At 33.0% G+C, this 230,686-nt stretch carries 191 protein-coding genes, 6 tRNA genes and 1 pseudogene (1 of these 198 cut by a window edge); 98 read left to right on the top strand and 100 right to left on the bottom strand.

The window, feature by feature from the left end; genetic code table 11:
• The 5 genes and pseudogenes from BGO27_04925 to BGO27_04945 form a co-directional block, all read right to left on the bottom strand.
• Positions 1–259 (bottom strand): annotated as a pseudogene (locus BGO27_04925) (hypothetical protein).
• A gap of 142 nt (positions 260–401) precedes the next feature.
• The gene (locus BGO27_04930; protein ID OJV12070.1) at positions 402–1,760 is read right to left on the bottom strand and encodes a hypothetical protein; all 1,359 of its coding nucleotides are present in this window, start codon (positions 1,758–1,760) and stop codon (positions 402–404) included.
• A gap of 64 nt (positions 1,761–1,824) precedes the next feature.
• Entirely contained in the window at positions 1,825–3,765 is a 1,941-nt protein-coding gene (locus BGO27_04935; GenBank protein OJV12274.1) for a hypothetical protein, read from the bottom strand.
• Positions 3,766–3,809: 44 nt separating this feature from the next.
• On the bottom strand, positions 3,810–4,337 hold the full coding sequence (locus BGO27_04940; GenBank protein ID OJV12071.1) for a hypothetical protein: 528 nt from the start codon (positions 4,335–4,337) through the stop codon (positions 3,810–3,812).
• 6 nt (positions 4,338–4,343) lie between these two features.
• Positions 4,344–4,781: a hypothetical protein gene (locus BGO27_04945; GenBank protein OJV12072.1), complete on the bottom strand. Its 438-nt coding sequence runs from the start codon at positions 4,779–4,781 to the stop codon at positions 4,344–4,346.
• 57 nt (positions 4,782–4,838) lie between these two features.
• Here BGO27_04945 and BGO27_04950 point away from each other — a divergent pair, with 57 nt between their 5' ends.
• On the top strand, positions 4,839–5,102 hold the full coding sequence (locus BGO27_04950) for a glutaredoxin 3 (protein OJV12073.1): 264 nt from the start codon (positions 4,839–4,841) through the stop codon (positions 5,100–5,102).
• A gap of 8 nt (positions 5,103–5,110) precedes the next feature.
• Here the strand turns inward: BGO27_04950 and BGO27_04955 are convergent.
• Positions 5,111–5,187 (bottom strand) — tRNA-Pro (locus BGO27_04955).
• A gap of 56 nt (positions 5,188–5,243) precedes the next feature.
• Between BGO27_04955 and BGO27_04960 the strand changes: the two genes are divergently transcribed.
• The 6 genes from BGO27_04960 (at position 5,244) to BGO27_04985 (ending at position 10,605) form a co-directional block, all read left to right on the top strand.
• Positions 5,244–6,137, top strand: coding sequence for an aspartate carbamoyltransferase (locus tag BGO27_04960; GenBank protein OJV12074.1), 894 nt, complete (start codon positions 5,244–5,246; stop codon positions 6,135–6,137).
• A gap of 6 nt (positions 6,138–6,143) precedes the next feature.
• A complete protein-coding gene (locus tag BGO27_04965) occupies positions 6,144–7,472 on the top strand; it encodes a dihydroorotase (GenBank protein OJV12075.1) in 1,329 nt (442 codons plus the stop codon).
• Positions 7,473–7,550: 78 nt separating this feature from the next.
• Complete coding sequence (locus BGO27_04970; GenBank protein ID OJV12076.1) at positions 7,551–8,249, top strand: orotidine 5'-phosphate decarboxylase; 699 nt, start codon at positions 7,551–7,553, stop codon at positions 8,247–8,249.
• A gap of 207 nt (positions 8,250–8,456) precedes the next feature.
• Complete coding sequence (locus BGO27_04975; GenBank protein ID OJV12077.1) at positions 8,457–9,128, top strand: hypothetical protein; 672 nt, start codon at positions 8,457–8,459, stop codon at positions 9,126–9,128.
• An 8-nt stretch (positions 9,129–9,136) separates the two neighbouring features.
• On the top strand, positions 9,137–9,841 hold the full coding sequence (locus BGO27_04980) for a hypothetical protein (protein OJV12078.1): 705 nt from the start codon (positions 9,137–9,139) through the stop codon (positions 9,839–9,841).
• 29 nt (positions 9,842–9,870) lie between these two features.
• Positions 9,871–10,605: a hypothetical protein gene (locus BGO27_04985; protein OJV12079.1), complete on the top strand. Its 735-nt coding sequence runs from the start codon at positions 9,871–9,873 to the stop codon at positions 10,603–10,605.
• A 39-nt stretch (positions 10,606–10,644) separates the two neighbouring features.
• On the opposite strand, the gene BGO27_04990 is transcribed toward BGO27_04985, so the two are convergent.
• Positions 10,645–12,858: a hypothetical protein gene (locus BGO27_04990; GenBank protein OJV12080.1), complete on the bottom strand. Its 2,214-nt coding sequence runs from the start codon at positions 12,856–12,858 to the stop codon at positions 10,645–10,647.
• A gap of 120 nt (positions 12,859–12,978) precedes the next feature.
• Here BGO27_04990 and BGO27_04995 point away from each other — a divergent pair, with 120 nt between their 5' ends.
• The 4 genes from BGO27_04995 (at position 12,979) to BGO27_05010 (ending at position 17,315) form a co-directional block, all read left to right on the top strand.
• Positions 12,979–14,379: a hypothetical protein gene (locus tag BGO27_04995; protein OJV12081.1), complete on the top strand. Its 1,401-nt coding sequence runs from the start codon at positions 12,979–12,981 to the stop codon at positions 14,377–14,379.
• A 283-nt stretch (positions 14,380–14,662) separates the two neighbouring features.
• On the top strand, positions 14,663–15,109 hold the full coding sequence (locus BGO27_05000) for a hypothetical protein (protein OJV12082.1): 447 nt from the start codon (positions 14,663–14,665) through the stop codon (positions 15,107–15,109).
• A 326-nt stretch (positions 15,110–15,435) separates the two neighbouring features.
• On the top strand, positions 15,436–16,173 hold the full coding sequence (locus BGO27_05005) for a hypothetical protein (protein ID OJV12083.1): 738 nt from the start codon (positions 15,436–15,438) through the stop codon (positions 16,171–16,173).
• Positions 16,174–16,241: 68 nt separating this feature from the next.
• Positions 16,242–17,315: a hypothetical protein gene (locus tag BGO27_05010; GenBank protein ID OJV12084.1), complete on the top strand. Its 1,074-nt coding sequence runs from the start codon at positions 16,242–16,244 to the stop codon at positions 17,313–17,315.
• A gap of 7 nt (positions 17,316–17,322) precedes the next feature.
• Here the strand turns inward: BGO27_05010 and BGO27_05015 are convergent, their stop codons facing one another.
• The 4 genes from BGO27_05015 to BGO27_05030 form a co-directional block, all read right to left on the bottom strand.
• A complete protein-coding gene (locus BGO27_05015; protein OJV12085.1) occupies positions 17,323–18,519 on the bottom strand; it encodes a hypothetical protein in 1,197 nt (398 codons plus the stop codon).
• 12 nt (positions 18,520–18,531) lie between these two features.
• Positions 18,532–19,092, bottom strand: a complete 561-nt coding sequence (locus BGO27_05020) for a hypothetical protein (GenBank protein OJV12086.1) — start codon at positions 19,090–19,092, stop codon at positions 18,532–18,534.
• Positions 19,064–19,291 carry a hypothetical protein gene (locus BGO27_05025; GenBank protein OJV12087.1) on the bottom strand — a complete coding sequence of 76 codons (228 nt, stop codon included), beginning with the start codon at positions 19,289–19,291 and terminating at the stop codon, positions 19,064–19,066. The genes BGO27_05020 and BGO27_05025 overlap by 29 nt, the downstream gene beginning before the upstream one ends.
• Before the next feature lie 88 nt (positions 19,292–19,379).
• Complete coding sequence (locus tag BGO27_05030) at positions 19,380–21,083, bottom strand: hypothetical protein (GenBank protein ID OJV12088.1); 1,704 nt, start codon at positions 21,081–21,083, stop codon at positions 19,380–19,382.
• A 221-nt stretch (positions 21,084–21,304) separates the two neighbouring features.
• Between BGO27_05030 and BGO27_05035 the strand changes: the two genes are divergently transcribed.
• The 3 genes from BGO27_05035 to BGO27_05045 all read left to right on the top strand — a co-directional run bounded on the left by BGO27_05035 (position 21,305) and on the right by BGO27_05045 (position 23,689).
• Positions 21,305–21,390, top strand: a tRNA-Leu gene (locus BGO27_05035).
• A 29-nt stretch (positions 21,391–21,419) separates the two neighbouring features.
• A complete protein-coding gene (locus BGO27_05040; protein OJV12275.1) occupies positions 21,420–22,814 on the top strand; it encodes a hypothetical protein in 1,395 nt (464 codons plus the stop codon).
• Positions 22,811–23,689, top strand: a complete 879-nt coding sequence (locus BGO27_05045) for a hypothetical protein (GenBank protein ID OJV12089.1) — start codon at positions 22,811–22,813, stop codon at positions 23,687–23,689. Before BGO27_05040 ends, BGO27_05045 begins: the two co-directional genes overlap by 4 nt.
• A gap of 116 nt (positions 23,690–23,805) precedes the next feature.
• On the opposite strand, the gene BGO27_05050 is transcribed toward BGO27_05045, so the two are convergent.
• The 17 genes from BGO27_05050 to BGO27_05130 all read right to left on the bottom strand — a co-directional run bounded on the left by BGO27_05050 (position 23,806) and on the right by BGO27_05130 (position 46,179).
• Positions 23,806–24,960, bottom strand: coding sequence for a hypothetical protein (locus tag BGO27_05050; protein ID OJV12090.1), 1,155 nt, complete (start codon positions 24,958–24,960; stop codon positions 23,806–23,808).
• Between the two features lie 213 nt (positions 24,961–25,173).
• Positions 25,174–27,051, bottom strand: coding sequence for a hypothetical protein (locus BGO27_05055; protein OJV12091.1), 1,878 nt, complete (start codon positions 27,049–27,051; stop codon positions 25,174–25,176).
• 106 nt (positions 27,052–27,157) lie between these two features.
• Positions 27,158–28,609, bottom strand: coding sequence for a catalase (locus tag BGO27_05060; protein ID OJV12092.1), 1,452 nt, complete (start codon positions 28,607–28,609; stop codon positions 27,158–27,160).
• A gap of 61 nt (positions 28,610–28,670) precedes the next feature.
• Positions 28,671–29,711 carry a hypothetical protein gene (locus tag BGO27_05065; GenBank protein ID OJV12093.1) on the bottom strand — a complete coding sequence of 347 codons (1,041 nt, stop codon included), beginning with the start codon at positions 29,709–29,711 and terminating at the stop codon, positions 28,671–28,673.
• Positions 29,712–29,732: 21 nt separating this feature from the next.
• Entirely contained in the window at positions 29,733–30,773 is a 1,041-nt protein-coding gene (locus BGO27_05070) for a hypothetical protein (protein OJV12094.1), read from the bottom strand.
• 26 nt (positions 30,774–30,799) lie between these two features.
• On the bottom strand, positions 30,800–31,873 hold the full coding sequence (locus tag BGO27_05075; GenBank protein OJV12095.1) for a hypothetical protein: 1,074 nt from the start codon (positions 31,871–31,873) through the stop codon (positions 30,800–30,802).
• Positions 31,874–31,937: 64 nt separating this feature from the next.
• On the bottom strand, positions 31,938–33,353 hold the full coding sequence (locus tag BGO27_05080) for a hypothetical protein (protein ID OJV12096.1): 1,416 nt from the start codon (positions 33,351–33,353) through the stop codon (positions 31,938–31,940).
• Between the two features lie 20 nt (positions 33,354–33,373).
• Positions 33,374–33,450, bottom strand: a tRNA-His gene (locus tag BGO27_05085).
• Positions 33,451–33,584: 134 nt separating this feature from the next.
• Positions 33,585–35,231 carry a hypothetical protein gene (locus tag BGO27_05090; protein ID OJV12097.1) on the bottom strand — a complete coding sequence of 549 codons (1,647 nt, stop codon included), beginning with the start codon at positions 35,229–35,231 and terminating at the stop codon, positions 33,585–33,587.
• Between the two features lie 67 nt (positions 35,232–35,298).
• Positions 35,299–37,689 carry a hypothetical protein gene (locus BGO27_05095; protein ID OJV12098.1) on the bottom strand — a complete coding sequence of 797 codons (2,391 nt, stop codon included), beginning with the start codon at positions 37,687–37,689 and terminating at the stop codon, positions 35,299–35,301.
• Positions 37,690–37,853: 164 nt separating this feature from the next.
• Positions 37,854–39,611: a hypothetical protein gene (locus BGO27_05100; protein OJV12099.1), complete on the bottom strand. Its 1,758-nt coding sequence runs from the start codon at positions 39,609–39,611 to the stop codon at positions 37,854–37,856.
• A gap of 244 nt (positions 39,612–39,855) precedes the next feature.
• Positions 39,856–40,215, bottom strand: coding sequence for a hypothetical protein (locus BGO27_05105; GenBank protein ID OJV12100.1), 360 nt, complete (start codon positions 40,213–40,215; stop codon positions 39,856–39,858).
• 74 nt (positions 40,216–40,289) lie between these two features.
• Positions 40,290–41,444, bottom strand: coding sequence for a glutamate--cysteine ligase (locus BGO27_05110; protein ID OJV12101.1), 1,155 nt, complete (start codon positions 41,442–41,444; stop codon positions 40,290–40,292).
• Between the two features lie 3 nt (positions 41,445–41,447).
• On the bottom strand, positions 41,448–42,149 hold the full coding sequence (locus BGO27_05115) for a hypothetical protein (GenBank protein ID OJV12102.1): 702 nt from the start codon (positions 42,147–42,149) through the stop codon (positions 41,448–41,450).
• On the bottom strand, positions 42,149–43,060 hold the full coding sequence (locus BGO27_05120; protein ID OJV12103.1) for a hypothetical protein: 912 nt from the start codon (positions 43,058–43,060) through the stop codon (positions 42,149–42,151). Before BGO27_05120 ends, BGO27_05115 begins: the two co-directional genes overlap by 1 nt.
• Positions 43,061–43,106: 46 nt before the next feature.
• On the bottom strand, positions 43,107–44,483 hold the full coding sequence (locus BGO27_05125; GenBank protein OJV12104.1) for a hypothetical protein: 1,377 nt from the start codon (positions 44,481–44,483) through the stop codon (positions 43,107–43,109).
• Between the two features lie 4 nt (positions 44,484–44,487).
• Positions 44,488–46,179 (bottom strand): hypothetical protein, encoded by a 1,692-nt coding sequence (locus tag BGO27_05130; GenBank protein ID OJV12105.1) that lies wholly within the window; start codon positions 46,177–46,179, stop codon positions 44,488–44,490.
• A gap of 208 nt (positions 46,180–46,387) precedes the next feature.
• Between BGO27_05130 and BGO27_05135 the strand changes: the two genes are divergently transcribed.
• Entirely contained in the window at positions 46,388–47,161 is a 774-nt protein-coding gene (locus tag BGO27_05135; GenBank protein ID OJV12106.1) for a hypothetical protein, read from the top strand.
• A 197-nt stretch (positions 47,162–47,358) separates the two neighbouring features.
• Positions 47,359–47,649, top strand: a complete 291-nt coding sequence (locus tag BGO27_05140; protein ID OJV12107.1) for a hypothetical protein — start codon at positions 47,359–47,361, stop codon at positions 47,647–47,649.
• Positions 47,650–47,738: 89 nt separating this feature from the next.
• Here BGO27_05140 and BGO27_05145 read toward each other — a convergent pair whose 3' ends face one another.
• The 4 genes from BGO27_05145 to BGO27_05160 all read right to left on the bottom strand — a co-directional run bounded on the left by BGO27_05145 (position 47,739) and on the right by BGO27_05160 (position 51,696).
• Positions 47,739–48,908 (bottom strand): hypothetical protein, encoded by a 1,170-nt coding sequence (locus BGO27_05145; GenBank protein ID OJV12108.1) that lies wholly within the window; start codon positions 48,906–48,908, stop codon positions 47,739–47,741.
• A 51-nt stretch (positions 48,909–48,959) separates the two neighbouring features.
• Positions 48,960–50,390, bottom strand: a complete 1,431-nt coding sequence (locus BGO27_05150) for a hypothetical protein (GenBank protein OJV12109.1) — start codon at positions 50,388–50,390, stop codon at positions 48,960–48,962.
• A 66-nt stretch (positions 50,391–50,456) separates the two neighbouring features.
• Complete coding sequence (locus BGO27_05155) at positions 50,457–50,954, bottom strand: 5-formyltetrahydrofolate cyclo-ligase (protein OJV12110.1); 498 nt, start codon at positions 50,952–50,954, stop codon at positions 50,457–50,459.
• 100 nt (positions 50,955–51,054) lie between these two features.
• Positions 51,055–51,696: a hypothetical protein gene (locus BGO27_05160; protein ID OJV12111.1), complete on the bottom strand. Its 642-nt coding sequence runs from the start codon at positions 51,694–51,696 to the stop codon at positions 51,055–51,057.
• A gap of 365 nt (positions 51,697–52,061) precedes the next feature.
• On the opposite strand from BGO27_05160, the gene BGO27_05165 reads away from it, so the two are divergent.
• The 4 genes from BGO27_05165 to BGO27_05180 all read left to right on the top strand — a co-directional run bounded on the left by BGO27_05165 (position 52,062) and on the right by BGO27_05180 (position 57,510).
• The gene (locus tag BGO27_05165; GenBank protein OJV12112.1) at positions 52,062–52,580 is read left to right on the top strand and encodes a hypothetical protein; all 519 of its coding nucleotides are present in this window, start codon (positions 52,062–52,064) and stop codon (positions 52,578–52,580) included.
• A gap of 6 nt (positions 52,581–52,586) precedes the next feature.
• Complete coding sequence (locus tag BGO27_05170) at positions 52,587–54,407, top strand: hypothetical protein (GenBank protein ID OJV12113.1); 1,821 nt, start codon at positions 52,587–52,589, stop codon at positions 54,405–54,407.
• Positions 54,408–54,419: 12 nt separating this feature from the next.
• Positions 54,420–55,352, top strand: a complete 933-nt coding sequence (locus BGO27_05175) for a hypothetical protein (protein OJV12114.1) — start codon at positions 54,420–54,422, stop codon at positions 55,350–55,352.
• 61 nt (positions 55,353–55,413) lie between these two features.
• Positions 55,414–57,510, top strand: a complete 2,097-nt coding sequence (locus BGO27_05180; GenBank protein OJV12115.1) for a hypothetical protein — start codon at positions 55,414–55,416, stop codon at positions 57,508–57,510.
• 28 nt (positions 57,511–57,538) lie between these two features.
• Here BGO27_05180 and BGO27_05185 read toward each other — a convergent pair whose 3' ends face one another.
• From BGO27_05185 to BGO27_05200, 4 genes are all read right to left on the bottom strand, one after another.
• Positions 57,539–58,390 carry a hypothetical protein gene (locus tag BGO27_05185; GenBank protein ID OJV12116.1) on the bottom strand — a complete coding sequence of 284 codons (852 nt, stop codon included), beginning with the start codon at positions 58,388–58,390 and terminating at the stop codon, positions 57,539–57,541.
• A 10-nt stretch (positions 58,391–58,400) separates the two neighbouring features.
• Entirely contained in the window at positions 58,401–58,883 is a 483-nt protein-coding gene (locus tag BGO27_05190) for a peptidylprolyl isomerase (protein OJV12117.1), read from the bottom strand.
• A 69-nt stretch (positions 58,884–58,952) separates the two neighbouring features.
• The gene (locus BGO27_05195) at positions 58,953–59,645 is read right to left on the bottom strand and encodes a hypothetical protein (GenBank protein ID OJV12276.1); all 693 of its coding nucleotides are present in this window, start codon (positions 59,643–59,645) and stop codon (positions 58,953–58,955) included.
• A 13-nt stretch (positions 59,646–59,658) separates the two neighbouring features.
• On the bottom strand, positions 59,659–60,264 hold the full coding sequence (locus BGO27_05200; protein OJV12118.1) for a hypothetical protein: 606 nt from the start codon (positions 60,262–60,264) through the stop codon (positions 59,659–59,661).
• Positions 60,265–60,283: 19 nt separating this feature from the next.
• Between BGO27_05200 and BGO27_05205 the strand changes: the two genes are divergently transcribed.
• Positions 60,284–62,686, top strand: coding sequence for a hypothetical protein (locus tag BGO27_05205; GenBank protein ID OJV12119.1), 2,403 nt, complete (start codon positions 60,284–60,286; stop codon positions 62,684–62,686).
• A gap of 38 nt (positions 62,687–62,724) precedes the next feature.
• Here the strand turns inward: BGO27_05205 and BGO27_05210 are convergent, their stop codons facing one another.
• Positions 62,725–64,692, bottom strand: coding sequence for a hypothetical protein (locus tag BGO27_05210; protein OJV12120.1), 1,968 nt, complete (start codon positions 64,690–64,692; stop codon positions 62,725–62,727).
• Between the two features lie 52 nt (positions 64,693–64,744).
• Between BGO27_05210 and BGO27_05215 the strand changes: the two genes are divergently transcribed.
• Positions 64,745–65,644: a hypothetical protein gene (locus BGO27_05215; GenBank protein ID OJV12121.1), complete on the top strand. Its 900-nt coding sequence runs from the start codon at positions 64,745–64,747 to the stop codon at positions 65,642–65,644.
• Positions 65,645–65,721: 77 nt separating this feature from the next.
• Entirely contained in the window at positions 65,722–66,474 is a 753-nt protein-coding gene (locus tag BGO27_05220; protein OJV12122.1) for a hypothetical protein, read from the top strand.
• 34 nt (positions 66,475–66,508) lie between these two features.
• Here the strand turns inward: BGO27_05220 and BGO27_05225 are convergent, their stop codons facing one another.
• Together BGO27_05225 and BGO27_05230 are read right to left on the bottom strand one after the other, a co-directional pair.
• The gene (locus BGO27_05225; GenBank protein ID OJV12123.1) at positions 66,509–67,396 is read right to left on the bottom strand and encodes a hypothetical protein; all 888 of its coding nucleotides are present in this window, start codon (positions 67,394–67,396) and stop codon (positions 66,509–66,511) included.
• A gap of 3 nt (positions 67,397–67,399) precedes the next feature.
• Positions 67,400–69,610, bottom strand: coding sequence for a hypothetical protein (locus BGO27_05230; GenBank protein ID OJV12124.1), 2,211 nt, complete (start codon positions 69,608–69,610; stop codon positions 67,400–67,402).
• A 167-nt stretch (positions 69,611–69,777) separates the two neighbouring features.
• Between BGO27_05230 and BGO27_05235 the strand changes: the two genes are divergently transcribed.
• Positions 69,778–70,002 (top strand): cation transport regulator ChaB, encoded by a 225-nt coding sequence (locus BGO27_05235; protein ID OJV12125.1) that lies wholly within the window; start codon positions 69,778–69,780, stop codon positions 70,000–70,002.
• A gap of 3 nt (positions 70,003–70,005) precedes the next feature.
• Here BGO27_05235 and BGO27_05240 read toward each other — a convergent pair whose 3' ends face one another.
• Positions 70,006–70,590 (bottom strand): hypothetical protein, encoded by a 585-nt coding sequence (locus BGO27_05240; protein OJV12126.1) that lies wholly within the window; start codon positions 70,588–70,590, stop codon positions 70,006–70,008.
• 362 nt (positions 70,591–70,952) lie between these two features.
• On the opposite strand from BGO27_05240, the gene BGO27_05245 reads away from it, so the two are divergent.
• Complete coding sequence (locus BGO27_05245) at positions 70,953–71,231, top strand: hypothetical protein (GenBank protein ID OJV12127.1); 279 nt, start codon at positions 70,953–70,955, stop codon at positions 71,229–71,231.
• A gap of 377 nt (positions 71,232–71,608) precedes the next feature.
• Positions 71,609–72,373 (top strand): ABC transporter ATP-binding protein, encoded by a 765-nt coding sequence (locus BGO27_05250; GenBank protein ID OJV12128.1) that lies wholly within the window; start codon positions 71,609–71,611, stop codon positions 72,371–72,373.
• Between the two features lie 55 nt (positions 72,374–72,428).
• On the opposite strand, the gene BGO27_05255 is transcribed toward BGO27_05250, so the two are convergent.
• The 6 genes from BGO27_05255 to BGO27_05280 all read right to left on the bottom strand — a co-directional run bounded on the left by BGO27_05255 (position 72,429) and on the right by BGO27_05280 (position 80,365).
• Positions 72,429–73,853, bottom strand: coding sequence for a hypothetical protein (locus BGO27_05255; GenBank protein OJV12129.1), 1,425 nt, complete (start codon positions 73,851–73,853; stop codon positions 72,429–72,431).
• A gap of 268 nt (positions 73,854–74,121) precedes the next feature.
• Positions 74,122–75,285, bottom strand: coding sequence for a hypothetical protein (locus BGO27_05260; GenBank protein OJV12130.1), 1,164 nt, complete (start codon positions 75,283–75,285; stop codon positions 74,122–74,124).
• Between the two features lie 150 nt (positions 75,286–75,435).
• Positions 75,436–77,805, bottom strand: a complete 2,370-nt coding sequence (locus BGO27_05265; protein OJV12131.1) for a phenylalanine--tRNA ligase subunit beta — start codon at positions 77,803–77,805, stop codon at positions 75,436–75,438.
• Complete coding sequence (locus tag BGO27_05270) at positions 77,805–78,863, bottom strand: phenylalanine--tRNA ligase subunit alpha (protein OJV12132.1); 1,059 nt, start codon at positions 78,861–78,863, stop codon at positions 77,805–77,807. Before BGO27_05270 ends, BGO27_05265 begins: the two co-directional genes overlap by 1 nt.
• Position 78,864: 1 nt before the next feature.
• Positions 78,865–79,845 (bottom strand): hypothetical protein, encoded by a 981-nt coding sequence (locus BGO27_05275; protein OJV12277.1) that lies wholly within the window; start codon positions 79,843–79,845, stop codon positions 78,865–78,867.
• Between the two features lie 13 nt (positions 79,846–79,858).
• Entirely contained in the window at positions 79,859–80,365 is a 507-nt protein-coding gene (locus BGO27_05280; GenBank protein OJV12133.1) for a hypothetical protein, read from the bottom strand.
• On the opposite strand from BGO27_05280, the gene BGO27_05285 reads away from it, so the two are divergent.
• Positions 80,364–80,627 carry a hypothetical protein gene (locus tag BGO27_05285; GenBank protein ID OJV12134.1) on the top strand — a complete coding sequence of 88 codons (264 nt, stop codon included), beginning with the start codon at positions 80,364–80,366 and terminating at the stop codon, positions 80,625–80,627. The genes BGO27_05280 and BGO27_05285 overlap by 2 nt on opposite strands.
• A 39-nt stretch (positions 80,628–80,666) precedes the next feature.
• Here the strand turns inward: BGO27_05285 and BGO27_05290 are convergent.
• Positions 80,667–80,753: transfer RNA gene (locus BGO27_05290), tRNA-Leu, on the bottom strand.
• Between the two features lie 184 nt (positions 80,754–80,937).
• On the opposite strand from BGO27_05290, the gene BGO27_05295 reads away from it, so the two are divergent.
• Together BGO27_05295 and BGO27_05300 are read left to right on the top strand one after the other, a co-directional pair.
• Positions 80,938–84,600, top strand: coding sequence for a hypothetical protein (locus tag BGO27_05295; protein ID OJV12135.1), 3,663 nt, complete (start codon positions 80,938–80,940; stop codon positions 84,598–84,600).
• Positions 84,601–84,717: 117 nt separating this feature from the next.
• Positions 84,718–87,078: a hypothetical protein gene (locus tag BGO27_05300; GenBank protein OJV12136.1), complete on the top strand. Its 2,361-nt coding sequence runs from the start codon at positions 84,718–84,720 to the stop codon at positions 87,076–87,078.
• Here BGO27_05300 and BGO27_05305 read toward each other — a convergent pair.
• From BGO27_05305 to BGO27_05340, 8 genes are all read right to left on the bottom strand, one after another.
• Positions 87,075–88,907 carry a hypothetical protein gene (locus BGO27_05305; protein OJV12137.1) on the bottom strand — a complete coding sequence of 611 codons (1,833 nt, stop codon included), beginning with the start codon at positions 88,905–88,907 and terminating at the stop codon, positions 87,075–87,077. The two genes, BGO27_05300 and BGO27_05305, sit on opposite strands and share 4 nt — an antisense overlap.
• A gap of 93 nt (positions 88,908–89,000) precedes the next feature.
• The gene (locus tag BGO27_05310; protein ID OJV12138.1) at positions 89,001–89,486 is read right to left on the bottom strand and encodes a hypothetical protein; all 486 of its coding nucleotides are present in this window, start codon (positions 89,484–89,486) and stop codon (positions 89,001–89,003) included.
• Positions 89,487–89,513: 27 nt separating this feature from the next.
• Positions 89,514–90,185 carry a hypothetical protein gene (locus BGO27_05315; GenBank protein ID OJV12139.1) on the bottom strand — a complete coding sequence of 224 codons (672 nt, stop codon included), beginning with the start codon at positions 90,183–90,185 and terminating at the stop codon, positions 89,514–89,516.
• Positions 90,186–90,514: 329 nt separating this feature from the next.
• Positions 90,515–91,174, bottom strand: a complete 660-nt coding sequence (locus BGO27_05320; GenBank protein OJV12140.1) for a hypothetical protein — start codon at positions 91,172–91,174, stop codon at positions 90,515–90,517.
• Positions 91,175–91,261: 87 nt separating this feature from the next.
• A complete protein-coding gene (locus tag BGO27_05325) occupies positions 91,262–91,981 on the bottom strand; it encodes a transcriptional regulator (protein ID OJV12141.1) in 720 nt (239 codons plus the stop codon).
• A gap of 104 nt (positions 91,982–92,085) precedes the next feature.
• Positions 92,086–93,468, bottom strand: coding sequence for a hypothetical protein (locus BGO27_05330; protein OJV12142.1), 1,383 nt, complete (start codon positions 93,466–93,468; stop codon positions 92,086–92,088).
• A 73-nt stretch (positions 93,469–93,541) separates the two neighbouring features.
• On the bottom strand, positions 93,542–94,012 hold the full coding sequence (locus BGO27_05335) for an SsrA-binding protein (GenBank protein ID OJV12143.1): 471 nt from the start codon (positions 94,010–94,012) through the stop codon (positions 93,542–93,544).
• Entirely contained in the window at positions 94,002–94,880 is an 879-nt protein-coding gene (locus BGO27_05340; protein ID OJV12144.1) for a 4-hydroxy-tetrahydrodipicolinate synthase, read from the bottom strand. Before BGO27_05340 ends, BGO27_05335 begins: the two co-directional genes overlap by 11 nt.
• A 147-nt stretch (positions 94,881–95,027) precedes the next feature.
• Here BGO27_05340 and BGO27_05345 point away from each other — a divergent pair, with 147 nt between their 5' ends.
• From BGO27_05345 to BGO27_05355, 3 genes are read left to right on the top strand one after another with little or no spacing between them, the layout of a single operon-like run.
• The gene (locus BGO27_05345) at positions 95,028–95,360 is read left to right on the top strand and encodes a hypothetical protein (protein OJV12145.1); all 333 of its coding nucleotides are present in this window, start codon (positions 95,028–95,030) and stop codon (positions 95,358–95,360) included.
• 3 nt (positions 95,361–95,363) lie between these two features.
• Positions 95,364–96,167 carry a hypothetical protein gene (locus BGO27_05350; protein OJV12146.1) on the top strand — a complete coding sequence of 268 codons (804 nt, stop codon included), beginning with the start codon at positions 95,364–95,366 and terminating at the stop codon, positions 96,165–96,167.
• Positions 96,157–97,455 (top strand): hypothetical protein, encoded by a 1,299-nt coding sequence (locus tag BGO27_05355; GenBank protein ID OJV12147.1) that lies wholly within the window; start codon positions 96,157–96,159, stop codon positions 97,453–97,455. Before BGO27_05350 ends, BGO27_05355 begins: the two co-directional genes overlap by 11 nt.
• Positions 97,456–97,464: 9 nt before the next feature.
• Here the strand turns inward: BGO27_05355 and BGO27_05360 are convergent, their stop codons facing one another.
• The 3 genes from BGO27_05360 to BGO27_05370 form a co-directional block, all read right to left on the bottom strand.
• A complete protein-coding gene (locus tag BGO27_05360) occupies positions 97,465–100,290 on the bottom strand; it encodes a hypothetical protein (protein OJV12148.1) in 2,826 nt (941 codons plus the stop codon).
• Positions 100,291–100,449: 159 nt separating this feature from the next.
• On the bottom strand, positions 100,450–101,454 hold the full coding sequence (locus BGO27_05365; protein OJV12149.1) for a 2-nitropropane dioxygenase: 1,005 nt from the start codon (positions 101,452–101,454) through the stop codon (positions 100,450–100,452).
• A gap of 25 nt (positions 101,455–101,479) precedes the next feature.
• Complete coding sequence (locus tag BGO27_05370; protein OJV12150.1) at positions 101,480–102,169, bottom strand: hypothetical protein; 690 nt, start codon at positions 102,167–102,169, stop codon at positions 101,480–101,482.
• A gap of 200 nt (positions 102,170–102,369) precedes the next feature.
• Here BGO27_05370 and BGO27_05375 point away from each other — a divergent pair, with 200 nt between their 5' ends.
• From BGO27_05375 to BGO27_05405, 7 genes are all read left to right on the top strand, one after another.
• A complete protein-coding gene (locus BGO27_05375; protein OJV12151.1) occupies positions 102,370–104,661 on the top strand; it encodes a hypothetical protein in 2,292 nt (763 codons plus the stop codon).
• A 15-nt stretch (positions 104,662–104,676) separates the two neighbouring features.
• Positions 104,677–105,192 carry a hypothetical protein gene (locus tag BGO27_05380; protein ID OJV12152.1) on the top strand — a complete coding sequence of 172 codons (516 nt, stop codon included), beginning with the start codon at positions 104,677–104,679 and terminating at the stop codon, positions 105,190–105,192.
• A 120-nt stretch (positions 105,193–105,312) separates the two neighbouring features.
• On the top strand, positions 105,313–106,893 hold the full coding sequence (locus tag BGO27_05385) for a hypothetical protein (GenBank protein OJV12153.1): 1,581 nt from the start codon (positions 105,313–105,315) through the stop codon (positions 106,891–106,893).
• A gap of 96 nt (positions 106,894–106,989) precedes the next feature.
• A complete protein-coding gene (locus tag BGO27_05390; GenBank protein ID OJV12154.1) occupies positions 106,990–107,874 on the top strand; it encodes a hypothetical protein in 885 nt (294 codons plus the stop codon).
• Between the two features lie 123 nt (positions 107,875–107,997).
• Complete coding sequence (locus BGO27_05395) at positions 107,998–109,569, top strand: hypothetical protein (GenBank protein OJV12155.1); 1,572 nt, start codon at positions 107,998–108,000, stop codon at positions 109,567–109,569.
• 13 nt (positions 109,570–109,582) lie between these two features.
• Positions 109,583–110,383 carry a hypothetical protein gene (locus BGO27_05400; protein ID OJV12156.1) on the top strand — a complete coding sequence of 267 codons (801 nt, stop codon included), beginning with the start codon at positions 109,583–109,585 and terminating at the stop codon, positions 110,381–110,383.
• 14 nt (positions 110,384–110,397) lie between these two features.
• Positions 110,398–112,920 carry a hypothetical protein gene (locus BGO27_05405; protein OJV12157.1) on the top strand — a complete coding sequence of 841 codons (2,523 nt, stop codon included), beginning with the start codon at positions 110,398–110,400 and terminating at the stop codon, positions 112,918–112,920.
• A gap of 15 nt (positions 112,921–112,935) precedes the next feature.
• On the opposite strand, the gene BGO27_05410 is transcribed toward BGO27_05405, so the two are convergent.
• Entirely contained in the window at positions 112,936–113,943 is a 1,008-nt protein-coding gene (locus tag BGO27_05410) for a hypothetical protein (GenBank protein ID OJV12158.1), read from the bottom strand.
• A gap of 184 nt (positions 113,944–114,127) precedes the next feature.
• Between BGO27_05410 and BGO27_05415 the strand changes: the two genes are divergently transcribed.
• Both BGO27_05415 and BGO27_05420 read left to right on the top strand, forming a co-directional pair.
• Positions 114,128–115,810 carry an RNase J family beta-CASP ribonuclease gene (locus BGO27_05415; GenBank protein ID OJV12159.1) on the top strand — a complete coding sequence of 561 codons (1,683 nt, stop codon included), beginning with the start codon at positions 114,128–114,130 and terminating at the stop codon, positions 115,808–115,810.
• 136 nt (positions 115,811–115,946) lie between these two features.
• Positions 115,947–117,224 carry a hypothetical protein gene (locus BGO27_05420; GenBank protein ID OJV12160.1) on the top strand — a complete coding sequence of 426 codons (1,278 nt, stop codon included), beginning with the start codon at positions 115,947–115,949 and terminating at the stop codon, positions 117,222–117,224.
• A gap of 8 nt (positions 117,225–117,232) precedes the next feature.
• On the opposite strand, the gene BGO27_05425 is transcribed toward BGO27_05420, so the two are convergent.
• A complete protein-coding gene (locus tag BGO27_05425) occupies positions 117,233–117,418 on the bottom strand; it encodes a hypothetical protein (GenBank protein OJV12161.1) in 186 nt (61 codons plus the stop codon).
• A 173-nt stretch (positions 117,419–117,591) separates the two neighbouring features.
• On the opposite strand from BGO27_05425, the gene BGO27_05430 reads away from it, so the two are divergent.
• The 9 genes from BGO27_05430 to BGO27_05470 all read left to right on the top strand — a co-directional run bounded on the left by BGO27_05430 (position 117,592) and on the right by BGO27_05470 (position 128,735).
• Positions 117,592–118,836: a 4-hydroxy-3-methylbut-2-en-1-yl diphosphate synthase gene (locus BGO27_05430; GenBank protein OJV12162.1), complete on the top strand. Its 1,245-nt coding sequence runs from the start codon at positions 117,592–117,594 to the stop codon at positions 118,834–118,836.
• Positions 118,833–119,798, top strand: a complete 966-nt coding sequence (locus BGO27_05435; protein ID OJV12163.1) for a tRNA dihydrouridine synthase DusB — start codon at positions 118,833–118,835, stop codon at positions 119,796–119,798. The genes BGO27_05430 and BGO27_05435 overlap by 4 nt, the downstream gene beginning before the upstream one ends.
• Before the next feature lie 8 nt (positions 119,799–119,806).
• Positions 119,807–120,853: a hypothetical protein gene (locus BGO27_05440; protein OJV12164.1), complete on the top strand. Its 1,047-nt coding sequence runs from the start codon at positions 119,807–119,809 to the stop codon at positions 120,851–120,853.
• Positions 120,854–120,965: 112 nt separating this feature from the next.
• On the top strand, positions 120,966–121,715 hold the full coding sequence (locus BGO27_05445; protein OJV12165.1) for a hypothetical protein: 750 nt from the start codon (positions 120,966–120,968) through the stop codon (positions 121,713–121,715).
• Between the two features lie 8 nt (positions 121,716–121,723).
• Complete coding sequence (locus tag BGO27_05450) at positions 121,724–122,374, top strand: fructose-6-phosphate aldolase (GenBank protein ID OJV12166.1); 651 nt, start codon at positions 121,724–121,726, stop codon at positions 122,372–122,374.
• Between the two features lie 140 nt (positions 122,375–122,514).
• Positions 122,515–123,525 carry a hypothetical protein gene (locus tag BGO27_05455; protein OJV12167.1) on the top strand — a complete coding sequence of 337 codons (1,011 nt, stop codon included), beginning with the start codon at positions 122,515–122,517 and terminating at the stop codon, positions 123,523–123,525.
• Positions 123,526–123,746: 221 nt separating this feature from the next.
• Complete coding sequence (locus BGO27_05460; GenBank protein ID OJV12168.1) at positions 123,747–124,043, top strand: hypothetical protein; 297 nt, start codon at positions 123,747–123,749, stop codon at positions 124,041–124,043.
• A 141-nt stretch (positions 124,044–124,184) separates the two neighbouring features.
• Positions 124,185–126,956, top strand: coding sequence for a hypothetical protein (locus tag BGO27_05465; protein OJV12169.1), 2,772 nt, complete (start codon positions 124,185–124,187; stop codon positions 126,954–126,956).
• A gap of 96 nt (positions 126,957–127,052) precedes the next feature.
• Complete coding sequence (locus tag BGO27_05470) at positions 127,053–128,735, top strand: hypothetical protein (GenBank protein ID OJV12170.1); 1,683 nt, start codon at positions 127,053–127,055, stop codon at positions 128,733–128,735.
• A gap of 11 nt (positions 128,736–128,746) precedes the next feature.
• On the opposite strand, the gene BGO27_05475 is transcribed toward BGO27_05470, so the two are convergent.
• Genes BGO27_05475 through BGO27_05485 form a run of 3 tightly spaced genes read right to left on the bottom strand, consistent with a single transcriptional unit; the run spans position 128,747 to position 132,587 of the window.
• Entirely contained in the window at positions 128,747–129,193 is a 447-nt protein-coding gene (locus BGO27_05475) for a hypothetical protein (GenBank protein ID OJV12171.1), read from the bottom strand.
• 15 nt (positions 129,194–129,208) lie between these two features.
• Entirely contained in the window at positions 129,209–130,435 is a 1,227-nt protein-coding gene (locus BGO27_05480; protein ID OJV12172.1) for a hypothetical protein, read from the bottom strand.
• 1 nt (position 130,436) lies between these two features.
• Positions 130,437–132,587, bottom strand: a complete 2,151-nt coding sequence (locus tag BGO27_05485) for a hypothetical protein (GenBank protein OJV12173.1) — start codon at positions 132,585–132,587, stop codon at positions 130,437–130,439.
• Positions 132,588–132,661: 74 nt separating this feature from the next.
• Between BGO27_05485 and BGO27_05490 the strand changes: the two genes are divergently transcribed.
• The 5 genes from BGO27_05490 to BGO27_05510 are packed head-to-tail and all read left to right on the top strand — an operon-like array spanning position 132,662 to position 136,263.
• Positions 132,662–133,390, top strand: a complete 729-nt coding sequence (locus tag BGO27_05490) for a hypothetical protein (protein ID OJV12174.1) — start codon at positions 132,662–132,664, stop codon at positions 133,388–133,390.
• 7 nt (positions 133,391–133,397) lie between these two features.
• Positions 133,398–134,303 (top strand): protein-export membrane protein SecF, encoded by a 906-nt coding sequence (locus BGO27_05495; GenBank protein ID OJV12175.1) that lies wholly within the window; start codon positions 133,398–133,400, stop codon positions 134,301–134,303.
• Positions 134,304–134,306: 3 nt separating this feature from the next.
• Positions 134,307–135,239: a riboflavin biosynthesis protein RibF gene (locus BGO27_05500; GenBank protein OJV12176.1), complete on the top strand. Its 933-nt coding sequence runs from the start codon at positions 134,307–134,309 to the stop codon at positions 135,237–135,239.
• Positions 135,214–135,705 (top strand): signal peptidase II, encoded by a 492-nt coding sequence (locus tag BGO27_05505; GenBank protein OJV12177.1) that lies wholly within the window; start codon positions 135,214–135,216, stop codon positions 135,703–135,705. Before BGO27_05500 ends, BGO27_05505 begins: the two co-directional genes overlap by 26 nt.
• 24 nt (positions 135,706–135,729) lie before the next feature.
• The gene (locus BGO27_05510) at positions 135,730–136,263 is read left to right on the top strand and encodes a hypothetical protein (protein ID OJV12178.1); all 534 of its coding nucleotides are present in this window, start codon (positions 135,730–135,732) and stop codon (positions 136,261–136,263) included.
• A gap of 24 nt (positions 136,264–136,287) precedes the next feature.
• Here the strand turns inward: BGO27_05510 and BGO27_05515 are convergent, their stop codons facing one another.
• The 11 genes from BGO27_05515 to BGO27_05565 all read right to left on the bottom strand — a co-directional run bounded on the left by BGO27_05515 (position 136,288) and on the right by BGO27_05565 (position 144,620).
• Positions 136,288–137,073, bottom strand: a complete 786-nt coding sequence (locus tag BGO27_05515) for a hypothetical protein (GenBank protein OJV12179.1) — start codon at positions 137,071–137,073, stop codon at positions 136,288–136,290.
• Between the two features lie 175 nt (positions 137,074–137,248).
• Complete coding sequence (locus BGO27_05520; GenBank protein OJV12180.1) at positions 137,249–137,911, bottom strand: isoprenoid biosynthesis protein ElbB; 663 nt, start codon at positions 137,909–137,911, stop codon at positions 137,249–137,251.
• A gap of 58 nt (positions 137,912–137,969) precedes the next feature.
• Positions 137,970–138,701 carry a hypothetical protein gene (locus tag BGO27_05525; protein ID OJV12181.1) on the bottom strand — a complete coding sequence of 244 codons (732 nt, stop codon included), beginning with the start codon at positions 138,699–138,701 and terminating at the stop codon, positions 137,970–137,972.
• Positions 138,688–139,179: a rod shape-determining protein MreD gene (locus BGO27_05530; GenBank protein OJV12182.1), complete on the bottom strand. Its 492-nt coding sequence runs from the start codon at positions 139,177–139,179 to the stop codon at positions 138,688–138,690. The genes BGO27_05525 and BGO27_05530 overlap by 14 nt, the downstream gene beginning before the upstream one ends.
• 196 nt (positions 139,180–139,375) lie before the next feature.
• Positions 139,376–140,062, bottom strand: a complete 687-nt coding sequence (locus BGO27_05535) for a hypothetical protein (protein OJV12183.1) — start codon at positions 140,060–140,062, stop codon at positions 139,376–139,378.
• Complete coding sequence (locus BGO27_05540) at positions 140,062–140,886, bottom strand: hypothetical protein (GenBank protein OJV12184.1); 825 nt, start codon at positions 140,884–140,886, stop codon at positions 140,062–140,064. The genes BGO27_05535 and BGO27_05540 overlap by 1 nt, the downstream gene beginning before the upstream one ends.
• A 4-nt stretch (positions 140,887–140,890) precedes the next feature.
• Positions 140,891–141,490 carry a recombination protein RecR gene (locus tag BGO27_05545; protein ID OJV12185.1) on the bottom strand — a complete coding sequence of 200 codons (600 nt, stop codon included), beginning with the start codon at positions 141,488–141,490 and terminating at the stop codon, positions 140,891–140,893.
• 13 nt (positions 141,491–141,503) lie between these two features.
• Entirely contained in the window at positions 141,504–141,830 is a 327-nt protein-coding gene (locus BGO27_05550; protein ID OJV12186.1) for a YbaB/EbfC family nucleoid-associated protein, read from the bottom strand.
• Positions 141,831–141,879: 49 nt separating this feature from the next.
• Entirely contained in the window at positions 141,880–143,481 is a 1,602-nt protein-coding gene (locus tag BGO27_05555; GenBank protein OJV12187.1) for a hypothetical protein, read from the bottom strand.
• A gap of 145 nt (positions 143,482–143,626) precedes the next feature.
• The gene (locus BGO27_05560) at positions 143,627–143,923 is read right to left on the bottom strand and encodes a hypothetical protein (GenBank protein ID OJV12188.1); all 297 of its coding nucleotides are present in this window, start codon (positions 143,921–143,923) and stop codon (positions 143,627–143,629) included.
• 16 nt (positions 143,924–143,939) lie between these two features.
• Entirely contained in the window at positions 143,940–144,620 is a 681-nt protein-coding gene (locus BGO27_05565) for a hypothetical protein (protein ID OJV12189.1), read from the bottom strand.
• Between the two features lie 81 nt (positions 144,621–144,701).
• On the opposite strand from BGO27_05565, the gene BGO27_05570 reads away from it, so the two are divergent.
• The 8 genes from BGO27_05570 to BGO27_05605 all read left to right on the top strand — a co-directional run bounded on the left by BGO27_05570 (position 144,702) and on the right by BGO27_05605 (position 154,964).
• Positions 144,702–145,412, top strand: a complete 711-nt coding sequence (locus BGO27_05570) for a hypothetical protein (GenBank protein ID OJV12278.1) — start codon at positions 144,702–144,704, stop codon at positions 145,410–145,412.
• A 69-nt stretch (positions 145,413–145,481) separates the two neighbouring features.
• Complete coding sequence (locus BGO27_05575; protein ID OJV12190.1) at positions 145,482–147,533, top strand: hypothetical protein; 2,052 nt, start codon at positions 145,482–145,484, stop codon at positions 147,531–147,533.
• Positions 147,511–147,768: a hypothetical protein gene (locus BGO27_05580; protein ID OJV12191.1), complete on the top strand. Its 258-nt coding sequence runs from the start codon at positions 147,511–147,513 to the stop codon at positions 147,766–147,768. The genes BGO27_05575 and BGO27_05580 overlap by 23 nt, the downstream gene beginning before the upstream one ends.
• A 3-nt stretch (positions 147,769–147,771) precedes the next feature.
• Positions 147,772–151,107, top strand: coding sequence for a transcription-repair coupling factor (locus tag BGO27_05585; protein ID OJV12192.1), 3,336 nt, complete (start codon positions 147,772–147,774; stop codon positions 151,105–151,107).
• Positions 151,108–151,195: 88 nt separating this feature from the next.
• Entirely contained in the window at positions 151,196–152,752 is a 1,557-nt protein-coding gene (locus BGO27_05590; protein OJV12193.1) for a hypothetical protein, read from the top strand.
• A 26-nt stretch (positions 152,753–152,778) separates the two neighbouring features.
• Entirely contained in the window at positions 152,779–153,177 is a 399-nt protein-coding gene (locus tag BGO27_05595; GenBank protein ID OJV12194.1) for a hypothetical protein, read from the top strand.
• Positions 153,178–153,377: 200 nt separating this feature from the next.
• Positions 153,378–154,256: a hypothetical protein gene (locus tag BGO27_05600; GenBank protein ID OJV12195.1), complete on the top strand. Its 879-nt coding sequence runs from the start codon at positions 153,378–153,380 to the stop codon at positions 154,254–154,256.
• Positions 154,257–154,277: 21 nt separating this feature from the next.
• The gene (locus tag BGO27_05605; GenBank protein OJV12196.1) at positions 154,278–154,964 is read left to right on the top strand and encodes a hypothetical protein; all 687 of its coding nucleotides are present in this window, start codon (positions 154,278–154,280) and stop codon (positions 154,962–154,964) included.
• A 13-nt stretch (positions 154,965–154,977) separates the two neighbouring features.
• On the opposite strand, the gene BGO27_05610 is transcribed toward BGO27_05605, so the two are convergent.
• Entirely contained in the window at positions 154,978–156,261 is a 1,284-nt protein-coding gene (locus tag BGO27_05610; GenBank protein ID OJV12197.1) for an RNA polymerase sigma-54 factor, read from the bottom strand.
• 140 nt (positions 156,262–156,401) lie between these two features.
• Here BGO27_05610 and BGO27_05615 point away from each other — a divergent pair, with 140 nt between their 5' ends.
• The 3 genes from BGO27_05615 to gatB are packed head-to-tail and all read left to right on the top strand — an operon-like array spanning position 156,402 to position 159,635.
• Complete coding sequence (locus tag BGO27_05615; GenBank protein OJV12198.1) at positions 156,402–156,698, top strand: hypothetical protein; 297 nt, start codon at positions 156,402–156,404, stop codon at positions 156,696–156,698.
• 23 nt (positions 156,699–156,721) lie between these two features.
• A complete protein-coding gene (gene gatA / locus BGO27_05620; protein OJV12199.1) occupies positions 156,722–158,197 on the top strand; it encodes an aspartyl/glutamyl-tRNA amidotransferase subunit A in 1,476 nt (491 codons plus the stop codon).
• Entirely contained in the window at positions 158,187–159,635 is a 1,449-nt protein-coding gene (gatB, locus tag BGO27_05625; protein ID OJV12200.1) for an aspartyl/glutamyl-tRNA amidotransferase subunit B, read from the top strand. Before gatA ends, gatB begins: the two co-directional genes overlap by 11 nt.
• A 169-nt stretch (positions 159,636–159,804) precedes the next feature.
• Here the strand turns inward: gatB and BGO27_05630 are convergent, their stop codons facing one another.
• A complete protein-coding gene (locus BGO27_05630) occupies positions 159,805–163,632 on the bottom strand; it encodes a hypothetical protein (GenBank protein OJV12201.1) in 3,828 nt (1,275 codons plus the stop codon).
• A gap of 174 nt (positions 163,633–163,806) precedes the next feature.
• On the opposite strand from BGO27_05630, the gene BGO27_05635 reads away from it, so the two are divergent.
• From BGO27_05635 to BGO27_05670, 8 genes are all read left to right on the top strand, one after another.
• Positions 163,807–164,337, top strand: coding sequence for a hypothetical protein (locus BGO27_05635; GenBank protein ID OJV12202.1), 531 nt, complete (start codon positions 163,807–163,809; stop codon positions 164,335–164,337).
• 1 nt (position 164,338) lies between these two features.
• The gene (locus tag BGO27_05640) at positions 164,339–165,373 is read left to right on the top strand and encodes a UDP-3-O-(3-hydroxymyristoyl)glucosamine N-acyltransferase (GenBank protein ID OJV12203.1); all 1,035 of its coding nucleotides are present in this window, start codon (positions 164,339–164,341) and stop codon (positions 165,371–165,373) included.
• Entirely contained in the window at positions 165,373–165,825 is a 453-nt protein-coding gene (locus BGO27_05645) for a 3-hydroxyacyl-[acyl-carrier-protein] dehydratase FabZ (GenBank protein OJV12204.1), read from the top strand. Before BGO27_05640 ends, BGO27_05645 begins: the two co-directional genes overlap by 1 nt.
• A gap of 2 nt (positions 165,826–165,827) precedes the next feature.
• On the top strand, positions 165,828–166,628 hold the full coding sequence (locus tag BGO27_05650) for an acyl-[acyl-carrier-protein]--UDP-N-acetylglucosamine O-acyltransferase (GenBank protein ID OJV12205.1): 801 nt from the start codon (positions 165,828–165,830) through the stop codon (positions 166,626–166,628).
• Between the two features lie 125 nt (positions 166,629–166,753).
• Positions 166,754–168,811 (top strand): hypothetical protein, encoded by a 2,058-nt coding sequence (locus BGO27_05655; protein ID OJV12206.1) that lies wholly within the window; start codon positions 166,754–166,756, stop codon positions 168,809–168,811.
• Between the two features lie 88 nt (positions 168,812–168,899).
• On the top strand, positions 168,900–170,999 hold the full coding sequence (locus tag BGO27_05660) for a hypothetical protein (protein ID OJV12207.1): 2,100 nt from the start codon (positions 168,900–168,902) through the stop codon (positions 170,997–170,999).
• A 68-nt stretch (positions 171,000–171,067) separates the two neighbouring features.
• Positions 171,068–172,348 carry a GTPase HflX gene (locus BGO27_05665; GenBank protein OJV12208.1) on the top strand — a complete coding sequence of 427 codons (1,281 nt, stop codon included), beginning with the start codon at positions 171,068–171,070 and terminating at the stop codon, positions 172,346–172,348.
• Positions 172,332–173,783, top strand: coding sequence for a hypothetical protein (locus BGO27_05670; protein ID OJV12279.1), 1,452 nt, complete (start codon positions 172,332–172,334; stop codon positions 173,781–173,783). Before BGO27_05665 ends, BGO27_05670 begins: the two co-directional genes overlap by 17 nt.
• Here the strand turns inward: BGO27_05670 and BGO27_05675 are convergent.
• From BGO27_05675 to BGO27_05685, 3 genes are read right to left on the bottom strand one after another with little or no spacing between them, the layout of a single operon-like run.
• Positions 173,780–174,592 carry a hypothetical protein gene (locus tag BGO27_05675; GenBank protein ID OJV12209.1) on the bottom strand — a complete coding sequence of 271 codons (813 nt, stop codon included), beginning with the start codon at positions 174,590–174,592 and terminating at the stop codon, positions 173,780–173,782. The genes BGO27_05670 and BGO27_05675 overlap by 4 nt on opposite strands.
• A 2-nt stretch (positions 174,593–174,594) precedes the next feature.
• A complete protein-coding gene (locus BGO27_05680; protein ID OJV12210.1) occupies positions 174,595–176,022 on the bottom strand; it encodes a hypothetical protein in 1,428 nt (475 codons plus the stop codon).
• Positions 176,023–176,064: 42 nt separating this feature from the next.
• Positions 176,065–176,838 carry a hypothetical protein gene (locus tag BGO27_05685; protein ID OJV12211.1) on the bottom strand — a complete coding sequence of 258 codons (774 nt, stop codon included), beginning with the start codon at positions 176,836–176,838 and terminating at the stop codon, positions 176,065–176,067.
• 284 nt (positions 176,839–177,122) lie between these two features.
• On the opposite strand from BGO27_05685, the gene BGO27_05690 reads away from it, so the two are divergent.
• Complete coding sequence (locus BGO27_05690; protein ID OJV12212.1) at positions 177,123–178,580, top strand: hypothetical protein; 1,458 nt, start codon at positions 177,123–177,125, stop codon at positions 178,578–178,580.
• Positions 178,581–178,659: 79 nt separating this feature from the next.
• On the opposite strand, the gene BGO27_05695 is transcribed toward BGO27_05690, so the two are convergent.
• Positions 178,660–180,744 (bottom strand): hypothetical protein, encoded by a 2,085-nt coding sequence (locus tag BGO27_05695; GenBank protein ID OJV12213.1) that lies wholly within the window; start codon positions 180,742–180,744, stop codon positions 178,660–178,662.
• Positions 180,745–180,917: 173 nt separating this feature from the next.
• Between BGO27_05695 and BGO27_05700 the strand changes: the two genes are divergently transcribed.
• The 4 genes from BGO27_05700 (at position 180,918) to BGO27_05715 (ending at position 183,224) form a co-directional block, all read left to right on the top strand.
• Positions 180,918–181,004: transfer RNA gene (locus BGO27_05700), tRNA-Leu, on the top strand.
• 17 nt (positions 181,005–181,021) lie between these two features.
• Complete coding sequence (locus BGO27_05705; protein ID OJV12214.1) at positions 181,022–181,630, top strand: ribonuclease D; 609 nt, start codon at positions 181,022–181,024, stop codon at positions 181,628–181,630.
• A 59-nt stretch (positions 181,631–181,689) separates the two neighbouring features.
• Positions 181,690–182,631, top strand: a complete 942-nt coding sequence (locus BGO27_05710; GenBank protein OJV12215.1) for a hypothetical protein — start codon at positions 181,690–181,692, stop codon at positions 182,629–182,631.
• Positions 182,631–183,224, top strand: coding sequence for an LPS export ABC transporter periplasmic protein LptC (locus tag BGO27_05715; protein OJV12216.1), 594 nt, complete (start codon positions 182,631–182,633; stop codon positions 183,222–183,224). Before BGO27_05710 ends, BGO27_05715 begins: the two co-directional genes overlap by 1 nt.
• A 3-nt stretch (positions 183,225–183,227) precedes the next feature.
• On the opposite strand, the gene BGO27_05720 is transcribed toward BGO27_05715, so the two are convergent.
• The 6 genes from BGO27_05720 to BGO27_05745 all read right to left on the bottom strand — a co-directional run bounded on the left by BGO27_05720 (position 183,228) and on the right by BGO27_05745 (position 188,985).
• A complete protein-coding gene (locus BGO27_05720) occupies positions 183,228–183,875 on the bottom strand; it encodes a hypothetical protein (GenBank protein ID OJV12217.1) in 648 nt (215 codons plus the stop codon).
• A gap of 68 nt (positions 183,876–183,943) precedes the next feature.
• A complete protein-coding gene (locus BGO27_05725; protein ID OJV12218.1) occupies positions 183,944–185,245 on the bottom strand; it encodes a hypothetical protein in 1,302 nt (433 codons plus the stop codon).
• A gap of 15 nt (positions 185,246–185,260) precedes the next feature.
• Positions 185,261–186,298, bottom strand: a complete 1,038-nt coding sequence (locus tag BGO27_05730; GenBank protein OJV12219.1) for a hypothetical protein — start codon at positions 186,296–186,298, stop codon at positions 185,261–185,263.
• 11 nt (positions 186,299–186,309) lie between these two features.
• Complete coding sequence (locus BGO27_05735; protein OJV12220.1) at positions 186,310–186,927, bottom strand: hypothetical protein; 618 nt, start codon at positions 186,925–186,927, stop codon at positions 186,310–186,312.
• Positions 186,920–187,522: a heme ABC exporter, ATP-binding protein CcmA gene (locus tag BGO27_05740; GenBank protein OJV12280.1), complete on the bottom strand. Its 603-nt coding sequence runs from the start codon at positions 187,520–187,522 to the stop codon at positions 186,920–186,922. Before BGO27_05740 ends, BGO27_05735 begins: the two co-directional genes overlap by 8 nt.
• Positions 187,522–188,985, bottom strand: coding sequence for an exodeoxyribonuclease VII large subunit (locus tag BGO27_05745; protein OJV12221.1), 1,464 nt, complete (start codon positions 188,983–188,985; stop codon positions 187,522–187,524). Before BGO27_05745 ends, BGO27_05740 begins: the two co-directional genes overlap by 1 nt.
• Positions 188,986–189,145: 160 nt before the next feature.
• Between BGO27_05745 and BGO27_05750 the strand changes: the two genes are divergently transcribed.
• The 7 genes from BGO27_05750 (at position 189,146) to BGO27_05780 (ending at position 200,933) form a co-directional block, all read left to right on the top strand.
• On the top strand, positions 189,146–191,491 hold the full coding sequence (locus BGO27_05750; GenBank protein OJV12222.1) for a hypothetical protein: 2,346 nt from the start codon (positions 189,146–189,148) through the stop codon (positions 191,489–191,491).
• Between the two features lie 217 nt (positions 191,492–191,708).
• Positions 191,709–193,910, top strand: a complete 2,202-nt coding sequence (locus BGO27_05755; protein ID OJV12223.1) for a hypothetical protein — start codon at positions 191,709–191,711, stop codon at positions 193,908–193,910.
• Between the two features lie 53 nt (positions 193,911–193,963).
• On the top strand, positions 193,964–195,133 hold the full coding sequence (locus tag BGO27_05760; protein ID OJV12224.1) for a carbamoyl phosphate synthase small subunit: 1,170 nt from the start codon (positions 193,964–193,966) through the stop codon (positions 195,131–195,133).
• On the top strand, positions 195,126–198,377 hold the full coding sequence (locus BGO27_05765) for a carbamoyl phosphate synthase large subunit (protein ID OJV12225.1): 3,252 nt from the start codon (positions 195,126–195,128) through the stop codon (positions 198,375–198,377). Before BGO27_05760 ends, BGO27_05765 begins: the two co-directional genes overlap by 8 nt.
• A gap of 31 nt (positions 198,378–198,408) precedes the next feature.
• Positions 198,409–198,882, top strand: coding sequence for a transcription elongation factor GreA (locus tag BGO27_05770; protein OJV12226.1), 474 nt, complete (start codon positions 198,409–198,411; stop codon positions 198,880–198,882).
• 44 nt (positions 198,883–198,926) lie between these two features.
• Entirely contained in the window at positions 198,927–199,700 is a 774-nt protein-coding gene (locus BGO27_05775; protein OJV12227.1) for a hypothetical protein, read from the top strand.
• A 195-nt stretch (positions 199,701–199,895) separates the two neighbouring features.
• Positions 199,896–200,933 carry a hypothetical protein gene (locus tag BGO27_05780; GenBank protein ID OJV12228.1) on the top strand — a complete coding sequence of 346 codons (1,038 nt, stop codon included), beginning with the start codon at positions 199,896–199,898 and terminating at the stop codon, positions 200,931–200,933.
• Between the two features lie 38 nt (positions 200,934–200,971).
• Here BGO27_05780 and BGO27_05785 read toward each other — a convergent pair whose 3' ends face one another.
• From BGO27_05785 to BGO27_05800, 4 genes are all read right to left on the bottom strand, one after another.
• Positions 200,972–202,078: a cell filamentation protein Fic gene (locus BGO27_05785; protein ID OJV12229.1), complete on the bottom strand. Its 1,107-nt coding sequence runs from the start codon at positions 202,076–202,078 to the stop codon at positions 200,972–200,974.
• A gap of 63 nt (positions 202,079–202,141) precedes the next feature.
• Positions 202,142–202,492, bottom strand: coding sequence for a hypothetical protein (locus tag BGO27_05790; protein OJV12230.1), 351 nt, complete (start codon positions 202,490–202,492; stop codon positions 202,142–202,144).
• Positions 202,482–203,288 carry a rod shape-determining protein MreC gene (locus BGO27_05795; protein OJV12231.1) on the bottom strand — a complete coding sequence of 269 codons (807 nt, stop codon included), beginning with the start codon at positions 203,286–203,288 and terminating at the stop codon, positions 202,482–202,484. Before BGO27_05795 ends, BGO27_05790 begins: the two co-directional genes overlap by 11 nt.
• Positions 203,289–203,298: 10 nt before the next feature.
• Positions 203,299–204,339: a rod shape-determining protein gene (locus tag BGO27_05800; GenBank protein ID OJV12232.1), complete on the bottom strand. Its 1,041-nt coding sequence runs from the start codon at positions 204,337–204,339 to the stop codon at positions 203,299–203,301.
• Positions 204,340–204,424: 85 nt separating this feature from the next.
• Here BGO27_05800 and BGO27_05805 point away from each other — a divergent pair, with 85 nt between their 5' ends.
• From BGO27_05805 to BGO27_05815, 3 genes are all read left to right on the top strand, one after another.
• A complete protein-coding gene (locus BGO27_05805) occupies positions 204,425–205,222 on the top strand; it encodes an undecaprenyl-diphosphatase UppP (protein ID OJV12233.1) in 798 nt (265 codons plus the stop codon).
• Between the two features lie 606 nt (positions 205,223–205,828).
• Entirely contained in the window at positions 205,829–206,563 is a 735-nt protein-coding gene (locus tag BGO27_05810; GenBank protein OJV12234.1) for a hypothetical protein, read from the top strand.
• Complete coding sequence (locus BGO27_05815; GenBank protein OJV12235.1) at positions 206,556–207,173, top strand: hypothetical protein; 618 nt, start codon at positions 206,556–206,558, stop codon at positions 207,171–207,173. The genes BGO27_05810 and BGO27_05815 overlap by 8 nt, the downstream gene beginning before the upstream one ends.
• A 28-nt stretch (positions 207,174–207,201) precedes the next feature.
• Here BGO27_05815 and BGO27_05820 read toward each other — a convergent pair whose 3' ends face one another.
• The 4 genes from BGO27_05820 to BGO27_05835 all read right to left on the bottom strand — a co-directional run bounded on the left by BGO27_05820 (position 207,202) and on the right by BGO27_05835 (position 211,111).
• On the bottom strand, positions 207,202–207,693 hold the full coding sequence (locus tag BGO27_05820) for a hypothetical protein (protein ID OJV12236.1): 492 nt from the start codon (positions 207,691–207,693) through the stop codon (positions 207,202–207,204).
• 30 nt (positions 207,694–207,723) lie between these two features.
• A complete protein-coding gene (locus BGO27_05825) occupies positions 207,724–208,395 on the bottom strand; it encodes a hypothetical protein (protein ID OJV12237.1) in 672 nt (223 codons plus the stop codon).
• An 87-nt stretch (positions 208,396–208,482) separates the two neighbouring features.
• Positions 208,483–210,555, bottom strand: coding sequence for a hypothetical protein (locus BGO27_05830; protein OJV12238.1), 2,073 nt, complete (start codon positions 210,553–210,555; stop codon positions 208,483–208,485).
• 1 nt (position 210,556) lies between these two features.
• Complete coding sequence (locus BGO27_05835; protein ID OJV12239.1) at positions 210,557–211,111, bottom strand: hypothetical protein; 555 nt, start codon at positions 211,109–211,111, stop codon at positions 210,557–210,559.
• Positions 211,112–211,249: 138 nt separating this feature from the next.
• Between BGO27_05835 and BGO27_05840 the strand changes: the two genes are divergently transcribed.
• Positions 211,250–211,325 (top strand) — tRNA-Val (locus BGO27_05840).
• A gap of 198 nt (positions 211,326–211,523) precedes the next feature.
• Here the strand turns inward: BGO27_05840 and BGO27_05845 are convergent.
• Together BGO27_05845 and BGO27_05850 are read right to left on the bottom strand one after the other, a co-directional pair.
• Positions 211,524–212,789 (bottom strand): hypothetical protein, encoded by a 1,266-nt coding sequence (locus BGO27_05845; protein OJV12240.1) that lies wholly within the window; start codon positions 212,787–212,789, stop codon positions 211,524–211,526.
• A gap of 143 nt (positions 212,790–212,932) precedes the next feature.
• The gene (locus BGO27_05850; protein OJV12241.1) at positions 212,933–214,894 is read right to left on the bottom strand and encodes a hypothetical protein; all 1,962 of its coding nucleotides are present in this window, start codon (positions 214,892–214,894) and stop codon (positions 212,933–212,935) included.
• A gap of 122 nt (positions 214,895–215,016) precedes the next feature.
• On the opposite strand from BGO27_05850, the gene BGO27_05855 reads away from it, so the two are divergent.
• Positions 215,017–216,135 carry a hypothetical protein gene (locus BGO27_05855; protein OJV12242.1) on the top strand — a complete coding sequence of 373 codons (1,119 nt, stop codon included), beginning with the start codon at positions 215,017–215,019 and terminating at the stop codon, positions 216,133–216,135.
• A complete protein-coding gene (locus BGO27_05860) occupies positions 216,132–218,399 on the top strand; it encodes an outer membrane protein assembly factor BamA (protein OJV12243.1) in 2,268 nt (755 codons plus the stop codon). Before BGO27_05855 ends, BGO27_05860 begins: the two co-directional genes overlap by 4 nt.
• A 492-nt stretch (positions 218,400–218,891) precedes the next feature.
• Here BGO27_05860 and BGO27_05865 read toward each other — a convergent pair whose 3' ends face one another.
• From BGO27_05865 to BGO27_05875, 3 genes are all read right to left on the bottom strand, one after another.
• The gene (locus BGO27_05865) at positions 218,892–220,832 is read right to left on the bottom strand and encodes an acetate--CoA ligase (GenBank protein ID OJV12244.1); all 1,941 of its coding nucleotides are present in this window, start codon (positions 220,830–220,832) and stop codon (positions 218,892–218,894) included.
• 118 nt (positions 220,833–220,950) lie between these two features.
• A complete protein-coding gene (locus tag BGO27_05870) occupies positions 220,951–222,204 on the bottom strand; it encodes an MFS transporter (GenBank protein ID OJV12245.1) in 1,254 nt (417 codons plus the stop codon).
• 169 nt (positions 222,205–222,373) lie between these two features.
• Positions 222,374–225,172 (bottom strand): hypothetical protein, encoded by a 2,799-nt coding sequence (locus BGO27_05875; GenBank protein ID OJV12246.1) that lies wholly within the window; start codon positions 225,170–225,172, stop codon positions 222,374–222,376.
• Positions 225,173–225,385: 213 nt separating this feature from the next.
• Between BGO27_05875 and BGO27_05880 the strand changes: the two genes are divergently transcribed.
• The 6 genes from BGO27_05880 (at position 225,386) to BGO27_05905 (ending at position 230,634) form a co-directional block, all read left to right on the top strand.
• Positions 225,386–226,243 carry a hypothetical protein gene (locus BGO27_05880; GenBank protein OJV12247.1) on the top strand — a complete coding sequence of 286 codons (858 nt, stop codon included), beginning with the start codon at positions 225,386–225,388 and terminating at the stop codon, positions 226,241–226,243.
• Between the two features lie 282 nt (positions 226,244–226,525).
• Positions 226,526–228,376: a ribonucleoside-diphosphate reductase subunit alpha gene (locus BGO27_05885; GenBank protein ID OJV12281.1), complete on the top strand. Its 1,851-nt coding sequence runs from the start codon at positions 226,526–226,528 to the stop codon at positions 228,374–228,376.
• Positions 228,377–228,402: 26 nt separating this feature from the next.
• Positions 228,403–229,386 carry a ribonucleotide-diphosphate reductase subunit beta gene (locus BGO27_05890; GenBank protein ID OJV12248.1) on the top strand — a complete coding sequence of 328 codons (984 nt, stop codon included), beginning with the start codon at positions 228,403–228,405 and terminating at the stop codon, positions 229,384–229,386.
• A gap of 12 nt (positions 229,387–229,398) precedes the next feature.
• The gene (locus BGO27_05895) at positions 229,399–229,617 is read left to right on the top strand and encodes a hypothetical protein (protein OJV12249.1); all 219 of its coding nucleotides are present in this window, start codon (positions 229,399–229,401) and stop codon (positions 229,615–229,617) included.
• A gap of 117 nt (positions 229,618–229,734) precedes the next feature.
• Positions 229,735–230,241, top strand: coding sequence for a CarD family transcriptional regulator (locus BGO27_05900; GenBank protein ID OJV12250.1), 507 nt, complete (start codon positions 229,735–229,737; stop codon positions 230,239–230,241).
• A 12-nt stretch (positions 230,242–230,253) separates the two neighbouring features.
• Positions 230,254–230,634, top strand: a complete 381-nt coding sequence (locus tag BGO27_05905; GenBank protein ID OJV12251.1) for a hypothetical protein — start codon at positions 230,254–230,256, stop codon at positions 230,632–230,634.
• 11 nt (positions 230,635–230,645) lie between these two features.
• Here the strand turns inward: BGO27_05905 and BGO27_05910 are convergent, their stop codons facing one another.
• Positions 230,646–230,686: the 3' end of a hypothetical protein gene (locus tag BGO27_05910; GenBank protein OJV12252.1), read on the bottom strand. Its footprint extends 1,477 nt past the window's final position; the window shows 41 of its 1,518 coding nt (coding positions 1,478–1,518); its start codon lies beyond the right edge, outside the window; the stop codon is at positions 230,646–230,648.

Here is a 230,686-nt window from a genome sequence, read left to right on the forward strand (position 1 = left end):
TCCTTATTATAACCCTTTCAGACATCCTTATTGTCAACCCTTTTCCGTCACCAAAACTTTGAACTTCTACAATTGCGAGAGGTTTAAACCTCGAAGCAATCCATAATAATTTACAGAAAAATAGATTGCCACAAAATGCGTTGCATTTTTCGCAATGACATCCAGCAAGTCCTATCGTCATCGCGAGGAAAATGGAATTTTCCGTGGCGATACAATACAATTTAAGTACATTTATAGATTGCCACAAAATGCGTTGCATTTTTCTCTAATAGACGTAGCGTAACCTATATAATTACAAGGAATGTAGAGTGAATTAAGTTGACTTTTGCTCATAAATAGCAAGCGATATGTAGAAAAATCTACATAACTGAGGAAATGACGCATACCAAAATTATAAATACTTAATTATAAGTAACAGAAACCGCATTTTGTGCTTTTGGCTGTATTGAAACCCTCCAGTGATCAACTTTTTTGCTTCCTAAATTGCTATATTTATCATCAGATAAAAATACAGCCTCTTCATTATTATTCATCAAATTTTGATACTTATCAGCAAGCTTGTTGGTGTGACCCAGGAAGAAAATATCCTTAACACAAGTTCCAATCTCTTTTTGACCACGTTTTGCACTAACGCTATTGATAAAGCCACCGAAAAACCTGCCTATAGCATATCCAGTAAAACCAAGTGCCATCATTGTAAATTTAGCCTGTTTGTTATAATGTCCAATTGCTAATCCACAAAAAGTCAGTAGAAATGTAGCTAACCAGCGATAGGCTTTAGTAGAGCTGTATAAATAATTTGAATAATCTTTTTTCTTGAGATCCAGATTTTTAGTCACATAACTAAAGAAATGCTCAAATGATAAATCCTTCATTGTAACTAAAATATTGTTGTTCGATACATTTATATCTGCACGATTTTTCATTTTATTTACAGCTTTTATAACCTTATCACGTAATGTATATATCACGCCAATCTGCGCTGATTTATTAGCATAATTAAACTGATAGAAGCTTGTCATCTCAAAAAATTTATCATTGGCTTTACTTTTTTGAGGGTAAATGACATTGCTAATCTCAGGGAGTTGTTTGCTTTTGTATTGCTTCACGCTGTAGATATTATTTTGTATAGACTTGTCATTATAAAGTTTTGGTAATGTATTATACTTTATATCCCAATTATGAGTAGTTGTGGCATTTAAATTTATCTCAAACCCAGTATCAATTTGTTTTGGTCTATCAGGTGCTTTTAATTTATTAACAGCAAAATTAACTGCATTTAAAGTAACACTACTGTCATTATTCTCAGGTATAATATCAAACTTATCAAACAAACTTTTCGCCGACTCAAATAACTCGGGATACTGCGAGAACTTGCATAAATGAACGCAATTTATAATGAAGGCATTTAAGTTATAAGGTGATGTTGTATGCTTTTCATAAAGTCTTGGTAAAAACCCGGGCTGTCTGTCTTTGTAAGGTTTGTATTGTAAATTTATTCTTTGAATGTCATCTAAACTTTGATTATTTTCGGATGCAATTATTGTCATGAAATGCCTTTTGTGATCATTAGACATTCCACTGTAATAAACTTCAAAATAACTTATGGCATGCTCGGCAGTGGGAAAATTTATATATACGGTTTTATTAAAGTCATTGAAATATGGTGCTATAAGTAAAATAGGTGTTGGGGCAAAGCTCGATAAAATATCACCAGTTTTTCCAAGCTCAGAGTTTTTAAAGTTAATTCTACTTTTCATTTTTTAACTCCTGATTGATAGTTAAGTTATAAAAAACATAAGTATAAAATTATACTAACACCCTTTAAAATTTTTTAAATCTTAAAATACTAGAATTTACAATACTTACCACATCGCTTAAGGAATTTAAAATCGTTGCCATAAGTGGTGAAATGATAATACCATAAGGTACAAGCAAGCCAGAAGATAAAGGAATTACAATAGCATTATAGCCAATTGCAAAATATATATTTTGACGCATTTTACTATGTGCAGCTTTTGCAAAATTGATAGTGGTTATAATGTCGCTTAAATGGCTTTTAACCAAAATAATATCAGCCGATTCAAGTGCAACTTCAGTACCTGCACCAATTGCAATACCAACACTTGCCTGAGTAAGGGCAGGAGCATCATTAATACCGTCACCAATCATCGCAACAATATGACCCTGAGTTTTGAGTTCCTCAATTTTATTGAGTTTATCTTTGGGTGATACACCCGCAAACACGCTTTCAATACCAACCTGAGATGCAATTTCATTAGCAGTTATCTCGTTATCACCAGTTAGCATAATTGGCTTGATTCTAAGCTTTTTTAGGCTCGCTATAACACTAGTCGCATCTGGTCTGATAGTGTCGCTTAAAACTAATGCGCCAATTAACTGATTATCGCTACTTAAAAACGCATAGGTTCCGCTAGTTTTAACTTCTGTTGCTATTAATTGTTTTGCTCCCGTAATATTTTTTAGAACATAATCCATATTAGTAACATAATAACTTTCACCATCTATATCGCCTTTAAGACCAACGCCAGGCAATGCGGTAAAATTATTGGCTTTAAGTAATTCTATATTGTTTTTGCTAGCATATTTTACAATGCTTTTAGCAATCACATGTTCTGAGTGTGCCTCAAGTGATGCAATAATGCTTAGTACTTGCTCACCAGAGTAACTATTATTAAAAGCTTTAATTTTCGTAACATCAAACTCACCAGTAGTGATTGTTCCTGTTTTATCAAAAACTATTACATCGCTACTTGCTAATAATTCAAACGCTTTACGGTTTCTAATTAAAATGCCTTTTTTTGCAGCCCGACTAGAGATAATTGCAATTACTATCGGTATAGCAAGCCCTAATGAATGTGGGCATGATACTACAAAAACACTGATTGCTCTTTCAATAGCAAAGTATGTTTCTGACTTTATAACAAAATACCAAATTATAAATGTTAAAATTCCCGCTGAGGTCGCAACTTTAGTAAGAATTCCTGCGCCTTTGTCAGCAAAATCCTGAGTCAGTGATTTGGTCTGCTGAGCGTCTTTTAGCATATTAACAATAGAGCTAATATAAGTAGAACTTGCGCTATTGGTAACCTTAATTTTTATAGATCCGTTATCATTGATACACCCGCCAATAACCTTGCTACCAACGTGTTTAGAAACGGGTTTAGATTCACCTGTAATAAGGCTTTCGTTAACGGTAGTTGAACCATCCATAATTTCGCCATCAATCGGTATACGCTCACCAGGTTTTACGAGTACCACATCACCGATCTTTAGGCTTTTAATAGGAACCTGACTAATTTTATCATTTTCAATAAGGTTTGCAGTACTGGGTAGTAAGTCACCCAGTTTATTAATCGAATCCCCAGCTTTTAAAGTAGACTTAGACTCAATAATATGACCAGTAAGCATTACCAGAATCATAGTCGAAAGCTCAAAGTAATACTGCTTTCCTTCTATAATATCAAAATCCGCAAGTAGGCTAAAAACATAAGTGATGGTAATCGCGCTTCCTACTAATGACATCATGCCAGGGCTTAGTCTTTTCATCTCATGGTAAAAGCCTTCTAAAAACTCCCAACCCGAGTACCAAAATATGGCGGAGCTTGCGATAATTACTAAGTAATGCTGAAATAAATCCTTCTCGAATTTTATAGGTGAAATTAGGTCAAAGAACTGTGAGTTAACAAAAATAGGTATGAAAAATATAATAGCAACTGCTAGTTTTTTATATAAGTTTTTCAGTTCATGATCATTTTCAGCGCAGCAAGACGACCCCATAATTTTTCCTATATTTTCTCAGCTATTTTAATAGCAATTTTGCTGGTAGTGTTGATTAATTTATATAGTAAAGAATAAGCAGGAGCGGTTTTAGAACCCGACCTAATTGCTTCATCGTGATGCTCAAGTTCGTCATCCCTGAATTTCTGTATGGTATCTACTAATTCAGGCTCAATTTCTCTAAGCTCTTCAATCTGATTATTATAATGTTCGGTGATTGCGGCTTCTACTGCTTCGGTGCATAACATTGCGGCCTCTACACTCATTTTGGCTGTAATTTTGCCAAGCATAAATCCGCCAATATTCCACAAAGGAGATAGCAAACTCGGTCTTATATGGCGTTTAAGCAGCTCATTTTCAAAGAATTCAAGGTGTTCTTCTTCCTGTTTTGCCATATGTTCTATTTTGCTATTGCCAAGAAGTACTGAAAGCTGACCGCGATAAATATGTTTTGCCCCATATTCACCTGCATGGTTTACCCTTAAAATTTCTGATAATCTTTCAGATTTAGATTTGTCGCCAGGCAAATAAGTCATTGTTTTTTACTGCTTTTTTGTTAAATAAATTCCGAAAAATAAGACTAAACTATGATATATAAAGTTTACATTTGCAAGAGAAAGCCCAAGAATTCTAAAATTTACTTCCCTGCAATCTGGCATTTTGTTAAATATATCGTTTAAATCATTAGGAACTACGCAGTCTACAATCGGTTCTATAACTTTAAGCTCAATGAGGCTGTGGTATCCCGATAGTGCAAGTGATGCAATAACAGCCATAAATAGTAAAGGCATTTTGATGCCAGATGGGCTGAATGTAAGCATTGGGATTGTTGCGTAAAATATATATCTTTCATAAAGGCAAAGTTCGCAAGGTTTTATATGGAAATGGTACTGAAGTAAAAGCGCACCACTTACGGCAACTATCAATGAAAATACATAGCAAAAAATAAAGTATTTTTGAATTAAAGATTTCGTTTGCATACTAGGCACTTCGGTATTAGATTAATGCTTGATTAACAGAATCGCAGGTATTTTATTATGTCGCAAGCAAAAATTATTATTTATACAAAAAATAATTGCCCTTACTGTGTTAAAGCTAAACACTTACTTACAATGAAAAACGTTGCATTTGAAGAAATTGATACTACAGGCAATGATGAATTAAGACTAAAGTTAGTTGAAATGTCAGGTGGCAGAAAAACTGTGCCTCAGATATTTATAAATGACGTGTGCTATGGTGGGTTTGATGATATTTACAAACTTGACCAGGAAGGAAAATTAGATGTACTTTGGGATATGTAACTAGAAGATGGTCGGAGCAGAGGGATTCGAACCCCCGACCCTCTGGTCCCAAACCAGATGCGCTACCAGGCTGCGCTATGCTCCGAATCGTTGATAGGCTGGAATATAAAATAGAACTTTTAACTTGTCAAATATATTTTTATGAAAATAAAACACTTAATATCGATAAATGATCTAGGTCAGGATGAAATAGATTATGTTTTTAATGCAGCTCAGTCTTTTAAAAAAGGCGTCAATAACAAAAGGTTAGAGGATAAGTCGGTTGCAACCATCTTCTTTGAAGACTCTACCCGTACTAAGTCATCATTTACCCTAGCTGCTAGCAAACTGGGAATGCATGTGCTTAACCTCGAGGTTTCACAGTCTTCTATTACTAAAGGCGAAAGTATGATTGATACTATTAATACAATAGCAGCGTATGGTACTTCTGCGGTAGTAATCAGGCATAAAGAAAGCGGTATATTAAAGCTTATATCTAATAAGGTAAATGCCAGTATTATTAGTGCAGGTGAGGGATGTTTTGAGCATCCAACCCAGTCTTTACTCGATTTTGTTACCATAAAAGAACATTTTGGTAATGTAAAAGGCTTAAAAATAGCTATAGTCGGTGACATATTACATAGTAGGGTGGCGCGTTCTAATATTAAGCTTTTAACAAAGCTTGGCGCTCACATAAACTTAGTGGGGCCTACAACTTTAGTGCCAGACTATAATATTCCAAATGTTAAGGTTTATCATAATCTTACGGACGGTATTATGGGTGCAAATGTAATATACGTGCTTAGAATTCAAAAAGAAAGAATGGATCTTAAGTTTATTTCCTCGTTTGAAGATTATGCAAGGCTTTACCAAGTGTCGCATGATACCTTGAAAAATGCTGATAAAGACGTAATAATAATGCACCCAGGGCCTAAAAATAGGGGCGTGGAAATTACATCAAATCTTGCGGATGACGGAAAATATAGTAAAGTACTCACCCAAGTAGAAAATGGTCTTTATACAAGACAGGCAATATTTAGTTTAATATGCGGATAATTAAAAATGACAGATAAATTCAGTAAACCTCATAATTATAAAAATGTACCGAAATTCCTTTATAACGCAAGGATAATGGATCCCAAAACCAATACCGATACTATTGGCGGTCTTATTATCGAAGATGGCAAAATTATGGACTTTGGAAGCCATCTGCAAGATGTTCTTCAGGCTTCTGATTCATATCAAAAAATTGACTGTAAAGGTAATGTTTTAGCGCCGGGTCTTGTTGATATTCAGGTGCATTTTCGTGAGCCTGGTCAAACACATAAAGAAACAATAGAATCGGGTAGTAAATCTGCTGTAAGTGGTGGTATTACAACTGTTGTTTGTCAGCCTAATACTAAGCCTGTAATCGATAGCAAAACTATTGTCGATATTATTAAAGATAAAGCAAGAAATGCTTATTGTTCTATCAGAACTTACGCTGCGATTTCTAAGGGAATGAAAGGCGAGGAGCTGAGTGACATGGCAGAGCTTGCAGAAGCTGGTGTTGTGGGCTTTACCGATGATGGACTTCCGCTTATGAACTCGCTTTTAATGCGTAGAGCTTTTGAGTACTCTAAGGAGCTAGGGCTTCCTATAGTTCAGCATGCTGAAGACCTTAATTTAACTGCTGGTGGATGCATTAATGAAGGCAGGGTGTCTTTTGAGCTTGGTGTAAAAGGAATACCTAACATTTCGGAATCAGTTATGGTTGCAAGGGACATCGAGATTTTAAGGGCGACAGGTGGGCATTACCATGTTCTTCATGTATCAACTAAGGAATCCATGGATCTTATTGAAAGAGCTAAAAATGACGGTCTAAATGTGACCTGTGAAGTTGCGCCTCATCACTTTACACTAACAGATGAAGCGGTGATGAAATATGGAACAAACGCCAAAATGAACCCTCCGCTTAGAAGTCAGGTGGATGTTGATGCTCTTATTTCAGCTATGCAAAGAGGGATAGTAGATGCAATTGCTACCGACCATGCTCCACACGATTTTTCTAGTAAAAACACTACTTTAGCTCAGGCAACATTTGGTATTGTAGGCGTTGAAACTATGCTCCCACTTTCACTTGCGCTATATCATCAGGGTAAAATTTCCCTTATGGATGTGCTAAATATGATGACATACAGAGCTTCTAAAGTTCTAAACTTGGGTGTTGGTGCTATTGAAAAAGGAGCTTCTGCTGCCCTTTGCCTAATTGACCTTGATCGTAAATGGGTGCATAGAGCCAATGACCTACATTCAATTTCTAAAAACACGCCGTTTGACGGATGGGAAATGCAGGGTAAGGCCGTTATGACGCTATATGCTGGTGATGTGGTATTTAAAGACAATATTTAGCCTAGGTCTTTGGTTAAAATCCCTTAGCTATAGGGCGATATAAATTAGAGTAATCTTTTGAAATATATGGAGAAAAGAATGTTACCCAAAAACAAGCTATTTGTTGCTTTAGATAACATGGATATTGCGGGTATAAACAGAACCTTAGAGCCGATCGCAGATTTGGTAGGCGGTATTAAGCTTGGGATGGAGTTTTGGAATAGATACAATGTTAATGGTGTTAAGCGCCTTACAAAAACCCATAATCTGCCGCTTTTTCTGGATCTTAAGCTTCATGATATTCCAAATACTGTGGCACATGGTTTGAAATTTGCCCTGAAGTGCCACCCATTTATGACCACAATCCATGCGGCTGGTGGGGCAAATATGATAAGGGCAGCCAAGGATACTATTTTAGATAGTGAATCCCCAGAAACCAAGCTTTTGGCAGTAACGGTGCTAACAAGCCTAACCCAGAGTGATTTGGGGGCTATGGGATTTGCAGGTAGCGTAAGTGATACAGTGCTAAAACTCGCTGATAATGCTATAAAATCGGGTGTAGATGGTATAGTTTGCTCGCCGCTTGAGATTGACCTTATCCGCCAGAATTTCGGTAAGGATATCATGGTTGTAACCCCAGGAATTCGTATGCAAACCGGTGGGGATGATCAAAAACGTACCCTAACGCCTAAAGAGGCCGTAGAAAAGGGAGCGTCATATATTGTTGTTGGCAGACCGATTACGGAAGCTTCGGATATAAAACAGGTAACTCAGGATATTATTAGGATAATATCCTAGAATTATCCTAATATAGTTTTTTAAGTTTAGGTTTGCGTGCGTCATTTCCTCACTCATGTAGATTTTACTACATATCGCCCTTTATTTCTGTGCAAAACTCAACTTAATTCACTATAATGTTTTGTTTAAATTGAGTGGATGTATTAATTAAAAGTTGACATTTTGTTAATATTTTGGTAAATTACCATCAATAAAATAAGGTATAAAATGGCAAAAGTAAAATATGAAGATTTGAATCAGCAAGAAAAAGAATTTGTTGATGCTGTTAAAAAGAATGTGTACGTAGATAACTGGGGTAACAAAGATAGTAAAGTGGTGTCGTGTGTAATGGCAGCACGGCTTATAATTGGTGGGTTGTTAACTTATTTTGTTGGTATACCTGTTGCTGGTTCATTGGTAGCTCCATTATTTAGGCAGTTAACTATTTCACCAGTTGTTACTAAAACTATGAGTATAGCAGCGTCATACGTTGCAGGTAGTATTTATGCAAAAGCTGATTATGCTAGACCATTTAACTGGTTACTTAATAAAATGCCAACTGCTATAGCTAATGTTATTAATGGTTTAAAAAATTGGGCTGAGGATTATCAAATTTATAATAAATTTATGGAATTTATTGTTAATCCTACTGTTGATGGAAGATATAAATTTCCTACAATTAGTTCTAATTCTACAAACTTGTTTAATGTAATAAAAGAAAATGGTTACAAAGCACCCTCACAAAATGCTTTTAATGTAATGAATGAGCATTTGCAGGTTATTTCTGACAGGGCTACAGGTACAATTGATGTTTTAAACCCTATGACTATCATTCAGCCAAATAAAAGTTTTAGAGTTAAAAATTCTGAAGACGTTAAAGCTAAAGCAGTTAAAATATAGGTAATAAAATGACAAAAGTAAAATACACGGATTTAACCGTTAAACAGAAGACAATAGCGGATAGCGTTTTAAAAAATGTGAAAATTAAAAGTTACGTATATTCTGATCCTGATGATAGGCCGTTATTTATAAATGCTGCGTTAATAGGCTTGATTGTTCTTAGATTTGTAGCCGGTGCGGCATTAACCTGGTTTTTAATGCCAAAATTTGTTACAGCATTAAGCCGTATTGTTCCGTTAGATAAGCTTACAAAAATGTTCGCTCCAATTGCTAATAGCAATGCTTTAAAGCCTGTTGCTCAATTTTTCAGTAAACATTCTGCAAAGATTGTTAAAGGTTCTGTAGCATATGTAGGTGGATCAATTTATGCTAAAGCAAATTATATATTCACTGACCCTCACGATTTAGTAGTAAGTTTAGGAAAAAAATTGCCAAAGTTTATTGTTTATACAATTGGTATTTTGATCTTACCTATAAGAGCAAGTGTTGAAAAGGCTAGAGTTAGTAATGCCTATAAAAACGGTAAAAAAATTCTTTTGGACGATGACCTTAATTGCGATATTGAATTAGAATCATATATAAACAACCAGCTTGAAAATAAATCTGAATCATTTGTTGGTCATGTTTTAAATCCTGTAACATTATATAGAATTGATAAGAGAATTGAGCTTTCAGAAAAAGGTCATGATGAAATTAAAGCTGCAATGAGATAATAATATTAGTATCTGGGTAAATAAAAATTATGACTAAGGTAAAATACGCTGACTTAAACGAGAAAGAAAAGAAAGTAGCAGACAGTGTTTTAAAAGACGTAAGGCTTAAAAATGATCTTATGTATAATAAAAAATTTGATCATAATTTATTTAGAATTGGGCTGATTTTAAGTAAGTTTGCTGTTGGATTTTTAGTATCATGGTTAATTTTTCCAAAGGTTGCTCAATATGCGGGTAAGCTTTTTGCAAAGATGCCTAATGTTGTGGGGGCAAATAAACTAGCTGAATTCGGTAGCAGGATAGCTGATAAAAAGTTTATTAGACCAGTTGCAAGTTTTTTAGGTAAACACTCTTATAAAATTAAGAGAATAATATATTCACATGTGGGTGCAAGTATATTTGCCAAAACAAATTATTACCTTGTGAAAAAAGATAGTGTGCAAAATTTCTTCTCTAAGATGCCAGACTTCTTAAGCAATAAATATATTGCACCATTTATTGCCTTGTTTTTTATACCAATACCTTGTGTTGATGATTTTCGTTTGGCGCCTACAAAATTAACGGACAAAATCGACAGGCATTTAAAAGCAGTTAATCGTAAAATTATGGAAAATAAACATGCCACTCCGTCAGCCAATTTAAGAAACTATGTTGAGCAAACTTTGGTTGCAAGGCAGCATACAATTGGGGCGAAATTCACAGATGTTATAAACCCAGCAACATTAGTTTTACCTGACAAAAAGCTAAAACTTATTGCAAAATAAAGAAGTTTGGTAGCGAGGGGAGATATTATTTAAGAATTTCTAATAATATCTTTGCCCTACTTCATTATTATTTATTTCATTATCAAATTTATCTCGGTAACAAGACTCTATTTTCTCGATCTGCATATGATGATCTGGACTTAAAGTATGGTTACCTGACTCAATATGATTGATAATTATTTCATTTGAAGGCTTAATATTTGGAGATTGATTGTCTTTTTCTGGATAAAAATGATTCCATGGATGCCAAAAATATTTAGGAGAATAAAACAACTCCAAAAGATTAAAATCATCTTGTTCATTATTTGGTTTGCTATATGCAACTTTAACTGGTTTTTTTGTTTTGACATCTACGAATTCAAGAGAGGCAATGTCGTCTCCAGGTGCAAAAGCCTGTTTTAGAATATTTTTGCCAAGATCAAACTCAATAAAAATCTTTCTGTGATGTATGTTTTCATCATTTTTTACTACTTTATGAATAAACCATGGTTTAACATTGCCGTTTTTAATAAGCTCACTTAAATCAATATTAGTTTCCTCTTTAACTTCTCTAATTGCTGCCTCTAAATAGTCTTCGCCAATGTCTTTAAATCCACCAGGAAACATTAAAGTGTTATCAAGACCATCTTTGCCAATTTTTCTTGCCATTAATACTACTTTTTTCCCATCTTCCAGCTCACCTTTGATAATTGCTACAACTGTATTTGAATGATTTTTAAGAGGCTTTATAACATTTTTTGGTATTTGAAATTTGTATTTTTTAAATATGTCTAAAGCTTTTTCATCACCAAGGTATTTTGCAAGATCTATAGGTGTAATCCCGGTTTCTGATGAAATAAATGGGTCAGCTCCTTTCTCCAGAAACTTTTCTATATATTTATATTTATTTCCTGAAAGCTGTAAAAGAAAGTGTAAGGCTGTAAACCCTGCATATTCTGGCTCGGATTTATCTTTAAATTGTGCATTAATAGGCGCGCCACTTTCAAGACATAAATCAATACCTTTAGAAGAGGCATTTCTGACATAGTTAATAAGTGGTGTACTGCTATTTGCAGGCGTTTGCTTAATATCTGTTCCTTGCGATAAAAGAAACTTAAACATCGCAATGCTTGTTGATTCCTGAGGTGCGTCTTTGTAACTTGATGCAAGGAGCAGTAAATCGTTGTATTTATTTAATCCACCTATATTACTAATAAGCATTTGCATTGCATCTATGTTATGAGTGTAGGCTGCAAATCTAAAAGCGTTGTTATTATGAATTGGGATTTGATAATCTGCATAATGAAAATCAATTCCAGATTTAATATCTAATCCCATTACATTTTGATGAGTTAAATGTGATAATTGCCATTTAAGAGTAGGTTCAAATAAGGTTTCTGATGGTCCTATAGAATGCTTATTAGCATTTATTACTGAAGGAGATTTAGTAATGCTTATGCATTCTTTAATTGAGTATAAATTAAGTGGAACTGCAAGTTTACCTTCTGGGTAAAGTTTGGGAGGCATTATAATAGCCATTAGCTTCGATAGTTCTCTAATTTGAGCAAATTCATTGTATTTATTAAATTCATTATAAAAATTATCATTTGCAAATAATCTTAAAGACTGAATAAACTGTAATGAAATTCCTTCTAAAATGTCTCTTCCTAAAAATATTTCATCATTAAATTCAACTGAAATAGATTGAGAATCATATGTATATTTCTTTTCTTTTGTATTCCAGTTTGTAATTATAGAGAATTTTTTAGAGTCAATTGTAACTTGAGGAAGATGGAAGTTTTTTTCTAAATCTGAAAGGTGGTTACTTACAAATAAATTTTGAGCTATATCTGGTCTTTTTATAAGTAACTTGGGTAAATTAAGCTCAATTTCATATCCATCATGAGAGTTTAACCAAGTTGGTAATGGCGTATATTTGAGACCGATTGTCCAAAAACTGTTATTTGGGTATTTTTTTCTATTTGTAAATCTTTTAATATAATTTTTGCCAAGTTGTGCTTCTAAATAGCTAATGGGATAAATTGTATCAGGTTTTGCAAGACTTCGGGTTTTATGTTTAGCTGTAAGATTATTTTGTAACAGTTCTTGGATTTTAGTTTCGGTATCCGACATTTTGCCAACTGAGCTGCGCAGCTTCATAACATTAATAGCTGATTTTTTAGGAAGACTAATTTTATTCAATATTTCAAAATCAGTCGTTACCCTACTAAAGGTATGATATTTATAAAATAAATTATCTAATATTCGCTTCATAAAAATGCCTCCATATATATTTGCTATAGGTTATTATAAGGATAAAATAGTTAATTATAAATTGACACTAATCGCTACTATTATAAAGTAAAGCATGAACTTTAAATTGCAAAGGTGTTTATGCTTGATAGTATAATTGTTGGTCTTTATTTGCTTATTGCGCTGGCAGTAGGAGTTATTGCGTCAAAATTTGTAAAGTCGGATGATGACTATAATACTGGTGGCAAAAATTATTCTGGTATCATGATATTTGCAACTTTATCTGCCTCATTTCTTGGGGGCGGCTTTACAATAGGGCTTGCGGAAAAAACATACACTTATGGCATAGTTTTTATATTAGCAATCTGGGGCTTTAGCTTAAAAGAAATTTTAATTGCAAAACTTATTGCACCTAGAATGGAAAACTTTCAGAAAGACTGCGTAACAGTTGGCGATATCATGGAAAAGGGCTATGGTAAAAATGCCAAAATAATATCAGGAATCGCATCAATTTTATGCTGCGGAGGAATCATAGGCGCACAAGTTGCTGCATGCGGCAATATTTTGCATATTCTAATGGATATACCGCCCCAGGTTGGCAGTTTAATTGCGGCAAGTATAGTGGTTGCATATGCATCTGTTGGTGGGCTTAAATCAGTTGTGATAGTAGATGTGCTACATTTTTGTGTACTGATAATAATGGTTCCAGTTATTTTATTTTTCGGGCTGAATTACGTAGGAGGGGCAACTAATTTATTTGAGTCTATGCCTACATATAAATTACTGCCATTTGGAGAAATAGGGTTATTCTCATTTGCAATATTATTCGCTAGCTTTTTTTTAGGTGAAACATTGGTTCCGCCTTACGTACAAAGGCTCTTAATAGGTAAAAACTCTTTAGAGACCGAAAAGGGAACTGTTTATAGCGGATTAATGTCTATAATATTCTTTACCGTAATAGGGGTTATTGGCATGATTGCATCTAATATTGCCCCTGAGATTGAAAGTAAATTTGCTTTGCCATATGTTATTAATAACGTAATGCCAATTGGTCTTAAAGGGTGTGCAGTAGCTGCAATGCTTGCTATTATAATGTCATCAGCGGATGCATTTTTAAATGCTACTAGTATTGGCGTAAAAAATGACTTGCTCAAACCTTTGGGGCTAAGCAAAGTAGCAAACATAAGTGATCTAAATTTATCCAGGTTAATTACGCTTTTAATAGGTGCCGTTGCAATTGCATTTGCGCTTACTACATCAAGTGTAATAGATATTTTACTTTATTCATATCAATTCTGGACTCCATTTATACTAATTCCTTTGGTTGCAGTTATATTTGGCTTTAAATCATCGCAAAAAGCTTTTCTATTTTCTGCTATGGTTGGAATAATAACTTTAGTTGCATGGAACATTTTTGAACCATTTTCAATTGGTATAGATGGGGCATTAGAAGGTGTGATTTTTGGTGTTATAATGAACAGTTTGGCGTTTTACGGGTTTTCATATATGCTGCCAAAAGACGCTAAAATGCTGGCTATTTAATAAATATAAAAAATTTTTGCGAAATGCTATTGACACATAAAAATTAATAAGATACTAATTTAATATATACAGCTGATATAAATTTTTAATAAAGTTTGTATCAGCAATGTAGAAAATGCTTAAGTCTTTTTCAAATACGTTAGGTGAAATATTTATTTCATCTTACCTAATTGAAAAGGCAAGCGCGGTTCTTTTTGCAATGGTGCAAAGGAATTTGTGTTTGGTACTTTAGTTTTACACTATAATACCAAGCTACCAAAACTTAATTTTAGTGGAGGAAGTTATGCCTTTAAATAATATTGATACACAAAAAGTTTTATTAGACCTTTATCACCATGAAATTGCAGCACGTGATATTTACAAAGAAGTATTATCGCACGTTACTGATAACAAAATTTTTGGTGAAATTAAAACTTTTGCAGGTCAACACGAAGACCACATCAGAAATCTTGCTGAAGTTCTTGAAAAAATCAGCACAAAAGAAATCGATGAAAGCAAAGATATGAAAGGTTACTTAATGTCTGCATACGCAACACTAAGAAGCATGACAGGTCAAGATGGTGCTTTAAAAGCATTACACACAGCTGAAGAAGTAATCTTAAAACGTTACCAAGAAGCTGCAAATGAAGACTTAGAGCAAGATTATAAAGATCTTGTAAACACTCACTTAAAACAAGAAGAAGAGCATAGTGCATATATCAACAAAGTAGTTGAAGAAATGGCAGTATAGTTTGTAATGACTGGATTTGGACTGTAATATACGTCGCTTTGTCACTCACGTAGGTTTGCTACGCTTCGTTCCTAGCTTCTGTATTACATGTCCAACTGCAGTCATTACAGTTTGTTTCTGGATTTGGACTGTATAGTTAAGTCTTTATAATTCTGGTATGTGCTTAGTAGGCTTCGCTCGTCATCCCTGTACCATAATTTAAATACTTTAACTAATAATATGCGTCGCTTCGTTACTCACTTAGCTTTCGCTATACATATCCAAATACAATTACTATATATTTGTTTTAAAGCTGCCGTAGTTTCCATAACTTAGGCAGCTTTTTTATGGAGATTACTATGGAAGGCTTTAATATTGTTCAGGTTCTAAATTTTTTACAGGCAATTGCATGGCCTGTAACTATTCTTACGCTCTTTTATTACTTTGCTTCACCTTTAAAAAGTTTATTATCTGCGATTACTGTAGCAGTTAATGAAAGGGGTGTAAAGCTTACAGCTGGTGGCATTGAAATATCACAGCCGCAACTAGATGAAAATGTTGTAGAGCCTATTAAAGAGCCGCATTACTACCAAATGATAGCTCAGCAGTCTAAAGCTGAAACAGTTAAAACTGATATAATTGAAGGCGATACCCCAACAAATGTTGAAGAAGCATTAGAAAAGCATGAGAGAAAGTTAGTTACTGACATTTCAGGTGAGATTGAAAAGTTCTTATCTAATAAAAGCCTTAAAGATGAAGATCAGGAAATTTTAAAAGGGCTTTTATGTGATGCATATATAAACCTTTATTTTGAACGTGCTTACCAAAAAATACTAGGTAGTCAGATAAGGCTTATGCAAAGACTGCGCGATAATAAAGAGGGCTATTTTGATGAAGACTATGTTGAGAAATTCTTCCAGGAATATAGAGCTTCCGATAAAATTACTTTTGATTTATGGGTGTCATTTTTAGAAAGATCAAGATTCGTTAAAAGGAAGAATAATAAAGTAACTTTAAGAGACGAGGGGAAAGAGTTTTTAAGTTATATAGTTGACAGAAATTATCCACTGGGAAAAGCTGGCTAAAAATTTTCCTTTTTCAAATTTATAAAATAGATTAGGATTTTTTAGTAATTAATTTTATAGCAGGCTTTATGACGGCAGATTCTTCGGAGTATGAAAAGGGTTTATTTGATGATTTTTATGATTTAGGTGATGAGCCAATCTTAGATAAAAAGCCGAATACAAATAAACCAAAAGTGAACTCTCTTCAATATAACTCTAAATTAGAATTTCTAAATGACTTAAGTAAATTTTTGGAAAATGAAGGTCATAGTGCGCAGTTTAAAGAGGAATTTACTAACAGGGTTTTTCAAAAAGAACTGAAAAATACTATTAAAGATGATACTTTTTCTTTTGTAAGAAGTTTAGAGACTTATAAAGTTGAAATTGGTGTGTTTGCTTCGAGACTTCATCATGTTGTTTCAATTGAAAATTTTGTTTTGACAGCTGATTTACTGCAAGAACATATATATAGTAGCGATATTGAAGATAAATTTGGAGATACGCCACTCCACTATGCTGCCAAAAATGGTAATCCTAAAATTATAGCGCTTTTAGTAGCGCACAGAGCGGATATAAATAAAGCTAATAAAAATGGTAAAACCCCATTAGACATAGCCATGGCTTATGCAGATAGCCTTACCGAAGCTACTATAATAATATTTGGTGGTACTAACAAAACCCAAAATAGTTTATATAGTAATTCAAACAATAAACTAATCCCTAATAATGAATTTCTAGAGAACTATTCTAAACAACAAGATCAATATAAAGCAATTTTATCTGAAATTGAGATTTTGAAGGAATGTAGTAGAAAAACTCATCCAAGTCAAAAAAAAGTAATTGAAAATTATAACAAGAGTATTGCTGAGAAAGCCAAACTAGCTGAATCGATTGACAGTATTTTTTTTGGTCATATTTCTGAGTCGGATAGTTTTAGATCTCCTTTAAAATTTGAGGATGCTATGAAAGTCATAAAGCAAAATAGCACAGAAGGTCATTTTAAAGACGATATGAAATATGTTCTGGCAGTATATGAAGAAACTAATAACCGCAAGAATATTCCAAATAGTGCGCCATCTACTCCAGAGCTTCTAAGACATAAATTTGACAATTATAAACCTATTCAAAAATCCGGTTCCACTGCAAATGTTTTTAGAAAGTAGTATTATACTATAAAATATTACAGAAACTTCCTTTTTGAATCTCAGATGTAGCAAAATCCAGTATTTGCGCTCTATAGCCTTTCACATGTTTCTTGCTATCGGCATTATATTGAGTTATCAGTTTATCTGATATTTCTTTGTCAGGATCATAAAATAGTGGATTTCTTGCAGCATTTTTAACTGAATAAAATTTATATTCATTCAGTTCTGCAAACTCTTCAGATATTAATCTTAAAGTACCGTGGTATTGTTCAAAAAACTGATCCATTTCATATAATTTTTCCAATCTTATAAAGTGACTTACGATATTTTCGCAGTTTTCAATTCTATATCTTTTTCTATAAAATTCGGTTTTCTCAACAAAATATACCATTTTATAATGGGCATTATCTAACATCCAGCTTTGCATATTTTGGATGCTCTGCTTAAATATGTAATAAAATTTTTGAAATGCAATTGCAAACTGAAATTCTAAAGTATAGGAATCATTATGATTTTTGCTGTGAGTTTTGTGAGTTGCAAGTATTGCCATCCCACGCTTTGCAAGGGTATTTCCATAAAATTCGGGAACGTCATTATAAAACCATTCTAATGTATCCTTTCGAAAGCCGTAATAATATTGATATGCACTTCCATAAGATACTTCTGGCTCTATATACTCAAATAACCGCATTATATCTGATTTTAAGGTTGCTTTATCCCAGAACTTCGTTAAGTACTTTAGTGATTCTCTCGGTGCGCCATTACATATGAATGATAATGTACCAGCTAAGGAATATCTTGTTAAAAGTAATTTGAAATGTATTGGGTCTAAGCTTTTTACATAATCGGCGGCGTCAAATTTTTTGTGCAGCACAGCATTAAAGAAAAATTTTGTAAGATCATCGCAGGTAAATTGATCTTTGCCAAATGTATTATAAAGCTCCATCGGAAACCCTAAAGATAGATCGCTCCATCTTAAGCTATAGCTAAATACTTCTTTTAGTAAATTTGTTTGGAACCATTTATTATCGCAATTGTGGTAAGCATATAAAAATAAGCGATTTGCTTCTTCTAAATGACTATTTATTATTTGCTTTTCAAGCTGGTTTTGCAAATGCTGTTGAAATTGCATGATAATGACGGTTTTATTATTTGCATTTAAGTAATCAGGCTTAATATAGCCCCATTCTATTAAATATAATGCAAATTCTGTATGTTTCATTTTTTACATTCCTTATAATATAAGACAGTTATCTTTTAAGGTAGTCTTTATTCCGCGCCAAATTTCACTTTCAGGTTCTTTGATAATAATAAAATTGTTTTTAACCAGGTTTTCAAGCGTTATAGGTTGGTTTTTTGAATGTAATGCTTTAATTGCATGGTCGCAATTCGTAATAAATTCTTCAAATGTTTTATATTCTCTTTTGTTTGGTCCTAATATTGTATTATTTGTAAAATTTCTGGCTAAATTAGATACATTAATGCCAGTATCCGCTTGGTAGTTTAGGGTAAATATTAATGCTGTACGCTGAGCTAAATTGCATTTTGATAATATAATTTGTTTTCCGGTATCACATGATAAATTATAAACTAAATATAAAGCAGGGAAGGCTAGTAAAGTACTGTAATTGTCTAAAGTTGCAATTTGAGCAAAAGCTGAATGCAAAAGCTTTTGATTTTCTTTAACCTCTTTTTGCTCAAAAATCCATTTTATTGCATCAAGTTTTATCCATGTATATGCATACGTAAAATAATAGTCGTAATAATTATTTATTAAGAATCTTTTTTTTTTCACTATTTAAATTTTTGTATATTATGTCTGCAATATCAAGGTTACCATGTTGGTCAAAGCATCTGTAAAAATAAATGTATAAATTATCTCCTAAAAATTTAATAGCATTTGGATTATTTAGTAATTCAGATATTTCGTCATCTTTATTTCTGTTATAAGCTATTTGAAATTCTTGTAAAAATTCTTCCTGTTTGCTTTGCATATTTACCCCAAAATTAAACCCTAGTAATTTCTATTATGACTTTTAACTTTTAAAATAAAAGAAATTTTTTAAGGTTTTTATAAGGTGATTATTTTTTTGCCTGATTATTTGAGGTTTTAATCTTTTTATTTACACGACCAGTAAAATAACCTTGTTGTTCATCAGGCATATCAACATCAGATTCGGCTTGACTAGCTGTTCTTTTTTTAGGATTTTTCTTAACATTTTGTGTGATATTAATAGAGTCTTTTAAATTATAACCTAATTTTTGTGTAATAGAATATTGAATTTCTACGGGTAAACTATTCCATAAATTTTCATCTGAAGCATTAATGGTATGGAGTGCGTAAGACTGATGCATATTTCGTGCAACAAGTTGCAGATCTTCAAATTTTAAATCTAATTTTTTCTTGCGGTATACGTCATGAAGTGATTTTTGATACTTTAATATTAATTCCTTTGCTTGATCTGGAGTAAATCCTTTTTGTTTTAATCCTTCTAAAATATTAGTAAAATCAAGTTTTATTTCTTTATTCTTATATATAATTTTTGTTTGCTCATTTAACTGATTGCATAAATTAATCCATGGCCCAAATATATTTGATAAAGAATTTGATGACTCTTGATTGGTAGTATATGCATTATAAATTTCTTTATTATCTTTATAGTGCTCCATAATAAATTTTACCTGTTGTAAACCTTTACGTGGTGATTCTTCTAAATAATATAAAGCACCTTTATAAAGTTTTCTTTGCAATTCAGGTTTTGTTACTACTTCTAATAAAAATTTATATAAATTAAATCCGTTAAATAATAAATATGCTACATCATCCTCATCATTACTAATATTATATTCTAAGAATTTTGTTTTGTGCTTCTCAGATAGGTTATCATATGTAAATTTAATTAGTTCGTATTCTATGCCACCAGGTATTATTATTAAATCAGTTGATTTAGGATCTAATCTGTAGAGTTCGTTTAATATAAAAAGAATTATTTCTTTGTTTTTTGATGGTAAGGCAGCACTTAAGGCTGAGTATATTGGTCTAATTGAAAAGTTGTTGTTTGATTTATCATTCCTGAAATGATCCAAATTATTTGAAAGTTTGTAAACAAGCGTTACTATTTCAAAATTTCCACTCCTACAGGCACTATTAAATAATTTAAAGTAGTTATTATCATTCATAAAATTATCTTTAGTTATCTGTGAAGATTTCTCTAGTTTTTTAAATAAATATTTTAATGTGTCTATATTGCTGTTGTCCGCGGCTTTAATGAAACAATCAAATATGATTGGATCAGGTTTTTCTCCACTCCAAGACTTTGGAATTGCATATTTATATTCTAAAAGACTGAAAATTATATTGTCTGTTAGTAAATTTTCCTTATCGAGGAGGTCTAGCATTTTGCTATTACCATATACGCATACAGTTTCGGCCCATGCATATTGAAACTTTGAATTATCTTTAAAACGTGGGAAATTATTACATGCCTTTATCAGTTTAAGCATAGTTGCAGTTTGATTATTAGTAACCAATGCCTTTATTGCATTTTCAAAATTAGATACCTCAAAATGAGGATATTTTTTATGATTAAAAAATATAGTTGGATATTCATTAAAATGTGGAAGAATTATATTTTCTATTAAATTCTTAACTACATTTGTATGTTTATTATCAGAAGATGCTTTTATTATGATTTCCTCTTTTTGATCAGGGGTAAGATCTTTGAAAAAATTATTGGCTTCTTCAAATTGACCGTTTAAAAGCAGATCACTTAATTTTTCATACATAGTAAAGCTCTTGTAAGTAGTTGGTACTGCATATTTATACTAACAAATTATTAACTAAAAATCAATTTTTAGCTTCGATCATAACTAGTAAGCCTATATCAAATAAGCGGTTTACTATGAGGGATTGTCTTAAGCATTTGAAATAATCTGAAAAATCTTGCTAAATTTTATAATTAAATGCTTGCTAATCTCAAAAAGTTTGCTATAACAATCTCTTGTGTGCCCGCGTGATGGAATGGTAGACATAACGGACTTAAAATCCGTGGAGCCTCGGCTCTTGCCGGTTCAAGTCCGGCCGCGGGTACCATTCTTTTGAGCAGGGGGTCTGTTTTAGCAATGGAAGATCTAGCGATAGTTTGGCTCCGCCGTGACCTACGGCTTTATGATCATAAACCTTTCAATTTTTCCTTAAAACACAAAAGCTTCCTTCCAGTATTTATTTTTGATTCTACAATTTTAGAGCGTTTTTCTAATCCTCATGATCGTAGATTAACGTTTTTAGCAAATGCGCTCTGCCTAATGATGAATAAGCTTGAAGTGCTTGTTTTATATGGCGATCCTGTAAAAATAATACCTAAATTAAATGATATAACTAATGCTACAAAAATATATGCTGGCAAAGATTTTGAGCCTGACTCAATAGAGCGAGATAGCAAAATTGCAAAAGCTACACAAAACCTAGAGCTTTTGGATGATCATATTATCCTTAACCCTGAAGACGTTAAGAAAGATGATGGTAATCCATTTAAGGTATTTACTCCTTTTAGTAAGGTATGGCGCAAGAAGGCTGCTGAAATAAGTCATGATAATTATGAAGTTGATACGTCCAAGGCTTTGAAAAACCTAAAAGATATTAAAGAAAAGCTACGTGATGCGGGAATTAAGGTGGTAAATACCAAATCCACCAAATCCATGCTAGACGATATTGGCTATAAAGAATTTGATGAAACTATATGGCTGCCTGAAAAAGGGCGCGAGCGCCTTCATGAATGGTGCGATAATCGTATAAATGACTATAAAAATACCCGCGATTTTATGGGTATAGACGGAACTAGTAGGCTTTCTCCTTATATAAGGTTTGGAGTTATTTCCATTAGGGAATGTTATAACTTAGCCAGCAATCACCATGGAGCAGGTAGCGAAACATGGATAAATGAGCTTATCTGGCGAGAGTTTTATATTGCCGTTCTTTATCACTTTCCTCAGTCGCAAAACTTAGAGCTACAAGAGCAGTATCGCGGTATTCCATGGAATCATAACCAAAAACATATAGAAGCCTGGATGGAAGGAAAAACTGGCTATCCGATTGTAGATGCGGCTATGAGGCAGCTTAAAGAGGTTGGCTGGATGCATAACAGGTGTCGTATGATTACGGCTTCATTTTTCTGTAAGCATCTTTTTGCTGACTGGAGAATTGGTGAAGAGTACTTTGCCCAGTATTTAATGGACTATGAGGCTGCCTCAAACATAGGCGGCTGGCAGTGGTCTTCATCAACAGGAACCGACGCTCAACCTTATTTTAGAATATTTAACCCTTTTTTACAAAGTATGAAATTTGACGAAAAGGGGGATTACTTAAGAACTTATCTACCTGAGCTACGAAATTATAAAGGGCAGAATATCCATGATCCCCAAAAGGACGGGCTAATGAACAAATACTACCCAATGATCGTAAATCATGATACCGCAAGAAAAGATGCAATTGAGAAATTTAAGGAGCATAAAGGATGAAGCATATTGAATATATACAAATATCACTTTCAGATGGATTTGTTGATACGGCTATAAAGTATTTTGAACGTCACAAAGATGAGATTTTAAAAAATGCTAAAGTGATTAATTTATTTCAAGATGTACTTTTTACATACAACAATCCAGATTTTGCAAGTTCAATATTTTCTGGCTTCACAAGAGGCTGGAAGAAAGCAGCACTGCAAAAATCTATAGAAAAAGCTATTATATTCGAGGATTTTAATAAATTTAAATTCTTATTTGATTTGCCTTATAGCGGTGATAAATATGAAATTTTTGTAGGTAGTAGCGATTGGCTAGAATATAATAATTTTCGGAAAGCATGTCAGCTTGCAAAGCCTGATATAGCTGAATTTTTGTATAAGCAATTTTCTAAAGATCTTACCCTAAATTTCCAATTTGTATTTCCTAATATAATGTATTATGCCTTGGGTGATGCTTTAGAAGAAAATCTTATAGATAATGCAAACTTTCTTGCGGAATGTGTTAATTTTAATGTTTTTAAACTTACAAAAAGTCGTAATTTTGGGCATGATTTTTATTTAATGTATACTATTTGTAGTAAGGGTCATATAGAGGCATTTGACTGGATTTATACAAGGCTTAATGAGCAGGAAAGGCATGAATTATTGCAATTTGATGACTATAAATGTTTAAAATTAGCCTACAGAAATCAGAAATATGAGCTTCTACACCATATTTTACAGCTTGATTATTTTAAAGAGTCTCCAGATAGTAAGGCTTATATAGATAAAAAAATAGAAGAAGGTTTTAAAGATAAAATAGAGCCAAGACCAATTGAGTTCAGAGAGGAAGTGAAGCAGGTTGATAAATCTTGGTGTGTATTGCTTTAAATCTATTCCTGAGGGCTTTTTCGCCCTCTTGGAATTGAATACGGTAAATTATGTCACCAAAGCTTTTAACTTATCCAGTACTTACTTTAGTAAAAATTTGGGTACTGAAAAATCACTTATATCCTTGGTTTTTTACATGGTTGTTGATCAATAGCATTTAAAATTGGATCAAAATGAGATCGTTTTTGGGCTTCTATATCAATTGCTGTTAAAAGCTCTTCAAATGGTCTTTTGACGCCTAATTTAATATTTAAAGTGCTTCTAAAGCTGCTATTTTTGCTGTGCTTAAAACCACTTTCTAATATTAATGAATCATTTTTGTTTTCACTTGGCTTTATAGACAACTGAGGGGTTTTATCTCTAAAGTACTCAGTGATATCTATAGTTGCCGGAAAGTTTGTAAATCGGACGATTGCTGGAGGAGTGCAATTGTTAGAAAAATCATTAGCAATATTTGTATTACAACTATTTGCCTTAAATTTAGATTCTTGTACTCTTTGAATTGTTGCTGCAACTTCAGTGCTAATAGACTTACACCCATCTAATTTGCTTTGAAATCTAATTTGCTTATAATAATACGCTGGGATGATGCATAACAATGATTCCAGTTGATTAACTGGCGTTACTTTTATTATCGAGTACAATAATGTGCTATTTGTATACTGTATGTATATATTATTTTGATACCCGCATGAATCCATTAAATATGTAAAAACGCCTTCACATACTGTATCTCTATAAAGCGGGTTATTAGAGTTCTTGAATATATTAATTAATATTTTGTCTAATTGTTTTGTAAAAGCAAGTATTGGAAATAAAGATTTTAGTTCTCCTGCTTTTAATTGAGAGGGTACAAGGTAATTCTTTCCAGATTGTAAACAATTTTTTAACATTTCTGCTGCTTCTTTATTTTGGCAGATTTCAACAAATATATTATTAAATATAATATTTGTTAAATCCATATTGTACTTTAGTGCATTTATAAAAAGACTTCCTTTAAGTCTCTGTTTTCTAAATATGAGGCTAATTCTTTGCTCTAAAGTGAGATTTTGAATAATTTCTAAAATTATCGAATTGAAAATTTTATCTCTTGAGGCGAATATTAGATCAGTATGTTCATGGCTATGATTTACATTACGATTGGTAGTTTGTGTAGTCGGAATTGCCTGGTAAAAACTTAATGCCGATTCTTTAGTAATTCCTTCAGAAAAATGTTTTTGAAAACCATTTCTGGAATTTATTAATGCTGTTTTATCGCTTGTTTTTGACACTGTAAATTACCTATTAATAATTGATAAAAGAAAATTAATAAATAGTTAATAAAAGAAAAATGTCAAGTAAATTATTATCTTTTTGATTTTATGAAAAGTGAAAGATTGTGCATATAAAAACAAAGATAGCTCGTTGCTTGGAATAAATTTTCAAATTTCTTTAATTAGTAAAAAGTAATGTTAAATATATCTAGCTAATCTTGTAATTATTTTTCAAAAGGGGATTTCGTGACCGCCGTTTTTTGGCTTTTTCTTTAGGTGTTCATCGGAATTACTGTTTAATATGAGGTCTATTGATCTCTTTTTACCTACTAAATTGCTAAAGTGATCCTTAACTGGCTTAAAACTTGCTGTTTTCTTATCAACTAGAGTTTTGAGTACATCTCTTTTATCTTCTAATTTTGAAGCAATATTATTTAGCTCGTCTATAAATTTTTGATCTTGAAAATAACTTATGGGAAAGGTATCAAGTAACTCCTGAAGTTTATCTGCAGAGGTAATTTTGATAATGATGTATAGAACCGATCCTTCAAATCTAGATTCTTTAGATTTTTTGCTATGCTGTACTTCAAAGCCCTCTAAATACGAGACTATTTTATCGCAAATAAATTTTTTATAATCGAAATTGTGATGATTTTGAAAAATTAGTTTAAAAGCATCGATTACTTTATCCTGTAGTGCAAGCTGCCTAAATGCTGATACAAAGACTAATGACTTTGTATCGTTTAATGTATAGGTGCTAGCTTTAGCTACTTCCTTGATTAAAGCTGGTTTGAGGGATTCGTCTGCTAAGGCTTTAACAAAAAGCGTGCAGAAAATATAGTTAATCATTTCTAAGTTACAAGAGAGTGCATTAGAAAAAATACTACCCTTGTTAGGATACTTTGCAAAAAGTAAATTTAATTGATTTTCTGTGGAAAGGTTTTTAAAGATTTCTATTAATACTGGGCTTAAATCAGATTGTTTTGATATATTAATAAGTTCTATGAAATCTTTATGATCCTTAAATATTGAGCTAGAAAAAAGTAACGCTTTGTCCTTTGTAATATTTTCATCAGAAAAATACTTAATGAAAAGATTTTTTTTAAGAATTAGTTCATTTACAGTAATAGGTGGAATATTGTTTTGTGGAACGGGATCTGTTAGGTCAATTACCTCTGGGGAAGGTCGATTTGTATTTGATCTTTCTACATGTATATTTTCTGGTAAGTTTGAGATCGGAGCTGTATTAGGTTGGTTATTATTTGTATCAATTTCAATCCCTGATATTTTTGCTGCAATAATAGATTCAATAACTTCTTTTTTTCCATGCAGCTTTGAGGTAATGCGGTTTAATTCTGCTATAAACTCCTGATCATGAAAATAATAAGTAGGAAACGAATTAAGTACAGCTTTAAGATTGGTAATAGGAGTGCTATCAATTATTCCATAAAGAACAGATATAGATTCAGCCTCTTTTTCTGCATAAATATTGTTATTAGGCGCATAAGTGAGTATATATTTTAAAAAACTATCGCAAACAGTTTTTTTATAATTTTCGTTATCAACATACTTAAAAATTATATTTAGATTACCTAATAAATTATTTTTAGAGCTAAGTAATACAATGGATGAAACCAACCTTGGGTATTTATATGACCTTAGCGTATATGTGGAGGTTTTTGATAGCAAGTCAGATAAAATTTGCGAGGTTTTTTTATGCTTTGTAACATTCAGTAAAATTTCAGAGAATATATGTTGAGATAATTCACTGTTATTAAAAAAAGCATTAAGAATAATTGAATTTTTTTTATAATCCTTAGTAAATGTTAAATTTAATTGTTCTTTTATAGATAGGTGGCTAAAAATTTCTATTATAATTGGGTTGCAATTAGAGTGGTTAGAAAGGGTTGCTATATCTTGAAATTCCTGTGACCTTATACTATGGTTTTTTGGATTCATAGCTGCCGTGGCTTTCTGATAAAATTGTAATGCCGAATCTTTAGTTATTCCATTGGGAAAATAGGTTGTTAAAAAAGAGGTGCCTAAATTTTGATTAGCTTCTTTTTGATTCGTGTTGTGTATTTTATTACCACTATGAGACTTTGACATTTTGCAACCTGTTAAAATTTTGAATTTACTTTATAAAAAATGCCGTATTTAATGAATGTTAAGCAGCGCAATAACAGCTTATTAATCCTTTTTCTGTGTCTGTGTATCATAATTTCCCTTTTACTCCGCTTGCATAATCAGGATGTATTTTTTCAAAATGTATCATTTGTCTGTCAATGATCTCTTTTGGCACGCCTTGCATAGAAGCAGCAATATTGCTATAGAGCCTGTCTTTTTGAGCATTATCAAATAAATTCCATAAGTTTCTTGCCTGAGTATAATCATCTACCATTCCAATGCCTGAAGGGTCACGGTGATTATACCTGTCAGCATTGCCATTAATTTTGAGCGGCGGTTCCTTAAATTCTGGTTTTTCTTCTGCTCCATCAAAAGAATTAGGTTCATAATATGCATCTTTGTTACCTGATTTGCATCCTATAAAATTCATTGATCCGTCCTTATGATAATGATGCACAGGACATTTTGGCTGGTTTACAGGTAATGACTCATAATGCGTACCAAGTCGGTATCTATGCGCATCAGCATAGCTTAAAATACGAGCCTGAAGCATTTTATCAGGTGAAAAACCAATACCAGGCACAATATTACTAGGCGAGAATGCAGCTTGCTCAATTTCATTAAAATAGTTTTCAGGATTGCGGTTAAGTTCAAATACACCAACTTCTATAAGTGGGTAATCTTTATGTGGCCAAACTTTAGTTAAATCAAATGGATTATATAGGGTCTTTTCAGCATCCATTTCTGGCATTGCCTGAATATACATAGTCCATTTTGGGAAGTCTTTTTTATCTATAGCATTATATAGATCTTCCTGATAAGTTTCGCGTGATTTACCTATTACTGCTTCGGACTCGCTATTAGTAAGGGTTTTATGACCTTGCTGCGTTTTAAAATGAAACTTCACCCAAAAGCGTTCATTTCCATTATTCCACATGCTATAAGTATGAGAACCATAGCCATTCATAAATCTTGGGCTTACTGGAATTCCGCGATCACTCATAAGCATGGTAATCTGATGTAATGCTTCAGGCGATAGGCTCCAAAAATCCCATGCTGCTGTAGAGCTTCTGAGGTTAGTTACAGGGTGACGTTTTTGCGTATGTATAAAATCAGGGAACTTCATAGGGTCGCGTACGAAAAATACCGGAGTATTGTTTCCTACTATATCCCAGTTACCTTCTTCAGTATAAAACTTAAGGGCAAATCCTCTAACATCGCGTTCAGCATCTGCTGCGCCCAGCTCACCTGCTACAGTTGAGAATCTTGCAAGCATTTCAGTGGTTTTTCCAACTTTTTCAAACAGTTTAGCTCTGGTATATTTTGTTATATCGTTAGTTACGGTAAATGTTCCAAATGCGCCCCATCCCTTAGCATGTACAACTCTTTCTGGGATTCTTTCTCGGTTTTGATGAGCTAATTTTTCAATTAAGACATGATCCTGCATTAACAATGGCGCACGTGCGCCTGCACTTAAGCTATTTTGATTGTCAGCAATTGGCATCCCTGCGGTAGTAGTAAGTGTTGGTTTGTTGCTCATATGATACCCATCTAAAAGATATTTCAAACTAAAGTTATGTTAGTTAAGTTTACAATAAACCTTAGATGGGTGTCAATTTGATATGGGTTAAATTATTAATATATTTGAAATTATATGTTCTTAAAGACCTATTACCTGCTATAAAGTCGACAAAATTACTTGCTTTTAATCCAGATAAAGCCACTTTTTTAATTTCAGGTTTTAATGGGGCTTTAGTATCTGCTTCAATTTTGCTTAAATGTTTATTAATAATAGCAGTATTTGCTTTATTACCAGTTGCTCCTCTGAATAATAAGTTTAGAGGTCTTAGGAACATTTTTTTGAATTTGAAGTTTTTCTTTTCGAGCATATAGTTCATACCAGAGCTAGCTAAATATGACAAAGAATATCTTGCTATAGTATTGTTAAACGCACCGCCGACAAAAGGTGAAGCCATGTTTAAAGCATTAGAGAATAAATAAGCTACACCAATTCTACGAGTTAAATTATGAGCGAAAATACCAGCTTGTTTAAGTGATGGTAAAGCAAAAGACCATGCATTATCGATTGTAGTTTTATGTTTTTTAGTGGCATATTGCATTGGGGTGAGTTTACTATCATTTTTTGCATTCACATTAGCACCCGCTTTAATTAAGCTATCAGCAATTAATGTATTATTTCTAGCAAGGGCAACATGAAGAGGGGTGTTATTATCACGATCCAGAATGTTTAAATTAGCTTTGTTAGCTATTAGTAAGTTGGTAATAGCTAGATTGCCTGTAAACGCCGCATAATGCAATGCTGAATATTTTATATCATCCTGCTTGTCAATAGCAGCACCTCTTGCAATAAGCATTGATAAAATGTCTTGCGTATCATAATGAACTGCATACATAAGAGGCGTTAAATCATATGCGTTTGGTAAATTAATATCAGCACCTTTATTAAGAATAAGTTTTGCTAACTTAAATTGCTTATGTTTAATTGAGTATAAAAGTGGCGTAAGTCCATTTACATTGCTATTGATTTCAGCGCTATCACCATCCAAACCTATAATATATTTCATTAAACTTTTTAGATCGTCGTCTGTTGGATTTTCTTTTATAAAATCAGATATAGCCATATTTATCCCCTTAATTACTTATTAAGGTTGTCTATATTCCTTAAATGCTGAAGTTGCAAGGAAAAAATCTGCTTTTGTGCTAGTTTTGAAAGGATGTTTTTTAATTTCTTTTTCAACAAACGATGAAACTGGCTGCTTAGAATTAATCTGGTTCTGAATAAACTGGTTATCTGCCTCAATATTTCTCACATTACTTAATAACAAATTTAATGGAGTAGCTAATTTATTATTGATATGTAGTTTGTTTTGATTGTCCAGAAAATTCCCTATTTTAGATGCTGCCATTACTGAAGCAATATCTTGTAAGATTTTTAAAGATATTATTCTGTTTAAGAAGGGTACAGATGAAAATATAAACTTAAAACTACAGAATAAAGCGACTCTTCTTGCTGAAGCAAAAGCAAACTTCCCCCAGTTCTTTAAGCTTTTGAAATTGTTATGCCTGGCTTTGTCTAAATTATATCCAAATAGTGTGTCAGTAACGTTTTCAAGTATGGTTTTAGAATTATGTCTCTCTTTTAAATGAATACTGCCACCTGCATTTATAAGTTTATTTATAATAATGTCGTCACCTCTGACTAAAGCTCTTTTAAGTACACTCATGCCAAGGTCATTAACATCATTAATCTTTGCACCTTTTTGAATGAACTTATCAACAACCTCATCTGAACACCACTCAATTGCGTAGTATAAAGGAGTTATATAAAATGTAGTTTGTGCATTTACATTTGCATTATGATCAAGTAAAAGGTTAAGTATCTCATTCTTTTTTTGATTATATTTACTATATTCACTAATTGAGGCTAAATGCAGTAATGTGAATTTAGACTCATTGTCACAGAAATTAACATCTGCGCCTTTTTGTAGAAGTTTTGTTAGTAAAGCAATGTCTCTAATTTTTATTGCATAAGAAAGTGCATTATCCTTCGATTTAATTGCATCATCAAAGTCCTGATATTCATAAAATTCAGGTGAATCATCAGGAATAGTATCGAGGTATGCAAGCAATGCCGCAGAATTTGCAGAAGTTGCAGGATATATTATATAATCTTTAAGACGCATGAGTTATACCTTAATTAAATGTTCTTTTATGGTTGTCTATATTCTTTGAATGCGGGGGTAGCGAGCAGTAAATCTTGCCAGTTAAATTTTCCAGGGTGCTTCTGAACTCTATTTTCAACCATGGCTGCAATAGGTTGTTGCGCCTTTTTAACATTAATTATGTTTTTAATATATGTAGTATCTTCGGTTTTATGGTTCACGCCGCGAAAAATAAAATTAAGAGGTGATGCAAGCACACTATCAAAATGTATAAAGTTATTTTGATCAAGTACTGTACATAGTAATGATGTTAAAAGGTATTTAGAAGCAGTGTATAAGCTGTTTAATACTTTTGAATGACCTAAAAAGCTTTTTTTGCATAAATTGCTTAAAAGAGGAATGTTGCCAAATACATAACTAAAGCCAATATATACTAAAGCACGTCTTGCTGCAGAAAACGCAAAATTACCCCAATTCTTAAGGCTTTTGTAGTTATAGAAACGATCTTCATCAAGTTTTTTCCCAAATATTTTATCTATAGCAACGTCAGTGATTTCTCTCATATCTAGGTTTTTCATGTATGGATTTGCACCACCCTGAATGAGCTTTGTAACAATAGCATCATCGCCTCTAAGCATAGCATTTGTTAAAATGTACATCCCATCTTTATCGAATTCATTGAGTTTAGCGCCTTTTTGGATGAATTTATCAACAACTTCTGGCGAACACCACTCAATTGCATAGTGTAAAGGAGTAGCTCCAAATGTATCCAGCGCATTTACATCAGCGTTTCTGTCAAGTAGCAGGTTAATTATAAGATTGTTTTCCTGAAAAGTAGATTGATCCGCAAAAAATGAACTAAAATGTAATAAATTGAACGAAGTTTTATCTTCACAAAAATTAACGTTTGCACCTTTTTCAAGTAGCTTTCTTACAATATCAACCTGACATGTTTTAATCGCATAGGTAAGTGCATTATCGTTATTAACGCCATTAGGAGTGTTATATTCCTGATATTCATAAAATTCAGGTGAATCATCAGGAATAGTATCGAGGTATGCAATCATTGCTGCAGAATTTGCGGGCGTTGCAGGATGTATTATATAATCTTTAAGACGCATGAACGTTACCGTAGTTTAATATTGCGGTTTATTATACCTATAAATTAACTGTTTGTCAATAAATTTATGATATATTAACCTGGACGTTACTAAGTAACAGCTGTTCTTTAAGTTCTGCGTGCAGTCTTTCTAAGCCGTTTTCGTTAAATGACTCAAATCTAATAACAAGTGCAGGCTGGGTATTAGATACTCTAAGTAACCACCATCCATCATTTGTATCGACTCTAAGTCCATCAATATCAAGGAAATTTGCTTTTTTTGTAACTAGCCTTTCTCTGATTTCTTCAATAACATCAAATTTTCTATCATCTGCACATTCTATGCGTACTTCAGGAGTAATAAAACTTTTGGGAAGTTCATCAAAGTCGCTTGAAATATCGCCGCCCTGACTAATAATTTCTAACACCCTTATTGCGCCATAAATCCCGTCATCATATCCAAAATATTTATCGGCAAAGAAAATATGGCCACTTACTTCGCCAGCAAGTTTTGCTTTAAGTTCAGGCATTTTTGCTTTAATATTTGAATGCCCAGTTTTCCAGAGTAATGGAACGCAGCCCAAATTTGCTATGTAATCGAATATAACCTTACTTGATTTAATATCAAGAATAACGCTCATGGATGGGTTTTTCTTTACCATAAATTTAGCAAATATAGCTAGTAATTGGTCGCCTGAAAAAATTCTGCCTTTTTTATCCACTACAACAACGCGGTCAGCGTCACCATCAAGTGCAATACCTACACTACAGTTTTCTTTTATCACAAAATCAATGAGTTGCTTAAGATTTTTGTGAACTGTAGGATCTGGATCATGACCAGGGAAGGTGCCATCAATTTTACCATTTAAAATGTAATGGGTACCTGGCATAATTGAGCTTAACGCCTGAACAACCTTAGCGCCAGAGCCATTAGATACGTCCCATGCTACTTTAAAGTCTGTGGTGCCAAATGTAGCAGAATTGTATAAAGTGGTAACGTAATTGTCGAAAGTATTAGAATCATAAATACGCTTTCCAGTAGCCATAATTTTGCCCTGAAAGCCGTTTTTCATGATGGTCAGTAATTCTTTAATTTGCTCACCGTAAAATGGTTTTTTACCGAATACAAATTTAAAGCCGTTATAGTCAGGCTGATTATGTGAGCCAGTAATCATTATTCCATGTTCAATATTCGACGTATTGGTAGAATAATAAAGCATAGGAGTAGGACACATGCCAATATCAAATACATCCACCCCAACAGAAGTGATCCCGTCAACCAGCTCTTTAAGTAGCATTGGCGTACTCATTCTGCCGTCATACCCTATACATATTTTACGAATAGGACTGTTATTAACGATATACCAGGCAAAAGCTTTGCCAATGTAATAGGCATCCTGAGCAAATAGGGTAGTGCCTATAAGTCCGCGTATGTCATATTCTCTGAATGTTGTTGGATTTATGTAGTGGGAGTAGACGTCTTCTAGCACAGCGAAGCTCATACATAAGATGTTAAATATAATGGGGCGAGCTATGGGAATCGAACCCACGACCCTCAGAACCACAACCTGATGCTCTAACCAACTGAGCTAAGCCCGCCATTATGCCGATATAACCGTAGTTAAATCTGTACTTCAGTTTTATATGTTATAGCCAAATTATAGTCAAGCTTAAAATCACATAAAAACACCATTTTTTTAGTAAAAAACAGTGTTTTTTATAATTATTAAGTTTTACATGTCTTTTGAAGAACTTTTATTGTTATTATTAAGTTTTAGTCTTTTAACATGGCTTGTTTCTTCTGGTGATTCAACTTCAGAGATTTTCCTTTTCTTAGATCTATTTGGCTGAGTTAATTCAATATGGCTGAAATTTAAGTATTCACCAATGTTTTCTTTTATCTCATCAGGTAAATTTACAAATATTGAATTTTGATTTTCAAAATCATTTACTGTTAGTCCTGGTTTATAGTTTTTAAGTATCTTTTTCAGCTCTTTGTAAACTTTATTGCCATTGTTGGAGTGCTTCTGAAATAACTTGATTATAGTTTTTCTATTGTTTGTTAGAATTTCATCAGCTGCTTCGGGTTCTAAATTATAGCTCTTAAATTTATGTATAAGACCACTTATATCATTTTTGAAATTTGGTTGATGAGTATTATATAAATCTACCCACACCTGATGTACTGGGGCAAGTTTATTTTTCCAGGCATTATTGATGGTAATATTATCAGGGAAGTTACTAAGTATATAATCAATACTAGAATACTGGCCATGTTGACATAAGTGGTGTAATATTTTGCAATCATTTGCAGTTAAAAGTTTCCCCGTTTCTCTTGTACTTAAAACTGTTTCCAAGAACTGAAGTCTTGCTGTTATCCCTTCTTGTGATTCATACAAATCTATGTTATCTATGATCAATTGTTGTTGATCTGTGGACGCCATATTCCAAAAGAACATCAAATTTTTATATGTAGTACAATCATTAAAAAGTGATCGTTCCATTAAAAAAATATTTTTCTCATTGTCACTAAGTCTATTCCAGAATGAAGAAACAAAATCTAAATTATAGCTATGCCATTCATGATGAGGTGTATTTAGAATATCTTTCTTTATTATATCAAATCCAATCTCAAGTAAAAACAATGAGCCTTTAGTGTCATATTTGCCAATTTGTGTTAAGGCGTAACAAATTGATAGGTCATCGTCATTTTGAAATGTATCAATCGCGTTGAGTACAAACTCATGATAGTCTTGAGGTATAATATTATTCCATAAATACCTTGCAAAATTTATATGACCTTGTTGTATGGCCTCATATAAAAACTGATTTGAACGTTTGTCAGCACCTTCCCCATCAGGAATATAGGAAAGAACCTTATCTTTTATGTTATTTGGTGTAATGCCCCAGATGAATTCTGCCATTTGCTGATGTCCCAAATATGCTAATTTATTGAAAAGATCGGGAAAATAATTATAAAGAGTACCCTTAAAGTTTGTGTCATTCATGATTTCATTCTTTTCAAAGTGCGAGTAAATATGATTAGCTAGCTCAGCATCTCCACGGCAACAAATATCATAAAAAATTGCGGTTTTTTCACTTATACTTTCTTCGCGTATACTTTCTTCGCTTATGCTTTCTTCGCTTATGCTTTCTTCGCTTATGCTTTCTTCGCTTATGCTTTCCTCACTTGTATTTTGCTCATTTGTAGTATGATGTGTAAATAAATTGATTTTATCTTCTGCGGACGTACAGAAATCCCAAAGATATTTAACCAAGGCTTCGTCATTATTTTGAATTACATCCTTAAAAATATTGAATTTTTCAGCTAAGTCTGCTTTGTTAAAACTTTCTATTAAGTCGTGATGTTTTTCTAACATATCAAAAACCCCAAAAAGTTAATTTATTAATATTGTAGCAAAAAATGTTGTTTGGGTCAATGTAAGGCTAATCTATAGAATTCCCTGTATTTTGTTTTTTATTGCTGCTTTGTTTTTCTTCTTCAATTTCAGTAAATTTACGTTTTTTTGTAATGCTACTTTCAACATCTTGTACTGTATTACGCGTGCATTTTATATCTCTAAAAAAGTCATTAGGGTGTATGTCCAAAAACTTTAATATTTCCCCCATTGCATCGCGATCTAACTTTCTTAAGTGCGAGTCGTACTCAGTAAGAGCAGCTACTACTTTTTTAGAATTAGCTATAATTTCCTGAAGAGCCTCAAATGTGATGTCTTGTGAATGGTGCTGGTGGTACATATTTAAAGTATACTGATATTGCGACGTTGTCTGTAAAACCCGATTAATATCAAAACCTTCAGCATGTAAATCAATAACTAATGTGGCAATTTCCCCGCCAAATGTATTAAACAAATAAGCTGTTTGATTAAAGCTATAGCCTAGCATTTTACAAATGCTCACTAAATCTGCAACTTTTTTAAATTTTGATACGTCCGAGGCGAATGTTTTTATGATATATTCAGCCTGAGGTATTGAGTAGCCTGCCTTGTAACAATTCCATATTAAAGTAGATACTTCTTCTCCAAATATTGCTTCTTGTGAGTTATAAAATTCTTCATATGTAGCAAATTTACTTCGATCAGAACGTGCATTGTTAATTGAGTCTATGATTTCAGGATTTGTAGGGTCTTTTGATAAAAGAAAGTTCATCATATTAAAAGGACAATCGGCAATTTCTTTGAAATATATTTCATTTTCTTCTTCAATAATTAATGCCGCTAAAAGCTGTGCCTCATTATTATTAAAATTTGCTCCATATTTTGAAAAGGCAATATCCCAAATTTCTTTAGCAATCTCGTACTCATTTTCCCAGCAAAAACGGAGGAAGCAATAAGATATAATTTTATTTCCATTCTCATCTGCCGATATAATTAAAGTAATTATCTCTTCTTTCTGTGCATTATTACATAAAGACCACCAAAATTTGCGAAGGAACTGATTGCCAAGAGAATAGGCAAATACATCAAAATTATTATCCTCAAAGATTATATGTTTTAGATCTTCCGGAATCACTGACCATAACCATTTTACAAATTTAAATTTAATGTATGCAGATGTTTGATAAGAAGTTTCATCTATTTGTGCTAAAGCTAAAATATTGGAGTTAATCTCTAAATCTTTGAAGTCAGATCTTTCTGACAAATTTTTAATATAATATTTAAGTTCCTGAGTGTTTTTAAATAAAAATTCTTTATCATCAAATAAATCATATATTAATTTAGCAGTTACCAATGAATGTTGTGTAGTGGATTGCTCGCATAAATGTAAAAAGAAATGCAAATATAAATCCTTAAACTCATTAAGTGAATCATTTGCCTCGCAATCTAGCTTATAGGTATTTAAGCAACTATAAATAAAATCATGTTTTTTAAGTGATTGAGCATGGATAAGTATCTTCAGTTTATCTATATCTTCAAAATTTAAAAATTCCTGAAATTCTGAATTTTCAATTTCTGCAATCTGTTCACTTAATTCTTTATTTTTAAAATAAGTTTTTGTCCATGTAAGTAATTCTTTTTCAAAACACTCCTCTATTGCAGGATTGTATAGAGATTCCTGAATTAGAAAGTCTTGTTTTTGACTTGGTAGCGCATTAAAAAACCATTCAAGTGTACTTTCTGGAATAAAGTATGTTATAAGTTCATTATTTTTATAAAGACTTTCAACTATATAATCCATTTCTTGTGGAGTAAATTTATCCCATATTAGTTTTAGGAGGGCAGGGTTTTCTGCTTTTAGCATATTGTGCATATATGATGTTTTGGGGATTAACCAACCTACCGCCATGCCTTTTTGTACGAAGTGCCCCATCTTATAATGTTGATCGATAATTTTTTTTAAATTGTTTTGTGACTTTTGCAGCTGTTCAATTTTAGATGCTATTTCATCTTTGTTATCATCATTAACAACATGATGTTCAAGATCGTTAAGATTATTAAAAATTTGAGATTGAGCGTTGTATAAGTTTGTTGCATTAGAATAAATTTTTTCTGATTCAATGCATAATTTTTTAATATGCTTTATAACATTATTAGAAATAATATTATTACATAAAAAACTTATATTATCAGATTCATTTTTAGCACCCTCATTTAAAAAGTATGATGCATAACTGCGAAGCACATAGTTTTCTTCGTCTTCATTTTTAAATACTGTCTGTTCTATAGTTTTTTTAATAAATAACGCAAGTGAGTGGTTTTTATTTTTTGCAATATCATCTATTACCTGACACTTTTGTTGCATGGTGAGTGATTGATAAAGCTTTGTAGCTTCATCAATTTTATTGTCATTAATTAAATCAATTAATGTTTGATACATTTGATACCTTAAATATATTGGTGTGAAATTTTAAATTATATTAAAATATTATCAAATTTTAAGCAAAATGTCAATATAATATTAACTATTTGTTAGCTTTATATTGACATTTGCTCTTTTTATGAGGTCTCTTGAGGTTTAATTAGTTGTGAATTTAACTTATCTTAAAAACCCTTGAAGTCGCTTGTCTTTTGTTTTTTATTGCTGCTTTGTTTCTCTTCTTCTATTTCGGCAAATTTACGTTTTTTAAGATTTTCCTGAATTTCTATTTCCATACGGTAATCTTGAACTGTAGTTATTGTATGTCTGTTAGATTGGAAAGATAAATCATTAGGGTGTACATTTAAATGTTTTAAAATTTCCCTTCTAATATCGTTAGGTAAATTTCTAATTGGCGAACTTTCTTGGTTTTCTCTAACAAAAAATGTTAATGAAGCTTTAGTAAGGTTGCTTACAAGTTCTTTAAATTGTTCTAAATTAATCCCTTCTGGGTGATTCTTAAGGTATGAAGCCAGACTATATTGATATTTAGGAAGTAGGTTAAGAACATCCGCACAATTATAACCTTCTGTGTGTAATTCCATAATTAAAGTTGCTATTTGATGACCATATATATCAATAAAATAACATGTTTCATCAAGTGTATAATCTAATTCATGACAAATAGTAATAAGATCTGCAATATTTATTATTTTTTGTACCTCTGGAGAATCTTTGAGCTCTGAATTAGCTGCAGCTTGAATTTCTCTAGAGTATTTATTAATAATATTGTTTGTTTCATTTATGCTATAATTTGCTTTATAGCAGCTCCAAATCAATGCTGATACATCCTCTCCATATATTGCTGTTTGAGCAGTATTAAATTCTTCAAAACTTAAGAATCGCTCATTATCTGCTCTATGATCGTTCAGAGTATCAATTATTTCAGCATTATCAGGTGATTTTGCTAATAAAAAGTTAATCATATTAAAGGAATATATTAATATATCATCTGTAATGTCGTTGTTCATGATTAGTGTTAATAACTCTTCCGAATTATCTTGAAGTTCTTCGTGTCTTAAATCCCATGCTATATCCCACATCTCTTTAGCAATTCTATAGTCATTTGATTTACACAATTCTTTGAACGCCATTGGAATAACTGTATTGTCTCCAGGTTGCTGTGTCGTCATAAGCTTAACAATTTCTTCTTTCTGTTCATCAGTGCATATTGACCACCAAAATCTCATTAATGGATAATTATAACTAGAATAATCAAATGCTTTGTAATTATTATCTTTAAAAATTTCGTGTTGTATTTCTTGCGGAATAACAGACCAAAGCCATTTTACAAATATAACTCTATTTTTAGCTGCTAAAAGTTTATCACTCTCAGATTGAGTACTAATAAAAGATAAAATATTATGTTTAGTCATTGAATTTAAGATGTAATATTTATCTTTTACTGCTATACGCTTTAGATTTTCTACAAATGAACTGGAATTTCTAAATACCATGTTTTTATCTTGGCAAAGATCAAATGTAAGTTGAGCAACTCTCAAAGAATCTGGTTTATGTGAATTAGCACATAAGTCAATAAAGAACAAGAAGTAAAAATCATTGAACTCATTAACATCAAATTGCAAATAATTATATAGACAACGATAGATAAAGTCATACTCTTTCAGTTCAATAGCAAATTGGAGTAATTCTAATTTATTATCGTGTGAAAGATTGATAAACTGCTTGAAATTAAATGATTTAATAGCTTGTATTTGTTTAATTACTGCTAGTTTTTGAAAATATTTTTTTATTCCATTGGGTGGATATTTTACAGATAATAGTAAATTTTTTTGTTCTTCGGATATTTGAGTTAAGATAAGATTTGCAAACCAGTCTAAAGTCCTTTCATCTGCTTGGTCTATATAATAGAAGTTTTGCATGACAATCGAATCCTTTGCTTTTTGGTCAAAGCTCTCCCATATCGATTTTAGCAATGATATATTATTATGTTTTAACATTATATTAATAAATGAAAATGCATTTAATTGATTGGGACTATCATTTTGTATTAACAAAGTGCTTTTAATTTCTTTATTAAGCTCAGCTTGAATTTCATTAATTTTTTTATTAATTGACTCAATTTCAGAAGGCTCTAGCTTATTAACTGGTTGAAAAGTTATAGATCTAAGTTGGAAAAATTTGTTGATTTAAATTAGTGATCCTTGCAAATTGATTTTCTGAATCTAAACACATTCTTTTTATAACTTGAATAATTTGATCGCAAAGAATATGATTGGTCAGGAACTTTATATAACGTGAATTTTTCTGAGTGCTTTCTTTTAAAAATAATTGTGCATAATGTGCTAAATGTATTTCGTCTTCTTGCTCAATTGAATCCTTAATAAATTTTGCTAGCTTTATATTTTGAATTGATGCTGTATCAATTAATAACTGCATTTTTTGTTCAATTGTAAGTGATTTGTAAAGCTTCTTAGCTTCTTCAATTTTATTTTGGTTAATTAAGTCTAATAAATTTTTGTACATTTCATAGCTCGAATATATAATAAAACAATAATATTAACATTATATTAAATTATATTGAAAATGTCAATAAATTATTAATTTCCTATTAATTCTTTTGAGGCGGCTAAGCATGAAAGTCTGGCAATGACCTGATATGAATAGCTTTCCTTTTCATTTATGCCATCTTTGCTAAAGAACATGCCAGGTGAGTTGAGGTTTGAAGTAGCGTCTTTTCGTTCATTTACCCTTAAAAAGGTTGAAACTGGCTGACCGCCAATTAAATAAACCATACTTTCGGCGGTTAGATCATTATATGTCGTAATGGTTGGTATTCCTTCTTGTATTAAAACAGCAGTATTTTCAATACCTTCTTTAAGTGTTGCCATTTTTTTACGAATATCTTTGTTAATATCAAAGATTTCATCGGGGTTGTTGATACTCATTACTCCCATACCGTATGTACCTTTATCAGCTTTTATAAACAAATATGGGGCATCAGAAATATTAAGTTCGGTATATTCCGCTTTAAGTTTTTCTATTAAATCATGGGAATATTTAGCAACGCAGTCAAGACCTGATTTTTCTTTGAAATTAACGCATCCGCAAGATGTAACAGATGTTGAAATGTATCTATAGTCAATTCCAATACATTCTGAAAACTCTTGAGCTACCTTATTATAAGCTTCAAAGTGCTGAAGCTTGCTTCTATTGAACCAGCCAAAATCCTTTGCAGGTATAATATTTGTAGCATTTTCAAGCAGGGAAGGTACGCCATTGGAAAGATCATTATTGAGAATAATAGTATCAAACTCATTAATATTGCCTATTTTGCTATAAGTAATTGAAGCGCCTGAATTTCCTGTGAGTAGTGCGCTTTCTTCAAGATCGGCATGGGTGATTGTAACGTCAAAATCAGCAAGAATTTTGCTTAAATTGATTATGTTATCTATGTAAAACAGGTTCCTAGAATGACTTTCTGCAAATAATAAGACTTTTTTTGCATTTGGGAATAGGGCGGTAATATAGTTTTTTGCATAGTGTCTGGCAGTTTCAATTTCTGCATCTGACAAATTATTAAAGCCAGCAGGGAATATGTTGTTATCAACTGGGGCAATCTTAAACTGTGACCTGCGTATATCTACGGAATTGTAAAAATGATATTCAAAATTGCGCGTCTTAAACCATTCTTCTATCTTCGATTGGTTTTGATAAAAATAATCAATAAGGTCAGAAGAAGTAAAGTTTACCAATGTTTACCTGCCAAAGTTATAAATGCATAAAAGAGAAATAGCGGCCGTTTCAGCCCTTAAAATAGTCTCACCTAAAGATATAGGGTTAAAATTTGGATTATTCAATAGCAGATGCTTTTCTTTTTCGCTAAATCCACCTTCACACCCTATAAACAGATGATTAGTCATTTGTGTTTTGCTAATAAAATCAGTAACTTCACGTTCAACAGCTACTGTAATTTTATTATTAGACTTAAGCAAATCTTCAAATGTTATTTGCTGGTGTAAAACAGGTGGGGTGAGTCTCTCACATTGCTCTGTGGCATCTATTATATAATGATCAAGCTTATCAAACTTTACGTTAGCTTTATTAGTATATTCGGTAATAACAGGGACTAAATGCGTAACATTAAGTTCGGTAGCTTTCTCAATCATAAATCTTAGTCTATCTTGCTTTATGAGTGGAAAATATAGCCATAAGTCTAAGCTATTCTTATCTTCAGGGCTGATTTGCTCAAACACCTCTAAGGTTACGCGCTTTTTATCTTCGCTATCGATTTTAGCCAAAAATTCACCCTTACTATTAAATACCCTAATTATATGACCTTTTTTAAGCCTCATAACATTTGCTATGTATATATATTGCTCGCCTGTAATTTCTATAAAGCTATTATGCTTTAAGCTGGTTGCTACATATATTCTCGGGTATTTATAGTATTCCTTCATTATAAAGTGAACCCTAAGATTCTAAAGGTTTCTTTCATATGTGGGAAGATAGGTGCTGTAATATCAATTAGCGTTTTATCCATCAGCTTAATATTGCGCGCGTGTAGATGAAGTTTTATGTTAAGTCCATCAACAAATGCAGACTCCCCACCATATTTACCATCGCCAAGGATTGGGGTGTTAAGAGCACGACTTGCATGAATCCTGATTTGGTGCTTACGACCAGTTACAGGCTTAAATTCGATTAAAGATAAATCGTTGCCATAATGATCAAGAACGTTAAAAAGGGTTTTTGCGTCTTTTTTCTGTCCCATAACTTCAATTGGCATATCAATTACGCCTTTATTACGTTTAGGTTTTCCAACACATACAGCAAGGTATGTTTTATCTACTTGATCTTTTTTGAACATTGCGCTAAGTCTTACGGCAGCCTGATGAGTTCTGGCTAGAACCAGTACGCCTGAAGTATCTTTATCAAGCCTATGCACAAGTTTAGGGGCTTCTGTAGCATTAAACTGAAGCGCAGGAAGCATGTCATCAAGGCTCATCTGTACCTTGCTTCCGCCTTGTACGGCAATACCAATTGGTTTGTTGATAATGATAATATCTTCGTTTTGGTAAAGTATTGAATCTAAAAGGAATTTTGCTTTTTTATCAGATACTTCCTTTGGGGCTTTAACTGCTTTCGATTTTTCAGGGCTTTCATCTATTGTCAGGAATTTATCAATGCTTATTACTGCACCACTGCTAACCCTGTGGTCTGCCTCAACTCTTTTTTGATCAACTTTAATAAGACCCTTGCGAAGTGCCTTTTGAATTCTTGACTGGATAAGATGGGGGTAAAGTTTTTTTAAATATCTGTCCAGCCTTGTATTTTCGTAGTCAGCTGGTACTGTATGGTTAATAAGCATGGCTTTATTCTAATTTCCTTTTAAATTTGTACACATTTTATATATATTAATAACGCCTCATGCAAACATTATTTTCATTAGGGGTTTTTTCGCATATAAATGCTCTAACCTCTCTGATGCTTTGCATTTGCTCGGCATTTAAATTTTGGGTAGCAATGTTAATAATTCTTTCCTTTGCGCGATTACAATAAGAATCGCTTAGTGTAAGGTCTGCCCCAGCTTCAACCATGCTACGTACGCAGTTTATATCAAAATTGTGTCCTTCGGTTTTTCGCCATGTCCAGTATTGGTTGTAAACCATTATAGGTGTTAGTCCTTTAGGGAATATTGCCTGTTTATAACCATAAAAAGTTGTATTTTTATAAAACCATAACTCTTCAGCAGACCTTGTATTAATATGGTTTGGTGACACTTCAAGTAGGTAGTTTACCAGCTCTGTATAACCGTAAAGACTTGCATAATATAAAAATGTGTTATGTTTTTGGGCGAATTCATCACTTGTAATATCTGTGTAATAGCCTTTAAAAAGCTGAAGTATATTTATTAATGTTATAGCTTCTTCTGGCGAAGCTTCTTTTAAAATTTTTTGCGCTTTATAAATTACATCTAAAAACTCTTCTTCATGAAATGTAAACTCTTTCAAAAAAGCTTCCATTAATGCTACCGAGCATATAGTAGTTGGAATAGTTAATTTAACATTCCAAAATTTTGCTCCATTTTTTATAAGTAATTTTACTGCATTTTCATTTTTCTCAGAATAAGCATATTCAAGCAAAGATGTAGTAGAATCACCCATGGTAAAAGGCTGATTGATATTTACCTTGGTAATATTAATATCATGTAAGAATCCACCAATTTCGTAATTTAACTGAGTATCATCCAGGCCATTACAAATGTAAGTTCCGTTTAACATGCCAACTAAATATTCTTCAGTTAGGGTTTTATCATTGATTTTACTGGCAATTAAATTGAGCTTATGATGAGTATTCCTGCAAAGCTGATCAAATTGGCTGTTAGTATACCAATCTTTTATTATAACAAAGTTGAGATATCTTGATATAATTTGATTGTGCATTTCAAGATATTCTTTATCTGATAATAGACTGGTATCATATTTTTTCTTTAATTTATTCGCAACAGCTGTATAAGCAAGTTTACCGAGTGCATTATACGGGGCGCTTTTGTTATTATGAAGTTTGTTAATTATTAGTTCTAAAGCTTTTTCAAGAGTAAATTTTAAACGTTTGTTAACTTGAGCAATGCTATATACTTCGTCTGTTTCGTTTACAGCAAAATATGACAGAATATGGGCAATCATCTCATCGGGTAAAGCTGATAAATAATCGATAGGTTCTTTTTCTACTTTCAGTCTTTTTAAGGATCTTTCGTCATTTGAATGATCAGCTGCTCTTCTTTTTGACATAGATTTATAACCCTAAATCTCTTTGTGCTTTTTTAAGTATAGCATCTGCAGCCTCAATGTCACGCCAAAGGCGGACTAAATAATCATTTTGAACTTCAGTAGTAGTAACTGCATTAGGTTTATTAATAGCATCTTGCATAAGTTTTGGAGCGGTAGAGACCACAGGCTTAATTTTGTTTTGCAGTAGCTCAAATTCCCTTGCAAAATTTTCTTTTAGAAAATCGGTTACAGAGTTCCGAGAAATAATATCAGCAAGTTTTACGCCTTTTTTAAGCTCTTGCCTGATTGTTTCATCCAGAACCATTTTGATAAAGTTTGTTATAGTTTTATAATCTTTTAAATTCATATTCTTAGTTTCATATGCTATAAAGTGTTCAAATGCCCTGTTTCCATTAGCATCTTTTGCAGTTAAATCAAGTCCTTGTTCTATCATAACATAAAAATCTTTGATTTTTTCATCGTATATACCTGTTGATGGATCTAGTAGGCATTTAATATTATAAGTCATGAAAGGAGTAGTGCCTTTTGCATATAACATATTATCTAGTGAATGCTCTGCATTCGGTAAAGATTGGTTTATGTCAAAGCCCATAGCTATCAAATGCTTTATATTTTCATGTGATGCAAATTTAAAGGCATAAAATAAAGGCAATTTACCATGTTTATTGGCGATTTTAATAACATCATGACCAGCATAATGTAAATATTGCAGGCAATATACATATTGAGTAAGAGATTGAGTAGTTATGAATGTTGGGCTGTTAATTTTAGTAACGGCACTTTCGATTTGATCATTATTAAAATTAAAATGTTTAAATAAATATCTAAATAAATCGGGATTACTAAACTGTATAGCAATACCTAGTTTAGGGTTCCAGTGTTTTGCACCATGTTTACTTAAAAGGCGAATTGCATCCTGGTTGTTATAGTGATGAGCAATTTCAAGTAAAGTTACTTTATCAGAGATCTTTATATCTTCATCCCAAATAAATGCCTTGTTTATATTCACTTTAGTTTTGTAAACATCATGCAAATACTCTTCTTCATAATCATAGTCATCATCAGCCATTTCATATTTATCACCTTTGCCATTTAATATGCTTACTAAGTATTCTTCTGTTAGAGTAAAGCCTTGAATGTGACAGGCGATTAAATTTAGTTTCTCACTTAAATTATTTTCTAGCTGAAATGCGTGAGGATTATCCCCTCCTGTGGTTTCGCTAAAGAAGTGGGGGTATCTTGTAAGAATGTAGTTATGCCATAGCAAAAAAACTTCGTCGTACATGTTGTCTAAATGGTATGGTTTGATTGTACGTTTAGCTACTTTTAATTCATTAAGTATTTTTTCAATTGCCTTTTTTTCAGCAGGTTTGCTTAAATCTTCGTTATACATTGAACAAATTTTTTTATGAAAATTGCGTAGCGCTACCTTACCGATTGCATTGAAAGATGGTTCTTTACCTTTGGAAATATTATTCATTTCAGCTATAATGAGTTTGTTAACAATATCCTTATGCATTTTACTAATTGTTCTAAAGTTCAAAAGTTGCTCTACTTCTGTAACCGAATAACTTACTGCGGTATTAGTAAAAATATCTATCAATATCTTATCTTGAGCTGGGATATTATGTAATATTTTGCGTTTTTTTAAAGCAGGCTGTTCGTTATCGCTAAGGTTTGATGCTGATCTTTTCATTTAAAATATACCGATATATTAATTTTGTATGTTAAATTAATATATTATTAACTTTTTGTCAATAAAAATACATTGACGCAAATGGTTAAAATATTAATATTTATTGCAAAAACGGTATTTTTGATATATAGTTAATATATTAACCATTTGAGATTTTGTATAATCTATGAGAATAAGTTCAGGTTTACAGCTTAGTTCAATAAAATATATGTTGTGTGCATTAGCTTTAATATGCATAAGCAAAACATGTGAGGCGGAATCACGCGATGACATTGTAAATCGCGATTCTAACAGGTGTACTCGCTATTTCTCATATTATGAAACTAAATATCAAATCCCAAACCATTTGCTTCATGCTGTTGCACTTAAAGAGTCGGGTATATACCACCATACAACAAAAAGAACCCATCCATGGCCATGGACTATAAATTATAAAGGGAAGGGCTACTTTTTTGAAAGTAAAGCCGCAGCAATCAATGCAGTTAAAAAGATATTCAGCGGCGGGGACAGATCTGTTGATGTTGGGTGCATGCAAATTAACTTGCTACACCATAAAGATGCTTTTAGATCGCTTGAACATGCATTTGACCCAAGAAGTAACGTAGAATACGGTGCTAAGTTTTTAAGCGGTAATTTTCAAAAAAGCAGTAGCTGGAAGCATGCAGTTGCGGCATACCACTCTGCAAATACACCAAAGGGTGTGCATTACTCCAATAAGGTTCTGTCAATTTGGCGTAAAGAAGGTAAGAAATACGAGGCGTCTTTAAAAGGTCATGATAGCAGAATTACAGTTGCTGATAGTAGTACCGATAAAAGAGTAGTAGCAAGAAGAGCTAATTTTAATAGTTCCAGCGAAACTTTTAACCCTAATCCACGGAAAAAAGATTTTTTCATCAAAGTAACAAGCGAGAGTAAGCAAGCAGAACACAACGCTGTGGCTAAAATCAGTTCAGATACAGTTAAACAATTTAGATCTAATTAATTTTTAATAAATTTGCTCTGGTAAAAATGCAATAAATTTGCAACACTTTGCTTTGAAATTACATATTTTCATATTTTTCAGCAGGTTTTGTATATTTTTAATTTTACAACTTTCTCAATTGCACTAAAATGATTTTTACGCGGCCGAAGATGTACGGAAGGTCGGCTAATTATCTAACAAATATAGGGAGTTTTGTTGTGAACAAAAACGATTTAGTTTCTAGTATTTCTGATCATACTGGTGTTACAAAAACAGCTGTAAATGCTGTAATCGACTCAATGATTGAAGTAATGATTCAAGCTTTAAACAGTGGCGATGATATCAGATTAATTGATCTTTGTACAATCTCTGTTGTTAAAAGAGAAGAAAAAATGGGCCGTAACCCAAAAAATGGTGCGCCAATTAAGATCCCAGCTGCTATTGTTCCAAAAATTAGAGCTACAAAAAGATTTAAAGATGCATTAAACATTAAAAAGAAAAAGAAATAGTTCTTTTTAAGATTAAAAAAAGGGGAGGTATAAAACGCCTCCCTTTTTTTATTAGCTATTGTTCGTAATTAGACCTAACTAAGGGCAGTTTAATATCTGGTTTTTGCTGGTTGCAGGATTGAGCTTTTAAAGGCATCTGCAAAGCTATTGTCTATAAATGCGGCTAATTTAAGGTGAACTTCGTCTGGCAGGGAGTTTCTAAAGCTACTTTCCTTTTTAAAAAGTATAAGAAAACTCGCAAGGTCTGACAAAGATTTGTCATTATCATAAAAATTCTGGGCAATATCAATAATGCTAGTCTTGGTACGGTCTTCATATTTAATTATAAACTTTAGCCAATTTATATTATTACTGCATGAAACAGTATCTTCATCAATAACTTCAGGCGCTAGGTTATATAAATAATACATATGCATTAAATTTCCTGAAATGTCAGATGCAAGCATCAGCTTCTCTAGTCCATCTAAATAAAGTGAATTGAGTAGAGCAGGGTAGAGATATACTTCGTTTATCATCCAGTCGATTACATCTAGTCTGTCATAGAAAAGCGCTGATTTTACAAGTTTAATCGCATGTTGATTAAATAGTGTTTCTCTGTTTTTGCTAATATTTAAAAGCCATATTGCCATTTCAAAGTGACCATTTTTATAGGCGCTAACAATTATTCCAGGCAAAATTTGCTGCACATATAATTTATTGGGTATAAGTTCGTATAAATACTGCGCAATATCAAGCAGCCCATGATAACATGTGTATTCAAAAATTGATGTTTCTTCGTTTTTAAAGCTTAGAATTGAGGATTTTTCAGTTTTTGTATGAAGTTTGAAAGCCTTTTTTACATAACGTAAATCACCGCCTAAGCATATTGAAAGAAAAAACGAATAATCATCATATTTTCTCATGGCATCCTGGATTGCTGATGATTGCGATTCGTAGTATTTAATTGAGTACCAGGATTTTCCCGCTTTTGAAAGCTTGTAAAAAAATTCCGTCATAAAAATTGTACGTACATATTTTTCTTTAGGAATGCTAAGATATTTATTTAAGATATTGATGGTAGCTGTAAATCCTGTAGTGCATGCAATTCTATATGGCTCGCAAATATTTTCTGTTAAAAGATCTTGCGCCTGATCAAAATTTATCTTACTTGCCTTAGCGAGAATTTTATCTACGCTTTCACTTTTTCCAGACTTAACTGCCTCTAAAAGCTTGCTATATACAATTTTAAAATCAAAAGTTTTTGTGGTTTCTTTAGACATAATTTTTTCTGAATCTTTATCTATGTAAATACAATATCTTCCTGGCTAAGTCTAATAAAAATTTCTAACGCCAAAATTTATAAGCTGCAAGTGTTTATCGGTTTCTAGTCTATGCTGATAATTATTACTATAATCGGAAGTAAGACTAGGTCTAAAATGAATATCAATATTATCTAAGAATAATCGATATTCACTTTTAAACGGATTTTTATATGAAGTTACTTTTGTTACGTAAATTTCTGACTTTACTGCATGGATAGGTTGATTTTGCATATAAGCAGATATGTGTGTATAGGGGTTGTTTCCAGTTTTTTGCTCAAATTCATAACATAATTTTAGCCATTGTAAGTATTTATGATTTTGTATAGCAGGGCATTCAATTAACAATGGCTGGTGCTTGATAAATAAATATATTTTACAAAAATCACCTTTTTGAATAGCAGCGTTAAATAATTCTGGTAGATATTCTGTCAAAAATTTGGTATTTTGCACTGTATGATTTTGCAAATGCTTTAAGACCCATTCCAGTAAACAATCGTGATTTTTCTCAATTGCTGCATTGATCATTTCTAAAAAATGTTGAGGAATCAGGGACTTTAGCCAAAGTCCAGCATATAGGCTTGTTGGTCTTTTTTCTTTGATTGCATTCATAATGCCTATGAAATGATTTTTTATGAACTGGCTTTTGTCATTATAAATATTATAAAGCCATATGACAGTATTGAAATGACTTTTTTTGATAACATATCCCAGGAAACGTTCAATATTCAGGCGTAAGGCTTCTTTATTGCCTGATAAATAATATAAAAATTTAGCCGTATCAAGTCTGCCCGTTATATAGGAAACTTCAAAAGCACTCAGGTATTTGCTATCATCATGGTTAACTATTTGGTATTGCTCTTCTTTAGAGTATTCATGAAATAGTTTTTCCGCAATTTTTAAATTACCTGCAAGGCAAATGTCTTTAAAGAAGATAAAGTTTTTTTTGGTTTTTAAGTGTTTCTGTGTATCTTCGGTTTCTGTTTTAAAAATTTCATATGCTGTGGCTGCATGCCCATTTTTACAAAGTATATGATAAAAGCATTCTTCAAATTTCTGAGAAATCCTAAGCCTAAAGGGAGGTGTGGCTTTATCAGCTAAAAAATTAATAATGGCTAAATTCCCATGATGACAAGCCAAGTCAAAAACCTTATAATTATCGGCTGCTAAAAAAGATTCTGCTAAACTTGGATTATATTCTTTAACATAATTGTAAATGAATGTTAATTTAATAAGGTTTTCAGTATAAACAGCTTCTTTGAAAAATTCAAAATATGGGTTTGGTAAGAAGTTGCAAATAGATAATTCCAGGCTTTGACTGTATATTTTAAATAAAGTAAAATCGTTATAGAAAGAGTCTGTTAAAATATAAATTTGTGATTCTAGGTTAGCCCTCTTAAATGTATTTAGTGCAGCTATAACTTCAACTTTATCTAAGCTCATGTCTTTTTCTTAAAAATATATGTAATTTGTTTATTAGAAAGACAAAAGCACCTATAGTCAATATAATTATAATGATCCTATAATTCCATCTTCTGTTATGATGCCATCTAAAATCTGATCAAACTCCTCAGGTGAAAACTCCGCCATTTGGCTGCTAAATGCAACACCTATAAATTTTGGAGATGGCTTAATATGATTGCGATAAAATTCTATTGTTTTATCATAAGCTCCACCGCCATAACCAATCCTGTGCAGATCCTGATTAAAAGCTACTAATGGTACGAATACATAATCGATATCAAGGTCAAATACAGGGTCTTTTGGTTCGTGTATGCCATATTTGTTAACCTCTAGGTACGAATCCCATATTGCAAAGCGTATTTTTTTTGTTTCAAAATTAAATACAGGAAGTAAGGCTTTGCGGCATTTGTTTGATAAATCGCGTATATCCACTTCATTATTAACAGGATAATATAAAGCAATGCTTGCTTTTGATAAATTAATGTTACTTGAGATAATATTTGATATTTGTGTGCTTAAATCTTCAACTTCATGCTTTTTCATAGACTTCCTTTTCATTAGATACATAAAACGTGTAATTTTTTTGGATTCTATCATGAGTGGAGATATATGCAATAATTATATTTAGGGTTGAATGGATTTTTTATGTATGGCTTATTAAAGCTGACGCAGGATTTAGAGTATCAATAACATTTCTAAATGTAAATGAATAATCACTAGATTTTTTATGCTGTCCATTTACAAGATATTCACAGAATTTTGTAGCAATAGTTTCAGAAGATGCATCTGCAAAATGTTGCTTATTGTCTGTTATGTTATTAGACAAAATTCTTGTGTATGAAAATTCGTTATTGCACATTTTATTTACAAAGTTATTTGCAATGTATTCTACTGCATAAGTTCCTGGAATTGCCATAAGCATTAAAAAGCCTCTGCCGCTTATGGCAGTTGGTATAAAAGCGTTGGCAGTAAAAGCAATTGCAATACTGTTAAGTATTATCCCCATAAAATGGAAAATACTGGCAAAGCCACCTGAAAGTATAAAAGTCGCTTTCAAACTTCTGTTGTGCCCAAATATATCGTCATTAATAGACTCAGTCATAACGTCAATGTACATGCTAAAAAATGAGATAGATGAGCTAAGTCTTAGTCTTTCTAGTTTTGTATAATTATTTTTGTTTTCATTAAATAAGCGACCGCAAATTAGATGGTGAATAGATGTTAAAGCGGTACTAATGGCAAGTAAAAAGATATTTGCTTTTTTATATGGATCAAAGATAATCATTAGGGCGTGGTATCTTACAGACTGGCAGAAACCCAAGAGGATTTGAGGCTTAATAAAAGTAAAGGAATTGTTATTCCAGACAGACGCTGCAAGTAAGCTGGAAAGAGCTATAAATGGAAAGCTAAATGATGTAAAAATACTAAAAATAGTAGATAAAGTTACAAATTTTAAAATAAGACCAGTTAAGGCAACAATTTGATCGCGTTTCATAATATAACGAGTAGTAAAATTTTATTTATCAATAATTAACATATTATTTTTTGTCAATGAATAATAAAAGCTAGTTGTATTATGGAAGTGTTTATTTAATATTTACACATAGCGTTATATTTGGTATCAATATAGAAAAACAAGGTAATAAGAATATGAAAGTTTGGCATTTTACTCTGTGCGTTTTAGCATTAAGCTCATGTAATCATGGGATTAAACAGAATTTGGGCTTACTTAGGGAAACTCCTGATGAATTTAAGGTTATTTCTCAACCTGACCTTACAATGCCGCCTGATTTTGATCTGGTTCCTCCGCAATATCCTGTGGAGTCATATAAATTCAATGCTACATTGCCAAATCATAATGATATTAAAGGATTAAGCAAAGAAGAAGAGAAGTTTTTACAGGAAATCGCTATTGCTAAAAAAGATGAGAACATCCGTAATGTAATCTTTATGGAACAAAAGCACGTTGACTATACTACAGATGGAACTGTTACAAAGCGACTAGATAATGTACTCCATCCAGAAAAAAGTAAAACTAAGGTGTTAGATCCAGTAGCTGAAAACAAGCGAATTCAGAAAAATATTAAAGAAAACAAGCCTATAACAGAAGGTGAAGTAGAAAGCGTTAACAAAGAAAAAAGTGTTATCGATAAAATCCTCGGTAACTAAAGGATTATGACGACCAGTAAAATTAAGATTTTATCTTCTAAAACCATCAATTTAATTGCAGCGGGTGAAGTTGTTGAAAGACCAGCATCTGTTGTTAAGGAGCTTTTAGAAAATGCTATCGATTCAGGTGCAACCGAAATTGAAGTAACAATTTCTACAGCAGGTAAAAACCTTATAGCTATTAAGGATAATGGCTGCGGCATGACTAAAGAAGAAATGCAAATTGCCGTTGAAAGATATGCAACCTCAAAGCTTGATGAAGAAGATATCTTTAAAATCAGTACATTTGGTTTTAGGGGGGAGGCACTCCCTTCAATTGCTGCAATATCACGCATTACAATGTATAGCAGACCATCATCACAAGAGTTTGGGAATAAAATGATAATGGAAGGCGGTGAAATCCTTTCTATTCATACATCCCCATGCAGAGTTGGAACTGCAATTGAAGTAAGAGACTTATTTTACGCTGTTCCTGCACGCCTTAAGTTCCTTAAAAATGACAGGTCTGAAACTTCGTATATCATAGATATTTTCAATAAAATTGCCTTGGCTCATCCTAATATTACTTTCAAATTAATGAATGATATAAAAATTCTTTTAAGGTATGAGAGAACTGATTCAACTGATGAAAGAATAAGGCAGGTTCTTGGGGACGAGTTTTTTAACCATTCAATTCAAGTTGCGCATAATCATGGTGAAATGCAAATTTCAGGTATAGTGTCACAGCCAACTTATAATAAAAGAACTTCTACAGAGCAGCATTTTTACATAAACAAAAGACCCGTCAAAGATAAATTCCTGCAAATAGCGATGAAACTTGCATACCAAGATGTAATGGCATCAGATCGCTTTCCAGCTGGAGTTGTGTATATAGCATTGCCATATCATGAAATAGATGTAAACGTTCATCCTGCTAAAACAGAAATTCGCTTTAGGGATAGTGATAATGTAAGGCATGTTCTATCGAAGGCTATAAAAGAAAAGCTTCAACAAAACAGCTTACATTCAATTGAGACTACTTCTAAATCCTTTTTTGATTATGTTCTTAAGACAAAGATTGATAATGTTGAGTCTCAGGAAAATAATGAGGTATCTAGTGCATATAAAAACCTTTACGAGCCAAATTTTAATTTTATAAAGCCAAATCCTGTGTTATTTGAGCCTGTTAAATCAGTAGAAACACACCGACCTGCACAGTCTGTTGTTATTGAAAGACCAGTAAGCTTCCAAAAAACCTTTGATATGCCTGTGCATTATCCACTTGGTCATGCTAAATGCCAAATATTTGGTACTTATATGATTTCAGAAGCAGAAGATAAGATATTTGTTGTCGATATTCATGCGGCTCATGAGCGGGTAATATATGAAAAGTTTAAAAAGGAAGTCGCTGTTGGTGTAAAGAGGCAGAAGCTTTTGCTTCCAGAGGAAATTTTGCTGGATGAAAATAAAATAGCAAATATTTTAGAGAATAAGCAAATTTTTGAAAAATTTGGATTTATGCTTTCAAAATCGCATAATTTTTTACTAATTCATGAAGTTCCCGCTGCTTTTAAAGTTAAAGATTTGGCTAAACTTTTTGAAGATGTAGCTGATGATATTGCAAGCTATAACTTTACAAGCCGTATTGATGAAATATTCGAGCAGTTTTATGAGACTTTAGCGTGTCATACCAGTATCAGAGCAGGTGATAGCTTAAGTATACCTGAAATGAATCAGTTACTTAGGGATATGGAACAAACGCTGCTTATTGATCAGTGCAATCACGGCAGACCTACATACAATACAATAAGTAAAAAGGACTTTGAAAAACTATTTAATCGTACATAAAAAGGAATGCAAATGCTATCTATACCCTTAGTTTTTAGTATATTAATCGCATCTATGGTTATATCTTACTGGGGTATATTCTTTTTACTTAAATACTTAGCAAAAAACAGCATTTTAGATATTCCCAATGAGAGGAGTAATCACAAAGTTCCTACTCCAAGAGGAGCAGGGCTTGCGCTTTTAGCTTCTGTAACTTTATTATGGCCAGTTTTTGGGGCTTACTTTATATATAGTTTTGAATATAATCTGATTATGACTACTGCCGTAGCAATATTAGGCGTGGTATCATTCATGGATGATAAAAAGCCTTTAAAACCTGGGGTAAGGCTTGGGGTTCATATTGCAGTTGCAAGTTTTACAATATTCTTATTAATGCCGCAACGAAATGTACTTTTACCAGAAAATGTGCCGGTACTAGTTGAGAAGCTAATGCTTATTATTTGTATGGCTTATTTTGTTAATATTTATAATTTTATGGATGGCATTGATGGTATAACCGCAGTTAACACAATCACGGTGTTACTTGGTATGTCAGTTTTTGCATATGTCAGTGGCATAGGGGAAAATTATATTTATTTATCAGGTCTTATCATAGGGTTCTGCTTCGCATTTTTAATATTTAACTGGCATCCTGCAAAGATATTTTTAGGTGATGTTGGAAGTGTACCATTGGGTTATTTAGTTGGAGCATTCGCTCTATACTTAGCTTATCACGGTTACTTATGGCAAGCTATGCTAATAAATGCATATTATATACTTGATGCAACCATTACAATATTAATAAGGCTTAAAAATAAAGAAAACATTTTAGAGGCGCATTCTAAGCACTTTTATCAAAAAGCAGTACGGAGCGGTAAGTTTACTGTAAAACAAGCATCTTTAGGGGTAGGGATGATAAACTTAGTTTTAGCATCAATTGCAATAGGTTTTAAATTTATGATCTGAAATCATATTATAAGTAAGTTATATCAGTATTAATTGCTATGTAATAAAAGGTTGGCTGGATATGAAAAGAAAAAGAAAAAATGATGATCAGGTAAGTCCAAGTAAAAAGATCAAAATTGATAATCAAACTTCATTATTTAAAACTAAAGCGCAAAACCTATTGGATTTACCAACTGAGATTTTATTTAATATATTTGAGTACTGTGACAATCAAGTAAGTTTATTTTTTACTAACAAGTTGATCAGGTCTATAGCATTAAAAATTGATAAATTGCCTTACATATCGGAAAATATTACTGGAGTAAATCAAATTGTTCATACAAAAAATTTAATTACCAAACTTGATGTTAGTAATTTTCAAAAGCATAAAAACCCTGTTTACTTAAATAAATTTAAAAATCTTACAGAACTAAAATTAACTTCATATAATATTGCACTACCTGCACCTCAATTTCATCAAAATTTAAAAAGGATATCTATTTACAAAGCAACTACGTTTGTATTTCAGACAAAAGCGGTTATTGTTAATTATTTCAAAAACCGTTATAAAATGAAGTATAATAACGCTGAGGAATATTGTAATAAACATAATGAATTCAAAAAATTAGAATATGCAAGAATTGATGTTGAGCATCTTCCTGGTGAATGGTTAAGTACACTTAAGTATGTTAATGATCTAAAAATTAATTCTAATTCATACTATTATATACCGGATAATATTGAGTTTTCAACAACAAAACTATCTATAAAATTCCCAACAGGATCGCGCATAATCTATCAAAAAACCATTACAGCTTTTAAAAATATAAAAGAATTTAGTTTAGAAGGAAATATAAATTGTGATGATCTTAAATACATACTTGCAGGTTTGCCTAAATCACTAAAGGTTTTAAATGTTAAATGCCCCTATGATTTAAAAAATAGAAAATTAGACTTAAGTCATTTTGACCATGTAGATGAAATCAGGATAGTATTTGATAGTTTCTTTCAAAGAAACAGCATTATTTGGCCTAAAAGTGTAAAAAAAATTGTATCAAAATGCCCATATTTTAAGCCGACAGATAATTTGCAGAATTTAGATAATACTAGAGTTGAGCAACTTCATATTGTGAGTGGTAGGCATGGTAAGCATTCGGCTGAAAACATTAGACTAAAATTTCCTAATGTAAAACAAATTAAGCTAAAAATATTTGCGGACCAAATGCCTGAACTTGATAATTTAAATCAATTTGATCAAGTGATTTTAGTAAGGCTGCAATATGATAATCTCGGACAAGAAGAGTTAAATAAGTTAAAGAAAGAATTTATGAGTAGCCCTGAAAAGCTAACGATTATTGATAAAAGTAATATTTTCGATGTAAATAATAGCGATTACTACTTAGAGGGCAAATTACCTTTTAAAATAAGGATTGACCCTAATAAAGATTATTTAAGACTTGTAGGTTCATATTTTAAGCGCAACAAAACAATACCGATTAATGAGATTGACTTTAACAAGATTAGTAATGCTAATTTTACTAATCTTGTTTTAAATGGTTGTTTCCAGCCTATAAATTTGTTTAACATACCTAAGACTGTAAAGAAAATTGAAATTTATAATTTTGGGGCTGACAAAGAACTTCAACCTGCCATAGTTAACAATATTATATATCTTAATCTAGATGGTAATTTTGAGTGTTTCTATGGAAATACTAAAATTGAAGCAGGCTTAGAAACTAAAAATCTGTTAATTGATGAAGATGATGCTGTTTTCTTTAGAAAATTTATAAACCCAGATTTGCTTAAAGCATTGTACCCAAAATTAGAGTCTGTAAAATTTAGAAATATTAATGATTTTTCAGGAATTGACTTATATCAATTATTGAGAATTGTAAAAGAAGTTGAGTTTCAAGATTGTGATATTTCAAAGATAAATCTTACATTTAATAGCTTTGAAGAGATGATAATTGAAAATAGGACGCTACCTGTAACATTACCTATAAACCTTAGATCTGTTACACTTAATAATAATTTCTTAAAAGAAGAGTTTAGAAAAATGCATCCTGAGTTTTCAGGAAATATTGAAGTAAAAGAAAAGGCTTCTATTAATGTATCATATGACTTAGATTATCGTTCTTTAGAAGATGAAGCAGAAAAAGCCTTTTTAAGTATGATTTGAATTTCGGCAAACTAAAGAAAGGTATGGATTACAATATATTGCAGCAAAGGTCATTGTCACGGCGTCTTCCAGCTTGTTTTGCCTCTATAACTGATCTATAGGTTATTGCATCTGAGTCGGTTACATATCTGTAAATATGCTCAATTATTTCATTAGGAATGCTACTCTTTGAATTGGTATTTATGCTCTGGAAAAGCTCATTTTTTGATATTAGTTTGCTGCATTTTACAATTTGTATAAATCCTTCAATAGATACAGTTTTGTCAGGACACAAAGTTTCTAAACATACCTCGTATTTTTCAAGTTCCCGAATAGTTTTACGTAAAGAAGCCTTTTTCTTGCACATTTTTTCAAAAAACCCCGGAATATCAAGCATACTATATGGTTTCAGCTTCATAAAATAATCAGCATTAATTACAAAGTCTACTACTTTACTGCTGTTGTCAATATTCATGAAATGGTAAATTTCACGGTTATAGCGATAAAATAAATATAGTACTCTAATTGAGCAATTATCATACAAAATAGGGCTGGTGGGATTGTTAATGCTATAAACCATATTAAATTGTACGCCAGGTTCAATAAATTTTAAGAAAACCTCGGTCATATTAACCCAGTTTTTCTCACAGGCATCTTTGAATCTTGAAAAGTTTCTATGAAACAATAACTGTATTCTAAGGGTTTTAGAACTATGATATAATATTGAGTGACAAATACGGTAAAGGTTATGAGTAAAAGCTTGGTGAAATGCGCCAATTTCATCTGTAGAGCCAATAATAAGGTCTTTAGTATTTTGTGACTCTACAGATTCAAGAATTTGGCTGACTAAGATATCATTGCCTTTTTTACAGGCTATAAGAAAATCCTGATACTTAGTCATAAATAATTAATTATTTTGTTTCTTCTGTCATGAACATTCTGAGAATGATATCGGGATCTTCTACCATACCGTTTTCTGTAGGAAGACCTTTTTTAATCATATCAACATATTCCATGCCTTGAGTAACTTCACCGAAAACAGTGTATTGACCATCTAAATGCGGAGAATCATCTAGCATGATGAAAAACTGACTATCAGCAGAGTCTGGATCCATAGCACGTGCCATAGAAACGATTCCACGTTTATGTTTAACTTTTGAAAACTCAGCCTTTTGTTTTTTGCCTGAGCCACCCATACCAGTACCTGTTGGGTCGCCAGTTTGTGCCATAAAGCCTTCAATTACTCTGTGGAATACTACTTTGTCGTAGAAACCTGAGCTTACTAATTCTTTGAACCTTGCAACTGTATTGGGCGCAACATCTGGGAAAAGCCTAATATGCACAATACCGTGCTCAAGCTCCATTATAACGTCATTAGAATCAGCATTTGCCATGTGAGAACTCCATAATAAAGATAGTGTTAATAATATTTTTTTAAACATATACCCCCCATTGTATATAAATTAATCAAGTTTAGCGTTTATAAGATCATGTACTTGCTTAGTAAATTCATCCTTACTTAACCCCAGAGGCAATGCAGGAAAAAACTTAATAGTTATAACACCAGGTTTTTTATAGAAAGCATTTCTACCCCAGCATTTTCCAGAATCAAGTGCTACTGGTATATACCGCGTTTCTACTTCTTTGTAAATCGAATATACGCCCGGGTTGAGTTTTGCAATCTCCCCATGATTGGTTCTTGTCCCTTCAGGGAAAATTACCACTTGTCGCTTGTTTTGTATTCTGTCTTTAGCGTCAAGCACTAGTTTTCGTAGGGATTTGCTACCTGCTGAGCGGTCAACCACTATCATTTTAAGAGCTATAAAAAAGAAATTTACAAATGGAATACGCATTAGTTCTTTTTTTAAAACAAAAGCAGGCTTATCTACAAAGGCGTAAAACATAAAGGTTTCCCATGCAGATTGATGTTTGGAAATATATAATGCATCGCTATTTTTAACGATATTTTCTTTGCCTTCAACCTTATGAGTAATGCCGCAAATATATTTAAGTCCTAAAACTGTTAAATGTGTCCAAATTCTGGAAGGATAGAACTGAATAGGCTTTATTAAAAGGACTGGACATAAGAAAATAGCAACACCAAATGTTACAAAGATAAAATATATATTAAAAATCAAGGATCTGATAAAAATCATTATTGCTCCAATATTAAAGTAATTCGGTAAAACCAAGGTTCACCATACATACTGTAATAATATATTTTAAGTATTCTGTGAATATAAGTTTGAATGTTCCTGGAAAATCCCACCATTTAGCTATTTTAAAATTCTCGGCATTTATGCCTTTCATCTTGTATTTCATGGATTTTGCTTTGATTTTCATAAGGTAGTTACTTCTTGGTACATGATAGTCCGATGTTATAATAAGATTATTTTTGCATCCCTGAAAAGATGCCCAAAAATCTGACTCCACAGCATTTTCAATGGTTTTGGTAGCAAAATAACCCATATGAACATTCACATGCTTAGACTTTATATCATTGATTTTTTTTATATCTGATAAGCTGGTTCCTTCCCATACACCTGAAATAAGCATTTTTTCTGATTTATATTTTTTATGAATATCCAGACCTGCGTCAATTCTGCCTTTGCCGCCTGTAAATACAATTATGCAGTCAAAACCTTTATATGAAAATTTTTCATGAGATATTTCGTCGATATTTCTTACAAAAACGAAAAAACCTATTATAAATGCTACTGATAACACTTGCAAAAACAGTATTAATATCTTTATTCTAACATGAGATAATTTCATTTTTCAAACGCATTAAAATATGGCAATTTTTCAAGTACAATCAAGCACTTACTTTTTTACTAAAGTAATATCAGTTATAAGAGAATATTACAAAATTCAAAACAACGATTTTACTAATGTAAATATTATCCTGCCAAATTCTCGTGCAGTGAGGTTTTTAAGCAATAGTTTTAACAGGCTGAAAATTACAAATTTGCCAAATATAAAGTCAATTTCAGAATATTATGATGAAATTCCTGATAAGTTTGAACAAGCCACAATTTTTGCCGAAATATATGGCAATTTCAAGTTTTTAGAAGGGCTTAAAATTTATCCGAAGTACTATAACATCTGGGAGACTTTGCTTGAATTTAATATATCTAAGGAAAATTTTAATGAGCTTCCTGTTGATTCTTTTCCAGCCCATGTAAAAGAAGCTTTAAGGCACATTGAATTTGCATTAAATGACTGGCCAGATCATTTAAAGTCTATTGGAAAACCAAATTTAATTATGAAGTTACTAAGTGCTATTAAAAATATTGAGTTAGACATTACTAACCATAAGCAAATAGCTTTATGCGGTTTTGATAGTAAAATTAAAAGCTTTGATAAAATGCTGAATCTTGCCAAAGAGTCTAACGCAAGCATGGTAATTGAGAAAATACCATCAAGTAAGTCATTTAAAAGCGAGGCTTATCAGCTTGATACAAAAATGCTGGAATGCGATTTTATATATAAAAAGCTGCTAGATAAGCAAGATAATTTCGTTGCTATAATATCAGAATCAAGAGATTTTAGGCATCAGATTTTTGACTATTTAAAGTCTTATGGCATGATCTGCGATATATCCGATGGTCTTAGTATAAAGCACCATTACCTTACAGCTTTGTTTTTTGATACAGCTGCAATAATTAGCCGCGAGCATACAATTATGCGGTTTTTATCAATTCTTAAAAGCCCTTGTTCAATTTTTACAGAGCATAAATATGTATTTGACGCGTTATATGATCATATAACAACCTCAAGACAAATTTATAGAAATATCAATGATTTGTTTGAAATTGATGCGCAAATTATTCAGAAAAAATATCAGGATTTCCCTAGTGATTTTGCAAATATTCTAAAGCAATGCTTTAATATAATTTTTGACCCACTGCTAGAAGGTACTTTACTTGAAAAACATAAATATTTGTTTGAGAAAATTTATAAGCCAGATGGTTCGTCAACTGAGCCTTTAATTATGGAATTGATTCAGGAATTTTTTGACTTAAAAACAGGATTTCTTAGACCAGAAGAATATATTGAGTTTGCAGAGCTTATGATGAATTCTAAAAATATATATATTCAGGATTATGCCAATTATCCAAATATTCGTATCATGTCGCTTAGGGAGGCATATTTACTTAATTTCGAGTATATCATATTTGCAGGATCCAATAATGAAGACTGGTATAATTTAAGATACAATCCATTATTCCCTGACCATATAAAGTCAATTTTTGGAATTAATCAAAAAGATAATATCCATAAAAACGTAAATTATTATATAGATATCCTTAAAACCTCATGCGAACATACATTTACCTGTCATAAATATTCAAGTGGTAAAATTATAAAACCCGCTGATTTTATTAATAGCGATATATCTAATATTAGTATGGCTGAAACCAAAGTGTGCTTTCCTGAATTTCCTGAAGAGTATTATGCTGAAAATAAGCCAAAAGAGCTTAGGGTAAGGGATTTAGAAATTTATGTTGAAAATGAATTTCAGTTTTACCTTGAGAAAATAGAGAATTACCGAGGCTTTCATCACGTGGGAAGTAATGGTAATAGCAGCGAGTTTAGCCTGACTATACGCAAAGTCATTTATTATATTTTCCGTAATATAAAGTCAGTAAAATCTTTAAAAACCATACTTAGAAGCTGCGAGTCTATTGCTTTTGCTACTATGAATCTAGAGGTTTTTACATACTATAAGCAGCGCCTCAGGCTTGTGGTGTATTACCTTTATAACAGGGCAAAAGAAGAACAAATTTTAAATTCAGATTTTTTATCTTCTTTCTCATATGAGGTTTTAGGGGTTACCTACAAAGGTGACATCGATATAGTAAATTTTGATTCTGGAAAAATCACCAAGTTTATAACTTCTCAGCTTCCTACCAAAAAATCTATTAAAGAAGGTACATATTTGCCTATAAGTCTATTTTTACTATCGCAAAATCTACTGCCTGAAAATTTAAATATAGAAATTACCAGAATTACAGGCGGCTTAGAAAAAACAGAAAGCATTTATATTGATATTGGTCTTGAAACTATAGAAAAGGCAAAAGAATATGTGGAAAACCTAACACAAAAATATTTAACGCAGCCCTTTAAATTAGATAAAGACTATTATAAAAACGATCGCAATAGCAAATATGCTTATGAGGCTGGGATAGAGTAGGTTAAATTTTATAAAAATTCAAATACTTTAACCATAACCTACATTCTCTCCAACCATTCTTGCATGTCCGCATCTACGCTTCCCAAACCCACTTGTTGTTCGTATGTAGGTGGCTGGTATCTATCACGATGCCTGCCGAAATGCTGTTTGGGAAATCGGTTGATATCTGCTTCAATCATAACCATATTCCAGTTAACATTAGGACTTTGAAGTTTTAAAGCATCTAAATCAACATTCATGTCTTTTAAAATTAATTGTCTAAGTGACGCTGGGAAAATAAATTGCTTAAAGTCACAACTTGTAATTTCGATACAGGTAAAGTTTGTATTGCTTAAATTAATATAATATTCAGCGCAATTATTAATACATAATGTGTGTACCTTTGCAGAAAAAGCACTAAGCATTACTTTAGATATTGGATAGTCATTATTTATTTCTTTGATATTATTGATTATAATTTTTTCAAGATTAGGCAGGTTTGTAGCTAACGCTTCGGGGTTTAGGCGTCCACCAATTATATAAAAATTATCAGGATTAAAAATTAGCGTTTGTACATTTGACAGTGCAACCTTAAAACCGCCTGAGTAATGAGGTGTAAATGTTTGGAAATCTGCATGTAAGTTATTTATTACAAAATGATACCATGCGTCTGAAGTAGTAATATTTACCAATACGTTTTTAGTTAAACTAGGGACTTTCAAAAAAGTAGCTGAATTTTGAAGTTTAAGTAAATCTAAGAATTTTATTTCAAATGGTTCAAAATCATCTAATTCTAAATGATAAGTTAATGGTATATTTTCTGAAGACAAAGTTGGTGGAAGATCTAGTGAAACTAAGCCTAAACTATTGGATTTAAGGTTTCTAATAGTTATTTTTGGCATCATGTTATATTGGAATAAATATTGTTTAAGTTCAATATTAGGGGTAGAGGTTGTGGGCAATAATGTATAATCAATAACAATTTCAAGATTTTCAAAATTAGATTGCGAAAGCCCTCTAAATTCAGGAATGGTAAGATTAGGGGAGTTTAGGGAAGGCTCAAAATTTGCCACAAACTTAACTTGATTGGGGAGTTGCAGGTTTGTAATATACCCTTTAAAATCATCAAATCGTAAAATCAGGTTATTAAGTTTTATTTTTTCAAATACTTTGCTGTAATTTTGTCTATTATCAAAATAGGTCTCAAATGTTCCGATTTCTTTTAAATTATCTGGGAATACAAGCTTACAGTTTTTAGAATCAAGATATAAATTGTTAATTCTTTCTGGCCATATGATATTTCTTGTATCTAAGTTTGATTCTTGTAAAGAATATTTAAAAAAATTGAGATGCTTAAACCTGGATATATTAAATTTCAATATTGAGATAATGCTGTTATGTATTGAAAGCGTTTCGATGTTAGCTGGCAATGACTTTAATAATAAATCAAAACTCTCTATAATTTTATCGCTAACAACGAAATTTTCCTTAGGTTTTATATATAGCCTTACATGTTTGACATTTGGGAAAATTTTGCCAATATCTACAGGATTAAACTTTGATAGTAAAATATTAAGCCCAAGAGTATGAGTATGTTCAAATGTTAAATTTTCACATAAAGTCGCTATTTTATAATCCATAAAAGCAATTTTAGCATTTACAAACGCATCCATCTGTAAAAACTTTATATTTTTGATATTTTTCAGGGTTAGCATCATAAGATTTTTGTATGTAATATTACTTCTATTGCTATCAGGTATAGTTATATTATTCAGGTAAATTTCTCTAATGTTTTCGGGGAATACGGACGAGTTAATTCTTAAATTTGAAATATGCAATTTTTCAAGTTCAACAAAGTTTACCAAATATTTTATAGTTGAAGTGTTTTCTGCACTACCTTTAATAGTCAGGCTATTTAAATGGCTGTTTATTATTCTGCTTAAGGAGGTGTATTTTTTTTTGAATTTATTTACTGACTTGAAAGTTTCTGATTTATATTCTGAATCTATTTGCATTTTATCTTGCATAAAACTGCCCTAAAACTAATATTAAATTAAATTTATATAAAGTTAGTATTGTATGTTTAAATTGTGGTATCAAGAATTTTTAGATTATTTGCAAAATATTCGCAATTATTCCTCTCTTACAATTGTATCGTATGAAAATGATCTTAAGTATTTTACTAATTTTATTCAAGATCATATTGGTAGCGAAATTACGCTTAGTAAACTTGCTAACCTTACTATTACCGATTTCAGAAGTTTATTATTTAAAAGGTCACAAGATAATTTTGACTCAAATTCAACGCGCAGGTTTGTATCTACCTTAAGAAGCTTATACAAATATCTTGCTGAGAAGCACAGCATTCAAAACAAGGCTATTCAGGTTTTAAAGTCCCCTAAAACCAAGGAGAGAATTCCAAAAGCTATTCATCAGGCTGATTTTCCTGAAATTGAGTCTATGCTTGACGAAATTAATGATCATCCATGGGTATTGAAACGTGATATTGCATTACTAACGCTTATATATGCTTGTGGTCTTCGTATTAGTGAGGCGCTCAATATCAGGAAAAATGACATACAGCATGACTATATTAAGGTGCTTGGTAAAGGAAATAAGCAGCGTTTAGTGCCATTAATTAGTATAGCTAAAGAAAAGCTTGATCAATATATACTATCCATTCCATATAGCATAGAGGGGGGAAGTGAAATTTTTTTAGGACTACGGGGTAAAAAGCTTCAACCTGCTGTTTTTAGTAGAAAAATAAAAAATATAAGAATATTACTTGGTCTTGATGAAAGTTTAACTCCCCATGCATTCCGTCATAGTTTTGCCACACATTTATTAGAGAATGGTGCTGATTTAAGATCAATTCAGGAATTACTGGGGCATTCAAGCTTATCCACTACCCAAATTTATACTAAAGTTGACTATAGTCATATTATGGATGTATATCGTAAAACTCACCCAAATAGCTAGAGTAATAAGGTCTTGACGTTTTGTTAATAAGCTGTTAGTTTCCTGCTGATTTTTAATTTAAAAAAGGTGTTTTTGAAATGGCTGTATTAATGACAAGCTCCCCATATAATTATCCAACATATTTACATAAATTTGTTGTTTCTGATATTATTAATCCTCAGGAATTATACAAAGTTCTAGATAATCCAGAGCTTTTAGATAGCTATATTAAAAGTGGTGTAGATTTAAGCCAGGAGATTCCTATGGAGTTTTGTATTACTACTAATAGCTTTGGGCAAACTCAAAATGTTATTTTTTCGGGTAAAGCTACATTACTTCATGCAATTGTATTTTATTCACTAGACACAAATGTTATTGATATTTTAAAGCAAAACAATGTTGATTTAAATCTTAAGGCAGAGTTCATTGGATCATTTAATGGTGGAAAGCCAGAAGATGGTACTATACTTCAGATTCTTGCGGGTTATGACGATACTAGAGACATGGTTATGTCATTATTAGAAAATGACGCTAAGACAAATATACTCAATTCACAAGGTGAAACATTTATCGATATATTGAACTTCCCTGAATATAATTATGATTATCGAGCAGAAGCTATTAAGTTTATGGAAGATCATGATTTAATTAACTTAGAGCCAATTACATTTGATCAATATCAGGCAAGTTTAGTAGAGCTTATAGTAGAAGAGCCAGTTCAGGCAGAAGAAGAGGCTTGTGTTCCATCTGTAGAACAAATTGAGCATCAGCCAGAAGAAGTAATAAGCGCACAAGAAGAGACAGGATGGTTCGATAATATTGTAAACACTGTTTATGGCTGGTGGCACTAGAATATTAAAAAAAGGGGACTTCACTCCCCTTTTTTTATAATGATTTGGTTGTATTAGGCTGCTTTAAGCAAAAATCTCGATATGAATCGGCAGCTACTTTATCAACATGATCTAAAATAAGTGCCTTAACATCGTTTGGAAATATGTCAGTTTTGGTAAAGGTATAAATGCTAATAGAATTTTTTATCGCTTCGGATAGAGTCCAAATATCATATCCATAAAACTTACTTATAATACCGGAGCAATCAATGCTCAATCTATGTTCAAGCTCTAAAATTTTCAAAAACCATTTATAAATACCCTTCTCTTTAATGTTATCTATAATAAACTTTTTTTGATCATTATTTCCACATTTATAAAGAAAATATATTGTAGCTACTGATTTTGATTTCTCGATATTGTTATCAATTATGCTATCATTAATAGTTATTTCTATCATTTTAGTTTTTTGCTCAAATGTTGGGGTGTTCTTAAATAACCATATTGCTAGTTCATGTACCCCGTGAAAACATGCCTTACTGAAACTCTTTGTAAAGCTTTTCTCAATGATAGAAATCTTTTGTTTTTTATCAAGTTCTGGCCATAACCATTTTATATTATTAAGAGTCGCATATTCAAATCCCTCAATAAATTTTTCATTTATGTAATTACTTCTAAGTTCAGGTGCTGTACTGTCCCATATAAACTTTGCTATAGGAATAATTGGCTGGTTAGTAAATCCATATATAAAACCATTAATGGCCATTGGCATTCTCAAGCTTTCATCAGTCCATTCCAAAAGTAGCTTAACAATGTCTATCATACCCATTTCACATAATTTGCCAAATGCTTGAGTCTGATCTTTAAAATTTCCATTTATAAAAATTCTGCGCATATTGGTTAAATCTTTTTCAAAGTAGAAATGTATAAGTAAGTCTTTCATTGTTTACCTTTTCAATAAATTAGTGATTTTGCTTAATAGCTGATGATAATCATATGGTTTTACGATGATATCTTTAATTCCCATAGTATAAGCCTCCTGAATTTCCTTAGAATTTTCATCTAGACCACTTTGAATCAGGCATGGTATATTTTCAGCAATTTGGTTTTCCTTAATCTTTTTAAGAAATTCAATTCCATTCATACCTGGTAGCATTAAATCAAGAACAATTAAATCAGGCTTTTGATCGTGACTTTGCAATATTTCTATAGCCTCAATGCCACTATACGCACTAATAATATTAAGACCACCATAATGCATGGCGGATAACATGAGCATGTCATGCGAAGATTTTTCATCATCAACTAGCAAAATAGTTTTAGTGGTGCTTACGCTGGCTGCTTTTTCAGAGGGGGCTTGCCCACCACTTATAATGTGTAGAGCAGGGAGGGTGATTTTAAAAATAGCACCTTTAGGATTATTATTCTCAGCCCAAATTTTACCTTTATGCGCCTCAATGATCTCCTTGCATATTGCAAGACCTAAGCCTGTGCCACCTGAGTCATTTGATGTAAGGGAGCTTTGAACAAAAGGTTCAAATATTTTGCTTAGCTCAGCTTCAGGAATGCCTATGCCTTCGTCGTATATTTCAATTTGTATTGCTTTTTGATTACTTAACTTTGCTTCCAAAAGTTTTATAGTAATTTTTCCTTTTGCGGTATATCTGATGCTGTTGCCAATGATATTCCTAAGTAGCTGGGATATTCTAATCTCATCGGCTTCCATGATAATGCTATGATAACCACTACTTTCGAGAACAATTCTGACCGATTTGTCTGCAAGGTAAAGTTCATTAAACTCTTCAAGTAAGTCATCAATTAAAGGAATAAGGTCAAGCTTGGTAAATTGAATATGCATTTTTCCAGCAGAAAATTTAGATAAATCAAGAATGTTGCCTACAAATTTTGTAAGGCGTGCGGTATTTTTTGCGATAATATTTACCTGACGCTTTCTTTCAGGATCATCAATTTCATCCCACATTTCATTTAAAAGCTGAGCTGTGCCATTAGCGGCATGAATAGGCGTTCTAATTTCGTGGCTTAAGTTATTAAGTATGCGGGTTTTAGCCTTTAATGCATGTTCAAGCTCTTGCTTAACGTTTTGTATTTCTAACAGTTGATTTGAAAGTAAATCAAGTTCAAGAGAGTTAAACTTAGGTAAGGATGCATCTTTACCATCGCGAATATTGCCTGCAACTTTTGCAAGTAAAATAATAGGTTTATAGATTAAACTTCTCATTATAATCAGTAATGCTATAGATACCGACCCTATTAAAATTATTGTAAATACAATAGGAAGTACCTTACGGTTAATCAGATGTTTTAAAAACGAGCTTTCATAGCCTGCTAATATTAGATAAGGAATATTGTTAAGCTTTTTATAGTAATAATAGCTCGACCCTTCAAATTTAATGGGATCTAATGTAAATCCCTCGCTTGAATCAAGTGCTATTTTTGGGAATTGAGTGTCATCTCGCACTTTGCTATTAGTCTCTAAAGCTAATTTATTGAAGCGCGTATCTATTACTGCAAAACGTATTTCGTCATTACAAATCTCATATGTAATTTTCTTAGCGAATTTTGTTATATCAAAACCTACACCTAATGTTCCTAAAAATTTGCCATTAAGGTCTGTAATACCCATCCCTACAGGTATTATCCAGTTGCCACTTGAAAGCCCGTAACTTGGTTTGTCAAAATGAATTTTCCAGGGTTCTTCATTTGATAATTTAGCATATAAACGATGAGTGGCATCTTTAGGAGTATCCAATACACCAACAGAGCTACTAACCTGAACCTGATTATTGTGGTCTATCCAGTCAAACAATGTCCATGAAAACAAATTTTTAGATATTTGATTATTAAGAAGTTTGCCGTTTAGTACTCTGGCAATTTGACGCTTATCATGGAATTTATCGGTATCAATTAATTGGTCGGCCGTCACTTTAAATATTTGATCAACATATCCAAATGATTCGTTTAATATAATTTCAATTCTTGTTCCGACTAATTCAAGCTCTTTAATTTTGGCATTTTTTTGTTCATTATATATAAAATATGCTGATAAAAGAGCAATAACAAGGGTTACTATTGATACAGCGACAAACGTAAGCAAGTATTTTTTTCTTAAGGACTCTATATAAAATCGACTTACCATAGCGCTTCTCCTTTTTGCAATTTAGGCGGTTTATAACATATGGATAATCAATTGCAAGGCTATAATGAAATTTTTAATAAAAAAACACATAAAGATTGATTAATATTACAAATGCTTTAAAAATGTTTAATAGCACGGAAGGTATGTTTTTAATATTGGAGTGAAATATGCCTTATAATAAAATTACGGATTTACCTGATGGTGTAAAAAAACACCTGCCTAAGCATGCCCAGGAAATTTACTTAGAAAGTTTTAATCACGCCTGGGAAGAGTATAGGCAAAAAAGCAAACGTAGAACAGACGAGTCGTTGGAACAAATTTCTCATAAAGTCGCATGGAGTGCAGTTAAAAAGAAATATCATAAAGTAGGTACTGACTGGAAAGAGAAGTAAATTTTAAATATCCAAAATTTTATGTACTTGCTGTCTTAAGAATGGCAGTAAGTCTCTTTCAAACCATGGGTTCTTTTTTAACCAAGCCGTATTACGCCAGCTAGGGTGGGGAAGTGGTATGAATTTTGGTAAGTATTCTTGCCAAGCATACACTGTTTTAGTCATGTTTTCTTTAATTTTATCTTTTAAATAGTATTTTTGTGAATAAGAACCAACAAGTAGCGTTAGCTCTAGATTAGGCATTAAATTTAATAATGATTCATGCCACAGCTTTGAGCATTCTTTTTTTGGCGGTTTGTCTCCACCGTTTTTGTCTTTACCAGGGTAACAAAAACCCATTGGAATGATGGCAATTTGTTTTTCATCATAGAAAGCTTCTTTGCTTAAGCCAAGCCAGTCACGTAAGCGGTTGCCAGATGCGTCATTCCACGGTGTATTGCTATCGTGAGCTTTAGTACCAGGAGCCTGACCAATTATTAGAATTTTCGCAGATTTTGTAGTTCTAATAATAGGACGGGGTCCAAGTGGCAAATCTGTACAAAAATTACAGTTCCTAATGTTCCTTAATAATATTTCGAGATCATCCATATGAATTCCTCCTATACTTACGCAAACTATCACAGTAGGTAAAATATTGAAATAAATAATTTTTTTGCTTGCAATGATATTTTGGGAGGAGTAACGTTACTTGTAAGAGGCTTTGTAATCGAGAGTTATTTAATTTGAATTGAGTATATTATATAAAGCACGCACCCTAGTTTTATATATATTAATTGAATTCAGCTTTAATTACTCGTTATAGCTAAGTCTTTATAATATGATTATGCGTCATTTCGGAACTTATGTAAGATATTTTACACTTCGTTCCTTATTTCTATAATCATATGAAAATACTTTAGCTATAGTTTATAAAGTCTCCCTTGATATAATTTGAACTAGGAGGATATATCATGAGTACAGTAGCATCAGTAAATCCAATTGAAGTTGAAAAATTCTTAAAAGGTATGGATTACCCGGCAGATAAAAATGCCATTACAAATAAAGCAAAAGAAAACGGCGCATCAGCAGAAATTATCGATGCTCTCAATAAAATTGAAGAAGGCGAATATAATAGCCCAACCGAAGTAAACGAAGCCTTAAGCGACGTAACGTCAGACTATGATGAATTTGACTATGAAGATGAAGACGAAGAAGACGATGATTATGACGATGACGAAGAGTCTAACTAGTAATTAGTTAACTATAGTCTATATTAGCTTACATTAAAAAGGCATATGATATGTTTCATATGCCTTTTTTATTATATGGATTGCCGCGCAGAACTCTATTCTGCTCGCAATGACCTAGCCGCAATATCTATCGTCATTGCGAAAAATACATAGTATTTTGTGGCAATCCAAAACTATAAAAGTAGCAAATAACCATTAATAAGATGATCACAAAATTTACTGTTAAATTTATTTCTGTAAGCGAAACTATAAATTTCTATAGGAATGACAATAGATATGGGTGCAAGGTCAATTCAAGCAAAACATATTTCTATTGCAATTTATAAGTAAAATTGTAAGAATATTCAGACGGTTTCAAAGATTTACAGGTAAGGATAATGACCAATATCAAAATAGAAAATTTAACTAAGGCTTTTGGTGATCGAAAGGTAATTAATAACCTTAATATGGAAATTAAAAAAGGTGAGTCATTGGTCATTATTGGTGGTTCTGGTACCGGTAAATCTGTTTTGATTAAAAATATGATCGGCATTATGCACCCTACATCTGGAAAGGTGTATTACGATAATTTAAGTTTCTATGATGCTTCTAAAGAAGAGCGCAAAGAGATAATGAGTAAAATAGGCGTATGCTTTCAGGGTGGTGCGCTTTTTGACAGTATGCTGATATGGGAAAATGTTGCATTTGTACTTACGCATCATCAAAAAATGCCGGCAAAAAAAGCAAAAGAAATTGCGATTGAAAAATTAGCGCTAGTTGGTTTAAATAGTGATGTTGCTGATCTTTATCCATCTGAACTTTCAGGTGGTATGCAAAAAAGGGCATCTATTGCGCGTGCTATTGCGACTAATCCTGAAATTATATTTTTTGATGAGCCAACCTCTGGACTAGATCCAATTAATACAAATTTGATTAGTGATTTAATTATTAAATGCTCAAAAGAGCTAGGCTCTACAACCATAACCATTACTCATGACATGAATGGCGCTAAACGAGTAGCTAACAAAGTTGCTATGCTATATAAAGGCAACATTGTTTGGGAAGGCAATAAAGAAAATATGGAGTCAGCAGATAACCCATACCTTCAGCAGTTTATTAATGGTAAAACCACAGGTCCTATTGAAGTTGAAGTTAGGGCATAAAAAAAGAGCCTGTAAAACCAGGCTCTTTTTTAAAAAAATAGTAATACAACTTTTATTATAATGTTGGTGTTTGGCCTGATCCTGACATACCAGGTAAGCCACTATTATTACTTTTAGAATTAATATTGGTGCCAGATTTTCTGAGTTTACCTGAAGCTTCTTTTAAAGAATCTGATAATGTCTTCTCTGACTCTTTAAAGCCTTTAGGCACTTTAAATTCTGGAGCTTTTGGAGCTGTAGTTTTCCTTAATTTACTTCCAGCATCTTTTAGAGAATCTTCTAGATTTCTATCTGACTCTTTAAAGCCTTTAGGTACTTTAAATTCTGGAGCTTTAGGTACAGTTGCCTGAATGTCTTCACCTAAAATTTCTTTTACTTTGTCAGGTACATAAGCAAATGCCTGCTCATTATTCTGAATTTTTTCTTCACCTTTAATTGAGTTTAAGGTTTTGTTAGCATCTTCAATTATCTCATTACCTTTTTTTGTGCAGGCTGAACCAAATTTGCCTAGTAATTGACCAAATTTTTTCTGAATCATGCCACCAAATGCAACTAATTTCTCACCAAAAGCTTTTAATCCGTTATAAATAGGTTTAGCAATTTTATTGGCTATAAACTTACCAACTTTTTCAAAACCTGTTTTTACCTTTTCAAAAAAGTTGGTAAGTTTTGTTTTAACAGTTTTAGCTGTTTCTTTTGCAAACTCTTTTACATTATTAGCTAGGGTAGTGATTTTTTCACCAACTCTTTTTGCTGCTTCCACAGTTGCGATACCAGCTTTAGCAACACCTTGTTTAACTATATTGCCTACAAATTTAGTACCATCACCAACTATTTCAGCACCTTTTTTGACTATATCGTTATTAACTTTCACGAATTCTTTAGCTAAAACCTTTCTAACATTAGCATATGCTTCATTTTGATTTGTTTTACTAGATTTTAATCTATCTTTATCAAAATTTGCAATTTTTTTATCAACTTTATCGATCTTGTCCTGAAGCTTTTTAATATCTTTACGAGCAGAATATTCAGTTGTTGATTTTTTTAGTCTTGGATCATTTTCAAGTTTAGCTTTTTCTTTAATTAAATCAGCTTTGGTTGCTTCTAAATACCTTCTGGTAGGCATCTCTTTAGAACCTACTGCATTATTTTCTAATTTTTCAAAGGTTTCAACAATTCTATTATAAAAAGTATTATCTATTCCTTTAGCTTGTCCCATTTTATAAAGCTTACTGTCTTCTGGAATTTCAAACTCACCAGTCTCTTTATTTATATAGGTAGATAAATGTAAATTTATTTCTGTAAGAGCATCTCTTGCAGTTTCTAAATTTTTAAACTCTGCACGCTTCTTTTTTATAGCGTCTTTAGCCTGACCTGCACCTTCATAACCTTCGGCTTGTATAATTGATAAATCTCCAATTATCTGATCAATCCTGTTTAATTGAGATTCAGGTGAACTACTTGAACTAACTTTTGTCATAATCTATACTCCCTTTATTTTGTAGGATTTTATTCCTCATATTTAATTTTAATATATAAATGAGATTAATAAAAGTTAAAATATTAATATTTGGCTAGTTTTGATATATTTTCTTTAAAAACAATATGTTAATAAAATAGTAAAAGTCCTATTTTTAGGCTTTTTACTATTTTGAAAAGCTTTATTTACCGGGAAGTTTTGTTAAATGATCCTTATGACTTACTTTTTTAGGCTTGTTCTCATCACCATCAAATGTTAGGGTAGCTCCTTAAAATTTAGGTATTTTATTGTCAGGAGCATGAACATCATGAATTGGCATTTTGGTTTTAGGGTTCATATACTGTATTCCAGTTCTGTCTAAAGATTTAGACATATCATCAGGGTCACCATAACAAGCCGCCATTAATTTTGCCCTTGTAATTTGATCTTTAAGTTTTTGTGGATCAGTATGAGGGTGTGTAATAGCGATTACGACCTTCGGATTAGAGGTTGGAAATATATGCTCAGCCTTAGGATTAAGCTTTTGTGTAGCATCTTCAACATATTGAGCGAGTGTTTTAGATGATTCTTTAAAGTTTTTTGGCACTTGATATTCTGGTGCTTTAGGAGGTGTAGGAATAGTCTTGCTATTCTCTTCAAGAGTAACAATTGGTTTACTCGAATTGATAAGCTGAGCGTATTTACTAGTATCTTGTTCGTTATTAATGGCATTATTGCCTAGTGCTTCTATTTCTGCGCCTTTTTTTGATATTTTGTTTGATAATGAGCTTAATCTGCTTTTAATACCGCCTGCAAATTCCTGAAGTTTAATACCAAACTCTTTAAAAGCTTTAGCCAGTGGAGCTATTATTTTATTATAAATGCCTTTTGCCGCGGTTTTAAGTCCAGCATAAACTTTTTCAACAGCTTTTTTTAAAGCTTTACTAATTTTAATAAAAAAGTTTTTAACTCTATCGGCAAGTGTTATTATTTTATCACATAATTCCTTTGCTGCTTCTGTAGTACGTTTTGCTAAACTATTTGGATTATTTAATGTACTAGTTATAACATGGGTAGTTTCTTTAAGAACTTTTGTATTTAATTCTTCTATTTCATACGTAACGTCGATAAATCTTTTTTCAAGTTCAGGTTTGGTTTGAATTTCATATGTAATGGGCGCTATAGTGGTTTTAGGTATTTCTATTTCACCAGTTTTTTTATTTGTATATTTTGATGAATTACCATGTATTTCAATAAGTAAATTCCTAAGATCGGTAAGTGATGCTCTTTCATCATGAATATTACTTAAAGTTTCAGTAGTTTTTGATAATGTGTTATCATTAGTTAAATCACCTATCTCACTGATAACATTAATAATATCATCTAAATCTTTAGTAACATTATTATTTGATCTACTAATGTTTTGGGGTGACCTACTTAAATCTCTCGGCATAATATAAAACCCTTTAAAATAAAATAAGTATTTAATTTTAAATCAAATAAATACTTATAAAAAGCTAAAATATTATGCTTTATAAAATTGTTATATATTACAATGATTTGATTTAAGTTAGGGGCTAAAAAATATTAACCCCTAATTTATTTAAGCGGCGTCTCTGAATTTAGCGCCCATTTTTGTAGCAGTTTCAATGACTTTAGCGTAAATGCCATCGATTACTTCGCTAGACAAGGTTTCTTTTTCAGACTGCATTGATATTGAAATACCAAGTATTCTGTCACCATTTTCTAAAATTGGTAAATCTTTAACATAATCAAAGACTTTTACTTCTTTAATTAGATTTTTATCAAGCTTTTTCACTTCATTTATAATTGAAGAAGCTGCTATAGAGTCGTTGATAATAAATGAAAACCTACGCTGTACAGCTGGGAAGTCAGAAAGTTTTAAAGCGCCCTTATAACCAGCTTTAGATTTCGCCTCGGGAAGTCTATCAAGGAAAATTTCCGCCATAGCTAAATTTTGTTTAAGTGAATGAACTTTTGCAGTACTTGGGTGGATTTCACCAAAATATGCAACAACTTCTTTACCAAGTGTAATTCTGCCAGATTTTGCAGGATGATAATAACTAGGTACTTCACGGTCAATTCTTATAGAGTCAGATACTTTAGAATAAGTAAGTACAGCTAAAACATCAGCTTTAATGTCTAAAGCGTTATACTTTTTAGTTCCTAAGTAGTGGTTGCTATCAATTTGACCGCTTCTTACTAAACAAAGGCAGTTTTCTTGATCTCCTGGTATAGAAGACTTAAATATAGGTCCCATTTCAAAAATAGACATATCGTTTAGGTTTCTTGCTTCGTTATTACGAACCATCTGCACTAAATTTGGCACAATTGATGGGCGCATAACATTAAGCTCAGAACTTATTGGATTTGCAAGTTTAATAGGTTCTAAGCTTGAATAGTGTTTAAATACGTTTTCATCCATAAACGACCATGAAACAATTTCCATAAACCCGCGGGAAGCTGCAATTTGCTTACATGTTGCTGTAAATTTTTGTCTTGGGGTAAGTGCCTCATTCGCAACTTTATCCATATCCGGAAGAGGGGTCACTGGAATATTATCATAACCATAAATCCTTGCAATTTCTTCAATTAAATCTTCTTTACATGTAACATCATGTCGCCATGAAGGTACCGTAAAACTACCGCTTTTATGAGAAAAACCAAGTGACTCAAGGATTTCTACCATTTTTACGTCGCTTAATTCAATACCAGTACGATTTTTCACCTGATCACTATTAAGACTGATCTCTGCGTAATACCATTTATTAGATCCGCTTGATACTTTCTCACTAATACTACCACCAGCATGTTTTTGTATTAAGTAAGCAGCATAATCAAGACCAAAATCTGTCATATTCATATCTACGCCGCGTTCAAAACGATAGCGTGAATCAGTATTAATACAAAGTTTTCTACCTGAACTTATTACTACTTTAGGCTCAAAATAAGCTGACTCTAAGAACACATTAGTGGTTTCCATAGTAGATGCCGAAGACTCACCACCAATAACGCCAGCTATGGCAAGCGGTTCGCTATTATCTGCGATAACTGTCATAGGGCTTGATAATGTATATTCTTCGCCATTTAGCGCTTTAAATTTTTCGCCGTCGTTTGCGAATTTAGCAACCAAATTACCATTAACTTTATCAGCGTCATAAGCATGAAGAGGGCGACTAAAAGATAAATTAATATAGTTTGTTACATCTACAAACAAACTTTTTGGTTTATGTTTTGTAAGCGTTAAAAAATTCTTAAGCCACTGAGGCGATTCCTGATTTTTAGCGCCTTTAATATAACGACCTGCAAAGTATGCCGTGCCTTCGCTTTCGATAACGGTTTTTATAGGAGATTGACCCGACTCTTCAAGTGTTACTTTAGGTAATTCTTTAAGCTTTCCGAAGCCCAATGCTGCTAAATCACGTGCAATGCCATATACGCCAAGGCAGTCAGCGCGGTTTGGTGTTATGCTAATATCGATTACAACGTCACGAAGACCTGCATGATCTATATATTTAGATCCAACTTTAGCATCTGACTCTAACTCAATAATACCAACGCTATCATCAGATAAACCAAGCTCAGCGCTTGAGCAAAGCATACCCTGGCTTTTTTCACCACGAATAGCGGATTCCTTAATTACAAGACCATTTGTTGGTATTTTGCTTCCAACTGGCGCTAAAACTACTTTAATTCCTGTGCGTGCATTTGGTGCGCCGCAAACAATATCTAATTCCTGCGATCCATTGTTAACCTTACATTTTCTAAGGGAGTCAGCATTTGGGTGTTTCTCAGCATGTAAAATTTCCGCAACAATAAAAGGCTCAAGAGAGTCGGCATAGTTTGTTACGTCTTCTACTTCTAAGCCAAGCTGAATAAGACCATCTAAAATTTCATTTAATCTTTTATCTGTATCTAAAAACTCTTTAAGCCAGTTAAGTGTAATAATCATTATGAAAGACCTCCGCTGATGCTTGGTATATCGTAGTATGGTGTGTTGTAGTGTTGTAACCAGCGTTTGTCGCCTTCAAAAAGTGTACGAAGGTCGCTTATGCCATATTTTAGCATTGCAAGTCTTTCAACGCCCATACCAAAAGCAAATCCCTGATATTCATTAGGATCCATACCGCAATTTTTGATAACATTTGGGTGTACCATACCGCAGCCTAAAACCTCAAGCCAGCTGCTTCCAGCACCGATTTTAATGCTGCCGCCAGATCTGTCGCAGCCAATATCAAGCTCTGCGGAAGGCTCAGTAAATGGGAAAAAGCTAGGACGAAGTCTTACAGGTATGTCGTCAACCTCAAAGAACTTACGTAAAAACTCTTTTAATGTGAATTTTAAATGTCCCATATTAATATTTTTGCCAATTAATAAGCCTTCAAACTGATGGAACATTGGCGTGTGGGTCATGTCGTAGTCACATCTATAAACTCTGCCAGTAGACATAATCCTACATTCACCTGGGTTTTTCTCTAAATATCTGATTTGTACGGTAGATGTGTGTGTTCTAAGTAAGTCTTTACTTTCTAAGTAAAACGTATCATGCATTTCTCTTGCAGGATGAGTTTCTGGGATATTAAGCGCAGTAAAGTTATGAAAATCATCCTCAATATCAGGTCCTTCTGCCAAGGTAAATCCCATGGCTGAGAAAATCTCCATAATCTCTTTGGTAGCTCTTGAAATAGGATGAATAGAACCTGTGTTTAAATTTGGGGTAGGAAGTGTAATATCTATAAACTCTTTTTGAAGCTTATTATTTAATTCCTGACTTTCAATGTATTCTTTTCTATCATCATAAACTTTACCAAATGCACTTTTAATATCATTGATCTCAGCGCCTAAAGCCTTTTTTTCATCATCAGAAAGTGACTTCATGGTTTGAAAGGCTTGAGTAACAAAGCCATTTTTACCCATAACTTCAGCTTTAATTTGCTCTAGGTCATGCATTTTATGTGCGGAGGCAACTTTGCTTATAGCACCATCTAAAAGTTCTTTTAAATTCATAATTTTACCAAATTAGGTTTTTATAAATAACTTGCGCCAGATAATAGTAAATTGTAATACCGATCACAATATTAAATGGCATATTTATTCCGAGGGTAGATACCAGTGGAAGGGATTGATTAGCTTCAGGAAGTGATGCTTTCATAGCAGCAGGAACAGCAATATATGATGAGCTAGCTGCCATTACGCCTAAAAGTGTAGCCCCACCAACAGAAAGTCCTGCAATTTTGCCAAACAATATGCCGATAATAGCAAATGGTATAGGTATAATAATGTTAAATATTACTAAGAACTTGCCAACCTTTTTAAGTTCGCCCCAGTTTTTAGCTGTGGTAATACCCATTTGTAATAAAAATAAGCAGAGTACACCTTTAAATGGTAGCTCAAAGAAGATTTTAAGGTCTTCATGATGTGATTCATGTGTAACAATACCAATTAACAAACCACCAACAAGTAGTAAAATACTCTTTGTAAATAGGGATTTTATAATAATGCTAGGTATGCGTTTTAAACCGTTTCTATGCTTCATATGCACTATACTTAAGGCAATAATGATTGATGGAATTTCTAAAATAGCAACTAAGGCTGTCATAAATGGCTCATATTCAACACTATATGCTGCCAAATATGCCGTTGCCGCCATGAATGTCACAACAGATACTGATCCATGATGCGCTGCAATACTTGCGGCGTTTATATAGTCTATTTTGCCTATACTCCTTAGTAGTATATATGCAAGCATTGTGGTGATTAAAGCTACTGATAATGTTGCGGCTATAGGAAGAATCATGCTTACTATATTGCTATGGGATATTTTCATGCCGCCTTTAATGCCTATCGCAAGAAGCATGTAAATGGCAATAGTATCAAATATTTTAGTATCCAGGCTTAAATTACTATGGCTTAGTACAGCAATAATACCTAAAATGAAGCACATAATGGCAGGGTTCAGCAAATTCGTAAGTATAAAATCTAATAATGTCATATGGTTTTTCTCGTTATTTCCGTGCGGAGATAATATATACCACATTTAATAGCGCAAATCCAGTCATTACAGATAAAACTGATATTGATTGATCAAAATTGTATGCAAATCCTACTGATATTAAAGAAATTATAAGCCCTGTAATAGCAGAACCTATTAGTATTTTTAAGGGACTTGTAAATAACATTATAGCAATCGAGGCAGGAATAATCAGGTTTGCAGTAAGAAGCATTACGCCCATAATTTTCATAGCGTTTGCAATAAATACCGCCATTACTATTAATACCTCAAGGCTTAGTCTTTTTGTGTTAATGCCCTCGCTTATAGCAATATCTTCACTTAAAATAAGCTTAAATATATCCTTCCATCTTATAATTACCCATGTCATAAGAACTGCAAAACTTACTAAAATTTCATAAAAATCAATAGATCCTACCATAAGAATGTCGCCAAATAATAGCGATTCTATAATATGAAAACTAATACCTGATACTTTGGCTACAAACAGGCTAATTGCCATGAAGAATGAGGCAAGGAGTGATATGGATAAATCAGACCTTAGCGGCATTTTTTGGCGCATAATAAAGGTAAGTAAGGCAAATATAATAGAGATCGGTATTAAACCAATGCTTGGGTTTATTTTGAGAATAAACGCTATAACTCCGCCTAATATACTGGCATGTGCTAAGGAATCGGAGAAAAAGCTAATTCTTTTCCATACCATAAAAGCACCGATAGGTCCTGCCATAAGTGATATTATAAAAAGGGTGGCAAGTGGGTAAAAAAGAATAGTATACGACATAAGTTAAGAATAAAAGACTTGGTGCCCCTGGCCGGACTCGAACCAGCATGCCTTTGCAAGCGGTTGATTTTGAGTCAACTGCGTCTACCAATTCCGCCACAGGGGCAAGTTCAGCTTTTGGTTATGCATAATAGTTAGAGGAATGTCAAGGGGTAAATTACAGAGGAGAGTTTAAATATTTGGAATATATTAATTTTTTTATAATAAAATTCATTGTTTTGATCTTTTCTTTAAGACAAGTAATATGTATGATATTATATTAATAGTATAAAATAACAGGAGTAAATGCCATGCAGGACAAAACATATAAGAATCTGATTAAAATGTGGTCAAAGAAATCGTCTGCATCTATTGAAGAAGTAAAAGATTATTTTAATCAAATGCCAGATGATGAAAAAAATAAAATTTTTATTGATGAAAGTATTCAAGCTCAAATGAAGGTTAGTGAGCTATTTAAATCTAATTATGTTGAGCTGATTAAAGATATTCTAACTTGGGCAAATTCTCACAATATATCTCCAAACGATCAAATGAAATTCATATATGATGGATTTCATGGAATTGCAAGTAGTGAAATTCAATACAAAGATAATGGAGCTGAGATTAATGAGTTTTTAGTAAATAAAATTATTAATATTGCGGGTAATGACCAAAATTTTGTTCTAAATATGCTTGTGAACTATCTTGATAATCCAGACTTTTTTAAAAGGATTTATGAAAATTTTAAAAGTAATAATTCAATAGATACTAAGCAATTACTAAAAAACTGTTTGCTTGACCGAGGGTCTCCTAAGTATAATAATTGCCAATATGATTCGGTGATATATATTTTAAAACAGCTCGAGAAATCAGGAGAAAATTCAGCAGAGCTTGAAAACAAGTATTTCGAGTATAAATATATTAAAATGTTTGAGAATACATTTAATGGAGTATTTTCAGAAGATTGTTACATGAAAATTTTAGTAAGTTTTTTAAGTCAGCCATATCAAGCATCAGATAAAGTTAATAGTATACATGATCTCGTGGAAATGATGTTTAGAGATAAAGAGGTTATTAAGTCTAAGCCTGTAAATGAACTTTCTATAGACTATATGCTTAAAGCAAGAAATGTTAAATTTGATAATAAGCAGCTTTTTAAGGACGTGTTAGAAGCTTCTTCAAAAGATGGCTTTAATTTAAAAAGTTTAGAAGATGTTGCTGCAAAACATAAGGTTTCATTGCCGGAATTATATTATGCTTCAATGCAAACTCCAGATAGAGATCATAATTTATTTACGTATTTACTACATTCTAATACTGCGGCATTTACAAAATTTTTAGAAATAGTAACTGATGTATCTAATCCTTATAGAAATCACGCTCTTGAAAATATTGACAGAGTATTGGTTGAAAGCACTAAAGATGCTAATGGTAAAATTACGAAAACAAATATTAAAGGATTATGGGATGATCTTGCACTAATGATGCAAAATGAAAGAATCTTTGAGAATAATGCCGACCCTCAGAAAGTAGAAGAATATAAATTATTAACTCAATGTATGAGAAAGTGTTTGGGTGTTAGCAATAGCAATTCAGCAATATATCCATTCGAATTTATTGATGCAGATAGATTTATTAGTAGTATTAGCGTTAATAATTTATCCAGTGTTTTTAAATATTTTGATCAATATTATAAAAATAGTCTAGATAAACAAGATGTTGTGGACTTTTTCGTAAAATATTTTAATAAAAATCAGAATGAAATTAAGGAAAGTTTGAATAAGCGCGAGCTGTATTGGATTAATCTAAATTCCATGCTTAGAGATGCAGAAAAAGATTATCCAGAAACATTTAAAATTTTGAAGCCATATTTATTGGAAATTAAAGTTTTTAAAGATGAACTACAACGAAATGAAAAATCGTTAAAACGGAACCTTAAAAATAATAAATTTAAAATATTACCTGATAATCCAAATTATGAAGGGTATGTTAGTAATTTAAAAAAATTTGCTTTAACTAATCAGGAAAATGTAATGCAATTGCTTACAATATACAATGATGATCCTGAGTTTAAGTATGAAGAGTCTATTGCAATAAATATACATAAAAGTATAAGTGTTGGATATGGAATAAATGAATATACCTTTAAAAATCAAGAATTAGTATTGAACAATCTAATTAATGAATTTGATAATTTTAATCCTGAAGTTCAAAAAGTGATGTCTGATTTATTCCAAAAACTTTCAGCATCTGCTGCAGTTCTTAATTCCCGAAATACTCAGGTGGTTGATTTAAGTTTGTGCCGTACCAATGCTTACAAATTCATTAATAAATATATACCAGTTGCTTATAAAGATCAGTTTGTAAGAAATTTGAATTCCCTAAATGCTAATGACATTGAACTTGTAATCAGACATAAAGATGTTTACAAAAAATTATTACTTGAGAAGCCGAATAGTGATTGTATGCAGGTGCTGCGAGATATTAAATCTGGAGCAAATAAAAAGTACTCAGCTGAATTGACTGCAAATGCAGCTAAATCATATCAAAATGAATTTGATGCAATTGCTAAATATATTAATTCAGGTAAAGATTATAGCTTATCAGATTTAGAGAAAATTGCAGAGGATAATAATATAAGCCTTCAAGATTTACTTTGTGTTTCGATTAAGAGCGCAGAAGGTGAGTTGAATCAACAAAACCTTGCTACTTATCTTCTAAATAAATGCGCTCCTGAAAAATTGTCTAAATTTATGACTACTTTAAATTCAAACCCTAAGTATAATGTTATCTTGGGTGATGCGATGCTAAGGGATCTTGAAGGTAAATCGGGGTCATTAAACTTTTTAAAAGACTTAACATTAAAATATTATGCATCATCTGACAAAAAAAGCTTCGAGCCTATTTTTGCAGTTGTAAGAAATAATAATATAGCATTAGCAAACCGTTTAACTGAAGTTTGTAAAGAAGGTGGAGCAAATTACTTTAAGTATAATAATCAGTATTATGGTCTGCCAGTTGCGTTAATGCACAGATATACTAATTATTTAAGTGAAATAGAGCTTAGGAATTACCTAAGACCAGCAATTAGTGCTTTTGCATATCGCCCAGCTCAAGGCTCTTATGATGAAAATAACTTTGATAAAGAAGGACTTATTGAGGTTAGTAAACATTATATAAATAATTCACTTATCACGCCTTTAGAACATAAGGAGTTTTGTAAAGAGATAATTGAGGCTGCTGCTCAGGTAACAAGATTAAATATAAGACAAGAACTAGAAGATTATGCTAATAACAATGTGAAGCAAAGATTTAATATTACATTTAATAGAGGCGTTGATCCGTCTAATACATCTCAGCCAGCTAGTAATAGCCATAACCAAACTCAAGGTGCAGGAGCTACTACGCCACCTCAGCCTAATAATCCACCGTCAGGAGGGGCTAATAAGGGGGCTATTGATGCTGACAAGGCAAATAAAGATAAACCCAAGCCAACAGTGCGTTTCCGTCCGTACAAAAAAGGTAAAGTTGATTATTCTCAAGCTGATAAGTCGCGCCCAGCAAAAAGAGACGTTGTAAGAAGCAAATTCCGTAAATACCGCCCTGTAAGGTGGGTTGTGGGGATTATTCTTGCAGTTGCGCTTGGTGCGGGTGCAAGCTTCATGGGTGCAGCGATGCCTGTAGTCGGAGGCTTAGCGGCCGCAGGATTCTTCGGAACAAGATTTGTAAGCGGCTTAGTTGCGGCTTATAAGGGTGGAAGATTATCTAAGTCAGGCGAATGGGTAAAGTCATTTGGCGATATGTTTGGTATAGGTCACAATATAGGTTTTGATAGTAAGACCAATGAAGATATTGACAAAATCACTTATGAAGTTAAAAGTGTGCCTAAATTTAAGGATGGTAAGCCATCTTTCAGACATAATCAGGTGGAAGTTACAGGGGATAACCCAGATGCGGGCAAAAGAAATAGGTAATACTATCTTATTAATATTGACAACTCGTTAATTTTTTGTTAAGATCGCGCTAAAAAGTTAACGAGTTAGTCCATGCGCCAAAGCCATACATTTGAAGATTTGAAGAATCTAAGTACTATGTATAATAGTTACGCTGATTTACTTCAGAAACGTATAGATATTTTAACTTGTTACCGTAATATGAGTAGGAGTCAAAAAGCTAAGATTACGTATGGGGAAGGCATAGAAGTTTTAATGTTTAATCTTATCAGATTGGGTAATTACGAGTTTATTCAAGAAGTTTTAAGTAGTAGATTTGATAATAAAGAGATTTTAAGCAAGATATTTGCTAATATGCAAACAAGTAACTATACTTATCTTGAGTTTAAAAGAAATGAAAATTTTATAGATTTTTTGGACGCTCAGATCCTTGCAGCAGCCAAAAATGATAAAATATTTGCAGCAAGAGCGCTACAATACCACCTAATATCACGATATAATGATAACCAAAAATATGAAATATTTGAAGGTTATTTCAAGAGAATATTTGATGAGTTATCTCGTGCTTCAGGGTTAACATTAAAAGAATTTTTAGAAGCAGATAATTATTATATATTTGGTCATTTAGAAAAAAGACCAAAGCATTTTGAACAGTTTTATAAACAAATTGCTCCTTTACAACTAGATAATGATAAAATTGCAAAAACAGGAGACTTTTATAAGTCAAATAATATAAAATATGCTTTATTATTCAACAAGTTAATAACATCTGTTGGTAAGGGAGAAGTTCCTGATGAGTTATCTAATAATTACACTGAAATTGGTTTGCTTGTTCGTTATAAGAGCCTTTTGGCACTTAATGATGAAATTACATTTAGCGATGTTAAGCTTTTAGTTAAATTCTACTATAATTTCCATAATATTTTTAATGATGAAAGAATAACTGATCCCTTTGTACATTTACCAAGAGAGATGCTGGAAAAAATTTTTCAGTCTACGGAATATAAAGATATTATAAGGTTCATTACACCTCAAATACTTGAGGAAGTTAAAAAAATCGCTTCAAAAAACTATTTCGATATATATGAAAAGCTGTTTAATACAATAATTAATAACCCCAATTATAAACTTGCTGATATTAAGCAAATTTTAGCTCCGCATAACTATACTTTAAACGAGTTTATGACAATTTCGCAAATGAACTCTGAGGGTGAAGATATAAGCTTTTTAATGTATATGATTAGAAAACCTGAGGGTATTAAGCATATTAAAGCTTTCCTTGATAAGGTTACAGATGCCGGAAATAATATGCTTATAAAAGATGCAATTGAGCATACATTTACAATTAAGGACGAAAATAATAATCCTGTTAAGTGGAGCTTTTTAAAAACTGTTGCAGAACTTTATAAGCAAAATAAGGAAAGTGCAGAATTAAAAGAGCTTGTAAGATGTATCAGTTATTATCTATCTGAATCACCGAATCGTTATAACACTAAGCCTGTAATCAATAATACTAATAAAGCTTTAAAAATTCCTGTAGACTTTTATATTATAAATGACGGTGACTTTAATGCTGACATCACAAAAATAAATGGTCATGAAAAGATAGATCTATTATGTCAAGAGATTACTTATTTTAGTAATAACTATGTTAATTATCCAATGCTGCTAAACGTATGTAAGTCAATTCTACGTGCATCTGTGGACTTTTATGAAAGAAGCGGGAGTTATAATACTGAATATAAGTATAATTCAATAATAGGTAAATTATTAAATGCTACTGCAAATAACCCTGAGTTATATGTAGACTTTAGAGATTATATTTTAGAAACATTTCCTCTTTTAGGTCTTTATTATAATTCATCTTTAGATATTACAACGTATAATCTTAGAGCAAGGTATAATCCTGAAAGATGCAAAGCAATAAGGGCTACCAGATCTGAACGAATCAGCGAAGAAGACTTTAGACGTGGTATGACTGCTGAACCAGATAGACCATTGTTGCCACAAATTGATCTTAAGTCTAGTCCTGCTAATACTGCTAATCGGTTTAACGGATATAGCAAGGGAAAATTACTTGCTAATAAAAAAGATCATCCTGCTAAGCGTGAGGTAGTTTTGTTTATGTTTAATGAAAACTCAGCTAAACGCAATATTTTTAGCTTAGGTAGCGCTTTAATAGGTGGTCTTATAAATTATTATAAAAAAAGCAGTATTAAAGGTGCAGTGGTTTTTGGTTTAATAACCTTAATATGCACAAGAGTTGTGGGTAGTTTGTATACTATTAGTAAGGCACATAGATTTAAAGCCAGTGAAATTGGTTTATCTTTATTAGATGGCATTTTCCTAGGGCATAGGTTAAAGCTGAAAAAAGAGCATAAAAGCCTTATAAATAAAGAAACAGAGGAATTAAAACCTGTTAAAGTTACAGAAGCTAATAAATCCTGGCGATTTAATGCTGAGCCAAAAACTCAGCAAAACCGTGCTGCTGGAGTTTAAAGTAAACCTAACCCTGGTATGTCACTATTATCAGGGGATGGTTCAATATCTCTAAAGCATTCATAACTTTGATCTAAAACTCCGTTAATATAAACGGATACTTCATCCCAGTTAACGCTGCGATTAGTCAGTTTTATAATTTCAAGTTCAAACTTTGAATAATTAATATTTAGCACTTTCAAGGTTTTTGGCAATACAACTTGCTCAATAATACACTCTGAAAACAGTACATTAGTAATTTTCATCTCGCCTAAATTGAGATAATCGATATTACTTTGATTAAAAGACATAGATCTAAGCAACTCTGCAAAGGGAGTAAAGTTAATGTCAATAGTACTTTCCCAATAGTGAAAGTGTGCGCTTTGCAGATTTGGAAACCAGTAATTAAGTACGCTTGGGTCAATATGTCGCTTAAATAAAATTTCAAATCCAGCTGAAAAATGTAATTCATCTATATTATAGAAAAGTAAGGGCGTTACCCTAGTAATATTAACGGTGAAATTAAATTTTTTATGCAGATTTCCCAGGCATATAGTTAAAAGATTAAGGGTATTTGGAATAATTACAGTGGATACGTTTTCAGGAAATAACGGTAAGTTTTGGAGTGCATTGCATTCCGACAAATCAAGAGTTTCAATGTCTAGATTATCAATAAAATCAAGATCAAGGTAGTGTAAGGTTCCCGAGGTGTCCTTAATTTTAAAGAGTTCTAAATTTAAATTATAAGGGTTTTCAATAATAATTGGTAATAATGTGTTCTTATAAATATAAAATTCATCTAAAATAAATTCTTTATTTTGTTTATTTTTAAAGTTAATTATTAAAATTAAATTATCTATGATTTTTGCGATAGGAGTTTGATAAATAGTTGCATTTATCCTATCAAATATTCTGAAATAGCATCTTGTATACAAGGGAAACACTGACCGAAAAATTTGACGTTCCATTATAATATTAAAATAAAAAAAGCTAACTGTAGTAAATGGAAAAAGTTCAACAAAATTGAAGCCTTCTTCATTAGTTGTTACCTCCAAATGGTTAATGTGACTTACATTATTAAATTTGATTCGCTGTGATTTGATGTAATATAAATAAAATTTTTCAATAAATTGAGGTAATTTTATGCAGTCTGCGCTAAACAATCCTGATTGCGATCTGTAATGAAGTTCAGTTAAATTAGTAAATGCACTTATGTCAATACTTGTATTGCAGTATGTGCTATCTGTGATGTTTAAATAAGTTAATGTTTTTGGTATTGAGTCGATAATATTTTGAAGCTTTTGAAGATCAATGCTATCCATTGGCTCATAGCTTGTATTATTAATTAATATTGATAGTTTTGTTATGTTTGGGCAAAGCTCTGATAAATTTATAGTTTCATAATTAGCTAGATTAATCGTAAGATTGAGTTCTGTTAAATTTACCAGATTTATTCTCGGGTTATATAATTTATTTAAAGGACATGTCAGACGCTTTAAATAAGGAAAGTACATAAGCGATGTTAAAGAATTGGCTGTAAAATCATCAAGTTCAAGATCTTTAAGTTTATTGAAGGTAAAGCTAGGATGCTCAGTAGGTAAGGTGGTTTGCTGCAAAAGCAATTTTTCGATATTAGTAGGCAAATCGTACCATTTTTTTATTTTTATATTTGATAATTCCAGAGCTATCAAATTTCTGTAACTAGAAAGATGATTTGCAATTCTGGGCTTTTTTTGTAAGTTTATTTTTAAAGCTAAGCTTTCGTATGTTGTTATATTATTGAGCTGATATGTAGCATTTTTTGTAAAGCTGTCATATAAATTGTAATCAGAAAAGAAAAGGTGTCTCATACTTCAATTTATTAGGTTAAACAAGTTGTGCTAATATTAATCATGAAATAATAAATGTGTCTAGAGCAGAGTTCTAATGCATTATTTAATGCTCTATATGACTAATGCTGTATAAGCTGTAGCAATGGCGTCGGTCTGGTCGTTAGAGGTTATTTTAACAGATGGAAAAAGCATCTTTACCATTTTTTGTATTTGTGCTTTATCTGCAGCTCCTGAGCCTGATATAGTCTTTTTAACAAGGCGAGGTTCGACTATTTTTAAATCCAGTCCGAATAATGATATGCTAAGTGCAATAGATCCGCGGAACTGAGCAAGTAATAGTGATGTTTTAGGATTTATATTTACAAACGTTTCTTCCATAGCAGCGTGGGTAGGGGTATACTCTTGTAGAATCTGACTAAGTTCCTGATTTAACTTCAAAAGCTTTTCCTGAAATGACAAAGTGTTTGAAAGCTTTATTTCGCCTGAGGCAATATATGTAACTTTATTACGGGATTCGCTATCAAGTATTGCCCAGCCTGTTGAAACTGAGCTGGGATCAATACCTATATATCTTTTGAAGTAAGGTTGTTTAGTCATTTGTAAACTTGTTTTATGTTTACAAAACTATACTCCATAATCATGATGAATATCAAGAGATTCTGCTTCATTTGAAAAAGTGGTATTTAATTCTAAGTATTTAGAATATGGAGCTTTTTCAACAAGTACAGAATGATTCCCAGAGAAAAACGCATTATTTGCTGCGGTTGGAACTTCTGCATCAAGATATTTATGATTAATGAAGTCCTTTAAAATTTTCTCAGATTCAGGTGATCCTCTAAAGTTCTCAGTTGTATAATCATAATATTCATTAAAGAATTTTGTAAGTTCTCTGCCGCTGTAATGCCAGTCAAGGTCATCCATTGTTACGATTCTGTCATGCTTAACAACGTTTGAAATAGTTGCTCCAAGAATATGAGAACTTACGTGACCAAGGGCAGTCCAGAACTCAAACTTATCAGCTGTACCAAATATTGTTGGAGTAATCTTTGTTAATCCGCACCATAATGCAGAAAAAGCAAAATGAGCTTTAGTCAATAAGCTTACTGTATATTCTGCAAAAGTACCAGCGCTGTAGAAAGGATTGCCATTCGATAAGGCAATGTGACCAGAGTGGCTATAGTCCATAGATAATGGGCTGTTGTATGAAAATAGAGCAGGGGTATTAATGAAGTTGTATACTTCTTGTTTAGAATATTCCCTATCCTGAATGTGGTAAGTAAATAAATTTAAGTACATAGTTTATCTCGTTTAATTTATAAGCCAAGTTGAGGTGAGTAATTTAAATTATAGTTTAAGGATGTCAAGAATTTTAATGCATAGTTAACTTTTTGCAAATAATCATCTGTCACTAAAACTGAATGATGCCAGTCAAAAAAATTAGAGGTGGCAATAGTTGGAACGCTGGCAGTTAAGTATTTATGATTTCGTCATATCAATATCACATGGATTTCTTAAGAAAGCGAAAGGGCTGGTGTTAATAATGTCATAAATTTCCTTTTGAGTATATTCACGGTCATAAATATTATATTTAAAAGGATTTATATACATGTTTCCAGCCCTTTGAGTTATGCTAAATATTCGCTTGGAACAGCTATAATGTCAGTGCCTTCAATTGTTTCGCCATGATGGTGATGATGTGGATCATGGTGATGAGGGTTGTGATGATGTTCATGATGCGTATCTTCTTTTGTAGTCTGTTTTAAAACTGCATAATCCCAGTCAAAAAAGCTTGATTTTTCATCTAATGTAACGTGTGCATCGCAATATTTATGATCCAGGAATTTCTTAAGTACTTTATCGCGTTGTTCTTCTGTTCTGTTGCTTGCATAGTATTCGTTAAAAAATTTAGTCAGCTCTGTACCTGAATAACATTCATCAAGGTCATCCATATCTACAATATTATTGCTGTTTCTTTTTGAATTAGAAATTGCACACCACGCACCAGCTGCAACAAGACCTAATGATAACGCTGGTGTAATAAAGAATGAGCCAACCGCACAACCAATCAGACCAGCCTTAACTACAATCGATGTCATACCCTCTACAAAAGTACCAGCGCTGTATGCTATGTCGCCATTTGAAACTGCCAAATGACCTGATTTGCTAACATCTAAGCTAAATGGACGAATATACGAGAAAAAAGGTTTGGTGTTGATGATGTTGTATACTTCTTTTGCGGTATATTCTCTATCTTCAATTTTATATTTAAACATTCCTGAAAACATATTTTTAGATTCCTTTTTATAAGTTGAATATTAATAAAATGAGGATAAATTATCCCCATATTATTTTGAGTATGAATTTTAAGTTAATTATTCTTCAAAGCTGAAGTTGCCGTATACGTTTTGAACGTCATCGCTGTCTTCTAAAGCGTCAATCATTTTAGTAAGTTTTTCAGCTTGCTCACCAGTTACCAGCGTTACATTGTGTGGTTTCCATGTTAGTGCAGCACTTAGAGCAGAGCCAAAAGTCGCTTCTAATGCTTCTTTAACCTTATGAAAGCTATCAATTGCTGTAATAATTTCATGACCTTCTTCAGTTGAAATACAATCATCTGCACCTGCTTCAATAGATGCTTCTAAGATTTTGTCGCTGTCAATGTCAGCTGTGTAAAGAATTTGACCAATGCGGTCAAACATGAAGCTAACGCTGCCTGTTTCACCTAGTTGTCCACTGTATTTATTAAATGCGGCTCTAACATCGGATGCTGTTCTGTTGCGATTATCGGTTAGTGCCTCGACAATAATTGCTATGCCGCCAGCTCCATAACCTTCATATCTGATTTCATCGTAGTTTTCGGTTGATCCTGAGTCGGTCGCTTTTTTAATTGCCCCGTCAATTCTGTCTTTAGGCATGTTATGGCTACGAGCCATATCAATTGCTAGACGTAATTTAGGGTTAAAAGTAATATCAGGGTTAGATTTGGCAGCAACATATATTTCCCTCACAAGTTTAGTAAACATTTTAGCGCGTTTTGCGTCCTGTGCGCCTTTTCTGTGCATAATATTTTTAAACTGGGAATGTCCTGCCATTTAAATCTCCTAACTTGCATACAAAATCTATATTGCAACTTTATGCCAAAATAACTAAATAATAGCAAATAAAATTTAATAAATATTAGTAAAAGTCTATTAAATTACAATGATCGTAAGTTTTGTTGCTCAGGTTTATAGGATTTATCTGTACAATTTACTTTTAAATGGTTAATCGGCGCATTATCGACTATTTGATTTTTATCGATGTCTATAATTTTCAACTTGGTAATATAATTACTTTTTGTATGTATTATAAATGGATTTTTACCATTGTACTGTTTAAAGAAAATTGCCGGAAGTTCAATAAGCTTGTTATCTACATTTTTTAAATCAATAATAATTTTCCCGCCTCTGCTGGTAATAATATCTGCTAATTTTTCAAAGATACTATATAAACTGATTTTATCCTGAGTCTCAGAATCAGTTTTTTCATAGCAATAATTATAATAAAGTTTATAACTTTCGTTGAAATATAAATTGATATTATTTGCTTTTGGTAAAACCATTTGATTAATCGGAATCCTTAAATCATGAATATTAAGTGATATTAAGCCTAAAAATTTTTGTGAAATATAGTGTAGTGGTGAATAATTATCGACTGAATATAATGTAATAATAGAAGTATAGTTTGTATTTAAATTTTTAAATTCTAAAGCTTCCTGATTAATATCTTTTATTATTATATGTCTTACATATTTAGGCCATATTATGTTGGATTGTAATGTATTTTGCATATCTAGAAATATTTCATTTGCAACTTCAATCTTGCTTAAATCGATTGTTTTTACAGTGTCTGAAATACATATCTCAAAGGTATTTATATGTTTTGGAGCGGTTTTTAATATGTAATTGGTAATGTTTTGTGTTAATGGATGTTCTAAATATGATAATTTTAGATTTTCGATGTTAGGAAATCTTTGAAATATTTTACTTAAATTTTCTGGTCTAATTTCAAAATTATGAGGGTCAATTATTATATGAAGGGAGATGCAATTTTTAAAAATAATATTCAAATTATTATCATCAAGTAGAATGCTTAGAGGCAATTTAATATCTATGGCATTTTGGAATATAGCTAAATCAATATCTTGTTTTCTATGTGCGTTATGAATTTTAAAGCTTTCTATATAGGGTAGTATACAATTTAACTTGGATTTGATGCGTATAATACTTTTGTTATCGCAGTCTATATTTTTAAGATTTCGCGTAATATTTAAAAGTCCAACCTCTGAATTATGAATCAATATATTTGTTAAAGACTCAAAACTAGCAATATTAAGCACGCCATATTGTCTTGGGGTGGTGGTTTCAGGGTCTCTTAGTATTAAGTTTTTAAAGTATGTAGTGCAGCGGTTTTGAGTAAAGGAATTTTGTCTACTTGCTATAAAAGTATTTGATGGAGCGTAATCAATTAATATACTGCTTTTAAATTTTTTATTAGGTGAGTTTGACGACACGTTATCTTGCAATTTTCTTTTAGACATAATAAATAGAACCTAGTCATTAATATTTCAAATTTATTAATAATATATTAACGACTAAATTGCAAGATTGTTTTTATTTATTTTTAAGAATTCTTTGTTTTTCTCTGTTCCAGTCTCTTTCTTTTATAGCCTCACGTTTATCATAATTAGCCTTGCCTTGTACTAAAGCAACCTCAACTTTAATGAAGTTCCTTGAGTTAAAATACATTTTCAGTGGAACCATAGTTAAGCCTTTTTGCTTAATTTTGCCTATTAACCTATTGATCTCTTTATGTTTCATCAGTAGCTTGCGCTTACGTTTAGGCTCATGGTTAAAGCGATTGGCGCCTTTATATTCCGAAATATGGCAATTTAACAAATACATCTCGCCATTTTCATCTGTAATAAATGAGTCGTTTAAGTTAGCCTTACCATCGCGGGATGCCTTGACTTCACTGCCCAGTAATACAATTCCAGCCTCAAAAGTCTCTAAAATATGATAATCATGACGAGCTTTGCGGTTTTCACAAATATTCCTAACGTGTTTTTCGTTTTTAGAGCTCATAAAACTTTCTCAACTCATCTTTTACTTTGGTTTCAAGCTTTGAATCCAGGGGGATTAGAGGCATACGAAGATTATTTTTGCATAAACCAAGTACGCTCATAGCATATTTCACCGGAATTGGGTTGCTTTCAATAAACATAAGATCAGTAATTTTATAAATTCTGTTATGTATTTCAAGCGCATCGGAGTACATTTGTTCATCACAAAGTGCATTCAGCTTCACTACGCTATCGGGTAAAATATTTGATACCACAGATACGCAGCCTTTAGCGCCTAAGCTTCGAGCAGGTAATGTTAAGTTGTCATCGCCGCATAATACATCAAAATTACTTGAAATTGCGCTAAGCTCCGCAAAGCGTGTTACATCATTTGTAGATTCTTTAATAGCCACAATATTAGGTATTTCAGCTAAATCAGCCACTGTCTCGACATTCATGCTAACCACAGCTCTTCCTGGAACATTGTATAACATAATCGGTAAGTCAGTAGATGCTGCGACTTCTTTAAAATGATAATACATACCTTTTTGAGTTGGTTTATTATAGTATGGGGTCACTAGTATAACGCCGTCTGCACCTGCTTCTTCAGCAATTTTTACCTGATTAATAGTTTTAGATGTAGTATTCAAACCAGCGCCAACTATTAATGGTACTTTATCTTTCGTTATTTTGCGTGCATTTCTTATAAGCTCGATGTATTCATCTTCAGTTAGATTCGCTGATTCACCCGTAGAACCGCTAACTACTAAGCCTGACACACCATTTTCAATTTGCCATTTTAATATTTGCTTAAATGCCACTACATCAAGTTTGTCATTATCATCAAATGGGGTGATAACTGCTGTAAATGTTCCGCTATATATTGTCATATGTTATATATTTGATTTTTATAAAAATTTTCCTTTTCTTATTTTTAAACTACTTTTATTGTGTTTTGAAGTATTATTTTGCTTGAAAGGGTAAGAATTTGTTTGTATTATATATGTAAATGAGAATCATTATCAATTAGACGGTTTATGGATAAGTTATTTTTAAGTTTAGTATTAGTTTTTGGGTATGTAAACAATGCTTCTGCAAAGGAAGTTTATTTTGCAGAAATAGTAATTGAAAATCATAAATTTCACCCAAATGTGCTAGAGTTGCCCAAGGATGTTAAAGTAAAGCTTAAGGTTATAAATAAAGATCCTACGCCTGAGGAATTTGAAAGTATCGAGCTTAAGAGAGAAAAAGTTGTGTCTGGTAATTCGGATACTATAATTAGTTTTGGCCCCTTGAAACCGGGTGAATATAAATTTTTTGGTGAGTTTCATGAAGAAACCGCACAAGGTAAAATAGTTGTAAAGGAATAAATTATGTTGTTATCAGCAGGACTTATAGTATTTAGAGAAGCTTTAGAGATAGTAATTATACTTACTATTCTGGCTGGCGCTACAAAAAATATACCGCACCGAAATCATTACATGCTTTTAGGAGTGGCTATAGGGACGGTGGGTTCTGCTATGCTTGGCTTTGTTTCTGATGACATAGATTCATATTTCGGTGGTGTTGGTCAGGAAGTTTTAAATGGTGTAATGCTTATTATTACTGCAATAATGATAGGTTTTACAGTTATATGGATGACTAAAAACGGACGTAAAAGTGGTTCAAAATTAAAGAAAGTTGTTGCTGAAATTGAGTCAGGTAGTAAAAAACCATATCATTTAGTAAGTTTAGTAGCGCTTTTGATGCTTAGAGAAGGCTCGGAAATAGTATTATATGTATCTAGCCTTATGATTGTTGCTAAGCATAGTATTCTCTCAATTCTATTTGCTTCTGTTTGTGGTGCTTTAGCCGCTGTAATGGCTGGTTTAATTGCTTATAATACAGCTAATCAGTTTGTGAAAAAACATATTTTTACAGTAAGTAACTGGCTTATGATATTTATAGCTGCTGGTCTTGCTAATCAGGGCGTGGGATTTTTAATTGCAGCAGATCAATTACCTGAGGTAATTTCAAGTTTATGGAATGTGAATAGTTTTCTACCAGATGCTGCCTTATTTTTTATAAGAAGTTTCCTGGGCAATATTACAAATCCATCTTTTACTGAAATGCTAACATTTGTAATAGTAATTGCCACTATGTCAACGGCATACAAAAGGGCAGTAAATGCTAAATAAATCCAAAAGATTTAGCATAGTATTTTTAGCGTTACTAAGTTTTAGTAATCAGGCTTTTTCTTTAAATCTTATACGAGATGCTGAAATAGAAGAGTCTTTATCATCTATAACGCGTTCTATTTCTAAGCATTCTCAGCTACATGGCGACCTTAGCGTTTATATTGTAGATGACAATAAAATCAATGCTTTTACGCCAGGTGGTAATCAGATTTTTATAAATACTGGTATGATACTTAAGTGTAAATCATATGATATGATTGCTGCGGTTATTGCCCACGAAATAGGGCATATGCAGTCTGGGCATAAAATTTCTCGTAGGATGAACATAGAAAATGCTCAAATGCTTGGTGCTATGGGTATGCTGCTAAGTTTAGGTAGCATAGTGGCAACTGGTGCCAGTGAAGGGGTCTTTGTTGGAACTCTTTCGGGGGCTGAAGCTATGCAAAGATCAGTTCTTAAGTTCTCAAGAGATCAGGAAATTGCTGCAGACGTAGCAGGGGCGCAGCTTTTAGATAAGGCAAATCTTGGTTATAAAGGCGCAATTAAAGTACTCGAGAGCCTTAAAAGATACGATAAAGTTATGAAGGATGAGTATTTATCTACGCATCCATTTGCGTCTGAACGAATCAAGTTGTACAAAGGTAAGCAAAGTGAAGGTGCTTTGGATGAAACTTTAGCTTTTGCTTATAAAATGGCAAGAAGTAAAACAGAGGCTTATACTTTACCAAATAAAGGCGTTAATGAATTGCCCTTACTTAAAAGTAATAGCCCTGAAGATATATATGAAAAAGCAATTATTGAATATCGTAACTACAGATACGCAGATAGCCTGAAAAATATAGAGCATTTATTGAAAGTAAAGTCAAATTATGCATATTTTCATGAGCTTAAAGGGATGATATTATTTGATTCGGGTAAGTGGCTGGATGGCATTGCAGCAATGGACAGGGCAATTGATCTGTCTAAAAACCCAGATCTTCTTAAAATTCAGAAAGCCTTATATTTGCTTTCAGTCTATGACAAAAACCGTGATAAAAATAACTTAAACAAGGCAGAGAAGGCGCTACTAAGTATAAATAATGAAAATGATATTTATTATAAGCATCATTTGCTTGCCAGAGTTTATGGTAAGCTCGGTAAGTCTACAAGCGTTGAGTATCACTTGGCTGAAATGAACTTTGCGATTGGTAATAAAGAAAGAGCAAAACTTCATGCTCAGAAAGCCCTGAAATTTAAAGACTTACTTAGTAAGTATCAAAAAACAAGGCTTAAAGATTTTGTTGAATAGATTTAATGACTATGATAAATCCATAGCCATCAAACCATTATTTATATCATCAACCATATTTCTAAAGTTTTTTAAAGAATCAGAATCTTCTTTTACATAACCCAGAATACGACTGGTAATATTATCAGGAAGATTTCCTATTTTGAAATTTTTACCAACCTGTGAAAATTTAATGTAAAAACTAAACCTGTTAAAACTTAAAAACTCATTTGGCTTATAATCCATTGCAACCATATTGGATATATAAGGCATAGCTTTTTTAAGTTTATCAAAGCTTATAGGCAAATTTTTAAAATACGAAAGTGGAATGTTTGGTAGATTTCTTTCTTGTAAAAATTGACTAAATTCCTTCTCTTCATTTTCAAGTTTGCTAGCAATTGGCTTATCTTTGATAGCAGAGTAATACTTATTTTTTAAACTGGAAATTGGCCATAGTAAGTCAACTATATCAGTACGCTTATTCATTGAAGCCTTACGTAATGCGCTGCACTTAGATGTTGTAGTTAAGTCATTGATATGTGCATTGTTTTTTATTAAAAGCTCAATGATATTTTTATTGCCTTTGTCTACTGCCATATATAATGCATTTCTGCCATACTTGTTTCTGATATTAAGATCTACGCCATTAGCTGTAATAAGTTTTGGAGCTATATTATAATATCCTGTAAAAATTGCTCTTTGTAACGGGGTGAGGTCATATTTATCTATGATATTAGAATTGGCACCACCAGCAATAAGCTTTTCCAATATTTTATCTTTGCCATAATAAACAGCCAGATTTAAAGGGGTATAACCCTCTCTATCTTGAATATTAAGATCAGCATGATGCTCGATTAGAAATTCGACAGCTTGTAAATTGTCATCTTTTACGAATAGATGTAACATTGTGTTTCCATCTTTATCTTTAATATTTAGATCTGGTTTGCTTCTTATTATGCGTCTTGCAATAGAAAATTGTTTGTTTTTAAGGGCAAAATATAGAGTGTTTGAACCATCTGGAGCTGTGATATAAAGATCTGCGCTAGTGTTTGCAATATAATATAACATTAAATTTTGTAACACTTCCTTGCTATTACATTTTATTGCCCAATAAAATACATTAAGACCATCATTATCGTGAGCATCAATATCTGCGCCTTTCTGTAAAAGTAGTGTAGTTACTTTATCTGAAAAGTTTCTTGCTGCTATAATTAGTGGCGTTGCTCCATTAGCTCCGCGAGCATTGATATTTGCTCCATTTGCGATTAATAGCTTAGCAAATTCAGGGTTTGAATGTGAGGCTGCTACATGAAGTGCAGTGTCATTTCCTGGAAGCTGATAGTTTACGTTTATATTGCTATCTATAAACATTTGTACATAAGAAATGTCTGATCCTCTGCATGCGTAATGTAGAACTGTGTGTCCTGAATTGTCAGCAATATTAATATCAGCATTATGTTTGATGTAAAGTTCAATGAGTTGCTTTTTATTAGAACTTAGCGCTACATGCAATGGGGTTTGACCGAGTGCATTCTGAGCGTCAATATTTGCTCCTCTATTTAAGAATTTTAAAGCCGTTTCAGCGTTAAGCCAATTAGATATATGATGAAGCGGTGTTGTATTTGAGTTATTTGTAATATCAACTCTGGCATTATTATCTAATAAATAATCTAAGATTTCTTCGCTAAAAGCCTTAAAATCTCCTTTTTCATTTTTTTGCGCCAAACATATTAATAAAGGCGTATCTCCTTTTATATCCTGCGCATTGATATCGCTTCCATTACTAATTAGCATTCTAACAATGTGAATATTTTGATTTTCCACGGCATAATGAAGCGCTATGCGATTATTTTTATTTACAGTGACAGGATTTGCGCCTTTTTCTAATAATATTCTTACAGCTTCTTTATTTCCTGATATAGTAGCCTCATGTAATGCGGTGTTGCCAAATTCATCCTGTATATTAACATCTGTACCTTGCTCTACTAAGTACTGGAATATATCATTTTTTTTGTATTTAAGTGCGCAACTTAAAGCACTTTGATTATTTTGGCATTTTGTATTAACCGAAACGCCTTTGTTGATAAAAGCTTTTACAGCATCCAGTTTGCCATTTTTAATTGCAATTTCAAATGGTGTTCCCCCAAATGGTTTTAAAAAGAAATCAACATTTGCTCCTTTATCTATAAGAAGCTCAATAACTTTGTCTCTTCCATAATCAGCAGCTAAGTATAAAGGAGATTCATATTGTCTTGTGCTATCTATATTTTCTATTTTTGATCCCTGGTTAACTAAGTATTCTACAGCTTCATAGCTTCTGCTTGTGATTGAGGCATGGAGAGGAGTATAACCATGAAAATCCATTGCATGGATATTAGCTTTGTTTTGTATTAGTACTTTCATAACATCAATATGACCATTTTCGGCTGCCAGATGCAATGGGGTTTCCTTATGATCAGCTAAAGCGTCTATGTTAGCCCCAAATTCAATTAATAGCTTAACAATTTCTGTATATCCATGCTCCGCTGCCTTATGCAGAGGTGTTTCTTTTTGAGAATCAGCATAATTAGGATCTTGACCTTTCTCTAAAAGCTTGCGTGCTGATTTAACTAACCCATTCTCGATTGCCCAAATTAATGGTATGCGGTGATAGTGGTCAGTCAGATTGATATTGGCATTATTATCAATTAATAATGCTGCCGCGTCATCTTGATGATGAATTAATGCCCAGTTTAAGGCTGTAGAGCCCAGGTTATTTTTCTCATCAATATTAGTATTTCCTTCCAGAAGTCTTTGAATTTCTTCTAAGTTTCCTTCTTTTGCAGCTTTATGCAAGGGAATTTCTTTGTCATACATATCAAATTACCGCTAAAAATATAAATAGTTTATTAACTTATATCATAATTTAGTGTAAATATCAAGTTATGAGTAGGCTGTAAATTAACTCAAGATTAATGCTTGGGTAAGTAACTGTTATATATATTTTTTTTATATTTTTGAAGAAAGCAAAATAAGTTATAATTTACCTAAAAACTGCTCAGCACTATTTATAAGATTCATTATAATGTCTTTAGCAGGTTCGATCTTTTTTACAAGCCCAACAGATTGACCGGCCATAAGAGAGCCGTTTTCTACATCACCATCTACAACGGCGCGACGCAGCGCACCCGCCCAGTAATGCTCGATTTTGAGCTGAGCATCTTCCTTAGATAGTTCGCCTTTATAAAACTGATTAATAACTTCTCTCTGAAATTTTAAAAATTCTTTAGTGCCTTTATTATCAATGGCTCTTACTGGAATAACAGGGAAGTTTTCATCAAGCTGAACGCTAGCATTTGCATCTCTTGAGTTTGCTTTAACAAATGCATTCTTGAAGTTTTCGTGAGCAATAGATTCGCTTGCGCACACAAACATAGTGCCTAACTGGCAGCCAGCTGCGCCTTGAAGTAAGTATGTTGCAATCATCTCGCCTGAACCAATACCGCCAGCAACAAATACAGGCACTTCGTCTTTAATATGTGGTAAAATTTCCTGGACTAAAACCGAAGTAGAAACGGGTCCAATATGTCCACCTGCTTCCATGCCCTCAATAACAATAGCATCAGCACCTGATTTTATGAGCTTTTTAGCAATAATAAGAGCTGGGGCAAAGCATAAAACTTTCACGCCTGCTTCTTTAAGCTTTTGAATATGCGCGGTTTTTGGAAGCCCTCCGGCTAAAACTACATATTTTATGCCTTTGTTTATGCAAACATCAATAAGCTCATCCATTTGAGGATGCATAGTAATTAAATTAACGCCAAAATTCTTTTCGGTTAGGGCAAAGGTTTTATCAATTTCTTTGCTCAACAATTCTGGAGGCATTGCAGAACAGGCAATAACACCAAATGCGCCTGCATTTGAAATTGCTGCAACTAAATTAGCCTCACTTACCCACGACATTGCGCCAGCAAGTATAGCATGTTCGCACCCTAAAAAGGAGCAGCCCTTATTCATAAGGGCTTTTAAATTTTTGCTCATATTAACTTAATTAGATTGTTAGTTTTTATATATCAGCAACAGATGCAGAAACTGTTTCAGGCTCATTTAAAACATTATCAACTGTTACATTAAAGCTAAGCTCATTAGTGTTTCTTGTGAGTTCAAGTTTGCCATTTGTATTTTCAAGTAATCTTGAAGTATATAAATATAGTACGTTTTGGCTATTGAAAACTAAATTAAGGTTTTTGTCCGCAAGGATTTTTACTGCGTCATTTTCAACTTTAACGCCTTGTGGGCTGTAAGCTTTTGTTATAAAAGAAATTTTGCCTTCTTTAGCATTATCAATTTCAATATCAACTGAACCGCCATAAATTAAACTGCTTGCAACTATTAAAACTGAGATAATCAAAGCTTTAGATGCTGCGCTTGTCATGTTAATTTCGTCAGGGCGAGTTAAATTTTTCCAGTTAAAAGTAATGGGCTTCTCAGAAAAATAAGCGCTTATCATCGGTTTGATTTTGTTTAAGCTTACTTCAGAGTTTGCAGGAGAATAACCAAGTACTGCTTTAAATAACTCTAATCTTGAAACAGCCTGAGATGAACTTAACTGCATAAGCTCAATAGCTTTTTGATGAACATCTGAGCGGGATTCCTTTAAAAATTCTGCACCGTTATTCATCGCCCCAACAGGGCCTGCAAGATCATGAAAAACTTTTGACATTAAAAGTTGAGAAACTTCAAAATCGCTAATCATTGTTTACCACCTAAATTGTTAAAGATATCTGTATTACAATATACATAACCGCAATTTTTGCAATATACAAACTAATTTTTAGTATAATGCAAATAAATTTAATTATTTATAATCAAAAAATTGTAGAAAAGGTATAGATTTTTAATATTATTAAACTATACTTAGTTTTAGTGTAATCATCTGATTTAAAAAGAAATATTATGACAAAAATTTCAAAAATTGCCGTTATCGGCTCTGGAACCATGGGGTCAAATATAGCCGCTTTAATTGCAAGCGCGGGCTATAGTGTTTTATTATTCGACATTGCGTCAAATGATAAAGACAGATCTTCAATAGCAAAAAAAGCTATAGAAAACATTCTTTCCAGTCCATTAAAGCCGCTAATGGACAAGAGTCTATCTAAAAATATTACGCCCGCTAATCTGGACGATGACTTAAAAGAGCTGGAGTCAGTTGATTGGGTGGTTGAGGCAATTGTTGAAAACATTGATATTAAAAAAAATCTATATGCAAAAATCACCCAATACTTAAGTAAAACAGCTATCATCTCATCTAATACTTCAACTATCCCCTTAAAGGATTTGGTTAAGGATTTAGATGAAAATTTTGCAACTCAATTTGTAATAACTCATTTCTTTAACCCTCCGCGTTATCTTGATTTATTAGAGTTTGTTACTTTAGAAAATACTAAACCTGAAGTAATTGAAACTATTAAAAATTTCTGTGAAATTACACTAGGTAAGCAAATTGTAAACTGTAAGGACACGCCAGGATTTATTGCTAATAGAATAGGTTGTTACTGGCTGGAGCAAGGATTAAGAATAGCTATTCAGGAAAATGTACCGATTGATATGGCTGATAAAGCTGTTGCAGAATATACAGGAATACCTAAAACAGGGGTATTTGGGTTATGGGATTTAATAGGAATTGACCTAATGCCGATGATAACAAAATCAACCGTGTCAAATTTAAGTGATTCTGATGATTATGTTAAAATTAGCAAAGATAAAGTTGATATTGTTGATAAATTAATTGCAGAAAAGCGTTTAGGCAGAAAAACAAAGGCAGGATTTTATAAAATTGAAAAATCAGACTCAGGAAATAAGACTTTAATAACTGACCTTAAAACTGGTGAGTACATTGAGTCATCTGGTTCAAAAATTGAGAAAATTGAGAATTTAAAATATATTCAGTCACTTCCTTCTAACTATGGTCGTTTTGTATGGAGACTTACCTATAAAATGCTGAATTATGCAGCTGGCTTAATCCCATCGGCAGCTTATAATATAAAAGATATTGATACTGCTATGAAAGAGGGGTATGGCTGGAAGTATGGTCCTTTTGAGCTTATAGATATGCTGTCTGATGATAAGCAGGTTGGGGCTGAATGGTTAAGAATTCACATTGAAATATTAGGTGAAAAGCCAGCACTATTGCTTAAAGAAATAGGTAATAAAAAGTTTTATAACAATGATACTTATTTTGATAACGGCAATTATAAGCCAGTATCGCAAGAAAATATCATAACTTATAAAAAGTTATCTACACTTCCACCAATTATTGAGTCCAAATCAGCAAAACTAGTTGATATTGGTAATGATATTTTATGTTTAATGCTAACTAATAAAATGGGTGTATTAGATAGCGATGCTTTTGATGTCATTATTAAATCTGTAAGCTATATGGATAAGAACCCTTTCGACGGAATGATTATAGCGGGAGATGAAGATAATTTTTGTGCAGGTGCAGATGTTAATAATTTTATAGCCTATCATGAAAATAAAGAATTTGATAAAGTAGCTGAATTATTAAAACATGGTCAGCTTGCTATGAATACTATTAAAAACTCAGTAAAACCTGTTGTTTGTGCTATAAATGGTGTGGCTTTTGGAGGGGGATGTGAGCTTGCCCTTCATGCAAAAGGCGTTCAAGTTCATGCTAATAGTAAAGTTGGCTTAGTAGAAACTCGTATAGGTCTTATACCTGGCTGGGGTGGATGCAAAGAAATGGTAATGAAACCATTTAGAAGTACTAATATTACAAGACCTTCGCAGGAGATTGTTAATAATTTTAATTTAGTATTTAATGCCATTAATAGTGATTCTGCTATAGAAGCAATTAACTTGGGCTATTTAAGCGTTAATTCGACGCAAATTACTTTTAATAAAAAACGCCTGCTCGAAGATGCTAAACAATATGCCATAAAACTAGCTAAAAATAAAACACTTGCATATCCATCATTTGTTATGATCGATGCCGAGCTAATAAATGATAAAGTAGCATCCCTTGTTGATGTAGCAAATTTGTTACCGCACGAAAAGAAGATAATGGAAATCCTGCTTAAGATCTTTACTACTAAGGGTAAATCTATTATAAAAGATGAGGAAATGAATGATATGGAAGTTGATGGCTTTATAGATTTAATTAAAACGGATGCTACATATCAGCGCATGGTTTCGCTTATTAAAAATCGTAAAGTTTTGAAAAATTAGAGAAAGAGGCATTGCTTGAGTAGATTAGATAAAAACATTAAGAAATTGGTTCTTGATTTTATACTTAAGAATATAACTCAGGTAATAAATGCAGTATTCGCGACCGTTGATCCTCCAAAAGAGGCAGTAAGATTTTTGTATCAAAGATTATACTTTGCCTATGCCAGTGAGAAGGCTGTAGTTATTAATAATATTTCTAAGCTGGAAGAACTTTCAAAAGATGCGGTGAAAAGTGATTTTCAGGCAAAAATGGTGCTAAAAATTACCAGACCTATTGTTAAAATTAACTTTCTTGTTAAAGCTGAGTCCAAAATCTTTGAAATGATGAAAATACCTGCGGATTTTGATACTAAAAACAAAGAAAACGTTCAGCTAATTATTAATTACGCAGATAAAGTATTATCTAAATTTATCGATGATATGTTTAAATTCCAGAATGAAAGCACTTCATCTTCAAGGGATGAAGTTGTAGAGCGGGTTACAAAGTCCGTTGATAGCCTTTTTAAGGTTGATAACGAATTTGAGTTCTAAAACTTTAATATCGAATAATTGAATTTTTCACAAAAGTTAATTTATTATCATATTTAGCTTGCGCAAAGTATTGATTTTATGTTATTTTTAAATTAGTAAATTTATTAATGGTATTGCAATATGTATTCCGCTAGGCTAAATTTTAAGATTGTTTCATCCTTATTTTTAATGGCAAGTACTGCATTAAACCATACACATGCAAATTCAGGTGCTTTAGAACAGATTGACCTAGAAGGCGTTACTGTACTAGAGGAAAATGAACTGACAGGTATATATGAGCAGTTCATGGAAAGAGAGATAAATGAAAAAGATGTAAAAGAAATGGAGAACTTGCTGAGTTCAGTTTATATGAAAAAAGGTTTTCCATTTGTGAAGGTGTATTCCGAAACTTCTCCTAATGGTGATGCTATAAATTTCAGGGTTGTGGAAGGATATTTAAAGGAAATTTACTGGCAAGCGGAAGATAGTGAGCCTGATTATATTATTAGACAGATGATTGATAAATATAAAAATAACGAAGCATTTAATTTAAAGGATTTTCAAGATAATCTTATCATTATTAACTCTATGAATACCCGCAAAATTAGCGCTATATTAGACAAATATAAAGATGAAAATGGTAATGAGGTTGAAGGGGCATTTTCAATAACCTTGGTAGAAGATCTGTTAAAGATGGGGACTGTAAGCATAGCTTTTGATAATAATGCGTCAAAACAGCTTGAACGTAACCAACTTACAACATCTGTCAAATTTAATGACCTTATTAGTAAAAATGAGCGATTAAATTTAGCTTTTACAAAATCGCTTTTAAGTAATGATATGAATGCTTTTTCAGGTAGTTATGAAAAAATGATTAACATGTATGGTACTACGGTTGATTATTCATTTAATGCAGGTGCGCAATACCCTATAGGTCTCTTGTCAGAGCTTGATTTTATTAATAAGACAAATTCTAATAGTTTTGGGGTTACTCATCCATTCTACAAAACCTTAACAGAAGGTATGTACGGTAACATTAACTTTGCTATGAAAAATGTAGATACCAAAATGCTGGGTAGTAAATTATATTCAGATAAAATAAGAACTTTAAGCCTTGGTGTTTATGGCGATAAAATGGACTCGTATAATGGTAAGAACACATATTCAGCTGTGTTTATAAGGGGTTTGGATATGTTTGGTGCTTCTGAGGCAAATTCTAGTCTATCATCCAATACAAGCGCTAAACAAGAGTTTAGTAAATTAAAACTTGGTCTTTCGCGTAATCAGTTTTTACCATATGATTTTTCATTTTTTACACGTTTAAAAGGGCAGGTTAGTGGTGATAGTTTGTTGTTATCAGAAAAATTTACAATGGGTGGCGCTGAGTGTGGAAGAGGTTACAATCCTTCGGAATTTTCTGGTGATGCAGGTATTTGCTCTATTGCAGAGATTCGACAAACATATAAAACCAGTATTGATAACCTTATATTTCAGCCATTTGTACATTTTGATACCGGGCAGGTTCATGATGTAATCAGAACATCAGGTGTTAAATCTAAGGCTACGGCGTCTTCCTATGGCGGTGGCACTAAGTTTACACTTCCTATGAATTTTTCGGGTGTTGTATCTTCATCTAAAGGTGTGAACCGTAAAAATTACGCTGGTACTAAAGCTAAGCGCCCAAAAATGACATTTATGCTGGGGTATGATCTGGATTTTTGATATCAATATAAATTTTAGCTTGATTTTAATATAGCCTTATGATAAATAATTAATTTATAAAATTATATTAATTATTTTTTAATAAAAGGTATTGTGATGAAATCGCTATCAAGTTTGATCCATTCTCATGGGTATAATAAGTTATTTATAAATGAAAGATTAGATAGCGGACAGGTTACAAAAAATGAAATTGATCGTGCATTAGTAACTGCAGTTAATCATTGTCATATTGAATTAGCGGAATTATTTATCAATTATGGTGCTGACATTAATTCTAGTATAGAGATGTCAGGTTTGGGCTATGAAATGACTCTGATTCAATTAGCAGTCCTTAAAAAAAATCCTAAAATTTTAGGAATGCTCTTAGATGCGGGAGCAGATGTAAACAAAAAATCAGGTAATGGTTCAACTGCTTTAGATTTAGCTATTCACATTTCTGAAACTGATAAACACCAAGAGGGTGATATAGAAATAATAATGGCGCTTTTATTATCTAAAGGTGCAAAATCCAGCAAGGAATTATTAAAGCCAGCTATTCATGTACAAATACTTCCTATAAAAAGCCAATTTAGATCTAGGCAAGAAGTTCCAAAGCATTTGCTAGAGCTTGATCTTGTAAAAGAAAAAGCTCGTGATGATTTCTGCAGAATGCTAGATTCAGATAATGAAAACGAAAAAGTGCAAGCAAACTTTCTTAATGCTTTTGCTAATTCAAATACATTAACAAGAGAAAAATCCAGAGATTATATAGTTCAAAAAATTACAGAAAAAGGCGAGTGGTCTCAGCCATTACTTTATGCTTTAAATAAGTGCTGTGAAATAAATATCGATGATGAAAAATATGATCAATATGCTCATTTACAAAACTCTATTGAAGTTGATTTCAGAAATCTTGTTAGAACTGGCGATGTAGAAATTGATAAAATTATTGAAAATCACGCAAAATTATATCATCACAAGCAATTTATGACGAGCAAATAAATCATAAAATAAGTGCAGTAATTAATTTGGCACTTATGTAAGAATGTATTTGGCACTTATGTAAAAATGTATTTGGCACGGAACTTGCATATATCATAAATGAATATTTATTTGTGGTATATTATGACTTTATCAGTTTTACCAATTGTAAGTCCCGTGCAAGCTCAGGTAGCTCAAAACACAGCTACTGAAGGTCAAGTAATTCAAACTGCCGAAGCAGGTGATAGTGGATTTGGACAGGTTCTAGAAGTTGCAATGCAGTCTGGCGATGTATCAGCTGCCCAAAATCAGAGTAATCTTTTTACAATGACGCTGGAGACTTTACAAACTCAGGAAATTATACCATCTTTACCTGAGGATGTGGATAGTACAGCAGTTTATACTGATGAAATGGGTTTAAATGCCGCACAAATTCAAAATGCTAGCCAGCCTATAATACAACCCTCTGATATTAATGCCGAAATTGATAATACTCAGTTAATCGATAGCTATTCTGAAACTATCGAGCTGCCTGAAATTACACCTCAAAAGTCATATGCAGACGATTCATTTGGTAGTGAATCTAAGAGCCTTCCTGATAATTTAGATAATGTTAATAATGGTTATGATATATCTCAGGAAAATATCCCCATAGACTTTAACAATCAGGCTGTAAATGCTAATGCTGCGGCAAATATTCAGCCTTCATTACAAACTGAAGTTCAAGCATTGGATGACGTGTTGCCTTCTGAATTTGATGAAGTAAGCATGGAAAGCTTATCATTAAAACGTCCTAAGGCAATTAATCAGGTAAAAGAAGTTAAGCTTGAGTCTATAACATCTGCGGAAGAAATAGCAGATTTAGAGGCAAATTTAGAATATAATAACGATATAGATAATGCGAATTTAGAAACTCCAAGATACAATGAGGCAGAGCTGGTTGATGCCGAACCTGAAGTAATACTAAACTCAAAATCATCTCTAGAAGTTGGCTTAGATCTTAATAAAACTGTATCTTCAAATTCAGCAGCATCAGCAGATGAAATAGTAAAAGAAATTAAAGCAGGCGAAGCACTTGCTTCTGAAAATATCAGTGCAAATCAGGTTTCAGCTGAAATCAAACCAGCAAGCAATTCATCTGGCAATCAAGACTCATCATTTGCTGAGAAAAAAGATAATGAAACAGGAATAAGTGATAATAATAATTCTGGTCATATAACTAATGGCAGTAATAAAACAGAATTTGCTCAAAAGCTTGAAAAACTAGACGCATCTATTAAAGAGCCTGCGCTTCCTGTTGTTGATCAGGTTAAAAGCCAGATTACCAAAAACTTACAAACAGGTACAAGGCAAATGACTGTCCAGCTTGATCCAGTTGAGCTTGGTAAAGTTGAAATTAGTATTAGCATTGATAAGGATTCTTCAGTTAAGCAAATTTTTGTGAATGTTGAAAGACGCGAAACACTTGAGATGCTAGGTAAAGATCTTGCAAACCTTGAGAAAAATTTAAACGATACAGGTATTAAACTTACAACGGGTGATATTAACTTAAGCTTAATGAGTGATAGATCATTTAGCGACCACCAACGTGAATTCATGGAAGAACAAAAAGAATTTTTAAAGAGTTTAGACTCTGAAATATTAAGTGATGAAGCCGATATAAACGTAGGCACAAGAAGTTATAATGTTGATAAACTTTTAGATATAGTAGCATAAGAGGGAGATAGAAATGGCAGAATTAAGTAGCAATCCGTTTTTACAAAAATTACAAACAACACCGCATCAGGACAGAATTAAACCTATTAAAAAAGATGGTGTTGGCGGTAAAAAAGATCAACTTATGGCAGATCGCGATGCGTATATGGCATTACTTCTAACTCAGCTTAAAAATCAAAATCCGCAAAGTCCAGCAGATACTAATCAAATGACTCAAAACATTGTAGCAATTTCTCAGGCTGAGCAGGCAATTACAACAAATGAACATTTAGAAAAGCTTGTTACAATGCAGGAACACGCTCATAAATCATCTATTGTTAGCTATATTGGCAAGGAAGTAGAATATGACAATTCCAAACAAAGTCTGGAATTTGGTCAGGCTTCGTTTACCTATGAGCTTCCAAAAGATGCTGAAACATTAAAGGTAAATATAGTTGACGCAAAAGGTCATTTAATTAGGTCTCTTGGTAGTGACAGAAATATGCGTGCTAAAGGTGTTCATCAGTTTGATTGGGACGGTAAAGATAACAACGGTCGTATGCAAAAAGAAGGCGTTTATCAAATTCAAATTGATGCAGCGACCGAAAATGGAACGCCAATTGCCGCAAATACAGCAGTAAGGGCTAAAGTAGAAGGTGTTATTGAAGATTATGCAGGTAATTTTGAACTTGTTTTAAATAATAGAAATAAAATCGGAATAAACAGACTTTCAGGTATATTTGCTGCGCCTGAAATGAAAAAAGATGAAAGAGCTGGTCAGGTAGATCTCTCAAAGCTAATGGAATCAATGAATAACTTTAACATTAATGAATAATTAGGGGGTATATTATGGCATTATACGGAGCTTTCTTCGCAGGCATTTCGGGGATGAATTCAACAAGTAAGGCGATTGCTGTTGCTTCTGATAACATCACCAATACTAACTCTGTTGGGTATAAATCTTCTTCGGCTAATTTTATTACGCAGGTAACCCAAACAAGTAGTAAAAACTCTTATTCAAGTGGTGGTGTAGAAATTGCTAATCGTAGGGCGGTGGATATTCAGGGTATGATTCAGGCAACTGGTGTAGTAACTGATATTGCTGTTTCTGGTAAAGGATTATTTGTAGTTAACAGTAAAAACGATGTGTCTGGTGATTTCTTATTTACAAGAGCTGGTTCATTTAGACAAGATGCTCTAGGAAACTTCGTAAATTCTGGTGGTATGACGCTACTTGGCTGGCCTCTTGACAACGAGGGTAGAATTCCAGGCGCCCCTGGTAACTTAAATACCATTTCAAGTGCGCTCTTAGATAGTTTGAAGCCTGTAAACTTAAAGACATTGAGTAATGCTGTAGCTGCAACAACTAGAGTAAATTTTTCTATTAACCTTGATTCTGGTGAAGATTTATTAGAAGGGGCAGGTCAAACTATTTCCATTGTAAATACATCTGCAGAGAACGCTACAATCGGGATGGATGATATTATCGTTCCTAATGCAAATATTAGGGAAGGTACAACAATTAGAATTAACAATGGTGCAACCTCTTATACTTATCAATATGGTGGTGTATCTTTTAGTAACGACGTATCACTAGGTATCCTGGGGTCGATTAACCCTACTCAGGTATTTACAACTGGTGTGATTAATGGTGATCAGTTTACTATTTCTAACCCAACGATAGGTACTTACACTTTCACATTTACTACAAATGCTCCTGATACAACATCAGGTTTCTTTAATAACCTTGCCACTCTTGCGGAGGCTATGAATAGAACAACAGGTCTTACCGCTAGAGTCCAGAATAATCGCTTATTTGTTTCTGCAGAAGATTCAAGTCAAGCACTAACATTTGCAAACGTAGGTGCTGCAACAATGGTTGGTGGTCTTGGCTTCTTTAACGTTGCAGCTGCAGCTTCAAATATTACAAACGATGGCGTTTCAACATCTGATGATATTACAGCTGTGCCGATGTTTGGTCAAAATACAACTACAGGTGCGTTTGTTGGTCCTACAAACGGTGACACACTAACTATTGCAACTCCATCACTTGGTACTATTTCCTTTACATTTAACTCCCCACCAGGTGCTGGTCAGTTTGATACTCTTGCAAACCTTGCAACTCTTATCAATGCTCATGCAGGATTTAACGCAAATATTTCAAATAACAGGTTATCAATTTCCCCTGCAGATCCAACTGATACTATGACATTTGGTTTCACAGGTACTAACTTTCCTGCAACTTTAAACTTACCAGATACTACTACACTTCCAGGTACTGTAAGAAGGTTCTCGACGCTTGCAGCATTACAAACTTTAGTGAATAATTCTGCTGGTATTAAAGCTAAAACAGAAACATCTGGTGTTACTAGTGCTAGGCTTAAAATTTATAATACAGACCCGCTTGGAACCATTACGTATGATTATGGTTATCCATTGCCAGGATCAAATAATATTTTGACTGAATTTTCATTGCAGCGTAACGTAGCTACAACAGCTATGACAACTGCATATGATAATGCTAAAGGTGTGCCTACAACAACGCCTACAGGTCCTGCTTATGACCCAACAGCATTACTTGCGGGCAATATGGCTGGTGGGCTAATTGTTCCCCATTTTAGCCGTAACTTTGAGGTATATGACCCACTTGGTGCAAGACATGACTTCCGTGCAAGCTTTTTAAAAATAGGGATAAATGTCTGGGCTATGGAGGTTTATGCCTTAAATCCTAATGATATTGTTTCAACATCAGGAAGAACTGATGGACTTGTTTCATACGGAAACGTTACTTTTAACGGGGATGGTAGCTTAAGAGACGTTGACAACGCCCTTGTCAGTCCAATAACATTTACATGGACAAATGGTGCGCTTCCAAGCACTGTAACTTTATTTATGGGTACGGCGGGTGTGCCAGCTGGTACTGTCGGTGCGACTCAGATTGGTCTTCGTGATGGTTTAAGCCAAATTAGATCTGATTATAACGTGCAGTTCGTAGAGCAAAACGGTGTATCTGCTGCGTTATTAAGCTCAGTAAGTATTGATGATGATGGATTCGTAATTGCCAATTATCGTAATGGTCTTTCGCAAAAACTTTTCCAAATTCCACTTGCTGATTTCCCAAATCCAAATGGTCTTACTGCTTTAGACGGCAACGTATTTGCATCTAACCAGGAGGCTGGTGCATTTAACCTACGTGAGCCAAATACAGGTGGTGTTGGTGGCATTAAGTCAAGTGCGCTTGAGCAAGCTAACGTTGAGCTTTCTGATGAGCTAACAAGACTTGTAGTTTATCAACGTGGTTATGAGGCTGACACTCAGATTATCAGAACTGTGAATGATCTGCTTAGAGAGTTAAATAGACTGTTTACGTAAAAAATTATTAGTCTACTACAAGCCGGGCTTAGTCCCGGCTTCTTTATTTTGTTTTCTTGATACACAATCAATCAAATCTCTTTTAATTTGCTTATCGATATTTTCATTGCCTGTTAATAAGATGCTATCTGGTAGTAATTGCTCACATATCAAATTAAAACTATCCATATCAATTGTGCCAAATCTGCTATTTTTACGTAAGCTGTCTTTCCAGTTATATATACCTGCCTCATTTTTTTGGAGTTTCACAAGGTTTTGGAAATTTTGTATATCTGGGAAATTAGAGATTACGACTTCCTGATTATATGTTTTAAGCTCTTTGGGATAATGAGTTGCCAGGAATTTAATTGCCGCTTGCTCTGGATTAGGCGTAGTTTTAATAAAATCGAATATAGGATCATTACAACTAACTAAGTTAATATCAGCTCCTTTTGCAATTAAAAACAAGCCTATAATTTTATCGCTATCCTCGGGTTTATCTTTATTTGCGGGCATAGGAACATTTTTCTTTTTATCTTGAATGTTTACATCTGCATCATACGCTAAGAGATAGGTAATAGTTTTATAATCTCCATTTTCTGCGGCTATATGAAGAGGTGTTTTTTTCTTTTTATCCTGGCAATCAACATCGGCTCCTTCTTCAAGTAAAGCTCTGGTAAATGATAGATTAGATTGCGCTACTGCTATATAAAGCGGTGTATTTTTAAAAACATTATTATTATCAATATTGATTCCTTGAGTTTTAAGGTAACTTATTAATTCTCTATTTTTTGCCAAAGAATGTTTTTTATACATTGCTGCATTGTGTAATAAATTGTCACCATTTTTATCTTCGGTTAACGGATTACCACCATGTTCGATTATTAATTTTAATGCTTTTAAATCTCCTACCTTTAAACATTTTTCCATAGCATCTTTATAAAACCATAGTTTCCTTTTAATATCGCTTGATGTTTTAAAGGTAATTAGTTCTTCTTCAAGCGCTTTGTAATTTTTGCCAATAATATAATCTGTTAATTTCATTCTAAATACCCAAATTATGCATTTATTAATATATTATACAATTTGCAATTATAGTGGTCAATTTTATAAATTTTTAACTAATTTTGAGTAACTTAAAGGTAAAGGAAAGATTAATGCTAGACTAAATGCAAGAAATAAGGTATTTTAGGCTAACATTTGAATAATATAAATTACAAAGAATTACATGACATTTAATATAAATCATAACAAAGATAAGTTATTTTTCGTACCACTTGGTGGATCAGGCGAAATTGGAATGAACCTAAACTTATACCATCTAGACGGTAAATGGCTAATGGTAGATCTTGGCGCCGGCTTTGCCGATGACTATTTGCCAGGTGTTGATATTATCGTTCCAGACATTGAGTTTATTGAAGAACAAAAAGAAAACCTTATTGGCTTAGTGCTTACTCACGCACACGAAGACCACGTTGGTGCTGTTATATACCTTTGGGAACATTTGCGTATGCCAATTTATGCTACGCCATTTACAGCAGCCTTTTTAAAGGCGAAGTTTGCTGAAAAATTTGGTACAAGTAAGCATGTTAAAATTAAAGAAGTGCCAATGAACAGGCGCTTTAAGGTTAGTAATTTTGATATAGAATATGTAACACTTAATCACTCTGCTCCTGAAATGCAGGCTTTATTCATCAGAACACCTGAAGGTAATATATTTCACACAGGTGACTGGAAGTTTGACCATGACCCTGTTGTAGGCAATCCAAACGACGAAGCATTACTTGCTAAGCTTGGCGAAGAAGGTGTAGACGTTGTGATTGGTGATTCAACCAACGTATTTAATAAAGGATTTTCTGGGTCTGAGGGTGATCTTAAAAAGAGCTTAGAGAAATTGGTAATGGAATGTAAAGGCTTAGTTGCCGTTACAACATTTGCTTCAAACCTTGCCAGAATTGAAACAGTAATTGCCGCTGCCAGAATGTCAGGGCGTAAAATTGTGGTATCTGGTCGTAGTTTCTGGAGAATTATTAGAGCAGCTCAAGATTCTGGTTATTTAGAAGATCTGCCAGATTTGGTTGATGAAAGAAGTATGTCAAATTACCCACGTCATCAGCTTTTACTTTTATGTACAGGTTGTCAGGGTGAGCCACTAGCTGCAACAACTAAAATTGCAACGCAGAACCATCCAAATATTCGCCTAATTCCAGGTGATACGGTGATTTTCTCATCAAAGATTATTCCAGGTAATGATAAAGCGATTTTCCGTTTATTTAACATGTTTGTTAAACTTGGTATTGAAGTTTTAACTGAAAGAGACCATTTTGTACACGTTTCAGGTCACCCAGGAAGAGGGGAGCTTGAAAAAATGTACACACTTTTAAAGCCTAAAACAGTAATTCCAGTGCATGGTGAGCTAATTCATATGCATGAGCATGCTAAAATTGCTCGTGAGGTTGGTGTTCCGTTTACTGTTGAAGTTGAAAACGGTGATATGATTCATATTGCGAAAGAAGGCTGCCGTAAAGTTGCGTTAGTTACAGCTGGTAAGCTTGCTGTTGACGGCGTAAGACTTATCCCAATAAATTCGCAGGTTATCCGTCATCGTAGAAAACTAAGAGATGATGGTATTGTTCTTTGTAATATTATAGTTGATCAAAAATACAGACTGCTCGCTCAGCCAAACTTCCGTACTTTTGGTGTACTTGACGATGCTAATGAGCGTCCACTTATTGATGCGATCGTTGAAGATATTTCTGAAACAATCGAGAATCGCAAGGAAGTTAAAGGAAAGAAATCAAAAGAAGATGAATTAGATAATAATATCAGGGCTTTAATCCGTAGATATTTATCTCAGGAAGTTGGAAAAGCTCCTATGATCGATCTTCATATTGATGTTGTTTACAGTTAAAATAATCTGAATTTTTAAAAAGGACGCTTCGCTATAAGTGTCCTTTTTTATTAACAAAAAGTTTCTACAGCACATTTACGTTGACTTTTGCTAATTTTATCTTATTTGTTTATGAAATTTAAGATAGTATAAAAATATGAGTAAAAGTAAGAAACTAAATAAATATCAAACTTTAAAAAGCTATTTTGATAATGGCGAAAAAGAAAAGACTAAAGCATTCTTTTTAGCTAAAAAGCCTAAGTCACAAAGAGCAAAATCACGGTGTACTCCGCAAAATAATTTATTTCGGGAGTGTTGTGAGGATGGATATGCAGATCTTGCCGATTTTTTGCTAGGTATTAGTGATAAAAGTCTTGTAAACACTTTGGTTAAATCAAATAAGTTTAACTATTTCAGAATCGCTGCTATTAGCAATAATACTAAGTTATACCAAGTTCTATCTAAATATACTATAGACGTTTTATATCAAGAATTAATTTCTACTCATTCAATGTACATTTTTGAGGCTATGGAAAGCAATCAAAAGGAAATGGTGGATTATTTATGGGATACTTTTATAATAGAACATACACCAACTCAATTTGCAAGACTACTTACCGAGCTGATAAAAACTATAAATGATGCAAGGGATGCCAAAGGCTTTTCTCCTATGCATTTATACCAATATTTAAAAAAACTTATGGATAGCGCAAATGATAAAGATTTAGATAATTTATATGAAGTTAGATATGTCAGCGATTTAAAAACAATTCCTGTTTTAGATGCAGCTTTTTCAAATCTAAGAATATTTCATCATATATTAAGCAAGTCTGACGCTCAAAGTATTTATATGGCTGAAAAACATATAAAAAATCGTATTTTAAACTATGGCGTAACGACTGCTGCAAGCCTATATTTTGATAATACATACAAAATATATTCAAATCCTCAGTTATGGACAACTTATCTAAGAAAAATATTTCACTCTAATAAAAAAGACCTACTTAAATCTACTATAGTGCAAAAAATAGAATATGCGCTTCAAAAAAATCATACTCTCCTTTTATTTCCATTGGTTAGTATAGCAAAATATTTAAATGTTGAGTTATCTGAAAAACTTACAATGCAAATTCATGCTCAAGCCTACTTTTTAAAGCAATTTGAATATCATGAAATTTTACTTGCAAGTGATTTGCAAAAACAAGGGTATTCAGAAAAGCAGATTAGAGAATATATTGCTATAAATAAAGAGCAGATAAGTAATCTTGCTTGCATAGCAAATAATATGATTTCTTATAATGATTTGATTATTGATATGAATAAAAATAGGCAAAATACAAAATCTAAAAGTATACTTGGAAAACGAAATCGAGAAGATAAATGTATCGAAAGGTCTGCTAAGAAGCTAAAAACTTCTTCAGCATCGTTTAATTAAATTACTTATTAAGCAATTATATCAGGGTGGATGATAGAGTCTAAATAATGGATTCGATCTTTCACCCAAAGTTTACGTTTTTTGCATTTTTGGGCTTCGATTTGATTTTTGGTGCTTAATTCTTCGATTTTTTTCTCAAGTTCCTGATGTTCAATCTTAAGAGCTTCAAGCTCCCTAAATAACAAATCTTGCATAAACCTTTATTACTTGTGGTTGTAAATTATATTATTAAGATATCATAAATTATAACCCAAGTCTATATATCTGATAAAAAGAATTTATTAATATGTAAATTTTACAATTACATTGACTTTTTTAACATTTGCTTAGATAATGAGGGCGTTTTAATAATTTTAGGTAAATTGCGATGGTTGCTCTTCACAATATAAAAAGACATAAAACTCATAAGGTTAAGGTAGGAAATTTCTACATAGGTGGAGATAGTCCTATACTTGTTCAAAGTATGACCAATACTGATACAGCGGATGTTGAAGGTACTGTAAAGCAGATTATAGAGCTTAATGAAGCTGGGTCTGAGATTGTAAGAGTAACAGTAAATAATGAAGAGTCTGCAAGAGCAGTGCCGAAAATTCATGATAGCCTAATTAAACAAGGGTATGACGTTCCTTTAGTAGGGTGCTTCCATTATAATGGTCATAAGTTGCTTACAGATGTGCCAGAATGTGCAGAGGCTCTTGCGAAATATAGAATAAACCCAGGAAATGTTGGCTTTGGTGAAAAGCGTGATAAGCAATTTGAAATGATGATTGATCAGGCGGTCAAGTATAATAAGCCTGTAAGAATTGGTGTTAACTGGGGTAGTTTAGATCAGGATTTAGCCCAGAAAATGATGGACGATAACTCTAAGTCATCAAACCCTAAATCGGCTGATGAGTTGCTGCGTGAAGCTCTGGTAACATCTTCCTTACAAAGTGCTGAAAAAGCTATAGAGATGGGACTTACTGCGGATAAAATTATTATTTCTTGTAAGGTTAGTCAGCCGCAAGATCTAGTTGCGGTTTACACTGAGCTTGCTCGCAGATCAAATTATGCACTCCACCTTGGGCTTACTGAAGCAGGAATGGGGTCAAAAGGTATTGTTGCCACTACAGCAGCTTTAAGTATATTACTGCAGCAAGGGATTGGTGATACTATTAGGGCTTCACTTACCCCAAGACCAGGTGAAAAAAGAACTCAGGAAGTTACTGTTTGTAGGGAAATTTTGCAAAGTTTAGGCTTTCGTAATTTTACGCCGCAAGTAACAGCTTGCCCGGGGTGCGGAAGAACAACCAGTACATATTTTCAGGAACTTGCTTCATCTATTCAGGACTTTTTAAATAGTTCAATGCCAGTTTGGAAAGACAAGTACATTGGTGTTGAAAATTTAAGGGTTGCGGTAATGGGCTGCATAGTAAATGGTCCTGGCGAAAGTAAACACGCAGACATTGGTATAAGCCTTCCAGGCACAGGCGAATCACCTGTAGCACCAGTATTTATTGATGGTGAAAAAGCCTGCACTCTCAGGGGCGATAATATTGCCGGTGAATTTAAAGATTTAGTTATAAATTATATAGAAAACAGATATTTAGTAAAAACTACGGTAGACGTATGACTATTAAAATAGGTAACATTCAGCTTTCAGACGCAGTAATCCTAGCACCATTATCAGGCGTTACAGATAAGCCATTTCGTGATGTTGTAAAGCATTATGGGGCAGGGCTTGTTGTGTCAGAAATGATAGCAAGTAGAGCAATGATACTAGAGACTAAACAATCACTTCAAAAATCAAGTGGGGCTGATGATAAAACATCCATTCAGCTTGCAGGTTGTGAGCCTGAAGTAATGGGTGAGGCTGCAAAACTTAACGAAGATCGTGGCGCAAGGATTATTGACATTAATTTTGGTTGCCCAGTTAAAAAAGTAGTTAATGGCTTTGCTGGTTCTGCACTCATGAAAGACGAACCGTTAGCTGTTAAAATCTTAGAAGAAACCGTTAAGGCAGTAAATGTACCTGTAACTTTAAAAATGCGTATGGGATGGGATGCCAATAGTTTAAATGCCCCAAGTCTTGCTAAATCTGCTGAAGATGTAGGAATTCAGATGATTACCATTCATGGTCGTACAAGATGCCAAATGTATAACGGAACAGCTGACTGGAAATTCATTAGAAAAGTTAAAGAAGCTGTAAAAATCCCCGTTGTAGCAAATGGTGACATTAAAACTATTGAAGATGCTGTGAAGTGCTTAGAGGAATCAGGTGCAGATGGTATTATGATTGGTAGGGGTTCATACGGAAAGCCTTGGTTTATCAATCAGGTGGCGCATTATATTAAAACTAAGGAAATTTTACCTGACCCAAGTTATGCAGAACAGCTTGAAGTTATCATGAACCACTATGATGCTATGATTGAGCTTTATGGTGCAGACGCAGGTGTTAGAATGGCAAGAAAGCACCTTGGCTGGTATAGTTCTGGCATTCCACATTCAGCAGAGCTTCGTGGTAAGATTAACATGATGACAGACTATAAAGAGGTAAAAAAAGTATTTGCCGATTTTTATAGTAAGTTGCTTTAGAGAAAAATATGACTACATCTCATTTAACAAAGCTTGATGAATACATAAAGCAGCATGAAGCTGAATTTGATAAAAGGGCTGAGAATTTGCAAAAAGATACTCTTGAAATCTTAAAAGGATTCCTAAGAGATGTTACTTACGATTATGCTAAGCAAATAGAAGCTTATCCTAATGTTAAAGCATTTGAAACAAATGCGTATTTAAAAAAATTCTGGCAATATAAGCACTATTATTTGTTGTTAGGTAGAGATTTTACTAAAGAAGCTAATAATTTGCTTTGGGAGAAATTAGCTTTATCTATAGATTCTCAAGAAAGTATAGAAAAGCTTAAGGATTTGAAAAAGCTAGAAGAGTTAATGCATGAAGCTATTAATCCTTTTAATGGTTATGAAAATTTTGCAGAAAATATTACACACTTGCTGTCATTAGGAGCGAATTTTAATTATATAAGTAAATATGAAAAAGAAAGTATGTCATATTCATATGTATCTGTTATTTTTAAAGCACGCAATAATTTTGATTTATATACAATGTTAATTTCTGAAGGTATGGATTTTGTAACTTTTTTAACCGAAATTGATATAAATGGTAGATTAAAGAATTTATTTGGATTAGTTTCTAGATTCTCAGTAGATATTGAAATGATTAAAAATTATGTACTTCTTACTGATGAAATTTATGTATCTAAACGTCAATTTGCGCGTAACGAAGCTATGAAATACGCAATAGATTTACCTTTATTGTTTTCACCATTAACGGCTATTTTATTATATAAGCCAAAGCAAGAAAATCAGGTAATATCAAGCCTTTTAGAAACCTGGATAAAACAGCTAATTACCCCTGAAAACTTGAGTAATCTTTGCATACGCGATTTTATTGGGTTAAATGCTTATGATTATTTAAAAATGCTTCCTAAAGATTGGCCACAAAGACTTGTAGCAGAAGATCGTATTAAAGAATGTGAAGAAAAAATAACGAAAGCAGTAAATAAAGCTATGCACCGCTTCCGTTTTGATCCTAATCAGGCAAAGCACAATTTTAAGCGCTTTTTGTAAATTTAGCTAAAAATATATAATTTTCAAAAAAAATCTATAAAAAACAATCTGTTTCTGCTATTATACGTCAGCAAAATTTTCATAAGTGTAATGGTGGACTTAAGGACTTAATATGACATATTTTATTTTTATAGCAGCAGGTAAAGGTAGCAGAATGGGTGAGCTTACAGCTGACCAAAATAAAGCTACTTTAGAAGTTCAGAATAGATCATTAATATTACGTCAGATAGATTGTTCAGCCGATAAAGGAAGTATTAGTGTAATTACAGGCTTTAGGGCTGGTAAGCTTTTTAAACATGTATCACCGCATTATCTTTCACCGTGTTTTCATCATAATAAACAATGGCGTTTGAATTTTGGTAATGTTCACGCAATGCTTAAAGCTGACCGCTATATAATGAAAGGTCACGACATTATTATTTGTTATACAGATATTTTGTATAAAAAAGAGGTTATGGATCAGCTATATTCATCTAAAGACCCTGTTGTAATGCCAGTTTTCACGGGCTGGAAAAAGCAGCAAGAACAATTACCAGGCAAAAGCCTAGAAAATTTTGAGGCTATAACTGTAGGTGAAGATGGTCTTATACAAAAAATCACCACAAATCCTGATTCTTCGGTTAAAATTGACGGTCAGTTTATGCATATGATTAAAATAACATGGCCAGCATGGATTGATATGCACGAAATGCTTAGAGATATTGATAAAAAAGAAATTGAGCAAATGGATATAACAACGCTCATAAACCATATGATAAATTACCAAATTGTTACCAAACCAATTTATTTTGATGACGGCTGGTTTGAGATTGACACACCCGAAGAATTAGAATATGCAAATAGTAATTTTAAAGATAATTAGAGGATAAAATGCAATTTTTCTTAGATACAGCTGATATTTCCGAAATTGAAGAATTAAACGCAACCGGATTAGTTGATGGCGTTACAACCAATCCAAGCCTTATCGCAAAGTCAGGCAGAGATTTCAAAGATGTTATGAAGCAAATTTGTTCAATTGTTAAAGGACCTGTTAGCGCTGAGGTTGTTGGAACAAAATTTGATGAAATGGTTAAGGAAGGCGAGGTTTTAGCAAAAATTGCCGATAATATTACTATTAAGTTGCCTATGACATGGGAAGGGCTTAAGGCTTGTAAATATTTCTCAGATAAAGAAATTCAAACAAATGTGACATTATGCTTCTCGGCAAATCAGGCATTGCTTGCGGCTAAAGCTGGCGCAACTTTTGTTTCGCCATTTATTGGAAGACTTGACGATATTGGCATGGAAGGAATGAGCCTTATTGAAGATATGAGGGTAATTTTTGACAATTACATGTTTAATACGCAAATTCTTGCTGCATCAATCAGAACAAGTGAGCATGTTTTAAGATGCGCTAAAGCAGGTGCAGACGTTGGGACAATGCCAGCAAAGATCATGAAGGACCTTATAAAGCACCCGCTTACAGATAACGGTCTTCAGGCATTTTTAAATGACTGGTCAAAAACAGGGCAGAAAATATAAATATCTATGTTGTTTAAAATATTTTTAAGGGGGCGTTGCGCCTCCTTTTTTTTAAGTTATGTATATACAAATTTTCTGATTGATAAATTTTTAATTGTAGCTATAAAACATTTAAATAACTTAATTTAAGGAAAGTAAGTATGTCTAAAGGAAAAAATTTAAATACAATTTATGATGAAATTTTACAAAAGCTTCCAGAAAAATATCATGAAATAGTGCTTGGTGAGCATAGTATAATAAAAAAACTATCAGAACTTAAAAATGTTAATACAAGAGAGGCTCTCGAGATTTTGGCATCTGAATGTTCACACTCATTCCCACATAAACCTAATTTTTTTATTATGTTTGCAAGACTAAGCCACGACGTTCAAAAACTAATGGCAACTGGTAAAATATCAATTAAGACTTTAGTTAAAATTGGTAACACACAGTCTTTGCAATTAATAGGTTGCTTGGCTAATATTGATAGTTTGTTAGTCATATTAGAAAGTCATAAAGCAATGGACGAAGGACTTGAAATGATTTGCAAAATGAACGTTTTAGATCTTCAAAGCTTTATATCTCAGGCAAGCACATACATGCCATTTATAAAACTCATGTTAAATGCTAATTTAGCAAGAATTGATGAGATTGCGCTGCTAATTATAAAGGATCCTAAAAAATTCACTCTATTGATGGATAATTTTGAATACTTATTAGATAGCAAGCTTTTTCCGTTTACTATTGAAAATGCTTTAATGTTGCTGGGTTTACCTGAAGCGAATCGCAATACTGCTTTAAAGGTTATTAAAAATGGTTTTTTAGGAAATTTAATAGATGAAGATTTTAGAGAATCAGGATTGGAAAAACTATATAATGTTAATCCAGATTTAGTTGAAGATTTTATTGGAAGTATCATTAGTGCTAATGTGGATAATTCTAAACAAGAAGAATTTATAGCTCATCATCCTATATATTCAAAGTTTCTTGTAGATAATTACTTAATAAAAGCAGCAAAAAAAATTGAAAAAATTATTGAGTTAGGTGAAGATGGAAGTGAAGGTAGAGAATATAGACATATTACTACTATGAATATTTCAGCTAAAGAATATAGCACGTGGGAGCAATATATTGCATCTAAATCTCAAGCAAATAATAGTAAAGAAATGTAGCTATATTATATAATTTTATAAAAATCAGTACCTTAACCTAGTTAGAATATTTGCATTAATATTTTAACTAGGTTTAATTTTACTCTTGACATTAACGAATTGTTAATATATAATACAGACTATATTAAAAAATTATGTAGATGATTAACATAAGTTCTTGCTTTTTTTAGAGATCTGTGTTATTTTGCTACCGGTAAATTTAATACTTGGAGATTATTACAATGAATAAGACGAACACACATCAAGATTTGGAAGTAATGAACGATATAGATTATATCAGAAAATCATCGTCTTTAGTATCTGAAGCTTTACATAGAGGTTGCGACGTTATCCAAACTGCTGATGGTGATGTTTTCGTTACTGAAGTTAAAACAGTTACTTTCCACTATACCTGGGATTCTAAGAAAGGTAGAATGGTTAGAGTGAATTCGGGTGGTAGATCTAAAAAAATCCGCAAAAAGAACGATGTTCTTGATGCAGTAGATTATCACGATGATTTACATGGTGCAAAAGTTTAATTGCATTTTTAGATATAGTTACCCGATCAGCGCGCTTACACTTTCATAAACATATACTCCCTCCAAAATATATGCCCAATAAAAAGTAAGCGCGTTTTTTTTATACCACATATATGGTTAAGAATTTATGCTTTTTGTTATATGAGTGAAGTTATGTTGAATAAGTTTTGGGAAGATTTAGTAGTAAGGGAAGATATAAATGCTTCGGATAGTCCTCATTTAAATCATGATAATTTTAACAATTTATTCAAATTTACCAGTTTTGCATTAAATCAGTATATTATAGCAAAAAAAAGCGGCGATGCTAATAAAATTGCTATAGCAAAAAATGATATTGAAAAACTTCAGATTATACTTAACCGTGTACAGTCCAAAACAATGGATACTAGCTTTTTTGATCGTGGTGCTAATAATGTAGTAATAATTCGTAAAATACTAGGTTTAAGAGAAATTTTTACAGATGCAACAATTGAAGAGAGCTTTTGTGGTGATAAATTAGCCAATATAAATGAAATAGCACACTTTCCTATTAAAGCATCTCATAAACCTTTATATATAAGCCCAGATATGGGATTTTGTTATATAGAGGTTGATACTAAATATGAACATGACGCAGATAAATGTCTATTTGACCCTTATCCAGGCACAGATATCACTTTACTTGTAAAGAGAGAGAATGAATTGCGTTATAAATTTGATACACTTCCATACATTGTTTTATTACAGGCATTGTTAAGAAATAAATCAGTAATAATTGAGAATATCCAAGATTTAGATGAGCATGTAAGAAATAAATTAATAAGAAGACTTGATGCTATTCAAAATATAAACAATGAGTACATAGTTGGTAAGTACACATTTGAAGAAGCCTTAGCTATTGGTTTGGATGTAAATAATAAAGATGTAATTGAAAGCGCAGCGCAGCGTGGTTATTCAGAATTTATAAAATGCCTTGAAAAAGGTGCAAACCCATATTTAGCCGCAAATTATGTAAATAAAATCCATTTGCTTACAGATGACCAGTTTTTACATATAGCAGAAATGCTATTAGATAGCGGATTTGTGTTTACAGACAGCCCAATCATGGAATCATTAAGCAGAGAAATTAAAGGTCTTGAAAGTTTAGATAATGACAGTATTTTATCAAATTTTGACACAATCAGGCTTAAAAAGATTATTGCTGGCAGACAACTAACGGACGAACAATACAATAAATTTGCTCCTTTTGTAAGAAATGCAGTACTGGCATCACAATTTATTTATAAACAGGCTTTAATTATAGATCATGATGATATTGCAATTAATGATCTATCGCTAGAAATTATTGATTTAATGATTAATAATGAAGTTGACGCACAAATTTTACTAAACATCAAAGTTAATGGAATTGGCATTAAAGACTTGCCATTAAAAAATTATGTTTTACCAGAATCATATGTATGTAAATTTTCTTTAGGCACTATTTCACAGCTTTCTCAAGTTTTTAAATGTGATGTTAGCTTAGCTACAATTGAAAAATTTTGGAGCCAAGATGTATATAGCGATGATGTAAAAAAGATTATTCCATATATAAAGACTAATAATCTCGCAAAACAAATTGTTAAAAAAGTTGATGGCGTTAATGCATCTGCTATTACTCAGGAAATTATTGATATTGCAGTAGCAAGAGGGGCAGATAGCGAAGCACTCACAAAGCTTGGGAAATTATCTGACAAATTTAAGTTATCAAATTCATTTTTAGAATCTGCAAATCCTGAGCAGGTACCAATATTATTACAAAAATATAAGTTTGATAATGTTAAATTATCTGCTGCACATTTTGATGTTATTAAAAAATTGCCGGCATATGAATTTTATCAAACAATTGCAGCTTTTAATGCATCAAATTTATCAGATGAATTTTTAATAAATTTATTTTCAAACACTGAACTTAGTATTGATCATTATAAAAATCAAAACATTGATTTATTAGGAGATGAAACTGCTACAAATATATGGCTGGTGCTTCAAGTGCTTTATGATTCAGGCAATTTGAAAATTGCTGAAGATGATAAAGGTTCTAGTAAAAAGCAATTTGATAGTTTTTTTAATCCTAATTTGAACAAATACATTAAACCTCTGGAAAATCATGCTTCCAAGGTTTGTGATATAGTTTTGGCTTTATTTAAAGTTAAAGGATATGAGGATAATTTTATTAGTAATCTTCCTGAGTCTATTAAAAATATAACAGGTATGAGTGAAGCATTAAACAATGCAAAAGATCTGGAAGCGCAGCGCCTTGCAAAATTAGAAGAAGAAAGAAAAAGGCAACAAGAGGAAAAAGAGAGATTATCAAGGGAAGCTGAGGCAGAGCGTATTAGATTAGAGCAAGAGCAACGACGTCTACAGGAAGAGGAGAGAATTAGGCTTGCGTTAGAAGCAGCAAGACAAGCGGAAGAAAGAAAACGTCTTGAGGAAGCTGAAAGATTAAGGCAAGAGGCTGAGGCACGCAGGCTAGCAGAAGAAAACAAACGTTTGGCAGAAGAAGCAAAGCTTAAAGCAATTAAAGATGCGGAAGATGCGGAAAAAGCTCGCATACAGGCAACAATTGCTAGTGAAGAAAATAAAACAAATCTTAAATGGTTTCAAAATAAAACAATATCCCTTGCAATGTCCGTAGTATTGCCGGTTATTACTGCATGCATATCTTATCTAGTTGGGTGCAGCGCAAGCAGGGCAATTATAAATACTGCGTTAGCATATGTAACAGCTAATGTTTTATATGGTTCATATTCGCACTTTTCAGCAAATGGCTCATCTTTTAAGAGACTTCCTATCGAGATTGCTAAATCAGCTGCAGATAGCTTGCCGATGCTGCCTGAAAACTGGAGGCATAATACTAAAACAATCGATCCATCTCTCTTAAAAAGATAAGTGTCAGTGAGTGCAGCATTTATTAATCAGTTGCACTTTCTTAGTAAACAATGTAATAGTTTTATGGTTTAAGTTAACCTTGTAAATATTATATTTATGTCAAAAATTACCTATCTTCTTAAAGAAAAAAACTACGATGAAGCTATTAGTGAAGTTAAAAACAAACAATTTATCTTTGGAATAAGCAAAAAAGAGAGTTACAGTACATTATATCAGTTCTGCGAGTCAGGTAATATTCGTTATATTAAATCATGCCTAAAGATGATCAGACATTTTGAAGGGCAGCTAAAATTTTCGGTTAAAAAAGCTATAAAAAAAAATGATTTCAAAATGATCAGGATTTTTGTCGATTCTAATCATATAGCAGCGGTTGACTGGCTTTGGGAAAAGGCAGTTAAAGAAAATCTTGATGTAAGAAAAATTATAGATGAAGAACTAGCCTGGAAAGTTTTTGTAAGAAAGGTAGTCAATAATAATTCTTTGGAAAAGGTGAGTAAGATCATTAAAAATGCAAAAAGTTTAAACATCGATCTGATAGAGAATATGAAAAAAAGAGAGTATGATATATTTAAAGATACTGATATTATCTCATTTCCTTTATTTAACCTGTTGCTTAAAGAAGCTGGATTGTTAAACCCAAAAAACAAGCCATTGCTTGAGGAAGTTTACTATAAAATTGTTACAATGGCTGTAGATTCAGATAATTCCTCATATTTTAGTAATATTATTAATTTTGGTAAGCTTTTAGAAATTGATATAGTTAGAATTTTTGAATCAAACAATTATACTTTGATTTTGAAAGCTTTTGAAAATTTGAAAAACAACACTAAAAGTTCTGTTGAGTTAATAGTAAAACTTAAGGAAGCAGGTTTTAGGCTTGGTAAGTTGTTTAACGAAGAAGCCTTTCAAGGTTTTTATATGTCACTTACTAATAGTGATAACCTTGCTGCCGTAAAAAAAATTGTTGAGATATTAGAGAGTGAAGGGATATTTAACTTAGATTTCTTTGAGTCATATTTTTCTATGTGCTGTAAAGGTGATAGTACAAAATCTTTGAGTGAAATTAATGATACTAATATAGGTAAATATTTTTATGATCAAAATAAATTTGCTAAGTTTTTATGCGGTAATTTAAAAGAGGCAATTGCTGAAAATAGATTTGAGGTTGCTTTATTTCATTTTAAAAAGTTGTATACGCTAGGCTCCAATGAGATAAATCTTGAGCAGAAAGAATATAGCCTATTACTAGATTATGTGATTACTGATTACGCCGCTCATAAAAATAGTATTTTTGAAAGATGCAGGAATTTTAAGGCTTCGCTATCTGAAGAATATTTGATTGCATCGCCCAACTCACAAATTGCTTTAGACAAATTAGAAAACAGACTAGTTTCGCAAAGAAAAAAATCATTTACATTAGCATATTTAATTTATCAAAAATGCCCTGAAATATTATATACGGCAAAGAGAAGCAATAGCGAACATAGAGACAGTGATATAGTATTTTTTTTAAACTGGATTAATAATATTTATAATAATACAGGATCCTTTGCATTGATAACAACTAACTTTCATCAAATATTTGATTCAATAACATATCATGAATTAGATGATTTATATATAGTTACAGGGTTAAGAAATGTAAAAGAACTGCCGAAAATTGAAAATTTAAGAGAGAAATTTAATGCAGAAATAAAATCAAACACGTTTAGAAATTTGATTGAAGACAGTGATCGAGAAGAGTCTTTAATAGCTAATTTTATCCCTAAAATGCAATAAGTAATTTCAGTTTATAAAGATTGTGATTTGTTAGACTTATAATCGTCGTCACGCCAGTTTTTATGAGGTGACTCATGCTTTTCTTTTAAAGCTTCTTTAATGATACTAACATTTTCAGTAAGTCCAAGCGCTTCCGCGCAGTAAAGGGCGGTTTTTGTTTGATCACCATTTGGGGCGAAATTTATCTTAATATTCTTCTGGCTTAATAATAAAATTAAAAGCCTTGAATCAGGTTGTGAAGAAGCAATTGCAAGAAGTGGGTAGCCAGTTTTAGTAACCAGATTAGGGTTAGGCATAAGCTGAAGAACTAACTCAATCTCATCAACATTAATAGATTCAAAGGCTTTTAGGAGTGCATCGTTAATTTCTTCTCTATCCATAGAGTTAAACATGCCACTTCGAATAAAACCAGATAGTCCGTCAATATCATTTTTACCAATATAGTCACTAAGTTTCATATTTAACTCTCCTTTTTAACCTAAAAAATCTGCTATTAATTTCAGGGTTTGTTTGTTGTTTAGCCTTGGATCGCAAAGTGTTTTATAATCTGAATCAGGATTTGGCTCACGTTTACGGAAAAAATCCGAAAAAATACTAGCTTTGGTTTTGTAAAAATAATCTTCAAGCAGGCTTGATTCATCATACTCATCATCATCTTGGGTGAAGTTATCGGTACATTCCTGAATGTTTTGATCAAAGGTCGCTTCCAAGTGAATTCCATATGATCTTATATCATATTGATTCATTAGATTCTTAAATATTATAAGCTCATCTATTACATCATCAAGATTACGTCTTTTTTTACCTTCGCTATCGACAAAGGTATTTCCATGAAGCGGATCGCATAATATATTGAATTTCATGGAGTTTTTATGCAGGTATTCAAGTAATTCTTTAAGAGTTTTCTTAATGTTTTTTTGCCCGAATCTAACGGTAAACATGAGCTTTTCTTTAAGGTTCATAGGGTTTAATCTTTGATAAATCCAATCTATTTCTTTCTGCATATAGTCGCTTCCAAGTTTGATACCGATTGGATTTGCAATATCGCGTAAAAGCTCAATATGATTACTTCCTACAAACCTTGTCTTATTGCCTATCCATACGGTATCTGCAGAAGAAAGGTACTTAATTCCTGAATCACTGGTGCGCATTAAAGATTTTTCATAAGGCATAAGCAAAGCCTCATGAGATGTAAAAAAGTCTAAGTTGAGATTATAAATATATTTTGCCTGTTCATATCCCATTAGCATACGATCAGGTTGAGGCTTACGCGCTTTTTCTGAAAATTCAGATTTATTAACTACATCGCCCATATAAATAGGTAATGTTTTACCGCCTCTGGTTTCGGTATCCTGCGATCTTGGCTTGGCAAACTGTCCGGCAATTCTACCAATTTTTATAACATTTGGATAGTTTATGCTACAAATACCCGCGAGTTTACTAATAAACTTCTCGGTATTCATGGCGTAATAATACATATCAGTAGTAGATTCAAAAATAGGTTCAGCGCAATCACCAATCTGAAGAATCAGACTATCGTCTTTGGAAAGCTGATCTAAAAGTTTGGAAATGCGGTCAATATTTGCTATTGGTCTTCTTTGAAGAAGCTCATTTTCTATATGCTTAAGCGAGCGTTGATCTTCATAGTTTGGCTGCTTAAGTGTTTGAAAATTTATATTATCTTCATCAAATTTATACATTTTAATGCCTTTCTAAAAATGAAGTTTTAACATTTTTAAGACCTGCGTGGTCAAAGTATACATATGCGCTATCATCACTCATCGACATTACTTTACCGTAGCCGAATTTAACATGGAAAACTCTTGTACCAAGCTTGATATTTCCATCGCTGTCAGTTACTTTTGATGAGCTACTTTCTAAAACGCTTGGTTTTTTAACTTCTAATCCCTTTGTAAATACTTCGGGTGTGTACAGTGAATTTAGCGTGAGTATTGTACAAATCTGTTGCGGCAGTTCTGTTATAAAGCGGGAAGGGATAGAGTCCTGAAATGTGTTATATATCCTTCTTCTACCTACTGAGCTAATAAATATTTTCTTTCTAGCTCTGGTAAGCGCAACATAAGCTAAGCGTCTTTCTTCCTGTAAATCACGTTCAGAATCACCGTCCCTTAAACTAGGGAATAATCCTTCTTCCCAGCCAGGTAACATGACAACTTCCCATTCTAAACCCTTTGAGCCATGCATTGTCATGATGCTAACGTGATTTCCTAAAATTTCATCATCATTGGTACTAACCAGACTGACATGCTCAAGGAAATTCTCCATAGAGTCAAATTCCTGAAGCGCTCTGTAAAACTCTTTTAAGTTATCTAATCTTGCTGAAGAATCTTTGTTTTTATCTTCTTTCCACATACCAACGTATCCGGAATCTGTAAGGATTTTCTCAACCAGCTCATAATGCGGCATATTTTTGCTATCTTCTTGCCAAGATATAAATTGCGCAACAAGCTTAGTTAAAGGATCGGAAGCACGTTTTGGCAAAATATCATTTTTAAGCATTTCGCAAATAGACTGAAAAAAGCTAAGCTTATTTAACATTCCAAAATTATGTATTTGTTTAATGGTATTGTCACCTATGCCGCGCCTTGGAACGTTGATAATACGTTCAAAAGCCAGATCATCATTAGGGTTCATGGTTGCGCGAATATATGCTATGGCATCTTTAATCTCGAGTCTTTCATAGAATTTTAAGCCACCAATAACTTTATATGGTATTCCATGTCTAACTAAACTTTCCTCGATTGCCCGTGTTTGAAACGACGCTCTGACTAAAAAGGCTATGCTACTAAAGGAAACGCCATTAAAACTAAGATGTTTAATAACTTTTCCATAAAAATCGGCTTCTTCTAAATCATTATAGAGTTTGGTCAAATATATTTTTTCACCCAAATCACCTGCGCTCCAAAGGCTTTTGCCAAGGCGTTCAGAGTTATTGGATATAATAGAAGAGGCGGCAGATAAAATATTTTGCGTCGACCTATAGTTTTGCTCAAGTTTAATAACTTTAGCCCCTGGAAAGTAATTATGGAAATTCAAAATATTATCAACTTCCGCGCCTCTCCAACCATATATTGATTGATCATCATCACCAACAACGCAAATATTTTTATGCTTTTCAGCAAGCATTCTTACAAACATATACTGCGCAATATTGGTATCCTGGTACTCGTCTACGTGAATATACAAAAATCTATCCTGATAAGTCTCTAACACGTCTGGGTGAATTTGGAAAAGCTGAACCACATATAATATTAAGTCGCCAAAGTCCATATTGTTAGTTGCTCTAAGCTTAAGCTGATATTCCTCATAAACTTTTGCGGCAATTTCTTCATTAGGACGGTTTTTAACAGGCTTGGCATCAAGATACGATATGCACTTATCTTTCCATGACTGAATAACGTTTAAAATAAATTTAGGAGGGTATTTTTTAATATCTATACCTTTTGATTCCATAATTCCTTTTAAAAGTTTTGTCGAATCATCCTGATCTAAAATATTAAAGTTTGTGTAAAGACCTATTCTTTCAGCGTTAGAGCGGAGTATTTTGGCGCAGATTGAGTGAAATGTACCAATCCACATTCCAGAAGCTGAAACATATTTTTCAACTCTTTCTAACATTTCTTTTGCTGCTTTATTAGTAAAGGTTACAGCAAGTATTTGGTGCGGGCTTGCTATTTTTTGCTCGATAATATAGGCAATTCTCGAGGTTAAAGCTTTTGTTTTACCAGTACCTGCGCCTGCTAAAATTAAAAGTGCGCCTTCAGTTGTTTCAACTGCCTCTTTTTGACTGGGGTTTAGCTCATTCATCAAAAGAGAATCGATAGTATTCATAAAAGCTTCTCGACAAATCTAAAATTAAGTTTTAAAAATATACAGGTGAAACAATTTTATCGCAATACCTATATATGGATTTATTTAATTTAGACAGCGCATTTAGCTTGCTAACGCTTCTCGGGCTTGAACTGGTTCTGGGAATAGACAACCTTATTTTTATTGTTGTGGCAGTTTATAATTTAGAGCATGAAGAGAGGGAGAGAGCCAGAAATATTGGGCTTATGCTTGCCTTAATCTTTAGGGTACTAATATTAATTACAACTGTATTCTTCAGAAACCTGAAAACTCCTTTGGTTACAATCGGTGGCTTTTCTTTGTCATTTTGTAACATTTTTCAGCTTTTAGGTGGCGGGTTCTTGTTAATAAAAGCTATCAGCGAATTATATGAACTTAGTAAAAGAAACGGCTCAGTAAGAACCATGCAGGTTAGAAGCGGCTTTTACCCTGTTATTTTTCAGATTATAGTTATCGATATGATCTTATCTTTTGATTCTATCATGGCAGCGGTAAGTGTAAGTGAGCATGCTTCAATTATTGTGATCTCCATTATGATTACTGTAATTCTCATGATGTTTTTATCACGTAAGCTTGGAAAAATGATTTATAAACATCAGTCTATTAAGGTTTTGGCGCTAAGTATTGTTAGTTTGCTAGGCATAAGCCTGATAATTAACGGATTTAATATACAAATATCGAAATCTAGTTTGTATCTGGCGATATTTTTTGCTATAACCTTTGAAATCATTAGAACCATCGTTATTGACTTCAATAAAGATAGCCAACACCCACAAAATGGATGAATAAATTATGTTACCAATTCGCTTTTTTCCCGATAATACCAATATTAACTTTGTTAAACTTAAAAATATAAATTATTTTATTTCTGTAGCGCTTGTACTCGTGTCTTTTGTGCTGCTAGCAACTAAAGGGCTAAATTTGGGTGTGGATTTTGCAGGAGGTGTGGTTGTAGAAGCATCAATTGAAGATCCGGGATTTAAAGTTTCTGACCTTAGAAAGCATCTTGAAGATTCTCAAATTGCTGAGTTCACACTATCAAATAGTAATAATCCTAATGAAATTACCCTTACAATTGGTGAAACAAAGCAAGATACTCAAGTTGAACTTATTGATAATATAAAGGCGGTGGTATCATCAAAATATCTTAAGGTAAATTATAACAGAGTAGATTTTGTAGGACCTAAAGTTGGTGCTGAACTTATAATGAATGGAATTATTGCAACCATTGCAGGATTTATAGGTATTATGATTTATATCTGGAGTAAATTTGACCTGGAATATAGTATTGGTGCGGTTTTATCGCTTGTACACGATGCAATTCTTACTTTGGGGTTTTACTCCTTAACAGGTCTGGAGTTTGATTTAACTTCGATTGCTGTAATACTTACGGTTATCGGATACTCCGTAAATGACTGTGTGGTAATATTTGACAGAATTCGTGATAATTTCCGTATTTTCTTTAAATTACCACAGTATGAGATTATAAACAAAAGTATTAACGAAACTTTATCACGTACGACTCTTACGGTCGCTACAACTATGCTTGCAAACCTTGCTCTTGTGCTTTTTGGAGCGGCAGTTATTAAGAGTTTCAGCATAGCAATGCTTTTTGGAATTGCAGTTGGTACATATTCATCAATTTTTATTGCAGCGCCTATACTGGTTGATCTTAAAAAGAAAATGGCACGTTCATAGTTTATGAGAATATTCAGAGATTATTCAAGCTTTAAGAACTTAGATGGAAAAACCATATTAGCTATTGGCAACTTTGATGGTATTCATCATGGTCATCATAAGGTTATAAGTACTGCCAAAGAATTGTCTAGAAGTCATAATTTGCCATTAGTAGTTATGACATTTCATCCGCATCCTATGCAGCTTTTTGCCTGTGGTAAGATTGAATATACTAAAATGATCTATAACGTTCGTAATAAAATCCTTAAGCTTCAAGAATATAAACCAGATTACTTATTACTTCAGCGTTTTAATAAGGAAATCTGTAATTTAGATGCTAGTTACTTTGTAAAAGATGCAATAGTTGAGGCTCTTAAAGCATCAATTGTTGTAGTTGGTTATGATTTTATGTTTGGCAAGCAAAGAATGGGCGATGTAGGGTTGCTACAGTCTATGGCTACTTACTTTGGATTTGAAATTGTAGTAATTCCAAAGGTAACGCTAAACGATAATTTATGTTCATCATCTAATATTCGCAAAATGCTCTATCAAGGTAATATAGCAGAAGCAAATAACATGCTTGCTAATAAATATAGTATTTATGGCAGGGTAGTTAAAGGAAAAAGGTTTGGGTCTCAAATGGGGTTTCCTACAGCAAATCTTTTAATGCCTAATATTGCTATGGCGCATGGTGTGTATGTAGCGAGTGTTACCGCTGAGGGTGAAAAGTATAATGCAGTCGTATATTATGGTGTAAGACCTACTATAGAAAAAAATGCTAACGAGCTTCTAGAAGTTCACCTTCTAACAGATAAATCTATAGATTTATATGATAAAATCATTCAGGTAGAGCTTGAAGATTATATCAGACCAGAAAGAAAATTTCCGGATGAAAGCGCGCTTAAACATCAAATTCAGGAAGATATAAATTATGCAAAAAGCCGAAAAGTTGTTTAAATACTGCTGTATTTTATTTGTAAGTCTGGGCAGTGCCGTTATTGATCTTGCAACTAAGGATATTGCCTTTGATTATCTATATAATAATAAACAAGGATATGTTGAAGTTACAAATTTTTTTAATTTAGTTGTAGTGCGCAATTTTGGCGTAAGTTTTGGAATGTTTCAAAATCCTGAATATGGGGTATTTATTTTTCCAATTATAGCCTGCATAATATCAGTTTATTTATTATGGTATATTAAAGATTATGTGCATTACTTATACGCAACTTCTGTTGGTATGGTAATTGGCGGAGCTATTGGAAATTCCATTGACAGAATCATGTATGGATCAGTTAGAGACTTTCTAGATTTTCATGCTTATGGTTATCACTGGCCTGCTTTTAATTATGCAGATATTAGTATATGCTTAGGTATAGGCTTATTAATGCTACTTGATTTTAAAGTGATTAAATTGAAATCATAAAAGCTTTAAAATATTGGAGGGTTTATGCAATTTCGAGATTCTTATGCAATAAGGCAATTTTATAGCATAAATCCTGAGCTAAAGTTTTTTCAATGTAATGATTTGTTAGATGCTGGTTATAAAGAAACAGAGTTAAGTTATTTGATTTTAAAAAATGTTCTATACGCTAAGATTTTGTATAACTTTTCATTAAAATTTAAAGAAATAAGCAAAGCGAATTTTATTAAAAAGGAAGCGTTGTATGATATGTTTAATAAAAATATTGATTTGTTTAACGTATTTATGGCATTTAGTAATTTGATAATCACGAATGTATTAAATACAAAGCAATGCGTTTGTTTTGAAACTTATTCTGTGCATTTGGAAAAATTCATATTTCATTCAATTAATCAGCAAATTCACTCGCAAAATTTCGATAATTCTTATACTAAGATGTTAACTTTGGCATTTAAAGAAGAGTATGAGAAATTTATTAATAAAAAAGTGGAAATTTCTTTTGGAAATCATGTGTACCAACCAAGGTCTGATATCCATACAAGTAACTCATTTACTAGGTAGCAAGTGCTACTTAAATAATAATGATCAGTCTCTGGATATTGCGTATTTACCTTTATGACTCAAGTATTTGACCACATAATAAATAGACATTGCTGAAGCAAGGTTTTTAAATGTATGACCGCTACATAACTCAGATGTAAAATGGAAAATTTCATAATCAAAAATTTCAAAGATTTTACCAATTAAAAACCATGCGAAGATTTTAAACCAATATTTATCCTCTTTAAAGCCTCTTGGAAATAATATTAAGGTTGCCATTGATACAACAAAAGGGATGAACTGAATTATTTCATAAAACTTGATATCGCTTTTATTTGTAAGCTCTGTGTATTCCCACTGTAGCACACTACTTGCACCTATTAAAACCGAAATAAAAAGCAATATATGACCAGATTTAATGCTAATTCTATCTTCTAGAAGTAAGCACATTATTGCCATATATATAATTGTAAGTGGTAATCTCATCCAAAATAGGGTGTAATGACTTGGATCCGAATAATAATAAATGGAACCCATGCCTAATAATACAGAACAAATGAATATGGTTGAATATGGGAAGTTAGCGTATAACTTGATTAATCTGTTACTGTGGTGTCGAGTAAGAACTAATGCCATACCGATAGCCCCTAAAATAATATAAGGAATATTGGAAAGTACATTAATGCTATTCGGAATATTTAAGAAAACGCGTGTATCTGCAAAGTCATAATACTCAGAAGGTTGATGAAGTCGAGGGATTAGCGAAAATGCAGAGACAAGAAATAAAAGCAGTGAAACGGTAATTATATTAATTTTAGTAGTTTTAGACATTTTTTTCTCCTTAATTTTAATGTTTAAACAATTTTATCCTCCTAAAATGGATAGTTGGTTGGTACACAAATACAGTGTATCTATAGTTTAATAAAATTTAAAGCTTTTTATGAAAAAATTGTAAAAAAGAGGAATAAATCTTCATTCCTCTTTTATAATTGCGGATTGTTATTAATTATAAAGTTTTTGCTAAGTATTCAACTACTTGCTTAATTTCCTGATGAATAATACTCAGTTTAGGGCTACGCATATATGCGGCGCATGATGCTATTTTGTGGGTCTCATCAATGCAAATAGTGCCAGGGGTGGTTGGAATATACTTTGAATCCATTCCCTCAATCAAGTTCCGATTACTTTCATTGTCATCGCCAAGTGTAACTTGAAGGCATTTTTTACCTTTAAAACTTAAGGCGATAAGGGCAGGGACTATACAAATTGCGCCTATTTTTTTATCTTGCCTGTGAAATTCCTGAATAATGTTATCAATATCTTCAGTTATTGTAGCATTAGACCCGTCAAATGCTATAGAAGAGAAATTCTTAGCAACACCAAAGCCTCCAGGTAAAATAAGCGATTCAAAATCATTAACATTTAGCTCTGCAAGTGGTGTTATTTCACCTCTGGCAATTCTCGCGGACTCAATCATAATGTTTCTTTCTTCATTTTCCTCAAGATTTGTAACATGATTTACTACGTGATGCTGGTCTTTATCGGGTGCAAAAATCGTATAAGTAAGGTCTAGCTCATCCAGGCTTAATAAAGTAAGTACCGCCTCTCTTATTTCAGATCCATCAAGATAACCACATCCTGATAGGATAACAGCAACATTCTTTTTCATAGTTTCCTCCTATTTTTCTTTATATTTGCAAAAAATAGTTGAAAAAGCCAACAAATATTTAGAGGAGTCCGTTATTTTTGAAGCTATAGTGACTCTCACCAGATATAATTATATGATCGATAAGTTCTATGCCAAGTGATAGACAAATTCTTTGAATATCATTAGTAGAATAAATGTCAGACTTAGATGGATTGGTATTCCCACTTGGGTGATTATGTAGTAAAATTATTGAACTTGCTTCATAATTTAAAGCTTTTTTGATAATTTCACGCGGGTACACCGGTGTATTGTCAACTGTACCAAAATCCTGAAATTCATCAGCGATAATCATATTCTTTTTATTAAGATAAATCACTCTAAAAACTTCTGTTTTTAAATGACCCATAGTTGTTCTGGCGTATTTTATAAGAGCGCTCCATGACTCTAAAATAGGCTTTGACCTCATTTCTTCTTCATGTTGTTTAGCAGACACTTCTTTTATTAGTCTAAAAAAAGTATATGCCGAATTACCAAGACCTTTAGTGTTTTTTAATTCATTAGGCAATGCATTAAGTATTTTAGAAATTGACCCAAACTTATATAAAAGTTCCCTTGCTATTGGCTTCGTATCGCTTCTCGGTACAACATAAAACAGAACAAGCTCTAACAGATCATATTCTGAAAATGACCCTGGCTTAGATTTCAAAAATCTTTCTTTTGCCCTTTGCCTGTGGCCAATATAAAAAGGAGAGGGCGAATAAGCTTCTATATCAGCTTCTTCAAGTTCGGTAATTTCATTATTTTGTGTCATTTGTGATTCTGGTTACAAATAAATAATATACAAATGGAAAGACTAAAATTGATGCTATAATTTGAAGTCCAAGATCATGAAAATTAATCTCTTTTCCTTGCAAAAAATGTGATGACGCAATTTGCAGAGCGTTAATAACAAGTGTAGTAACAATAAAGCCAATTGTTGTGAATACAAAGTTAAGGCTAAAAAAGCGCTTTCTGTGATACATTATAATGTATTTAACAATTAAATAACAAAATGCGGTAGTGCCAATTAATTTACCTGAAATAACATCACTTACAATGCCTAAGAGCAACAAATACCAGTCAGGTATCATGTTGCTGTAAACTAAAGTAAGTAAGAATATAAGTATAAATACGATTGATGGTAAAATGGGCTTAATTTCAGGAAGAACCGGAATTAAAGATAGGAATACAAATAATATTGAAGTTAAAAAAAATGATATTCTTAGACGAGGAACAATTTTAGGATTCATATAAACTCTCGTAGATCCTCGTGAATATTAATTATTTATTTTCATATATAAATTTTTTACTACAATATGGGCAGGATATTTCTTTTGCCTCACCCATAGTTAAAAAAACTCTCGGATGACCTATTGCAGGGCTTTCGCCATCACAATAAACTTCATGAGTATTAACTTTATAAACTACCTGTTCTGGGAACATATTTTAGCCTTCAATATTTTCTAATTGCTTATTATCAAGTATTTTAAATAATTTTTCAATAATATCAATAGGTTTTGGCAAATTATCATGATTTTCGTCAGGATAAATTTTTCTTCTGGTTTTAGACGCAAATGCTTCAGGAGTATAAATTTCAAGCTGGAGGTTAGGGTTAACTATTTCTTTTTTCCAGTCATTAATCGCTGATTCGACTGCAGCTTTCCCCGCATTAAAAAGTAAATTATAAGCCATTTCCTGCGTCCACTTGCATGAAAAATGTACAAATACAGGGCTTTGTGATTTTTCCATGAGTGGACTAATGTATTTTAAAAGTAAAATCTGCGATGTAATATTAGTATTAATGGACTTGATTATAACATCATCATTTATGTGGAGCAGGGGCATGCTTTCTGATGAATATGCAAGTAAGTTTACTACGTAATCAAGCTTGCCGAATCTTTCAAATATACTGTTAGCCATAACAGGTAGCATCGCATGCTTAGTAATATCTAAATGTAGTAATACAATTTCAAAGCCATTTTTTTGGGCAATATCTGAGAGTTTTTCAAGCTTAGTTTTGTCTTTACCTAAAGCTATAACTGCTGCGCCTTTTTGTAAAAAACTAAGTACTAGTTCATTACCTGTAGTGCTTGTAGCGCCAAGTACTAAAACAACTTTGCCTGTTAAGTCCATTATTTACCTTCGTTTGCATTAATTTCAAGTTTATCCAAAATTTTCATCATATTTTTAAACTCATCATATGAGAAATTTTTATGGATATCATCTTTGTTTAACAGATCACGGAAGTCTTGAATAGACTTTGAATCATTGCTGTTTTTAAGTTTATTGAGCAGTTCATTGATTTCTTTCTTTTTAGAGCTATCTTTAATAATACTTTCTAAAAGCTCGGTATTTGGGTCATTAAATGATTCTGCCTGCATTTTTTTAGTAACAATATAAGACTCAAGCTTGTACCACCATGATGCTGGCATATATGATATCAGCATTTTAGAAAATTCTGTAAGTTTAGGCTGCATGGCACTGTTTTGAAGCCATTTTGGCTCGGTTTCATGTTTTACATGAAACTGGATTTTATATATATCGTTACTATGTTTTACATTCAGTGATCCTGTAATACCTAAAATGCATACAAAAATAAAGCAGCTTATAGCAATACCTCTGATTAGCCCAAATAGGCTGCCCATCATACGATCAACTGCACCCTTATTTAATGTTTCAAATAAAGAAGTAACATAGTATTTAGCAATTGAAATTAGTAAATACGTAATAATATAAGTTGCTATAAAAGCAACATATTCGGCAATATCTTTATTTGGTATTTTATTATCAATAAATAAAAGGGTGTATTGCGATAACATTGTTGCTGAGATAAAAGATAAAACTAGCCTTACCAGCGATAATGTTGTGGCGATAAATCCTTTGAAAAACCCTATAAGTAAAGATAATACAACTATTGAAACTATAATATAGTCAAATATTCCAAGCTCTCCAAACATTTTCTCACTCACTCATTATTGTTTGTCTTGATGCAATAGCCGCAGACAAGGTCATTTCGTCTAAATAATCTATTTCACTGCCAATAGGAATACCATAAGCCAGGCGTGATATTCTTATCGGAAGGTGTTTAATTCTTTCTGTTATGTAATGCGCTGTTGTTTTGCCTTCAACGGTTGGGTTATTTGCCAAAATAACCTCTTCAAATTCACCTGTTTCAAGGCGATGTATCAAGGACTCTATAGCAAGTTGTTCAGGACCAATGCCATCAATTGCAGATAAAGTTCCGCCCAAAACATGAAACTTTCCCTCAAAGAACCCACCTTTTTCTAATGCCCATAAGTCACTTACATCCTCTACAATACATAGCTGAGAACTGGTTCGAGATTCATCAAGGCAAATTGCGCAAGGATTAGATACATCTAGGTTGTTACAAGTGCGGCATCTGTCGACTTTATCTATGACCACCCCAATCATTTCAAAAAGAGGGCGCATAGATTTAATTTTGTTTTGCATTAAATGTATGACAATCCTTCTTGCTGACCTGGGTCCTAAACCCGGAAGCTTTGAAAAAGCATATATTAAATTGTCGATTTCTGCCTGCACGTATGTACCAATATTAGAATGGGAACTTGAACCCTGGTGGAAGTGATAGTCCGCCCATCATTCCTGATACCATGTTTTCAGATGTTTCATCAGCGCGTTTTTTAGCATCGTTTACGGCTGCAATAATAAGGTCTTCTAACATTTCTGGGTCAGAAGGATCGATAACATTTGGGTTAATTTTTACAGATTTTACAAAGCCATTGCCGCTAACAACAACTTTCACTGCATCTCCGCCGCTATTACCTTCGTATTCTGTGTCTTCCATTTTCTTACGCATTTCAGCCATGTTTTTTTGCATGTCCTGAACTTGCTTCATCATTTTTCCGATATTAAAACTCATTTTCTCTCCATAGTTTTTTAATTTCTGTAAATAACTTACAAAAAAATTTTTACGAAACTAAAATATCATCCACTGAAACTACCTTCGATTTAGGGAAAGTGTCAAGTATTTGTTTTATATTACTATTACTTGATGCATCTAAAATTTTCTTGTTAGTTTCAATATGAATTTTCTCTTTGACAGTTGCCTCGCCAGTTTCTTCACTGCTAATTACTGTCCAGCTTTCTCCAGTCCATTCTTCTAAATCTTGTTTAAGATTTGTAATTAACGTTTTAGGCGCATCAAAAAGGTTAAGTTCTATGGAATTGCTACTAAACTTAACCAGTCTTACATCACGCTTAAGCTGGCTCGCGACAATCAGCTTACCTTTTTTCTCACATAAGTGAATTACCTCATCAAAAGACGACGGTGATTTAGTATAAACTTCCTGCGCTACCGAAACAATGCTTTTTGTACTGGGGCTTGTTTGCTGGATACTTCCGCCTCCGTTTCCTGATAATAAGTCAATTGGGGTAGGGAAGGCTTTAACAAAGCACAGTCTCATAAGAAGCATCTCTAATGCAAGCTTTGGATCATGACAAATTTTCATTTCCTCAAGACCTTTAAGTAACATAGACCATAGTCTGGTAAGAACTGCAATTGAAGTATCGGTAATTATAGAGTTTAAAGATTCAATATTAGACTTAGATAAATATAGCCCACCATTTGGCTTTATGTTTTGCTTAAGTAAACTTACTGAATGGGTGAGTTCAAGAAGCATTTCGTTAAGTGCCATCGGCATTGCACCCGACAATAGCATTTCATTAACGAGACTAATAGTGTTTTGAGCATCACCAGATAAAATGTGCCTGAATAACTGAAGCAAATTATCATTTGAAGCTCTGCCAAGAATTTTAATAATTTCTTCAGCTTTTACTTCCCCGTTATCTTCCTCTAACGAATGGTTTATCGCCTGATCCAGCAGGGATAAGCTGTCACGCACTGAACCTTCGCTGCTAATTGCTATAATTTGCAAAGCTTCTTCTTCAAAGCTAATTTTTTCCTTATTGCATATATTTTTAAGGTGTTTTGTAAGTTCATCTTCAGAAAGCCTGCGAAGTTCAAATTTTTGACAACGAGAGACTATAGTAACAGGTATTTTCTTAAGCTCAGTAGTTGCAAATATAAATATTACGTGAGCAGGTGGTTCTTCTAAAGTTTTAAGTAAAGCGTTAAATGCCTTATTTGAAAGCATATGCACTTCATCGACTATAATAACTTTATAGCGTGCTGAAACGGGTAAATATCTTGCAAAATCAATGATTTCCTTTACATCTTCAATACTTGTTTTGCTTGCAGCATCCATTTCTAAACAATCAGGGTGGCGATCTTCCATAATACTTACGCAGCTTGAGCAAACGCCGCATATGTCAAGTGTTGGTTTGTTATTGAGACCATCGACTCCCTTACAATTTAATGCTTTTGCAATAATACGCGCTGTTGTTGTTTTTCCAACGCCTCTGATACCCGTAAAAATATAAGCATGATGTATACGACCGCTTTCAAAGCTGTTTTTAACAACTTTTACCATATTTTCCTGTCCTACAAGGTCGGTAAAATTCTGCGGACGGTATTTGCGGGCAAGCACCTTATATTTGTTATTACTTTCCATGATTTATAAAACCGGTTTTATAATTTAATAGCGGATAATACAGTGACTTTATTCAAATCAAATTTCAATATGCTATTAAATATATATTTTGGTATTTAGTCAATATTTGAGTGCTTAGAAAACCTTAAATTTGAAGGTGAGTTTGTTAAAACCATTTTGCGAAGAAAATTAATATGGAGATAATAAAATAACATATTATAAAATTTACAATAAATGCGGCAGTATATGCTATAAAGTCTATGCTAATAAATCTTTGAAACAATGGAGCCATTTCAGCGCAGAGTCCAATTGCAAAAACAGCAGATAATCCAAGCTGAATAAACGTCATAATCTTTACAGCTAAGTTACCACCTAGTTCAAACGTTTTATCTAATGCTCTAAAAAGTAGATTTTTGTGTTTTTCTTCTAATTTAAAACCTTCATCTTTTTCGTTGTTATCCATTTGCGCTGTCCTAAGCTTATTTTTTGAAACCTGTAGCGGTGATTATTTCAAAAGTAGCTAAAATTTTACCATTACATATATCTTTATATATATTATTAATCGTGTCAATTGCATCTTTTTTAAGTTTATAACCTGATTGTATCAAACAATTGGTTTCGCCCATCCCTCTAAGATCATGCATAAGTTTCAAAACATCAGGATACTCAATTTCAATAGTTTCAATATCTACAGCCGCACCCTCAAAGCCGCATCTCTGCATTAAGCTTGCGGCATCTCTTATGTCGATCATTGGCGAGATATGTGGAGTGACTTCGCCACTATAGTTAATCTCATAGTTTAGCATTGCTTCTCTTAGCTCATGAAGAGTTCTGCCGCCCAAAAAGCTGCTAATATACAATCCTCCCTTTAACAGAATGTTTTTGGCTTGAATCAAGTGACCTGGCAAGTCATTAATAAAATGGTTATTTAAAACTGATATAATTAAATCGAAAGATCCTTCATCAAATGGTAAAAATTCATCATCACAAATTAATGTGTTATTATACTCAGGTTTTAAAGATTCATGCAGTTCAGTACCTAGTATATTTTCATATTCCTCAAAATATCCTTTTCTAGCGCCAATATCTAAAACTTTTTCGGGTCTAAAGCCTTGCATCTCTGCTAATCTTTCCTTGATATTTTCAATGCTATGCTGCACTATAAAGTCATATTTATCAAAGTTTTGTCTGGCGCGTATTCGATGGGTAATATATTTACTGCGGTTAAAAATCTGCATTGTATTTTAGTAAGTACGGTTAAAAATTTTAGTAAGGTTATTTTTCCTCATAAATGTATATTTTGCAATTGTATTGTGGAGGAATCTGATATTTGTCTCAAATGTTTTCATAAACTTAAGTTCTATACCAACCAATCGTGTATGCAGTGTGCTGAGCCGATTGAAGGTTTTATAAGTAAAAGCCACAAAAAATGCTATCGCTGTACAACACATGAATATTATTTTGATAAAATCTATACTGCTTTTTATTATAACGAATTAATATCAGAAAATATTCATAAGTTTAAGTTTTTTGACCAAATTTCATATGCAAAAACCTATATTGAATATTTGGCTCCTAACATTAAAGATAATTTTGATTTAATTATACCCGTGCCGCTTCATTATTATAAATTAATTTCCAGAAGGTACAATCAGGCGGGGATATTAGCCAAGCATTTGTCTGAAAAACTAGGAATTCCTGTAAACCATAATACTCTAATCAAAATCCGAAATACAACACCTCAGAGGCTTTTAGACTTTAAATCAAGGCTAACAAACTTAGAAGGGGCATTTAAAATTACCAATTTAAACATAGTAAAAGATAAAAAAATACTTTTAATAGATGATGTCGTAACTACAGCCTCAACAGTTAATGAATGTTGTAAAATACTTAAAGAAAACGGAGCTAAATATATAGCAGTAGCATCTGTTGCAAGATCTATAAAAGATTAATCTTTATAAAATCGTTTACTACTTTATGTTAATAGGATATTTATTATTGAAATAAGCAGGGTGTATTTTATGAAATTAACTGATCTTCCAGTTGAGATATTAACTAAAATTTTAGATTACTTACCTGACAAATCAAGGTTAGACATTAGAAGCACCTTACATCTCTTAAAGCAAATTATAGATAAACATATTTATTTAAATAATAGACTTGATTTAGAAAGCCTTTACATACTTGATAAAAATAATGCGCCATATACTGTAGAGCTACTTACTTTTTATAAAAATTTTAATACAAGTCTTGCTTCCTGGAATTGGTTTTTTGAGCAATTCTTAAATCCTCATGCAGTTAGAAATTACAAAGCTTTAGTTTCAATAAGGTTTGTAAAAGCTAGAAAAAATGCTCCTTTAATAAATTTGCCACCAAACCTTGATTTCGTTATTAATTGCACTAATAACTTTCATTTACTTAGAAAATTTAATGATGAAAATAAGTGTATTTTATCATCTTATACCTACACATTAATAATGGATTTAAGTGCTGATGTTCAGGGTTATTTGGAAATAATAAAATTTATAAATACAACTAGCTCAACTTATACAAATATATCTTTAGTACTAAAACTTAATGAACAGCAAAGTAGTAATGATATAGATATTTTCGTAGCTTTAAAAGCCAACTCGTATAAAAGTGTCGCAATCCATTTAGAGGGTTACAATGCTGAAGATTTTAAATCTATATTGCCACTTTTAGAGAAAATTTCAAATTTATCGGGTCTATATTTTGATAAAGCAAACTTTACCCAAAATCAGCTTAATGGAATTTTAGCATGGGTTCACCGAGAACTTAAATTGACTAAATTATCTTTCACTAATTTAAATGCGGGTCTATGCTTAAAAAAAGCTTTTGAAAACATTGATTCACCTCATGAGAAACGTTATGAAGTACTTGATTTATCGGGCAGTCGTTTAGATAGTCAAATATTACCAAGCTTATTGAATGCCAATATTAAAGTAGATAAGCTGGTTTTCAATTATAATAATCTACAAGGATTTCAAACTGATTGCTTAACTAAACTTTGCGTAAAAGAGCTGGAAATTGATACATGCCAGCTAAGCAGTTTAGATATGGCTAATATACTTAAATATCTGGCTGAAAATGCTCAGTTAAGCTATTTAAATATTATGAATAATGGCAATCTTTTTCCTGATACTAATGCATTTGAATTACTTAAAAAATGTAACTTTAAAACTATATTATTTGATGAAAACCAAGTTGAGCTAACTCCTGAGTTTATTAATGCAATTAGCATTACAGAAGGGCTAAAGATAAGCGGTCATAGTTTTCCTCCTTCATACAGAGCTTTAATATTTGATAAAATCATTTCAAAGCATTCGCCCAAAACCTTTTGGCTTAAAGAGGTTGCAGGATTTGATATAGGAGCCATTCCTAAAATGTTACAATATAATTATGACCTTGAGAGCTTTAGTTTAAGGGGAGGAAGAGTATGGGGAAACGGTTTAAGTTTATTTAAGCAATGCTTTGCAAGGATGAAAAGACTGAATGCGGTTGATTTATCTAAAAATTGCTTGTCCGCTTCAGCTGATGTATTAAATATACTTGAACAAATATTTAACGTACCTAAACTTTCAAGATTGGTTTTAAACAGTAATAATTTTAAAGAAGATTTATTTGACTTTATTTCCAAGTTACCAAGTGTTTCATATTTAAAATCCTTAGAGGTGCGTTATAACTTTTTTGATGAAAAATCAATAAGCTTCATACCAAAAATCCTGGCAAAGCTTCCCAAGCTTGAGATCCTGTTAATATCATCGTCTATTTATAAAAAAAGTGAATGCAATGGTAATCAGCTAAAAATATCTCTTATGCATACAATTTATAATGCTCTTGAAGGTACTCACATTACTAATTTTATAATGCGTAAGACTTCTAATAAAAAGAGTCATTTTTATGTGAAACTAGAAAAAATTACCAACAATAATATGCCAGATAACCGCAGATATCATTTGACAATATTAGATCGCGGAATAGAGTGTGATGCTAGAATAGAACATGATAAAACTAAGAAGAGTCTTAAGAATGTCGCAAGAAGATCAAAATAGGCTGAAGAAAATTTATTATCAAAGCGTACATAGGGGCTGCAAAGAGTCTGACTATGTTCTTACCCATTTTGCCGATCATTATTTAAATGAGCTTACTGACATTGAGCTTGATATATATGAAAAATTCTTGCTTGAAGAAGATGTAAATATAATGAACTGGGTAATGGGTAAAGAAGAAGTCCCCAGTGAATATAATATGATTTTTGATAAAATCATGGCTGGTATTGATAGGTAGAGTATGCAAAACTACACAGTACCAAGGGCAGGTTATGCTTTTTTTGCTAATAAAATTCCCCAAAAGTCCGTGCTTATCGCACCAAATGAATTAGAAGCAGCATTACTTTGTGAGCAGTTATATAAACTTTCGCCTTCTAAAAAAGTCCACATGTTCCCCGCATGGGATATTCAGCCATATGATAGAGTCTCGCCAAATATAAGGATAATGAGCGAAAGAATAAGTACTCTTTGTAATCTTGACTATGCTGACATTATTGTTACAACTGCAGCGGCGTTAAAGCAAAAAATACCAGATCCTAAATACTATAAAGATGCCAGCATTTTAATTGAATCAGGTAAACGGATAGACAGGGATAAATTAGTTAGTAAATTACTTTTAATTGGCTATAACCGCACTTCTATAGCTAGTGAAATAGGCGATATTGCCGTAAGGGGCGGTATAATTGATATAGTATCTGAAGAGGGCATAGGTTTTAGAATAGATTTTTTCGGTGATGAGATTGAATCAATTAAAGAGTTTGATCTCATTTCCCAAACATCTAACAGCAAGCGCGAACGGCTTTTGATTTTGCCTGTATGCGAGGTTTTATTATTTGATAAAAACATTCAGAATTTTAAAGAACATTACCTAAGCGAGTTTGCAATAAGTAATAAAGATCCACTTTATGAAACTATAGTCAATGGCGGTAAATATCAGGGGATGGAAAACTGGCTACCTTTATTTTATAGTGAAGTTAAACCAGTACTTCAGATTTTAAATGATTTTAGCGTTATAGCATATGAAAGAGATATTGCTGAATATAGCGCTTTAGATGACCATATATTAGAAAGTTACAACCTTCGCATTCGCCTTAAAAATCAAGAGGAAATAGCCTATAACGCACTTCCCGCAAATAAAATATGGGATGTTGAAGGTGAGATAACTCCAAGCCATGTGCTGCATGAGTTTGGTGATTATGATGATTTAGGCATAAAATATAGTAATTTTAAAGCCAGCTTAAATATTAATGTATTTCAGTATCTTAAAGAAGCGCGCAATAAGTTTTCGGTTGATAGAGTGGTAGTTTGCTCAAGCTCTAAAGGCTCTTGTGAAAAAATGCTGGATATTTTAGAATCTTATAGCATAAACAGTATCTATATTAATGAAATATCAGATATAAAAAGCTTATCCCCAAAAACTATAGGCGTTATAAATTTCCCTATCGATAATGGAATAATCGCTGGTAATATACTCTTTGTATCAGAAGAGGAGCTTCTGGGTTATAGAATTAAAAGAAAATCTTCAAAAATCTCCTCTAAAAATACTGAAAACTTTATATTTGAGGCTTCAAATTTAAATCCAGGTGAGCTTGTAGTTCATGGGGATTATGGAATCGGTAGGTTTGAATCGCTAGAGACGCTTACAATTCAGGGTGAGCAGCATGACTGTATTAAAATAGTCTATTTAGGTGACGATAAGCTTTACATTCCCGTTGAAAACATTGACCTTATAACACGTTACGGTGCAGATGATGGTGTCCAGCTTGACAAGCTTGGGGCTGCTTCTTGGCAAATGCGTAAGGCTAAGCTTAAAAACCGTATTAAAATTGAGGCTGAGTCTATTATTAAGATTGCCGCCGAGCGTTCGATGCGTAAAGGTCAAACCTTAGTTGCTCCAAATGGTTTATACGATGAATTCTGCGGCAGATTCCCATATGTTGAGACAGATGATCAGCTAGCGGCAATTGAAGACGTAATTGATGATTTAGGTTCAGGCAGACCAATGGACAGGCTAATATGTGGTGACGTAGGGTTTGGAAAAACCGAAGTTGCCTTAAGAGCAGCATTTGTTGCGGCATTTGGCAGCGAAGGCAGAACAAATCAGGTAGCAATTGTTTGTCCAACTACTTTACTTGCAAGGCAGCATTACCGTAATTTTACTAACCGATTTAGAGATATGCCTGTTAATGTGCAAATGCTATCCAGGCTGGTTAAACCGTCTGAGGCTAAAAAGGTTAAGGATGGTCTTAAAGATGGCAGCGTGAATATTGTAGTTGGAACGCATGCGTTACTTGCCAAAACTATATATTTCAATAATTTAAGCCTAATGATAGTTGACGAAGAACAGCATTTTGGTGTGGTGCAAAAGGAAAGGCTCAAGGAAATGAAGGCTAATGTGCATGTTCTTACTTTATCTGCAACCCCAATTCCTCGCACTTTACATATGTCGCTTTCAGGAATTCGTGACCTGAGTATTATTGCGACCCCTCCAGTTGACCGAATGGTGACTAAAACCTTTGTTACTCCATTCGATGCTGTAACTATTCGTGAAGCAATAATGAATGAAAAGGCAAGGGGAGGAAGGTGTTTTTTTGTTTGCCCAAGGATTAGTGACATAGAGGAAGTACGTATTAAACTTAGCCAAATAGTACCTGAAGCCACCTATAAAATTGCCCATGGTCAGATGAAACCCGATGAAATTGATGATATTATGAACGGTTTTTATGACGGTGATTTTGACATTTTACTATCTACTACCATTGTAGAATCTGGCTTAGACGTACCATCTGCCAATACAATACTTATATATAGAGCTGATATGCTAGGACTTTCTCAACTTTATCAGCTGAGGGGAAGAGTAGGGCGTGGTAAAATAAAGGCATTTGCCTACTTAATTACACCTAAACTTAATATAATATCACCACAAGCACGTAAACGCCTGGAAGTTATGCATAAAATTGACAGTCTTGGCGCTGGTTTTACTGTCGCTACCCATGATATGGATATCAGAGGCGTAGGGAACGTGCTTGGCGATGAGCAATCTGGTCATATCCGTGAGGTTGGTATTGAGCTTTATCAGCAAATGCTAAAAGATGCTATAGAGCAGGTTAAAGATAACAAAACCGATGAAGAAATTACTCATGAAAGCCCACAGATTAATATTGGCTTGCCAGTACTTATCCCAGAAGAATATGTAGCCGACATTAATTTAAGACTTAACTTATATAGAAGGATTGCGGCGCTAAATAATAAGCAGGAGCTTGACTCTTTCTATTCCGAAATGGTCGATCGTTTTGGCGCAATGCCTGATTCTGTAAAGCATTTATTTACTATTATTGAGATTAAGCAAGTTTGTATAAAAGCAGGAATCTCTAAAATTGATACTGGTCCTAAAGGTGTTGTTTTGGCATTTTACAATGAAACACCTAAGTTTCCGGATAAAATCATGGCTTATGTTGCAAAACACCCTAATATTGCTAAATTACGCCCTGACAACAAGTTTGTGGTACAAAAGGAAATGCAGGAAGCTGCTCAAAATGTTAAGTTTATCAAAGGTTTAATAGAATCGCTTTGCTAATACAAGGAGTTTATTAACATTTTATTGACTTTTCGTTAATTATATTATATAGTTTTAATAAATTAATTATATTCATGAGCTATATTACATGACAAAGAGAAAGTTTGCTGGTCAAGAAATATTTAATGAAAGAGATTTTCAGGGATTATCTCAAGATGAGATAATCGAAAGATTAGAAAATGAGATAGATTTATTAATTGAAATTGAAGAAGAAGGTCTGGTTGCAAACAGATCAGGTCAAATTCAGTATATCTTAGATGCTTGCCGCTTACTTGATAAAAAATCAATGCGAGAGATTGCAATTTATTCGGATAACTGGATATTTGATTTTCTTTCTTTCGAGCCTAAACATTGGTCTTATATTATAGACTTCTTGAACACTTTAGAAGAAAAAGATAAAGATAACGTTATCTGGAATATATTAATGTATATAGATCAAATAGATCAAGATTCAGCTGATGATACAGGCAACCGTTTAATTGCAGCAAATGTAACGCAGCAGATATTAACTTCTTTAACAGATAATAATTTAAGAAATTTGCTTTTAATAGATAATGAATATTGCAATGGAAAGGCAATATTAGCAACTGTTGCTGGTATTTGCAGTGATGAAAATGCTGCAATAAGCTTTTGGAACAGAATACCGAATGAATTTAAATTACAATGCCTTAGGTACGATGAATATTGCACTATAGGTTTATTATTAATGAGTGGCTTAATCAATACTATAGAACATATATTTTCTCAAATTAGTTCAAATGAACAAAAACAGGCGCTACAATCTGTTATTTTTGAAAGCTCTAGTTTTATACAATATAAATCAACATCACTACAATGGATAAGATCTAAAATAGGTGCGATTGAATGGCATATACTTCTGGCGACAAAAAACTATTCTATATTTGAAGGCATTTGCAAAAAGGCTATGTATGAACCAGAATACTCGCAAAATCATGATATTATTCAAAAAATAATCTTGGAGTTCCCAGGCGATCCAAACTTTAAGACAATTTATGACAATGTTAAAGCAGTTCATGAACAAAAAGTAGAAGAGTGCAATTCATTTTTGGACAAAATATTTGAAATACCTTCAGAAGATGAGTCATTGCCAATGAATATAGATACAGGCGAGGGAGATGAATGGCAAGTTTCTAAACGTCAGAAAACTAACCATACTATACACCCAAATTTAGATTTCTCTAAGAGACAAAATAAGTTATCTATAGCTCAAAAGGATTATGAAAAAAGTTTTCCCCAAAATGTATCTCAGGATATGTTAATTAAAAATACAAAGGAAGAAATAGATATATTAAATCAAAGAATTGAAGGTGAATTCAAAGGTAAAAATATAAGCACTGAAGATGACCAGATATTAGCGATATTATCATATTGTAAAAGACTTAATAAAAAGTCAATGCGTGAAGTTGCAATTTATCGAAATATGTTCTTGTTTGATTGCTTGCTAGAAAAAAGTGAATATTGGTCTTATATGGCTAAATTTATCCTTTGCCTTACAGAAGAAGATAAAAATACCTTTGCAACGGAAATACTATCTTACATCAATGCAATGCAATGCATGTTGATTGTAAGAAAATCGCAAACAAAAATCAAACAGCTATATATATTAAACAAATCCGTCAAATAGCTGCAGATACTATACAAAATATTTTCTTGTTTTTTAGTGATGAAAATTTAAAGGAGCTTCTTAAGGTAGACGATGAACATGAGTGTGATAAAGGTATCGCAATATTTTCCAAAATAGCCAGCCTTTACTCTAATGAGAATGAAATAATAAAATTCTGGAATAAAATCCCAGATGAATTTAAGTTGCAATGCCTTAGGAGTGAAGATTACTACACTATTCATATTTTATTAAAAAAGGGTTTTGTGAATACAATAGATCATATGTTTTTGCAAATTGGTGAAAATGAACAGAATATAATTTTAAAATCTCTTAAAGATAGAAAAATTGAAAAATATAACGATACGTCATATGAATGGATGCTATCTAAATTAAAAAAGACTATTTGGAGAAATACTCAGCAGCAAGGACAAAATCAAAGGTTCTAGCATATGAATAAAAATATCAAGAAAACTGATAATTAAAGAACAAAGCCACAGCAATTATATAGTTCTGTGGCGTTTGTTTTTATATCGTATTTAACATAATATATATTATGTGACTTTTATTATACCTATAAGTATAATAACTTGACAGCAGAGTATAAATATATCATAAAGGCGCAAATAGTTAAAAAATGGTAAATATAATGCAGCACAAAGAAAATACTCCCTCTAAAGAAGATTATACTAATCAATTACTGACCGCGGTTAAAAACAATAATGTAGCTGATGTAAAAAGATTACTTGAAAATGGCGCGGATGCTAATTTTATTGATCCTGAAAACCATATTCCCTTATTAGGTATAGCAGTTGATAAAAACCCAGCAATATTCTATTTTTTACTAAAATATAAAGCCGATCCAAGTGCGGTTTATAAAAAGACATCTATGGTGCGGTATAAAACATCAATACTGTCTGAAGTTATCTTTGGATTCAAATATTCTCATTTAATTTTACTAGCCAAGCACGGGGTTAAATACGATTCTTACACAACCAATGGTGTCAGTGATTCTATTATGCCTCTGGAAACAAAATTATATATTCCTAAATTTGCAAGTGATCATGCTAAGATTTATAAAATATCAAACTTATTTTATATGTTTGATATTTACCCAAATATGAATAATAGTTCTCGTACTCACGCAAAAAATTTCATCCTTGATCCCAAAAATATTGCTGATTTTGTAAGCATTTATACTTCACTTGTTAGTGATATTATAGAATCCTATTATCCCGATGAAATTAAGCAAACATTTGCTCGCAATTGTTTTGTTACGCATAAGTGCCTTGAAAATGGTAAGGGTGATACCGCGTGGAGAGAAGGACTTGATAATAAAGCCCCTATCCTACCTTCTGAAATAGTGAATAAAATTGTGAACTTCAATAACATATCTTTAAAGGAAGTTACCAAAAAAATCCTTGATGAAATTCTTTTAATAGAAGATAAAGACGTTAAAGATGCAATTTACAAGGGTGTTACAGAGCATTTTAGTAAAAAACGGTCTGAAAGATTATTTTTTATGTAATTAAAAAAGAGAATAAGCAATATGTGCGCTAAATTTATTGAGATTGTTAAGACAAAAGTTACTCATACAGGTAGTGACTCTGATATAAAAGCTTATAATGTATTAGAAAAGGAAAATTCTCTTTTACCTTTATGGGAGTTGCTTGAGATTAACGCTAATCCTAATTATAGTTTAGAATCTTACGACCCATTTGCTCGGAAGGTAAATAAATCACTATTATGTTTAGCTTTTGCAAAGAGAAAGCAAGATTGTATGGTGCTTCTCATTAAATTTGGCGCAAGATTTACCTTGAGCCTGTTTGATTCGTATTTTAATGCTGCGCATAATCTAGCGTGGAATGGAAATGACGATGATTTAAAATTTAATTGCAGTTTTTTATTGATCTTAAAACTTGATGAAGGTGAACTAGAAAAAAATAACAAATTCATTAAACCAGAGAATTTAGACGGAGCTAAAGCATTTTTTCATAACTTTCAGGTTAATTTTGATAAATTAGTCGATATATTTTACGAACTAGTAACTATGCAGCAACAAAGATTAAAACATAAATATGCTATAGACTGGCGTGGAATTCTTGAGTGTGAAGTTGAACGTCAACCCGAATATATTCTCGATCAATTTTTAACTCTTAGAGATGACGCTTTAGCTGCCAGAGTTAGATCAGAAGTTCTTAAAAAGATTGAAAACGATATAAACATTGTTCATTGAAAACACCAATTTTTTAGCCCCTCTCCCTGTTTCTAACGTGTGAGGATGGGATATTTAGAAGCCCACGGTACTTGGCTACCGTGCGCCTTGCAATCGAAATATTGCGCTTCCTAAGCAGTTCTACAAGGTCATCGTCTGAGAGTATGTTTCCTGGCGTTTCCTTTTTGATAATTTCCAAAATTAGATTCATAATCGCCTTATTTGAGGCTTCTTTGCTATTATCATCAGAGTTTACACTTTTACTGAAAAACTGTTTAAAAGGCATTATTCCTTTAGGTGTATACATATACTTATTAGCGCATATTCGGCTTACTGTACTTTCGTGAACACCAATAGAATCTGCTATATTTTTTAGGGTCATTGGCTTTAAATACATATTACCAAACTCTAAAAAACTCGTTTGATTTTGCACAATATACGTAGCAATTTTAAGCACGTTTTCAGCTCTTTGTTCTATTGCTTTTATAATGTTGTTTGCACTATGATAATACTCTGCAATAACCTTGGAATCGTTATTATTTGCCTTAATAAGGCTATAATACTTTTTATCAACCAATAATCTTGGAAGTACTGCCGTATTTAGCTCAACTTTATAGCTATTATCTGGAAGTTTTTTAACTATAACATCAGGACCTATAAATATACTTGGGTCATTTTCAAACTTGAGCGCAGGCTTTGGATCTAAAAGTTTAAGTTCCTTGATCATGTTTACAACGTCATCATTCGCGCTATTAGTAATCTTAGATAACTGGTTTATATCGTTTTTAGCAACCAGCTCAAGGTTATTGATAAGCCCCTCATATGCTTTATTATATAGCCCTTTGTCTTCTAACTGCATTTTTAAGCATTCGTTTAAGTTGCGGGCAAAAACTCCAGCAGGATCAAAGGTTTGTAATTTTTTTATGACTTTATCTAAATTGGGCTTTTTGTATCCTTCTTCTAATAATAAGTACCCTCTTTCATCAAGCATGTCCATCAGTTCAAAAGCTATTTCAATATCCTGAGGATCAGAAAAACTAATCTCGATCTGCTCACTTAAATGCTCATAAAGGGTTTTCTCTTTTGAATAAATACTAGTAAAGTCAAAGTCTTTGTCAGAAGCATATTTGATATTATCTATATAATTATCATTTGCCTCGTCTTTTTCGAGTAATGGGTTTTCGTTAATTTGCTGGTCGATAAATTCTAAAAGCTCAAGATTAGACAGCTGTAACACCTTAAGCATAGTATTCATAGACTGCGAAAGCTTAAGCGTTTGAACCTGTTTGGCTGATTGTACCTGACTAATTATCGCCATATTTCCGTAAAGTTAAAATATTCATATTCATATTCATATACTAGCGATCTTTAGATCATATGTAAATAATGAACTTGACAAAGTATGAAATTTCTCTTCTACTATGAGCCACAAAACCTACTTAAAAATAGAGAAAAACGATGGCTGAAATTACAGTACAAGAAGTTAATAAAATCGCTCGTCTTGCTCGTATCAAAATGAATGAGGAAGACGCAAAAAAAATGTCTTTAGAGCTTTCAAAGATTTTTGAAGTTATTGATATGCTTCAGGAAGTTAATACTGACAATGTAAAAGAGACAATAAACGTAATTGATAGCTTTAATCTCCAGGTATTTAGAGAAGACAGCATTACAGATGGCAACAAGCAGGAAGACGTTCTTAAAAACGCAAAAGACGCTGCATATGGCTGCTACGCCGTTCCAAAAGTTATTGAATAATATTACAAATTATAGGTTTTAACGTGAGTGAATTACTTAAACTATCTATTTTAGAAGCTAGCAAAAAGCTACGCTCAAAGGAAATTAAAGCAACTGAGCTTGTAGATAGCTATATTAAACAGGCTAAAAAAACAAAAGATTTAAACGCATTCTCGCTGGAGACATTTGACTTTGCAAGAGAAGAAGCAAAAAAATCACAAGAAAGACTTGATAATAACACAGCAAGACCTTTAGAAGGTATACCTGTTGCGGTAAAAGACCTTTTCTGTACAAAAGGCTTTAGAACTACATCTTGCTCAAAAATGCTTGCAGATTTTATTCCTCCATATGACTCAACAGTTAGCTCAAAATTACTTGGCGCTGGCGGTATTATGATTGGTAAAACAGGTATGGATGAATTTGCTATGGGTTCATCAAATGGTACAAGCTATTTTGGCGGTGTTATCAACCCTTGGAGAGCAAAAGATAATCCTGATAAAAAACTAGTTCCAGGTGGCTCTTCTGGCGGCTCTTCTGCATCAGTGTCTGCCTTTTCATCAATGGCAGCACTTGGAAGCGACACAGGCGGATCAATTCGCCAGCCAGCGGCTTATACTGCAACAGTTGGTATTAAGCCAAGTTACGGCAGATGTTCACGTTATGGCATGGTTGCATTCTCAAGCTCACTTGACCAAGCGGGTGTACTTGCAAGAAGCGTTGCAGATGCTAGCTTAGTTTTAGAAAATGTCATGGGTCATGATGAATTTGACTCAACAGTACAAAACCTACCAGTACCGCAGTTATCAAAACTATCTGCAAATAGCATGAAAGGATTGAAAGTTGGCGTTCCAAAAGAGTATGATCACCCGATGTTATCAAGTGATATCAAAGCATCATGGGAAAAAGCAATTAGCCTTGCAAAAGCGCAAGGTGCTGAAATCGTTGAAATTTCAATGCCACATACAAGCTATGCACTTCCTGTTTATTATATTATCGCGCCAGCTGAGGCATCATCTAACTTATCACGTTATGACGGCGTTAGATTCGGTTATAGAACAACCTCACCTATTACTAATATCAATGACCTTTATGAATATACAAGGGCTGAAGGCTTTGGCGCAGAAGTAAAACGCCGTATTATGATTGGTACATTTGTATTATCATCTGAACATATAAGCAGCTATTACCAAAAGGCTCAAAGAGTTAGAACTTTAATTATCGAAGACTTTAAGAAAGCATTTGAGAAAGTTGATGTAATACTAACACCAACCACCCCAACACCTGCATTTGGCCTTGAAGATAAGCTTGACCCAGTTAGCATGTATATGAATGATTTATTTACCGTTCCTGCAAGTCTTGCTGGTCTTCCGTGCATGTCACTTCCAATTGGGATAAATGAAAGCGGACTGCCACTTGGCATTCAGCTTATAGCTAAACATTTAGATGAAGAGACAATGATAAAAGCCGCGCTTTCTTTAGAAGAAGCGATTAGTTTTAAATTAAATGCGTATGGTATGTAATATGAGTAATTCAGATTGGGAAGTTGTAATTGGTCTTGAGGTTCATGCTCAGGTTTCGTCAAAATCAAAACTATTTTCAGGTGCTGCAACAGAGTTTGGAGCAGAGCCAAATACGCAGGTATCTTTAATTGATGCTGCTATGCCAGGAATGCTGCCTAAGCTTAATAAGTTCTGCGTTGAGCAAGCTGTAAAAACAGGTCTTGGTATTAATGCGACAATTAATTTAGAGTCACGTTTTGACCGTAAAAACTATTTTTACCCTGACCTTCCGCAAGGTTATCAAATATCACAGTTTTATAAGCCTGTTGTAGAAAACGGTAATCTTATGATTACTTTAAAAGATGGCACTACAAAAAATATTAGCATTGAAAGAATTCACTTGGAGCAAGATGCTGGTAAAAGCCTTCATGATCAAAGCCCAAAGCATACTTTCATTGATCTTAACCGTTCTGGTATTGCTCTAATGGAAATTGTTTCCCGCCCAGACCTTAGATCAAGTGAGGAAGCTGCAGAATACATGAAAAAGCTCCGTAGTATTTTAAGATACTTAGGTACTTGCGATGGTGATATGGAAAAAGGATCATTAAGATGCGACGCTAACGTATCTGTAAGAAAGTTTGGCGCACCACTCGGCACACGCTGTGAGATTAAAAACCTCAACTCAATTCGCTATATTGTTAAAGCTATTGATTATGAAGTTGATCGCCAAATTAGCGTTATAGAAAGCGGCGGCACAATTAGCCAGGAAACAAGACTTTTTGACGTAGCAACTGGTGAAACACGTACAATGCGTTCTAAGGAAGATGCACTTGATTACCGTTATTTCCCAGATCCTGATCTTTTAACACTCAAAATTGACGAAGGATTTATTGATGGCATTCGTAAGATTATGCCAGAACTTCCTGAGCAGAAGATTAAAAGATATACAGAAACTCTAGGACTTAGCGCATATGACGCTGAAGTTTTAACAGCAGAGAAAGAGTCAGCAGATTACTTTGAGGAAGTTATTAAGGAAGCAGAGCCAAAAATGGCAGCTAACTGGATTATGGGTGAGCTTTTTGCAAGGCTTAAGAAGGCAGATCTTGAGATTGACGCATCCCCTATTGCGCCTAAAACACTTGCTAAGCTTTTAAAGCTTATTTCAAGCGATGTGATATCTGGTAAAATTGCTAAAGACGTATTTGAAATTATGTTTACAAGCGGCAGAGATCCTGAAGAAATTGTAGAAACCGAGAACATGAAGCAAGTAACAGATTTGTCAGCAATTGAAGCACTGGTTGATAAGATTATAACTGACAACGCTGATAAAGTAGCAGAATATAAATCTGGTAAAGATAAGTTATTTGGATTCTTTGTTGGTCAGGCGATGAAAGCATCAGGCGGCAAGGTAAACCCAGATATTTTAAACCAGATGCTGAAGGATAAACTGTCTAAGTAATGTTTTTATGGATTCCCACGAGATATTACATATCTTTCGGAATAACGACTTTGAACGTCATGTCATTGCGAGGAATGTAGTACATTCCGTGGCAATCCATTTCAGGCTCAAGTTTTTATGGATTCCCACGAGGCGTGATACGCCTCTCGGAATGACACTGTGGATCTTATTAAGCGGCTCTTGCAGCAGTTTTTGCTTCACTTTTAACTGCAATTTTTCTAAAACAGTTTAAACCAGTAGCATTTTCAAGCATTGAAGGTTTATATTTTTCCTGCACTGCAGTAACTTCTACATCTGTAAGGTTAGCTTCTAATTTAAGCTGAGCTTTTTCAGCCTCTTTATTGTTTGCAGCGCCCATAAATGCGTTAAGGGTTTCTAACAATGCATTATTAGACTTAAAGCGTGGTGATACAGCTTCTGTAACAACAGAAAGAATAGCACTTAAAGCCCCTTGAACCTTTTTATTTTGCATAAGGTCTACTAAAGATTCGGAAGCAAATGGAGCATAATGCTGAGCCAATGCTTTAACAGCTACAAAACTTAAGACTCTTCTTGTCCATATCGCTGCAAACTTAGCAATATTTACAAAACTAACATCATATCCAGCAGCAATCCCCGCAGTTAATATAGCCTTACGCGCTGCAGCACGGTTTATCAAGTTGGGTTGCTGATCTGTAAGCTGGTTAACCCTATCCTGCAAATCTCTAACTGGCTGATCTAGAGCATCTTTATCTCTTTGCAAGTTATCTGCCCTATCTCTTTGTTTATTGCGATCTTGTTCAATATTATTCTTCTCTGTGGTAAGACTAGTTTTATCCCTATCAAGCTGAGTCTTTAACCCTTCCAATTCTTTCTTTAGCTGAGTAACTTCGTCTGTAAGCTGCTTTTTAGCATCCTCAACTTCAGCCTTTTTGTCTGCTAAAGTTTTATTTGCATTATCAGCATCAGTAAGTTTCTGTTTTAAAGCTTCTAATTCTTGTATTTTTATGGCAAGTTCATTTGATAAATCGTCCCTTTCCCTTTCAAGCTTAGACTTATCAACATTTGCAGCATTAATTTCGCTTCTTATTGCAGCTAAATCTTGATTTAGCTGCTCTAAAGCGGCTTTATCAGAATTAGCAGTATCAAGCTGAGCCTTTAAAGCTTCAATTTCTTGATTTACTTCAGCAATTTTTTCCTGATGATCCTTTGATATACAAGTTTTTTCAGCTTCCAAAGCTGTTTTTTGCTGAGTAATTTGTTCATTTTCAGTTTGTAATATTAGAACACGATCTCCTAGAGTTTTTAACTCATTTTGATAATGTCTCTCAAGGTTTTGATTTTCTTGTTTTATAGATTTAATAGCTGTTTTAAATGATTCTATTTGTTCTTTTAGACTTACAATATTGGTCTCGTTATACTTAATTTCTTCCTCAAGCTCACGAATCTTTTCATTAGCAACTTCATTTTGCTTAGCAAGCAATTTAGCTGCATCTTCAATAACAGAACTACCTAAATCATCTTCAATATGGTTATTTAGCGCTTTGGTATCATTAACTGCTTTATACTTATTAGGAAATCTGAGTTTGACTTCGTTATTAATGAATTGGTTTACATCTCTCTTTTCTTTCAGCAATCTATATCTTGCCTCTTTAAACGCTGACAAGAAGCTTTTATGATCATCTTGTGGTGGCATTGAAAGGATGATTGCAAAAGCTTCGTTTTCTGTAATTTGATATTTTACTCCGTCATATTCGACATTTTCTTGAAGCGTTACCGTATATAATTCTTCGTAATATTTTTGAAGCATTTTAAAACCAGCATAACTCATTTCAACTCTATGACCACCATCTTTATCTGGTAAAATGACGCCATCATTTGCTAGTTCTTCTTTAAATTCCTTTGATTCCCATGCACTTGAGCTATTAATATTAGTTTTACCACCAATAAAGCTTAATTTATCTGCGCCACCAAGATATGAATGCGACCCATACTGGCTTTCACCATGAGGAGGTGATCCCTCAAAGCCAAGCATAACCACATTATTGTTATTAATATCTTTTGTTTGAACATATAAATGACCATCGCTAGATCTTAAACTTCTTTTTTCACCAGCTGCCTGTAATCTAACAAGGTTATTCATTGCTGACTGAGTAATCAATTCTTCAGGATTTACACCTGCAATATCCATACCTTTGTGTGGTATATCTATTTTTTGTTCTTTTTTATCAATTCCTGGTTGTTGTTTATCAATAACTTTATTATATAAATCAGCAAAATTTGTATAAAGCCACTGACCTACACCATAACCCCTTTGATCAACATACTGTCCATCCTTATTTTCTATCGAATGAGTAGAGGTAGACCTTGAATAGAAAATTTTCCCATCTTTTTCTGCCTTAGCTGAGTTAAAAACTTCATCAGCTACAAAGTTTTTTGTAGCATCATTGCCAGCAATCCAGTTTAAGAAAGCATTGCTATCATTTCCCACATCTTTAATAACAATAAAATTTCGCCCGCCATGACCGCCATTACCCATTACATCAGCTACTGAAAGATTATTAAGGGAAGCTGAAGTCATGACTTCACCTTCATATTTTTGGTTAGGCTTGTCAGAAACTTTAAAGCCTGAACAAGCTGTAAAAAATGCCATTTTTTTCAAAACTTCAGACTTTTTCTTTGCAATGTCACCAGCTTGAGTTTTTAGACTTTCTGTTAAATTTTGGCTTGAAAGACCTAGCTCTTCCTGACGTTTGATAGTATAATACATACCTTTTATTGAATGGATTATTTCTTGATCAATGCTTCTTTTTTTTGCAATTTCTTGTGTCTGTGAAATCTTTTTTGTTTTTTCTATATTATTTTCATAGTCTCTTTTTACAAGTATGCTTTCAAAACGGGGACTATCTTTTGATTTAACATTTCCATCAAATAAAACAGCAGTAGCTGGATCTATTATACTTACATAACTTGCGAGAGTATTGCAGTAATCCACTTCTTGAACTGTCGAAAATCCCTTTAAATCAATATCTTCCTTAGAAATAATCCTTAATTTGATATCGGGTTCATTTGTATCAGTTCTAGGCGTTACTTCAAGTTCAACGGAGCCTATTAACGTTTTAACTTCTTCACCTTTATCGTTTAGAAATTTTCTCACTAATGGAGCCGTTAAGCAATATTTTTTATGACCACCCTCAATCAAAACAAATTTATAAGAAACATCTCTCGAGCTTCTCATATATTGCACTTCAACTTCACCTAAATCTTTAATTTTTAGTTTGGTTTCTTTAGTAATTCCACTACCAAAATTTTGCCACATCATCATTATAATGTTCTCAAAGCCGATAGATTTTAGTGCGTTATCTTCTTTATAGCAATCCTTGAACTCGCCAAAATTCGTTATTTTTGAATTAGTATCACTTGGATCTGGTGATCTGTATTGAGTATGCTGTACTCTATTTTCGTTAACATTTAAAATATGAAAACCTTCCCTGCTATAATCATTCAAAAATGATGAAAACATATCTTTTTCAAATGATTCAAATACTTCTTTTATATTTGGATTTTCTTTATCAAGCTCATAATAAAGATTTGCATACAACTTTAAAGACACTGAATACTCTGCATTCTGGATTTTTTCTTTATTGTTTGTTAAAAATTCCTTAGCTTTATCAATGTCATTAACTGCATCAATTTCCTGAATTGATATATCAAGACGTTCATCTTTAAGAGATTTAATACCCTGGGAGATTTTATCTAGTAGAATTTCTTGTAATTGCTTATAAGCAGCTGCATCCGCTTGCAATGCTTTTTCTTTAAAGTTTGTATAGTCAACAAGCTCTAATAAATCAAGCAGGTCTGAGTACTGAACATTACCATTATTCTTAAGTAAATTAGCTTTATCAAGCTCATACACTTTTAACCCACTTTCATTAACCTTAGATGATAACAGTGTTTTTATAGCCTTACTTACATACTCAGGAGTATTAGTAAGTTTTTCATATAAAGTGTAAAGCATATGTACATGTCCAGTATTTAAATATTAATAAAATTACCCTATTATACAAAAAAGTAAACGATTTGTCAATAAATTTGAAATATTTTCTCAATTAAGAGTTTTAATCAAATTAAGTGCTTGTAATTAAACAAAATTTCCATTAATTTACCTATATATTTTATTTAGGGAGATTATATGAAAAAATTACTTTTAGTTGCAATGCTTTCAACAGCACTTACAAGCCCGGCTTTAGCTGCTCAGGAAACAAAGTATCTGGTGGTTGATATTAATAGAGTTATTGGCACATCAAATGCTATGAATCAGGTAAATAAGGAAGTTGAAGAATACCGCGTAAAAAATGCTAAGGAATTTGAAAAGAAAGAACAGGAATTAAGGGCCGAAGACGAAAATCTCAAAAAAGAAGAAGCTACGTTAGCGCCAGACGCTTTCCAGAAGAAAGTAAGAGAATTCCGTACAAAGTTCGCTGAAGTTGGTCGTTCTGCAACAGCAAAAAGAGAACAAATGGACAAAGCATTCAATACAGCACTTACACAACTTAACACTGAAGCTGAGAAAATTATTCAGGATATAGCAAAAGAAAATGGCGCAGAAATTATTTTCGCTAGTCACCAGTTACTTTATGCAAATGAAAACTTGAATAAATCTGAAGAAGTGTTAAAAAGGCTTAATGCAAAAGTAAGTAAAATTAAAATTGATTTAAAATAACATGAATTCAACTTTCTACGATATTAACAAGCCCCAGTCAATTGAGCAAATAGCCGAGTTTCTGGGGCTTGAGCTTTTTGATAACGGACAAAACATCCATATAAAAACATCTGGGTGCGCTGCTTTATCAAATGCTTCCTCATCTGAAATTTCCTTTTTTTTCAATAGGAAATATGTAGACGAGCTAAAAAATACTAAAGCCGCAGCAGTCATAATTGGCAAGGCTGATATTGATTACGTACCTGAGGGTGTGGCTATTTTATCATCAAATAACCCATATTATGATTATGCAAGACTTTTGGAATACTTTTATATTCCAAAATCAGAGAGCATTATTAATGATAGAGTTGTTGAACCTACTGCTTATATAGCTTCAAGCGCTCAAATTGGCGTAAATTGCTATATTGGTCGAAATGTAGTAATCGAAGATAACGCTGTAATAGGCGATAATACTATAATTATGCACAATACGGTTATTCATAATGACTGCGTAATTGGAAATAATACGAAAATTAGCAGTAACTGTGTGATACAGCATGCTGTAATTGGTAACAAAGTATTAATCCACCCTAACGTTTCAGTCGGTCAGGATGGCTTCGGTTTCGCATTAAATGCTGGAAAACACTATAAAGTACCCCAAGTTGGTCGTGTAATAGTGCATGACGAAGTCGAGATTGGAGCAGGAACAACAATAGATCGCGGATCTGCAAATGATACAGTTATCGGGTCTGGGACAAAAATTGATAATCTTGTTCAAATTGCACATAACGTTGAGCTTGGCAGAAACTGTATTATCGTATCACAAACTGGGATTTCTGGAAGCACGGTAATGGGCGATTATGTTGTCACAGGTGGTCAAAGCGGTTTTGCCGGTCACTTAAAAATTGGCGCAGGAGTTCAGATTGCCGCGCAATCTGGGGTTATGACTGATATTGCACCTAAACAAATATATGGTGGCTCCCCTGCCCAGCCTATTAAAAACTGGCACAGACAAACTATTATACTGAAGAAATTATTGAAAAAGGACGAAAAGTAATGAGCGCGCATTTAGACAAAGTATTTATTGAAGAAATCATGGAAATGATCCCACATCGCTACCCTATTTTACTGGTAGACAGAATGGAAGATATTATTCCCTTTGAATCAGCTGTAGGTATTAAAAATGTAACGTTTAACGAGCCTCATTTTCAAGGTCACTTCCCTAACAAACCAATTATGCCTGGCGTTCTTATTATTGAGGCAATGGCGCAGACAGCTGCTGCTCTTGTTATTAAAAGCATGGGACAAGAAGCTATGGGCAAGCTTGTTTACTTTATGTCTATTGAAGAGGCAAAGTTTAGAAAACCTGTTGTACCTGGCGATACTCTTAAAATGCATGTGAGTAAAGAAAAACAGAAAGGAAATGTTTGGAAATTTAAGGGCGAATCATATGTTGAAGGTACAAAAGTAGCCGAGGCAATATTTACAGCAATGATTGCGGAGAAGTAAGAATGGCAAACAAAATCCACCCTACCGCAGTAATATATGACGGCGCTCAGATAGGAAAAAATGTTGAAATCGGTGCATTTAGCGTTATTTATCCAAATGTTAAAATTGGCGATGGTACAAAAATTTATTCGCATGTAGTAATCGACGGCTATACAACCATTGGCGAAAACAACCAAATTTTCCCTTTTGTGTCACTTGGTTCGCAGCCTCAAGATTTAAAATTTAAAGGCGAAAAGTCTGAGCTTATTATTGGTAACAATAATATGATTCGTGAGTATACAACCATGAATCCAGGCACTGATGGTGGCGGAATGCTTACATCCGTAGGTAATAACTGCTTATTCATGATGAGTACGCATATTGCTCATGACTGTAAGATCGGTAATAACGTAATTATGGCAAATAATGCAACGCTTGCAGGGCATGTTACTTTAGAAGACTTTGTTATTATTGGTGGCTTATCAGCTGTACATCAATTCGTTAGAATTGGAGCGCATGCAATGATTGGTGGCATGAGTCCTGTGGAAAAAGACGTTGTACCATACGCCTTAGTCATGGGTGAGCGAGCAAACCTTGCTGGCATGAACCTTGTTGGCTTAAAAAGGCGCAATTTCTCACGTGAAGAAATTGGAATGCTTAAAGACGCGTTTGATAAAATATTTTACCCTAAGGATTTTAGCTTAAGTTTTGAGCAACGCATTAATAATGTTAAGGCTGAATATATAAACTCAGAAGCAGTAAGGCAACTAGTAGAATTTTTAGAAGCCGAAACTTCCAGATCATTCTGTATGCCAAGGTCATAAAATCCACACATACACTTAAAGGGCGTTTTATAACGCCTTTTTTTATGCCTAAAATAAATATTCCTTGCAAATATTTGATTTTAAAGTAAATACAGCTGAATAATTAGTCATTAATAAGGAAATATATGAAACAAGACGAAAATTTTTCTGCTCCATCTCGTTTAGCTTTCACCGATTTACCTTACGAAATTTTGGCGATGATTTTTAAGAAGGTAAATTTTGTAGATTTTAGAGTTAGACGTGTTTCAAAATTTTTTCAAAACATTTTTGTTAAACCTCATACTTCTAATGAAATGGCAATCCTTCATAAAAAACCTGAATATGTTAGCCATATAATATCCAGAAGCGAACTTATTCTAGCTGAAAAGGAAGAGAATATAAAACAGGGGAAATTGTCTTATAAGATTTTTTCAAACTTAAAGTCATTTAATCAATCTGATAATACTATTAGAATAAATCTTACTGATATTCCCAATACCATAGAACATCTAACTTTAAATGGTGCCAGAGTTAAAACTAAGTATAAAGCAAAATCAACCAACGGCGTGTTATTATTTCCTAAATTAAAAACCTTAAAGCTTGTTGATATAAATAATTTCAACAACAGCTCATATGTTTATAATTATGTTAACTTTCCAATCAAACAGTTTTTACATGTTGAGAATTTAGAAATTGAGTCACTAGCCTTATTGGCTCATAGTAATATTGTTTTCCCAAATTTAAATAAGCTTACTATATTATTTGATGAAGTTACAATAACTAATCCTTCGCTTATTAAATTAAGCAAAATGTTCCCTCGTCTTAAAAGTTTAAAAATAGTCTTTACAGAGCAAACTGAACAAGAAATTGATGTTAATGAATTCCCCCTGGAATTCGGTGAGTTAACACTACAAAGTTTTGTTTTGCAGGGAGACTGCAATATAAAACTTGATATATCTATGCTAAAAACAGTTGATAGAGTTAAAATCCTACTACAAAATGCTCCCCTTGACCTAAGCAAAATCATGTGGCCTAAAAATATTAAAAATTTACATATCCCATATCCTTTGCAATATGAAAACCCAAAGTTTGAGAATTTAAACATGGAATCTATTAGAACCTTGTCTGTCGATTTTAGTAGATTAAGATATTATCCGGGAACTACAAACATAATTCAAAATTCAGATAAATTTCCAATAGATGCTTTAGCAAAATGCTTTTCTACGCTTAAACAATTAAATATTTTACTACACGAAAATTGCATAAATGTTAGAACGAATTTAGCTTCAGATAAGGTTACTTATATTTATTCACGTATGGTGGGTAAGAATTTTGATCCTAATTTTATAAATATTTTTAAGGAATTGGTTGGGTATCCTACAATAGTTAAACTGGAATTCGAAGAATTTATAAAGTCATTGACCATTCCGCATACTATATTTAAAGATGGCAAGCAACAAATTAGAATTATACCTGAATCAATTGATGCTATGAATTATGTCACTTATGATGATAAAGACAATATAATTACTCACATAGATATGGAGGAGTTTAAAAATATAAATGTCGAAGTTGTAAACTGTAGTACCTGCGATAATTTACAGTCAATTAGAAACCTTCCGTATAAATTATCTAAATTATTGCTATCACCCAAGGCTCTTATACAAATAAATCCATTTATCATAGCTCTTAGCAATTTACACACCAACTTTGATATTTATTATTTTATTAGTCCCAGAGGTAATACATATATGCCTACCATAAATACAAATAACAATCTAACCTTTGATGATAATACCCCTATTTCACTTAATTTAATCCGTGGTGAGATAAAAAAACAGAATTTTGCTCGTTTAGCACCAGATTTAAACACGATTACCTTTAACGATTGTCATAATTTTGATAATGTGGATTTTAGCCAAATTCCAGACAGCGTATCAAGATTGATAATTACAAATTCTCATGTTAACGGGGCAAACTTTGAAAATACTAATATTCAAACCATAAAAATAATCAATACAACTTTTACAAATTTTGTATTACCCAGAAATCTTAAGTTTTTAGAGCTTAGTCATGATATAGATCTAATAAAATTAGCAGCTCAAAACCCACATATTAACTGGCTGAATGATAAAGTTTCAAAATACAGACCGCACGCAGAACGTTTAAATAATGAACACGTTAGCAACTACCAAAGAATGTAAAATAAAATACAAAGTATTTTTGTAGTTGTACTTTTATTAAAAATCAGTTATTAGCACTGATATTCTTAACATAACATAGTAAACTATTATGAGTAAAATGAAGCGTCGTTATATTACTACTAAACAAGTGCTTGAAAAATATACAGATCAGTTAAAAACAATAAGACAAAATAAATTAAAAGCTTCAAGTAGTTTTGAAAAACTTCCTGATCTAATAATAGAAAACATTTTCTCATATCTTAATAGTACAGCTATAAAGATTACGTCAAAATACATGAATTCATTGCCATATACTATCAACAACACTCTGCTTATTAAAAATTATAAAATTTCAGCAAGAAACTTAAGAGAAGTCCTTTCAAGATCATCGTATGTTAATCAAATTATTTTATCCAAAATTCCAAAAAATGATATTAAACCTAAAACCTCACATTTTACCAAAGGTCGATTTAATTTCCATAAAATAAAAAAATTATCTTTAAATTATTATACAGTAAATGCGTACCATTTACCTGAAACAATCGAGGCTATTGAAGTTTATAATGCGTCAATTGCAACCAGCCAGAATTCTAAATGCAACAGCATTTTGCCAAATTTAAGAGCATTTAAAGCTTTAAATGTAGTATTCCATAAAGATGTTGAGTATAACTTTTATTTAGCAAGGTTTGTGAATGCTGAAAAAGTTGAGATAGATGCCAACTTAATTATTAATAATTATCCCAACAAAGATATTGTTTTTGAAAAAGCCAAAGATGTAACAATTGACATTTCCACTATTTCTGTAGTTTACAACACTATAACAAGAAATTTATCGGCTATTTTTCCTGTTGCTAAAAAAATTAAAATTGTATTTAACTACAATAATAATTTAGATAAACCAAAGGATAATATAGATAAATTTCAAGCGTTTCTTGATGTACTTCCTATTAAAATTGAGCATTTAGTTCTGGATTTTAATCTTAGTGGTGAATTTGTTTTAAATCTTTCGCATTTGATAGGCGTAAATACTTTAGAGATTAATAACGCTTATCCACTTAAAGTTGATAATATTTTATTGCCCAAGACAATACAAAATCTAATTATAAATAAGCTGGATTATCGAGATCCAATTAATGTAAATTCATCTAATATAAAAAGTCTAAAACTACATTCTGTATTTAAAGAGTCACAGTTACTTTATAGCGGCTTGCTTGTAGATTATTTAGAAAATGGAACAATCAAAATATCTTTTCCCGATGAGTCAATTTTTAACCCTAACACACTTGCAATACCTGAATTCGCAGAAGAAACCATTTTAATACAATATTCATTAAGACAATTTAATCACATGGTAATGAATAATAAATTTAATCAACATCTAACTAATTATACAAATAAACTTGTTTACTTCAATATAGATGTGTCAAAAGAAGAAAATCCTAGCATTGATATTGATAGCTCATTGTTTATACAAGATTATATACATTATTTTATGAATTTTGAGGGTCTACCCCAAAAATCAATACATATTTTGCACATCAAAGAGGATTACCCCTTGGAAAGTATTGCTCTCGAAGGTTTTAATCTATGTAATATAGAATATTTAGATTTCTCTAAGTGTCATAGTTTGACATCACTACCTTATTTTAGGCACAATGTTAGAAATTTAATACTTAATGAAAATCAACTTACTAAATTTAACAATCAACTACTATACTTAATATTAAGATACAAATTTAATATATATAAAGATCAGTATATTGATACTGCTCCACATAAACTACAATTTGGGTGTCGTAACGAAATAATATATATAGATCAATTTAATATAGGTTTATACGAAACCGCACCCAATATAGATTCAATAAATAAAGATTTTTTTTCTCAAATAATACCTAATGCGCATACATTGGTTTTTACAAATTGCAATCTTGACGCATTTGACTTTAGCAAAATTCCTGATGCGATAAGCACAATAATACTACGTAATTGCAGTGTTGATTTAATGGATTTATCAGAAACAAAGGTGAAAAATGTACAATTCAGCAACTCTAAAATTGGTAACATTATTGAGCCTGGACAATTTGTAAACAATAATTATTTTGTACCATCAACCTGGAGAGATAATTTTTCAGCTGATTACAATATTTCTAGCGATGAAACTTTAAGCGACAGCATAGAAATTTACACCCCCTATTTATCAAAATAATGCGTGACATTTAATTTTTAGAGGCATAATGTGAGTTTATAATAAAAGTATTAATTTAAATTCATATTATGCTTAAAAAAGAAGAACTATTAAAAGACAAAGATAATAACAATTGCTTGATTGTTTTGCCTTTGTTAAAACTAAAAGATGACCCGGAAAAGGTTGAATACAGGCTTGATGAAGCTACGGGTCTTGCCACTACTCTTGATTTAAACGTGGTTGATAAAATAGTCATTTGGACTAAAGATTATAGACCTGGTCATTTATTAAAATCAGGTAAAATTGAAGAGCTTAAGGCAATTGTCGCTTCTAAAAATATTGCGCTTGTTTATATAGACATGCCCGTTACTCCTGTTCAGCAACGCAACTTAGAAAAAGCTCTAAATGCTAAGGTTATGGATCGAACTGGTATTATTTTAGAGATTTTTGCATCAAGGGCGCGCACAAGTGAGGGTAAACTTCAGGTAAGGCTTGCTCACCTTGAATATCAGAAAAGCCGTTTAGTTAGAATGTGGACGCACCTAGAGCGTCAGCGTGGTGGTCTTGGCAACGTTGGGGGTCCTGGTGAAACCCAGATGGAATCAGATAAACGTATGATTCGCGATGAGATTGCCAAAATTAAGAAACAGCTTGAAAAAGTAAAACAAACGCGTGAACTTCATAGAAAATCACGTACATCAGTCCCCTATCCTATCGTTGCGCTTGTTGGCTATACAAATGCTGGTAAATCTACACTTTTTAACAAGCTCACTAATGCTGATGTATTAGCAGAAGATAAGCTTTTTGCAACACTTGACCCTACTATGCGGGTAATAAAACTTCCTTCACGCAAGACTATAATACTATCAGACACAGTAGGTTTTATTTCAAATCTTCCTACAGAACTTATTGCAGCTTTTAGGGCAACCTTAGAAGAAGTCATAGAAAGCACAATCATTTTACATGTGCAGGACGCCTCAAACCCTGAGTACCGCGATCATAGTAAAGAAGTACAAAAAATTCTAAAGTCTCTTGGTATTACAAGTAAGTTTTATAAAGATACTATCCACGTATACAATAAAATTGACTTAGTAAAAAGTAAGACAGAATTCAAGTCTAAGCTTTGCATATCTGCCACAGAAAACATCAATCTAGATAAGTTGCTAAGCGCTATCGATGAAAAGCTGATGGAAGATGACATAAAAATCAGAGTTAATGTAAAGGTTGAAGATAGCGCTAAAATTGCTTGGCTTTACGCAAATAGCGCCGTTATATCTTCGGAATATGATGATGAATTTGGGCATTTTTACATATCAATTTCCAAAACCAATTATGATAAATGGAGAAGTTTATATGAGTATAGCGAATAGTCTAAAGCAGAAAGGTTTACTTATTGAAAAAGCTTATCTTTGTGGCACATGGTTTGATTGCGATGACAAAATAAATGTCATAAACCCTGCTACCGAAGAAATCATCGGAACAGTGCCAAATACTCCCAGTGATAAAGTTTTAGAGGCTATTAAAGACTCCGTATCAGCGCAGGAACATTTTAAATTTTCTTCCCCTGAAGCACGCTCACACTTACTAAAAAAATGGTATGAAGCTATGATGCAGCATAGTAGGGAATTTGCCGAGCTTATTACTCTGGAGAATGGGAAAACTATAAAAGAGTCATTAGCTGAAATAGAATATGCTGCTGCTTATTTAAAGTGGTATGCTGAAGAAGCAATTAAAGACAGAATGTATTCTATTCCATCTAATAACTATTTTCAAACCAGAGTAGTAGACTACGTTCCTGTTGGGGTTACCGCAGCTGTAACGCCTTGGAACTTTCCTTTAGCAATGATTACCAGAAAAGCTGGAGCTGCTATTGCGGCAGGTTGCTCAATGCTCATAAAACCATCAGAGCTAACTCCTTTTACTGCGCTACTTATGTGTAAGCTAGCGCTTGATAGTGGCATGCCGTCTAACCTAATTCAGGTAATTACAGGAGATGCTAAAAGAATAGCTGAAATATTCCACGGTGCATATGCTATTAGAAAAATAAGTTTCACAGGATCTACCCGCATTGGCAAAGCTATAATGAAAGGCTGTAGTGACAGCCTGCAACGTGTTGCCATGGAATTAGGTGGCAATGCCCCGCTAATTATCAACAGTGATGCTGACCCAGATGTTATGATAAACATGGTTCTTAATGGCAAATTCAGAAATAATGGACAAAGCTGCACAGCTGTAAACAGAATTCTTGTTCATGAATCACGTTATGAAAAAACTGTAAACCATATATATGAAAAAGTATCAAGGCTAAAAGTTGGCGATGGATTTGATGAAAATTCAGATCTTGGTACTGTAATCACAGAAGATTCTTTAAATCGTCTTATAAGGCTTATAGACATCACAGTTCGTCAGGGAGCAAAGCTTATGCTAGGAGGCAAACGCTTTGGTAATAAAGGTTATTTCCTTGAACCAACAATTTTTACAGAAGTTACAAATACTATGGAAATAGTTAAAGGCGAGATTTTCGGGCCTATAATTACAATTCAAAAATTTTCAAGTGAAGAAGAAGCTATCGCTATGGCAAACGATACAGATTACGGTCTTGCAGCCTATATTTGCGGAGTAAACCCTGAGCGTAACAAAAGAATGGCGGAAAGGCTTAACTTTGGTATGATTGGCATTAATGATACACGAATATCGGATGCAAAAATACCTTTTGGCGGCACTAAAAATTCAGGTTTTGGTCGCGAAGGTGGACGCGAAGGAATTTACGAATACTTAGAGCCTAAATATTACGGCATAGCCTAGAGTTGGTTATCTATAATATAATCAATTCCTTCTTTATACGTAGGAAACTTAAGTTTATAGCCCAAATCATTTTTCATTTTGTTGTTATCGACTTTTTTGCTATTTGAATAGAATGATTTTAGCATTGGGGTCATTTCAACTTCACTTGCATCCCATATTTTTGGTACATCTAGCCCCATTTTTTGAATAGCATATAAGTATGGCACTTCTGGGAGGGTTGGCTCATCATCACTTACATTATAAATATGAAGTGATGGGTTAGATTTATGAATAGATAGACTTGTGAATCCTGCAATATCGTCAATATGAATTCTAGAAAAATACTGATCTTTTTTTGTTATTATTTTATAATCACCTGATTGAATTCTATCAACAACTGAATATCCTACGCCATAAATTCCGCTTAATCTAAAAATGTTAATACTGATATCGGGGCGTAATTTACTTAATTTAAAAAAACCTTCTTCTGCTTTAATTCTGTTTAAACCTTGAGGGTCTTTTGCTCTAAGCTCAGAATTTTCATCTACCCACTCCCCCTTATAATCACCGTATACAGATGTAGCTGAGTAATAGCCAATCCACTTTAAATATTTCATAGATGCTATTTGATCAAAAAACTTATTTAGCGCTATGTCACCACTCTCATTTGGTGGCATTGAAAACAAAATATGCGTAAAATCCTGATTAAGTTCAAAATTATCAAACAAAACCGTACCTTCTTTACCAGACCTGGAAGTGGCAATATAATCTTCATTCCATAGTTTTAACAAAGCTTTTGCGGACTTTCCAAGCCCAAATATAAGTAGCATTTCTAGCCTTTTATAATTTTCTGATAATCGATATGCATAGGGTTATGCTTAGACATAGGAATTTTTCCTACTTTAATTTGCTGCACAATATTACAGCCAAAATTATTATTTGCCTCAAGCTTAATTTCTTCAGTATGGCTTACATGGCGTGGGTTTGTAAGCTCAACATATAGCACTCGTGTATTGTTATTCACCACAAACGCAGCTTTTGCAACATATGGATTCGCGTTCACCGATTCTTCAACGGCAAAAATAAAGATTTCTTTTTCGTCTACTTTCACAGTATTTGCATAATCCCCAGTATACCAAAGCCTGCCAAGATTATCAATATAACCCGCCTTACCTGTTTTTATCCATGTCTTTCCGTCAACTTCAATTAAGTTATTATGAAGCTGCGATTTCACCGATGTATCTGGTAAGTTAAGAAGTATTTCACCAACTGTAAAATCACTACGGGAGTTATTAATTTTTATAGATGCTTTTCTAACATCATAACCCACTAAAACGCCTTTACCCTGATACGTTCTTGCATATTCAGCATCTGAGATTTCTGATATATCCAGCTCAGTAACAATAATATCAAATATACAATAGAACATGTACGTTGAACTTTCGGGCATATAACGGTTAATATCAACCAAAAGCGCTGACTTGACTGAATTATCATATAAAAATATATTCTGAATTTTATTAAGCGGATTTTTTATATATTTCATAATTCCGCGCATGTTATTTGCATCCATACCAATGCCTGTCACATCAATTTTAGTAAGCGCTTTAGCAATAGTAGGGTGTTTTAAGCCAAGTAATAATGTTGATCTGCCATTTGCTATATTTGTAATAACATCACTATACTTCATATTATACATTAGGGAACTTTCATCGCATTTTTTAACCGAGCATAATGATTTGCTGCACTCATAGAGACTTTCGTGTTTTTTTTCAACAGTAAAAACAAGACCGTTTTTATTTTTATAATTATATACAATAGCAATAGGATTATTATGCTTCGTATTATGCTTCTCAAGCTTTGAATCATTTAAATTAATAAATCCAAGTGTGACTTTACCAGCAGAAAACTTACGGTATAAATTTTTAAACGTTTGTCTTAGCTTTAAATTAAATACAGATGAAATAATAGCAACAGGCTCGACTAAAGGCTTTGTACTAGGGTCAAATATATATGCAGCCGCACCAATCTTAAATAACGCAAAAATTGCTGCATACGAATTTATATCTTGCTTAATATCAATTGCTACCAGATCCCTTGGTCTAATTCCTTTTGCTGCCATAACACCTGCAAAATCATCGACCTTCTCTAAAAATGATGCAAAGTTAATTGACTTATTAACAAGCCTCCCCTGAATCGTCAGCGCTGCTTTATCCGGGTACTTACCAGCCGCAGCGCACAAAGCTTCATATAAATTCATGAATACGTACACTAGTTAAAGATTTTTTTTACTAAGTATACTTTAACCAGCAACCCTCAGGAAGTCTACTATCTTTTCACAAATTTTCTTAATTTCCAGCATGTTATCTGTATTATAATTGTTACTCAGTACATAAGGAAGACCTTCGTCGCATGATTTAGCAAGTAATGGATCAATTGTAAGGCTTCCTAATATATCAAGCTCATTTTCATTTACAAAGTTGGTTAGTTCATTTTTTCCAAAAATTTCCATTTTTTCATTGTTTACAACTAGTCCGCTCATATTTTCAACAATACCAACAATAGGCTGCTCAAGCTTTCTGCATGCAGAAATTGCCTTTTGAACATCTTTGAGGGCAAGCTTTTGAGGTGTAGCAACTATAACAAACCCATCAATTTTGTAGCCCTCACCTAAACTTAATATGACATCACCTGTTCCTGGAGGCAGATCTAGCACTAGTACATCCACATCCCACTTCACCCCTCTGATAAGTTGGAAAAGGGTTTTGGTTACCATTGCACCACGCCAGATAGCAGCTTTAGATTCATCTACCAGGTATCCAATAGACATTGTCTGAATGTCGTATTTTTCTATAGGAATCAGCATATTATTTTCAGCTTCAGGCTGATCGTGAATGTTTAGCAAAGTTGGCACCGAAGGACCAAAAATATCGAGATCTGCTATCCCAACTTTAAGACCAAACTTACCTAGTCCTGCTGCAATATTAGCGGAAACAGTTGATTTTCCTACCCCGCCCTTGCCAGCAGCAACCGCAATAATTTTTTTAACACCTGGCACTGGTAGCTTTACCGTCATAATATGTCTCTGTAAAATATAATATTTTAAAATTAGTTAATATTTTAGTTTTTTTGAAACCATTTTTATATTACCATTATATATAAAGCAATTTATGTAGAAATTCTACTTAATATTAAAGGTGAGTATTAATTACAAGCTTGATAACAGCATATTTATATTTTTGCGATAAAAACTCCATTTTAAATAAGAATTTTTATTATTTTATTAAAATTTTAATTTTTATCGCGGTTTATTTTATGCTATAATTTAGTAAATAACACAACATATTAAAGGGTTTAATCATGCCAACAGCCGCTAGTGAAAATGAAATAAAGCAAACAGAAGTTACACTCGACAAGCTAATGTCTGTTGCCGAGCAACCTGCAGCAGCAGTGCAAAATAACAAATTACAACAAATACGTAACGATCTTCAGGGTCATAAGCATGACCGCAGCTATTTAGTAGCAGTAGACGGTATGATGCAGGAAATTAGCATTAACCCTAAAAAATTCATTAACAAGGAAACAGGTTCGTTTGAAATTCCAGAGGGTCATAAGGTTCTAGAGCTTGCTGATAAATATGGTATCAATCCCTATCAAGAAGGGGGACACATTGACAATATTAGTAAAAGAATTAATAAAATTCAGGAAAAAGCTGATAAAGCAATGCCTACAAAAGAAGGTTTAGTTGAAAAAAGAGAGGAAATTCTAGCAAAAGCAGAAAAGGCACCCGCAACAATTCAGGCTAATTTATTAAAAGAAGCAGAAAAACTTAACAAGGATATTAATAACTTTGATAAAGATCAAATGAAATTAAGTAAAAAATTTCAGGATAAATCTTTCAGCGGCATGCGAAAAGAAGCTATAAACACAGGTTTCGAGGCAAGAAAGGATATAAGCAAAACTGATAATAAAATCGTTAAAACTACAAATGAATTAGTTGGCGAAAAAGTTAAGCAAGGTGTAGCAAAAAGCAATGCAAAAGCTGCAAAAGATATAAAAAGTGTGATTGAAGCAATTGGAGATGCCTTTAAAATGGCTTGGAAAGGTATTAAAAAATTATGTGGAGCTGCTAAGAAAAAAGTTAAAGCAGCCGGAGAAGCCATAAAAGACAAAGTTAACGAGATGAAGAAAGACATCAAAGATAACTTTATCGATCCTATTGCAAACGGCTTCAGGGAAACTATTAATGAAGTAAAGCAAGGTTTTGGTAAGGTACTCGGCAAGGTTGGAGATAAAGCTAAAGAATGGAGTGATAAATTATTAGAAACTAATAAAACTGCCCAGGAAAACGCAAATGTTATAGTTGAAACAATTACAGAAGATCGTTCTGTTGGTATTAGAATCGAACCTAATGCCGCTGAAGTGAATGCTCCTGAAGGGAGACGTGGCGGAACAACCATTACACAAGATCCAAACGAATTTAATGCACAAAACAGAGAAAATGCCGCTGCCAGAGAAGAAGCGCAACCTGAGAAAAAAACTCCTCCTAAGCCTTTACCTAAAGCACCTAAAAAGGAACAAGTTAATAATAACAACATTAAGGCGGAAGATTTAGAAGCTGCAAAAGCTAATTTAAAATCAACTGGTGTAGATGGCAGAGCTGCCTCTAAAGAAAGGGCTGGAATAAAAGATCCTGAACTTGGTAAAGTTGTAGACAACCTTAAAAATGCTGGAATCAAAGAAGAAAAAAGCGGTCTTGCTGCTCAAAACTCTGCTGGTAAAACTCCAGATCAAGGCATGTCAATAGATAAAAAATAAAATATCACCTACAGTGTACCAGGGATTCATAATATCTGGTACACTTTTATAACAAATTTCAATTTTGATAAATATTTATTTAAGCACTAACTGCCACGGCTTGCTGGGCAGCATTCTCTTCGATTCTTTGCTTTTGGGCTTCTATCTGCTTGTCAATTTCAGATCTTATATTTTTGCCATCTATATTACGTACTTCTGGATATTTAGCTGGATCAGCAAAAGGTATCACCTCTTCTTCCTGGCTAAATAACAAGCCATTAACAGCATATGAAATAGCGCATGATAATAAGATTAAACCTGCTTTCTTAGCAAGATTTAGATGTACATTAAATACCTGGCATGTATAAAAAGATATCACCGCTAAAATGCAACTAAACACTATATTTGCCAAAAGCATAAATGTATCTGGGTCATTTATATAAGAGTTTACGGTATTTTCAAAGCTGTTAAACTTGTTTGATACATAATTCGCCGCTTTTTCAGCACCTCTCTGGAAAAACCATTTATCAAGCTCAGCTTCGAGTAAGTCAACTTTACTCGCAAGATTATTATGTGCGTCTACAATCTTTGTATTTTCATCTATTAGATTATTAACTGTATTAGCCAGAGCTTGATTTTCATCTTGCAGATCTTTAATAAAACCTTCAACTAAAGCTTCAAGATTTACTTTAGGAACTTCTTTATTAGAGGCGGAAACTTTTGTATATTTAGTATAAGCAGCTTTCAGGGTTTTAGGCTTTTGTGGCATAGTGGGTTTTAACGCCTCATCAACGCAGGCGTTTACAAAATCCACAACTTCTTTATCAGGCTCAGCAACCGCAATTTCATTGCCGCTAATATCTAAAACTTTCACACCATTTTTCTTAACTGGCATTTCTGAGTGGGTGAGAAAAATTTTCAGCATGTCTTCAGTTGAAAGCTGGTAATCATCAATTAAATGGAACATTGTACGAATTAATGAAATATCTTTTCCACCTGAAGAAAAGTCTACTGCTTTATCAAAACGATATCCTGAAGCATGAAGAAGTGTATTAAGTGTAGAAGCTATACCACATAAAGCACCATCATTTTGATAAACAATATTTTTAGGATGCTCATAGTTAATTGCAATTTCTTCTAAAACCACAGTATTTGCTACGCCTTCACAAATTTGTTTTTTTATGTCATCGGTCTTGATGGAATTTTTGTTTTGGTTATAGTAATCCACTATAGGCTGTATTTTTTGTTTAATTGATTCTTCTGTCTTAGCATTATTTAATAGCTTAGCTAGTTCTGAATTATCGCCATTTACAAGAAGATCTTTAAGCATTAAAGAGCTACTATGTGCTTTTTTAGATTCACTACTATTAGTATTATTGCAATTATGGATCATACATAAAAGCTTGAGCTTTTTTAAGTTAGCTTCTGCTAAAGCTTGCTTGTGAATTTCAAACTGAGCCTGTAAAGCTGTCTCAATTTTTTTAATATTATGAATATATTGAACTAATTTTGCAGTATTTGCTGTATATTCATTAGGTACACTATCTGCTTGTTGTCCAGAAGAATTAAAAAAACAAATCTCATAATCTTTATCCGCGGTTTTTCTAATATCAATTGACATCCAGTGACCGCCATTACCCTGACCACCAGCACTAACAGTAGCTGCTCCAGAAGTATTCACTTCAATCATCATTGCTTTTTTAGCAATAAAATTAGCTTCTGCTATTTTAAGATCATTAAGTGCTGAACTGTCGATAATCTGTGTATTATCAGAGTTTTTTTGACCTTCAAATATTAAAGTCTGGATTTTATTAATTGTTTTCTGGATTAAATTTGCGTCACTATATTTTTCATCTTGAGGGTTACTCAATAAGTTAGTTGCGAAACTTGTTAAATTCTCGTCTTGGGTATCATCAGCACTTGGACGAAAATATTCTTCTAAATATAGAGTGCTAATGCCTAATAATCTTAGCTCTACTAAGCTTTTTAAGTCCTTTGTATAGCTTTCTAATTGACCAGCTGTTGTGCAGTTATATTTTGCCATTTCAAAAGCAGAGGAATTAATATTATTTGAAGTATGGTTAAAAAAGACAGGTCTTACCTGAGAATCTTGCAGCCAGTAACTATTACTAAAAATTTGTTTATCTTTAACTTTTACAATTTCTCTATTTGTTGAGCTGGACATATTAATTACTATATAATTTTATTTAGGGTCAAATTAGCACATCAATCTGTAAAAGTAAAGAAAGAATTACCAATACGTATAATAATTAACCTTTAAGGTATAAAATTTAAATCCAGTAATCTATTGCTTTTTTTCTAATACTTTGATAAATTTAGCAAAATTTATAAAAATTTGCCCGGATGGCGGAATTGGTAGACGCACTAGTTTCAGGTACTAGCGGTCGCAAGACCATGGAAGTTCGAGTCTTCTTTCGGGCACCATCTTTTGAGGAAAAAACGTGGAATTTCAACTTTTTTTAAACGATTTACCAGATAATATTAATATAGTTGGTGATATTGCTATCGACACCGAAGCAATGGGTCTTAACAACTACCGTGATAGACTATGTTTACTACAACTATCTGATGAAACAGGAAAAATATATTTGGTTCAGTTTGCAAAAGGTAAATATGATGCCCCTAACCTCAAAAAAATCCTTTCAGATAAAAATCGCCAGAAAATCTTACATTTTGCAAGATTTGACGTAGCAATTATACACCATTATCTGGGTATTTTAATGGAAAATATATTTTGCACTAAAATAGCCTCAAAATTAGTTCGCACCTATACCGACAGCCACGGGCTTAAGGATCTTAGTCGTGATATGCTAGGTGTTACAATTTCTAAAGCCCAGCAATCTACAGATTGGGGGGCAGAAACCTTAACAAAAGATCAGTTAGCTTATGCTGCAAGTGATGTATTGCATCTTCACCAGTTAAGAGATAAGCTTAAAGTACTATTACTCAGAGAAAATCGTATGGACGTTGCCCAGAAATGCTTCGACTATTTACCATACAGAGCTTTACTGGATGATATGGGATTCAGCCCTGACTTACTTGAGCACTAAGAAATTAACTTGATTTTATTATTAAAATTTGCTAGGTTTGGCAACAACGTCAATTTTATATGCATATGTACCTTGAAAATTACAAAGCTTCTTTAGATTCTTTAGAAAAAATCTCAGAAAATCAGGAAGTTATTACTAAAATCACAGATTTTATTACAGAACACAACCCCATTGTATTCATTATTGGTATTGGGAAAAGCGGCTATATTGCTCATAAGGCTGCTGCCAGTATGTCATCTACTGGAACACGTGCGATTTATATACACCCATCTGAAGCTATGCATGGGGATATTGGGCTTATTACCGATAAAGATATATGTATTTTTGTATCATATTCTGGTGAAAGTATGGAGCTTATTCCTGTAGCTCAAAAGCTTAAAAATGATGGTGTTAAGATTGTTTCAGTTGTTGCAAATGAGAATTCAAGCCTTGGGAAACTATCAAATTTTATTCTTCGCATTCCCAAAGTTAATGAACCAACTGATTTGCCTGCTCCATTTATATCAACCTGTATTAGCCTTGTTATGCTTGATATGCTATGTATCAGCTTGATAAATAAGAAAAATTTTACAATCGACCTATACAAACAAAATCATCCAGCAGGAAAAATTGGATCGGTACTTAAAAGCACTGGCGAAATTATGCGTAAAAACAATGACTTACCGTTGGTTTTAAAAGGCACTAAGATGTCAGATGCGTTAGTAATAATGAATGAAAAAAGACTTGGGTCGTTAATTGTTGTAAATCAAGAAAATTTGCTACTTGGATTTATTTCTGAAGGTGATTTGCGTCGCCATATGCATGATCATTTACTTACTGATTTTGTTGAAAATATCATGACTACTTCACCTAAAACAATTTCTTCAAATACCTTGTGTATAGATGCACTTGATGAAATGAGACAGTATAAAATTACTTCACTAATAGTTGTAAGTCATGGTAATATAGTAGAAGGGATGATACACATCCATCAATTACTTGAGCTATTTGGAGATGAATAATGCGTGATCCAAGATTAGTAAAGGCAGTAGCTAAGGCCGAAAAAATAAACTTATACAAAATTGCTAGTGTTTCTGTATTTATAGCAATTGTTGTTGCGCTTGTTATACTTTCATTTATCCGCTCAGACAATACAAAAATAGTATTTAAATCGGTCATTGACAAAAGCCAGGAAATTAAAGCTGCCGTTATAAATCCTATTCTTCATGGAACTGATAATAAAAATCAGCAATATAGTATTATGGCAAAAAAGGCTACGGAAGTTTCGCATGACAATGTTGTTTTAGAAGATCTTAACGCTGAGCTTTTTGCTAATAATGGCAAGTGGTTTTCAGCTTTAGCGCCAGTTGGCGAGATGGATACAAACGATAGCACCCTGATCCTTAAAGGCATTGTTCAAATTTTCACAGGATCAAGTGAAGAACTTAAAACAGAAAAACTTAGCCTTAATCTTAAGAGAGGCACAATAGTTTCAAATAGCCCTGTGACTTTAATATCTAATAAAGCAAATTTAACTGCCAAAAAAATGGAAGTTACATCTGCTGGTAAAAAAGTTACATTCGACGGCAAAGTCAGAATGAAGATATATCAGTAATACTTAAAGCTTTCTGGTAAAATCACCAATTTCTTCCTTTTTATCAAACATTACTTTATCAATAAAAGTTGAAACCACAGGTAATGTGAACTTCCTGCCCTTTTTTAACTGATATAAATCTGCAAAAGCTTTATTATGGTGCTGCATTAAAATATCAGAATCATCAGTAGAGTAAGATTTTCCATAAAATTTAGATGCCGCAAAATTTAGGCAAAAATTAGAAGCTTTTTGTTTTTGCTCTTCACTTATACTATTAATTTTTAGAAACTTGAAATAGGCTTTAGTAAAATCATCGCTTCTCACTAAAGAATGTTTGTATTTTGAGCCTCTATTACCTGTAACGAATACCGCGGCGTGCGCTGCATAGTAACTTGTTATAGCCTTACCAATTGGATTGTTCAAAAACTTTAAAGTCAATGGTTTGACATGATTTATAAACTTAAAAACTGAATTTGCGTTAATTGTAAAATGTTGCAACTTACTTGCCAGATGCGGCACACCAAAAAAATATGATGCGAAAAATGCAGTAACAAATAATAAAGTTGCAAAAATCTTTAACTGAGAATACCTAAAAAGCCATGTTTTTTTAGTTTTAACTGAATCTAAAAACTGCTTGTTTAAGCTTTCCAAATCTTTCTTTGTATATGCCATAATTGTTATCCAAAATTTTAGTCGCAAAATATCATAAGTTAAATTATGCGTCAATAAAAGTTATTATATTAACTATTAAAAAATAAAGTATAGTCAATTTTATATGGGTCACTAGGTTGTTCGATAACAACATTTTGACGCCAGGTAAATTCAGGATATGCAAATTCCATAATTCTTTTCTTAATTTCAAAAGGCATTTTTACAAGGTAGCAATCATCATCAGTCATTTCTATAATTGGTCTGATATTGCTAAAATATAAATTAACAGAATCAATCACTTTCTTAATCCATTCCTGAGTTTTATAATCATGTCTTTTGATTGCATCATCAAGCGCAAGCATAAGCTCATTACTTACATTGATATTTGCGTTATTAAGCGCATCTAACATGTCCTTAGCAAAAGGCAGCATTTCAGGGTACCAACAAGTAAATCTAATGGACTTTTTGTACATATCTAACAAATCAATATTAAGCTTCAACTCTTTAACAGACTCTATATAACCATTTGCTATAATTTTTTTATGACAAACATTTTCTGTCATAATTTTATATAAATCAAAGCTTTTAAACATTTGAGCAATATCAACATTTGCATTTTTAGCTAGATTAAACACTAAATTAGGCATATTCATTTTTGTATCAGAAAACTTTATTGCAAGCTCAAATGCATAGTAATTTTGGGCTTCTATTATGTCTTTAATATTTACACCTTCATTAGCAAGATCATAAACTGCTCTGTTAAATAAGTCTTTGTTGTTAAATGTTATTGCCTGATAAAAAGCATATTTGTAAATATCAATTCTAACCTCAATATTATTACTACCCTTAATTTCAGCCCATTTTGAATAAATTTTGTCAAACAAATAATCCGAACGAATATAGCATAACTTTATAATGCTTGGAATTCCGTTAACTAGTAAATAAGGAATATCAAACCCCATTTTCTTTAATTTTTCAAAGCATCCTTTGATAACTTGCTTATCAAGTCTGCTGCTAACCAAGTCATGCAATGTCCGCCATGCAAACGTAGCATTTATATGAGGTTTTAGATCATTAGATTGAATATTATTTTCAATAGCTTCACATAATAAATACATCTCGATATTTTTGTGATTATTTTTATTAGCAAGTGTAAAAACCTCATATTCATTATGAGTTAATAAATCTTTAATCTTTATACCTTTTTCAGCTGCATGCCTAAAATAATAAATAGCCTCGCTATGGGATGCAGTTGCAACTATTGCCTTTATAAGCTGATAGCTATTTTTAGTCAAAATACTTACAGCAGCCTCAGGATCAAACCTTTCAAATACTACACGCGCTTTATCATATTCATGATTCTCTAAATATCTGTAGAACTTTTTTTGCATAATACATTGATTCAATTAGATTTCTTTAATTAACTTACTTAAAATTTTACCTGCCCCAAGTGCATTTTGCTGAGCTATAAACATATATGACTTAACATAATTATAGATTTTAGTTCCATCATCTTTGGTATGTTCAAATATTTTTTCCGCCGGCTCTATCAGGTTCTCATCTAACAGAAAAGATACAGAAACTAGTAAACCGATATTTTTATTTTGGTTTACCTCTTCAAAGAAATCCTGCAATTTTTTTGCACGCTGTATATTGCTATCCATTTCCATGGCGGTTAATATAAGGGAAAACACTTCATACGAAGGTTTATGCTCCCAAACCTCGGCTAGGATATTTAAAGCTTTTATCCTGTTTTTAAGCTCAAGCTCGATTTCAGCCTGGAGAATGCCAAGAGCAGCTGTATCGCTCGATATTGCAAAGCCATCAAGATATTTTGATGCTTCAGTTAATTGGTTATTTGAGTATAAGCTTCTAGCTTTAACCTCATGCATCATATTACTGATTTTCCTAGAAATATTTAGCTTTGGAAATTTAGTTTTAAAGAATTTATAGGCATCCTCAAGTACAGCAAGGTTATTTTTACGGTAGGCATCTTTAGCGCTATTATAAAAATTAATTAGGTAAGCGTCTGATTTTTCAGCATAACTTGGGTCATTTAAACTATGAACTAAGTAAGATACCTCATCCATTACAGGCAGCAAGCTTGCATCTACTTCTTCGGTAAGTAGTTTTGCGTCATCATACTCCTTTACTGCAGCTAAAGCTAACGCATTTGCAAGCAGCTCAAAGTCCTTAGTTTTCCTGCCATTAACAAAGCTATTCCAAAGCGCCAAAGGCGAAGTTAGAACTTTCTGAAGAAGCTTATAAACAAGCCATAGAGCTACAATTAAGGTAACAGTGCATAGTAAAACAACCATAAGATTCGTCGAGATAATACTGGAACTATAGTCAATAGTAATATCTTTATCATACAGCCCATAGTATACAGAAAATAAGATAGTTACTAAGTAAAGTACTAAAATTGGTAGAGTTTTTCTAAACATTTTGCCCCCTTCTATTTAAAGGCTTTCATTAATCCAAGAGATAGTAATCCCAGTCCACCATATGCCATAAGAGCAGGAAGCATCGAATGACTATTGCCTGCAATATTAATGAGTAACATTGGGGCAATTATTAGCGGAAAGTAGAAAATAAATAACATACTAACACTACGCATGCCGCTAGTTGCAAAGCTAGTCATCACACTTACCAGCGATATAGTAGGCATTACCATTAGTTTAAGCGCTACTGAATAAGCTATACCACTAATATCCATTTTGTAAAACATAAATCCTACTAAAAACTCAACTATTGCTATTGGCAGCATTATAGCAATAAAATGGTTGATAGATTTAAATAGAACAATAGTTTTATACTTAATTTTCATTGAAACTAGAAGGTCAATTGTGCCGTCTTTAATATCATCCGCTGCTATTTGATCAAGCGATAATAATAGAACCAACACCATACCAACTGTAAAGATACTCTGGGCTGATTTATGCAGGATATCCAGAGGAATACTAAACGAAAATATGATATGTATAATAATAAGGCATATGGTGTTTACAGCGATTTTGTATAGTAAGCGATTACAAGCTGCGTCTCGGATAAGCAATAACCAAAACTTATGCATTTTTGAAATCCCCCAAATTTACAGTTATAGCATTCTTAAGCTTTAAATCATTGTGGCTTGCTATAAATACTATACCGCCCTCTCCAGCCCTAACCTCAATTGCATGAAGCAGTCTTGCTTTTGATTCTTCATCTAAGTGAACTTCTGGCTCATCAAGCACCCAAATATCGCTATGAACAGCCAAAAGCCTAGCTAAAGCTACTTTTTTATTCCAACCCTCAGATAAATCTTCGCATTTTTCATCGATTACATCACCAAGCCCAAAATAGCCGACAGCCGCATCAAGCATTAGGTTGCAATCTGATAAAGCCGACCAAAAAGCTATGTTATTTCCAACAGTTTCACCAGGTTTTACAGCTATTTTATGACCAATATAATTTACACTTATCGGATAATCATAAAAGTCATGACCATTTACTAAAACATTGCCATTATTTGGCTTATTTATTCCTGCTATAGCCTTTAAAATACTGCTTTTACCAGAACCGTTCTTACCTACAAACTGAACAATCGTGCATTTACCAATACTGAAAGATAAACCTTTAAAAACAGGAATATCATTATATGAAATTTCAACATTATCAAAGGTAAGGATCATTTTGCCTCCTCAAGTGCTATAAACTTATAATGACCATCTGCAAACTCAAGATCATATTTTTCACCTTTATTTACCATAGATTTTAAAGTAACTAAGTTATCATTTTCATCTCTTAAAACTGTATAACCACGGTTTAAAACATTAGTATAACTATATGACTCAAGCATCTGATTGACGTTTTGCAGCTTTAGTTTTACCATATCAATATTCTTGCCAATACCAGCTTCATATCTTTTTATAATGGATTCAAATTGCTGCTGGTTAATTTTAATATTCTGCTCAAGTAGTTCTGGCGTAAGCCTGCATTTTAACTGAGTAAAACCAGCCTCAGATCTTTCTGTTGCCCTATTGATATAATTCTGCGATAAAAGTCCTAATTTCTCTAACTTCATATACTGATTAGCAATATAATCGTCAGGCTTTGGCAATTTATTTGCAAGCTGTTTAACTTGTGAATCAGCTCTTTCTGTAGCCCTTAAAATATAATTGTAAGATAGCGCACCTAAGTTCTGAACCTTTGTTATCTGATTTTCAATAAACTCATCTGGCTTAGGTATTTGAAGCACCAGATGACCAAGCTTTGAAGCAATCGAGTCAAATTTATTTAGCAATAATTGCTCAATATGGTTATAGAATTTTGATATATATACTTTCAATTCCTTTGCGTCAGGTGTGGCAAGTTCCGCAGCTGCTGTGGGCGTTGGCGCTCTTAAGTCAGCAGCATAATCAATTAAGGTAAAGTCTGTTTCATGCCCAATTGCTGATATTACAGGAATTTTCGATGCAAATACTGCCCTAACCAAAGCCTCATCATTGAAATACCATAAGTCTTCAAATGAACCGCCGCCACGTGCAATAATCAAGGTGTCTATCTCACTCATAGTATTTGCTTTATTTAATGCCTCAAGTACCTGACTTGCACATTTTTCGCCCTGAACCAGCACAGGGAATAAATATATAGTCACCGGGAATCTTTCTGTTATTCTATGCAAAATATCCTGAATAACTGCACCTGTTGGCGATGTAATTACACCTATTACTTTAGGAAATTTTGGAATAGGCTTTTTATGCTGAGCATCAAAAAGACCTTCTTTTTCTAAAGCTTTTTTAAGTGCCTCAAGCTTAGCCATAAGCGCACCGATACCAGCAAGCTCAGCTTTTTCAACGATCATCTGATATTTTGACTGCCCAGGAAAAGTAGTAATGGAGCCATAACAAACTATTTCCATTCCATCTTCAAGCTTAAGACCCATTGAGTCATACTTTCCGCGCCAAATTACAGCACTTATTACTGCATTGTCATCTTTAAGGCTAAAATAAGCATGACCTGAAGCCGCAACCTTTAGACCAGATACTTCACCTCTAATTTTTACATATGAGAAGTTTAGATCGATTGTCTTTTTAATAAGGCTTGAAATCTCACTTACAGTTAGCTCGGTTAAATTTTCCTTAGTTATCATAGATTTATAATTATTTACAATTTACTTACCTAGTTATAGCACCTGGGTAAAAAAACTCCACCTTAAATTTTAAACCCCAATATATTACAAAAACATTGACAATTGGTTAATAATGGGTTAATAATTTTGCAATTTTCGCGACAATTAAAACGGATTAAATATGCTTACATCTTTGACATCAATGACATTTCGTGCTGAAAGCAGCGATTTTTATAGCTTTATAATGAGACTAAAACAATATCATTATTTTAATATTGAAGATAAATTAGTTGCAATAGATGCTATTTCCGCATTATCAAAACCCCGTTATTGCTTTCCAGATACCACAATTCATCACTTGCAATCGATTGAAATGCTTGATGCTTATTCATATTTCACCAGTTTTTTTATAAAATCAAAAATCTATCCAGAGCAGCTAATTTCTACAATTGCAAATCATATTTTCTTAATACCAGATGAAAATTATAAGCTGAATATGTTAAGATACTATTGCGACCATATGAATTTGTATTCATTCAAAAGCTTAAACCGTCTTTATTTTGAACTTCAGAAACGTGGTCTTTATAAATATTCTTTATTTATTTTAAATAATTACTCACATGTTATACCTTATGATATGCATGAATATCAGAGAAAAATACATTTTGCTGTGCTAACAGATCCTGTGTACCAAATAATATCATCGGGTTTAATTGCCTCATTCATGATTACCAATGCAGGATTAAAGATAGATCTAAGTATCCCAGCAGATCATCTTTCGGATAATATTGATGTCAAAGTTAATAAAAAAATCACTGAAATTTTGAAGCTTGTAGCTCCTTTTGTAGCCACACCTTACCTATCTCATAAATATTCACATGATACAGCATTTATTGACCGCAAGGCAATTAAGCAATCAGAGCAGCTATTTATAAATTTTGCCATAAGAATTGCGAGTACTTTAGATCATATTTATATGGATCATATTAGAGCAATTCATACGCATTACCAAAATGCATTATTAATGTCGGCTACGCATGAATCAAAATCAGAATACATGGATAAGTACTACGCAGATCTTGAAAATCAACTAAAATCTTATAATTGCCATAGATTTGCTTATGAAGTAAACCTGCTGTTTTTTCAGCATATTCCCGCTATGAAACTTATACAAGATTGCTATCACTATGCCATTAGTACAAGTCAAACATATCAGTTCAAAGGCGTTCTAAAAACTATTTATGATTACTGTAAAGTCTATTACCCAGAAGATGCAGCTTATATTGGGCAAATCATCTATGCTTTAGAAAATTATATAGCTGACCATGGTATTTCAAATAAAGGTAATGTCATTAAAAGCAACGAATTTAGATATTTTGTTATTAAAACTAATAAGGTTACCGATGAAACAAGTAAAAAACCATATTCAGAAAACTATAAAAAAATCATAGAAAAATCTGAAAACCTTACTGAAGTTATCATACCTTATTATCTTAACTTAGTGTTTGAAAACAGCAGAGTTTGCTCTAATAAGCTGAGTGATAATTTTGAAATCGCTTCAAAAAAGATTGCTAACTATGTTACTATTCAGTCTATTCTCGGCAGTACGTTTGAAAAACACTGGGGCAACAGAATTACACCTAATTTTACATTTAATGATATTAAAAATATTTTTACTCCAGGGCTTAAATGGCGCTGGACTGATGGAGAATTTTATACGATATCACCTTTCTCTATGGGAGAACTTGCAGTATCTATCGTACTTCTTGATGATGCAGATGGAATAGGTTTTGGATTTAATAATACAGGTCTTCTGCTTAATCCAGCTACTAAAGAACTTGAATTTTGTAGAATTGACACAGGTTACCCTGCAAACGAACTAACTAAAAGCTTTGGACGAACAAATCCATTTACCGAAGGACTTGCATTAATATTTTGCCAAAGCGGCGAAACCTTTCTAAATGAAAACATACTAAAATTTAGCCCAAATTATAGATTTGGCGTACAATTATGTGTAAGCGGCATAACTTTTGAACGAACTATATTTCATAATCCAGAAAGGTTTGAAAGAGATACCGAATACAAAGGCAGACGCCATATTAACTTTATGCAGATAATTGAAAACATTCCTCCGTATTACATCCACTGCGCCTTAGCTAAATGGGTAGGTGTAGGTAAATATTTGCATAAATCAGCTCATAACTCGTTACTAGGTAAAATTGATGATTTGTTACAAGATTTACCACCAAACAAAAGAAATAAAGCTGCTCAGGACAAATTTAAAGTAGCTATAAGTAATATTGAGACAATCTTTAAAGACATTTATAGATATTATCATGGTTATTATAATAGCATACCCAATTACCCTGCATCTAAATTTAACATTAAAAAACTCGTTGTAAATACATCTTCTTATAGGGTTATTGAAGAACTTGAGAGCCTTAACAACCCTAAAAACCACCTGGTATATAACAATAAAGAAAATAAAAATACAATACCAATAACTTTTATTAACTATAATAAATAGTTACAGAAATAAAAAACTTTATTGGGAAAAAATTTTGACATAAAATTAATTTTTTCCCAAGCAAAATGCAAAAAATTGTTTTACAATTCATCTTATAGTAGATAAAAAAAACCGACTAAAAACTTGCAATCTTTTAACTCTAGACTTTTTTGTTTAAGAGATATTAGATTGCATGCCGATTTTCGGAAATATATACAATCTCAAAGGTAGAATTATTGTGGCAAAGTTAAAATTATTAAATTCACATATAATCCATGAACTTAAATCCTACGAAGCAAATCAAGTTATAGAAAACTTAACCTGCCTACGTGATATTTACGCTAAAAGCATAGGCATGATGGAATTTTTTACCCGCGAAAATTACATTTTAGCAGATTATCAAAAGATTTTGTTTTTACAAGATATGCTATATATAATGACAAATTTCAATAGCATATTCTCTCAGCAAGATATTGCCACTTTACTCAGCGAAAAAGAAACCTATATTGCGAGTTATTCTGCATTTTTAAATCTGACTTTAAAAGAATTAAAATTTACCGAAAACAAATCAGGTTTATGCAAACTTATTGCCATATACACATTCCTAACACCACCACTTTACGAAAACACAAATTTCACAAGAGACTTAGTATATGCAATTGAAATTAACAACTCTATTGAACTTTATTACGAGTTACTGAGGAATAACCTAATAGATCCAGCGTTATGTATGAATCATGCTCTACAAGAATGTATTACCGATGAAAACTGGAGAAATTTTTTGGAAGTTCATTCAACATTATTATTTCAACTTAAAAAAGACCCCATTTTTACAAAATTTACATCTAAAAACATTCCTGTTTTTATGATCCCTGCTTATGTTCAACATCAATCATTATTTGATATAATGATAAGCAAAAACCCCGATGAAGTTGCAGCAACTTATGTATCATCTTTAGCGGAAATTATAAATTGCCCAGTCGTAGTTAATTCTGGCACTTCACAAGATATTTATCTACACGAAGAACCTGGTCACCATGCCTTAAGCCAAATATTTTTTTGCACAAGGGTCATTAAGATCTATAGAGCAAACTATGCAAAAATGGTAGACTATTACAACATCTTAGCATATTTAATAAATAAGCTTAACCAGAGTAATCCCGAACAATTTAATATTGCACAGCAAGAGTTTCTTGCATTCATATATCAGTTATACGTTGCAGACCACGAAATTACCTACGAAACCCTGCTATTCGTCCTTCCATTTTATATTACACCCCAACTTTGCAATATATTAGAGGAATTGTCGCTATGCGCTTCTAAAATCGGGCTATCAATTGACTTCTTAAAAAATATAGCAGAGAAGTACAAAGATGATAAAGAAATACATAAATCTATTAACAACCAAATTTTCAGGCTTCAAAACTTTGCCAATTCAAAAAAATTTAAAGGACACGTACTTAAAACCCCATCTTATTTATCTGTTAGCATGCGTGCGCAAGCTAACAACATATTTGACCTGGATCAAAATTTATGCGAGGTAATCATCAATCTTTATACAAGGGGTTTATTTGGCAAAGCTAAGGTCACACAAGTAAAACTTCTCAAACATGGTTATCATTTGTTAGATAAAGAGGTAGACGATTTTATCCCACTTAACCATTTTTTTGAAAATCTTGAAGACTTAGCCAATATATGCTCCCATAGTGAGCAATATCGCTGGAAAGATGGTGTATTTTATCACTTAAGTATAAGATCATTAGCTGAAATTTTAATTTTCAACCTTATGACAGGCAATAAAAACATTGATTTTCTTAATGAATGCGGCTTTGTTTTAGATACAGTAAGAAAAGAACTTATTATGGTTCAGTTAGGCTATAACCTTGCAGCAAGTAAAATGTTTAAAAACGATCTTAGCCATTTAAATAACATAGATGATATGTTTATCACAAAAAACCATTACAGGTCTGTCACTTTCAATTTAAATAACAAATATACTGCCGATTTTTTGTCACCTTTTGGGACTTCGTTAGAAAAAATTAACCCAGATTATATCGCAGATGCCCTAAGCCGCTATGCAATAAGTTATAATATACCCAGAGAAACCCTATTTAACCGTTTTACAGAATCCGCTAAAAGCAATGGTATTCAATTTAATGTACATCATAAAGAGAAGATTAATGAATATTTTAGCTGGATGCATAAAATATTTGCAAAATGTAATACGAACTATAAATTTCTCAGAAGTAAAAATGAAATTACCTCTACCAAAGACTTAATAAGTGAAAGACTAAAAATAAAGAGAATATATAAAGATTTCCATGATTTTAACCCCGAACAAATTTCCGAATCAAATGGTAGGACAAATTTCCGCTTTTATTACAAAATATACAATAATCAAAGTGTTAAAAATACTGAAAGCCGAGACTTGACTTATTAACAATAATCCTGTATATTTCCTCAGATTTTAATTGTTTTTAAAGTAATCTGAAGATGAGTTTTGAAGTTCCTGCTAGTCATAAGTTTAATGCCGCGATTATTTTTAAATCAGGTGAAGTAATTTTCGGATCCGGATTTGGCTCTAAAGGTTTGAATTTTGGTGAAATTTGCTTTACTACAGGGATGACAGGGTATCAGGAAACCCTTACCGACCCATCATTTATGGATCAGATTGTTACTTTTACATTCCCACATATTGGAAACGTTGGCTGCAATAAAGACGATAATGACGGAATTGCTCCGATTGCTAAAGGCTTGATTCTACGTAATAAACCAACACCACCTTCAAATTTCCGCAGCGAAGAAAGCTTAGAAAGCTGGCTTATATCGCACAATATATTTGCTGTTTTCGGCGTAGATACTCGCGCTATAACCCGCAAAATTAGAAAAGAAGGCTCACAAATGGTGGCAATTGTCCATCAGGATAAACTTACATCAGAATATTTGAGCGAAGTTCATAAAGAACTGGTAAATGTACCTGAAATGACTGGAAAAGAACTAGCTTTAATCGCATCTGTTAAAGAGATTACAGAATGGTCTGAAGGTCTTTATGAAGGCGAAATAATTGCAGACATTAAAACAGATGCTACTATTGCAGTACTTGATTTTGGTGCAAAGTATAATATCTTGCGCTGCCTAAAGTCATATGGCGCAAAAGTTATTGTTTTTCCAGGAAATACAGATTTTGCTACAATAAAAAGCTATAACCCTAGCGGTATATTTTTATCAAATGGTCCTGGCGATCCTAAAGAAACATATGAAGTTATCAAACAAAACATGCAGGATATGCTAAACTCTGGTATTCCAGTGTTTGGTATTTGTCTTGGTCATCAGTTGCTTGGACTTGCTTTTGGCGGCTCTACTTACCACATGAAACAAGGACACAGAGGTGCAAACCATCCTGTTTTCAACTCACAGACTGGTAAAGTAGAAATCACAAGCCAAAACCATGGATTTGCCGTAGATAAAAATAGTTTACCAGCTAATATAGAAGTTACACATACATCATTATTTGATGGCTCAGTTGAAGGACTTGAGAAAAAAGATGGAAGCGTATTCTCGGTGCAATATCACCCTGAAGCATCCCCTGGTCCTCATGACAGCCATTATTTATTTACAAAGTTTATTGAATCAATAGAAGCGTATAAGAAAAATCATGCCTAAACGTAAGGATATAAAATCTATTTTAGTAATTGGTGCTGGTCCGATTGTTATCGGTCAGGCCTGCGAGTTTGACTATTCCGGAACACAGGCTTGTAAAGCCTTAAGGGAAGAAGGTTATAGAGTAATTTTAGTTAACTCTAACCCTGCAACAATTATGACAGACCCAGATGTTGCAGATGCTACTTATATTGAGCCAATTACACCTGAATACGTTGAAAAAATTATACAAAAAGAAAGACCAGACGCAATTCTTCCAACTGTAGGCGGACAGACTGCTCTTAACTGCGCGATGCTATTAGAGAAATATGGTATTTTAAGAAGATACGACGTTAAACTTATTGGCGCATCTACAGAAGCTATTGAAAAAGCTGAAAATCGCCAGATGTTTAAAGAAGCTATGGCAAAAATTGGCTTAGAATGCCCTAAGAACGTTGTAGTTCAATCTTTAGAAGCAGCATTAGAGTCCCTTTCTTATGTTGGACTTCCTGCGATTATCCGTCCATCATTTACACTTGGTGGTTCTGGTGGGGGTATTGCTTATACTGAAGACGACTATAAAAGAATTGTACTTAGTGGTCTTGAAGCATCTCCAACCAATGAGGTTCTTATTGATGAATCTATCATGGGCTGGAAAGAATACGAAATGGAAGTTGTTCGCGATAAAAACGACAACTGTATTATTATCTGTTCTATTGAAAATATTGACCCAATGGGCGTACATACTGGTGATAGTATTACCGTTGCCCCTGCCCTTACACTTACAGATAAAGAATACCAAAAAATGCGTAATGCATCCCTTGCTGTTCTTCGTGAAATTGGTGTCGATACAGGCGGATCAAACGTACAGTTTGCAGTGAATCCTGAAAATGGCCGAATGCTAGTTATTGAGATGAACCCTAGAGTTTCAAGATCATCAGCACTTGCATCAAAAGCAACAGGTTTCCCTATTGCAAAAGTTGCAGCAAAACTTGCAATCGGCTACACATTAGACGAAATTATGAATGACTGCACAGGAACGACTCCTGCGGCATTTGAGCCTGTAATTGACTATATTGTTACAAAAATCCCTAGATTTACTTTTGAAAAATTTGCATCATCTAAGCGTGAACTTTCAAGCTCTATGAAATCCGTTGGTGAATCAATGGCAATTGGCAGAAGTTTTGCAGAATCTTTACAAAAAGCTTTAAGATCACTTGAGTATGGCTATACAGGTCTTAACCCTATTGATGATTCAGGTGACATAGAAAGCTTAAAACATAAGCTTACCCAGCAATTACCTGAAAGATTATTATTAATTGGTGATGCTATCAGATATGGTATTTCTGAAGAAGAAATCGCAAAATTAAGTAAGTTTGACCCATGGTTTGTAAGGGAAATTGCTAAAATTGTTCATGCTGAGAAAAATATTGCAAAAACAGGTCTTACAAATGACCGAGAAACCCTCCTCGAATATAAGAAAATGGGCTTTTCTGACCAAAGAATCGCAGAAATTTGTGGCAAATCTGAAGATGAAGTTAGAAAACACAGACTTTCATTAAATATCAAGCCAGTATTTAAACGTATTGATACCTGCGCAGCTGAATTTGATTCAAATACAGCATATATGTATTCTACATATGAAGGAAACAGCGCAAGCTCAGCTGAATGCGAAGCTGACGTTAGCACTCGTAAAAAAGTAATAATACTTGGTAGTGGTCCAAACCGTATTGGTCAGGGCGTTGAGTTTGACTATGCGTGCGTGCATGCTGCTTATTCACTAAAAGACATTGATATCGAAAGCATTATGATCAATTGTAACCCTGAAACAGTATCAACTGACTATGATACATCAGACAGGCTTTATTTTGAGCCGATTACAGCTGAAACAGTAATGGATATTATTGATCTTGAGCAAGGTAAAGGCGATTTATTAGGCGTTAACCTTCAGTTTGGTGGTCAAACCCCGCTTAAACTTGCTAAAACATTTGAAAAATACAACATTCCAGTTATTGGAACATCGCCAAAATCTATTGATTTAGCTGAAGACAGAAAATTGTTCCAGGAATTATTACAAGATTTAGGCATTAGACAGCCTGCAAACTTCACATGCTCTTCTATTGAAGAAATTAAGTCTATTGCTGCTAAAATTGGTTACCCTATTGTAATCAGGCCATCATATGTTTTAGGTGGTCGTGCTATGCAGATTGCGGAAAATGATGCTGAACTTAATGAATATTTAGATCAATACGCATATTTACTTGAAGGCGGTCCATTATTACTTGATAGCTACCTTACAGATGCTATTGAAGTTGACGTTGACGCTATTTGCGACCTTGAAAAAGTATATGTCGCGGGTATCATGGAACACGTTGAAGAGGCAGGTATCCACTCTGGTGACTCTGCGTGCGTACTTCCGCCACATACACTTCCTGAATCAGTAGTAAATGAGATTATTGAGCATACTAAGAAACTGGCTATTGCCCTTAAAGTTTGTGGTCTTATGAATGTTCAATACGCTGTTAAAGATGGTGTAGTATATGTTCTTGAAGTTAACCCAAGATCAAGCCGTACAATTCCGTTTGTAGCAAAAGCTACCGGTGTGCCTGTGGCTAAGATCGCATCACAAATTATGGCTGGTAAGTCTTTAGAAGACTTCAAATTAAAAGGCGAAGTATTTAAATTACCGGGCAAATATACAGCTATTAAAGAACCTGTATTCCCATTTGCAAGATTTGACCATGCCGATATTATTTTAGGTCCTGAAATGAAGTCTACTGGCGAAGCTATGGGCATTGACGAAAACTTTGCACGTGCCTTTGCTAAAGCACATAAAGCATCAGGTGATGCTATGCCACTTATGGGTAAGGTATTTCTATCAGTTCGTGATTCAGATAAAGCAAAAATCATTGATATTGCAAGAGATTTAGAAGACATGGGTTATGAAATTTTATCAACCGTTGGTACATCAAAATTCCTTGAGCAACATGGAATTGCAACTACATTAGTTTATAAAATGAATGAAGGTAGCCCATCAATTACTGATCTTATAAATGAAAATCAGGTGGTTTTAGTGCTAAACACAACGCATGGCAAGCAAACAATTGCAGATAGTTTTAGTATACGCCGTAGCGCACTTATGCGTAAAGTTCCGTATGCTATTACAATTTCTGGCGCAAAAGCTATTGTTGAAGCCATGAAATATCTCAAGAAAGTGAGTTCAAACCTTGACGTTAAGTCAATTCAGCAATATACCTCTGGTAGATAAGAAAAACATATAATAATAAAGCGAGATTGTTATGGAAAGATTCCCTATTACGGCTACAGGCTACGAAAGAATGAATGAGGAACTTAAAAACCTTAAAACAGTAGAAAGACCAGATATTATTAAAGCTATTGCAGAAGCAAGGGCGCTTGGTGATCTTTCAGAGAATGCTGAATATCATGCAGCTCGTGAGAAACAAAGCTTTATTGAAGGCAGAATTATGGAGCTGGAAGATAAGATTGCAAGAGCTGAAGTTATCAATGTATCTTCTTTAAGCGGCACAGTTATTAAGTTTGGTGCAACTGTAAAAATAGTTAACGAAGATACAGACGAAGAAAAAACCTATCAAATTGTTGGTGAATATGAAGCTGATATTACTAAAAATCTTATATCAATTAGCTCACCTATTGCACGCGCTTTAATCGGTAAATCTGTTGGCAGCTCTGTTGAAATTTCAACACCTGGCGGCATGACATGGTACGAAGTTTTAGAAGTAAGTTTTAAATAGTCATTAAATTTATACAAAATAAAAAATTATCACGGTAAGAAATTATGAGCAAACAATCAGAAAAATTGATAGATTTTTTGCAGCTGCCTATTGCTAAATTTGAAAAAAAATGGAATAGCATTGAAAATGCTGAAGATTTATTCACAAAAGAACAATATGGTTTATTTCGTGGTGCGTGTATTTTACAAAATTTCGATGTTATTGAATTTTTCTGGAATAGATACCAAGCTCATCAAACATCTATGCTTACGGCTAAAGATTGCCGTGGCTTTATGTATTTAGTTAAAAAAGGACAATTTGGAATTGCCAGATGGTTATGGGATGCAGCATCTTATGAAGCAAAGGATAAGATTTTAGAAGCACTATATGGTCATGGTAAATCAGATGAAGGCTTTTTTGCTGCTAGCTGTGCAAATGTTAACCTTGCAGCAATAGATTTTATATTAGAATGCAATCAGTATAAAAATACAAATCTTAATAAAGTTTGGTTTGAATTCCAGGATCAGCTATTCACATTGATTAATTTATATCACGAACTAAAAAAAGACAAAAATATTAACTTTGGTGAATATGAAGATGCGGCAAGCTTTTTAGAAGCAATGTATCATCAGGGTAAGACAACTCAGGATAGCATGAGCGTACTTCAGCACTATAATTCATATGCTATTCGATTCAATTATAGGAATCATTTTGAAAAGGTTTCTTCTCCAGAAGTAGCTGACACAACCTTACGAAACAATCCTTACTATAAAGATTATAGTAGCTCTTATAACAAACCATATTATACTGAAAAATCTTATAAGGGGAACTACCTATAGTTAGGTTGATAAATAAGCTTTTCTTAAAAAAATATAAAGCCATACGTTACTGAATATGTAAAGTATGGTTTTTTTCATTATTTTAGAGCAAAATATAAAGTTACATTATTACTAACAATTGGTTAGTAAGCACTTGACTTGCATCGTTTTTTGCTATACTTTACAACACCTTAACAACCTAAAAGAGCAATTAATATGCAAGCAAAACACCCTATTTTTGACAAATCTTCAATGACAGCTGAACAACTTAAAGCTTGGGAAGAAATTAAAGCGTCTCAAGTTTTATTCAATCAAACAGGAAATCATTGTAATACAATGGCTAACTTATATAATAGCGGTCATAAGGAAGCAGCAATGGAATATTTTAATAATATTGCAGACGATGAAATGCGTTTCTCGATCATTTTACATATAACGGATAAACCATCATTTAGACCATTGTTTATCGACCTATGGAATTCGCTCAATAATGAGCAGCAATATAAAATTACGTCTTATCGAAATTTTCGTTTAGTACCAGTACGTTCTGAAAATAATCAGTTTGATGTATGTAAGATTATTTGGGATTCTGCAACTGATGAGCAAAAGCATGAAATATATAATGCTCAAACATTTAAGTATCTGACTAATGCATTGAAACATAGCAATATTGAAATGGTACAGTTACTTTGGAATTTTGCATCCGAAGAAAAAAGAAATGAAATCATTAATGATGAAGCGTTTATAAAGTTAACTCTTTGTAGCGCTCTTAAGTCTAAATCTTTGTTTGGTTTGAGCTTCATGTATAAATTGTGCAATAAATTTAAAGAAATGCAGGCATTTGAAACTCTTGTTGCACCATTACAAATTTGGTCACCTATAAACTATTCAAAATTGAAATTTGACCTCGACCCATGGGTTGAATTATACGATGAGTTAGCTGTTAAAATTGCTGTCTATAATGGCGAAAACCCAGTTTTGTGTGACACTACTGCAATTCTAATATCTTTAAAAAATAAAGGATTAAGTGCTAATGAAGCGAAACAAAAACTAGAAGGCTTTGAAGAATCCATTGCTTACGGTATTAAAGTTAAAGGCACACAAATTACAATTGACGAAATTAATAAATATAGTCAGGAACTTGCTGATAAAAACAAGCAATCTTCAGCTAGTGCTACGGAGTCAGTTCGCTCTCAAATTGATAGTGAAAGAGAAAACAACATCAACGTACCTGAAAACTCAAGAAAAGCGTAAATACTGAGAATAAGTCAGGGGTTTGAAACCCTGACTTATCACACAAAATTGACAAAATACCTTGTATGCTTCTTCTCACCTGTTTTTATAAACGCCCCCTTTTCTACCATATCATGTAAATCACGGGTGGCAGTTGCACGTGAAGCATCGGTAATGCTAATATAATTTTCAGCACTTAAGCCACCTGTAAAACCATCAATTCCTTCATTTAACACCCGTGTCAAAGCCTTAAGTTGCCTTTCATTAAGTAAATTTTTCACCCTGTCGTATAGCTTTGCTTTTTCAATAATAAAGTTTATTTTTTTCGCTGAATCTTCCTGAGCAGCAATAATAAGCTTTGCAAAATACTCAAGCCATGAACTAATTTCAAGCGACTGATTATTTTCCTCAAGCATTTTATAATAATCTTTCTTATTTTTAGTAATGCTTGTTGAAAGGGCTATAAGTAAAGGATAATTCGCTGCTTGCGCAAGCGCTTTGGTTGCTATTGCCCGCCCTATTCTCCCATTACCATCTTCAAATGGATGAATACATAAAAAGTACAAATGACTTATTGCCGCCCTTTGTAATGCTGGCAGTGGCTTTTTACCATGCGGCGATGTTTTATTAAACCACTTTATAAAAGCATCCATTTCCTTTTTAACTATTTTTGATGGTGGCGCTTCAAAATGCACTTTTGGGTTATGCATTGATCCCGATATCACCTGCATTGGGTCATCATGCGTACGATAACGTCCTATATCATGAATATCACGTCTACCATTTGTAAGCATTTTATGCCAATTAAATAGGGTTTCATGAGTTAGATTTTCTTGGTAATTATTATACAAATCTACCATCATTTCAGAAATACCACTTTCAGCTGCTGTAATTCTTCGGTTATCTGCCTCTAACCCAAAATTTCGCTTTAAAGATATCTGAATACTATCTCTATTGAGATATTCACCCTCGATTTCCGATGTTTTTACAGCTTCGTCGCTAATAAGCTCAATAGTTAAATTATCTCTATCACTGTCAGAAATATGCCTTACAGCCCCAATTGCAATACCTGCATGAATTAGAAAGTCTTTTTCATATTTTTCAATAACTTCTGGCTTAAATTTAAAATTAGCCCAGTCATCTTGTTGCCAGTTCCATGTTCGCATGAGTTATAAACCAATAATCTATTACTCATAATTATATCATTAATTGAGCAATACAGCAAGGCTTTATAAATCATAGATATAGTTTTTTATATCGCAGTTTACAACGATATCCTCGAGAGAATATATTTGAAACTTTAGTATTATTTGTGGATTGCCACAAAATGCTTTGCATTTTTCGCAATGACATACTTCTACTCTCTCACCATCGTGAGGACACGAAATTTTCCTTGGAGATATAAAATAATACAATTTATAAATATCATCAATTTTTAGTGGATCGCCATAGAAAATTCCATTTTCTTCAAGATTGCAGAAGTTCAGTGACGCAAAAGGATTCGCAATATACTTATCAAAAAATGGCTGACCGTAATGACCATAAAGAACGTTATGAACCTCTACAATTCTAATACTCAACAAGAATCACATAGTCTAGCTTTTTAAAATTTACAGCAGGAGTTACAAAATATTCGTTATTTTTTATTTTCGTTACGGTTCCAACCAAAAGCCCTGGTGGAAAAAGTTTACCATCGCCTGATGTGAAAACGAATTCACCAACCTCTATTTTAGTATCTTCTGACAGATATTTCATTTTTAGAATGCCATGATCATGTGTGCCTGATACTATTGCGCGTTCTCTTGTTTTTTCTGTAATAATTGGTATATGTGAATTCATATCATTAACTAACATTATTCTGGAATTTTTTTCCATAATGTCAATTACTCTGCCAACCAAACCATCCTGATTAATTACTGCCTGACCTTTTTTAATTTTATCTGCCTCTCCACCACTTACCATTATTGATGAAGAATAAGGCGTTGTCAGGTCGCCTAATACATAAGATGTTACAAACTCAATTTTTTTATCAGGAACTATATTCATTAGCTTCTTTAAAGCTATGTATTCCTGTTCCATATGACGGGTCATAAGGAAATATTTCTCTAAAACCCTTTTTTCTTCACGAAGTCTTTCGTTTTCTTGTTTAAGACTAACAAACTCACGAGCGTTGTCTATCATTTCATTTATTAAATGATAAAAGGCATTTTGCTTTTCCTGAACCACCATGAGCTTAGATAAAGTAAAATGCCTTATTGTGTTAGTATAAGCATAGTTATTAAAGTCAGATATTAATAGCACTACTGATAAAAACAGATAAATTAATATCTTGTTACTACGAATCAATAATGCAAAATCTGAAGCTATTGATAACATTTAAGCCTAATTAGTCTTGTTTAAATAATACATGCTGGAATTTCTTCATGTTCTCAAGTACCTTACCTGTACCGATCGCAACGCAAGATAACGGATCTTCAGCAATAAATACCGGAAGACCTGTAGCCTCACGAAGTACGTAATCTAGATTCTTAAGAAGAGATCCACCACCAGTAAGAACAATACCTTTATCAACGATATCTGACGAAAGTTCAGGCGGAGTACATTCTAAAGCAATTTTAACAGCCTCAACAATTTGACTAACTGGCTCTACTAAGCTTTCAGAAATTTGAAGTTCATTTAATTCAATTTCTTTTGGCACACCATTAATAAGATCACGCCCTTTAATTTCCATTGTTTTACCAATTCCATCAAATGGAGCGCAAGCAGCACCAATTGTTTTTTTGATTTTTTCAGCGCTTGATTCACCAATTAAAAGGTTATGATGTCTGCGAATATATGAAATGATTGCTTCATCCATTTTATCACCACCAACTCTTACCGACCTTGCATATACAATTCCGCCAAGTGAAAGTACTGCAACTTCAGTAGTACCACCACCAATATCAACAATCATAGAACCTGTAGGCTCGGTTACAGGAAGATCAGCACCAATTGCGGCTGCCATTGGTTCTTCTATAAGGAACACATCGCGCGCGCCTGCACTTTCTGCTGCATCCTGAATCGCTCTACGCTCTACTGGTGTTGAACCAGATGGTACGCATACTATAATAAGTGGTCCTGTAAAAGTTCTGCGGTTATGTACGGTTCTGATAAAGTGCTTAATCATTTCTTCAGCGCCTTTAAAATCCGCAATTACACCGTCTTTTAATGGGCGAATAGCTTCAATTTCAGAAGGAGTTCTACCTAACATCATTTTAGCCTGATGACCGAACGCATATGGTCTTGTAGTACCATTCTCTTTAAAAAGAGCAACCACTGAAGGCTCATTTAAGACCACCCCACGTCCCTTAACATAAACGAGAGTGTTTGCCGTACCTAAGTCAATTGCCATATCGCTAGACATAAAACCGAGAAGCTTACCGAACATTTTTTACCTTTTTGAACTTGTTATTTCCCTATATTTCAATATATTAGAAAAAAAACACTAATATAACAAGTTTAATTTTACGATTATGTACACTGTAATTGAATTTATTTCTGCAATAATACTAGGACTAGTTGAAGGACTAACGGAATTCCTACCTATTTCATCTACTGCTCACTTAATTTTTGTTCAAAAATTTATACCTATCTCAAGTGTTCCTAATGAATTATTTGATGTTGTTATTCAGCTAGGTAGCCTTGCAGCATTTGTAATAATTCGTAAAGATTTTTTATTTCAAAATGTTGTCGGCTTCTTTAAAAATCAAACTAACCATCGCAACTTTGGACTTTATATTATATTAGCAATGCTTCCAGCAATTATTATTGGCTTTGCATTATCTGATTTTATCGCTGAACTTAAAACTATTCCTGTAATTGGCACAAGTTTAATCATAGGCGGCATCATTTTAATAATGGTAGATAAATACAAACCTGATACTTCAAACGATGATATGTATAAACTTGGTTTTAAAAACGCCCTGGTAATAGGTATTATTCAGACAATTGCTTTTATACCAGGTGTTTCACGTTCTGGAAGCACAATATGCGCTGGCATTTTAACCAAACAATCCCGCAATGTTGCGGTTGAGTTTTCATTTATGTTAGGCTTAGCCACTATGATAGCCGCTTCAAGCTATAGTTTAATTAAATATATACATGCATTTAACAAAGAAACAGCACCTATTATTATTGCTGCGATGGTTAGTTCGTTTTTAAGTTCATTATTCACTGCAAATTTTTTAATAAACTTCCTCAAAGTGCGTGGACTTTATATATTTGGAGCATACAGAATTATTGTAGGGTTTATTTTCATTATCCTTCTTTAAGATTTTTCTTATGCTTTTACAATATACTGGATTACTAAATTCCTTAAGCGTATGTTTTATTACCATTCTCATGTATGATGGGTCTATATCTGCAAGTTCTGCTATAATATCAAAATCTTCTTTTTCTTCTCCGAATGCAAACTTTATAAGCGCATTTTTAGCTTTGCTTCGAGATCTTGCGGTTTCAGCGCATATAAAATTTTCTAAGTCCTGCGTCAAAACTTTTTGATACAATTTTCTAATTTTGATAATCTCTTTATTATAGTAGTTGTTAGTTGGCAATTCTCTTGCTGACATTTTGCAATACCCTTAAATTTATATTAATTATACATATACTCTTAATTATTAATTAACTATTAAAAAATTAATAATTTCCCTTCTTAGTTTGGTCATTATACATATATTTTTAATTTACGCAAGCATGGGTTGAAAATTTTATTTCTATATATATCAGAGAGTTATCTTTTCGTAAGAAAAAAATTTTATAAATCGCTATCAATTAACAGCTAATTTATAATAACGTTATTTACTTCACTTAAAACTTGAAAAAAACATGTAATATATAGTAACATATAAATATATATTAATTATGGTATCGGTATAATTATGCGCGTAGCTTATATAATGGCTTTGGTATTAGGTTTTTCTTCAGCAGCAAATGCAGCAAACTTAAATTTATTAGAGAAAGATGATTTTGATGAATACGGCATGCATTTTGAAGTTATTCAGGATCCATTTGAAAAATTAAACAGAGCTATATATAGCTTCAATAAAGGTTTGGATACAGTTGCTTTAGAACCAATATCAAAAGTTTATAAAAAAGTAGTACCAGATTTTGCAAAAAACAGAGTTAATGATTTCTTTGTAAATTTGAGTGAACCAGTATCTATGATAAATCATTTATTACAAGGTAACGGCGAAGGATTTTTCCAAAGTTTTTCAAGATTCTTAGTTAATTCTACATTAGGCTTACTTGGAACAATGGATATTGCAGGACTTAATGGTGTAAAGAAAATGAACACAGGCTTTGCTGATACAATGGCTAATGCCTGCATAACAAGCGGCTCATATGTAGTTCTTCCTATTTTAGGACCTTCATCTACACGCGATACTTTTGGTTTGGTTCTTGATAGCGTTTCTGATCCATTTAATTATATATTACATAAAGATGCTACACTTTCACTTAAAGGATTGCAAATCGTTCATAATCGTGATAAATATGCACAGTATTTGAAAGATATCAAGGACTTATCTTTTGATGAATACACAATGGTGAAAAGCACATATTCACAAAAACAACGTAAGCTAAAAAACTGTAAACCAGGTAAAAATAATGCTTAAATCTCTAAAATTATTTACTACAATTATCTTAAGTGCGAATCTTGCATTTGCTAACAGCGCCGATGATATTAATACAAGCAAAGACTTTATAACTAAATTAAGTGAAGATACAATATCGTTAATTCAAGACACAAAACTTGAAGAAAAAAAGAAATTTAATTTGCTTAAAGATAAATTCCTGGAAAACGTCGACATTAAATGGATTTCACGTTTCGTTTTAGGACCAAATTTCAGAGAATTAACATCTGCTCAGCAAGATGAATTTTCAAATCTTTACAGAGAATTCCTTGTTAATGCTTATGTTCCAAAATTCAAAGAGTTTAATCAGGATAAAATCCGCATTGAATCTGCATCGCAAATTGGCGAACACAGATATAAAGTTTCTACATTAATTGACAGAGTGAACAACCCTGATGTTAAAGTAGAATATATGATTAAACCAAGCCAAACTAAAGTTGGAAGCTTACAGATTTATGACATTGTAGCAGAAGATGTTAGCATGATCACAAATCATAGAACAGAATTTACATCAGTTATTGCCGAGAAAGGTTATGACGGTATGATTGCTCATCTTAAAAAGATGATTAATCAAGAAAAAAGAATGGACTAATTCCATATAATCAATAATAATAAAGCTTTTATTTCTTCAATTTCAGGACTGGCTTTTCTTTATCCCAGTAAAAAACAACCTGATCATTTACCCTTAATGGTTTTTTTTCTGTGATTCTTAAAGTATAATTTTGTGTGTCATCACAATAAACATTATACTCATAAGTTCCAGAACCCGCTTTATTGAAGTCATAAACATATCCACCTGTTCCACCTATTACAGCACCAGAAGCAGAACCTACCAACATTCCACTAACAACAAGAACTGGTATTGACTCAGCCCCCATTCCAAAAGTCATTGCTGTAAGCGCCATTCCGGTCATAGCACCTGCGGTAGCACCAAAAAAACCACCTACTAATGCTCCTGTTCCAGCTCCGACTGCAGTACCTTTCGATGGGCTATATTTCTTACCTTCAACATTCTCAACAGAAGAAACATAGCAATTTTTATGATGAGGAGGTAATTTTGTTTTACAACTTGATAACAAAATTGCAGCTATCAAAATAATTATTCTAATCATCAAATCTACCTTTATTTATTTTTGATAAAGCTATTGAACGCCTAACTCTTGCTTAACTTTATTAAAGTTATCATCAGACATTTCAACTACCTTTTCTCTATAAACTAAAGTTAATGGATTTAATAAGTCTGTAAAACCATGTACTTTAGACGTAACTCGGTGGGTTAAGCTTGACGAGTATGTACCAGATTGAGTCATGACTTGCTCATATTTATCTGACACATCGTTTTTATACTCAACAAAACCCCTTCCATTATAAGGATTAATTAAATCAGATATTATTCCGCCTACAAAACCTAATTTTTTCTCTATCCATCCACAAAATATAAAATGCTGATCTCTAACTCTTGTCATAGTATTGCCAATGCTTGTTTTAGTACTGTCTTTAATAGGAAGTTTGCAAATAATTTTTTCAAATGTAAATCTATAGATATCTGTTTTTGCTAAAAAACTACCAGCAACGTATGCAGATACGTATTTTGCCGCCATAAATATACTGCTGCGAGCTGCCGAACCTAATAATAATCCAAACACGTTAAAGCCAAGCACAGATAACCCCGCACCTAAAGCAAATCTAGATAATGATAATAATGTACCTTTAGAGAAGAACCCTTTTTGACTAACATTTCTAATTTTTGCATGTTTAGCGTAAGATGCTGCAAATTTTTCGTGATTTTCATCGTTAAATTGTAGTTTTGCCATAATATTTCCCATTATTTATTATTAAACAAGCAAATTATACAATATATTAACGACTTGTCAATGATTAATTAACTTAAAATTAATAAATTAACCAGCGTTTACTAAATTCTGCACTGAGCCATAATTAAATAATTCTAGCAAAAATCTTGTTTTTTCAGGGAGTTCCTTAACGCCTATCGCTATCAAGTGATCAGCCTCCTGATTCGCAAGTTCCAGAAGCTCTTTGTCGTTAGGAAATAATGCATATTTAAAAAATAAGCCACCGCTTTGGCGCGTACCAAGCACCTCACCGCCACCACGCAGCTCTAAATCTTGCTCAGCTAAACAAAAACCATCCTGACTATCACGCATAGCATTAAGGCGCTTCATACCCACAGCGCTTACTTGCTTAGAATATAGCAAAATGCAATAAGATTCCAAATGGCTTCGTCCTACGCGCCCCCTAAGCTGATGAAGCTGCGCAAGACCAAAACGTTCGGCATTTTCAATTACTATGCATGTTGCTGTTGGAACATTAACGCCAACCTCAACAACAGTAGTTGATACCAAAATATTAATATCTGAGCTAAAAGCAAAACGCTCCATAATCTCGTTTTTTTCCTGATTTTTCATCTGTCCATGCAGCATTGCAACCTGAGATCCATACATTTTTTGCAGATCAAGGAATCTATCATTTACAGAAATAGCATCTATATTTTCAGATTCTTCAACAAGAGTGCAAATCCAGTATATTTTCTCGCCTTTATCTATAAATTTTTGAAGAGATCTTTTAAGTTCCTCAAGCTTTGCAAAATTTACACATTTTGTATCGATTGGCTTTCTACCTTCTGGCTTAATATCATTAATGGAAACGTCAATGTCACCATAATTTGCAAGCATAAGCGTACGCGGAATTGGGGTTGCCGTCATAAGTAATACATCGGTTGCCTGCCCTTTTTCAGCAAGCATTAGCCTTTGTTTTACGCCAAATCTGTGTTGCTCATCAATAACTGCAAGCTTAAGGTTGTGAAATTTAATATTATCCTGAATAAGGGAATGCGTACCAACTATTATATCAAGCTCACCATTTTCACATTTTTGGATATTTTCTTGCTTTAATTTAGATGGCATCGCGTTTTTCAGCATGCCAACCCTTAATCCAAAAGGCTCCAGCATCTCGCTTATACCATAATAATGCTGCTGAGCTAATATATCTGTAGGAGCCATAATAACACTCTGCCCGCCTTCAGAGATCGCGGCAAGCATAGAAATAACGGCTATAATGGTTTTTCCACTACCAACATCACCCTGCACTAAACGCATCATAGTTTTATCTGACTTTAAATCATGAAAAATTTCGCGCAAAACCTTTTGCTGGCTCTCAGTTAAGGTAAATTTAAGGCTGGCTACAAGCTTTTTGATATTATCGTTATTTATATGTAGTGGCTGCTTTATTGCTTTTTGCTCAACCTCACGTGAGTGCTTTAACATAATGGTATGAGCCAGCAGCTCATCCATAGCTAGGCGTCTTATTGCATTGTCATAATCTTCTCTTGAGCAAGGAACCTGGTAGTGCATTTTTTGCAGCGCTTCTTTAAAGCTTGAAAAGTTAAAATGCCTGATAAATCTGGCTGGTAGCCACTCAAGTTCATCCTCTACATGAAGTATACAGCGGTCAATTAAGCTACTGATAATCTTAGAATTAATACCATATGTAAGCGGATATTTTGCTTCCACTTTTCTAATTATATTTAGCTCTTTAGAAGTATAAAAATCAGGATGCACCAGCTGCATTTTATTCATAAAGAATGTAATTTTACCTACGAAAGTATATGACTCGCCAATTTTAACCTTTGGTAAAATATGATATGGCACGAAATTGAAGAACACTACATCTAGTGGCTTATCAAGCACTTCGCATTCTATAGTAATTCTGTGTTTATGATTTCGTGGTAAATTTTTATATGGCGGAACTTTAATAACTTTAGCTTCTATAATATATGTAATGCTGGGATCTATGCTTTGAAGCGAGTCTAAATGCTGTTTGTGTTCCGCACCGAACGGTCTGTGCATTAATAAATCTTTAATAGTGTATATACCAAGGCGATGAAATGCCTCTTCTAATTTTTCGCCTACGCCTTTTAATATTCCAACTGGTTTAAATAAGTAATTATCAAGCATTTTAAACAGGCTGTGGTGAGTGGTGATATGCACCTCTAAAGTAAATAAGTGGGTTCTTTTTATCAGCTTTTGCAACGTCTAAATGGATTACCTTACCTATAATAATGTAATGATCACCTGCTTCATAATCAGTAAATTTTTCGCATTCCATAAATGAAAGATTCGGAAGTATTATTGGCGAACCTGTTGCCCCTAATACGTAATTTATGCCATCCCATTTATCAGGATTGCTAGATGAAAAACTTTTAGCAATATTATGCTGAGAGTAATCAAGAATAGTTACAGCAAACGAATCGCTTTCTAAAAAAGCACCCAAAGAACGTGAAGATTTATTAAGGCAAAAAAGCACTAATGGCGGCTTAAGTGAAACAGAAGTAAAAGAATTAACAGTTAAGGCATAAAGCTCACCGTTAGAATCTGAGGTAGAAACCACTGTAATTCCAGTAGAATAATGGCTTAAGCATTCTTTAAAGTCTTTTTCTGAAAAATTCCCACCTAACACGCTTTCCTCTATATAGTAATGGTTTTCACCTGTATTATATAAGGATATCTGCATATTTTGCAATACATTAATAATGTTTGAAACTAGCATTTAAATAATTTTTAGAAAAATTACAAATAAGTGCTTGACTAGTTTAGAAAAGATGTATATAAAACTCCCTTGTGATTCAGATACAAATCACATCCTTTTAGGGGGCGATTAGCTCAGTTGGTAGAGCGTTACGTTTACACCGTAATGGTCGGCGGTTCGAGTCCGTCATCGCCCACCAATATTTCCATACACAAACTATTAGTTATATTACTAGATTGCCACAAAATGCAAGGCATTTTTCGCAATGACAACAGGGTGTTACAGCCAGGTCATTGCAAGCAAAATGTAATTCTGCGCGGCAATCTATGAGATAATGCCAGAGTTTTACTAAATTCCCACGATGGTAGCTACGCACTTCTCGGAATGACATAGCTGTCTACTTTGGAATTTCTTGTCCGCCCTTTGGCTTGCTTCCACCCGGTAAAGTAGGGGCAACAGGCTCTATAGATGGATTATTCTTTGCCTTTTGCTCAACAAACAATTTGTGTTCCATTAATGCATTTGAAGAAGATTTAAACTTATCCATATCTTCCTTAGATAAAGATTTTACAGGAGGAGCTGGTGGTGGAACTGGTATTTCTCCTGCAGATGCAGCCGCTGGAGCTCTTAATGGTGGTGGTGGTGGAGCGGGAGGTGCTGGAGGCGCAGCGGGTTCTAGAGCTGGGTCATTTAGCGGAAGGTTATCGCCAACTTCCTGATCCCTAGTTTGCCCACGACCAGGTTCTTGTCCTCTACCTTTAATGCCAGCTATATCTGGAATTATCTCTTCACCTTCGAAATCAATTTTATTTTTACGACCATATTTTATACCAATATCTACTGCTGCAAATATCAGAGTAACACAAGCTAGCGCAATACCCGCAGGTGGGAAAACAAAAACTGCCGCTACCGCAAATGCACATAATAAACCATATATAGTTGTTCTGTCAGCAGGTGTGAGCCAATCCTTTCTGTATTTAGCAGTACCTTTCGCTGTATCAAAACCTTGAGCCTCACCTAAATTCTGTACACCCAGCTCTTGTGCATCACCAAGACCTGCAGGGTCTGGCGCGGGTGGAGTTGCACCTTGCGCTGCTGCTGGAGCGTTACTTAAGTCGCGCTCTTTAAAACCCAGCTCAGACATTCTATTTGAGATCTGACCTTTAAAATCCTCTAATTTATCAACAAGAGGCTTTACAATTCCTGCATCTATTGATTTGTGATTTTTCAAATAATCTAAATGACTATTGATTAAGTTATATGAGTTTTCAAAGCCCTGCTTTACTATATCATCAACATTATAATTTATTACTTCAAAAGGATTTTTAGGATTATCTAATGTTAATGTAGTACCTGCGCGTTCTTCACGTAGAATTTCATTAACATTTAACGCCTGTTTTTCAGTCAATATGTGATGATTAACAATATCTTCCATTTCTTTGTAATTAAGACTTAAATGGGTTTTATCATTATCTATATTTTCAAGTTTATTAGTATCATAGAACTTGTTTCCAGATTCGCCGTAACACAAAGACATTAGCTCAGCAACTTTAGCAGCATTAGCTCTATCCGTTAAATTAGCACCCTTCAGACTCTTTTCTAAAGAATCTAAATTTTGCATCCTGTTATCAAATAAAGCAAGCAGGTTAATAGCATCTTTCATAAATACACACCCAAAATTAAAACATCGTTAACATATATACTAACATATAAAAAAACAATTTTAAATACTTGAATTCTATCCAAATAATATTTATCGCAGTTTTTCCTTTTATTTTAGGAACTTAGCGATATTTTTAACAAAGATTATTTACGATCTGGCACTGATTTCTCAGTCTCAGTAACCACTTTACCAGGTTTATGACCCACTCCTGTTTCAACACTAGCTTTATGCTTAGATGCAATACCATCAGCCATGCCTTTCACAGTATCCTTGTCATGCTCTGGCAATGAATCAATTACGCTAGTTGAGCGACTTTTTGCATGCCCCTTATCAACCGATGGCGCTGACTCATCTGCTGGTGTCATAGCCGCATTTTTAGCCTCTTCTTTAGCTGCTTTCTTTTTATTTTGTCGAGTTTTTACACCGTCTGCAATTCCCAGACCTACCCCTACCGCTACAACTACTATAGCCAAAGGCCATGCAAAAAGAGCTGTAAGAACAGCCATTGCTGCCATAGCACCATATACTTTGCCTCTGTTAGATGATTTAAACAAACCATCCTTAGGCTTTTTATCTTTACCCTTTTTGCCACTAGTATCTTGTGACTTATCAGCTTTGGAATCTTTATCAGCTTCTTTTGGTGCTTTATCTTTTTTTGAATCTTTTGCCAAATCTTCCTTTTTGTCTTCTTCTTTATCAACCTTTGCTTCCTTAGGTTTTTTAGCTGAAGTCTCTTTTGGCTTAGCAACTTCTGGCTCAGGCTTTTCCTTGACCTCTTCAGCTTCTTTAGCTACAGGCTTTTCGACTGCAACTTCTGGTGCTTTGGGTATTTCTCTATCTGACTTATCTTTAGCTTCATTACTCTTTGTTACTGAATTCTCAAGCGTATAATCTATTGCAACACCAATTTTCTTTGAAAGCTCTGATACTTCAGCAGCGTCAAGACCACTAGCACCCTCCAGAGCCTTACTGTGATTTCGCAGTCTTTGTATGCTACCATATTGTCTTGCCGCAATTAACTGCGTAGTGTTTAACTCACTTCCATCAACAATAATCTTTTTGTCTTTAATAAGTTTATCTAATTCAATTGAGGCTGATTCAAGGTTAATATCTTGTGATATATGCTCAAGTCTTTCTGAGAAAGCAGGGGTGGACAATTTTTTTGCCATATCACCAGTCATTTTTTCCATTCCGCGATAATAAGTAGAGATATTTGTCCCGCCAGCAATTCTGGTTGTTGAATAAAATTGAGCAATATTTTGAGCAAGTTCAGGTGAAAGCTCGCCAGAACCTGCATTTTTAACTTCTTTAATTAAAGCTTCTGCAGTTTTAATTCTTGAACTTTGGTTTTGCTTAATACGGGAGTCAAGTTTTTTAACAAATCCGTTATCAACTTTAGCTGCTATGGGCTTTTTATCTTCGGGCATCTTTAAGTCTGGTTTTTTTACCTCGGCTACTTCTGGATTTGTAGCTTGCTCAGCATTAGACTTTTCAACCTCAACAGCAGAAATTGTTGGAGCATTAACAACTTGTGCAGCAGATGATAAATTTTGCTGACCAGTATTTTTAGTTTGAGAAGAAATTTTTTCTGTATTATCAGAGATTCTGTTTTTAATAGCTTCTAACTTTTCAATGAGTTTCTCTGAAACAGATTTATCTAGCAACGTGGTGTTTTTTAGATATTCCAAGTTTTTATCAATAAAGCTTTGTGAATTAGCTAAGCTGTTACTTACCATTAACTTCACTGAAATGCTAGCATTTTCATTAGGTTTATTAGGATCAAATACTACAAAACTGTCATTAATATGACCGTTAATAAGCATTTCATTGTTCATTAACGCTTTATTTTCGGCTATTATATGATAATTTATAATTTCAGTGAGTTCAGTACTATCTATACCTGGATTTTTATCAATTATACTTTTTAAATCGTTATTTTTAAAATAATCCATTGCTGGATCTCCATGACATTTGATCATGAGATCAACGAAACCAGCCATAAAATTTTGATCCTGAGTATCGATATTTTCAATATATGTTCTTAACTGACCTAAGTTTGCATCCCTATTATTAAACAGTGTATTTTTATCGATATTAGATTTCATGTTAGTACCTATATTAAAAATAAATTAATATTTATACTAACATATAAAAAGGCGATTTTAAATACTTGAATTTTGCATAAATTTTATTTATTGTAATTTTTGTCATAATTACAGTAGGTTATATGGAGTTATTTTTTAATTTAATACACAATATTTTATCATTTATAGTAATACTTACTATAATAGTTTTTGTTCATGAATATGGTCATTATAAAGCTGCTTTAATAGTTGGCGTTAGGGTAAAGGCATTCGCAATTGGCATGGGCAAAGAGATTTTCGGCTGGTTTAATAAAAACGGCACAAGATTCAAGTTTTGCATTTTACCTATTGGCGGATACGTAAGTTTATTTGGTCAAAATGAATTTCTATCAGAATCAAAATATAATGCCCGAAATTTAAGTGAAGTAGAAAAAAGCTACGCCTTTGATTTCAAATCAATTCCAGAACGTATATTTATCGTATTTTCAGGACCTTTTGCAAACTTTGTATTAGGGTTTGTTTTGCTATTTTTAATCCATATAATTTATGGATATACATATTTTCCTGCGCAAATTGGTAACGTTGTTGATAAATACCCTGCAAAAACAGCAGGACTTAAAGCAGGTGATATTATACTTGAAGTAAATGATGAAGTAGTGAAAAACTTTTCAGATATTCAAAATCATATTTTTCTAACCCCTGAAGGTGATACCGTTAAGCTCAAAATTGAGCGTAATAATAAGGAAAGAATAATTGAAGTTAAGCCAAAATTTGACGAAATAACCGACGTTGCTGGTTATAAAGTTAAAATCCCAAAGCTTGGCATTATTAACAGCAGCCCACAAAAACGTAAGCTATCAATTGTTGAAAATTTACAAAAAAGCGCACATGAAATTGTAAATATGATTACCTCAACATATAAAGGCTTAAGCCAGATTTTACTTGGTGATAGAAGCCCTAAGGAAATTGGCGGGGTTATTAAAATCGCAGAATATTCAGGAAAATCCACACAAGCAGGTTTTGAAAGATTTTTATTATTTATAGTAGCACTTTCGGTTAACTTAGGATTTGTAAACTTACTTCCAATCCCTGGTCTTGATGGCGGATATATTGCGTTATATTTAATAGAGTCGGTAGTAGGGAAAAACATTTCAGAAGCAATAAGTGGCTATGCCTTAAAAGTTGGTGTTGCTATTATTATAAGTTTGTTTATATTTACAACATATAACGATATTTTAGGATTAATAACGAAATTGTTATGATTAAACGCACCATTATTTTATTATCTTTACTCAGCACATCTGCAAACTGTTACGCAAGCGTAATTGTTAAGGGTAACAAGCGGGTTGACGCTGATACTATTCTAGTTCATGGCGGCATTAATGTTGCTAACAGGAATGCTAAACTTGATGAAAGTCAAATTGATATTGCAATTAAAAAGCTATATGAAACTGGTCTTTTTAAGAAAATTTCGGCAAGCAATTCTGCAAATGATACAATCATCAATGTTGAAGAAAATCCAATGATTCATACCCTTGTTATTGAGGGTAATCGCAGGATTAAAAACGAAGAGATTTTGCCTGAACTTATTCTTAGTGAACGCTCTATATACAATATTCTTAAAGTACAAAAAGATGTTGAAACTATCCAGCGTTTATATCAAAAGACAAGCCGTTACGCAGTAAAAGTTCATCCGAAAATTATTGAACTTCCTGGTAATAAAGTGAATTTAGTTTACGAAATTACAGAAGGCGGAAGAACTTTAATTGGTAATATACATTTTGTAGGCAACAGTGTTGTTAGCAATGGTAAACTTAAAGATGTCATAAACTCTAAGGAAGATGCCCTCTTCCGTTTTTTCAGTACAGGTCCAAGCTTTGATATTGATAAAGTAAATTACGATAAAGAACTGATCACCAGATTCTATCAATCCAGAGGCTACGCCGATGTTGAAATAAAAACTCCGGTAGTAGAACTTGATTCTAACCAAAACTGCTTTGATGTAACGTTTATCATCAACGAAGGTAAGCAATATAAATTTGGCGATATATCGATTGAAAGTGAAATTGAAGCTGTTAATGCTGAGAACCTCAAAAAATTTGCAAAAGTTAGAAAAGGCTCCACTTTTGACAATACTGAAATTGAAGATATAACTCAAAAAATTACTGATTACTTAGGGGATCAGGGCTTTGCCTTTGTTGACGTTGAGCCAGAGATGGATAAAACAGAAGACACCATTAATATAAAATTGATCATTAGAAATGCACCTAAATATTACGTAAATAAAATTAATATTAAAGGCAACCTTCGCACTTATGATAAAGTTATAAGACGTGAAATGAAGGTGACAGAAGGTGATGCATTTAAAGCTTCAGAAATTACTGCTGCTGAACAAAAAATTAAAGACCTAGATTTCTTTGAAACAGTTGAAGTTGATATTAAACCACTTGAAAGATCGGAAGATAAAGTAGACATTGATGTTGAAGTAAAAGAAAAATCAACAGGTTCTATGAACTTTGCTGTTGGTATATCTGACTTACAGGGTGCGGTTGCTAAAATTGTTTATAGTGAAAGTAACTTCACGGGTCGCGGTCAAAAAATCAGACTTTCAGCTACTAAAACTAAGCGTGATACTGATTTCGAGCTTAATTTTACAGAGCCATACTTTTTAGATTATGACTTATCAACTGGGTTTGATGCCGACAACTTATTTAAAGATAAAAGCAAAGAACGTAGTTTCACAAGCCATACCAGAAGCTTTAGCCTAAGAGCTGGATATGACTTAACAGATCATTTATCGCATGCTTTATATTACAAAATACGTAAAGAGAAAATTGGTGACCTTGATAATAATGCGTCTATTTTATTACGTGAGCAACAAGGTGATAATACATTATCTGTAATCGGTCATGGATTTAACTTTAATACATTAGATAGTAAAGTTTACCCTACTAAAGGCTTAAATATATCTTTATCACAGGATCTTGCGGGGCTTGGTGGCTCTACTGCATTTATGCGACATGAATTTAAATCTTCTGCATATGTTCCAGTTTACAAAGAGGACGTAGTTTTACAACTTACAGCAAGTGCAGGTCAGGTAAACTCCATCAGAGACAAAAAGATTCTTGCAACAGAAAGATACTTCTTAGGTGGCGACACAGTTAGAGGCTTCAAAGATTATGGCTTTGGTCCAAGAGATAAAACTACAGGAGAAGCACTTGGTGGTAATGCATTCTATAGTGCTAAAGCCCAGCTTTCTTTCCCTATCGGTCTTCCAAAAGAGCTTGATGTTAAAGGCTTAGTATTCTCTGACTTTGGTTCACTTTATAAACTTGATTATAAAAATTATGCATTTGGTACAAGAAGCTCTGTTAACGACACTAACCGCCTTAGAGCATCGTTTGGTACAGGTTTAATATGGAATTCACCAGCAGGTGCTATTTCTGTAAGCCTTGCAAATCCGTTTAAGAAAGAACACTTTGATAAAGAAAGAAAGTTCAGATTCTCAATTTTATCTGAGTTTTAATTATATTTATACTACTATGCGGGATCAATTGCCATATGGTAGTATAGTTAGAATTCAATGTGGCGCTTATATTTAGACAATGCCAAGCATTGTTATGTAATTTTTTATATGGCGAAAAACAATAAAAATTCTTCCGCATAATTTTTTTAAACTTGTAGTCCTTTCTTTTGATAATATTTAAGAAAATAATCTAAATTTTCATACCTATATAGAAATTTAGTTGCTTTTATAAATATAGCACCAGAGTATTTTCTGCCTTCAGACACACTTTAATACACAACAAAGTTTATGCTTAAAATCAATTAGGTTGAATTTTCACAGAAATAATGAGAACATGTAGCAAAATTTATATTTTTTATTTTATTAAGGTGCAAGAAGCAACTAATGACACGTAGTAAAACCTACATGAGTGAGGAAGCAACGCCGCACATAATTACAAATTACGAATCTATAATATAGTCTTTTAATTTTATAATGTGAGTTTAGATAAAATTATTTTATCAATGACAATCTTTTATGCATTTCTATAATGCCTTCAACCACTTTAGGATCTGCAAGAGTTGAAGTATCACCTATTTGACTATATTCACCTTCAGCAATTTTCCGCAATATTCTGCGCATAATTTTGCCTGACCTTGTCTTAGGAAGATCTGCACATATTAAAATAATATCAGGCGTTATTATAGCACCTAATATTTTGCGCACCCATGCTTTAAGCTGATTGCCTAAATTCTCATCAGCTTCAAAACCTTGTTTTAAAACCACATAGCAAAATATGCCCTGCCCCTTAATTTCATGTGGGTATCCTACTACAGCCGATTCTGCGACCTTTGCGTGGGTTATAAATGCACTTTCGACTTCAGCTGTACCAATTCTATGACCTGAAACGTTTATAACATCGTCAACCCTACCTGTTATCCAGTAATATCCATCTGCGTCACGTTTAGCGCCATCACCAGAAAAATACGTATTTTTAAATGATGCAAAATATGTAGTATAAAAGCGATTATGATCGCCTAAAATTGTTCTTGCCTGACCCGGCCATGAATTTTTAATGCAAAGATTACCCTCGCCGCTTCCGATAACCTCTTTTCCTTCGTTATCAAATAACACTGGCTCAACACCAAAAAATGGTTTGGTTGCAGAACCTGGTTTTAAATCTCTTGCTCCAATTAACGGTGTAATCAGAATACCACCTGTTTCAGTTTGCCACCACGTATCTACTATTGGGCAACGTGAATTACCTGCTACTTTATATAACCATAGCCATGCCTCGGGGTTAATAGGTTCGCCAACGGAACCCAGCACTCTTAAAGTATTACGTGAGGTTTTTTTAACAAAATCATCACCCTCTTTCATAAGGCTTCTAACTAATGTTGGGGCGGTATATAAAATTGATACTTTATATTTATCAACTATTTGCCAAATTCTTGAATAATCAGGATAAGATGGAACACCCTCAAATACAACTGAAGTCGCAGCGTTTGTAAGTGGACCATAAACCACGTATGAATGCCCTGTTATCCAGCCGATATCTGCTGTTGACCAGTATACGTCTTCATGTTTATAGTCGAATATATATTTATGAGTCATCGCCGCATAAACTAGATAGCCACCTGTAGTATGAACTATTCCTTTTGGCTTATTGGTTGATCCTGATGTATACAGAATAAATAGCTGATCCTCAGCATTCATATGTTCAGGGTCACAATTTGCATTGCTATCAACCTGAATGCTTTCCATTAGAATATCTTTGGAACCTAGCTTAATTTCAACTTCAGAATTTTTAAATACTAAAACCTTTTCTATTTGCGTATCTTTTATAGCTTCATCAACGCTGGCTTTAAGCTGCACTTTTTTACCAGCTCTATGTGATACATCTGAAGTTATAATATATTTTGCCTTAGTATCTAAAATACGGTCTTTAAGAGCATTGGGAGAAAACCCTGCGAATACCACAGAAATTACCGCTCCAATCCTTGCACATGCAAGCATTGTATATATCGCATCTAAAGTCATTGGCATGTATATAACAACTATATCGCCTTTTTTCACTCCAACAGCCTTTAATTTAAGAGCTACTTCTACAACAGACTTGTATAAGTCATTATAAGTTATTGACTTTGACTTACTGCCATCATCGCTTTCAAAATAATATGCAATTTTATTGCCATGCTTGTTTAAATGACGATCAACGCAATTATAACAAACGTTTAAAGTACCATCTTCAAACCATTTTATGTGTAGGTCATTTTCACTGAAATTTGCATCGCTAATTTTTGTTGGTTTTTTATACCAAGATACAATATCAGATGCATTTGCCCAGAATTTTTCAGGGTTTTCCACCGATTCTTTATACATTTCGTCATAAAGTTTGCGGCTTATATGTGCTTTTTGTTCAATATCAGAATTTACATGAAAAATCTCAGTCATAACTGTACCATATAGTAATTGCAGTTGGATTGTAGTTTAGGAATAACGAACGATGTGTAGTTATTCCTATATGAGTGAGGAAATGACGCATATTACGATTCAAATCCAATTACTAAAACTATGCCAAAGCTGCTTTTCTACGATCTTCTAGGTAATATATGGCAATCATCGATATTACAGAGAATGTCATAATATAGAATGCTAATGACTCTTTTACACCAGTATATTCAATTAAATATGTTGCAACCATTGGAACAGTTCCGCCAAATAAAGCTGCGGAAATATTATATGATAGTGCAACGCCTGTGTATCTTACGCTTGTAGGAAAAAGTTCCACTAAAATTGTAGGAATTGGTGACATATAAAGCGATACTAATAAACCGAATACCAGCTGCCCTAAGAATGCAGGAAAGAAGTCTGCGCTTTGTAGTAAAATAAAGCATGGATATGATAAAAACAAGAATCCAAGCGCGCCCATTCTAATTACAGTTTTTCTGCCAATCACATCTGATAAATGCCCCACTACTGGAATAAACGCAGTAGCAATTAGCATAGTGACAGTATTGATAACAGATGCCTGTTCAATTGGCTTGTGTGCAACTGATGTCATGAAATTCTTCATGAAGCTAACAAAAGTGTAGAAAGGCACAGTTACAGTTAAATATAAGCAAATAGCAGTAATTAACTGATTTGGATATTCCTTTAATACTTTTCTTGTTGGAGCTTTTGCAATCTCACCATTATTTTTAGCATTTTCGTATTTAGGGCTTTCATGTAAGTTTGATCTAATATAAAGACCAATGAAACCAATTACTAAACCAATAGCAAATGGAATTCTCCATCCCCAGCTATTAAATGCTTCAGGTGACATTGCGTTTGCAAACATTGCAGCAACAGCAGATCCAACTAAAATACCAAGATTCATACTAAACATTGCAGTACTTCCTGCTAAGCCTCTTCTGTGGTCAGGTGCATGCTCAACAACAAACGCAATAGATCCACTAAACTCACCACCAAGTGATAGCCCTTGTAAAAGCCTGATAACTACTAAGCAAATAGGCGCAATTATGCCTATTTCAGCATAACTTGGAAGAATTGCAATACATGCTGTAGGAATTGCCATTGTCAAAATCGAAATTGATAAAGCAAGTCTTCTGCCGTATTTATCACCAATATACCCAAATAAAATAGCACCAAGTGGTCTCATGAAGAAGCCGGCAGCAAATGTTGCATAGGTTGCCATTTTTGATAAGAAAGCGTCTTCCGCAGGGAAATAAAGGCGGCTAATAATTTCTATGAAATGAACGTATAATGCAAAATCATACCATTCTAAAGCGTTACCAATAATACCCGCTGTTACCACTTTTCTCATGTGACACCCTATCTTAAAATTTTAGCCCTGAAAATAAGACTGTATATTTAATAAAAAAAGTATTTTATAACTTTAGTCAAGGTTATTTTTAAACTATGAATTGAAAATTTTAAAAACAAAAAAGCGCAAAAGTGAATTTTGCGCTTTTTTCAGGGTTTTAAGTGCCAGCTTATTCAGGTAATAATACCACTATTTCAGCACCGCTTGGAACTTTTTCAGCCCAAATTTTACCATCATGAGCTTCTATAATTTCCTTAGTCACAGCAAGTCCTAATCCTTTGCCACCAGCTTTAGATTTAGTGCGGCTTGACTGATAAAACGGTGTAAACACATTTTCAATTTCATTAACAGGTATGCCAATACCAGTATCTTTGAAACTAATTTTTACATATTTTGTCATACCATTTCCAAAGTCCATTTGAACCTTATCGATAGTAATTTCAATATTATTATCAATACCACCAAATTTTATTGAATTATCAATAATATTACTAAATGCCTTTGAAATAAGAGTTTTATCTAAGCTTAACATAGCATCATTTTTGCCATCAACAAAAATACTATAATTAAGTTTCTCGGCAATGTTTTCAAATTTACTTACAACGTCATTAAGTAATTTCGATACATATACTTCTTTTTGATTAGCAATCTTCTTGCCTGTTATAAAGCCTGAAATATCAAAAATATCTTCAACAAATTCATAAAGTCTATCTGATGCATTGCTAAGTTTTGTTACTATTTCTTTTTTAGCTGCATCATCCATACCATCCCAGTTTTCACGCAGCACTTCAGAGAATGAAGACACACCATGCACAGGAGTTCTGATTTCGTGACTTAAGTTATTTAAAAACTCATGTTTAGCACTAAGTGCAGACTGTAAACTTTGTGTTCTTTCTTCAATTTTTTCTTCTAGAACACTAATAAACTGCTGCTGACTATATTCTTTTTTACGAGAAAATAACGCACCAATTAATATTGAGAAGAGTGTAATATATACGGTAATAAAGTATGTATCCGCAGTAAAATGAAGGCTTCTCGCTACATCATGCGATATTACAAATAACTGATAACCAAGGAAGCTTCCTGTTACGAAAAGAATACAAAAACTGATCCAGTCAACAAGCACTGAAAGCAGGAACAAGCTAAGCGCAAGGTTTACAAGCCAGATAGTTGAAGCATTGTTTTCTAAGAACATATAGGTTGTGTATAAAGGCAAACAGAACATAAGTGTAAAGTGCCAGTAAACAGGCAAATACTTACGAACTTTTTCACTTAAATAGTCTTTCATCATTAAAACCACACAAAGTGTTCCAGAAATAACCCTTAATGTAAGCTCAACACCAAGGTTTTCCATCTCATGCGGAGGCGTCCACATAAAATAAGGAAGTAAATAGTTTAGCACTGCAAATGCTGCAAAAGTTATATACTGCGCACCATAATATTTTACCCTTGACGATGAAAATTCTAATGCCATTTTAGGTAAGTTTGCTATTTTAAAAACCCTCAGCATTTTTAAAAATCTGCTTGGTTTATGAACAACTTCAGCAGGTAATATTTCGGGTTTATTTTCCGCGCGTTTTTCTTTATAGTAAAGTGTTAAATATACAGTAATATTCATTAAACATGATGGTACTAATGTTTCAATCGGAACGTACTGTTCCCAGTTACAAATAAGTAATACTAAGAATGTACCAAAACCTGCAGCACCAGAAATTAAGAAGGTTTTTTGACTTGCTCTCATACCTGAAACACCAAACATTAATGGGAATGTTACAACAGGACCCCAAAAGTTAATGAAGCTAAATATAAGGTCGATTAAGCTCTTGCTGCTTGTTGCTACAATAATCGCCGCAACACCAAATATTAAAGTTGTAAGCTTAGCTAAAATCAGCTCTGTTTTTGCCTTTAGTTCACGCCCTAAAAGCGGCTTTAAAACGTCATGTACAACACTGATACTTGCAGTATTAAGCTGTGAATCAGCTGTAGACATTATAACCGCCACAAGACCTGCAAGTACAAGACCTTTAACGCCATCTGGCATAAGTTCAGTTACAACATATGGAAATGCATTACTTGGTTTAATTTCAGGGTTAAGAGCAAATGCTACTAATCCTACAGTACCAACTACAGCATAGAAAGGGAATAACATAAAGCCCGAATATCTGAACGATCTTACGCAAGACTCAGCATCACGTGCCATTAAAATTCTTTGAATTAATTGGGGTCTGATAAATGGAACACAGAATAATACCATATAATAAATCACTTTCCAGTCAGGCATAGCGCCGCCAGGGAAGAATGAAATATGACCCTTTGGTAAACGCTCAATAAGACCTGTATATCCCCCTAATTTACTTAAACCAATGTTACAAACTATAGGAATAGATACCACTAGAAACGCAAGTTGTACTACGTCAGTATAAGTAACGGCTCTAATACCTCCAAACGAAGTATAAAGCACAACTATACCACAACCAAGTACCGCGCCATGGAATGGGTCCATGCCCAGGAAAGTATTGAATATATAACCCATACCTGCAATCTGTACGCCAATTACACCAGCAGCATTAATTGACCCTGCAATACCTGTGATAATTCTTGCTTTTTTACCAAACATCTCGCCCATTAATTCACCTGCTGAAATCAGCCCTTTAAACTTATGAATCTTTCTGGCAAAAAACTCAGACAGAACAAACATCGAAACACCTTCACAAAAGAAAATAAAGATGTAACAAATACCGAATTTAAAGACTTTCTCAGTCATGCTAAGTGTTGAACCACCACCAATCCATGTTGCAGCAATGGTTGCAAACAAGACAGGAGTTATAAACTTTCCATCACCTACTGCATAATCCTTAATTGTCTTTACATTTCTGCCCGCAATCATACCCCATGCAAGTGTTGCTACTAAATAAAATAGCACCACCATCATATCAGCAAATGATATTTTAAATCCTAAATCAAACATACCTTCTCCAGTTGTTAATAAATCTCGAAATTAAAAACATACTATTTACCTATTGTCAACCATAGATTAATTAAGCGCTTCTTAACGCTCAACCGACATCTTAATTCTTAATTAATATATCTTACACATTTATCTGATACTATAGTTTTGTAGTTGCTTTTATAAGTTTAGTTGCTAATCTAATGAATACTTAAATATTGGAATGTTAAAACTATGAAATCACTTATTTTATTATCTGTTCTTTTTACTAGTCACACTGCATATTCAGCTAATGTTGTGGCACGCGTTGATGAAAAAGTTATTACCGAAAATGATGTGTTAAAACGCACTCATATGCTAAATGTTATAAATCCCGAATTTCAGCGAATTCCTAAACCTCAGGCTCTTTCAATAGCTCTTGAGCAAATTATTAATGAATATGCTTATAAAAAAGAAGGAAAACGCCTTAAAATCGAGCTTGATAATGACGAAAAAACTAAGTCAATTGCGTTTGTAGAAGAAGAAAATAAATTACCAAAAGGTGGTTTTAATAATTTTATCAAATCCCAAGGGCTTGATCCTGCACACGTTAGAGACCACCTGGAAACTCAAATGTTATGGCAAAAAATCATATATCAGCACATAAAGCCTCAAGTTAAAATAACAGATAACGAAATTAAAAGCCTTGTAACCAATCCTAACTCGTACAAGTTTAATACTATCACTATTGTTGCGAATAATACCGCCGATAATCAGTCTAAACTTTCTGAAATTAGCCACAGTAAAAAAACATGCTCTACTTTATCTGGGTTAAAAGATAAAAACCTGCAGATTATTAAACAGAACTTAAATCTAACAGAATTTAGACCTGAGTATGGCCTTGCGCTTACAACACAAAAAGTTGGCACAATTTCAAATATTATAAATATTGATGATAAAATCTCATTAATAGCTGTTTGCGATAAAACTGTAGCTGTTAGCAAACAGGAAATGCAAGAAATTCGCAATCATATTGGTGGCGATAAAATGATGGCTCTTGCAAATTTACATTTAAATAAAGCTAAAAGAAAATTATTAATTGAGAAATATTAATCATTTTTCAAGAAATTTTATATATATCAATCACTTATTTTTAGTAGTGCATTTTATATGAAATGTACAACACAGCCGTATTTGCTTTCATATCCTGTCAACGCTTTTTTATATAAATCAATAGCTTGTCAAAATATGGTAATAAGTTCCTAAAAAACAATGATTTTCCAAGGCTTAAGCCTTTTTTAAATCAATATATTGTGGTCAAGATAAAAATTTGCAACAATATATACTTTTTTATATAGACTTGCGCGAAAAAGATTTTATCATATGAACATGGGTATGAATCAAATCAAACTAAGAGGGAAATTTATGGCAGGGGTTAGTGTTCAGGTCGACAATACAAAAGATGCAATGCTTACAGATTTTGGTAAAGCGGTTTTAGCTGATCGTTATTTGTTAGAAGGTGAAAACTTTCAGGAGCTGTTTGCAAGAGTAGCATCTTACTATGCTGATGATCAGGAACACGCTCAAAGACTTTATGACTACATGAGCAGCATGTGGTTTATGCCAGCAACCCCTATTTTAAGTAACGGTGGCACAAACAGAGGTCTTCCTATTTCTTGCTTTTTAAATGAAGCAGAAGACAGTTTAGAAGGCATTGTAAACTTATGGAACGAAAACGTATGGCTTGCGGCTCGTGGTGGCGGAATCGGTAGTTACTGGGGTAACTTACGTTCTATTGGCGAAAAAGTACGTGGCAATGGTGAAACATCGGGCATTATTCCTTTCATTAAAGTACAAGACACCCTCACCCTTGCAATTTCTCAAGGCAGCTTAAGAAGAGGAAGCTCTGCTGTATACTTACCAGTGTGGCATCCTGAAATCGAAGAGTTTATTGATCTTCGCAGACCAACAGGTGGCGATCCAAACCGTAAAGCACTTAATATTCATCATGGTGTACTTATTCCTGATGATTTTATGAGAGCTGTAGAAAATGATGAAAACTGGGAACTTAAAAGCCCTAAAACAAACAAAGTTATGCATGTTGTTAAGGCACGTGACTTGTGGGCAAAAATCCTTACAACACGTATTGAGACAGGTGAGCCATATATCGTTTATATTGATACGGTAAACAAGCATATTCCAGAACATCATAAAAAACTTGGTCTTTCAGTGAAAATGTCAAATCTTTGCAGTGAGATTACATTACCAACAGGTATTGATCACCTAGGAAATAACCGTACTGCTGTTTGCTGTTTATCATCAGTAAATCTAGAGTATTTCGATGAATGGAAAGAAAATGCACAGTTTATTCCAGATATCATGCGCTTTCTTGATAATGTTCTCGAAGATTTTATTGCAAAAGCACCAGATTCAATGAAAAATGCAGCATACTCTGCAATGCGTGAGCGTTCTGTTGGACTTGGTGTGATGGGCTTCCATTCTTACTTACAATCTAAAATGATTCCAATGGAGTCTGCAATGGCTAAAGTTTGGAATAAAAAAATGTTCCAACACCTTAAAGCTCAGGTTGATCAGGCATCTCATGATTTAGCCGTAGAAAGAGGCGCATGCCCAGATGCTGAAGAGTGTGGCATTAAAGAGAGATTCAGTAACAAAATGGCTATTGCTCCAACTGCTTCTATATCTATTATTGCTGGTGGATCTTCACCGTGTATTGAACCAATTGCTGCTAACGTATTTAACCAGAAAACACTTTCAGGTTCATTCCCGGTGAAAAACAAGTATTTAGCAAAATTACTTGAAACTAAAGGTCAAAACAGTGATAGCGTATGGTCATCAATTGCTACAAACGAAGGTTCGGTTCAACACTTAGAATTCCTAAGCATGGATGAAAAAGATGTATTTAAAACCGCTCAGGAAATCGACCAAAGATGGGTAGTTGACTTAGCAGCCGACCGCACACAATATATATGCCAGGCACAATCTCTGAACGTTTTCTTACCTGCGAACGTTCATAAAAGAGACTTACATCAAATTCACTATCAAGCATGGAAGAAAGGCGTTAAAGCAATGTATTACTTGCGTTCAGTTTCTATGCAGCGTGCTGATAAGGTATCTCATAAAGTTACAACAGCATATATTATGGATGATAAAAATAAAGATGGCGCAACACCGCCAGCAAGTTCCGGTTCAACAAATTATGACGAATGCTTAGCTTGTCAATAAAGTTAGGAAATAGAGGAGTTTAAATTATGTCATTATTAGATGCAAAACCAATTTACAAACCTTTCCAATATCCTTGGGCATATGATTCTTGGCTTATGCAACAAAAGATTCACTGGCTTCCGGAAGAAGTACCACTTGCTGACGATGTTAAAGATTGGAAATATAACCTTACAGCAAGCGAAAAACACTTGCTTACACAAATTTTCAGATTCTTCACACAAGCTGATATTGAAGTAAATAACTGTTATATGAAACATTATTCGCAAGTATTTAAGCCTACAGAAGTGCAAATGATGTTAGCTGCATTCTCTAATATGGAAACAGTTCATATTGCTGCCTACTCACACTTACTTGATACAGTAGGAATGCCAGAAATTGAATATCAGGCTTTCATGAAATATAAGGAAATGAAAGATAAATATGATTACATGCAAAAGTTTGGCGTAGAAACCAAAAAAGATATTGCTACAACACTTGCTGTGTTTGGTGCATTTACAGAAGGTCTGCAGCTTTTTGCTTCATTTGCAATTTTACTTAATTTCCAAAGATTTAATAAAATGAAGGGTATGGGTCAGATTGTAACGTGGTCAGTTAGAGATGAAACCTTACATACAAACTCAATTATTAAACTCTTTAAAACCTTCGTGCGTGAAAACCCTGAAGTTTGGACAGAGGAACTAAGAGGCAATCTTTACGAAGCATGTGCAACAATTGTACATTTTGAAGATGCATTCATTGACCTTGCTTTTGAAGTTGGATCAATTGACGGGCTTACCCCACGAGAAGTTAAGCAATATATTAGATATATCGCTGACAGAAGGCTTATGCAGCTTGGTCTTAAAGAAATATATATGGTAGATCATAACCCTCTTCCGTGGCTTGATGAGATTTTAAATGGCGTTGAGCATGCTAACTTCTTTGAAGCAAGGGTTACAGAGTATACCAAAGCCGCAACAACAGGAACTTGGGAAGAGGCTTTTGCTTCAGATTCCAAGCTTATGAACAGCTAAAACAGGTATTAAATGTATAATAAATCAGGTAAAACTTTGAAAAATATTAATAAAATGCAAAGTTTATCCGGTTTATTTTTAAAAAAACTGTGCATTACAAATAAAATTCGAAATAACAAAAATTTAGCCTACATTTTAGTTAATTTTTTAACTGGTATGAAACTTGTATATATAAAAAATAACTTACAATGTAGGTTGAATAACCTGAAACCAAATTATATTAGGAGGTAAATCATTAATTATTCGGCATTTTTCAGTTAAGTTACAAAATTATCACATTTAGCTTGGAAAATTTACAATTTTAGTGTATTATCAGAACCAATAAAATTTTAACCTCGGAGGCAATAAATGTCTAAAGTTCAGTTCAAAGTCAATGATATGGTTATCTACCCAGCTCATGGTGTAGGGCAAATCCTGGCAGTTGAAGCCCAAAAAATTGGGGGATTTGATATTGAAGTATATGCAGTATCTTTCTTAAAAGAAAAAATGACTCTCCGTGTTCCTGTATCACGCGCAGTTGCATCAGGTCTTAGAGCTTTATCAAGCAAGACAGAATTAGACAGCATTATTGAAATAATGCAAGGTAAACCTAAAAATACAAAAGGTATGTGGAGCCGCAGAGCAAAAGAATACGATACAAAAATCAATTCCGGTATTTTATCTGAAATTGCAGAAGTAATTCGTGATTTACATAGAAACGTAGAAGATAACCCAGACTGCTCATATAGTGAGCGCATGGTGTATGAATCAGCTTTATCAAGGTTTGTTGCAGAATTTGCTGCCATTAACAATATGTCAATGGAACAGGCTCATGATGAAGTGATTGCAATACTAAGAAGTAGAATAGCTGCATAATTTTGGGATTAAATGGATCCATTCAATAAGCCAAAGATATTAATTATTGATGACGAATCTATTTGTATAGATAGCGTATCCATTATGTTATTAGGTACAGAATACAACCTACTTACAGCATCTTCGGGAAGTCAGGGCGTTAAAGTTGCGGAAAGCACCCCTGACCTCTCCCTAATCTTACTCGATATTATGATGGATGACTTAAATGGTATCGAAGTTCTTAAAATACTCAAAAACAATGATAATTTAAAAAATATTCCGGTAGTGTTACAAACTGGCAGCTATGGCAATACACTTGTAAATGAAGCCTTAGCTTTAGGTGCAAAATCCTGCCTTTACAAACCATTTAAAAAGGATAGCCTCCTTGAAACTATCCATAAATATAAATTATAAGTCACTATATTTTACTTTGACCTTGAAAGGCTATCTGCCTCATTTATTAGTG

This window comes from Alphaproteobacteria bacterium 33-17 (genome assembly GCA_001897445.1).
Lineage (GTDB): Bacteria > Pseudomonadota > Alphaproteobacteria > Rickettsiales > 33-17 > 33-17.

Bases quoted from the DNA above. Each gene is read 5' to 3' on its own strand.
- BGO27_05165 (OJV12112.1), top strand. From the start codon at position 52,062: ATGAAAGTTTGGCATTTTACTCTGTGCGTTTTAGCATTAAGCTCATGT.
- BGO27_05120 (OJV12103.1), bottom strand. From the start codon at position 43,060: ATGCTTATTAACCATACAGTACCAGCTGACTACGAAAATACAAGGCTG.
- BGO27_05130 (OJV12105.1), bottom strand. From the start codon at position 46,179: ATGAAAAGATCAGCATCAAACCTTAGCGATAACGAACAGCCTGCTTTA.
- BGO27_05770 (OJV12226.1), top strand. From the start codon at position 198,409: ATGGAAAGATTCCCTATTACGGCTACAGGCTACGAAAGAATGAATGAG.
- BGO27_05850 (OJV12241.1), bottom strand. From the start codon at position 214,894: ATGAAATCTAATATCGATAAAAATACACTGTTTAATAATAGGGATGCA.
- BGO27_05180 (OJV12115.1), top strand. From the start codon at position 55,414: ATGAAAAGAAAAAGAAAAAATGATGATCAGGTAAGTCCAAGTAAAAAG.
- BGO27_05560 (OJV12188.1), bottom strand. From the start codon at position 143,923: ATGGATAACAACGAAAAAGATGAAGGTTTTAAATTAGAAGAAAAACAC.
- BGO27_05350 (OJV12146.1), top strand. From the start codon at position 95,364: ATGTTGTTATCAGCAGGACTTATAGTATTTAGAGAAGCTTTAGAGATA.
- BGO27_05390 (OJV12154.1), top strand. From the start codon at position 106,990: ATGAAATCGCTATCAAGTTTGATCCATTCTCATGGGTATAATAAGTTA.
- BGO27_05765 (OJV12225.1), top strand. From the start codon at position 195,126: ATGCCTAAACGTAAGGATATAAAATCTATTTTAGTAATTGGTGCTGGT.
- BGO27_05480 (OJV12172.1), bottom strand. From the start codon at position 130,435: ATGTATAAATTTGATGAAGATAATATAAATTTTCAAACACTTAAGCAG.
- BGO27_05905 (OJV12251.1), top strand. From the start codon at position 230,254: ATGGATCCATTCAATAAGCCAAAGATATTAATTATTGATGACGAATCT.
- BGO27_05195 (OJV12276.1), bottom strand. From the start codon at position 59,645: ATGATTTTTATCAGATCCTTGATTTTTAATATATATTTTATCTTTGTA.
- BGO27_05210 (OJV12120.1), bottom strand. From the start codon at position 64,692: ATGCAAGATAAAATGCAAATAGATTCAGAATATAAATCAGAAACTTTC.
- BGO27_05875 (OJV12246.1), bottom strand. From the start codon at position 225,172: ATGTTTGATTTAGGATTTAAAATATCATTTGCTGATATGATGGTGGTG.
- BGO27_05510 (OJV12178.1), top strand. From the start codon at position 135,730: ATGCAATTTCGAGATTCTTATGCAATAAGGCAATTTTATAGCATAAAT.
- BGO27_05650 (OJV12205.1), top strand. From the start codon at position 165,828: ATGGCAAACAAAATCCACCCTACCGCAGTAATATATGACGGCGCTCAG.
- BGO27_05660 (OJV12207.1), top strand. From the start codon at position 168,900: ATGAGTAAAATGAAGCGTCGTTATATTACTACTAAACAAGTGCTTGAA.
- BGO27_04945 (OJV12072.1), bottom strand. From the start codon at position 4,781: ATGCAAACGAAATCTTTAATTCAAAAATACTTTATTTTTTGCTATGTA.
- BGO27_05015 (OJV12085.1), bottom strand. From the start codon at position 18,519: ATGAAACATACAGAATTTGCATTATATTTAATAGAATGGGGCTATATT.
- BGO27_05385 (OJV12153.1), top strand. From the start codon at position 105,313: ATGTATTCCGCTAGGCTAAATTTTAAGATTGTTTCATCCTTATTTTTA.
- BGO27_05800 (OJV12232.1), bottom strand. From the start codon at position 204,339: ATGTTCGGTAAGCTTCTCGGTTTTATGTCTAGCGATATGGCAATTGAC.
- BGO27_05090 (OJV12097.1), bottom strand. From the start codon at position 35,231: ATGTTAGAAAAACATCACGACTTAATAGAAAGTTTTAACAAAGCAGAC.
- BGO27_05895 (OJV12249.1), top strand. From the start codon at position 229,399: ATGTATAATAAATCAGGTAAAACTTTGAAAAATATTAATAAAATGCAA.
- BGO27_05495 (OJV12175.1), top strand. From the start codon at position 133,398: ATGTTACCAATTCGCTTTTTTCCCGATAATACCAATATTAACTTTGTT.
- BGO27_05785 (OJV12229.1), bottom strand. From the start codon at position 202,078: ATGCGAACATGGAACTGGCAACAAGATGACTGGGCTAATTTTAAATTT.
- BGO27_05485 (OJV12173.1), bottom strand. From the start codon at position 132,587: ATGAATACTATCGATTCTCTTTTGATGAATGAGCTAAACCCCAGTCAA.
- BGO27_05845 (OJV12240.1), bottom strand. From the start codon at position 212,789: ATGAAAGATGCTATTAACCTGCTTGCTTTATTTGATAACAGGATGCAA.
- BGO27_04965 (OJV12075.1), top strand. From the start codon at position 6,144: ATGACAGATAAATTCAGTAAACCTCATAATTATAAAAATGTACCGAAA.
- BGO27_05605 (OJV12196.1), top strand. From the start codon at position 154,278: ATGTGCGCTAAATTTATTGAGATTGTTAAGACAAAAGTTACTCATACA.
- BGO27_05300 (OJV12136.1), top strand. From the start codon at position 84,718: ATGTATAATAGTTACGCTGATTTACTTCAGAAACGTATAGATATTTTA.
- BGO27_05055 (OJV12091.1), bottom strand. From the start codon at position 27,051: ATGTCAAAGTCTCATAGTGGTAATAAAATACACAACACGAATCAAAAA.
- BGO27_05275 (OJV12277.1), bottom strand. From the start codon at position 79,845: ATGACATTATTAGATTTTATACTTACGAATTTGCTGAACCCTGCCATT.
- BGO27_05515 (OJV12179.1), bottom strand. From the start codon at position 137,073: ATGTCTAAAACTACTAAAATTAATATAATTACCGTTTCACTGCTTTTA.
- BGO27_05500 (OJV12176.1), top strand. From the start codon at position 134,307: ATGAGAATATTCAGAGATTATTCAAGCTTTAAGAACTTAGATGGAAAA.
- BGO27_05360 (OJV12148.1), bottom strand. From the start codon at position 100,290: ATGTATGACAAAGAAATTCCCTTGCATAAAGCTGCAAAAGAAGGAAAC.
- BGO27_05320 (OJV12140.1), bottom strand. From the start codon at position 91,174: ATGTTTTCAGGAATGTTTAAATATAAAATTGAAGATAGAGAATATACC.
- BGO27_05025 (OJV12087.1), bottom strand. From the start codon at position 19,291: ATGCAAAGCAAACAGGAAGAATTTTTACAAGAATTTCAAATAGCTTAT.
- BGO27_05670 (OJV12279.1), top strand. From the start codon at position 172,332: ATGAGTATAGCGAATAGTCTAAAGCAGAAAGGTTTACTTATTGAAAAA.
- BGO27_05520 (OJV12180.1), bottom strand. From the start codon at position 137,911: ATGAAAAAGAATGTTGCTGTTATCCTATCAGGATGTGGTTATCTTGAT.
- BGO27_05105 (OJV12100.1), bottom strand. From the start codon at position 40,215: ATGTACAAAAATTTATTAGACTTAATTAACCAAAATAAAATTGAAGAA.
- BGO27_05000 (OJV12082.1), top strand. From the start codon at position 14,663: ATGCCTTTAAATAATATTGATACACAAAAAGTTTTATTAGACCTTTAT.
- BGO27_05535 (OJV12183.1), bottom strand. From the start codon at position 140,062: ATGGACTTAACAGGCAAAGTTGTTTTAGTACTTGGCGCTACAAGCACT.
- BGO27_05425 (OJV12161.1), bottom strand. From the start codon at position 117,418: ATGCAAGATTTGTTATTTAGGGAGCTTGAAGCTCTTAAGATTGAACAT.
- BGO27_05240 (OJV12126.1), bottom strand. From the start codon at position 70,590: ATGGATGATCTCGAAATATTATTAAGGAACATTAGGAACTGTAATTTT.
- BGO27_05405 (OJV12157.1), top strand. From the start codon at position 110,398: ATGGCATTATACGGAGCTTTCTTCGCAGGCATTTCGGGGATGAATTCA.
- BGO27_05665 (OJV12208.1), top strand. From the start codon at position 171,068: ATGCTTAAAAAAGAAGAACTATTAAAAGACAAAGATAATAACAATTGC.
- BGO27_05375 (OJV12151.1), top strand. From the start codon at position 102,370: ATGACAAAAATTTCAAAAATTGCCGTTATCGGCTCTGGAACCATGGGG.
- BGO27_05815 (OJV12235.1), top strand. From the start codon at position 206,556: ATGCTTAAATCTCTAAAATTATTTACTACAATTATCTTAAGTGCGAAT.
- BGO27_05355 (OJV12147.1), top strand. From the start codon at position 96,157: ATGCTAAATAAATCCAAAAGATTTAGCATAGTATTTTTAGCGTTACTA.
- BGO27_05235 (OJV12125.1), top strand. From the start codon at position 69,778: ATGCCTTATAATAAAATTACGGATTTACCTGATGGTGTAAAAAAACAC.
- BGO27_05885 (OJV12281.1), top strand. From the start codon at position 226,526: ATGAATCAAATCAAACTAAGAGGGAAATTTATGGCAGGGGTTAGTGTT.
- BGO27_05335 (OJV12143.1), bottom strand. From the start codon at position 94,012: ATGAGCTCTAAAAACGAAAAACACGTTAGGAATATTTGTGAAAACCGC.
- BGO27_05330 (OJV12142.1), bottom strand. From the start codon at position 93,468: ATGTCTAAAAGAAAATTGCAAGATAACGTGTCGTCAAACTCACCTAAT.
- BGO27_04990 (OJV12080.1), bottom strand. From the start codon at position 12,858: ATGAAGCGAATATTAGATAATTTATTTTATAAATATCATACCTTTAGT.
- BGO27_05295 (OJV12135.1), top strand. From the start codon at position 80,938: ATGCAGGACAAAACATATAAGAATCTGATTAAAATGTGGTCAAAGAAA.
- BGO27_05280 (OJV12133.1), bottom strand. From the start codon at position 80,365: ATGGCAATTAGCCTGTTTGTAGCCAAAGTATCAGGTATTAGTTTTCAT.
- BGO27_05715 (OJV12216.1), top strand. From the start codon at position 182,631: ATGCGTGATCCAAGATTAGTAAAGGCAGTAGCTAAGGCCGAAAAAATA.
- BGO27_05040 (OJV12275.1), top strand. From the start codon at position 21,420: ATGGAAGATCTAGCGATAGTTTGGCTCCGCCGTGACCTACGGCTTTAT.
- BGO27_05745 (OJV12221.1), bottom strand. From the start codon at position 188,985: ATGATAACTAAGGAAAATTTAACCGAGCTAACTGTAAGTGAGATTTCA.
- BGO27_05685 (OJV12211.1), bottom strand. From the start codon at position 176,838: ATGACGGTAAAGCTACCAGTGCCAGGTGTTAAAAAAATTATTGCGGTT.
- BGO27_05820 (OJV12236.1), bottom strand. From the start codon at position 207,693: ATGATTAGAATAATTATTTTGATAGCTGCAATTTTGTTATCAAGTTGT.
- BGO27_05645 (OJV12204.1), top strand. From the start codon at position 165,373: ATGAGCGCGCATTTAGACAAAGTATTTATTGAAGAAATCATGGAAATG.
- BGO27_05415 (OJV12159.1), top strand. From the start codon at position 114,128: ATGACATTTAATATAAATCATAACAAAGATAAGTTATTTTTCGTACCA.
- BGO27_05635 (OJV12202.1), top strand. From the start codon at position 163,807: ATGAAAAAATTACTTTTAGTTGCAATGCTTTCAACAGCACTTACAAGC.
- BGO27_05445 (OJV12165.1), top strand. From the start codon at position 120,966: ATGACATATTTTATTTTTATAGCAGCAGGTAAAGGTAGCAGAATGGGT.
- BGO27_05630 (OJV12201.1), bottom strand. From the start codon at position 163,632: ATGCTTTACACTTTATATGAAAAACTTACTAATACTCCTGAGTATGTA.
- BGO27_05245 (OJV12127.1), top strand. From the start codon at position 70,953: ATGAGTACAGTAGCATCAGTAAATCCAATTGAAGTTGAAAAATTCTTA.
- BGO27_05100 (OJV12099.1), bottom strand. From the start codon at position 39,611: ATGCAAAACTTCTATTATATAGACCAAGCAGATGAAAGGACTTTAGAC.
- BGO27_05575 (OJV12190.1), top strand. From the start codon at position 145,482: ATGAAATTAACTGATCTTCCAGTTGAGATATTAACTAAAATTTTAGAT.
- BGO27_05365 (OJV12149.1), bottom strand. From the start codon at position 101,454: ATGAGCAAAAATTTAAAAGCCCTTATGAATAAGGGCTGCTCCTTTTTA.
- BGO27_04960 (OJV12074.1), top strand. From the start codon at position 5,244: ATGAAAATAAAACACTTAATATCGATAAATGATCTAGGTCAGGATGAA.
- BGO27_05675 (OJV12209.1), bottom strand. From the start codon at position 174,592: ATGCTACTTATATTTGGGCTTGGAAAGTCCGCAAAAGCTTTGTTAAAA.
- BGO27_05170 (OJV12113.1), top strand. From the start codon at position 52,587: ATGACGACCAGTAAAATTAAGATTTTATCTTCTAAAACCATCAATTTA.
- BGO27_04980 (OJV12078.1), top strand. From the start codon at position 9,137: ATGACAAAAGTAAAATACACGGATTTAACCGTTAAACAGAAGACAATA.
- BGO27_04975 (OJV12077.1), top strand. From the start codon at position 8,457: ATGGCAAAAGTAAAATATGAAGATTTGAATCAGCAAGAAAAAGAATTT.
- BGO27_05115 (OJV12102.1), bottom strand. From the start codon at position 42,149: ATGAAGGAATACTATAAATACCCGAGAATATATGTAGCAACCAGCTTA.
- BGO27_05695 (OJV12213.1), bottom strand. From the start codon at position 180,744: ATGTCCAGCTCAACAAATAGAGAAATTGTAAAAGTTAAAGATAAACAA.
- BGO27_05225 (OJV12123.1), bottom strand. From the start codon at position 67,396: ATGAAAGACTTACTTATACATTTCTACTTTGAAAAAGATTTAACCAAT.
- BGO27_04950 (OJV12073.1), top strand. From the start codon at position 4,839: ATGTCGCAAGCAAAAATTATTATTTATACAAAAAATAATTGCCCTTAC.
- BGO27_05880 (OJV12247.1), top strand. From the start codon at position 225,386: ATGAAATCACTTATTTTATTATCTGTTCTTTTTACTAGTCACACTGCA.
- BGO27_05370 (OJV12150.1), bottom strand. From the start codon at position 102,169: ATGATTAGCGATTTTGAAGTTTCTCAACTTTTAATGTCAAAAGTTTTT.
- BGO27_05200 (OJV12118.1), bottom strand. From the start codon at position 60,264: ATGAAATTATCTCATGTTAGAATAAAGATATTAATACTGTTTTTGCAA.
- BGO27_05325 (OJV12141.1), bottom strand. From the start codon at position 91,981: ATGGCAGGACATTCCCAGTTTAAAAATATTATGCACAGAAAAGGCGCA.
- BGO27_05440 (OJV12164.1), top strand. From the start codon at position 119,807: ATGACTACATCTCATTTAACAAAGCTTGATGAATACATAAAGCAGCAT.
- BGO27_05075 (OJV12095.1), bottom strand. From the start codon at position 31,873: ATGCGTCTTAAAGATTATATAATACATCCTGCAACGCCCGCAAATTCT.
- BGO27_05795 (OJV12231.1), bottom strand. From the start codon at position 203,288: ATGTTATCAATAGCTTCAGATTTTGCATTATTGATTCGTAGTAACAAG.
- BGO27_05615 (OJV12198.1), top strand. From the start codon at position 156,402: ATGGCTGAAATTACAGTACAAGAAGTTAATAAAATCGCTCGTCTTGCT.
- BGO27_05160 (OJV12111.1), bottom strand. From the start codon at position 51,696: ATGATTATCTTTGATCCATATAAAAAAGCAAATATCTTTTTACTTGCC.
- BGO27_05855 (OJV12242.1), top strand. From the start codon at position 215,017: ATGGAGTTATTTTTTAATTTAATACACAATATTTTATCATTTATAGTA.
- gatB (OJV12200.1), top strand. From the start codon at position 158,187: ATGGTATGTAATATGAGTAATTCAGATTGGGAAGTTGTAATTGGTCTT.
- BGO27_05065 (OJV12093.1), bottom strand. From the start codon at position 29,711: ATGGCTATATCTGATTTTATAAAAGAAAATCCAACAGACGACGATCTA.
- BGO27_05760 (OJV12224.1), top strand. From the start codon at position 193,964: ATGAGTTTTGAAGTTCCTGCTAGTCATAAGTTTAATGCCGCGATTATT.
- BGO27_05045 (OJV12089.1), top strand. From the start codon at position 22,811: ATGAAGCATATTGAATATATACAAATATCACTTTCAGATGGATTTGTT.
- BGO27_05455 (OJV12167.1), top strand. From the start codon at position 122,515: ATGTCTAAAGGAAAAAATTTAAATACAATTTATGATGAAATTTTACAA.
- BGO27_05780 (OJV12228.1), top strand. From the start codon at position 199,896: ATGCAAGCAAAACACCCTATTTTTGACAAATCTTCAATGACAGCTGAA.
- BGO27_05190 (OJV12117.1), bottom strand. From the start codon at position 58,883: ATGGCAAATGCTGATTCTAATGACGTTATAATGGAGCTTGAGCACGGT.
- BGO27_05725 (OJV12218.1), bottom strand. From the start codon at position 185,245: ATGCAAAAAAAGTTCTACAGATATTTAGAGAATCATGAATATGATAAA.
- BGO27_05825 (OJV12237.1), bottom strand. From the start codon at position 208,395: ATGGCAAAACTACAATTTAACGATGAAAATCACGAAAAATTTGCAGCA.
- BGO27_05490 (OJV12174.1), top strand. From the start codon at position 132,662: ATGGATTTATTTAATTTAGACAGCGCATTTAGCTTGCTAACGCTTCTC.
- BGO27_04930 (OJV12070.1), bottom strand. From the start codon at position 1,760: ATGAAAAGTAGAATTAACTTTAAAAACTCTGAGCTTGGAAAAACTGGT.
- BGO27_05420 (OJV12160.1), top strand. From the start codon at position 115,947: ATGAGTAAAAGTAAGAAACTAAATAAATATCAAACTTTAAAAAGCTAT.
- BGO27_05890 (OJV12248.1), top strand. From the start codon at position 228,403: ATGTCATTATTAGATGCAAAACCAATTTACAAACCTTTCCAATATCCT.
- BGO27_05810 (OJV12234.1), top strand. From the start codon at position 205,829: ATGCGCGTAGCTTATATAATGGCTTTGGTATTAGGTTTTTCTTCAGCA.
- BGO27_05590 (OJV12193.1), top strand. From the start codon at position 151,196: ATGACAAAGAGAAAGTTTGCTGGTCAAGAAATATTTAATGAAAGAGAT.
- BGO27_05470 (OJV12170.1), top strand. From the start codon at position 127,053: ATGTCAAAAATTACCTATCTTCTTAAAGAAAAAAACTACGATGAAGCT.
- BGO27_05410 (OJV12158.1), bottom strand. From the start codon at position 113,943: ATGAAATTAACAGATTATATTATTGGCAAAAATTACAAAGCGCTTGAA.
- BGO27_05125 (OJV12104.1), bottom strand. From the start codon at position 44,483: ATGTCAAAAAGAAGAGCAGCTGATCATTCAAATGACGAAAGATCCTTA.
- BGO27_05430 (OJV12162.1), top strand. From the start codon at position 117,592: ATGGTTGCTCTTCACAATATAAAAAGACATAAAACTCATAAGGTTAAG.
- BGO27_05550 (OJV12186.1), bottom strand. From the start codon at position 141,830: ATGAGTTTTAATATCGGAAAAATGATGAAGCAAGTTCAGGACATGCAA.
- BGO27_05900 (OJV12250.1), top strand. From the start codon at position 229,735: ATGTCTAAAGTTCAGTTCAAAGTCAATGATATGGTTATCTACCCAGCT.
- BGO27_05345 (OJV12145.1), top strand. From the start codon at position 95,028: ATGGATAAGTTATTTTTAAGTTTAGTATTAGTTTTTGGGTATGTAAAC.
- BGO27_05205 (OJV12119.1), top strand. From the start codon at position 60,284: ATGGCAATTTTTCAAGTACAATCAAGCACTTACTTTTTTACTAAAGTA.
- BGO27_05540 (OJV12184.1), bottom strand. From the start codon at position 140,886: ATGTTTGGAGAGCTTGGAATATTTGACTATATTATAGTTTCAATAGTT.
- BGO27_05400 (OJV12156.1), top strand. From the start codon at position 109,583: ATGGCAGAATTAAGTAGCAATCCGTTTTTACAAAAATTACAAACAACA.
- BGO27_05255 (OJV12129.1), bottom strand. From the start codon at position 73,853: ATGACAAAAGTTAGTTCAAGTAGTTCACCTGAATCTCAATTAAACAGG.
- BGO27_05465 (OJV12169.1), top strand. From the start codon at position 124,185: ATGAGTGAAGTTATGTTGAATAAGTTTTGGGAAGATTTAGTAGTAAGG.
- BGO27_04985 (OJV12079.1), top strand. From the start codon at position 9,871: ATGACTAAGGTAAAATACGCTGACTTAAACGAGAAAGAAAAGAAAGTA.
- BGO27_05655 (OJV12206.1), top strand. From the start codon at position 166,754: ATGAAACAAGACGAAAATTTTTCTGCTCCATCTCGTTTAGCTTTCACC.
- BGO27_05080 (OJV12096.1), bottom strand. From the start codon at position 33,353: ATGAGCTTCGCTGTGCTAGAAGACGTCTACTCCCACTACATAAATCCA.
- BGO27_05060 (OJV12092.1), bottom strand. From the start codon at position 28,609: ATGAGCAACAAACCAACACTTACTACTACCGCAGGGATGCCAATTGCT.
- BGO27_05070 (OJV12094.1), bottom strand. From the start codon at position 30,773: ATGCGTCTTAAAGATTATATAATATATCCTGCAACTTCTGCAAATTCT.
- BGO27_04995 (OJV12081.1), top strand. From the start codon at position 12,979: ATGCTTGATAGTATAATTGTTGGTCTTTATTTGCTTATTGCGCTGGCA.
- BGO27_05150 (OJV12109.1), bottom strand. From the start codon at position 50,390: ATGAGCTTAGATAAAGTTGAAGTTATAGCTGCACTAAATACATTTAAG.
- BGO27_05310 (OJV12138.1), bottom strand. From the start codon at position 89,486: ATGACTAAACAACCTTACTTCAAAAGATATATAGGTATTGATCCCAGC.
- BGO27_05505 (OJV12177.1), top strand. From the start codon at position 135,214: ATGCAAAAAGCCGAAAAGTTGTTTAAATACTGCTGTATTTTATTTGTA.
- BGO27_05865 (OJV12244.1), bottom strand. From the start codon at position 220,832: ATGACTGAGATTTTTCATGTAAATTCTGATATTGAACAAAAAGCACAT.
- BGO27_05750 (OJV12222.1), top strand. From the start codon at position 189,146: ATGCTTACATCTTTGACATCAATGACATTTCGTGCTGAAAGCAGCGAT.
- BGO27_05340 (OJV12144.1), bottom strand. From the start codon at position 94,880: ATGACAATATATAGCGGAACATTTACAGCAGTTATCACCCCATTTGAT.
- BGO27_04940 (OJV12071.1), bottom strand. From the start codon at position 4,337: ATGACTTATTTGCCTGGCGACAAATCTAAATCTGAAAGATTATCAGAA.
- BGO27_05460 (OJV12168.1), top strand. From the start codon at position 123,747: ATGAATAAGACGAACACACATCAAGATTTGGAAGTAATGAACGATATA.
- BGO27_05555 (OJV12187.1), bottom strand. From the start codon at position 143,481: ATGGAAAGTAATAACAAATATAAGGTGCTTGCCCGCAAATACCGTCCG.
- BGO27_05095 (OJV12098.1), bottom strand. From the start codon at position 37,689: ATGTATCAAACATTAATTGATTTAATTAATGACAATAAAATTGATGAA.
- BGO27_05230 (OJV12124.1), bottom strand. From the start codon at position 69,610: ATGGTAAGTCGATTTTATATAGAGTCCTTAAGAAAAAAATACTTGCTT.
- BGO27_05530 (OJV12182.1), bottom strand. From the start codon at position 139,179: ATGAATCCTAAAATTGTTCCTCGTCTAAGAATATCATTTTTTTTAACT.
- BGO27_05215 (OJV12121.1), top strand. From the start codon at position 64,745: ATGTTTAAATTGTGGTATCAAGAATTTTTAGATTATTTGCAAAATATT.
- BGO27_05830 (OJV12238.1), bottom strand. From the start codon at position 210,555: ATGCTTGATAATTACTTATTTAAACCAGTTGGAATATTAAAAGGCGTA.
- BGO27_05475 (OJV12171.1), bottom strand. From the start codon at position 129,193: ATGAAACTTAGTGACTATATTGGTAAAAATGATATTGACGGACTATCT.
- BGO27_05525 (OJV12181.1), bottom strand. From the start codon at position 138,701: ATGACACAAAATAATGAAATTACCGAACTTGAAGAAGCTGATATAGAA.
- BGO27_05005 (OJV12083.1), top strand. From the start codon at position 15,436: ATGGAGATTACTATGGAAGGCTTTAATATTGTTCAGGTTCTAAATTTT.
- BGO27_04970 (OJV12076.1), top strand. From the start codon at position 7,551: ATGTTACCCAAAAACAAGCTATTTGTTGCTTTAGATAACATGGATATT.
- BGO27_05395 (OJV12155.1), top strand. From the start codon at position 107,998: ATGACTTTATCAGTTTTACCAATTGTAAGTCCCGTGCAAGCTCAGGTA.
- BGO27_05145 (OJV12108.1), bottom strand. From the start codon at position 48,908: ATGTCTAAAGAAACCACAAAAACTTTTGATTTTAAAATTGTATATAGC.
- BGO27_05720 (OJV12217.1), bottom strand. From the start codon at position 183,875: ATGGCATATACAAAGAAAGATTTGGAAAGCTTAAACAAGCAGTTTTTA.
- BGO27_05260 (OJV12130.1), bottom strand. From the start codon at position 75,285: ATGCCGAGAGATTTAAGTAGGTCACCCCAAAACATTAGTAGATCAAAT.
- BGO27_05315 (OJV12139.1), bottom strand. From the start codon at position 90,185: ATGTACTTAAATTTATTTACTTACCACATTCAGGATAGGGAATATTCT.
- BGO27_05305 (OJV12137.1), bottom strand. From the start codon at position 88,907: ATGAGACACCTTTTCTTTTCTGATTACAATTTATATGACAGCTTTACA.
- BGO27_05265 (OJV12131.1), bottom strand. From the start codon at position 77,805: ATGATTATTACACTTAACTGGCTTAAAGAGTTTTTAGATACAGATAAA.
- BGO27_05690 (OJV12212.1), top strand. From the start codon at position 177,123: ATGCCAACAGCCGCTAGTGAAAATGAAATAAAGCAAACAGAAGTTACA.
- BGO27_05250 (OJV12128.1), top strand. From the start codon at position 71,609: ATGACCAATATCAAAATAGAAAATTTAACTAAGGCTTTTGGTGATCGA.
- BGO27_05680 (OJV12210.1), bottom strand. From the start codon at position 176,022: ATGAATTTATATGAAGCTTTGTGCGCTGCGGCTGGTAAGTACCCGGAT.
- BGO27_05435 (OJV12163.1), top strand. From the start codon at position 118,833: ATGACTATTAAAATAGGTAACATTCAGCTTTCAGACGCAGTAATCCTA.
- BGO27_05600 (OJV12195.1), top strand. From the start codon at position 153,378: ATGCAGCACAAAGAAAATACTCCCTCTAAAGAAGATTATACTAATCAA.
- BGO27_05285 (OJV12134.1), top strand. From the start codon at position 80,364: ATGAAGAATGAGGCAAGGAGTGATATGGATAAATCAGACCTTAGCGGC.
- BGO27_05030 (OJV12088.1), bottom strand. From the start codon at position 21,083: ATGTATGAAAAATTAAGTGATCTGCTTTTAAACGGTCAATTTGAAGAA.
- BGO27_05710 (OJV12215.1), top strand. From the start codon at position 181,690: ATGCATATGTACCTTGAAAATTACAAAGCTTCTTTAGATTCTTTAGAA.
- BGO27_05860 (OJV12243.1), top strand. From the start codon at position 216,132: ATGATTAAACGCACCATTATTTTATTATCTTTACTCAGCACATCTGCA.
- BGO27_05450 (OJV12166.1), top strand. From the start codon at position 121,724: ATGCAATTTTTCTTAGATACAGCTGATATTTCCGAAATTGAAGAATTA.
- BGO27_05870 (OJV12245.1), bottom strand. From the start codon at position 222,204: ATGAGAAAAGTGGTAACAGCGGGTATTATTGGTAACGCTTTAGAATGG.
- BGO27_05220 (OJV12122.1), top strand. From the start codon at position 65,722: ATGGCTGTATTAATGACAAGCTCCCCATATAATTATCCAACATATTTA.
- BGO27_05135 (OJV12106.1), top strand. From the start codon at position 46,388: ATGTTGTGTGCATTAGCTTTAATATGCATAAGCAAAACATGTGAGGCG.
- BGO27_05805 (OJV12233.1), top strand. From the start codon at position 204,425: ATGTACACTGTAATTGAATTTATTTCTGCAATAATACTAGGACTAGTT.
- BGO27_05775 (OJV12227.1), top strand. From the start codon at position 198,927: ATGAGCAAACAATCAGAAAAATTGATAGATTTTTTGCAGCTGCCTATT.
- BGO27_05610 (OJV12197.1), bottom strand. From the start codon at position 156,261: ATGGCGATAATTAGTCAGGTACAATCAGCCAAACAGGTTCAAACGCTT.
- BGO27_05735 (OJV12220.1), bottom strand. From the start codon at position 186,927: ATGCATAAGTTTTGGTTATTGCTTATCCGAGACGCAGCTTGTAATCGC.
- BGO27_05640 (OJV12203.1), top strand. From the start codon at position 164,339: ATGAATTCAACTTTCTACGATATTAACAAGCCCCAGTCAATTGAGCAA.
- BGO27_05185 (OJV12116.1), bottom strand. From the start codon at position 58,390: ATGACTAAGTATCAGGATTTTCTTATAGCCTGTAAAAAAGGCAATGAT.
- BGO27_05155 (OJV12110.1), bottom strand. From the start codon at position 50,954: ATGAAAAAGCATGAAGTTGAAGATTTAAGCACACAAATATCAAATATT.
- BGO27_05730 (OJV12219.1), bottom strand. From the start codon at position 186,298: ATGTTTAGAAAAACTCTACCAATTTTAGTACTTTACTTAGTAACTATC.
- BGO27_05835 (OJV12239.1), bottom strand. From the start codon at position 211,111: ATGCAGATATCCTTATATAATACAGGTGAAAACCATTACTATATAGAG.
- BGO27_05585 (OJV12192.1), top strand. From the start codon at position 147,772: ATGCAAAACTACACAGTACCAAGGGCAGGTTATGCTTTTTTTGCTAAT.
- BGO27_05580 (OJV12191.1), top strand. From the start codon at position 147,511: ATGTCGCAAGAAGATCAAAATAGGCTGAAGAAAATTTATTATCAAAGC.
- BGO27_05175 (OJV12114.1), top strand. From the start codon at position 54,420: ATGCTATCTATACCCTTAGTTTTTAGTATATTAATCGCATCTATGGTT.
- BGO27_05010 (OJV12084.1), top strand. From the start codon at position 16,242: ATGACGGCAGATTCTTCGGAGTATGAAAAGGGTTTATTTGATGATTTT.